This is a genomic window from Vibrio sp. VGrn 2 (assembly GCF_009361695.1).
Lineage (GTDB): Bacteria > Pseudomonadota > Gammaproteobacteria > Enterobacterales > Vibrionaceae > Vibrio > Vibrio diabolicus.
Genome location: NZ_RBWD01000008.1, coordinates 57,672 through 243,440, shown reverse-complemented (window position 1 = coordinate 243,440; position 185,769 = coordinate 57,672). Strand labels below are relative to the sequence as shown.

At 44.3% G+C, this 185,769-nt stretch carries 163 protein-coding genes, 1 tRNA gene and 3 pseudogenes (1 of these 167 cut by a window edge); 89 read left to right on the top strand and 78 right to left on the bottom strand.

Annotated features, from left to right (window positions below; translation table 11 throughout):
- Nucleotides 1-202: 202 nt before the first annotated feature.
- From D8S93_RS15230 to D8S93_RS15220, 3 genes are all read left to right on the top strand, one after another.
- Complete coding sequence (locus D8S93_RS15230) at nucleotides 203-1,279, top strand: nickel/cobalt efflux protein RcnA (RefSeq protein WP_152814034.1); 1,077 nt, start codon at nucleotides 203-205, stop codon at nucleotides 1,277-1,279.
- 51 nt (nucleotides 1,280-1,330) lie between these two features.
- A complete protein-coding gene (locus tag D8S93_RS15225; protein ID WP_152814032.1) occupies nucleotides 1,331-1,681 on the top strand; it encodes a DUF3147 family protein in 351 nt (116 codons plus the stop codon).
- Between the two features lie 345 nt (nucleotides 1,682-2,026).
- The gene (locus D8S93_RS15220; protein WP_152814030.1) at nucleotides 2,027-3,586 is read left to right on the top strand and encodes a methyl-accepting chemotaxis protein; all 1,560 of its coding nucleotides are present in this window, start codon (nucleotides 2,027-2,029) and stop codon (nucleotides 3,584-3,586) included.
- A 131-nt stretch (nucleotides 3,587-3,717) separates the two neighbouring features.
- Here the strand turns inward: D8S93_RS15220 and D8S93_RS15215 are convergent, their stop codons facing one another.
- Complete coding sequence (locus D8S93_RS15215; RefSeq protein ID WP_152814028.1) at nucleotides 3,718-4,617, bottom strand: LysR family transcriptional regulator; 900 nt, start codon at nucleotides 4,615-4,617, stop codon at nucleotides 3,718-3,720.
- A gap of 142 nt (nucleotides 4,618-4,759) precedes the next feature.
- Here D8S93_RS15215 and accD point away from each other — a divergent pair, with 142 nt between their 5' ends.
- A complete protein-coding gene (gene accD / locus D8S93_RS15210; RefSeq protein ID WP_047008421.1) occupies nucleotides 4,760-5,623 on the top strand; it encodes an acetyl-CoA carboxylase, carboxyltransferase subunit beta in 864 nt (287 codons plus the stop codon).
- 26 nt (nucleotides 5,624-5,649) lie between these two features.
- Here accD and D8S93_RS15205 read toward each other — a convergent pair whose 3' ends face one another.
- From D8S93_RS15205 to D8S93_RS15195, 3 genes are all read right to left on the bottom strand, one after another.
- Complete coding sequence (locus D8S93_RS15205) at nucleotides 5,650-6,501, bottom strand: LysR family transcriptional regulator (RefSeq protein WP_152814026.1); 852 nt, start codon at nucleotides 6,499-6,501, stop codon at nucleotides 5,650-5,652.
- Between the two features lie 149 nt (nucleotides 6,502-6,650).
- Nucleotides 6,651-9,035, bottom strand: a complete 2,385-nt coding sequence (locus D8S93_RS15200) for an arylsulfatase (protein ID WP_152814024.1) — start codon at nucleotides 9,033-9,035, stop codon at nucleotides 6,651-6,653.
- 9 nt (nucleotides 9,036-9,044) lie between these two features.
- Nucleotides 9,045-10,316, bottom strand: coding sequence for an anaerobic sulfatase maturase (locus D8S93_RS15195; protein ID WP_152814022.1), 1,272 nt, complete (start codon nucleotides 10,314-10,316; stop codon nucleotides 9,045-9,047).
- 94 nt (nucleotides 10,317-10,410) lie between these two features.
- On the opposite strand from D8S93_RS15195, the gene D8S93_RS15190 reads away from it, so the two are divergent.
- Complete coding sequence (locus D8S93_RS15190; protein ID WP_237311240.1) at nucleotides 10,411-11,277, top strand: LysR family transcriptional regulator; 867 nt, start codon at nucleotides 10,411-10,413, stop codon at nucleotides 11,275-11,277.
- 55 nt (nucleotides 11,278-11,332) lie between these two features.
- Here D8S93_RS15190 and D8S93_RS15185 read toward each other — a convergent pair whose 3' ends face one another.
- Nucleotides 11,333-12,313 (bottom strand): hypothetical protein, encoded by a 981-nt coding sequence (locus D8S93_RS15185; RefSeq protein WP_152814018.1) that lies wholly within the window; start codon nucleotides 12,311-12,313, stop codon nucleotides 11,333-11,335.
- A 448-nt stretch (nucleotides 12,314-12,761) separates the two neighbouring features.
- On the opposite strand from D8S93_RS15185, the gene D8S93_RS15180 reads away from it, so the two are divergent.
- Together D8S93_RS15180 and D8S93_RS15175 are read left to right on the top strand one after the other, a co-directional pair.
- Nucleotides 12,762-15,179 (top strand): M9 family metallopeptidase, encoded by a 2,418-nt coding sequence (locus D8S93_RS15180; protein ID WP_152814017.1) that lies wholly within the window; start codon nucleotides 12,762-12,764, stop codon nucleotides 15,177-15,179.
- Nucleotides 15,180-15,464: 285 nt separating this feature from the next.
- On the top strand, nucleotides 15,465-15,695 hold the full coding sequence (locus D8S93_RS15175; RefSeq protein ID WP_005375384.1) for a PAS factor family protein: 231 nt from the start codon (nucleotides 15,465-15,467) through the stop codon (nucleotides 15,693-15,695).
- A 77-nt stretch (nucleotides 15,696-15,772) separates the two neighbouring features.
- On the opposite strand, the gene D8S93_RS15170 is transcribed toward D8S93_RS15175, so the two are convergent.
- Nucleotides 15,773-16,150, bottom strand: coding sequence for a carboxymuconolactone decarboxylase family protein (locus D8S93_RS15170; RefSeq protein WP_104972819.1), 378 nt, complete (start codon nucleotides 16,148-16,150; stop codon nucleotides 15,773-15,775).
- A gap of 58 nt (nucleotides 16,151-16,208) precedes the next feature.
- On the bottom strand, nucleotides 16,209-16,565 hold the full coding sequence (locus D8S93_RS15165; RefSeq protein WP_005392533.1) for a MerR family transcriptional regulator: 357 nt from the start codon (nucleotides 16,563-16,565) through the stop codon (nucleotides 16,209-16,211).
- A gap of 518 nt (nucleotides 16,566-17,083) precedes the next feature.
- Between D8S93_RS15165 and D8S93_RS15160 the strand changes: the two genes are divergently transcribed.
- Entirely contained in the window at nucleotides 17,084-18,433 is a 1,350-nt protein-coding gene (locus D8S93_RS15160) for an alpha-amylase family protein (RefSeq protein WP_104972818.1), read from the top strand.
- A gap of 109 nt (nucleotides 18,434-18,542) precedes the next feature.
- Here the strand turns inward: D8S93_RS15160 and D8S93_RS15155 are convergent, their stop codons facing one another.
- The gene (locus tag D8S93_RS15155) at nucleotides 18,543-18,836 is read right to left on the bottom strand and encodes an ArsR/SmtB family transcription factor (protein ID WP_005375388.1); all 294 of its coding nucleotides are present in this window, start codon (nucleotides 18,834-18,836) and stop codon (nucleotides 18,543-18,545) included.
- 245 nt (nucleotides 18,837-19,081) lie between these two features.
- Here D8S93_RS15155 and D8S93_RS15150 point away from each other — a divergent pair, with 245 nt between their 5' ends.
- Nucleotides 19,082-19,375 carry a hypothetical protein gene (locus D8S93_RS15150; RefSeq protein ID WP_152814016.1) on the top strand — a complete coding sequence of 98 codons (294 nt, stop codon included), beginning with the start codon at nucleotides 19,082-19,084 and terminating at the stop codon, nucleotides 19,373-19,375.
- Nucleotides 19,376-19,474: 99 nt separating this feature from the next.
- On the opposite strand, the gene D8S93_RS15145 is transcribed toward D8S93_RS15150, so the two are convergent.
- From D8S93_RS15145 to D8S93_RS15135, 3 genes are all read right to left on the bottom strand, one after another.
- Nucleotides 19,475-21,433 (bottom strand): monovalent cation:proton antiporter-2 (CPA2) family protein, encoded by a 1,959-nt coding sequence (locus D8S93_RS15145; protein ID WP_104972817.1) that lies wholly within the window; start codon nucleotides 21,431-21,433, stop codon nucleotides 19,475-19,477.
- A complete protein-coding gene (locus D8S93_RS15140) occupies nucleotides 21,430-22,047 on the bottom strand; it encodes an NAD(P)H-dependent oxidoreductase (protein WP_005392538.1) in 618 nt (205 codons plus the stop codon). Before D8S93_RS15140 ends, D8S93_RS15145 begins: the two co-directional genes overlap by 4 nt.
- 167 nt (nucleotides 22,048-22,214) lie before the next feature.
- A complete protein-coding gene (locus tag D8S93_RS15135; RefSeq protein ID WP_005392539.1) occupies nucleotides 22,215-22,640 on the bottom strand; it encodes a universal stress protein in 426 nt (141 codons plus the stop codon).
- Between the two features lie 391 nt (nucleotides 22,641-23,031).
- On the opposite strand from D8S93_RS15135, the gene D8S93_RS15130 reads away from it, so the two are divergent.
- From D8S93_RS15130 to D8S93_RS15100, 7 genes are all read left to right on the top strand, one after another.
- Nucleotides 23,032-24,603 carry an ATP-binding cassette domain-containing protein gene (locus tag D8S93_RS15130; RefSeq protein WP_152814015.1) on the top strand — a complete coding sequence of 524 codons (1,572 nt, stop codon included), beginning with the start codon at nucleotides 23,032-23,034 and terminating at the stop codon, nucleotides 24,601-24,603.
- Nucleotides 24,604-24,809: 206 nt separating this feature from the next.
- Complete coding sequence (locus D8S93_RS15125; RefSeq protein WP_152814014.1) at nucleotides 24,810-26,969, top strand: prolyl oligopeptidase family serine peptidase; 2,160 nt, start codon at nucleotides 24,810-24,812, stop codon at nucleotides 26,967-26,969.
- A gap of 531 nt (nucleotides 26,970-27,500) precedes the next feature.
- Nucleotides 27,501-28,292: a hypothetical protein gene (locus D8S93_RS15120; protein ID WP_152814013.1), complete on the top strand. Its 792-nt coding sequence runs from the start codon at nucleotides 27,501-27,503 to the stop codon at nucleotides 28,290-28,292.
- A gap of 90 nt (nucleotides 28,293-28,382) precedes the next feature.
- Nucleotides 28,383-29,525, top strand: a complete 1,143-nt coding sequence (gene vmeP / locus D8S93_RS15115; protein ID WP_152814012.1) for an efflux RND transporter periplasmic adaptor subunit VmeP — start codon at nucleotides 28,383-28,385, stop codon at nucleotides 29,523-29,525.
- Nucleotides 29,526-29,535: 10 nt separating this feature from the next.
- Nucleotides 29,536-32,676: an efflux RND transporter permease subunit VmeQ gene (gene vmeQ, locus D8S93_RS15110; RefSeq protein WP_152814011.1), complete on the top strand. Its 3,141-nt coding sequence runs from the start codon at nucleotides 29,536-29,538 to the stop codon at nucleotides 32,674-32,676.
- A 120-nt stretch (nucleotides 32,677-32,796) separates the two neighbouring features.
- Nucleotides 32,797-33,921 carry an OmpP1/FadL family transporter gene (locus tag D8S93_RS15105; RefSeq protein ID WP_152814010.1) on the top strand — a complete coding sequence of 375 codons (1,125 nt, stop codon included), beginning with the start codon at nucleotides 32,797-32,799 and terminating at the stop codon, nucleotides 33,919-33,921.
- Nucleotides 33,922-34,097: 176 nt separating this feature from the next.
- A complete protein-coding gene (locus tag D8S93_RS15100; protein ID WP_104970180.1) occupies nucleotides 34,098-34,895 on the top strand; it encodes a hypothetical protein in 798 nt (265 codons plus the stop codon).
- Between the two features lie 48 nt (nucleotides 34,896-34,943).
- On the opposite strand, the gene speG is transcribed toward D8S93_RS15100, so the two are convergent.
- Complete coding sequence (speG, locus tag D8S93_RS15095; RefSeq protein WP_041853120.1) at nucleotides 34,944-35,483, bottom strand: spermidine N1-acetyltransferase; 540 nt, start codon at nucleotides 35,481-35,483, stop codon at nucleotides 34,944-34,946.
- 245 nt (nucleotides 35,484-35,728) lie between these two features.
- Between speG and D8S93_RS15090 the strand changes: the two genes are divergently transcribed.
- Nucleotides 35,729-35,881, top strand: coding sequence for a hypothetical protein (locus D8S93_RS15090; RefSeq protein WP_005375418.1), 153 nt, complete (start codon nucleotides 35,729-35,731; stop codon nucleotides 35,879-35,881).
- 117 nt (nucleotides 35,882-35,998) lie between these two features.
- Here the strand turns inward: D8S93_RS15090 and D8S93_RS15085 are convergent, their stop codons facing one another.
- On the bottom strand, nucleotides 35,999-37,048 hold the full coding sequence (locus D8S93_RS15085) for a sensor domain-containing diguanylate cyclase (protein ID WP_006742172.1): 1,050 nt from the start codon (nucleotides 37,046-37,048) through the stop codon (nucleotides 35,999-36,001).
- 292 nt (nucleotides 37,049-37,340) lie between these two features.
- Nucleotides 37,341-38,192 carry a CARB family carbenicillin-hydrolyzing class A beta-lactamase gene (gene blaCARB / locus D8S93_RS15080; protein WP_047008407.1) on the bottom strand — a complete coding sequence of 284 codons (852 nt, stop codon included), beginning with the start codon at nucleotides 38,190-38,192 and terminating at the stop codon, nucleotides 37,341-37,343.
- A gap of 239 nt (nucleotides 38,193-38,431) precedes the next feature.
- On the opposite strand from blaCARB, the gene D8S93_RS15075 reads away from it, so the two are divergent.
- On the top strand, nucleotides 38,432-39,781 hold the full coding sequence (locus D8S93_RS15075) for a ferric reductase-like transmembrane domain-containing protein (protein ID WP_193621620.1): 1,350 nt from the start codon (nucleotides 38,432-38,434) through the stop codon (nucleotides 39,779-39,781).
- A gap of 97 nt (nucleotides 39,782-39,878) precedes the next feature.
- Here D8S93_RS15075 and copI read toward each other — a convergent pair whose 3' ends face one another.
- The 5 genes from copI to D8S93_RS15045 form a co-directional block, all read right to left on the bottom strand.
- Entirely contained in the window at nucleotides 39,879-40,460 is a 582-nt protein-coding gene (copI, locus tag D8S93_RS15070; RefSeq protein WP_046873736.1) for a copper-resistant cuproprotein CopI, read from the bottom strand.
- Between the two features lie 63 nt (nucleotides 40,461-40,523).
- Complete coding sequence (locus tag D8S93_RS15065; protein ID WP_006742108.1) at nucleotides 40,524-43,664, bottom strand: efflux RND transporter permease subunit; 3,141 nt, start codon at nucleotides 43,662-43,664, stop codon at nucleotides 40,524-40,526.
- Nucleotides 43,665-43,666: 2 nt separating this feature from the next.
- Nucleotides 43,667-45,382, bottom strand: coding sequence for an efflux RND transporter periplasmic adaptor subunit (locus D8S93_RS15060; RefSeq protein ID WP_152814008.1), 1,716 nt, complete (start codon nucleotides 45,380-45,382; stop codon nucleotides 43,667-43,669).
- A 102-nt stretch (nucleotides 45,383-45,484) separates the two neighbouring features.
- Nucleotides 45,485-46,891 carry a TolC family protein gene (locus D8S93_RS15055; protein WP_193621619.1) on the bottom strand — a complete coding sequence of 469 codons (1,407 nt, stop codon included), beginning with the start codon at nucleotides 46,889-46,891 and terminating at the stop codon, nucleotides 45,485-45,487.
- A gap of 218 nt (nucleotides 46,892-47,109) precedes the next feature.
- Complete coding sequence (locus D8S93_RS15045; RefSeq protein ID WP_005391253.1) at nucleotides 47,110-47,529, bottom strand: hypothetical protein; 420 nt, start codon at nucleotides 47,527-47,529, stop codon at nucleotides 47,110-47,112.
- Between the two features lie 244 nt (nucleotides 47,530-47,773).
- Between D8S93_RS15045 and fdhF the strand changes: the two genes are divergently transcribed.
- The 3 genes from fdhF (at nucleotide 47,774) to D8S93_RS15030 (ending at nucleotide 53,619) form a co-directional block, all read left to right on the top strand.
- A complete protein-coding gene (gene fdhF, locus D8S93_RS15040; RefSeq protein WP_152814007.1) occupies nucleotides 47,774-52,042 on the top strand; it encodes a formate dehydrogenase subunit alpha in 4,269 nt (1,422 codons plus the stop codon).
- A gap of 87 nt (nucleotides 52,043-52,129) precedes the next feature.
- On the top strand, nucleotides 52,130-53,071 hold the full coding sequence (locus D8S93_RS15035) for an endonuclease/exonuclease/phosphatase family protein (protein ID WP_319803010.1): 942 nt from the start codon (nucleotides 52,130-52,132) through the stop codon (nucleotides 53,069-53,071).
- Nucleotides 53,072-53,247: 176 nt separating this feature from the next.
- Nucleotides 53,248-53,619, top strand: a complete 372-nt coding sequence (locus tag D8S93_RS15030) for a hypothetical protein (protein WP_152814006.1) — start codon at nucleotides 53,248-53,250, stop codon at nucleotides 53,617-53,619.
- A gap of 109 nt (nucleotides 53,620-53,728) precedes the next feature.
- On the opposite strand, the gene D8S93_RS15025 is transcribed toward D8S93_RS15030, so the two are convergent.
- Genes D8S93_RS15025 through D8S93_RS15015 form a run of 3 tightly spaced genes read right to left on the bottom strand, consistent with a single transcriptional unit; the run spans nucleotide 53,729 to nucleotide 56,704 of the window.
- On the bottom strand, nucleotides 53,729-54,826 hold the full coding sequence (locus D8S93_RS15025; protein ID WP_005498311.1) for an ABC transporter permease: 1,098 nt from the start codon (nucleotides 54,824-54,826) through the stop codon (nucleotides 53,729-53,731).
- Nucleotides 54,826-55,752 (bottom strand): ABC transporter ATP-binding protein, encoded by a 927-nt coding sequence (locus D8S93_RS15020; RefSeq protein ID WP_047725664.1) that lies wholly within the window; start codon nucleotides 55,750-55,752, stop codon nucleotides 54,826-54,828. The genes D8S93_RS15025 and D8S93_RS15020 overlap by 1 nt, the downstream gene beginning before the upstream one ends.
- A 4-nt stretch (nucleotides 55,753-55,756) precedes the next feature.
- Entirely contained in the window at nucleotides 55,757-56,704 is a 948-nt protein-coding gene (locus D8S93_RS15015; protein ID WP_025442935.1) for an HlyD family secretion protein, read from the bottom strand.
- A gap of 406 nt (nucleotides 56,705-57,110) precedes the next feature.
- On the opposite strand from D8S93_RS15015, the gene D8S93_RS15010 reads away from it, so the two are divergent.
- Nucleotides 57,111-58,139, top strand: coding sequence for a lactonase family protein (locus D8S93_RS15010; RefSeq protein WP_152814005.1), 1,029 nt, complete (start codon nucleotides 57,111-57,113; stop codon nucleotides 58,137-58,139).
- A 92-nt stretch (nucleotides 58,140-58,231) separates the two neighbouring features.
- On the opposite strand, the gene D8S93_RS15005 is transcribed toward D8S93_RS15010, so the two are convergent.
- A complete protein-coding gene (locus tag D8S93_RS15005) occupies nucleotides 58,232-59,023 on the bottom strand; it encodes a PhzF family phenazine biosynthesis protein (protein WP_152814004.1) in 792 nt (263 codons plus the stop codon).
- A 188-nt stretch (nucleotides 59,024-59,211) separates the two neighbouring features.
- On the opposite strand from D8S93_RS15005, the gene D8S93_RS15000 reads away from it, so the two are divergent.
- On the top strand, nucleotides 59,212-59,745 hold the full coding sequence (locus D8S93_RS15000) for a YbhB/YbcL family Raf kinase inhibitor-like protein (protein ID WP_005391235.1): 534 nt from the start codon (nucleotides 59,212-59,214) through the stop codon (nucleotides 59,743-59,745).
- A 21-nt stretch (nucleotides 59,746-59,766) separates the two neighbouring features.
- Nucleotides 59,767-60,546 carry a helix-turn-helix transcriptional regulator gene (locus D8S93_RS14995; protein WP_046873725.1) on the top strand — a complete coding sequence of 260 codons (780 nt, stop codon included), beginning with the start codon at nucleotides 59,767-59,769 and terminating at the stop codon, nucleotides 60,544-60,546.
- A gap of 43 nt (nucleotides 60,547-60,589) precedes the next feature.
- On the opposite strand, the gene arsB is transcribed toward D8S93_RS14995, so the two are convergent.
- Nucleotides 60,590-61,645, bottom strand: a complete 1,056-nt coding sequence (gene arsB / locus D8S93_RS14990; protein ID WP_005391233.1) for an ACR3 family arsenite efflux transporter — start codon at nucleotides 61,643-61,645, stop codon at nucleotides 60,590-60,592.
- Between the two features lie 84 nt (nucleotides 61,646-61,729).
- A complete protein-coding gene (locus D8S93_RS14985) occupies nucleotides 61,730-62,071 on the bottom strand; it encodes an ArsR/SmtB family transcription factor (RefSeq protein ID WP_005391232.1) in 342 nt (113 codons plus the stop codon).
- A 394-nt stretch (nucleotides 62,072-62,465) separates the two neighbouring features.
- Here D8S93_RS14985 and D8S93_RS14980 point away from each other — a divergent pair, with 394 nt between their 5' ends.
- From D8S93_RS14980 to D8S93_RS14945, 7 genes are all read left to right on the top strand, one after another.
- Complete coding sequence (locus D8S93_RS14980) at nucleotides 62,466-64,223, top strand: SgrR family transcriptional regulator (RefSeq protein WP_319803009.1); 1,758 nt, start codon at nucleotides 62,466-62,468, stop codon at nucleotides 64,221-64,223.
- 432 nt (nucleotides 64,224-64,655) lie between these two features.
- On the top strand, nucleotides 64,656-65,099 hold the full coding sequence (locus D8S93_RS14970; protein ID WP_005391226.1) for a PTS sugar transporter subunit IIA: 444 nt from the start codon (nucleotides 64,656-64,658) through the stop codon (nucleotides 65,097-65,099).
- Nucleotides 65,100-65,111: 12 nt separating this feature from the next.
- Complete coding sequence (locus D8S93_RS14965; RefSeq protein ID WP_319803007.1) at nucleotides 65,112-66,536, top strand: PTS mannitol transporter subunit IICB; 1,425 nt, start codon at nucleotides 65,112-65,114, stop codon at nucleotides 66,534-66,536.
- A 47-nt stretch (nucleotides 66,537-66,583) separates the two neighbouring features.
- Nucleotides 66,584-67,855 carry a zinc-binding dehydrogenase gene (locus tag D8S93_RS14960; RefSeq protein WP_152814003.1) on the top strand — a complete coding sequence of 424 codons (1,272 nt, stop codon included), beginning with the start codon at nucleotides 66,584-66,586 and terminating at the stop codon, nucleotides 67,853-67,855.
- A gap of 59 nt (nucleotides 67,856-67,914) precedes the next feature.
- The gene (locus tag D8S93_RS14955) at nucleotides 67,915-68,433 is read left to right on the top strand and encodes an MltR family transcriptional regulator (protein WP_031780192.1); all 519 of its coding nucleotides are present in this window, start codon (nucleotides 67,915-67,917) and stop codon (nucleotides 68,431-68,433) included.
- Between the two features lie 9 nt (nucleotides 68,434-68,442).
- A complete protein-coding gene (locus D8S93_RS14950; protein WP_152814001.1) occupies nucleotides 68,443-69,177 on the top strand; it encodes a nucleoside/nucleotide kinase family protein in 735 nt (244 codons plus the stop codon).
- Nucleotides 69,178-69,202: 25 nt separating this feature from the next.
- Nucleotides 69,203-69,949: a phosphatase gene (locus tag D8S93_RS14945; protein ID WP_152813998.1), complete on the top strand. Its 747-nt coding sequence runs from the start codon at nucleotides 69,203-69,205 to the stop codon at nucleotides 69,947-69,949.
- Nucleotides 69,950-70,164: 215 nt separating this feature from the next.
- Here the strand turns inward: D8S93_RS14945 and D8S93_RS14940 are convergent, their stop codons facing one another.
- Nucleotides 70,165-70,500 carry a helix-turn-helix domain-containing protein gene (locus tag D8S93_RS14940; protein WP_005391220.1) on the bottom strand — a complete coding sequence of 112 codons (336 nt, stop codon included), beginning with the start codon at nucleotides 70,498-70,500 and terminating at the stop codon, nucleotides 70,165-70,167.
- A 141-nt stretch (nucleotides 70,501-70,641) separates the two neighbouring features.
- On the opposite strand from D8S93_RS14940, the gene D8S93_RS14935 reads away from it, so the two are divergent.
- The 3 genes from D8S93_RS14935 to D8S93_RS14925 all read left to right on the top strand — a co-directional run bounded on the left by D8S93_RS14935 (nucleotide 70,642) and on the right by D8S93_RS14925 (nucleotide 73,390).
- Entirely contained in the window at nucleotides 70,642-70,953 is a 312-nt protein-coding gene (locus D8S93_RS14935) for a hypothetical protein (RefSeq protein WP_047008388.1), read from the top strand.
- Nucleotides 70,954-71,649: 696 nt separating this feature from the next.
- Nucleotides 71,650-72,807: an amino acid permease gene (locus tag D8S93_RS14930; RefSeq protein WP_005391218.1), complete on the top strand. Its 1,158-nt coding sequence runs from the start codon at nucleotides 71,650-71,652 to the stop codon at nucleotides 72,805-72,807.
- Between the two features lie 235 nt (nucleotides 72,808-73,042).
- Nucleotides 73,043-73,390: a hypothetical protein gene (locus tag D8S93_RS14925; RefSeq protein ID WP_082244876.1), complete on the top strand. Its 348-nt coding sequence runs from the start codon at nucleotides 73,043-73,045 to the stop codon at nucleotides 73,388-73,390.
- Nucleotides 73,391-73,541: 151 nt separating this feature from the next.
- Here D8S93_RS14925 and D8S93_RS14920 read toward each other — a convergent pair whose 3' ends face one another.
- The 4 genes from D8S93_RS14920 to D8S93_RS14900 all read right to left on the bottom strand — a co-directional run bounded on the left by D8S93_RS14920 (nucleotide 73,542) and on the right by D8S93_RS14900 (nucleotide 78,905).
- Nucleotides 73,542-75,413, bottom strand: coding sequence for a methyl-accepting chemotaxis protein (locus D8S93_RS14920; protein WP_152813995.1), 1,872 nt, complete (start codon nucleotides 75,411-75,413; stop codon nucleotides 73,542-73,544).
- A 447-nt stretch (nucleotides 75,414-75,860) separates the two neighbouring features.
- Nucleotides 75,861-77,225: a YjiH family protein gene (locus D8S93_RS14915; RefSeq protein WP_031780191.1), complete on the bottom strand. Its 1,365-nt coding sequence runs from the start codon at nucleotides 77,223-77,225 to the stop codon at nucleotides 75,861-75,863.
- Nucleotides 77,226-77,679: 454 nt separating this feature from the next.
- The gene (locus D8S93_RS14905) at nucleotides 77,680-78,351 is read right to left on the bottom strand and encodes a YoaK family protein (RefSeq protein ID WP_319803006.1); all 672 of its coding nucleotides are present in this window, start codon (nucleotides 78,349-78,351) and stop codon (nucleotides 77,680-77,682) included.
- 152 nt (nucleotides 78,352-78,503) lie between these two features.
- Entirely contained in the window at nucleotides 78,504-78,905 is a 402-nt protein-coding gene (locus D8S93_RS14900) for a GFA family protein (RefSeq protein WP_012842460.1), read from the bottom strand.
- Between the two features lie 203 nt (nucleotides 78,906-79,108).
- Between D8S93_RS14900 and D8S93_RS14895 the strand changes: the two genes are divergently transcribed.
- A complete protein-coding gene (locus tag D8S93_RS14895) occupies nucleotides 79,109-79,738 on the top strand; it encodes a hypothetical protein (protein ID WP_152813993.1) in 630 nt (209 codons plus the stop codon).
- A gap of 124 nt (nucleotides 79,739-79,862) precedes the next feature.
- Complete coding sequence (locus D8S93_RS14890; protein ID WP_074189911.1) at nucleotides 79,863-81,146, top strand: peptidoglycan DD-metalloendopeptidase family protein; 1,284 nt, start codon at nucleotides 79,863-79,865, stop codon at nucleotides 81,144-81,146.
- A 107-nt stretch (nucleotides 81,147-81,253) separates the two neighbouring features.
- Here the strand turns inward: D8S93_RS14890 and D8S93_RS14885 are convergent, their stop codons facing one another.
- Both D8S93_RS14885 and D8S93_RS14880 read right to left on the bottom strand, forming a co-directional pair.
- Nucleotides 81,254-83,074 (bottom strand): putative bifunctional diguanylate cyclase/phosphodiesterase, encoded by a 1,821-nt coding sequence (locus D8S93_RS14885; protein ID WP_152813991.1) that lies wholly within the window; start codon nucleotides 83,072-83,074, stop codon nucleotides 81,254-81,256.
- 182 nt (nucleotides 83,075-83,256) lie between these two features.
- The gene (locus D8S93_RS14880; RefSeq protein ID WP_005391202.1) at nucleotides 83,257-84,144 is read right to left on the bottom strand and encodes a LysR family transcriptional regulator; all 888 of its coding nucleotides are present in this window, start codon (nucleotides 84,142-84,144) and stop codon (nucleotides 83,257-83,259) included.
- 105 nt (nucleotides 84,145-84,249) lie between these two features.
- Between D8S93_RS14880 and D8S93_RS14875 the strand changes: the two genes are divergently transcribed.
- The 3 genes from D8S93_RS14875 (at nucleotide 84,250) to D8S93_RS25285 (ending at nucleotide 86,237) form a co-directional block, all read left to right on the top strand.
- The gene (locus D8S93_RS14875) at nucleotides 84,250-85,443 is read left to right on the top strand and encodes a multidrug effflux MFS transporter (protein ID WP_053809572.1); all 1,194 of its coding nucleotides are present in this window, start codon (nucleotides 84,250-84,252) and stop codon (nucleotides 85,441-85,443) included.
- A gap of 178 nt (nucleotides 85,444-85,621) precedes the next feature.
- On the top strand, nucleotides 85,622-85,969 hold the full coding sequence (locus D8S93_RS14870) for a hypothetical protein (RefSeq protein ID WP_005391198.1): 348 nt from the start codon (nucleotides 85,622-85,624) through the stop codon (nucleotides 85,967-85,969).
- 133 nt (nucleotides 85,970-86,102) lie between these two features.
- Nucleotides 86,103-86,237 carry a hypothetical protein gene (locus tag D8S93_RS25285; protein ID WP_005391196.1) on the top strand — a complete coding sequence of 45 codons (135 nt, stop codon included), beginning with the start codon at nucleotides 86,103-86,105 and terminating at the stop codon, nucleotides 86,235-86,237.
- 126 nt (nucleotides 86,238-86,363) lie between these two features.
- On the opposite strand, the gene D8S93_RS14860 is transcribed toward D8S93_RS25285, so the two are convergent.
- The 3 genes from D8S93_RS14860 to D8S93_RS14850 all read right to left on the bottom strand — a co-directional run bounded on the left by D8S93_RS14860 (nucleotide 86,364) and on the right by D8S93_RS14850 (nucleotide 89,317).
- Nucleotides 86,364-86,978, bottom strand: a complete 615-nt coding sequence (locus tag D8S93_RS14860) for a glutaredoxin domain-containing protein (protein ID WP_152813989.1) — start codon at nucleotides 86,976-86,978, stop codon at nucleotides 86,364-86,366.
- Nucleotides 86,979-87,022: 44 nt separating this feature from the next.
- Nucleotides 87,023-87,880 carry a DMT family transporter gene (locus D8S93_RS14855; protein ID WP_005391192.1) on the bottom strand — a complete coding sequence of 286 codons (858 nt, stop codon included), beginning with the start codon at nucleotides 87,878-87,880 and terminating at the stop codon, nucleotides 87,023-87,025.
- Nucleotides 87,881-88,345: 465 nt separating this feature from the next.
- Nucleotides 88,346-89,317: a porin gene (locus tag D8S93_RS14850; RefSeq protein ID WP_054867550.1), complete on the bottom strand. Its 972-nt coding sequence runs from the start codon at nucleotides 89,315-89,317 to the stop codon at nucleotides 88,346-88,348.
- Between the two features lie 635 nt (nucleotides 89,318-89,952).
- Here D8S93_RS14850 and D8S93_RS14845 point away from each other — a divergent pair.
- Both D8S93_RS14845 and D8S93_RS14840 read left to right on the top strand, forming a co-directional pair.
- A pseudogene (locus D8S93_RS14845) lies at nucleotides 89,953-90,735 on the top strand (porin); the annotation flags it as partial.
- 221 nt (nucleotides 90,736-90,956) lie between these two features.
- Nucleotides 90,957-91,571, top strand: coding sequence for a fumarylacetoacetate hydrolase family protein (locus tag D8S93_RS14840; RefSeq protein ID WP_005391187.1), 615 nt, complete (start codon nucleotides 90,957-90,959; stop codon nucleotides 91,569-91,571).
- On the opposite strand, the gene D8S93_RS14835 is transcribed toward D8S93_RS14840, so the two are convergent.
- From D8S93_RS14835 to D8S93_RS14825, 3 genes are all read right to left on the bottom strand, one after another.
- A complete protein-coding gene (locus D8S93_RS14835) occupies nucleotides 91,568-91,879 on the bottom strand; it encodes an AzlD domain-containing protein (RefSeq protein WP_006742072.1) in 312 nt (103 codons plus the stop codon). The two genes, D8S93_RS14840 and D8S93_RS14835, sit on opposite strands and share 4 nt — an antisense overlap.
- On the bottom strand, nucleotides 91,879-92,589 hold the full coding sequence (locus tag D8S93_RS14830; protein ID WP_046873712.1) for an AzlC family ABC transporter permease: 711 nt from the start codon (nucleotides 92,587-92,589) through the stop codon (nucleotides 91,879-91,881). Before D8S93_RS14830 ends, D8S93_RS14835 begins: the two co-directional genes overlap by 1 nt.
- Before the next feature lie 79 nt (nucleotides 92,590-92,668).
- Entirely contained in the window at nucleotides 92,669-93,496 is an 828-nt protein-coding gene (locus D8S93_RS14825; RefSeq protein ID WP_145535484.1) for an AraC family transcriptional regulator, read from the bottom strand.
- A 230-nt stretch (nucleotides 93,497-93,726) separates the two neighbouring features.
- Here D8S93_RS14825 and D8S93_RS14820 point away from each other — a divergent pair, with 230 nt between their 5' ends.
- Together D8S93_RS14820 and D8S93_RS14815 are read left to right on the top strand one after the other, a co-directional pair.
- A complete protein-coding gene (locus D8S93_RS14820; RefSeq protein ID WP_005375522.1) occupies nucleotides 93,727-94,359 on the top strand; it encodes a LysE family translocator in 633 nt (210 codons plus the stop codon).
- 79 nt (nucleotides 94,360-94,438) lie between these two features.
- The gene (locus D8S93_RS14815; RefSeq protein WP_152813987.1) at nucleotides 94,439-94,861 is read left to right on the top strand and encodes a GNAT family N-acetyltransferase; all 423 of its coding nucleotides are present in this window, start codon (nucleotides 94,439-94,441) and stop codon (nucleotides 94,859-94,861) included.
- 100 nt (nucleotides 94,862-94,961) lie between these two features.
- Here D8S93_RS14815 and D8S93_RS14810 read toward each other — a convergent pair whose 3' ends face one another.
- Nucleotides 94,962-96,656, bottom strand: coding sequence for a phospho-sugar mutase (locus D8S93_RS14810; protein ID WP_065645776.1), 1,695 nt, complete (start codon nucleotides 96,654-96,656; stop codon nucleotides 94,962-94,964).
- A 330-nt stretch (nucleotides 96,657-96,986) separates the two neighbouring features.
- On the opposite strand from D8S93_RS14810, the gene coxB reads away from it, so the two are divergent.
- From coxB to D8S93_RS14790, 4 genes are read left to right on the top strand one after another with little or no spacing between them, the layout of a single operon-like run.
- On the top strand, nucleotides 96,987-98,150 hold the full coding sequence (coxB, locus tag D8S93_RS14805) for a cytochrome c oxidase subunit II (protein ID WP_152813985.1): 1,164 nt from the start codon (nucleotides 96,987-96,989) through the stop codon (nucleotides 98,148-98,150).
- The gene (gene ctaD / locus D8S93_RS14800; protein WP_152813983.1) at nucleotides 98,147-99,778 is read left to right on the top strand and encodes a cytochrome c oxidase subunit I; all 1,632 of its coding nucleotides are present in this window, start codon (nucleotides 98,147-98,149) and stop codon (nucleotides 99,776-99,778) included. The genes coxB and ctaD overlap by 4 nt, the downstream gene beginning before the upstream one ends.
- Before the next feature lie 19 nt (nucleotides 99,779-99,797).
- A complete protein-coding gene (locus D8S93_RS14795) occupies nucleotides 99,798-100,337 on the top strand; it encodes a cytochrome c oxidase assembly protein (RefSeq protein WP_005391173.1) in 540 nt (179 codons plus the stop codon).
- Between the two features lie 51 nt (nucleotides 100,338-100,388).
- Entirely contained in the window at nucleotides 100,389-101,273 is an 885-nt protein-coding gene (locus tag D8S93_RS14790) for a cytochrome c oxidase subunit 3 (RefSeq protein WP_152813981.1), read from the top strand.
- Nucleotides 101,274-101,278: 5 nt separating this feature from the next.
- On the opposite strand, the gene D8S93_RS14785 is transcribed toward D8S93_RS14790, so the two are convergent.
- The gene (locus tag D8S93_RS14785; protein ID WP_193621618.1) at nucleotides 101,279-101,515 is read right to left on the bottom strand and encodes a DUF2909 family protein; all 237 of its coding nucleotides are present in this window, start codon (nucleotides 101,513-101,515) and stop codon (nucleotides 101,279-101,281) included.
- On the opposite strand from D8S93_RS14785, the gene D8S93_RS14780 reads away from it, so the two are divergent.
- From D8S93_RS14780 to cyoE, 4 genes are read left to right on the top strand one after another with little or no spacing between them, the layout of a single operon-like run.
- Nucleotides 101,463-102,305: an SURF1 family protein gene (locus tag D8S93_RS14780; RefSeq protein ID WP_193621617.1), complete on the top strand. Its 843-nt coding sequence runs from the start codon at nucleotides 101,463-101,465 to the stop codon at nucleotides 102,303-102,305. The genes D8S93_RS14785 and D8S93_RS14780 overlap by 53 nt on opposite strands.
- A complete protein-coding gene (locus D8S93_RS14775) occupies nucleotides 102,295-102,831 on the top strand; it encodes a cytochrome oxidase biogenesis cluster protein (RefSeq protein ID WP_152813975.1) in 537 nt (178 codons plus the stop codon). The genes D8S93_RS14780 and D8S93_RS14775 overlap by 11 nt, the downstream gene beginning before the upstream one ends.
- Before the next feature lie 12 nt (nucleotides 102,832-102,843).
- Entirely contained in the window at nucleotides 102,844-103,863 is a 1,020-nt protein-coding gene (locus tag D8S93_RS14770) for a COX15/CtaA family protein (protein ID WP_152813973.1), read from the top strand.
- Nucleotides 103,856-104,755: a heme o synthase gene (gene cyoE, locus D8S93_RS14765; protein ID WP_152813971.1), complete on the top strand. Its 900-nt coding sequence runs from the start codon at nucleotides 103,856-103,858 to the stop codon at nucleotides 104,753-104,755. Before D8S93_RS14770 ends, cyoE begins: the two co-directional genes overlap by 8 nt.
- 81 nt (nucleotides 104,756-104,836) lie before the next feature.
- On the opposite strand, the gene D8S93_RS14760 is transcribed toward cyoE, so the two are convergent.
- Both D8S93_RS14760 and D8S93_RS14755 read right to left on the bottom strand, forming a co-directional pair.
- Nucleotides 104,837-105,310: an FKBP-type peptidyl-prolyl cis-trans isomerase gene (locus D8S93_RS14760; RefSeq protein WP_005391162.1), complete on the bottom strand. Its 474-nt coding sequence runs from the start codon at nucleotides 105,308-105,310 to the stop codon at nucleotides 104,837-104,839.
- A 13-nt stretch (nucleotides 105,311-105,323) separates the two neighbouring features.
- Nucleotides 105,324-105,956, bottom strand: a complete 633-nt coding sequence (locus D8S93_RS14755) for a thiol:disulfide interchange protein DsbA/DsbL (protein ID WP_053809557.1) — start codon at nucleotides 105,954-105,956, stop codon at nucleotides 105,324-105,326.
- Between the two features lie 278 nt (nucleotides 105,957-106,234).
- Between D8S93_RS14755 and D8S93_RS14750 the strand changes: the two genes are divergently transcribed.
- On the top strand, nucleotides 106,235-106,861 hold the full coding sequence (locus D8S93_RS14750; RefSeq protein WP_152813969.1) for an OmpA family protein: 627 nt from the start codon (nucleotides 106,235-106,237) through the stop codon (nucleotides 106,859-106,861).
- A gap of 192 nt (nucleotides 106,862-107,053) precedes the next feature.
- Here D8S93_RS14750 and D8S93_RS14745 read toward each other — a convergent pair whose 3' ends face one another.
- From D8S93_RS14745 to D8S93_RS14730, 4 genes are all read right to left on the bottom strand, one after another.
- Nucleotides 107,054-107,413, bottom strand: coding sequence for a glutaredoxin family protein (locus tag D8S93_RS14745; protein ID WP_046873702.1), 360 nt, complete (start codon nucleotides 107,411-107,413; stop codon nucleotides 107,054-107,056).
- A 111-nt stretch (nucleotides 107,414-107,524) separates the two neighbouring features.
- Complete coding sequence (locus D8S93_RS14740; protein ID WP_124007598.1) at nucleotides 107,525-108,067, bottom strand: hypothetical protein; 543 nt, start codon at nucleotides 108,065-108,067, stop codon at nucleotides 107,525-107,527.
- Nucleotides 108,054-108,599, bottom strand: a complete 546-nt coding sequence (locus D8S93_RS14735; protein WP_152813966.1) for a YaeQ family protein — start codon at nucleotides 108,597-108,599, stop codon at nucleotides 108,054-108,056. The genes D8S93_RS14740 and D8S93_RS14735 overlap by 14 nt, the downstream gene beginning before the upstream one ends.
- Nucleotides 108,600-108,690: 91 nt before the next feature.
- Nucleotides 108,691-108,900, bottom strand: coding sequence for a cold-shock protein (locus D8S93_RS14730; RefSeq protein WP_005375625.1), 210 nt, complete (start codon nucleotides 108,898-108,900; stop codon nucleotides 108,691-108,693).
- A 365-nt stretch (nucleotides 108,901-109,265) separates the two neighbouring features.
- Between D8S93_RS14730 and D8S93_RS14725 the strand changes: the two genes are divergently transcribed.
- Nucleotides 109,266-109,586 carry an alternative ribosome-rescue factor A gene (locus tag D8S93_RS14725; protein ID WP_227483993.1) on the top strand — a complete coding sequence of 107 codons (321 nt, stop codon included), beginning with the start codon at nucleotides 109,266-109,268 and terminating at the stop codon, nucleotides 109,584-109,586.
- On the opposite strand, the gene D8S93_RS14720 is transcribed toward D8S93_RS14725, so the two are convergent.
- Nucleotides 109,504-110,697, bottom strand: coding sequence for an ISL3 family transposase (locus D8S93_RS14720; protein WP_152813964.1), 1,194 nt, complete (start codon nucleotides 110,695-110,697; stop codon nucleotides 109,504-109,506). The two genes, D8S93_RS14725 and D8S93_RS14720, sit on opposite strands and share 83 nt — an antisense overlap.
- 349 nt (nucleotides 110,698-111,046) lie before the next feature.
- Between D8S93_RS14720 and D8S93_RS14710 the strand changes: the two genes are divergently transcribed.
- The 8 genes from D8S93_RS14710 (at nucleotide 111,047) to D8S93_RS14675 (ending at nucleotide 120,682) form a co-directional block, all read left to right on the top strand.
- Nucleotides 111,047-112,489 (top strand): diguanylate cyclase domain-containing protein, encoded by a 1,443-nt coding sequence (locus D8S93_RS14710; protein ID WP_152813962.1) that lies wholly within the window; start codon nucleotides 111,047-111,049, stop codon nucleotides 112,487-112,489.
- Between the two features lie 117 nt (nucleotides 112,490-112,606).
- On the top strand, nucleotides 112,607-113,353 hold the full coding sequence (locus D8S93_RS14705; protein ID WP_152813960.1) for an outer membrane lipoprotein-sorting protein: 747 nt from the start codon (nucleotides 112,607-112,609) through the stop codon (nucleotides 113,351-113,353).
- Between the two features lie 35 nt (nucleotides 113,354-113,388).
- Nucleotides 113,389-114,618, top strand: coding sequence for an ABC transporter permease (locus tag D8S93_RS14700; protein WP_152813958.1), 1,230 nt, complete (start codon nucleotides 113,389-113,391; stop codon nucleotides 114,616-114,618).
- Nucleotides 114,608-115,843: an ABC transporter permease gene (locus D8S93_RS14695; protein WP_152813956.1), complete on the top strand. Its 1,236-nt coding sequence runs from the start codon at nucleotides 114,608-114,610 to the stop codon at nucleotides 115,841-115,843. Before D8S93_RS14700 ends, D8S93_RS14695 begins: the two co-directional genes overlap by 11 nt.
- Entirely contained in the window at nucleotides 115,843-116,559 is a 717-nt protein-coding gene (locus D8S93_RS14690; protein ID WP_152813954.1) for an ABC transporter ATP-binding protein, read from the top strand. The genes D8S93_RS14695 and D8S93_RS14690 overlap by 1 nt, the downstream gene beginning before the upstream one ends.
- 31 nt (nucleotides 116,560-116,590) lie before the next feature.
- Nucleotides 116,591-117,757 carry a hypothetical protein gene (locus tag D8S93_RS14685; protein ID WP_227483992.1) on the top strand — a complete coding sequence of 389 codons (1,167 nt, stop codon included), beginning with the start codon at nucleotides 116,591-116,593 and terminating at the stop codon, nucleotides 117,755-117,757.
- A 144-nt stretch (nucleotides 117,758-117,901) separates the two neighbouring features.
- Nucleotides 117,902-119,902, top strand: a complete 2,001-nt coding sequence (locus D8S93_RS14680) for a methyl-accepting chemotaxis protein (RefSeq protein ID WP_152813950.1) — start codon at nucleotides 117,902-117,904, stop codon at nucleotides 119,900-119,902.
- A 300-nt stretch (nucleotides 119,903-120,202) separates the two neighbouring features.
- On the top strand, nucleotides 120,203-120,682 hold the full coding sequence (locus D8S93_RS14675) for a Dps family protein (RefSeq protein WP_048625240.1): 480 nt from the start codon (nucleotides 120,203-120,205) through the stop codon (nucleotides 120,680-120,682).
- A gap of 99 nt (nucleotides 120,683-120,781) precedes the next feature.
- On the opposite strand, the gene D8S93_RS14670 is transcribed toward D8S93_RS14675, so the two are convergent.
- The 5 genes from D8S93_RS14670 to D8S93_RS14650 form a co-directional block, all read right to left on the bottom strand.
- Entirely contained in the window at nucleotides 120,782-121,402 is a 621-nt protein-coding gene (locus D8S93_RS14670; protein WP_074189932.1) for an HAD family hydrolase, read from the bottom strand.
- A 142-nt stretch (nucleotides 121,403-121,544) separates the two neighbouring features.
- Nucleotides 121,545-122,621, bottom strand: a complete 1,077-nt coding sequence (locus D8S93_RS14665; protein ID WP_152813948.1) for a PQQ-dependent sugar dehydrogenase — start codon at nucleotides 122,619-122,621, stop codon at nucleotides 121,545-121,547.
- A gap of 138 nt (nucleotides 122,622-122,759) precedes the next feature.
- On the bottom strand, nucleotides 122,760-123,908 hold the full coding sequence (yiaY, locus tag D8S93_RS14660; protein WP_005391135.1) for an L-threonine dehydrogenase: 1,149 nt from the start codon (nucleotides 123,906-123,908) through the stop codon (nucleotides 122,760-122,762).
- A 333-nt stretch (nucleotides 123,909-124,241) separates the two neighbouring features.
- A complete protein-coding gene (gene elbB / locus D8S93_RS14655) occupies nucleotides 124,242-124,892 on the bottom strand; it encodes an isoprenoid biosynthesis glyoxalase ElbB (RefSeq protein ID WP_046873691.1) in 651 nt (216 codons plus the stop codon).
- Between the two features lie 12 nt (nucleotides 124,893-124,904).
- Nucleotides 124,905-125,054 carry a hypothetical protein gene (locus D8S93_RS14650; protein WP_006742043.1) on the bottom strand — a complete coding sequence of 50 codons (150 nt, stop codon included), beginning with the start codon at nucleotides 125,052-125,054 and terminating at the stop codon, nucleotides 124,905-124,907.
- A 120-nt stretch (nucleotides 125,055-125,174) separates the two neighbouring features.
- On the opposite strand from D8S93_RS14650, the gene yddG reads away from it, so the two are divergent.
- The 3 genes from yddG to D8S93_RS14635 all read left to right on the top strand — a co-directional run bounded on the left by yddG (nucleotide 125,175) and on the right by D8S93_RS14635 (nucleotide 127,538).
- Entirely contained in the window at nucleotides 125,175-126,077 is a 903-nt protein-coding gene (gene yddG, locus D8S93_RS14645; protein ID WP_152813946.1) for an aromatic amino acid DMT transporter YddG, read from the top strand.
- 777 nt (nucleotides 126,078-126,854) lie between these two features.
- Nucleotides 126,855-127,184: a hypothetical protein gene (locus tag D8S93_RS14640; protein WP_152813944.1), complete on the top strand. Its 330-nt coding sequence runs from the start codon at nucleotides 126,855-126,857 to the stop codon at nucleotides 127,182-127,184.
- A gap of 24 nt (nucleotides 127,185-127,208) precedes the next feature.
- Nucleotides 127,209-127,538 (top strand): hypothetical protein, encoded by a 330-nt coding sequence (locus D8S93_RS14635; protein WP_152813942.1) that lies wholly within the window; start codon nucleotides 127,209-127,211, stop codon nucleotides 127,536-127,538.
- 96 nt (nucleotides 127,539-127,634) lie between these two features.
- Here D8S93_RS14635 and D8S93_RS14630 read toward each other — a convergent pair whose 3' ends face one another.
- On the bottom strand, nucleotides 127,635-128,531 hold the full coding sequence (locus D8S93_RS14630) for a cation diffusion facilitator family transporter (RefSeq protein WP_005391129.1): 897 nt from the start codon (nucleotides 128,529-128,531) through the stop codon (nucleotides 127,635-127,637).
- A 176-nt stretch (nucleotides 128,532-128,707) separates the two neighbouring features.
- Nucleotides 128,708-129,586, bottom strand: coding sequence for a LysR family transcriptional regulator (locus D8S93_RS14625; RefSeq protein ID WP_006742040.1), 879 nt, complete (start codon nucleotides 129,584-129,586; stop codon nucleotides 128,708-128,710).
- 171 nt (nucleotides 129,587-129,757) lie between these two features.
- Here D8S93_RS14625 and D8S93_RS14620 point away from each other — a divergent pair, with 171 nt between their 5' ends.
- Complete coding sequence (locus D8S93_RS14620) at nucleotides 129,758-130,333, top strand: class I SAM-dependent DNA methyltransferase (protein ID WP_193621616.1); 576 nt, start codon at nucleotides 129,758-129,760, stop codon at nucleotides 130,331-130,333.
- 155 nt (nucleotides 130,334-130,488) lie between these two features.
- On the opposite strand, the gene D8S93_RS14615 is transcribed toward D8S93_RS14620, so the two are convergent.
- Complete coding sequence (locus D8S93_RS14615; protein ID WP_152813938.1) at nucleotides 130,489-132,462, bottom strand: acetoacetate--CoA ligase; 1,974 nt, start codon at nucleotides 132,460-132,462, stop codon at nucleotides 130,489-130,491.
- Nucleotides 132,463-132,684: 222 nt separating this feature from the next.
- Here D8S93_RS14615 and phhA point away from each other — a divergent pair, with 222 nt between their 5' ends.
- Complete coding sequence (gene phhA / locus D8S93_RS14610; protein ID WP_005391119.1) at nucleotides 132,685-133,479, top strand: phenylalanine 4-monooxygenase; 795 nt, start codon at nucleotides 132,685-132,687, stop codon at nucleotides 133,477-133,479.
- Nucleotides 133,469-133,807 (top strand): 4a-hydroxytetrahydrobiopterin dehydratase, encoded by a 339-nt coding sequence (locus D8S93_RS14605; RefSeq protein WP_005375563.1) that lies wholly within the window; start codon nucleotides 133,469-133,471, stop codon nucleotides 133,805-133,807. Before phhA ends, D8S93_RS14605 begins: the two co-directional genes overlap by 11 nt.
- 71 nt (nucleotides 133,808-133,878) lie before the next feature.
- Here D8S93_RS14605 and D8S93_RS14600 read toward each other — a convergent pair whose 3' ends face one another.
- Nucleotides 133,879-135,648: a choice-of-anchor I family protein gene (locus tag D8S93_RS14600; protein WP_152813936.1), complete on the bottom strand. Its 1,770-nt coding sequence runs from the start codon at nucleotides 135,646-135,648 to the stop codon at nucleotides 133,879-133,881.
- 199 nt (nucleotides 135,649-135,847) lie between these two features.
- Between D8S93_RS14600 and D8S93_RS14595 the strand changes: the two genes are divergently transcribed.
- Nucleotides 135,848-136,192 carry a HopJ type III effector protein gene (locus D8S93_RS14595; protein ID WP_065646937.1) on the top strand — a complete coding sequence of 115 codons (345 nt, stop codon included), beginning with the start codon at nucleotides 135,848-135,850 and terminating at the stop codon, nucleotides 136,190-136,192.
- 38 nt (nucleotides 136,193-136,230) lie between these two features.
- Here the strand turns inward: D8S93_RS14595 and D8S93_RS14590 are convergent, their stop codons facing one another.
- A complete protein-coding gene (locus tag D8S93_RS14590) occupies nucleotides 136,231-136,539 on the bottom strand; it encodes a cysteine-rich CWC family protein (protein ID WP_152813934.1) in 309 nt (102 codons plus the stop codon).
- Between the two features lie 143 nt (nucleotides 136,540-136,682).
- On the opposite strand from D8S93_RS14590, the gene D8S93_RS14585 reads away from it, so the two are divergent.
- Nucleotides 136,683-136,898, top strand: a complete 216-nt coding sequence (locus D8S93_RS14585; RefSeq protein WP_005375557.1) for a DUF3820 family protein — start codon at nucleotides 136,683-136,685, stop codon at nucleotides 136,896-136,898.
- Nucleotides 136,899-136,938: 40 nt separating this feature from the next.
- A complete protein-coding gene (locus tag D8S93_RS14580) occupies nucleotides 136,939-137,184 on the top strand; it encodes a hypothetical protein (protein ID WP_152813931.1) in 246 nt (81 codons plus the stop codon).
- Between the two features lie 139 nt (nucleotides 137,185-137,323).
- Here D8S93_RS14580 and D8S93_RS14575 read toward each other — a convergent pair whose 3' ends face one another.
- Together D8S93_RS14575 and D8S93_RS14565 are read right to left on the bottom strand one after the other, a co-directional pair.
- Entirely contained in the window at nucleotides 137,324-137,572 is a 249-nt protein-coding gene (locus tag D8S93_RS14575; protein ID WP_152813929.1) for a hypothetical protein, read from the bottom strand.
- 785 nt (nucleotides 137,573-138,357) lie between these two features.
- Nucleotides 138,358-139,962 (bottom strand): annotated as a pseudogene (locus D8S93_RS14565) (S8 family peptidase).
- 421 nt (nucleotides 139,963-140,383) lie between these two features.
- Here D8S93_RS14565 and D8S93_RS14560 point away from each other — a divergent pair.
- Nucleotides 140,384-140,733: pseudogene (locus D8S93_RS14560) on the top strand (IS1-like element transposase); the annotation flags it as partial.
- A gap of 173 nt (nucleotides 140,734-140,906) precedes the next feature.
- On the opposite strand, the gene D8S93_RS14555 reads toward D8S93_RS14560, so the two are convergent.
- Entirely contained in the window at nucleotides 140,907-142,091 is a 1,185-nt protein-coding gene (locus D8S93_RS14555; protein WP_152813927.1) for a hypothetical protein, read from the bottom strand.
- Between the two features lie 95 nt (nucleotides 142,092-142,186).
- Complete coding sequence (locus tag D8S93_RS14550; RefSeq protein ID WP_152813925.1) at nucleotides 142,187-142,372, bottom strand: hypothetical protein; 186 nt, start codon at nucleotides 142,370-142,372, stop codon at nucleotides 142,187-142,189.
- Between the two features lie 317 nt (nucleotides 142,373-142,689).
- On the opposite strand from D8S93_RS14550, the gene D8S93_RS14545 reads away from it, so the two are divergent.
- The 4 genes from D8S93_RS14545 (at nucleotide 142,690) to D8S93_RS14525 (ending at nucleotide 146,990) form a co-directional block, all read left to right on the top strand.
- On the top strand, nucleotides 142,690-143,694 hold the full coding sequence (locus D8S93_RS14545; protein ID WP_095661247.1) for a retron St85 family effector protein: 1,005 nt from the start codon (nucleotides 142,690-142,692) through the stop codon (nucleotides 143,692-143,694).
- A 1-nt stretch (nucleotide 143,695) separates the two neighbouring features.
- On the top strand, nucleotides 143,696-144,709 hold the full coding sequence (locus D8S93_RS14540) for a retron St85 family RNA-directed DNA polymerase (protein ID WP_152813923.1): 1,014 nt from the start codon (nucleotides 143,696-143,698) through the stop codon (nucleotides 144,707-144,709).
- Entirely contained in the window at nucleotides 144,693-145,508 is an 816-nt protein-coding gene (locus tag D8S93_RS14535; RefSeq protein ID WP_095661245.1) for a macro domain-containing protein, read from the top strand. The genes D8S93_RS14540 and D8S93_RS14535 overlap by 17 nt, the downstream gene beginning before the upstream one ends.
- Before the next feature lie 462 nt (nucleotides 145,509-145,970).
- Nucleotides 145,971-146,990: an alpha/beta hydrolase family protein gene (locus D8S93_RS14525; protein ID WP_152813921.1), complete on the top strand. Its 1,020-nt coding sequence runs from the start codon at nucleotides 145,971-145,973 to the stop codon at nucleotides 146,988-146,990.
- 122 nt (nucleotides 146,991-147,112) lie between these two features.
- On the opposite strand, the gene D8S93_RS14520 is transcribed toward D8S93_RS14525, so the two are convergent.
- Nucleotides 147,113-147,919, bottom strand: coding sequence for a sulfite exporter TauE/SafE family protein (locus D8S93_RS14520; protein WP_152813919.1), 807 nt, complete (start codon nucleotides 147,917-147,919; stop codon nucleotides 147,113-147,115).
- A 122-nt stretch (nucleotides 147,920-148,041) separates the two neighbouring features.
- On the opposite strand from D8S93_RS14520, the gene D8S93_RS14515 reads away from it, so the two are divergent.
- A complete protein-coding gene (locus D8S93_RS14515; protein WP_170902612.1) occupies nucleotides 148,042-148,836 on the top strand; it encodes an AraC family transcriptional regulator in 795 nt (264 codons plus the stop codon).
- A 258-nt stretch (nucleotides 148,837-149,094) separates the two neighbouring features.
- Here the strand turns inward: D8S93_RS14515 and yidZ are convergent, their stop codons facing one another.
- Complete coding sequence (yidZ, locus tag D8S93_RS14510) at nucleotides 149,095-150,051, bottom strand: HTH-type transcriptional regulator YidZ (RefSeq protein WP_152813917.1); 957 nt, start codon at nucleotides 150,049-150,051, stop codon at nucleotides 149,095-149,097.
- Entirely contained in the window at nucleotides 150,026-151,231 is a 1,206-nt protein-coding gene (locus tag D8S93_RS14505; RefSeq protein ID WP_152813916.1) for an MFS transporter, read from the bottom strand. The genes yidZ and D8S93_RS14505 overlap by 26 nt, the downstream gene beginning before the upstream one ends.
- Nucleotides 151,232-151,268: 37 nt before the next feature.
- On the opposite strand from D8S93_RS14505, the gene D8S93_RS24840 reads away from it, so the two are divergent.
- On the top strand, nucleotides 151,269-151,427 hold the full coding sequence (locus D8S93_RS24840; protein WP_193621615.1) for a hypothetical protein: 159 nt from the start codon (nucleotides 151,269-151,271) through the stop codon (nucleotides 151,425-151,427).
- Nucleotides 151,428-151,798: 371 nt separating this feature from the next.
- On the top strand, nucleotides 151,799-153,049 hold the full coding sequence (locus D8S93_RS14500) for a DEAD/DEAH box helicase (protein WP_152813913.1): 1,251 nt from the start codon (nucleotides 151,799-151,801) through the stop codon (nucleotides 153,047-153,049).
- A 150-nt stretch (nucleotides 153,050-153,199) separates the two neighbouring features.
- On the opposite strand, the gene D8S93_RS14495 is transcribed toward D8S93_RS14500, so the two are convergent.
- A complete protein-coding gene (locus D8S93_RS14495) occupies nucleotides 153,200-153,613 on the bottom strand; it encodes a VF530 family DNA-binding protein (protein ID WP_005391068.1) in 414 nt (137 codons plus the stop codon).
- 486 nt (nucleotides 153,614-154,099) lie between these two features.
- Between D8S93_RS14495 and D8S93_RS14490 the strand changes: the two genes are divergently transcribed.
- Nucleotides 154,100-155,557 (top strand): DUF3360 domain-containing protein, encoded by a 1,458-nt coding sequence (locus tag D8S93_RS14490; RefSeq protein WP_152813911.1) that lies wholly within the window; start codon nucleotides 154,100-154,102, stop codon nucleotides 155,555-155,557.
- A 196-nt stretch (nucleotides 155,558-155,753) separates the two neighbouring features.
- On the opposite strand, the gene trpB is transcribed toward D8S93_RS14490, so the two are convergent.
- The 4 genes from trpB to D8S93_RS14470 all read right to left on the bottom strand — a co-directional run bounded on the left by trpB (nucleotide 155,754) and on the right by D8S93_RS14470 (nucleotide 160,688).
- Nucleotides 155,754-156,977, bottom strand: coding sequence for a tryptophan synthase subunit beta (trpB, locus tag D8S93_RS14485; protein ID WP_152813909.1), 1,224 nt, complete (start codon nucleotides 156,975-156,977; stop codon nucleotides 155,754-155,756).
- A gap of 401 nt (nucleotides 156,978-157,378) precedes the next feature.
- Nucleotides 157,379-159,625: a ribonuclease R gene (rnr, locus tag D8S93_RS14480; protein WP_152813907.1), complete on the bottom strand. Its 2,247-nt coding sequence runs from the start codon at nucleotides 159,623-159,625 to the stop codon at nucleotides 157,379-157,381.
- 294 nt (nucleotides 159,626-159,919) lie between these two features.
- Complete coding sequence (locus D8S93_RS14475; RefSeq protein ID WP_005375644.1) at nucleotides 159,920-160,132, bottom strand: cold-shock protein; 213 nt, start codon at nucleotides 160,130-160,132, stop codon at nucleotides 159,920-159,922.
- A 307-nt stretch (nucleotides 160,133-160,439) separates the two neighbouring features.
- Nucleotides 160,440-160,688, bottom strand: coding sequence for a hypothetical protein (locus D8S93_RS14470; protein ID WP_152813905.1), 249 nt, complete (start codon nucleotides 160,686-160,688; stop codon nucleotides 160,440-160,442).
- Between the two features lie 287 nt (nucleotides 160,689-160,975).
- Between D8S93_RS14470 and pcp the strand changes: the two genes are divergently transcribed.
- From pcp to D8S93_RS14450, 4 genes are all read left to right on the top strand, one after another.
- Nucleotides 160,976-161,614, top strand: a complete 639-nt coding sequence (gene pcp / locus D8S93_RS14465) for a pyroglutamyl-peptidase I (protein WP_152813904.1) — start codon at nucleotides 160,976-160,978, stop codon at nucleotides 161,612-161,614.
- Between the two features lie 197 nt (nucleotides 161,615-161,811).
- Nucleotides 161,812-162,075, top strand: a complete 264-nt coding sequence (locus D8S93_RS14460; protein WP_134645831.1) for a hypothetical protein — start codon at nucleotides 161,812-161,814, stop codon at nucleotides 162,073-162,075.
- 63 nt (nucleotides 162,076-162,138) lie between these two features.
- On the top strand, nucleotides 162,139-163,125 hold the full coding sequence (locus D8S93_RS14455; RefSeq protein WP_152813902.1) for a CobW family GTP-binding protein: 987 nt from the start codon (nucleotides 162,139-162,141) through the stop codon (nucleotides 163,123-163,125).
- 170 nt (nucleotides 163,126-163,295) lie between these two features.
- Nucleotides 163,296-164,588, top strand: coding sequence for a DEAD/DEAH box helicase (locus D8S93_RS14450; RefSeq protein ID WP_005386186.1), 1,293 nt, complete (start codon nucleotides 163,296-163,298; stop codon nucleotides 164,586-164,588).
- A 64-nt stretch (nucleotides 164,589-164,652) separates the two neighbouring features.
- Here D8S93_RS14450 and D8S93_RS14445 read toward each other — a convergent pair whose 3' ends face one another.
- The 3 genes from D8S93_RS14445 to D8S93_RS14435 form a co-directional block, all read right to left on the bottom strand.
- Nucleotides 164,653-167,643: a DUF6701 domain-containing protein gene (locus D8S93_RS14445; protein WP_413743277.1), complete on the bottom strand. Its 2,991-nt coding sequence runs from the start codon at nucleotides 167,641-167,643 to the stop codon at nucleotides 164,653-164,655.
- A gap of 310 nt (nucleotides 167,644-167,953) precedes the next feature.
- Nucleotides 167,954-168,793, bottom strand: coding sequence for an arginase family protein (locus D8S93_RS14440; protein ID WP_005391051.1), 840 nt, complete (start codon nucleotides 168,791-168,793; stop codon nucleotides 167,954-167,956).
- Between the two features lie 6 nt (nucleotides 168,794-168,799).
- Nucleotides 168,800-169,534 carry an IclR family transcriptional regulator gene (locus D8S93_RS14435; protein ID WP_005391048.1) on the bottom strand — a complete coding sequence of 245 codons (735 nt, stop codon included), beginning with the start codon at nucleotides 169,532-169,534 and terminating at the stop codon, nucleotides 168,800-168,802.
- 348 nt (nucleotides 169,535-169,882) lie between these two features.
- Here D8S93_RS14435 and D8S93_RS14430 point away from each other — a divergent pair, with 348 nt between their 5' ends.
- The gene (locus D8S93_RS14430; RefSeq protein WP_152813897.1) at nucleotides 169,883-171,355 is read left to right on the top strand and encodes an EAL domain-containing protein; all 1,473 of its coding nucleotides are present in this window, start codon (nucleotides 169,883-169,885) and stop codon (nucleotides 171,353-171,355) included.
- Here D8S93_RS14430 and modF read toward each other — a convergent pair.
- Nucleotides 171,346-172,797, bottom strand: a complete 1,452-nt coding sequence (modF, locus tag D8S93_RS14425) for a molybdate ABC transporter ATP-binding protein ModF (protein WP_152813895.1) — start codon at nucleotides 172,795-172,797, stop codon at nucleotides 171,346-171,348. The genes D8S93_RS14430 and modF overlap by 10 nt on opposite strands.
- A 284-nt stretch (nucleotides 172,798-173,081) precedes the next feature.
- Between modF and D8S93_RS14420 the strand changes: the two genes are divergently transcribed.
- Entirely contained in the window at nucleotides 173,082-174,632 is a 1,551-nt protein-coding gene (locus D8S93_RS14420) for a PAS domain-containing methyl-accepting chemotaxis protein (protein WP_182018427.1), read from the top strand.
- Nucleotides 174,633-174,794: 162 nt separating this feature from the next.
- Here D8S93_RS14420 and D8S93_RS14415 read toward each other — a convergent pair.
- A tRNA-Ser gene (locus D8S93_RS14415) sits at nucleotides 174,795-174,885 on the bottom strand.
- 329 nt (nucleotides 174,886-175,214) lie between these two features.
- Between D8S93_RS14415 and D8S93_RS14410 the strand changes: the two genes are divergently transcribed.
- Nucleotides 175,215-175,895 (top strand): MaoC family dehydratase, encoded by a 681-nt coding sequence (locus D8S93_RS14410; RefSeq protein WP_005391037.1) that lies wholly within the window; start codon nucleotides 175,215-175,217, stop codon nucleotides 175,893-175,895.
- A gap of 59 nt (nucleotides 175,896-175,954) precedes the next feature.
- Here D8S93_RS14410 and D8S93_RS14405 read toward each other — a convergent pair whose 3' ends face one another.
- Nucleotides 175,955-176,779 carry a phosphate ABC transporter substrate-binding protein gene (locus tag D8S93_RS14405; protein WP_152813893.1) on the bottom strand — a complete coding sequence of 275 codons (825 nt, stop codon included), beginning with the start codon at nucleotides 176,777-176,779 and terminating at the stop codon, nucleotides 175,955-175,957.
- A gap of 266 nt (nucleotides 176,780-177,045) precedes the next feature.
- Here D8S93_RS14405 and D8S93_RS14400 point away from each other — a divergent pair, with 266 nt between their 5' ends.
- On the top strand, nucleotides 177,046-177,399 hold the full coding sequence (locus D8S93_RS14400; protein WP_005391033.1) for a DUF3024 domain-containing protein: 354 nt from the start codon (nucleotides 177,046-177,048) through the stop codon (nucleotides 177,397-177,399).
- A 40-nt stretch (nucleotides 177,400-177,439) separates the two neighbouring features.
- Here the strand turns inward: D8S93_RS14400 and D8S93_RS14395 are convergent, their stop codons facing one another.
- Nucleotides 177,440-178,249, bottom strand: coding sequence for a helix-turn-helix transcriptional regulator (locus D8S93_RS14395; RefSeq protein WP_152813891.1), 810 nt, complete (start codon nucleotides 178,247-178,249; stop codon nucleotides 177,440-177,442).
- Between the two features lie 72 nt (nucleotides 178,250-178,321).
- On the bottom strand, nucleotides 178,322-180,325 hold the full coding sequence (gene rnb / locus D8S93_RS14390) for an exoribonuclease II (RefSeq protein ID WP_074189972.1): 2,004 nt from the start codon (nucleotides 180,323-180,325) through the stop codon (nucleotides 178,322-178,324).
- Nucleotides 180,326-180,738: 413 nt separating this feature from the next.
- Between rnb and D8S93_RS14385 the strand changes: the two genes are divergently transcribed.
- Nucleotides 180,739-182,673: a DEAD/DEAH box helicase gene (locus D8S93_RS14385; RefSeq protein ID WP_012842482.1), complete on the top strand. Its 1,935-nt coding sequence runs from the start codon at nucleotides 180,739-180,741 to the stop codon at nucleotides 182,671-182,673.
- A gap of 73 nt (nucleotides 182,674-182,746) precedes the next feature.
- On the opposite strand, the gene D8S93_RS14380 is transcribed toward D8S93_RS14385, so the two are convergent.
- Nucleotides 182,747-184,285, bottom strand: a complete 1,539-nt coding sequence (locus D8S93_RS14380) for a putative bifunctional diguanylate cyclase/phosphodiesterase (protein WP_193621614.1) — start codon at nucleotides 184,283-184,285, stop codon at nucleotides 182,747-182,749.
- Between the two features lie 363 nt (nucleotides 184,286-184,648).
- Here D8S93_RS14380 and D8S93_RS14370 point away from each other — a divergent pair, with 363 nt between their 5' ends.
- Nucleotides 184,649-185,769: the 5' portion of an acetate/propionate family kinase gene (locus tag D8S93_RS14370; RefSeq protein WP_006742422.1), read on the top strand. It continues 73 nt past the right edge of the window; only the first 1,121 of its 1,194 coding nucleotides appear in the window; the start codon lies at nucleotides 184,649-184,651; its stop codon lies beyond the right edge, outside the window.

Here is a 185,769-nt window from a genome sequence, read left to right as displayed (position 1 = left end):
TACTGGCACCTACACATCATTGTTACTAGCTTTTATGTTGTGAATTTTATTGTGTCTTTTTTTTTGTAGAGAAAGCAAAGCGGAATAGAATTTTTCTTCGGGTTTTTGGGGTTGAAGGGATTAAAAAAAAAAAAAAAAAAAAGGGGGGGGGGGGGGGGAGTATAGTTTAAGGCAACTTTAGAAGAGCATATTGAGAATAACAATGGATTTTGTCGCATTATTACAACAAGGTAATGGATGGTTTTTTATACCCAGCGCCATTTTATTAGGAGCGTTACATGGATTAGAGCCAGGACATTCAAAAACGATGATGGCGGCGTTTATTGTGGCCGTAAAAGGAACAGTGAAGCAGGCGGTTATGTTGGGGCTGGCTGCAACGCTTTCCCATACGGCGATCGTATGGATAATTGCTGCGGGTGGGATGTATATAAGCCAAAGATTTACTGCAGAAGCTGCGGAGCCATGGATGCAGCTTATCTCTGGGGTAATTATCGTCTCGACGGGTTTATGGATGTTCTGGAGAACGTGGAGCGATGAGCGAGCTTGGCACAACGCTCATAAGCAAGCTCGAGACTGGAGAACGCAAGTTGTCGATACTGGTCATGGGCATCTATCGCTTTCTATCGTAGAAGAAGGGCATCACTGCCGTTTTCAATTACGCACACTTAACGGTAAGCCTTTAACGGCTGAAGACGTTAAACTAGTGCTACCCAACGCAATCAGACAGCCTTCTGATATTTATCACTTTATTGATCGCGATGGCTATTTGGAATCCGCCTCCTGTATTGAAGCCTCTGATGATTTTTTCGTCACGTTGATGGTCGGGCACCATGATCACACCCACGATTTCGAGGTGCATTTTCATGCGGATTCCCATTCGGAAGGTGAGAATAAAGAGTACCAAGATGCTCATGAGCGTGCTCACGCTCTAGATATTCAAAAGCGCTTTGGCGATCGAGATGTTACCAATGGACAAATACTTCTGTTTGGTTTGACTGGTGGGTTAATACCATGCCCGGCGGCGGTCACTGTTTTACTCATTTGTTTGCAACTTAAGGCCATGACACTTGGTGCAACCTTGGTGGTGTCGTTCAGTATTGGTCTAGCGTTAACTTTAGTTGCGGTTGGTGTTGTCGCGGCAGTGGGCGTTCAAAAAGCAACATCGAAGTGGAGTGGTTTGAACGATGTGGCTCGTCGTGCACCTTATCTATCGGGGATCTTGATTAGTGCCGTTGGTATGTATATGGGCATGCACGGGTTTACGACGTTAATGAGCTAAGCTCTGTTGTAATTATTACGTCGCTTTTTGTTTATTAAAGGTAGCTCTTTCATGTTGTGGATGATTACTAAGTACGCGTTAACCGCAGGAATAGTGGTGCTGATATCTGAAGTTGCCAAGAGAAGTGATAAAGCGGGAGCGCTGATTGCCGCGCTCCCGACGGTCACTATTTTAGCTTTAATTTGGATGTATATTGAAGGGCAAGGTCAGGAAAAGCTCGCGAACCACGCGTTTTATACTTTTTGGTATGTACTGCCTACATTGCCGATGTTTCTAGTTTTTCCTTTCTTACTGAGCCGATATTCGTTTTGGTTCTCTTTGGGAGTTTGCGCCATTATTTCAATCGTTTGTTTCTTCATTGTGACCATCGTTATTAAAGAGTTTGGAATAGAATTAACTTAATTGAGCAAAGGAGAATTGTAAGAATATAGGTCGAAGCGCTCGCTTATTTATATTTTCAAGGCTCTAACTAGAACTCTTTTTTTAACTCTCGATGCTAGTGTGGCCGCTTACTTGAAGTTAGCGATTGCTCTCTTGTCTTTCAGCCAAACCTCGTAGAAATGTGACGTTTTGAAGACTTTTCTTCCTTCATTCTAAAGTTATCGGTAATCAGGCAGATACAGTGGCTACAAAGTTACGTCTAGCTTTGCCAGGCAGGCTAAAAATACAGTTTGTGTTGGTTATAAGAGGCGAAAGGCTTAACGCTCTGTCGCGAGCATCACATTGAATTGTACCGAGACAATTAAAATGAAAAGAATCATCTTATTAGCCGTTTGCGCCATGTTTGGTATTGCTGTCGTGGCAAGTATGGCATCAACGTACCTAATTTCGAGTCAGAAAATCGATGACATCATCTTAAACAAATCCCAAGTTCAAGCTGAGTTTTTAGCAGGAAATGCAAGTTATATTTTGGAGAACTCAGCCAACCCAATGCAAGACTTACAATCGCTCGTTGAGGGTTTGAAACAACGTTCAGACGTAAGCTATGCAGTCGTAATTGATCGCAATGTGACGGCGGTTGCTCACAGTGATAAGCAAAAGCTAAATAAAACCTACAATGATAACTACACCGTTGAAGGTGCAACCAAGGGTGTACAACAGTATTCAAAGTGGTATGCCGATGTCCAGAAAGTGTGGGTGTTTGATATCATGGCGCCGATCTACGTGAATGGTCAGTTGTACGGCACGTTTGATATTGGTATTCCTATTACAGAAGTAAGCCAAGCGACGAATGGAATTATTACTTCCCAACTGATTTCCATGGTGGTGATCTTCGTTCTGTGTGTTTTGGCTCTATCGCTGCTACTCAACAAGCTGATGCGACCGCTCTCTGCGCTTAAGGAGGCGTTGCAAGACATCTCGAAAGGTGACGGAGACTTAACGGTTCGTTTGCCAGCAAAAGGTAATGATGAAGTCGCACAAATTTCTTCGGCGTTCAACGTGTTTGTTGGCAAGGTACATGAAATCATTACACAAGTTGTAAATACTGGTGTGGATCTGAATGGTTCCGCTGTTGCGCTGCGTGGACAATCTCAACAAGCGCTTGCAAGAGGGCAGGAGCAGAATGAGCAAACCATGTTGGTTGTCACGTCTATGAACGAAATGATCGCGACCGTCAACGAAATTGCGTCAAATGCTGCTGGTGCAGCGAGTGCTGCGAGCACGGCAAGTAATGAGACTCAAGATGGCTACAAGACGCTAGAACGCACCAAGACGGCGATGACGAATCTTGAAAACGAGATGAACAGTACTTCCAATATTATCGTAAGTCTTGCGGACAACACTCAGTCGATTGGTAGTATTCTCGAAGTCATTAGAGGGATCTCTGAGCAAACGAACTTATTGGCGTTAAATGCCGCTATTGAAGCAGCGCGCGCCGGTGATGCCGGACGAGGTTTCGCCGTAGTGGCAGACGAGGTTCGTAATCTTGCAACTAAAACGGCTCAGTCCACTGATGAAATTGACAACATGATCCATCAGTTGCAAACCGAAGCCCAAAGTGCGGTTAATTCAATGAGTAATAGTAGAACCCTAATTGAAGAAGGCGCTGCAGAAACGGAGCTCGCTCGACAAGCACTAGAGGCTATTGCAGATCAAGTGACCACCATTTTGGATATCAATACTCAGGTGGCAACGGCAACAGAACAGCAATCGACGGTAGCAAATGAAATTAACATGAATATGGATACCGTCAGTCACTCCGTGAAAAACGCGCTAACGGCGAGTGAGCAATTGGAAGAATCAAGTCAACAACTTGCGGAATTATCGAGAACTCTCGATCGTCACGTAGGAGCGTTTAGAATTTAAACGCCAACGGAAATCCTTTTGCAAAAGCCAGTAAATCTCGATTGCTGGCTTTTTTATTTGAGAAAATCGAATGTCGATTTGCTCTACCATGCCAGTTTTTATAGTTATTGGGATAAATGATTAGTGATTAACTAGACGTTAAGTTTCACGAGTTGTTTTAAGTGCTCAACAAACATAGAGATTTTCTTGGCTAAGTGCTTTCTAGAAGAGTAAAACGCATAAAGCACTAAATCTTCAGGTTCGTATTCTAGAGGGATGACTTCAAGCTTGCCGCTCTCGATCTCGTCTTTGCATGACTCTATTGGAAGTATTGCGTATCCAAGCCCTGATAACGCGCCAGATTTAGCGAGATGACCACTGTTTACTTTGAACGATGATTGTACTGTTTGCGTAATATGACCTCCGTCGGGATTTTTAAACACCCAGGGAGCGCCATTTACTGCAGTAAGTGTCGTGATACAGGGAACATGATTTAAATCCGTAATTTTGTAAGGGCTGGCGTACTTATTAAGCAGTTGAGGCGCAGCCAAAATAGCACTGGGCCAGCGTTTGATTTCCCTTGCCACCCAATTGCTGTCAGACAAAGTCCCTCTATGAAAACTTAAAATGACATCAAAGCTATCAATAACATCATCTTTAGGGTTTAGCGTTGTATCGCAAGACAAAGAGATTGACGGGTATTGCGTGCAAAAGGTGACAACCGCTTTGGCCTGTACAGGTGTGTCTGGCATAAGAATACGTAGCTCTCCCGTTACGGTGTGTGAGTGGCGAGTCACGGTTTCTAGCGCGTTGTTGAGTTGTTCTAATAGTGGACGAGTGCTGCTATAGAGTTCTTCTCCAGCCTCGGTAGGCGTCATTCGCCTTGTCGTTCTATTGAACAACCTGATGTTTAACTTTTCTTCAAGCAGGGCAATATGTCGGTTGACATTCGATGTTGGTATATTCAAACACTCAGCGGCTCGCTTAAAGCTGTTGTTCTCATAAACACAGTGAAAACTTTTTAACCAGGTTTGGTCGACGTTATCAAACATTCTATTGTCCCACTTTATTGGATTATCAAGCCAGCATATTGCACTTTATCCTCAGACTGAGTTGCATACAATTTTATTTAAAAGTCAGAGCGGGCAACCGATGCAGATGTCCTGCTACGAGGTGATAAATAATGAGGTACTCATGAGTTGGCTAGAAAGGTTATTTGAGAATAAAAATATAATAGGTTCGCGCAAAGCGTCTATTCCTGAGGGCGTTTGGACAAAATGCCCTGAATGTGAACAAATACTTTATCGCGCGGCATTAAAAGAGAATTTGGAAGTATGTCCTAGGTGCTCTCATCACATGAGAATGGCTGCACGTCAAAGGTTGAACACTTTTCTGGATCATGGAACACAGCAAGAGTTGGCAAGTGAGTTGGAACCGCAGGATATTTTGGGTTTTAAAGATTTAAAACGATATAAAGAGCGAATTGCCATCGCGCAGAAAACGACTGGAGAAAAAGATGCCTTGGTTGTGATGCAGGGGAAGTTGCTAGGCTTGCCTGTTGTAGCTTGTGCGTTTGAATTCTCTTTCATGGCTGGCTCGATGGGGGCGGTGGTTGGCGAGAAATTTGTCCGCGCCGTTGAAACTGCGATTAATACAAAATCTGGGCTAGTGTGTTTTTCTGCTTGCGGAGGGGCGCGCATGCAAGAGTCTTTGGTAGCACTAATGCAAATGTCAAAAACCAGCGCCGCGTTAAACCATTTATCTGAGCACAGATTACCCTATATCTCAGTATTGACGGACCAAACTTATGGTGGCGTCTCAGCGAGTTTAGCCATGTTGGGAGACATCAATATTGGTGAACCTAAAGCAAGCATTGGCTTTGCGGGAAGGCGTGTTATTGAACAAACGGTACGTGAAAAGCTACCAGACGAGTTTCAAAGAAGTGAGTTTTTATTGGCACATGGTGCATTAGATATGATTGTAGACAGACGTGAAATGCGTGATCGCGTTGGCGGCTTATTGGCTAAGTTAACCAACGCGAGGGTGGTCTCAGAATAGGGGGATCGAAATGGAGTACTCGCAGTTTAGTCACTATCAAAATTTTTGATTAGCTCATCATGAATATGTCGCCTCAGGTTTTTGTGAGCAATATTGTACTCATCTCGTTTATGATAAATGATCTTATAGTCAATAAGTTGATTATTGATCGGACAAGGCAATATTTGTAGTTTGAGGACATCTTGCCACTCTCGAGCAAAAGATAATGGTAAGATGCCAAGGCAGTCTAACTTAGATACGCTCAGTACCATCCCAGATAGCGAGGTAGTGGTCATGCGAATGTGTAAATTTTTCACAGGATCGTTCGTTGTCCAACCAAGGTTCACGGCGTGATTGTGCGTATCAACTAGTACACAGTGTTGCTCTGCATAAAACATCGATGCGTTGAATGTATTGCCAGTAATGCGTGGGTGTCCTTGGCGACAAATCACCACGGCAGGTTCTTTGTACACTGATTGACTCTCAAAAGAGGTTTCTCTGACGGGGAGAGTGTCGACAACCAGATCCACTTTATGTAAGCGAAGATCGTCGAGCAAAAAGGGGTGAGAAACCGGTGCGCAACGAAGAGAAAAGTTGTGAGATGCAGTCAGTCTGGGAAAAGATGGTTCGGTGCAGCATACCTGAAATGTAGCTTGTTCGACAACCGCATCGTTGATCATGGCTAATGCCTGTCTGAATAATGGAATCCAATGGTGAGCGGTAGAGGTTAACTCGATGTTTCGCCCTTTTCTAACAAAAAGAGTTTTGTTGGTGAGTTGTTCTAGCCGTTTCATCGCGGCACTAATTGCAGGTTGTGTTAATCCCAAGTGTTCCGCCGCTTTGGTGTAAGACTTGTATTCAACGACAACAAGAAAGGTATTGATTAAGTTAAAATCCATTATGTTTTGACCTTTGGAATATAAAGGACTGGACGATAGGCCACTCATAGTGGCAGTTATTTCATGTAAAGCGGTGGGGAATGCATGATTTTTTGTGCTAATAATAAAAAGTGAATGCCAACTCATGAGAAGTTGGCATTGTTCGTCTATTATTTAATTATTGGTTGAGTCGGTGCGATCTCTAGGTCCACTTTCTCAATCTCGCCATTAAATCTGAACGGCGCTTTTTCTGTGTAAGCAGGCATCACAGGAGCTCCTAAATCGACACCAATATCCAAAGTTTCTGTACCAGAAAAACGTACAGGGACAACGTGATCAACAGCACCAGAACCTACTTTTTTATCATTAATGTATAATTCTACCGTTCCTCCGGTTGTGTCTTTCAGTCGTTGGAATGGTTTTTGAGTATAGATTGCAGATAGCTTTGATTTTCCATTAGGAATAGTAGTTTGCGATGCAATGGTATAATAGTTTTTGCCAAAGTAATTATAACCATATACCAACTTACCATCGTCTAGGTAGAGGGAAAGACCTGCGGCACTTCCTCCCATTGCTAAAAGCACACCATTGGGTTTTTGTCCTTTTGGAATGGTCACATACGCATCAATACGATGGTCGCGCTGATAGACATCTGGGGCGGAGCCTTCAGGTATACGAGTGACATTTGCAGTATAGCTAAACTTCGTTCTCCCTTTTTCTAGTGATGGACGTTCTGCATTTGTGAAACGTTCTGCAAATCGGTCATCAAGAGGGTAGACTTCATTGATCTCAGCTTGTTTGTCGAATTCCTTGATCATTTCTTGCAGTTTATCTGGCATTTTATCGGCTAGATCTACTGCTTCTGAGAAGTCTTTCTCAACGTTGTAAAGCTCCCATTTAGAATCGTTAAAGCCTTTTGAACCACTAAGCTGCCAAGGAACCCCGTGGAATGAGGCGGCTACCCATCCATCTTTGTAAATTGCGCGGTGACCACCGGTTTCAAAGTATTGAACAGTGCGGTGTGATTTCACTTCGGGATTATTGAAAGTATACATCATACTCGTGCCAGCCATTGGTTTTTGCTTCACGCCGTTAACCGTTGTTGGCGCCGGCAGTTTTGCTGCTTCAAGAATGGTTGGTGTGATATCCACAACGTGGTGGAATTGACTCTGAATCGTTCCCGTATTCTTAATTTTCGCTGGCCATGAAACCACCAAGCCGTTGCGAGTACCACCAAAGTGAGAAGGGACGCGTTTCATCCATTTGAACGGGGTGGAACCTGCCCATGCCCAGCCAACTGGGTAATGGTTTTCATGCTTTTCATTCCCGAGTTCATCCATGTATTTTAATTGAGATTCAACAGTATCTGGCACGCCATTCTGTGTCATAACGTTGTTGGTTGTGCCCGTTGGAGAGCCTTCGGCACTCGCACCGTTATCGCCTACAATATACATGATCATGGTATTGTCAGCGTCTGGCATGCTTTCTATTTTATCGAGAAGTCGACCCACTTCGTAATCGGTATAGGCTAGAAACCCTGCAAAGACTTCCATGTGTCGCGCATACAGTTTTTTCTGGTCTGGGCTCAGGCCATCCCATGCTTCGATTTCTTTTGGTCGTGCGGTAAGTTGGGTGTCTTGTGGGATGATGCCCATTTTTTTCTGACGCGCGAAGACTTCCTCACGGTATTTATCCCAGCCCATATCGAATTTGCCTTTGAACTTGTCAATCCACTCTTTTGGCGCGTGAAGTGGAGCGTGGACAGCGCCCGGTGCAAAATAAGTGAAGTATGGTTTCTCAGGTGCAATCGATTTTTGTTGGTCTATCCACTTAATCGCATTATCGACCAAATCCTCGTTGAGCTGATAGTCATCTTTGGGCTTTTTGGTAAGTTCAACTGGGGTTGTATCGTTGAAAAGTTGAGGTTCCCATTGACTGGTTTCCCCCCCTTGGAACCCATAAAAATGTTGGAAACCAAGACCTGTCGGCCATTGTTTAAATGGTCCAGCTGGAGAAGTTTCCCAGTCTGGCGTGTTATGCCATTTACCAAATGCGCTGGTGCTATAGCCATTATCTTTCAGTACTTCTGCAATGCTAGCTACTGATTTTGGCCAGATAGAATTGTAACCCGGAAAGCCTGTAGAGAGTTCAGAAATTGTGCCAAAGCCAACTTGGTGGTGGTTACGCCCAGTGAGCAAGGCCGCACGAGTTGGGGAGCTGATACCAGTGGTGTGGAAGTTGTTGTAGGTCACACCACGCGCGGCTAGCTTATCGATATTCGGTGTAGGAATAAGGCCACCAAATCGACCTGCTTGGCCAAAGCCCAAGTCATCTAACATGATCACCACAACGTTAGGAGCGCCTGCTGGCGCCTTAATAGGTTGGGGGTAATCTGATTTGGATTGATCAAAGGACTTACCAACTTGACCATTGAATTCGGCCGTTTGTTGGATAGGTAGCACAGTGCGGTCAATTGTATGCGCGGGCGCAGCGTAACCTGAAGCTGACATAATCAAGCTGGTGAGGGCGACCACGGGCTTTATTTTGGTTTTCATAAAGGTTCCTTAGAGTTGTAGACGTTGTTGGAGTGGAGCGTGGTGGTTAACCACTTTGCTATAGAATTTTTTTAAGCCAGGACACAAATAATTAAGCCCTGGTTCACCTTTTGTGGTTTTGGTAAAACGGTTTTTAGGACACTCGCCAAAACAGAGAGACAGAAAGAAACACTGACGACAATCGGACGGTAAGTCGTTGGTTTTGGATGTGCCAAAAGCTTGTTGCTTGCTTGAAAACACCAAATCGCCCATGTGAGTGTTGGTGATGTTGCCAAGCTTATATTCGGGGTAGACGAAATGGTCGCAAGAATAGATGTCGCCGTTGTGCTCAATAGCAACGGCCTTGCCACAAAACTCAGCGGAAACACATTTTTGGGCGCCATAGCCAAACATCTGTGAAATTACGTTCTCGAACTGGTCGATGAATACTTTCCCAAAGTCATGCTGAAACCACTCGTCCCAGATGGCAGTTAAGAACGTTCCCCATTGTCCTGCGCCAACAGACCATTCGGTTACGTAAGCATCTTGTTGTTTAGGTGCTAATGCTGGGTTGCCGATTTGAATGAGCGTCTCTTCATCCCACTTTATTGGAGCGTTATGCGCAAACTCTTTTGGTTCTACACAAGGAATAAACTGAATGACTCGAGGTTGCACATCATCACGGAGAAAACGATAAACTTCTAATGGGAAAGCGCCGTTGTCTTGGTTGACCACGCATAACGCATTGAACTCGATTTGAAACTGTTTTAATAAACGAACTGCCGCCATCACCTTGTCAAACGAAGACTTTCCTGAGCCGCTTAAGCGGTGTTGATCGTGAAGATGCTTTGGACCATCTATGGAAATTCCGACTAAGAATTGGTGTTTTTTTAGAAATTTACACCACGTCTCGTTAAGCAAGATGCCATTTGTTTGCAGATCATTGAGAATGGTTTGTTTAGGCTTTTTGTAACGCTTTTGCAGTGCGATTACTTTTTCAAAAAAAGCTAATCCCATAAGTGTGGGTTCGCCACCTTGCCAAGTGAATATGACCTCATCGCCAGTTTGCGCTTCAATGTATTGTTGGATATGTCGTTCTAGCGTTTCATCACTCATTTTTGCTTGATGGGTTTGCTCCAATAACGATGCTTTATGTAGGTAAAAGCAATAGGTGCAATCTAAATTACAACGTGATGCAGCAGGCTTCGATACAGCATGGAAGCGATAAACATCATGACCGAGCTTAGGAAGTTGTAGTTTTGGTGAATAAATACCCGTGACGTTCTGATTTTCTACTGTCATATCGGTTCTCATCTAGGTAAAGAAGACCGAAGTAGTGTAGAGTGTGAAAATTAATCATTCACGGAATACCTAGTGTGACAAAATGGAAAATAGGGTGAATTTAAATTTGATTAATTTGCTGATCTTATTGAAGAAGCACAAAAGCATGCGAATTGTGGCGAAGATCATAGGCAAATCCGAAAGCGCAATCAGTAAAGATGTCGCTAAGTTAAGTAATGAGTTTTCCGAAGTACTATTTGTTAAAACAAAAAATGGTTTTGAACCTTCGTATTATTTGGAACAAATTTATCCTGAACTAGAAGCGTCTTATTTAAAGTTAGTTAATGTGGTGAATAAACCGATAAAGTTTGAGCCTCTAGAATATCGTGAACTGATTCATATCGTGATAACGGATGCGGAATATGAACGAGTCGTCGCCTGCTTGTATCCCAAGTTAATCAGAAAATTTCCAAAAGCAAAATTAAAACTTTCTACTTGGAATCAAGACAGTTTAGAGGCGTTGTTACAAGGAGATGTAGATTGCGCTATTCATTTACAAAATGAACGTATACCGAAAGATATTTATCAAAAAACGATAAAAACGGATGAGATAGTTGCAGTTGTTCACAAAGAGCATCAAATAGACACATGGGATGAACTCAAAAAAATACCTTTTGTTTTCATTGATGTGCCGAGTTGGAATGAGTTCAGTTACCGATATGAGGAGATATTACCAGCCGAAAGCCGAAGAGATATCTCGTACAAAATCCGTGTGGATAAATTGAAATCGGCATTGGACATCGCTGAGCAATCAAAAATCGCTATTCAATTACCTAAGCGTTATTTAAGTGATAACTTTAAAATCATTCCTTATCCAAATAATGTAAATTTTAATATTGCTTACTCTTTTTATTGTCGGCAGACTGAGAAGCACAACCCATTAATTAAAATGATCCAGAAAATGGTTGAAGATTGTTATTAAAACCACGGTTGATGAGTAGGTGAATGCACTTAGACATGTACCTACGTATTTTTAATTAGACCGCCGTTGTCATAATTACAAACCGTTCATTTTTCCCCCATCTTGGTTCCGCATTCATTAGGCTGAGATCCAACGCCGTTTGGTATGGGTCAACAGCAAAATGGTCGCTTACTAAACCCCAGAGCATCCAGTTGATTGCGGTTTCATTCTCGGTAAGCTCTTCGAGTGGCGCTCGGAGGAAAAAGTACTCATCTTCGCCATCGTAACCGAGCCGATCATAGATAATGTTGCGTAGCTCTCGATCCAAATCATGTTGGAGATTGAGTGAGTCGTACAGTTGCTCTTCTGTTGGGCCATTCTCATGGCGATAAACATTGCGTTTTGACTCTTTGCGTAAAGTACCTGAGCCAGTTTTAATGCTTACTTTCTTTTGCGAGTGTTGCTCAAGAACTTGAATGATTTCATCCTCTAGTTGATCGAGTTTACTCAGCAAAACTTGATTGTTTATGTCACCAGCGGGGGATGCCATCGTTTGGAAGGCTTTCACTCTCTCGTAGACTGCTTTCCCGTGAGGAAGGGCTGAAAAACACTGTTCTCGGAGCGCTTCATTGGCTTGCCAAATGCCCGAGTAGAGCTCGTAATCATGTGGATATGGTGGAAGCTCTTCAGTATCTTCCCCTAATAATTCTCGCCAGCGCTTTTGCCACTGTTCTTCTTTTGCGTGTTTTACACGCGCGTATTGCTTAACCCAGCGGTTACGAAGTTTTACCCCAAAAATGGCAAGTCCCCATGGAGCGAGCAAATAAAAATAATAGTGAGAAGAGTTATCCCAAAAGTAACCGTAAACGTAAACACCAAAAGCAAGCACCCAAGTTCCAATAGTACAAGCAATAATCCCTGACATTATTGATGATTGGCGCTTTGTTTCTTTTAATGTATTACCTTCAGCACATAACCAAAAAATGCCACCAAAAACAAAGGCAAACGTTGTCATGAAGTAGGCAATCCCCGCTCCCAAAAATCCCCAAAGTGACATGTATTATCCCTAGCCAAATATCTGCTTTATTCACTCATCAATGACTCGAGGAGTAAATGTGTTTGATTTGGCGGAGAATTTACCACTAATGCCAACCTTTTGATATGCACTCGATGACTTATTGGGAATGAGTCACAAATAAAAATAGATGGTATCAAGCATCAAAATTTAATTTAGAACCTTTGATTGTCGTGAACTCTATCTGGAAGAGTTAAGGGTGGAGTTTAAGGGCAATTTTCCTCATAAAGTCGTTATTTAGAAAAAGGTAAATTAATGTTTTTATTGATAATTGTGAGAAATCTTGGGTTGGGATTGATCCCATAAATTTAGAGTAAAAAGCCTATTTTTGGGAGCGATTTCATAAATTTTATGATACTGATTTCACTGTTTGAGCTGTAAAGAATATAAACCCCCACTCAATGTATGTTAATAATCAATGAGTGTTGTTATGTCTCATATCCGTTTTTTCCCGCGCCATCGTTTGGCGCTTGCTTGTATGCTAGCGAGTGTGTCTAGCTTCTCTTTTGCACAAAACCAGTGCGCTGTTGCTGATTTACAACAATCGAGAGACTTGGCTGCTGCCGTTTCTGGTGCTGAGTATGATTGCTACCACGCTTGGTTTTCAGCTCCTTCCGCAACGCTGAACGATATTTACAGCGAAGCGAGCTTAAGCCGTATCCAAGTCGCGTTGGATCAAGAAATTGCCCGCTATCGTGGAGAAGCAGAGCAAGCTCGTGTTCTAGAAAATCTGGGCGAGTTTATTCGTGCTGCATACTACGTTCGTTACAATGCTGGCACAGGTACACCTGAGTTTTCAGAAGCGTTGAGTCAGCGTTTTGCTCAGTCGACGAACCTATTCCTTAACAACCCTCATGCTTTGGATCAAGGCCGTGAACAAGTTGGCGCAATGAAGAGCTTGACTTTGATGGTTGATAACGTGAAGCAGTTGCCGCTGACCATGGATAGCATGATGGCCGCGTTGATGCACTTTAACCGTGAAACCGCGCAGGACACGCAATGGGTCGATGGTTTAAACAACCTGTTCCGTTCTATGGCAGGTCATGTAGCAAACGATGAGTTCTACCGCTACATGGCAAACAATACTCACCATATTGATACATTAGCGAGATTCGCATCTGATAACGCTTGGGCATTGGATACGGATGCGAGCTTTATTGTTTTCAATGCATTACGTGAAACTGGTCGTTTGCTTGCGAGCCCAGATCAGGAGACCAAACGCAAAGCCTTGGCTGTGATGCAACAAGTGATGCAGCGTTACCCATTGGGTAGTGAGCATGACAAACTGTGGCTTGCTGCCGTAGAGATGATGAGCTACTACGCACCTGAAGGTTTAAACGGTCTGGACCTAGATCAAGCGAAGCAAGATCTAGCAGCGCGCGTGATGCCAAATCGTTTTGAGTGTCAGGGACCTGCCATCATTCGCTCTGAAGATCTAACCGATGCTCAAGCTGCGAAAGCGTGTGAAGTACTGGCTGCGAAAGAAGCCGACTTCCATCAAGTGGCGAATACGGGCAATCAACCTGTCGCTGATGACTTGAATGATCGTGTTGAAGTGGCAGTGTTTGCTAGTAACGACAGCTACGTTGATTATTCTTCGTTCCTGTTTGGTAATACAACGGATAACGGTGGTCAGTACCTTGAAGGGAATCCATCAAAAGCGGACAATACCGCCCGTTTCGTGGCTTATCGCTATGCGAATGGCGAAGATTTATCGATCTTGAATCTAGAGCATGAGTATACGCACTATTTGGACGCGCGATTTAACCAGTACGGCTCGTTCAGTGATAACTTAGCCCACGGTCATATCGTGTGGTGGCTGGAAGGTTTTGCTGAATACATGCATTACAAACAAGGCTACCAAGCTGCGATCGAACTGATTGCAGGCGGTAAATTGAGCCTTTCAACTGTGTTTGATACCACATACTCTCACGATACTAATCGTATCTATCGTTGGGGTTACTTGGCCGTTCGATTCATGTTAGAAAATCATCCGCAAGACGTAGAAAGCTTGTTGGCGTTGTCGCGCACTGGTCAGTTTGAACAGTGGGCGCAACAGGTGACGACATTAGGTCAACAATATGACGCAGAGTTTGAACGCTGGTTGGATACGTTAGAAGTGGAGCCAGAGCAACCAGTTACTGACCCAGAAGAGCCAATAGAACCTGAAGCACAAGTGACTGAATTGACGGCGAACCAAAGCCTTCAACTCAGTGGCGAAGCATACAGTGAAAAACTGTTCTACGTTGACGTACCAGCCAACACCGTTCGCTTTAATGTATCTATTGAAGGTGCGGGGGATGCGGATCTTTACATGAGCTACAACAAAGTTGCGCATTACTACGACTTTGAAATGAGCCAGTATGGCGATGGCAGCAATGAAGAGATTGTATTTGAGCCAGAGCAGGATGGTTACGTGAAAGCAGGTCGTTACTACATCAGTTTAACTGGCCGTGATAACTATGACTCAGTGAATCTTATGGCTGCTTTAGACGTTGAAGCGCAAACACCGCCAACACAAGTGCAAGACGATTTGGCACCTGTGGTATTAGAGTCTGGTGAAGCAAAAATGCTGACCGTTCACAAGCAGCGTTATGCGGCAGTGTATGTACCTGAAGGTGTTGAAGAGGTTCGTGTATGGCTAACGGCTCACTCTCAAACAGGTAATGTCGACCTATACGCGAGTAGGGAGCATTGGCCTACAGTTGAGCAACACGAGTACGTCTCCAACTATGCAGGCAGCAACGAATACCTTGCGATTCCTGTTACTGAAGCGGGCTATGTGCACTTCTCTCTTCAAGCTCCAGAACAAGGTGATGACGTTGAAATGTTAGTGCACTTCAACTAAAACATGTTCGATTAGCTGAAATCGAGATAAAAAACGTCGCTCATAGAGCGGCGTTTTTGTTTGTATCGGACGCTATTGTGATCAAACAGCGGCGAATGCCAGTTAATCGGCTGATTTATCGAGTTATCCTTTGCTCTTTTTCTAAACGGCTTTAGGTTTGTATTACAATTTACCGCGCACATAAACTTTTTTAGCGACGCGTTCTGTGACCTAGCTTCTGATTTGTGCTTTCCAAACGGATACAATATATATGCACCCCGTGCAATAAAGTGAAAAGGGAAAGACATGAAAACGCTTATTTATGAAACGTTGATTAGCCTTGCTAACCAAGAACCAGAACAACATGCAAGAATCCGACAAAATCTATATGAACAGTTGGATCTGCCGTTCGATAAGCAGCTGGCTTTGTATTCTTGTGCCCTTGGTCCTGCAAGTTCAGGCAAGTTGGAGAGTAGTCAAGGCATTAACAACGCGGTAGATTGCGCGGTTAAACTGCTTGAAACCCCTGAGCGCTAATTCACTCGTTGTTTAAATCACGGCCCGATCCCCAAGGGCCGTTTTTAATTGCCTTTAAATTGATTTCAACGTCGTGATTACTCTGCTCTTTCCGCCAGCACTTCTTTGAAGGCAAACATGCCGTTTAATGCCGCTGGAAACCCTGCGTAGACGGACATCTGTAAGATGACTTCTTTAATTTCAGCCTCGCTGCAGCCTACATTCAGTGCTGCATTGAGATGTACTTTCAGTTGTGGCGCACAATTCCCCATTGCCGTTAGCGCGGCGACGGTTGCGATTTCTCTCGATTTTAGGTCTAAGCCTGGACGAGCATAAATATCGCCAAACGGATACTCAATGGTGTACTGAGCTAAATCTGGGCAAATATCTTGTAAGCTTTCGATGACGTTATGACCAGCGTCGCCATCAATGTGAGAGAGTAGTTCTAATCCTTTGTTAAAGCGTGATTGTTCCATTGATATGTTCCTAGTGAATAAATGCACACATACCTTAATCCTTAGAGTTAACTCTAAGTCAACGAACTTTTCCGCTTTTATACAAGGCAATTTTTTCTTCTAGAGCCGTTAAGTGCTTTTGCTGCTGTTCAATGTGGAGCTTGAGGTTTTCTTGGTGTTGCTCTAGCAAGGCTTGGCGTTGTCGTACAGATTCTGAGCCGACTTCCCTTAATTTTGCATATTCCAGAATCTCTTCAAGCGGCATTGCAGTTTCTTTTAATCGCTTTACGAAGCTAATCCAGCTTAGATCTTTCGCACTATACACTCGATGCCCACTCGCGTTTCTATGGACATGTTTAAGTAAGCCAATTTTTTCATAGTATCGAAGTGTATGAGCAGACAAGCCGACGAGGCTAGAAAACTCTTTGATATTCATGATTACCCTCCAAGGTAATTCATACCAATAGGCATAAGCTAAGTTCCGCATTTTGAAGTCATTTCGGGATAGATACAAACGGTAATCTTCCATGTTTTAAGGTGGGATACGCAGAAGGGGGCTGTTTTGAATACGCGCCAAACGTGATCCACCTGCCAGTTTCACTTTATTAAAAATTAGTTACTCAATAGAGTGGTTTGGCTGTTTTTAGTCTTTGGCCTCCTTTAGGGCGTACCCGGGCATTTTCTTTCATATATTTTGAATGCAATTTTTTGTAATACAAAACAATGGTTTAGTGTGTTTTATGTGCGGTGTACTTGAATGTCATCTACTCGTTTACGTCCAGAATCGTTTCTACTTATGCAATGGAGGAGTCACTACGCCTTCATTTTCAGCCTTGAGTTAGGGCGAAAAGGGTGAGGGCGTCTGATGAATAGCTCTTATAATTTCGACTATTGAATTCACTCACAAAAAAATGCAAACAAGTAATCGTGAGTGAAAACGAGTAGGAGAACAACATGAGTGGCTCACAGGAAATACAATCATTCGGTGCGAATGTTATCTTACATGCGTTTGATTGGAAGTATGCTGACATTGCCCAACGAGCAAAAGAAATCCACGAGCTAGGTTACGGCTCCGTGTTGGTTTCGCCACCAATGAAAAGCGCCCACGATGATCGCTGGTGGCAGCGCTATCAACCTCAAGATTACCGTGTCATCGACAATGCGTTGGGTGATACCAAAGACTTTATCCGTATGGTTCGTGAACTGGAGCAAGTTGGCGTGTGGGTTTACGCTGACGTGGTGTTTAACCATATGGCAAATGAGGCCCACCTTCGCCGAGACCTCCAATACCCAAGGCAAGAGGTCTTGGAGGAATACCAACAAAACAAACAGAAATATCAGTCGCTAACGTTATTTGGCGACTTATCTCAACCGCTTTTTGATGAAGAGGACTTTGTTGAAGCGTTCGGTATTAAAGACTGGAAAGATAAATGGCAGGTACAAAATGGACGCATCACAGGTGGACCAACCGATCCTGGCTTGCCAACTCTCCGTGTTTGTGACCATGTCGTTGAGCAGCAACGCGCTTACCTAAAAGCACTGAAAGCCATTGGTGTGAAAGGGTTTCGTATTGATGCCGCGAAACACATGACGCTAGAGCACCTTAAACGTGTTTGGACAGACGACATCACGCGCGATGTGCATATATTTGGCGAAATTATTACCGATGGCGGTGCGACAGAGGAAGAGTATCAGTTGTTTCTTGAGCCGTATTTACAGGAAACTCGCTTAGGCGCTTATGATTTCCCGTTGTTCTCGACCATTTTTAAGGCGTTCGCTAAAAAGGGCAGTTTCAAGTCGTTGATTGACCCATACTGTTTCGGTCAGGCCCTTTCGCCCGGTCGCGCGATTACATTTGTTGTCACGCATGACATTCCTAACAATGACGTTTTTCTTGATCTGATCATGGATGAGGAAAATGAATGGTTAGCTTATGCCTACATTCTAGGCCGCGATGGTGGTGTGCCATTGGTTTATACCGACTTAAACACTAGCGGTATTACAGATAAAAATGGCAAGCCAAGATGGCAAGGCGCATGGAACGATCCGCGAATGGCGAAAATGATCCAATTCCATAATATGACGCATGGCGAGTCGATGAGTGTTCTTGAAGGTAACGATGATATGCTGGTATTTAAGCGAGGGAGCAAAGGCGTTGTCGTGCTTAATAAATCGCAGCGTCAGCAGTCTTTGACATTGAAAATGGATGGTGACTGGGTGGATTTGATGACGGATCAGGACGTTCCATCTGACGGTAAGTTAATTGTGCCACCTAAAGCCTCAATGTTGCTCGTCGAAAACTAAAAAATAAAACACCGAGCTTAGCGAGTTCGGTGTTTTATTTTTGTCGGCGGTCATTCAAGAACGGGTAAAGTCTAATGTAAAACCGAAGTCTTTCGCGTCTGCTATGAAGTTATGAGCACTCATTAACGCAACATTCAGCCTTTAAAAAGCCGATCACATCATCTAAACATTGGTACTCTGCAACGCAAAAAAGGGTTCGCCCCTCACGACGTTGGGTGAGAAGCCCGGCTGAGGCTAGACTAGAAATATGATGAGAGAGAGTGGATGCAGGAATGCCAAGCTTTTCTTGTACGCCGCCTACCGCGATACCTTTGTATCCCGCTTTGACAACTTCTTTGTAAATACTTAAACGAGTAGGATGACCTAACTCTTTTAGTGCTTTAGCGACGGCTTCAAGCTCCATACTGACCTCTAAAGAATGACTACAGTAAATTTGTTTCGATAATAGGGAAAGTCTCGGTAAATGCCAACTCTTGTGATCTAGGAACGATTTAAATCAGATGAGATTCATACCGGCTCATACCAGCACAACAATAATTGTCTACTCCAATGAGACAGATCAATCTTCATTATTATTTCACCCCACGTTCAAACTCCCTCGTCTACACTCATGGGTGAGTTGTCAGTTGGCAGACCAAGGAGGCGGCCATGATTGCGGTTCATAGAGAGTATTGTTTGTCTAACAGTTCAGATTTACATGCTCACGTTAAAGTTAACCCTGTCGGTAAATTAGAAGTTGAGATTGTAGAACTTCAAGAGCGCCATACCACAGAGTTTGATGATTTGTCTTTTGAGAGCCGTGGGTGTGAAACTCGAATCTGTGGTAAAGAAGACACAACTCCGTGGCAGTTCAATCTTGCAGTTACTGATGCGTTAGAGCTTTCTCACTTAGTGGAAGAAGCAAACGAAGAGTATGAGATTTTAATGAATGATCTTATGTAATCTCGTGAGAAGATCATTTTATCCTGCACGGCATGTGGCTCTGTACTGAAAAAGAAAAACCTCCCAAACGGGAGGTTTTTAATATTGAGCAAGTTACCGTCAGATCGGCTCTTCTCTCGGCGGTGTTAGTTCTTGAACGTTATCTTCATTGAAGTCATCAGCGTAACCTTTCGGCGGTGGAGTCCATCCACGTTCTGAGCGCGAGAGTTTGTCATGGCGATCTTTTTGCATCTCTTCCGCCATTTTTTCCTCTAACTGAATAAACAGTTGTCGGAAATTGTTGTCATAACGTTCGCCTTCAGAATCATCTTCCCAAGCTTTGTAGAGTATCTCGGACTTGCGCGCTTCAACACGCTTGTATGTCGCTTTTTGCTGCTCAACAAAGAAGGGATGAATACCAAGTGCTTTCATCGTGTGACCGCCCATCTCCAATGCGGAATGGTAGGTTTCCGATTCAATAATATCAGCCCCAGCTTGACGCAAAAGATAGCCGTGACCACGGTCAAAGGCGCGTGCGATCACCGTTACTTTGGGGTACGTGTGTTTGACGTACTTCACCAATTCCACACTTGATTCTTGGTTATCAATTGCGACGACCAACGCAGCCGCATGCTCGATGCCTGCAGTGTGCAGCATATCTGGTCTAGTCGCATCGCCAAAATAAGCGCGAGTGCCAATCTGGCGCATGTTATCGACTTGGTTGGCTTGGTGATCGAGCACCACTGTTGTTACACCATTAGAAACAAGCAAGCGGTTAACAATCTGACCAAAACGGCCGATACCAGCGATGATTACTGTGCCTTTTTCTTCAATCGTATCGCTTTCCCTTTCGTTTGATTGAGTTTCAAAACGCGGCAGTATTAATTTGTCAAATAGAATGAACAAACCTGGCGTTAAGAACATTGAGATAGCAACAACCAGCGCAAGCGTTTGCGAGAGTTCAAACGGAATGACGTGGTTTTGCACAGAGAAGCTTAGCAACACAAAACCAAATTCACCCGCTTGAGCCAAGCTTAAGGTAAACAGCCAGCGGTTGCTGCCTTTCACTCTAAATATCAGCGCGAGAATAAATAGCACCAAGGCTTTCAATACCATCACGCCAATGGTCAGTGCCATGATCAACCAGAAGTCACCAAATAGAACTGAGAAATTGATCCCAGCTCCGACGGTGATGAAGAACAGACCCAGCAACAACCCTTTAAATGGTTCGATATTGGACTCTAACTCGTGGCGAAATTCGCTGTTCGCCAATACAACGCCAGCCAAGAAAGTTCCTAACGCAGGAGATAAGCCAACCAAACTCATCAGTGCTGCGATGCCGATCACCAGCATCAATGCGGTGGCGGTAAAAATCTCACGCAGCCCAGAGCTAGCAACATAGCTCAGCAGAGGTCGACTTAAAAAGTGACCACCAACGACAACAATCGCTATCGATGCTGTGATGACTATTCCGTACGCCCAGCCCGGTAAATCGGCCACGAGGTTTAAATCGTCATGATGCTGCGCGGCCGTTTGAACAGCATTTTGTGCTTGTTCGACTAACTCCGGCAGGGCCAGCAATGGAATAAAGGCCAACATCGGGATAACAGCGATATCTTGGAAAAGCAAAACAGAGAACGCGTTTTGTCCGCCTTCTGTCTTCGTTAACCCTTTTTCGCTAAAAGTTTGCAAAACAATCGCGGTAGAAGAAAGGGCGAAAATCAAACCGATGGCTAAGGCAATAGTCCAAGGCTGCTCAAAGTACAGGGCAATACCCATAATCGCCGCGATGGTACCGCCAACTTGAAGACCGCCTAAGCCCATTAAACGATTTCGCATTGACCAGAGCATTTTAGGCTCTAGCTCTAACCCCACTAGGAATAGCATCATCACCACGCCAAATTCGGCAAAGTGCTGAATTGTCGTTGTTTCCTCACCGACTAAGCCGATAATTGGACCAATTACCACACCAGCGATGAGGTAACCTAAAACGGAACCGAGCCCTAAACGCTTGGCAAGTGGTACCGCAATCACAGCGGCAATCAAATACACGAAGGCTTGTAAGAATATCCCTGTCATGAAGCCTCCTTGATGAGCTTCGGAAGTGCGCTGTTGAGTTTGATTAATGACGCAGCTGCTTCAACATCCAGTCTATCTTCGACTAATGCTGTTAGCAGGCTTTTGTACCGTTCGACATGACGAGGAATTCGGCCTTCTTCTTCGGCTGTACGTGCGCCGAACAAAGCAAGAGGCGCAATGTAGTGCATACCCGTGAGCGCTGACATTTGCTCGATAGGAGCGAGCAGTTCCCGAATCGTAAAATGGTTGTAGCCTTCGGCTTTATAGGCTTCTTCCTTGCCGCCGGCCGAAAGCACGCACAGCATGGTTTTACCTTGTAGTTCGGTTCCTTCAGTGCCGTAAGCAAAGCCATACTCCAAAACCAGATCTTGCCACTCTTTTAAAATTGCTGGGGTTGAATACCAATATAGTGGGAATTGAAAAACCACTACATCATGCTCACGCAAGCGTTGTTGTTCACGGTCGATATTGATATCGAAACGAGGATATTCACCATAGAGATCAACACATGTCACGCCTTCAATTTTTTGAGCTTCTTTGAAAAGTGGAGTATTCACTTCTGAACGATGCTGGGAAGGATGAGCAAAGAGAATTAATACTTTTTTATTCGCCATAAGGATCCTTGCTATCTAAATAACCATGCCCGGTAGGAGCGCAGGTTGGTTAGAAAATGTAACTCATAAATGGCCGTCAAGCTAGCTTGGAAAAGTGCTTAAGCTGTTTCAATATCAATAAAAAACCACCAAATAAGTTGGTGGTTTTGGCAAGCGTAAAATTCTAATTAATCATGAATAGGAACGACTAAAATATCGACTGGTGACTTGTTGATAAGATGTCTTGAGTAGGAAATGATTTTGCTCCAGAAATCTTGGTGATGGCCACAAATCAGCAAGTCCACTTCTTGCTCTTTGATGGTAATTTCGAGCTTATCGGCTAAATCACCAGTACCCACGAAGAAGTGTTTGAGTGGATAATCCATGTACTCACTGAATGTTCTCAAACATTCCATAGAGTGCTCATTCAGCGGCCTTTGGTCTGGGTTCTCTTTAATGTCTACGAGCTCACGATAAATTTCCCCGTGAGTTCCATCAATATGGATGAATGAAATATCGGAGTCGAGATAGTTAGCCATCGCTACGGCTCTGTCGATCAGAACTGTGCTTTCATCGGACAGTTCGAGTGCAACAAGGATATGTTTGTATTTCATTACCACGCCCTTATGTGGATTAGCTTTACTGTAAGCATAGTATGGCTTGGGCAAAATTTGTGTAGATAAGATCTCGAAATCGTTCAAAGTTTTGATAAATAATGCTGCTTGCTTTTTAGTCAGAAAACCCGCTAAACTTCGCAAATCATTTCTCTAGGAGATTACGCCAACATGAAGAACTAAACCTGTTATCCATATTTTTACTTATTTTTTGGATCTGCAGGGTTAGTAGGCGTAGCTCACTTTCCGATATTTCTTTGCAACAAGACGACTTTTTGATTTGACGTTTATCGTCGAGCTTTACATAGAGCTTAATGCGTTTGTGCACGCGTTTTGTTGCAATCTCAAATCATAGCTACGGCTGTTGTCCCTGTCATACAGGAGGCAAATTATGCCAGTTTTACAAGCTTTTAATGTTAGCCATCAGTTTGATAATGGCGAGACGCTATTTCAGTCTATTTCTTGTTCCATGACTAAACGACGTGTTGGTTTGGTTGGGCGCAATGGCATCGGTAAGTCGCTTTTGGCTTCCATTTTGGCGGGTGAAACTCAGCCTGCCAGCGGTGTAGTGACTTTTCCCTCTTCTTTCATGATGTATCGCCAGCAGCCGTCTGATTTGCTTTCAGGTCAGCAATCGATCGCCCAGTTTCTGGGAACTGACTCGGTCCTGCATGCTTTAAAGCTGATTGAACAAGGTGATGTTTCTGAGCATTGGTTCGAACTGGTTGGCGAACAGTGGGATATTGAACAGAAACTCAAACAGCAGCTTGCTGCGATGGGCTTACCGCAAGACCCTGATTTCTCATGTGCTCGGCTTAGTGGTGGTCAGTTGGCGCGTTTGCAGTTATGGCAGTTGTTTGAAAACGAAACGGAGCTTTTGATTCTCGATGAGCCATCCAATCACCTCGATACCGAGGCGAAACAATGGTTGATAGAGTCTATGAGGCATTTCGGTGGCGCGATTTTACTCATCAGTCACGATCGCGAGCTGCTTCGAGCAATGGAGGAAATTTGGGAACTCTCGGGTCTAGGCTTACAGGTTTTTGGTGGAAATTACGATGTGTATGCCGAGCAAAAACGCACTGAGTTACAAGCGGTCGAAAGGCAGTTAGCGCAGGTCGATAAACACAAAAAACGGTTAGCTGAGCAAGCCCAGAAAAATCGCGAAAAAGCAGACCAACGCGCCGCGCAAGGGAACAAACTGCGCAAAGACGGCAGTCAGCCCAAAATTTTGCTTGATGGCAAAAAGGATAGCGCGACCGCCAGCGCCTCAAATCGCAATAAGAATGAGCAACTCAGACAAGTGCATTTACAAGCCAAAGAGTGGGCGTTGCAATCACGACATGAGCAGCTCAAAGCACAAAAGTTTTATCTTGCAGATAATCCGAACCGTTCGAGAAAAGTGTTGTCGATACAAGAAGGTATATTGCCTTTTGGGGATTCTACTCCTATCACTTTGCAGATTTTTGCGAACGATAAAGTCCATCTCAAAGGGAAAAATGGCTGCGGAAAGTCAACCTTGTTAAAGACGTTGCTTGGCGAGTTGTCGTTGCTGAGTGGTGAGCTGCAAGTGAATACACCCTTGTATTATCTCGACCAACACTTTGGCGCAGTGAATCCAAATCTTTCGTTACTTGAGAACGTAATGGAGACCTGCCAAGAGATGACGGAAAGTGAAGCGAGAACCTTATTGGCGGGGATCGGTTTTCGTCGAGACGCTGTGTTTCGGTTGGGGCGCGTACTGAGCGGTGGCGAGAAGATGAAGCTCGCGATGCTGATCGTCAGCCATCAAAACTCCCAGCCTTTGCTGCTGCTTGATGAGCCAGATAACCATCTCGATCTCGAGTCAAAAATAATGCTTAGTCAGGCGTTAAATGCATACAAAGGTGGATTTGTTCTGATTAGTCACGACCAAGATTTCGCTTCTGAGTCTGGGGTTTTGCGTCAAATCGAACTGAATTAAACGAAAGAGAGCAAACGCCATTGTAGCTCTTCAGCGTTGTTCCTAAGCTCTACACCTCCACTTACCGATATGTAGAATTGGCAGGAAATAAGGGAGTTAGGATGGCTTTCACAACTCGTTTAATGAAATTAGATTCATTTTGTCGATATATAGTAGAGTTCTGATGTATTGCACAAAAAGACAACAGAAAAATAAAAAGGAATTTCATGAAAAAGAACACCCTAGCATTCGCAACGGCTCTCGCACTCGGAAGTGTGTTGTCTGTGGCGCATGCAAATGAAGCGGCGCAGTCGTCGGTTGAACAGGTAAACCCGAAAGCCATCACGTATCCAACCACGCAAAAAGTGGATGTTGTCGATGACTACTTTGGTACAAAAGTGAGTGATCCTTATCGTTGGTTGGAAGACGATCTCAGCCCAGAAACCGCAGAATGGGTGAAGGCACAAAATGCAGTGACGTTTGATTATCTGTCGAAAATCCCTTACCGCGAGCAGATTGAAGAGCGCATCACTAAGCTCATGGACTACGAAAAGCAAAGCCAACCGTTCAAAGAGGGTAAGTTCACTTATTTCTACAAAAATGACGGTTTACAAAACCAAGATGTGCTTTATCGGCAGCTAGGTGATGGTGAAGCAGAAATTTTCCTCGATCCAAATACTTTTAGTGAGGATGGCACCACATCGTTAGCGGGAGTGAGTTTTTCACGAGACGGTTCTTTGGTTGCATACAGCATTTCGGAAGGCGGTAGCGATTGGCGAAAAGTCATAGTTCTAGAGACAGAAACCAAAAAGCCCGTCGGCGAAACGCTGGTGGATATTAAGTTCAGCGGCATCAGTTGGCTCGGCAATCAAGGCTTCTATTACTCAAGTTATGACAAGCCAAAGGGGAGTGAACTTTCCGCGAAGACGGATCAACACAAGCTCTACTTTCATAAGCTTGGGACGAAACAAAGTGAAGACCAGCTGATTTTCGGCGGCTTTGAGGAAGAGAAATACCGTTATGTTGGCGGCTATACGTCGGAAGATGAACGCTACTTGTTTATCTCAGCCAGCATATCGACATCGGGTAACAAACTGTTCTTTAAAGATCTGAGTAAGCCAAACAGCCCGCTTAAAACCATTTTAGATAACACCAGTTCTGATACTTGGGTAATAGACAACCAAGGCACGAAACTGTACTTGGTTACGAACCTTAATGCGCCGAACAAACGCGTCGTGACGGTGGATGCGAGTCAGCCGCAGCCCAAAAACTGGAAAGATTTGATCCCTGAAACAAAGAACGTGTTACGTGTTTCTACCGCGGGTGGCAATTTGTTTGCGAGCTATATTGTTGATGCGATCTCGATGGTGAAGCAATACGACATGAACGGCAAACTTATCCGTGAAATCAAGCTGCCTGATATTGGTAGTGCGTACGGTTTTTCAGGTAAAAAAGAAGAAACCGAAGTCTACTATTCTTTCACCAACTACAAGATGCCAAGCACTACGTATCGTCTGAACATCAAAGATGGTGATAGCGAGGTGTACTACAAATCTAAAGCGCCATTTGATCCAGCTTTGTATGAATCTCGTCAGGTGTTTTACACCTCAAAAGACGGAACAAAAGTGCCGATGATCATCACCTATAAAAAAGGGACACCGATGGACGGCAGTGCACCAACCATCCTATATGGTTATGGTGGTTTCAACATTAGCCTCACACCATCTTTTAGCCCGACACGTGCAGCTTGGCTTGAGCTTGGTGGTGTTTACGCGGTAGCGAACATTCGTGGCGGTGGGGAGTATGGTAAAGAGTGGCACAACGCTGGCATTCAAATGCAAAAGCAAAATGTGTTTGATGACTTTATTGCGGCGGCTGAATTTCTAATTGATGAAAAGGTAACGTCATCAAACAAGTTAGCCATTAACGGTGGATCGAATGGTGGCTTGTTAGTGGGGGCTGTTATGACGCAACGTCCAGAGTTGTTTAAAGTGGCGCTGCCAGCAGTCGGCGTACTGGACATGCTGCGTTATCATACTTTTACCGCAGGTGCTGGTTGGGCGTATGACTACGGTACGGCAGAGCAAAGTAAAGAGATGTTCCAGTATCTGAAAGATTATTCGCCAGTGCACAATGTAAAGGCGGGGGTGGAATACCCAGCAACATTGATTACAACGGGTGATCATGATGATCGTGTTGTTCCTGCTCACTCTTACAAATTTGCTGCTGAGTTGCAGTCAAAACAGGCGGGTTCAAATCCGACCTTGATTCGCATCGAAACCAATGCAGGGCATGGTGCTGGCACACCAACTCGTAAAATAATTGAGACAAATGCAGATATTTATAGCTTTGCACTGTTCAATATGGGGATAGAGAAACTGCAATAGTGCGAATCGTTTGTGTTTTTAGTTAACGAAATGCATTGGTGCTTTTGCACTCGAAAATAAAAGGGAATCACAGAGTGTGATTTCCTTTTAATTTATTGTGGAGTAACTATTCTAAATTGACCGCAAGGCTAATTAAATTAAGGTATTTGCAATTTATTACATCTATCTTCTTTACCTGAAGAGTAATATACGATACAAATAAAACTTGATCGCGATCACCTAACACCATTGCACTCCTTATTTATATGGTAAATTTAATTAATCATTTGTTCTAATGATAATTGAATTTTCATAAGTTTTAATATTCCCTTCTTCGTAAAGCTTACCAAATTTCAAGTTATATAAGATATAAGTAGCAGTGATTGAACTTTTACGACGCTTTATTTTATTTTAATTAAAACGTCTAATGTTTCGTCATTATTAAATTTGCTTTGATAATTTATATTATCCAAAGCGAGTTGTGTTGCTTGCTATTTATGATGACCTCATGACGTGAATAATTTTTATAATCATTAAAATGGATACAGTTTTATGAATTTAGTGAAACCGTCTGTTGTTATCATGGCAGCAGCCCTTCAACTCGCGTCTTCTGCTTATGCTCAGACAAATAATGACGAAGAACTACAAGATATGTCTGACCCACTTGCGGTTTACACCCAAGCGGGCTTTGGTATTACTGACAAAGGCGCAAACATCAAAATCGGTCAAACTTACCAATCTAGCCAGCCTGGCACCATGGCGATGAACATCATCGAAATGAAAGGCATTGGTGGTGAGCTATTTGGCATTCGCGACAATGACGATCCAATGTATGCCAATGTTGATGACAGCATTGACTCGTTCCGACTACGTAATTTCCAAGTAGAAGTCGCAAAAGGTCTAGGCCGTCAATTAGATGTAAACTACGACGTTGATAACGATAAATTAGATGCATCTTACAGCTTTATTCAAGGCCTACCTAAGTTTGGTATGTTGCAGTTATTTCCTTTGGCTGGTGCAGGTGTCACTATTGCTAATGATTTTAGTGGTGATGGCAAAGGTTATGAAATTCCAGGTACTTTCACCGTTGTCGGTATGTACTCAAAAATTGAATTAACCGATAAAATCTGGATTAACTACAACCCAATGTATATGCATACATTGTCAGGGTCTAGTCAATATAAAGATGCTTATTACGCTGGTGAAGATAATATCTTAACTCATGAGTTTGCGTTGTCTTATCAAATTAATCCTCGCGCAAATATTCGTTACTTTGCAAACTGGAATGAGCACGTTAATTTCGGTGATGGTGATCACCGTATCGAATTTAACTACCAATTCTAACTTCCTCGTTTATTTCCAGAATAGAAAGTGTGTTTATCCATATATTTAAATATTTAGGCTAGGGCACTTTCTACATAAAGTAGGTTTATCATGAAAGCCAAATATAAATTTGCGTTGGTATCTATTGCTATATCTTCTGCATTACTATCAGGATGCAAAACTGGCGATATCGCAACGAAAACTGCCCAAGCACCCTCTGTTGAAACCGTTACCCTAACCGAAACAAAAATCACTCCTTATCATACTTTTATCGGTCGAACTGAAGCGGTAAATGACGTTGATATTATGCCTCGAGTCGGTGGCGAATTAACCGCGATTCATTTTAAAGATGGCGATATGGTCGAAAAAGGCCAATTGCTGTTTGAAATCGACGACCGTCCTTACAGGGCGGCACTGGCGTATGCTAAAGCGTCGTTGCAAAAAGCAAAAGCACAACTCGTTCAAACTACGCGTGATGCAGAACGTGTGAAGAAACTCATCAAAGATAAAAGCATCAGTGAGCAGCAATACGATGACGCCATTGCCGCGCACGCCGCAGCGATTGCTTCGGTAGAAGAGGCGAAAGCGACGCTGGTTTCAGCAAGGCTCGATCTTGAATTTAGCTCTGTGCGTGCTCCTTTCTCTGGCCGCGCGGGTTTCAGCAACTTCCGAGTGGGTGACCGTATTTCGAAAATTCAACTCGTTCCTCTTGTTTCGATCACTCAAATCGACCCAATTCGCTTTGGCTTTGATGTGGATGAGAAGCTCTACCGCCGCGTAAGAAGTGCGATTGATGTGGCCCATCGTAACGATGACAAACTGGATGTTGATTTAACACTGACGCTTTCAGACGGTTCATTGTACCCGCTTGATGGCAAGATCTACGCCGTTGGCAACAAGATCGATTTAGAAACAGGCTCAATTCGAGCAGAAGCACAATTCGATAACCCAACTTACGCGCTTATGCCGGGTGAATATGGCAACTTGACCATCAAGCTGCGCAACAAAACCATTGATGGTTTGCTTATCCCATCGGCGGCTGTTCAGCAAGACCAAGCGGGTGACTACGTCATGGTGGTTGGTGATGATCACGTGGTGTCACGTCGTAACGTTGAACTCGGTCAGACCTACGGTGTGAAACGTGCTGTGCTGACTGGTTTGGCGGCTAACGAAAAAGTCATCGTCAATGGTCTTCAAAAAGTGCGTCCGGGTGCAACGGTGAAAGACGTTGAACTACAGAGTGAACAAGGCTGAGTGAGTACTGATGTTAAGTAAATTTTTCATTCACCGGCCGAAGTTTGCTTTGGTGATCTCACTGGCGATGACATTGATGGGTATGATCGCCCTGAAAGTCTTGCCAATTTCTGAGTATCCTCAAATCTCTCCGACGGTAATTACGGTGAGCACCATGTATCCGGGTGCAAACGCGAACGTGGTTAAAAAGACGGTTGCACAGCCGATAGAAGCCAAAGTCAACGGCGTTGAAGACATGATTTACATGTCTTCTGTGATTGGTAACGATGGTTCATACACACTACGTATCTATTTTCGAGTAGGCGCAGATGGCGATATGGCGCAGGTTCGTGTGAACAACTTGGTGGCGCAAGCGACGTCTTCTCTCCCACAAGAAGTAAACCAAATCGGTGTGACGGTTAAGAAGAAATCTTCCGACATGTTGGGCGTTATTACACTGCGTTCTCCGAAACAGTCTCACGATAGTATCTACCTTTCTAACTACGCGGATCTCAATATTGTTGAGCGTCTAAAACGTATCGAAGGTATGAGTGACATTACGCTGCTGGGTAAGAAAGACTACTCAATGCGTATTTGGTTGAACCCAAATAAACTGGCCACCTTGAAGCTTTCTGCTAGCGATGTTATTGGCGCAATTAAAACGCAAAACATCCAAGTGGCGGCGGGTAAGATCGGTGGTATGCCAGCTCCGGGTGACCAGCAATATCAATATGTTTTGCAAACCAAAGGCCGCCTTACTTCTGCAGAAGAGTTCGAGAACATCATCATCCGCGCGAGCAAGAAAGGTTCTTTGATTCGCTTGAAAGATGTGGCTCGTGTGGAAGTTGGCGCACAAGGTTACGAAGCTGATGGTCGTATGAATAACGAACCAGCCGCCGTTCTGGCCTTGTACCAGTTGCCGACAGCGAACGCGCTAGACGTGATGGAACGCGTGAAAGAGGCCATGAAAGAGTACGAGAAATCGTTCCCAGATGATTTGGTCTACGACATCGCTTATGACTCTACCGAATACGTAGAGACATCGATTGATGAAGTGTACGAGACACTGGTGATTGCGGTACTTCTTGTCACCTTCGTTGTGTACGTTTTCTTGCAGAACTGGCGAGCGACCATCATTCCAACCTTAGCGATTCCGGTTTCCATCATTGCGACGTTCGCAATCATGGGCGTTATGGGCATGACCATTAACACGATCTCGTTGTTTGGCTTGATCCTCGCCATCGGTATCGTGGTGGACGATGCGATCATCGTGGTGGAGAACGTGGAGCGGGTTATCTATGAAGAGCATTTAGACCCGATTCCGGCCACGATCCAAGCCATGAAAGAAGTGACGGGTCCAGTATTGGCAACAACGCTTATTTTGTTGGCGGTATTCGTACCGGTTGCGCTATTGCCGGGTATTTCTGGTCGAATGTTCAACCAGTTCGCGGTCACCATCTGTGTATCGGTACTGATCTCTGCGATCAACGCATTGACGTTAACGCCTGCGCTTTGTGCGTTGATGTTGAAATCTACTCACTCGCAACCTATTGCGCCTTTGCGTGCGTTTAACCGCGGTTTTGAAGCAATAACGCGCAAATACCAAGGTTTAGTTGGTTTCTTGAGCCGTCGTATTGTGCTGAGTATCGGTGTTTATGGCGCGCTTATTGCGGTGCTGGCATTTGCGTTCATGACCGTACCTTCTTCTTTCGTACCGAACGAAGATAAAGGCGTGTTCATGGTCGAAATGCGTTTGCCAGACGCAGCAGCATTGCAGCGTACTGCACCATTAATGAAGAAGTACGTTGATGAGCTAAAACAGATGGAAGGTGTGGAGAACGTGGTTTCGGTTGCGGGCTTCTCGGTAATTAACATGGCGTCGATTCCAAACTCGGGCATGTTGATCATCAAACTGGATAACTGGAGCAAACGTAAAGACCCTGAGCTACACCAACGTGCGTTGATGAACAAAGTTAACCAAATGCTGAACTCAACGCCAGATGCCGCTTCGTTCGTTTTCGCGACGCCGGCAATCAAAGGCATGGGTGCGGTGGATGGTTTCAACCTTGTGCTGCAAGACAACTTGGGCCGTTCTCCACAAGAGTTGGCAAAAACAACCGCTGATTTTGTTGCCCAAATCAATCAACTGCCTGAAGTGGCGCGTGCGTTCTCGATTTTCCGTGCGAACATTCCGCAACGTTACATCGATATTGACCGCGATAAAGCGATTTCGATGGGCGTACCGTTGAATGAAATCTTCAGCACACTGCAAGCACAGTTGGGCGGCGCCTACATTTCTGACTTCAACTTGTTTGGTCGTTCGTACCAAGTGAAAGTGCAAGCAGAAGAGCAATACCGTGACAACATCGACGACATCAACCATCTGTTTGTTCGTTCAAGCTCTGGAAAAATGGTGTCACTGGCAACGCTAGTGAAAGTGAAGCCGATCTTCGGCCCTGATACCTTGTCGAACTACAACATGTTCAGTTCTGCAACCGTGAACGGTGCGCCAGCGCCAGGCTACAGCTCGGGTGATGTCGTAAAAGCCATTGAAAAACTGGCTGCAGAATCTTTGCCAAGTGGTTACTCGTACGAGTGGTCAGGCATGACTTACCAAGAGATGAAAGCAGGCAACATGGCACCAATCGCGTTCGCATTGTCTTTGCTGTTCACCTACTTGTTCTTGGTGGCTCAGTACGAAAGTTGGACCATTCCTGCTGCGGTAATGATGGCGGTTCCAGTCGCGATTCTCGGCGCAATGGGGACGTTATTACTGGTGGGACAACCGTTCGATTTGTACGTGCAGATTGGTGTGGTCATCTTGATCGGTATGTCCGCCAAAGTGGCGATTCTTATCGTGGAATTTGCCAAAGTTCTGCGAGAAGAAAAGGGCTTATCCATCATTGATGCTGCCAAAGAAGCTGCTCGAATCCGTTTCCGTGCAGTACAGATGACTGCGTTCGCCTTCATCTGGGGGGTATTCCCGTTGGTGATTGCATCGGGTGCTGGTGCGGCATCTCGTCACTCACTGGGCTTTGCGGTATTCGGCGGCATGATTCTCTCTACGTTTGTAGGCACGTTACTGACGCCGGTGTTCTTCGTGATGATGCAATCTCTGCGCGAGAAGTTTAAGCGAAAGAAACCCACTGAACTTGAGGTGAGCGAGCAATAACGCTGATTTCAACTGACTGACTCCACAACACCCCCACGCTGTGTGCGATTGGCCAATGCCTTTCATTGATATACAACCACCGTCGCAGCGTGGGTTCCCCAAACAATAATAGGTTTTAGCATGAAAAATCTTTCAAAAATCGTCGTAGCGAGCTCTCTACTGACGTGTGCTGCTGCGCAAGCGGGTGGGTTATACCTTTACGAAACAACAGCATCGGATATTGGTTTGGCATCCGCTGGTATGGCGGCTCGTGCGCAAGATGCCTCAGTAATGGCAGCAAACCCGGCTGGTCTGGCGAATGTTTCTGGTAAATCTTTCTCTGGTAACCTGATTGGCCTTTACGGTGACGCGCAACTAGACACGATGACTGGCGATGCGGGCAACGTAATTGGTTTTGTTCCTATGGCGTCGGCATTTTACAGCCAACAAGTAAACGACAAATGGACGCTGGGTATTGGTTTATATGGCAACTACGGTCTTGGCCTAGAGTACGAAGGTCTTTTGAATAATCATTTAGATATTCCTACAGCAACGACGCAAGCCTTAACCATTCAACCTTCCGCTTCTTACCGCATCAATGATCACTGGTCTGTGGGTGCAGCGCTTGGCATTCAGTACGGTATGTATGAAGTAGAAGGGACGTTGGCTAGCTCTGGCGTGCATAAAAAATACTTAGACGAAGACCAAAATACTCAGGTTAATGGCCGAGTAGGTGTGCTTTATGAGGCAACACCAGGCACGCGTCTTGGTCTATCTTACTCTTCTGAAACCGAATTTGAATTCGACAACAGCAACTCCATTGCTCCGCAACAACTGATCTTCAGTGCTTACCACGAAGTGAATGATGACCTAGCGGTGATGTGGAACGTGAACTGGCAAGACTGGAGCGAATACACAACCACGCTTAAGGCTGCAGATTTGGTCGATGTAGAGACACAAGACACTTACCAAATCGCATTGGGTACTCAGTACAAACTGAATGAAAAAATGATGTGGAATGCAGGCTTTGCATTCGATACCAGCATGTATGAGAGCAAATCAAACGGTGACATTACCGTCCCTACTGGCAAGGCGTACCGCATTGGTACAGGCATTGATTACAAATTGGATTCAGAAAACTCAATTGGTTTCGCGTTTGAAGCGGTCTTGATGGAGTCTTCAGAAACAGAAACGCCACGCTTACAAGCTGGCTTTGATGAGCCTGCTCTGTACTTCATGAGCATGAGCTACAACTGGAAAAACTAATCATTCCTAATCGCTAAAACGCCTTCCTTACAGGCCATTCTACCCTAACTACCTGCACTGGATGTTGCCATGCCACCTAAGGTAGTTAGGGCGCTTCTGTCACATCCAGTGAGTGATGATTCAAAAAGTATCTGCGCAGCTAAGTGCGGGTATTCAACATCTCAAAGGACTAAAAAATGAAAAATAAACTAGCGTTAGTGTGTACGACTTTGTTGGTCAGTACGCTGGCTCATGGTGCCGAGCATCGAGTAAAAGACAATAAAAACAAGTTGGCGGATGACCCAACAAAAGTCATCACGAAATTTGGCGCGTCTTACGCAAACAACTACGATTTTGATGATCAAAACATCTCATTCTCGGGCTCACTTGCGCTTGACCAAGCGCGCAAAATTAACCTGCGTATCAATGATGATGCGAGCGAGTGGCGTATTGGTGGCTCGTGGTTGTTTCCGGTCGGTATCGTGAACTTCAACTTCGGTAAAAATGAATACGTAAACGGCGCGGATCAAACCAACTACAGCGTTGGTACCTTTATGCCGCTAAGTTATTTCGGGATTGAGCCAGCAGGCTTCCAAATTTTCCCAATGGCAGGCTATACGTACAACACTGGTGATGTTCCTGTTTGTGACGGTGCAGAAAGTAGCCACTGTAGCGAGCCTAACTTTACGGGCACTCCAAGTGCAGAGAATGGCTTCAATATGATGAGCTCTTCAGGCAGCAGCGGCTACGTTGGCGCATTTGCGCTGAAATCGTTTACCAAAGAACTGACGTTAATCAGCTTCGCAGCAGGCACTTACGGCTCAGAAAACAGTGAAGGAGAGAACTACAAAGGCTTCTTTGGTGGTATCGGCCTTGGTTATCTCGTGAATAAACGTCACTCGTTTAACGTAATGACGTTTGTCATGGACAACAACACGTATTTAGATGAGGCAGATAGGCGCGTCGCATTATCTTACCAATATCAATTTGAGTAAATTGAAAACGCAGCAACGATGGCTGCGTTTTTACTTTGATGGAATAAATTAGTGAATCGCGTTCTTTTCTTCGATCTTTTTCTGATATTGGTGTTTTAATATATACATGCGCTTAACATCGCTATAGGCTCCGTTAATAAAGTATTCTTCTACTAAATGGCCTTCTTCAATAAAACCACATTTCTTATATAAATGAATAGCGACTTCATTATCCACTGCGACCAATAAGTATATTTTACGTAGATTAAGAATCGAGAAGGAGTAATCCAATGCACGATTAATCATCTCTGTCGCATAACCTCGTCCTTGATGCTCTGGGGCGATGATTATCTGAAACTCAGCGCTTCGGTGAATGTAGTTGATCTCAATAAGTTCGACCAATCCAATCACTATGCCGTCTTCATCTTCAACCACAAAGCGTCTTTCTGCGTCATCATGTATATGTTTTCGGTACAGTTCTTCGAGCTCATCATAAGATTCATAAGGCTCTTCGAACCAGTAGGCCATGATATTTCGGTTGTTATTTAGTTCGTGAATAAAGCGCAAATCAGAGCGTTCTAGTGCACGCATTTTTAGGCCTTTCTTCATCATTTATCTCCAATGAGGCGGAGTAAACCTCCGCAATTGATGCTAGAAAATCTTAACGTATTTAACAAGAATAGCGCATCTGTTTTTGGGAAATATTGTGGTTTTTTCAATATGGAAACTTAGAGTTCACGCCAAATAAAAATTAATCTTTACGATAAAAAATTCGATTAGGTGGTTTGCCTAATATCATATTAAATACCGCGCAACGACTTAGTGTCTTAATCTAAATAAACAAGGTATTCAATATGTTTTCAATCGGTGACGTAGTAGTAGCGACTAAAGGTATCGATCTTGGCGAAATGGTTGTTACAGGTTTAAGCAGTGGCGGTTTTTACACACACGTAAAAGCAGGTGAGAAAACGCTAACTTACCCAGCTAAAGATCTTAAGAAAGCATAATTAAATTTGCTCACTCTTATTTCTAAACTGGCTTAAAGTTCTATTACTTATTTTAGGCGGGTTAGAATTTATAAAAGGTAGCGCAACAAGTCGCTACCTTTTTTATCACTCTCTTTTCTAGTTTTCTTCTGTTTTATGAACCTCAACACGGTTTCTACCGGTTTCTTTGGCTTTGTAAAGGGCTAAGTCGGCGCGTTTTACGAGTGGTTCAAACGAGTCATCCAAGCTACAGACTTGAGTTACACCAATACTAGCGGTAAAGCTCATATCACGACCTGAGTGTTGAATCGTCGTAGTTTCTAGCGCATTGCGAATCGTTTCTAATGTGTTTAGGGCTTCTTGCGATGACCGGCTTCTTAGTACGATGGCAAACTCTTCACCGCCAACTCTGGCAAGTAAGTCACAGTCAAGTAGATGACTTTGAATGGTGTTGACTGCATGGATCAGCGATTTATCGCCAGCATCATGACCAAACCGATCATTAAGGCTCTTAAAGTTGTCTAAATCTAGAATAGCAACATGGAAGTCAATGCCTTGGGTGCGGTATTCAGTCAAGCGGCTTTCGATTTGTCGCATGAATTCTCTGCGGTTTGGAATGCCAGTCAGATCATCCGTTGTGGCAAGATGCTCCATTTTCATAATTTGTATATGAAGAGCAATGTTTAAAGCAATCCAGTTAGCAATGCACTGAAGCTGTGCCGCTTGTTCGTTTGTATAAGTGTGCGTTTGATGATGTGCAACATTAAGCGTGCCCAAACAGACTTTACCGTGCATTAAAGGTGCATCCATACACGTCCCCATGCCATTGGATGCCAGCATCACACAATCGACCTCATCAGATTGAGTGACATCGTCACAGATCATCAGTTGTTGCTTTTTGAACACTCGGCCAACAAAAGCTCGGTGAATAGGTACCAAGAATTCAGCCGGAATCGCTTTATTACCAGAGAAAGAGTAGACCTTCAGATGATCATCATTTTCATAAAGCGTGATACTCGCGCGGTCGGAATTGAATATACGATTTATCCATTCTGCGACCGTATCAAGCACTTGCTGCAATGTTTCCGATTGAGCTAAAAAGTGAACAAACCCTATCGGCATACAGATCGGACTTTCCATGTTCTGCATCGATAAGTCATCAGGGTTAAAAGTTCTTTCAAGTCTCAATAGACATCTCCTTGCGATGTTGCAAATACCAACAATAAGTTACACGAAGCTATTTTCAAGAAAAATGCGTTTCTACGTAAGATTATGGTTTATTTATCGCCATCTATGTGTGTTCAATTGCTTAATGTGGGCGTTAACTCACGCCTAAATGAATAAATGTTATACCTATTTATAAGTAAGTCATTACTCAATAAGGGGTGTTTTTGAGGTAGAACCAAAGAATAGGAAAGCCCTTCAGGGAAGAGAAGGGCAAAGAGGGTAAACTTAGGAAAGTAAATATGTACGCAGTGAATTAATTATCTTTGTATTTCTGTAAAATCAACTGACTGATTTGCGCGATGAGCTGGTCTCTGGCTTGCAGTGATAGCTCGGTTTCTGTGACATAGATACTAATGTAAACAGGACGATGGTTTTCCTTCCATATGATTGCGTTAATACCACGCGAACCGTGACCACCCGCACCAGAGCGGTCGGCGATAGACCAACCTGTTGGTAATACTGAACGCATTAACGAGTCTGAAACCTTGTTGTCCTGCATCCAGATTTTTAATTGCACGCGAGACTCGTAAGACAACGTTTCTCCTTCAATCAAGGTTCGCAGAGTGTTTACCATGGCGTTAGGTGTGGTTGTGTCGCGGTTGTCTCCCGGTGTCGCTTCGTTCAAACGTGGTTCTAATCTATCTAGGCGCGTCGCTTTATCACCAATAGTTCGCAGAAACATTGTCACGGCCTTAGGGCCGCCGATTTCATTCAATACTAAGTTGGCAGCAGTATTATCACTCATCAACATCGCAGCTTCACAAGCGTGTTCTACGCGTGTGTTTTGGCCTGCGAGTTTGTCCATCACTGGAGACCACACAACGATGCTGCGCTCATCGACTTTCGCGGTCGCATTTTTACTTAGCTTACCGCTGTCCATATCACTTAGCATTGTGGCGCAAGCCAAGGTTTTGAATGTGCTCATGAGTGGGAAGCGTTCATCGCCACGGTAATCCCAGCGCTCATCGGTTTGCGTATCCCAAACCGAGACTCCAATTCTGCTTGAGGTTTGTTGTTCGATGAGAGAAATGTCTTCATTCAGTTGGGAAGAGTAACTTAGGGTTGAGCAAACCATTAGCCCAGCCAACAAAAATAACTTTTTCATGCGTCGTGTTCTTCATTTTGGTTTTGGTTCGCACTGTGGCGATGTTACGCAAACTATAACGAGCGAATACTCTAACCACTGTTAAATCCATGTCTATTTTTTGTAGGATTCTGCGCAATACCTCCAAGTTTGTTATTGACCTTAGGTATATGGTGGGTTTACTCAACTTTACGAATATTGACGTTGCATTACGCTAGAAAAACTAAACTAGAGTTGTCGTCAATTTGAGAGTGATGTTCATGAAAACTGTACGAAATTTTGTATGGATGATAATTGCCGCCGTGTCTGTGTTGTGGTGGATGAGTGAACCGCAACTGCTTTCCTCGACCCAATTCTTCCAATGGCGCTCCGCGCTTATTCAATATTCTGGTGTTTTGTCGTTAGCTTTGATGTCTATTGCGATGGTGCTGGCGCTGCGCTTACCTGTGATAGAGCAATGGGTTCATGGCATGGACAAGGCATATCGAGTACACAAGTGGCTAGGCATAGCAGGTGTCAGTTTGGGGGTGATCCATTGGCTTATGTATAAAGTGCCGAAGTGGCTCGTTGCTGCTGGTTGGTTGGAAAAACCAGTAAAACACACTGGAGAGGGGCCATCAGGCAATAACTTCGTTGGTTTGGAGTTATGGGTTAAAGAACTGCGTGATATAGGCTTGGATTTAGGTGAGTGGGGCTTTTATTTGCTATTGGTATTGCTGGCAGTGTCACTCTGGACTGTTGTTAAATACAAACCGTTTAAGTTATCCCATCGTTTAATGGCGGTGGTGTATTTGATGGTTGCTGTTCACTCCGTTTTGCTGATCAAGCACGCGTACTGGGGCGATCCCATTCATTTTATCGCTTTTGGTTTTGCATTGATGGGCTCTGCGGCTGCCGTTTATAGCTTGTTTGGCTTTGTCGGACGAGCGAATCGCTATCCCGCCAAAGTGGTGTCGACTCGCTACTTCCCTCAAGCGCGCGTGATGGAGCTGGTTTTGGCGCCAAGCAATAACGGTCAAGGAAAACCTTGGCAAGGACACAAAGCCGGGCAGTTTGCTTATGTTCGTTTTGGTAATGAAGATCCGCATCCGTTTACGATTGTTTCAGGTGAGCACGATCCAGAGATTCGCTTTTTGATCAAAGAGCTAGGCGATTTCACGACCAATTTGTACCAGCGCGTGAAAGCGAGCGATGAGGTTGTTGTTGAAGGACCGTATGGGCGTTTAGAGTTTGATGTCAACAAGCCGCAAGTTTGGGTTGCTGGTGGTGTCGGGATAGCGTCGTTCTTTGCTATCTTATCTTCATTGGAAGCGTTAAAAAGACATCCGCCAGTGCATTTGTTTTATTGCACACGTGGCTTAGATAGTCATTTAGTGGATGAACTGTGGAATGCTGCGCGTCAGGCACAAGTGAAACTGAACGTGATAGATACTGCGATTTCACCTCGACTTAATGTTGAACAAATTGCGAAGGAATGCGGCGATTTATCGCGTTATGAGTTTTATTTCTGTGGACCGGAGGTATTTTCTCGAACCCTGAAAAAAGAGTTAGAGGCATATCGTTTTGATACAGAACATCACTATCATGAAGAGCTGTTTGTGATGCGATAATCTAGTATCTGGGGTGAAATAAAAAGGAGCTGAATCAGCTCCTTTTGTATTTACATTTAACGTCTATGAACCGTGTTAATGCGTTAATCCGGTCTCACTACAGTTCCACTTTTTTGACCATGCCGGCTTCTGCATGACCGGGAATATTACACGCGAACTCTACATTTTTATCGCCATGGAAGTGCCACAGGAGTTGTTTCGCTTTGCCTGGTTCAACTGTGACAGCATTGCCGGAGTCATGCATGTGATCGCCAGACATGGTTTTCATCATTTCACGGTGTTTAAGCTGTTCTTCTGCTGAACCAATGGTAAATTCGTGATTGATTTTGCCAGTATTCATTACCACAAATTGAACCACATCATCCGGTTCTATTGTCACGTCTTTTTTGAATGTAATTTTCATATCATCCGTTAAGAGTACATGAACGACTTTGTCTGGTTTTGCGCCATTTGCAGGCATACCAACCGCTGACATGCCCGGCATGCCGCTCATACCTGAATGATCCATTTTACCGTGGTCCATTTTTCCATGATCCATCGTCATTTTATCCATGTTCATGGAACCGTGTTCCATTTGACCATGCTCCATATTTTCGTGGTTCATGTTTGAGTTATCCATTTGAGCAAATACGCCACTCGATACCATGGTTAGAGCAAGAGTGATAAGAGTCTTTTTCATGTTGATTTCCTTTACTATCAATGAGCTATCGCGCCATTACTCTCTGAATAATGGCGCTCGTTATTATTTGTCTTGGTGTTGAGTTGATTTCACTTCACGCTGTTTCCACAGCTTGAAGATGGCGGGTAACACAAGCAGTGTTAACAGCAGGGCAGAGGCCATGCCACCAATCATCGGTGCAGCGATGCGTTGCATCACTTCAGAGCCTGTCCCCTCACCGTACATGATTGGAATAAGACCAATGATTACCGTTAATACGGTCATCATGACAGGCCGCACACGCAAGCCAGCGCCTTCGCGAATTGCGTCTGTAAGATCTCGCGCTTGAAGCGGTCGTTGTTTCTCTTCTGCATCCAGTTTTCGGTGGTGCCACGCTTGGTTGAGATACACCAGCATGATGACGCCTATCTCCACCGCAACGCCGGCGAGGGCGATAAACCCAACCCCCACGGCAATAGAGAAGTTGTAGTTCAGATAATGCATCAGCCATAAGCCACCAACCATTGCTAAAGGCAGCGTCAGCATGATGATCAGCACCTCACCTACACGGCGAAAGCTGAAGTAAAGTAGCATCATGATGATCGCAATAGTGATTGGTACTACGACACTTAAGCGGTCTTTGGCGCGTTCCATGTATTCGTACTGACCTGACCAAGCCAGCGAATAACCCGCAGGTAATTCAAGTTGATCTGCTACTACTTGTTGTGCTTCCACGACGTATGAGCCTAGGTCACGACCTTCGATATCCACGAAAACCCAACCGTTTGGACGCGCGTTTTCGGTTTTGATCATCGGTGGACCATCTTCATAACGAATATCTGCCACGTCTGCGAGTGCGATGCGTGCGCCGTTGGGGGTTACCAGTGGTAGGTTTTGCAGTTTAACAACCGAGTCACGGTAATCTTGCGGGTAGCGAACGTTAATCGGGTAGCGTTCCAAGCCTTCAATGGTTTCTCCAACATTCATACCCCCAACAGCGGTTGAGATGACTTGCTGAACGTCTTTGATGCTTAAGCCATATCTCGCAGCAGCGCGGCGTTTGATATCAATCGTTACGTAACGGCCACCCGCGACACGTTCCGCATATACAGATGAAGTGCCATGAACGCTATTAAGAATAGGTTCCAGCTGAGCACCAATTTTTTCGATCTCTTTCAGGTCTGGGCCTGCGATTTTGATCCCAATTGGCGTTTTAATGCCCGTCGCAAGCATGTCGATACGCGTTTTGATCGGCATTACCCATGCGTTGGTGAGTCCCGGGAACTGAATCAGTTCATCGAACTCTTTGCGTAACGACTCTGTCGTCACGCCTTCACGCCATTGATCGTGAGGTTTTAGCTGAATAACAGTTTCAATCATAGTGAGTGGCGCAGGGTCGGTAGCCGTTTCTGCACGGCCAATCTTGCCCCAAACCGTTTTGACTTCCGGTACGGTTTTGATCAGTTTGTTAGTTTGCTGAACTAGTTCACGTGCTTTACCAATCGAGATTCCCGGATACGTAGTCGGCATGTACATCAAGTCGCCTTCATCCAATGGTGGGATGAACTCGCTACCCAGTTGACTGGTTGGATAGTAAGCTGACGCCATTAGACCTAAAGCGATAACGATCATACTCTTAGGATACTTGAGGCTGGTATTCAGTAACGGGCGATACAGCGCAATTAAGCCTCTATTTACTGGATTCTTATGCTCTGGTAATACGTTGCCACGGATGAAATAACCCATGAGCACAGGTACGAGGGTAATTGCCAAACCTGCCGCTGCGGCCATTGCATAAGTTTTAGTAAAGGCGAGAGGGGAGAACATCTTGCCCTCTTGACCTTCCAATGCAAATACTGGCACAAAGCTTAACGTGATGATAAGCAGTGAGAAGAACAGGGGCGCGCCCACTTCTTCAGCGGCTTTGCCAATCACTTGCCAGCGGTTCTTATCCGTGAGAGGCGTTCGTTCAATATGCTTGTGGACGTTTTCTATCATTACGATGGCACCATCCACCATAGCACCGATGGCGATGGCAATCCCCCCGAGCGACATGATGTTGGCATTAATGCCTTGAGAATGCATGACGATAAACGCGGATAAAATACCGACGGGCAAGCTCAGAGCGATCACCAAAGACGAACGGATGTGAAATAGGAAGAGGGCACAAACAATCGCCACGACAATGAATTCTTCCGCCAATTTCTTCCACAAGTTTTCTACGGCAGCGTTAATCAGCGTGGAGCGATCGTAAGTAGGCACGATTTCTACACCATCCGGTAAGCTGCGCTGTAAATCTTCAAGTTTGTCTTTTACTTTGCTGATGACTTCACTCGCGTTTTCGCCGAATCGCATGACAATTACTCCACCAACCGCTTCACCTTCGCCGTTAAGCTCAGAGATGCCGCGACGCATTTGCGGACCTAAGTTGATGTCGGCAATGTCGCCCAGTAAGAGCGGTGTACCTTTCTCTGTCACTTTGAGCGGGAGTGATTCAATATCCTCAATACTCGTTAGGTAACCTGTAGTGCGAACCATATGTTCCGCTTCTGCTACTTCAACAACAGAGGCACCCGTTTCCTGATTGCCGTTTTGGATCGCCATGTTCACTTGTTGCAGTGTCAGGTTGTAAGCACGTAGCTTAGCTGGGTCAATCTGAACTTGATATTGCTTCACCATACCGCCAACGGTTGCGACTTCAGAGACGCCATCGACGGTTTGCAGCTCATATTTCAAGAACCAGTCTTGCATACTACGCAGATCAGCAAGATCATGGTTGCCAGTTTTATCTTGTAGTACATAGCTGTAGACCCAGCCCACTCCCGTTGCGTCTGGTCCTAATGTCGGTTTTGCACTCGGTGGTAATTTAGGTGCTACTTGGCTTAGGTACTCTAAAACGCGCGAACGTGCCCAATACATGTCGGTATCATCGTTAAAAATGATATAAACATATGAGTCACCAAAGAATGAATAACCACGAACGGTTTCCGCTCCTGGTACGGCGAGCATGGCGGTGGTTAGCGGGTAAGTAACTTGATCTTCAACTACTTGAGGTGCTTGGCCTGGGTAGCTTGTTTTGATGATCACCTGAACATCAGAAAGATCCGGAATGGCGTCTACAGGTGTATTCTTTACACTGTAAAGTCCGGTTAAAACAAGCGCTAAGGTTGCGATCAAAACCATGAAACGGTTTTTGATCGACCAGCGGATTATTGCTCCAATCATAGTTAGCCCTCAACCGCTTCAAGTTGCTTCAAGACGTAGTCAGCTCCTTGTTTTTCAACTAGAAATCGGACTTTCTGACCTTCTTTGAATCCGGATAGATCCACTTCATCACCCACAGAGAAGTTCATCTCTCCTGCCTTCCAGTTCCATTCTGCAACTGGGAGGTGGTTGAGAGTTATCATCCCAAAATCCGCCATCAACATGCTGATATCTCCGGTAATCCATACGTCAGTCACGACAACGCTGTCATCGGCTTTGTAATCAACGACTTCATATTGACCGGACTCTGTTTTCTGAATTTCAAACTCGATAGCTTGGCCTTTTTGCAGAGTGCCCACATCAACGTCATCTGCGAGGGTAAAGTTCATGACCATACCCGGCCAATCCCACTCTGCTACGGGCTGATGATTAATGGTCAACATACGGTGATCTTTCATCACATCGGTGATTTCACCCTTAGCCCAAACTGTTTCTACTTTGGCTTCAGTAGGTGATGAAATACGGGATAGATCAGCCGTTTGGCTCGATTCCGAATCCAACATAAAGTGTGCAGAGGTTACGATGCGATCATCTTGAGACAGACCTTGTAGCACCTCGATTTTGTCGTCGGCTTCACGCCCAACTTTGATGCGCGTTGAGCGGTATTTACCATCGCCTTCAGACAACACGACTCGGGTCATACCGCCGGATCGAATAACGGAAGACTTAGGAATCGTCATAACTGCGTTATCAGTGACTGGTTGAAGGGCAATGTTGGCAAACATATTAGGTTTAAGATCGCCATTCGGGTTAGGGAACTTGAGGCGTACACGCAAGGTACGAGTTTTAGGATCCAGAATAGGGTATACGTAGTCGACAACCCCTTTCCATTCATTGCCTGGAATAGCATCAAGCGTCATAGTGGCGCTACTTCCTGCTTTCATCCAGTGAGCTTGGCGCTCAAATACTTCGGCATCCACCCATACGTTTTCAAGTGGGCCCGCGCTGATTACCGCTTGAGCAGGGGATAGGTAACCACCTTCACGAACGTTCAAACTCGCGATGACGCCATCTTCCGGAGCTTTAATTTCAATAGTTTGCGATGCTTTCCCGCGTTGAGTGATGGCTCTGATTTGAGAACGATCAACACCCAGTGTCACTAAACGTTCTGCCGCGCCTTTCACCAGGCCATTACGCCCAGTTCGGTAGGCGTTCAGCAGCTCTTCTTGTGCTTTGACTAGCTCAGGCGAGTACAGCGTGAACAGCACATCGCCTTTTTTGACCTTTTCACCCACGGCATTGATGTAAAGCTTTTCAACCCAGCCGGCCACGCGAACGTTGGTTTGCCACAAATGACTTTCGTCAAACGCGATATAGCCGACAGTTTCAATCCGAGGTGAAAGTTGCTCTAAAGAGACTTGAGCAGTTTTTACACCTAAGTTGTTTTCAACTGATGGGTCAATTTTTACCGTGCCGGGTTTGTCTTGTTCACCCGCGAGATCTTCAGCGTACACTGGGATCAAGTCCATGCCCATTGGCGATTTGCCCGGTTTGTCGCGCTTATAATTTGGATCCATTGGAGCAACCCAATAGAGTGGCTCGTTTGAGCTGCTTGCAGCGTTAGCGCCTGAGCCACTCATGTCGTGGTTTGCACCAGATAGGTACTGATTAACGCCAAACCCTAGTGCCCCGCCAACAAGCAGAGCGATGGTTGCTATCTTGATTGAATTTGAACTCATTCCTAATACCTTATTTTCCCCATGAGGCATGACAGCGATGTTGATTGTTTATTGGTGTGCATTCGCCATCGTCCCCAAACTTGGGTTCTCTCATGTTTTGTTTTAGTTCGCGCTTGCTTCAGTCGTGATGTTGGGTGCGGATACTTGATATTCGAAACCACCCAATAAAGCCGCTAAGTTGCTGTTTACGATGTTTAAATCGGTAATAAGACGTTGCTGTTCGAGCTTTAGCGCCAGCTCGTCTGTGCTTGCCATGATCACGTCGTTAAACTGTGCGGTGTTGTTTTGATAACCCCTTTCTACCGCGTGAATACGAGCTTGAACTTGGGGAAGTAAGGTGGATTGATAACGCTCTAAACGCTGACTCAAGTTGGCGCGATCAACCAGCAATGTGTTGACCTTCGCGTTCATCTGAGTCAGTAACGTATCTTTTTGTGAGCGAGCAGCCCCCACTTGATACTGAGCGGCGGCTAAGTTGCGGTCTTGGCGATTGCCAGTGAACAGGGGAATGTCCATTGTTAGATACGCGCTCACCAAATCCGATGCAGGTTCGCCTTTCATATTGTTGGCTTGACGATAGGCGTACATCACTTCCACACCGAATTGAGGCGTGTAAGCTTGCTCTGCAATGTCCACTTGAGTTTCATTGGCAGAAATACTTACGTCTGCCATTTTCACCATCGGGTGCTCACTCAACTGTTGGTAGTGCTTGGTCGTTTCGTTATTTGCAGACAACTTTTGGTTTAATGACGCCCAAGTCAGTGTGTTGCTGGCTTGAAGTGTTGAGCGTCCGTTTTGGGTATAGGTATTGAGCCAGTCAGAGCCCAGCCATTCTGAGAGTTGCGAGACCAAACGGCGCTGCATTTGTGCGTTGGCTTGCAGCTTTTCATCCAACTTACTCACTTGAAGCTGTGCATTCAATAAATCTTGCGCTTCGCTTTTGCCGATTGAGTAATTGGTTTGAATGAAGTTTTCCATTTCCGTCATTAGCCGACGGTTTTCTAGCAAAATTTGCTCTGCTTTCTGCTGATAGCCCAGCTCCAACCAAAGCTGAGTCATGCTGTTTGCCACTTCAAGCTCCCGTGCGTGAACTTGCAGAGACAAACCATCGGCTTGTTGATTGGCTTTCTTTTGTTGAAGATCGAGCGTCGAGCCACGTTCGAACTGTTGCATCAAACCGACGGAGATATTGGTCATCGGATCCTCGTCAAATTTGAAGCTATCGACAGGCAAACCGCCAAAACCGACTTTCAGTTTCGGGTCCATCAAGGTTGCGTTGGCTACGCCTGTTTCACGCATCGCTTCCGATTGAGCATAGAACTGCTTACGGTTGCCATCGTTGCTCAACGCAACGCTAATGAGGTTTGCTAGCTCATTGGTTGACTGAGCTTGCGCTTCTTGTTGTGCTTTCGTATTGGCTGGCGATTGTGCCACCACATTGAAAGCAGGTAGGGCAACCAGAGCCAGTGAGCATACTGGTGCCACTAAGCGATTTGGGTTGAATTCCATAATTTACATCCAAATTGATACCAAGCTCTTTTGCGTTTCGGGATCGATTGAACCGAGCGGGAGAGCGTTGGTATTTGCCAAACGGATGACGCACTTTTTTATCGCTAAATAGCAGGTAACAAATGGAGTTACGAGCGAATAGCTGAGGTGAGCACGCTATCAGTTGGGCGCAAAGAAACTGCCTGCAAAGCGATGCAGGGTCGAATGCTTTGTATGGATTAAACTATCGGAGGCCGATACAAATCATGGGTGACTTGTACCACTGGTGCGGTAATTTCTGAGGCAATGGATGCGCGACAAGCCAATGGGGAGAGCTGGCTGTCAGTGACTGGTAATGGGACAAAAACGAATGAGCAAGATGCTGTACAGCAATTGTGGATCATACCGGAGCCATCAACACAGCTCATGGTAATCTCTGCAGAGTCGGAGCTCAACGATGAGGCCATCTCCATGCTCATACTCGGGGAGCCGCAGTGATCGTTCTCGCTTGCCATTTCCGTCATGTGAGCAGACATCATGGCATCACTCGACATCATTTTTAGGCTCATTAAAGGCGCACTATTTACCACGCTAGATACCAGCAGTATCAGCGTTGTACATAACGTTAGCCAAATTGTATGCAATGATTTCAGACGCATACGGTTTCCAGTCAAAATGAGCTTATATATCGAGTAACCACTAAATAATAAAGGTTACCCTAGGGGTAAAGTCAAGGATTATACCGACCCCACTTCGAGATAATGAGTTCTACATCTTAAAGTCAATTGGACATATTAATCGCTAAGAAATATCTCGCTAGTGAGTTTTTTGTCACACGAACTTTCCATGGTAGGGTTTATCCTTATAGAATGTAAGGTTTAGTGTGCCTGCTTCGGGGGTTGTATGATAGAAATTGTCATCGATGGAAAATATAGAATTGTAGAAGAGGGGCTAACCCTTCTGGAAGCAGCCAAAGTGTGCGGGGTCGAAATCCCTTCACTGTGCGGAATGAACAAAAGTAACGAGAAAATTCCGTGTGATTTGTGTGTGGTCGAAGTGGAAAGTGGCGGAACTATGCGCGCCTGTGATCTCAAAGTGTACCGCGGTCTCAATGTCGTCACACAATCAGAACAACTGAGTGAGCACCGCAGAAAAGCGCTCAACCGAATCATGACGGACCACTACGCAGACTGTGAAGCTCCATGCAAAACGGCGTGTCCTGCTGGGGTAGACATCCAATCTTATCTCTACCATATCTCGCAAAACGATCATCAAAAAGCGATTGAAGTTATTAAACGCACACTACCAATGCCGTTATCGATTGGGCGTGTGTGTCCGGCATTCTGCGAAAGTGAGTGTCGCCGTTCTTTGGTGGATGAGCCGATTGCCATTCGCCAACTCAAACGCCATGCCGCAGACGCAGATTTAGCGGCGCATGAAGCGTATGTCCCAGAGAAAAAACCAGCGAAGCATCGCAAGATCGCCGTTGTTGGTAGTGGCCCCGGTGGCTTAACGGCAGGTTATTACTTGTCGAATGAAGGTTATGACGTCACCGTATTTGAGTCCATGCCAAAAGCAGGCGGTTGGCTACGCTACGGCATTCCTGAATATCGCCTACCCAAAGACATTCTAGACAAAGAAATCGAACTGATGTGCCGCAACGGCATGCAAGTTGAAACCAACAAAAAGCTTGGTGTTGATTTCACGCTGTCTCAATTGAGTGAAGACTACGATGCTGTCTGTTTGGCTGTGGGGGCGTCTCAAGCGGTAGAAATGAATTATCCTGGTAGCGACTTGGACGGTTGCTACCTCGGTGTTGATTATCTGAAAGATTACGTTACAGAACAAAACTACGTTACGGGCAAAAAAGTTGCCGTGATTGGTGGTGGTAACACTGCGATCGACTGTGCGCGTACGGCGCGTCGTGCGGGTGCCGATACCACTTTGATCTATCGTCGAACTCGCGACGAAATGCCGGCCGAAGACTACGAAATCGTCGAAGCTGAACATGAGGGTGTGAAGTTCCATTTCTTAACGAATCCGGCGGAAAACATTGCGGATGAAAACGGCCGCGTGAAGGAAATTCGATTAGAACGAATGGCGTTAGGTGAGCCAGATGCGTCTGGTCGTCGTAGCCCGAAACCAACGGGTGAGTTCTTTACTGAAGCATTTGATACCGTGATTGCAGCGGTATCGCAAAAGCCGGATCTCAGCTTCTTAGAAAACGATGAGCTCTCCATTCCTCTAACGCGTTGGAACACATCTGAATCCGATGCTCAAACCATGCACACGGGTACGGGCAATATCTTCAGTATCGGTGATTTTCGTCGTGGTCCTGCAACAGCGGTTGAAGCGGTGGGCGATGGGCGAGTTGCGGCAAAAGCGATTGATCTGTTCCTCAATGGCGATATGGCGGACATGCCGAAACCTGCGTTCAACTCTCGTAAAGAGAAAAAACTGGCGCAGGTTGACCCACTTCATTTCGAAAATATCCAAAAAGTTGCTCGTTCAATCATGCCAGAGTTGACCCCAGCGCAGCGTGAGCAGAGTTTTGCTGAAGTGGAGCTGGGCTTTGATAACGAAGAGGCCATGAAAGAAGCGGCGCGCTGCTTAGAGTGTGGTTGCCAAGCGAATACCGACTGTGCCTTGCGAGATTACTCAACGGAATATCATGCCGAGCAACATTTCGATGTTTCCGTGGACGTTTCCTCTGCTAGCGTGATTGGTCATCAAGATTGGCTCGATTTGCGAGCGAAAGATCTTCGTCACAAATACGAAGTAGACCGCAGTTCTGAGTTCATTGAATTTGATGCTAACCGCTGCATTAGTTGTGGTCAGTGTATTCAAGCATGCCGTGAGCAAGCGGTACATGGTGTGTTGAGTTTTGTGTCCGATAAAAATGGCCGACCAGCTTTACGACCAGATGATCGTCCACGATTCCGCTCCGATGAAAAAGGCGCAAGTTGCAACGGTTTGACGCTCATGGGCGATTCAAAATGCGTGCAATGTGGGGCGTGTGTTCAGGCATGTCCAACGGGCGCGATGGTGGACAGCCGTGACCGCTCTCAAGGCAGAACCGAACAGCTAAAAGCCGTCGATACCATTTGTACCTACTGCGGTGTGGGTTGTAAGTTGACCATGTTTGTCGATGAGCAACAAAACAAAATCCGCTATGTAAAAGGGGCGGATTCGCCGGTTAACCAAGGTATGCTGTGCGTAAAAGGTCGTTTTGGTTTTGATTTCATTAGCAGCGAAGAGCGTTTAACGACACCACTGATTCGTAGAGATGGTTGGTTGCAGCCAGCAAGTTGGGACGAAGCGATTCAGCTAGTGGCTTCGAAGCTTTCGACCATCAAGCAAGATTTTGGTAGCAACGCATTGGCCGGATTCTCTTCAGCGAAAACCACTAACGAAGATAACTACGCGTTTCAAAAATTCATCCGTCGTGAACTTGGTACGAACAACGTTGATCACTGCGCACGTTTGTGTCATGCATCAAGTGTGACAGGGCTTGAAGCATCGCTGGGGAGTGGTGCGATGACCAACGACATTCCGAGCATTAAGCATTCCGATGTGATCTTTATTATCGGTTCTGACACCACATCTGCGCACCCGATCATCGCTTCGCATATCAAACAGGCGATTCGTCATCACGGGGCACGCTTGATTGTGGCAGACCCGAAACGAGTGGACATGGCCGAACATGCAGAGCTGTACTTAGCGCATCGACCGGGTACGGATGTTATGTTGCTCAACGGCGTGATGCAGCAAATCATCAAAAATGGTTGGTACGATCAAGAATACATCGAAGAGCGCGTCGACGGCTTTGATACCTTGCTTCAAGAGGTGATGTCGCCAGCGTACAACCTCGATAAAGTTGAGTTAGTAACGGGCGTAAAAGCGGACGATATTTTCGCGATGGCGCGAATGATCGGTACGGCAAAACGCACGGCGGTGTATTACTCAATGGGTATTACCCAGCATACGACAGGGCACGACAACGTTCGTTCGATTGCAAACCTGCAATTGTTGTGTGGCAACATCGGTATTGAGGGTGGTGGTATTAACCCACTGCGCGGTCAATCAAACGTACAAGGTGCGTGTGATATGGGCGCATTGCCGAACTGTTATCCGGGATACCAAAAAGTGTATAACCCGATTGTTCGTCAGAAATTCGCGATTGAGTGGGATGCGCCGAACTTACCTTCTGAGCAAGGGCTTACCCTAACGGAAATAATCGATGCGGCGTGCAAACGAGAAGTTCGTGGGATGTACATCATGGGCGAAAACCCAGTACTGAGCGATCCAAACCAAGCTCACGTGATTGAAGGGTTGGAAGCACTCGACTTCTTGGTCGTGCAAGACATCTTCCTCACCGAGACGGCGCAGTACGCCGATGTGGTATTGCCTTCTTGCTCATTTGCGGAAAAATCCGGTCACTTCACCAATACTGAGCGCCGCGTGCAGCGCGTTAATGTGGCAGTGAAAGCGCCGGGTGAGGCGAAAGAAGATTGGTGGATCATTCAAGCGATCGCAAAGGCAATGGGCAGCGATTGGCATTACCAGTGCGTTTCTGAAATCACTAGCGAGATCGCGCGAGTAACGCCGCAATATGCAGGGTTGCGTTGGGATGCGATCACGCCGAACGGTGTTCAATGGCCAAGTAACAAGAATAATCCAAACGGTACTCGTATCATGCACCAAACCCAATTTACCCGAGGGAAAGGGCAAATGGTGGGCGTGCCGTTCCGTTATGCAGCGGAGTTGCCTGATGAAGAGTATCCTTTGGTGCTTACAACAGGGCGTGTGCTAGAACAGTTCCACACCGGTACGATGACGCGCAAAACGAAAGGGTTGGATAACCTTGCTGGGCCAAGAGCGATGATCAGTGTTGAAGATGCCGAAGCAATTGGTATCCATAATGGTCAGCGCCTAAAAGTGTCGACTCGTCGTGGCAGCATCGAAATTGATGCGTTTGTGACCAAGCGAATGCAAAAAGGCGTCGTGTTTATCCCGTTCCATTTCGTTGAATCGCCAGTCAACCGCTTGACGACTACGGCAACGGACCCGCATGCGAAAATTCCTGAATTCAAAGTCGCAGCGGTGAAGATTGAAATCAGTGAAACGGCCGCTCAACCAGAGCCTGTCGAGGAGGCGGTACACCACGTCTAACATCAACGACATCAACGCTTCACGCACTGGCGAGTTGAGAAATTGCATTTAAGCTTATGATATGTAATAGCGAAACGAGCAGTGCGTGTGTCGAGTGTTTTTAAGTGGATCATATTGCTCCTACCCGCTCTTATTTGGCTGGCGGTCAGGCAAATTGAACATATTTGGTGGGCGGAGAATCTTACCTCGATTCCCGCCCTCATTGTGTTCACTTACGTTGTTTTAGCCTCGGCGTTTTTTATCGCTCACCGATGGTTGCAAAGTGCATTTTCTGCCTTTGTCGCTATTTTGTTTGTCTTGTTACTTGTTCCGCCGCAGCGCAGCCATGTGGCGTCTTGCTCGCAGTCTTTGAGCGTCATTCAATTCAATCTTTTTTACGAAAACTCAGACATCAATCAGTTCATCAACTATCTGTTGAGGCATCCTGCTGATCTGGTTGTAATGCAAGAACTGACGCCTCGTGTTGGCAGCCTTTTGCACATGTTGGATGATGTCTATCCGCATTATTATGGTGGTCAACGTGACGTGGGATACCCTTCAAATTTGATGATTCTTAGCCGACACCCCATCACGGAGGTTTCGGTTTATCGTGCGCCAAATGGACAAGAAGTCATCAGAGCGGTTTGGTTGCCTAAAGGTCAAGCACCGATCACTTTGTTTGCGGCTCATCCTCCGTCACCAAGAACCAGCGAGCTTTGGCATCAAAGAAATGCGTTGGTGCGAACCATAGAAACGCTGACCGCGCTTTATCCTGAGCCAGAGGTGTTGGTTGTGGGGGATTTCAATCTCTCCTCGGTTAGCCCTCGTTTTTCTGCGCTGTTCCCGAGTTTCCAAACCGCGCCAGTGACGAGCTGGCCAACTAACATCAAAGGCATCAACGTGCCAGAGCCGATGATGATAGGTATTGATCATTTGTGGCTAAAATCTGAGCAAGGACAGCGAATCATCTGCTCTCGACAATCCTCTGCTTTACCACAAGGCTCAGATCACCGTATGGTGATAACCCAGATCGGTGTACATATCCCATAGTTCAAGCCCTTAGAATTTGTTGTGTTGCATAAGTTAAACCTGTGCTGAGCTTGTCATAGAATTGACTCTCTCTGACTGTTCTCTGTTATTTGAGCAAGTTCCATGACCTAAACTTTGCTCGCTTCCTATACTGAACTAACGAAGCAGGATTTTTATAACAACAAGAGGCAGCTTGCATGACAAGAACAACCTCATTTGCACTCGTTTTATTACTGATGTGCGCATACTTTGGTTACAACCGTTATTACGTGTATCCGCAGCAGTTGGAAACACAGGCCAAATCCATGTTGATACAAATGGCAAATCGCGAAGAGTGGATGGATGTGTTTGAGATGATGAATCGCGTAGAGGCGTACAAAGGGCATTTAGAACTCGTGGCCGATGTTACGTCTTCTGATGGCAAACGTGCTTACAGTGAAGGCTTTATTACCTATACCGATCGTGAAGGTGTCGTCTGTAAACAGGTGGTGTTTAACTTTAAAATCAACTCTTTGAAAAACTACAGTATTTCAGACTTACGAGACTGCTCGTACGGCGAATATTATTAAGGTGAGTTGCTTAGTTAAGTCCGGTAAAACTAAATTTGAATATCCAAACAAAAATAGCCTCATTGTCGAGGCTATTTTTGTTTCTGCGGAAGAGAAACAATTGGCAAGTTTAATCGAGCGATTTCTTAAACCTCAGTGACGCGACGACCAATCCAAATACGGTAAACCCAAGCAACCAAAGGGTATCTCGCCATAAGTCCATTAGATCTGCGCCTCGCAACACTATGCCTCGAATCATGCGCATAAAGTGAGTGGCGGGCAGGGCTTCTGAAATCCACTGTGCTGCGACAGGCATGCCCTCGTAAGGGAACATAAACCCAGATAGCAGAATCGAAGGCAGAAGAATGAACACCGTCATTTGCATCGCTTGAAGCTGTGTTGTGGCGATGGTGGATATGACCAATCCTAAGGTTAAGCTGGCGGCGATAAACAACAAGGTTCCAAACAGAATTTGGCTGATGGCACCGTTAATTGGTACGCCGAAAATCCAATGTCCCAACCCTAGAATGATGAAAACCTGAATTAAGCCGACAAAGATATACGGCACGATTTTCGCCACCATTAGCTCTATCGAGTGGATGGGCGTGGTGATCAATAGCTCCAAATTTCCCCGCTCACGTTCTCGCACAATCGCGGCACTGGTGAACAAAATCATCGTCATGGTGAGAATCACCCCGAGTAAGCCGGGTACGATGTTGACCGCAGAACGCCGACTTGGGTTGTAGTAGAGTGCGACTTCGAATGTTTTGCTTGGCGCTGGGCGAATCTCGAAATCAAAATCGGTCAATGGCATGGTTTGCAACGACAATATTGCCGAGCTGATCATGGTATCTGACCCATCCACAATCCATTGCCCAAGCTCTCGACCTTGCATCATGCGTTGTGTGAGATCGCTTGGCAAAATCAGCACTGCGCGCACAATACCATCTTGAATCGCTTGTTCAGCCTCTTGCGCGGTGGCATAGGTTTCTTTGATATCCACCACTTGAGTGACTTTTACGGACTGGGTAATGATCCGCCCGGCGGTACTGCCACTTTGGTCAACAACACCTACCGGAATGTTGCGAATGTCCGTATTGATTGCGAAGCCGAACAGCAAAAGCTGGATAAGCGGGATCATCACCACCATGCCAAATGTGATTCGGTCACGGGAAAGTTGGCGAATCTCTTTGATCATGACGGCTTTCATGCGGGCGATAGGTTTCATCATTGGCGGCCTTTCCCTGTCACGCTGACAAAAACATCTTCTAAGCTTGGGCGAGCGTGGTTCATTTCAGTGTTTTGAAGTTCAGGAAACGTCTGCTTTAACCATTCAATCGGTTGCTCGACATGCTGGTGGATAAGGATGCGTAAACGAATCCCCAACTGCGCCGCAGAGCGAACTTCGTCACGTTGAATCAGCTTTTCTTTGAGTTCACGAAGTTTGTCGGCTTTCACCTCAATGATATTAACGCCCATCTGTTCCATTAACTGTTCGGGCTCGCCATCGGCACGAATTTCGCCCGATTCCATGATCGCCAGACGGTGGCAGCGTTCCGCTTCGTCCATGTAATGCGTGGTGACCAAAATCGTCGTACCTTGATCGCACAAGTCGAACAACTGCTCCCAAAAATCGCGTCGATTTTCGGGGTCAACGGCGGATGTCGGCTCATCCAAAAATAGCAGTTCGGGTTTATGCATGGTCGCGGCGGCGAGTGAAAGGCGTTGCTTTTGACCACCACTCATGCCGCTTACGCGCTGTTTGCGCAATTGATCCAACCCGTAAGTGGTGAGCTGCTCTTCTATCCGCTCTTTCAGCGACTTGCTGCTTAAACCAAAAATTTGCCCAATAAATTCGAGGTTTTCTTGAACGGATAGGTCATCGTACAACGAGAACTTTTGTGTCATGTAACCAATTTTGAGCCGCAGTTGTTCGGATTGCTTTGGGATTTCTAATCCAAGCACATCCACACTGCCTTCGCTTGGGCTGAGAAGGCCGGTGAGCACACGGATGGTGGTCGACTTGCCGCAACCATTTGGCCCCAAAAATCCGTAAATGCTGCCTTTGGGCACGTTGAGTGTGATGTTATTGATAGCAGTAAAGTCGCCGAACTTTTTGACTACATTTTGAGCTTGAATTGCATACTCGGTCATTGGCTTACTCCACCAAATCTACTTGGGCAGGCACACCGGACGGCAACGTTTTTGCAGACTCAGGTAAATCAACTTCTGCTAGATACATCAATCGTGAACGTTCTTCTTCGGTTAGTGCGAAGTAGGGCGTGAATGACGGCTCACTAGCCACCCAACGAACGGTGCCTTGTAATGGACTCTCCAGGCCATCGACATTTACCGTCACGGTTTTCCCAGGAATAAACCCGATTCGATAATCGGCAGGAACATACACTCGCGCATACGGCACGCGGTTGGCTTGAATCACGGCAACCACACCGTTCACTGGTACGCGTTCGCCAAGGTTGTAAGGCAAATTATCGAGCGTACCGTCACGCGTGGCCGTGATGGTGAGTTCTGCCAGTTTTTGCTCTTGCAACGCCACTTCGGCTTTTGCCGCCATTAAAGCGGCTTTAGCTTGTTCGATGTCTTCTAGGCGAGAACCTGCGGTGAGCTTACTGAACTCTTCTTTTGCTGAGTCTAATTCCGCTCTCGCAGAGTCCCTTGCCGCAAGAGCGGAATCTTTTTCGGATTGGCTGATGAGCTTTTTACGCACCAGTTCTGCTTTGCGTTGATAGTTTTTCTGCGCTTCGGTGAGCTGCGCTTCCGCTCGGGCTACGCGTGCCGATGCGGCAGCAATGTCTTCTGGACGTTCACCATTGGTCAATTTAAGCAAATACGCTCCCGCTTTGGCTTGCTCGGCAACGGCGTGTGCAAGAACGGCTTGTTGATTCTTGGTATCGAGCTGAACCAACACTTCCCCTTCACTGACCAAGCTGCCTTCTTTGACAGGAAGGGCTCTAATTATCTCATTAGATGTGGCAGTAAACGTTACGCGGTCACGTTCTAAAGTGCCAAGCGCTTGGTGCGTGTTATCTTTTGAACAGGCGCTTAAAAGGGCAATAACCAATGTGCCAAAAATGATTCGCTTCATAGTGCGGTGCTTCCTTTGAAGAAGTAATGCATGAATAGATAACTTGTGAACGGGAGCGTGTTGATTGAGCCTGCCAACCCGTCGCTAACTGCCATCCATAACGATTTCTTTTTAGAGCTTAGCATTTTATCTACAAGCGATTCTTTTTAAATAGAGAGGCTTAGCGTTGGAACAAGCTTGTCGCGAGGTGGAATGAAAAAACCTTGAACGAGGTCAGGTTTTTCCTGATAAGTAAAATTAAATGCCCAGCGATAAACACTAGGCTAGTTGAGGCTGCAAGTTGTCAATTGATTCTGAATTAGAAATCACTTCACATTTTAAGTGGTTGATTCGTAAAATGGATTGCGGTCGGCCATGACAATAGGCAAGGTGTTGAATAATACGAATCACTCATATAAGGCCATCCATGACAACAACTGGTCACGTGCATTTTTATATTGGCACTTACACCAACCCACCGAGTACGAGCACGGGCATTGCGCGTGTATCGCTGAACACTGAAACGGGTGAACTGACTCGGCTTGACGATGTTGCTGTTCAACGTAATCCGTCCTATCTCACGATCACCGAACACGGGCTGTATACGTTTAGCGAAATGGATAGAAATGAAGGTGCAGAGCTCGCGTTTTTTCGCGGTAGTGAATCCGTCTCTTTGCCGATTAATGGCGATTATCCGTGTCATTTGGATATCAAAGAACCGTTGTTGGCGGTTGCTAATTATGGCTCTGGAAATGTTAGCGTATTTCAATTGGATCGCGATGGTAAACCGCTTGGTTTGTTGACGGATTTATACGTTGATGGATGCGGGCCGAATTTAGAGCGCCAAACTTCTCCTCACGCTCATCAAGTCACGTTTTTAAAGCACAGTGATCAATTGGTTGTCGTAGACTTAGGCAGCGATAGCGTCCTTATTTATGATTACGAGGCTCAACAGTCGGATTTTTCACTGTCGCAAGTGATTCATTTACCCGCAGGTTCGGGACCGCGCCATGTGGTGTTTAACCAACAAGAGTCGACAGCGTATGTGGCTTGCGAACTGTCAGAAACCTTGATTGTTCTGGTTAAGCACCAAGATAAATGGCTTATCTCGAATCAAACAGAATTATTAGAAGGGGAAGATAATCAGCAAGCGGCGGCGGCGATTCGTCTTTCGTTAGATGAAACGTTTTTGTATGTCTCTTGCCGAGCTCAGAACAAAATCAGTGTGTTTGATGTGTCTGGCGATACGCCAAAAAGGCGAGCAGCCATTCACTGTGAAGGGGCTTTTCCACGAGATTTTGTGTTGTCTCGTGATCAAAAGTGGTTGCTGGTTGCCAATCAACATTCCAACAATGTGGTGAGCTTTCGTCGCAATCCTCAGACGGGTGAAATTACCTCAACGGGTTATGACTGTGAGATAGGCTCTCCTGTGTGTATTGTCGAACAACCTTTGTAACGATTAACGCTGAAACAACAGGAAATAGAAAAGCCTAGCGGGCGGCTAGGCTTTCAGGATAAAAACAGTTAACGCCAATCTTCAACGTACAGTTAGACGTAAATTTTGCCTTTCATATACAACACACCATCACCAGATACATTGACGCAATCCTCCTTGACTTCGCAGTACAGAATGCCACCACGTGCTGATGCTTGATACGCCACTAAAGATGCTTTGCCGAGCTCTTGCGCCCAATATGGTGCTAAGCCTGCGTGGATTGATCCTGTGACAGGGTCTTCATCTCCGCCGTTTGCTGGCCAAAAGTAGCGAGATACAAAGTCGTATTGACTGCCTTTTGATGTGACGACGACATCGTAAGGGGCGAGTTGTTTCAGTTGGTCGGATCGATATTGAACATCGAAAACGGTTTGCTCATCTTCCACGATGACGAAGTAAGCTTGCGGGCTAAGCAGTACGTGTGTTACTTCGCAGTTTAATCCCTCAATTAATTGCGTAGGAACGGCGTTGACGGGGTGTGGTGCTCTTGTCGGAAATGTCATTTCAATCTTGCCAAGTGCGTTCTTAATTACGGTTAAGGTGCCCACTTTTAATGTGTGAAACTCAATACTTCCTGTAACGCCGAGTTGGTCGAACAACACCATGGAAGCGGCGAGCGTTGCGTGTCCACAAAAGTCGATTTCTGTGAGTGGCGAAAACCAGCGTACTTCATATTGATTCGTACCAATCGCTTTAACAAACGCGGTTTCAGAGAGGTTGTTTTCCGCTGCAATGTTTTGCATTCGCTCTGGTTCTAACCATTCTTGCAAGGGTACGACTGCGGCTGAGTTGCCTTTAAATTGCCTGTCTGTAAATGCGTCAACGACGTAGATATCCAGTTCCATTTTGTCTTCCTTGTTCTCTGAGCGGTTGGTTAGCATAAACCAGATGCAACTCAGAGAATAAGAAATTTATGTTTGAATCTTAAAGTATCAAAATAGACGATGGTTTTATATTTTGTGATACTTATTGATGTATCTTGGCTTGGGTTGATGAATAGACTTGAATTGAACTCATTGAAAGGAATAAACACATGAAAGCGATTCACAAGTCTGTTTTGGCCCTTAGCGTTTTAGTTATCGGCTCTGCCCATGCTTTTGAACTAACGAGCAAAGATATTCAAGAAGGTCATCCAATGGCGAAGACATTTGAATATTCAGGTTGGGGATGTGATGGTGCGAACCAGTCTCCACAACTGATGTGGAAAGACGTTCCAAAGGGTACAAAAAGTTTTGCGATTACCGCGTACGATCCTGATGCACCAACAGGCAGTGGTTTTTGGCATTGGATAGCGTTTGATATTCCAGCCTCAGTTAACGAGCTGCCTCGTGGCGTTGATATCAGCAAGCTCGGCGGTAAGGAGTCTCGTATCGATTACGGTACTACTGGTTTTGGCGGCGCATGTCCTCCAGAAAAAGATGGTATGCACCGCTACCAGTTTACCGTTTGGGCGCTGCCGAGTGATAAGTTGAACTTGGATGAGAACACGCCAGCGGCGGTTGTGGGATTTACGCTGAATAGTGTCGCATTGGACAACGCGAAGTTAACCGCGACTTACACGCGATAATTAAATGCTTAAGGGGAGAAGATGGGGCATCAATATCAAGTGACGCTGTTTCGTGCGGAGCAGCAGCAAAAGCTGCGTAACGTCAGGATTCACTCCCCGAGTATTATCCAGATCATTAAAGGGAGTAAGCGTCTGTTTTGGAAAGACGAAGCGTTTGATATTCTTCATCCTAACATCATGCTTTGTGAAGCAAACGCTTCGCTGAATTTTGAAAACCTTCCTCAACAAGGGCGTTTTCTCTCACGAATGTTCAGTTTTCACTGCGTACCTAGCGATGAAATGTTAGAGCTGAGTATGAGTAATGCATTGGGAAATTACGTCCCAGCGGTGGAGACAGATAAAGCACTGCAAGCGACATTAAATGCCTTGTTTTCTTTTGAACGGGAAAGTTTAAGTGAAGCGACGCAACGTTATTGGATGATGGGGTTGTATCAGCAGTTAGCAGAGCGAGGACTATTGCATCGACTTTTCTCGAGTTCCAATACCTCGTTCAGTCAGAAACTCAGCCGCTATCTGTCACGCTCTCCGGGCGATGACCACCCTTTGGAATTTGTTGCTGAGCGCTTTGCTATGAGCCGAGCAACGTTGATACGCAAACTCAAACAAGAGGGCACTCAGTATCGCGAAGTGCTGGCAGAAGTGCGCTTAAATCACGCACTCTACCTGATGCAAAATGGTTCATACAACGTTGCGTTACTCGCGCAGTTGTGTGGCTATCAATCGGAAGGGCGTTTTAGCCAACGATTTAAAGGGAAGTTTGGTTTAACGCCCAGCGAGTACATAAAAACTGTCGTCAGTTAGTACTTAATATTGCTGTTTGGCTCGATCTTTTATGTTTCCAATTTTAGCTCTGGTATTTGGTTTTCATCCTCAGTGCGACGTTAACCAAAGCAATCAGAACAGGAACCTCGATTAGCGGACCAATCACGCCAGCGAATGCTTGATCGGAGTTCAGGCCAAATACAGCAATGGAAACCGCGATCGCCAGCTCGAAGTTGTTGCCCGTCGCCGTAAAAGCGATGGAGGCATTTTTATCGTAGGGGATGCCCATTCTCTTCCCGATAAAGAAGCTGGTAAAAAACATCAATACGAAGTAGATCGCTAGTGGGACTGCCACGCGGAACACATCCATTGGTAGCTGTAAAATCATCTCTCCTTTGAGGCTGAACATCAGCACGATGGTGGCGAGCAAAGCGATCAAAGTAATGGGTGAAATTCGAGGAATAAACACATCGTTGTACCACTTCTCACCCTTTGCAGCGACTAACCATTTACGACTGAGAAAACCAGCGAGGAACGGAATACCTAAGTAAATCAATACGCTTTCCGCAATGTCTCCCATGGAAATATCAACCACAAAACCTTCATAGCCAAAGAACGGTGGAAGTACGGTGATGAATAGCCAAGCCATAACGCTGTAAGTCAGAATTTGAAATGCGCTATTTAATGCCACCAAGGCCGCGCCATATTCTTTGTTGCCGCCGCCAATATCATTCCACACTAAAACCATAGCGATGCAGCGTGCAAGGCCAATCAAAATAATACCGACCATGTAACCTGGATGATCACCAAGAAAGGTTAAAGCAAGAACGAACATCAGGATTGGGCCGATGATCCAGTTCATAACCAGAGACAGCGTGATGGCTTTTTTATCTCTCGTTACCGTTCCTAATAGACCGTAGTTCACCTTGGCGAGTGGTGGGTACATCATCAAAATCAAACCAATGGCGAGTGGTACGTTCGTACTACCAACGGACATTGCTTCGTTCCATTCTGCTACTTGCGGGTAGGCTGCGCCTATCCCCACGCCGATGGCCATTGCGACAAAGATCCAAACCGTTAAGTAGCGGTCAAGAAAGCTCATTTTTTCGCTGGCACTATTTAAAACTTCAGTCGTCATAGTGGTCTCTATTCGTTTATCGTCGAAAGGCGATATATAAGGTTATAGTTTATCTTTGCGCGCATGGAAAGCGCGCAACGTGTCTTAGCTAAATAAACCGGAAAATTGAGCGTTAAACGCGTTCAGTTTTTCACGTTGAATGCGGTAACAAACCTTTGGCGGGTTAGGTTCTGCACTGATAAACCCTGCCTGTTTTAGAATACGTAAGTGTTCTGATACGGTCGATTGCGCTAAACCTAACTCAGAGACTAAATCGCTATTTAAGCAGCCGCCCATAGTGTCTAAAGTGTGAAGAATATGCAGAATGCGTAAGCGAGCAGGATGAGACAGCGCTTTTGCTTGAGCTGCGAGTGCTTGCTCTTTATCCAGTTGTTTTTGCGTGGCTTCAAAAGCAATTTCGCATGTTTCGCTGCATTTGTTGCTCATGAGCAGACCTTTATAGTTAATCGTCGAATTACGATTAAGTGTACGTGTGCTTTTTCTAAGGCGCAACTGTTGGCAGTAAAAAAGCAGAACTTAAAGATACGACGAATTGGGGGTGTGGTATCAGGAGCTAAGTTCTGCTTGGGGGTTAGGTTATGAGCAATTCTCTATATTTCCTGCTCGCCAAATCAGTATGGTGAAAAAAGGGGAGGCAAAAAAGAGAGTAGATTTCTTCGCTTTATTCCTGATAAGACCGAATTGGTGGGGTTTTCCTACAATATAGGCACGAAATGTTAGTAAAAGGGGAACAAAGTGTTTGGAAGTTTTCTTATTTTATTGCCGCCAAGTTCAGTAAAATACGTCTATTGAATGGCCTCCTAAAGTTAAGGTGCGTGCGGTGTCTGATCTCAACTTATTTCGTTATTACCAACGCTTGCTCTCTTTTGGTGTTGGTAATGAAGCAAAAACCACGCTGCAAGAAATCGCCGATTTATTGTTTACCTCTCCTCGGCATGCGCGCAGCCTGTTGTCGCAAATGCAGGATAAAATGTGGTTGAGTTGGTATCCGAAAGCAGGAAGAAATCAGCGTTCGACCCTCGTACTCAATATCGAGTTAGAGGCTTTAAAAGAAAGCTTAGCTCTCGCGCGTATTAAGCGAGGTAAGTATGAGAAAGCGCTCGTGATATTAGATGAGGATGAAGTTGCGTTTGGACGTTTATTGAAAACAACGTCAGGCGCATCGGTTCAAGAAGGTCAGCTCAACATTCAACTGACCTACAAACGTATGTTCGAGCGTGTGGTTCCGCATCAACTGCAGCGAAGTAGTGAACGTTTTTTGCTTCGCCAAATTTATTGTTGTTTGGTTTCGAGCGATTACAACGGGCAGGTGCAGCCAGAGCTGGCTCATCATTGGCGTTATGATGACAGCTTGTACGAATGGACATTTTATCTTCGTCCGGGTCTGACTTTTCATAATGGCAACCCAATTGATGCTGAAACGGTTGTCAGCTTGTTCGCCAAATTAAGCTCTTTGGAATACTACGAAAAAGAGCTGGCGCATGTTGCCAACATTACGGCACTTAATCCATTGAAGGTTGTTTTTAAGCTTAACCGACCTGACTTGGGTTTTGCTGGACTTATTTCTGGCGTGAAATATGGCATTCAGCCCGTGAGTCAGGTGAACGTTGCTAACAACAGGTTGGTGGTGGGGAGTGGTCCATTTTCCGTCGTTGAGCACAGTGAAAACCGTTTGAAACTGCAAGCGTTTGATGGCTATTACGCGTGTCGAGTATTAACGGATTTTGTGACGATATGGATCGTCAACGATGAACAGATGGAAAATCCATCGCTTGCCGCAAACACATTGCAACCAGAACCTGATTCTGCTGATGACATGTGCAGCCACTATATGTCGACGCCAAACAGTGAAGTATCACCAGCGAGTAAACGCAGTCGAACGGAAGACGGTTGTTTGTTCGCACTGTTTAACCATCATGCAAAGCACGCTTTGTCTCAGGCCCAGCGCCGATACATCAGTGAATTGATTCAACCTGAACAGCTAGCTGAAGTGATGCGTAATGAAAACATTATATTTGGGAGCATACCTGCTTATAACTTATTGCCTAACTGGAAACCGGTGTTGCGTCCATTTGGAGAAGCGGTCAAGTTGCCAGAGCTGATCACCATCGCAGGGTACAATTACACGGCACTACGCCGGTGTGCACGAGCGATTTCTTCGCGTCTAAAACATGCGGGCAGCCGAGTCGAGATCGTTATGTACTCCTACCGAGAACTGAGCGAGAAAGCCAAAAACGGCACGCTTGATGAGACTCTGGTTGTCACCAATATCAACTTGGACGATAACCGTCATGCGTCTGCGTTTAGCAACTTCTTTAGCAATGCTGTGCTTTACCACACTTTAGGGGCGCAAAATGCGGCGTGGTTGGATGCTCAAATGGAGAATGTCCGTGCATTCTCACCGCTTGAAGATTACCTGAGCGCGTTAGAGCCGATTGCGTCCACTTTGATTAGCGAATATTGGATTGCACCGATGTTTCACCATACTCAGACGCTACGTTTTCAAGGGGTCTTGGAAGATGTCGCACTCACAAACTGGGGATGGCCAGACATACGATCCGTTTGGTCTGCGGACTGATCAAAACCGCCTGAATGGCGGTTTTTTTGTGTTTGCAAGTTGGTGAAAGCCAGTGACGTTTTTATTTTTTCTAGCCAACAAGTGTGATGCTTATCTACGTTTGAGCGCGAGTGATCAAGAAACAGCCCGAAATGAACTTTGAAATTAATCACGAATTATATCGAGTCAATAGGTCTAATGTGATCTGATTTAAATAATGTAACTTTAAGAATATTTTCGAGAAGGTGATTGTATTCAAAATTCGTCTATTGACTTGTTGCTCAAATAAAATTTGTAGATTTTTTACGTGTGGGATTTTTGAGCTCTGTCCATTTAAACAAATTGACAGGCTTTAAAGTGTGACTCGAAGCGCAAAAGTAGCTCGGTTGCACGGTTGGGACTCTGTTATTGATAATTAACCCATCAGATGACGAACTGTTGATAGGGTTAAATATGTTGTACGAGTTAATCGACCACGAACTAGTAGATGTAATTAATGATCGCGCTTACCAATGGCAAGATGCGGTTAAAAAGACCACTCAATACCTAGAAAATAAAGGTTACGTCTCCCAGCATTATGCTGATGCGATCATCCGTTCAACGGAAGAAAACGGTCCTTACTATGTGTTATGCCCTGGATTGGCAATGCCTCATGCCCGACCTGAAACTGGTGTTTTAAAAACAGGCTTAGGCATTCATATTTTCCCGTCACCTGTTGATTTTGGATCGGATCTCGGTCCGGCCAATATTCTTATTACCTTAGCTGCGAAAGACTCTGATACCCACATTGAGGTGATTCAAGCGTTGAGCGAGATGTTTGTGGATGAAGAGAACATTGCAAAACTGGCACAAGCCTCTTCCAAAGAACAAGTGCTAGACATAATAAAAGCATACTAAAAGGAACATAACGTGAAAGCAAACATGCGAGCCAATGTGCAAGCCTTCGGAGGTCATTTGACCGCCATGGTGCTGCCAAATATCGGAGCCTTTATCGCTTGGGGCTTTATTACTGCACTCTTTATTCCTACGGGCTGGATGCCAAACGAAGCCTTTGGCGAACTCGTGGGGCCAATGATCACTTACTTGCTGCCACTTTTAATTGGTTACACTGGTGGTCAGATTGTTGGTGAAAAACGCGGCGCGGTAGCGGGGGCTATCGGTACGATGGGCGTAATTGTCGGGGCTGACATACCGATGTTTGTTGGCGCAATGATCATGGGCCCACTGAGCGCTTGGGTTGTGGTGCAAGTGGATAAACGTATTCAACACCGCATACCTTCTGGTTTTGAGATGGTGGTCAACAACTTCTCACTAGGTATTGTGGGCATGATTCTGTGTCTGTTCGCCTACGAGATTGTTGGCCCTTCAGTCACCGCAGCAAACTTATTTGTGAAATCAGGCATTGAAGCGTTGGTTGCGACGGGTTTCCTGCCTCTGTTAGCGATCATTAACGAACCAGCAAAAGTGTTGTTCCTCAACAACGCCATTGACCAAGGTATTTATTACCCACTAGGCCTGCAAGCGGCCGCAGAAACGGGCAAGTCCATCTTCTTTATGGTGGCGTCTAACCCAGGCCCAGGTCTTGGTATGCTACTGGCTTACGCGAAATTTGGTCAGGGTTTGTCTAAACGCTCTGCGCCAAGTGCCATCATCATTCACTTCTTTGGTGGTATTCATGAGCTGTACTTCCCATACGTACTCATGAAACCAATCATGATTGTGGCAATGATTGCTGGTGCGGCAACAGGCATCGCAACCTTCAACCTATTCGATGCAGGTTTGGTCGCGGGTCCAAGTCCAGGCTCTATCTTCTCTTACCTTGCTCTTACTCCTAAAGGTAGCTTCATCGCGACCATCGCAGGTGTGACAAGTGCAACGATTGTCTCTTTCTTGGTAGCAAGTGCGATTCTGAAAGTGAGCAAATCAGAAGAAAAAGAAAGCGAGTTTGAGAAGTCAGTTTCTGACATGAAAGAGATGAAAGCGGAAGGCGCAGTTAAGCCAGTTGTAGCTGCGACGACGCAAGAACTAAGCAAACCAATTTCATTTGTCGCATTCGCATGTGATGCGGGTATGGGCTCTAGTGCAATGGGCGCGTCGACCTTCAAACGCAAGCTAGTACAAGCTGGGATAGAGATTGAAGTGAAGAACTTCGCCATCGAGAAAGTCCCGAGTGAAGCCGATATCGTCGTGACACATGAGAGCTTAGAAAGCCGCGCAGTCAACGCGACAGGTTTACCAGTCGTAACGATCAAGAACTTCCTCAACGATCCAGCGCTTGACGAGCTGATGGACAAGATTAAGCAACAAACGGTCGCAACTGAGCAACCAGCCTAACAATGCAGTATGGGGCGGAACCTACCGCACCATTTAGGAGAGAAATCATGGTACAAACAACGGCAGCGGTTATCTGTGGTGAGAAAAACGTTCAATTAAGAACCTTTGATTTACCAAACATTTCAGCCGATGAACTTCTGGTTAAAAACATTTCAAACAGCATTTGTCTATCCACTTACAAAGCAGCATTGTTAGGTAGCAAACACAAACGCGTTCCTGAAAACATTGACGAAGTGCCAGTGATGACAGGTCATGAATACGCAGGTGTGATTGTTGAAGTCGGTGAGAATCTAAAAGATCAATTCAAAGCTGGTGACTACTTTGTTTTGCAACCTGCCATGGGCTTGCCAACAGGCTACTCAGCGGGCTACAGCTATGAAACCTTTGGCGGCAACGCGACGTATTCCATTATTCCCCAAATCGCTATCGACCTAGGCTGCGTACTGCCTTACCACGGCGATTACTTCGCTGATGCGTCGCTGGCTGAGCCAATGTCTTGCATCATCGGTGCGTACCATGCGAGTTACCACACTACGCAATACGTGTATGAGCACGATATGGGCATCAAAGAGGGCGGAGCATTAGCGCTACTCGCATGTGCTGGCCCAATGGGCATTGGCGCGATTGACTACGCGATCAACGGACCTGTAAAGCCAACGCTGGTGGTGGTTACTGACATTGATGCTGCGCGTTTAGACCGAGCTGAAAGCCTCATTCCCGTTGCAAAAGCCAAAGAGCAGGGCGTAGAACTGCACTACGTGAATACCGCTCAAATCGACGCTCCGGTCGCGTATCTCAAAGCACTCAACGGTGGCAAAGGCTACGACGATGTAATGGTCTACGCGGCGGTTGCTCAAGTGCTAGAACAAGCCGATGAGCTACTTGGCAATGATGGCTGCCTCAACTTCTTTGCTGGCCCAACGGATAAGAATTTCAAAGTGCCGTTTAACTTCTACAACGTGCATTACGAATCAACGCACATTGTGGGAACGTCCGGTGGTTCAAAGGGTGACATGGTGGAATCTATCGAGCTTTCCTCACAAGGTAAGATCAATCCATCGTTCATGATCACCCATGTTGGTGGCTTACAAGCTGCACCCCATACGATTTTGAATCAGCTGGATATTCCGGGCGGTAAGAAGTTGATTTACCCGCATATTGACCTGCCATTGACCGCGATTGATGATTTCTTATCGTTGGCAGACCAAGACCCGTTCTTCGCTGAATTAGACGCAATTTTGAACGCTAATAACTATGTGTGGAACGCACATGCAGAAAAAGCGTTACTTGAGTTTTATGACGTGAGCTTAACGGTTTAGTTGCAACGAATTTGTGTGGTAGCCTTTGCGCTGCCACATAATGGAGAGGTCATAATACGTTGTCACGTGAAGACGAATTACTGGAGAAACTGGACGAGTGCGAAAATGCGACTGCGTTTCTTCAGGTTTCTAACAAAATAATTAACCTCAAGTTAAAAGCACTGCTTCCGAAAGTGTTCGTTCAAGACGACCTTGTGAAGGAGTATGCTGTGGATCCTTTATTGAAAGAAGATGGTCCGTTAGCAACAACCGATGTGGTATCAAAGCTGATGTTTGCAATGGGCAAAATCTCTTTGGAAACTTACGCCGATATCGGATTGTACGATCAGGTTTTGGAGTACGTGGTTAGCCAACCAGAGAAAGTCGAATTCGCGGATGACGTGATTTACGATTTCATCAAAAACCAAGCGGTACTCTCTTCTCAGCAAGACAGCTTTTATCTTGAGTCGATCAATCAGCTTAAGTTCTCTTCGTTTGAGTCCTTTTCGCAAATGAGATACGAATCTCTCATCAAAACAGTGTTGAAGCTGTCATGTGAAATGTTGATAGAAAGAATCGAAGGGGAGATCAATCAATAAGGGTTCACCATGAAAGTGAATTTAAACGTCAGTGGTTTTGAAACCGAAGCTACCTTTCCTGATGCCGACGTAAAACGAATCCATCAGCCTCTTATCGAAAAATTTACCCGTCTTTATCATGAGAAGCAGGAACGCATTGTGGTGTTCTTGTGTGCCCCTCCGGGCAGCGGTAAGTCAACCCTTGCTGCGTTCTGGGAATATCTCTCTGAACATGATGAAAGCCAAGAGCCTTTACAAGTGCTGCCGTTTGATGGTTTCCACTATCCAAATGAGATCCTCGACAACAATACGATTGAACGAGATGGCGAGCTCGTGCCTCTGCGCAGTATTAAGGGGTCCTATCAAACATTTAATCTGACGGAGCTTATCGACAAGCTCAAACAGCTCAAAATGAAAGATACAAAATGGCCATACTACGACCGCAATTTGCATGATCCAGTCGACGACGCCATTTTGGTAAATCGGAATGTGGTTGTCGTTGATGGGAATTGGTTACTGCTTAATGAACCGGTGTGGAATGAACTGCATCGTTTGGCCGATTTTACCGTCTTTGTAGATACACAGCCTGAGTTTCTACAAGAGCGTTTAGTCAATCGTAAGATTCGTGGTGGTACAGAGCCAGAAGCTGCATTGGAGTTTTATTTGAACTCAGATGCCGTAAATGTAGATAAGGTTTTAAATCACTCAATTCCAGCGGATCTCACGCTGTTTCTGAATCAAAACGGTTCGTTCGAAATTCGATAATTCGTCCACAACTTAGGAGGTCACCATGGATATCGTCGTTGATAGCCACACCCATACTATTGCCAGTGGACATGCTTACAGCACCATTTTAGAGAACGCATTGGCAGCCAAGAATAAGGGGCTAAAACTTCTTTGTACCACCGATCATGCTCCCGAAATGCCAGGAGCCCCTCACTACTGGCATTTCAATAATCAAAGAATTTTGCCCCGCTTTTTACACGATGTAGGTATTCTCCGCGGTGTCGAAGCCAACACGCTGAATGTGAAAGGGGAGATAGACTTACCATCGTCTTCTGACCAACATCTTGACTGGGTGATTGCGAGTTTCCATGAACCCGTATTCAAGCCCGCGACTGAAGCTGAACATACCGCTGCCCTGATCAATGCGATTAAAAGCGGCAGAGTGGATGTTCTTGGTCACTTAGGTAACCCAAATTACCCATTCGATATGGAACAGGTGCTGCGCTGTGCTAAAGAGCACAATGTTGCGGTTGAAGTTAACAATACATCTTTGACAGGCAAAAGCCGTAAGGGCAGTGATTCCCGTTGTGATCGCATTGTCGAGCTGGGCAAAGAGATTGGCGTTTACTTCAGTACCGGGTCTGACGCTCACTTCTGTGAAGAGATCTCTAAGTTAGATTTGGCAATTACTTTGCTGGAAAAACACGGTGTGGAAGAAGAGAAGATACTCACTACGTTGACGAGCCGATTCTTGAACTTCTTATTGCTGAGAGGTAAGGCGAGGATTCCAGAGTTTAAGGATTTCTACTAAGTAAAATCCCAAACACATTAAACGAAGTATTTTCTTATACAGCCCTAAAACCCGCCAAGCTGCGGGTTTTATTCGTTTTGGGGAGGCGTAGAACAAACAACGCGACTGTGATTTAAAGCGTGAAAAGAAGAGTCAATGAAAAAGGGAACGAAGGCCATAATTCGAGAATATTATAGGACGAGCGGGAATTTTATTGTTCTTAATCAGTCATAAGGTTATGAGCCGCTTTTTGTGTTCCGCTGTTCAATAACGAGCGATAACAGACGAACAAGTAGGGACTGAGCTTCAGGAGAGAGCAAGCGTGCAACGGCCATTAGATCATCCGCTGTTACATGTTGAACGTCTCTTATATCTAATGCGATGTCGAGATCGGTCAAATGCAGAGAGCGCAGTATGGAGCGATATTGGGAAAGTTTCAGGTCGGATTCTCCACGCTCTATCCGTTGATACGTTTTCACGCTCATCCCTGCGATGTTTGCCATTTGTTCACGGGAGAGGCCACTCGCTTTTCTTCTCGCAATCAGTGCTTCAATAATAGGATCGACCTGCATGTGCTCTCCTGAAAGGACAGTTTTGACCTAAATAAAGCAAGAAGTGGACCAGTTTAACCATCTCATATTTACCTGTTTTGCAATCAGTATAAGAATAGCTATCTAATAAAAATGTACATATTTTAGTCAGTTATAAACTCAATGGAAAAGTATCAATCATACAAATCAATCGAGAAAAAATCTTCAATTCGCAAAATGCAACGCATTTTAGATCAATTATTTAGCGAGCTTAATGAGCAGCATCGTGTCACTAAAGAAAATGTTGTCGCTCTGACTCGACAGTCTCAACAGAGGTTGATGAACTACAAAGAGCTTTATCTTCATAAAGAATCGATAGGTGAGGTAGAGTTGCAGATTGCGTATGAAAATATGAGTGTGACTGAGAAGCAGGTCGCGGATATGGGCGTTTCAGCATTAACTTATATCATCGGAGCGTTAGATAAAGCGTATTAATAGAATGGGCAAGCTAGCTTAGATTTAGACAGTTTGGATAACACCAAAAAGAAAGGATGCAAATGCTGGGGAACCACACCCAGCATTCGGACACTCATTTACCTATAGTTTCGAACCGTAAATCAGTGTTTAGAGGTATGTGAACCGAACAGTGTCGGTACGCAGCGAATAATAGCGATATTGTCCGATCTAGGCTACGCCCCTGGAATCTAACACCTTTACTTGAACTGTAAATTAATTTGTACAACCATCCAAAATTGAGCGGTTGAGCACGTTCTTACTCTCATTAGGCGATAAAAGACTGATTAGTGATGAAAATAACAACACATCTTAGGTGAATGAGGAGAGTTGTTAAAATATATCGCTATAAGATTGACCTTTTGCTTTTCAATCGTCCTGCTTATGCCTTACAATCTTTTCGAACCAAATCCATTCACAACGAATGGGGTTGATGAATTAAGATGAACAATTTTGCTTCGAACCCAAAGTTGTGCGCATTTCATCAACGATGACATCGCCCAAAACGACTCTCAAGTGTTCATGTGCAATTGAATTAACCACCTTTTGCTGCATGTTTTCTTAGCCATATAGGGTTCTTGTAACCAAATTTTGGCTGAGTAGAGTGTTTTGTTGGGTGTGCTTTGGATGTAGCACAACTGGCGATAAATAAACGGATTGAATTTAGAGGTATTAACCGTGAACCTAAAACTTGTCGGCAGCTCCCTGATCGTTGCAGGTACTGCTCTCGGCGCTGGTATGCTTGCTATACCAATGGTGCTTGCTCAATTTGGCCTCCTCTGGGGCACTCTTCTTATGTTATTCATCTGGGCTGGGACGACTTACGCTGCGCTGCTCCTTCTTGAAGCCAGTTGCAAAGTAGGCGGCGGCGTGAGCATGAATGCAATTGCTCGCGAAACGCTAGGTAAAGGTGGCCAGTTGGTAACCAACAGCTTGCTTTACGCCCTGTTAGTTTGTCTATTGATGGCTTATATCATTGGTGCGGGTGATCTCGTACAAAAAGTAACAGCCTCAATTGGGCTGCCAACATCTACGATCGCAAGCCAAGTCGGTTTTACTCTTTTAGTCGGTATCATTGTTTCGGCAGGCACAGGGGTTGTAGATAAGCTTAATCGCGGTTTGTTCCTAGGCATGATCGTGGCGTTGATCCTGACACTTTTTGCGCTTGCACCAAGCGTCTCGTTTGAGGGACTTGATGAAGTCGTGAGTGACGATAAGATGGCGCTAATTAAGACAAGCTCGGTGCTTTTCACCAGTTTCGGTTTTATGGTCGTGATCCCATCGCTTGTAACTTACAACAAAGAAGCAAGCAAAACACAACTGCGTAATATGATTATCGTGGGTTCAACTATTCCGCTTGTTTGTTACCTATTATGGTTGTTAGCAGTTGTCGGTAACCTACCACCTCATGAGCTTGTTCAATACTCCAACGTAACGGAGTTGATCTCGGTATTAGGTCAGCAATACGAGGGTTTGGAGTTTATCCTATCCATGTTCACTGGGTTAGCACTGCTAACGTCGTTCTTAGGTGTGGCAATGGCGCTATATGATCAAAATGCAGACCTACTGAAAGCAAGCAAGCCGGTGATTTTTGTTACTACGTTTGTGCTACCACTACTAGGTGCTGTATTTGCGCCAGAACACTTCTTGGCTATTCTTAGCTACGCGGGGATTATTCTTGTGTTTCTCGCGGTCTTTGTCCCATTATCAATGACAATGAAAGTGCGTCGAGTGCCAGTAGAAGATGACAATATTTATGAAGCTGGTGGCGGCGTAATGGGAATGAGCATGATCTTCCTATTCGGCTGTTTCTTGCTGTTTGCCCAAGCAGTATAAAATCACGCTAGCTTATTTAAAAACTGAGCCGCCCGTTGTATAACGGGCGGCTTTTTTGTGTTTATAACCCAAACACAGAGGACTTAAAAAGTTATCAATATCAGTGATACTTTACCTTTCTCTGATAATCACGATAAGCTTTGACCTTGTAGTAAAACTCCTTGGCGAAAGGCTGACATGTACAGTGATTCACCCTTCTATTATATCGATGTTGATATGAATAAGAGGCTCTGTTGTGTCAAAGCAATTATCTTTTGCCATGGTTGGCGTTATATTGTCTTTAGGTGTGTTCAGTACAGAAGTGATGGCTGACCCGAAACATAGGCATGGTCATCGATATGATCACCATCATGAGCATCACCATCATCATAAACGCAAGCACAAGCATAAACATAAGCATAAGTATAAACATCGTGACGTTATTTATGTGGAGTCTCGACGACCAAGACGCAGTTACTACTACCACGACCGAATTCCTCGTAATAGTACCTACATAAAGATTGGAGATTTCACCTATTTAAAAGTGGATGATCGTTATTATCGTCGCTCCAATGACCGCTATATCCATGTTGAATTCAACTAGAGTGGGAAAGGCAGCATAGCAAGCGTGATAACAGTTTTGAGCCGAGTGGCAACAACACTAAAAACTAGGCGTTCTAAGTCTAGATACCAATGCGATAGAGGTCTAAAAACAAAAACAGCGAGCATTGGCTCGCTGTTTTTTTAGGTGAAGACTAGACTGTAAATCGGTTTAATATTTGATCTTGTTTATGCACATCTTCTTGCTGTGCCTGCATAGCATCGTTAGTTCGATTTGCAGATTCGGCGACTTGAGTCGATAGGTCTTTAATATTCACCGTATTGTTGTTGATCTCTTCCGCAACTAAGCTTTGCTCTTCCGCTGCTGAGGCGATTTGTAAGTTCATATCAGAAATACGCTGAATTGCATCACGAATACGTTGTAACGCGTTGTTTGCCAAGTCTGCTTTTTCTACGGCTTCTACAGCGCTACCCTTGCTTTGATGCATAGCATTTGCCACAGATGATGCGCCAGATTGCAGCTGCTCAATCATAGTACGAATTTCTGTTGTTGATTCTTGGGTTCGTTGCGCCAGTGTACGAACTTCATCAGCAACGACGGCGAAGCCTCGGCCAGATTCTCCCGCACGTGCAGCCTCAATTGCGGCATTCAACGCGAGTAAGTTCGTTTGGTCCGCAATATCGTTGATGACTTTTAGAATCGTTTCGATGTTGGCGGTTGCAGATTCAAGCACTTGCACTTCTTCGACAGCAAGGTCAATGCTATCGGAAAGCATGTTGATCGTTTGTGTCGATTCACCGACCACAGAAGAGCCCTCAACCGTTGCTTGATCAGCTTCTTTGGCTGCACTCGCTGCGCCTTGCGCATTATTGGCAACTTCAGTCGCGGTAACAGACATCTCGTGCATCGCGGTGGCTAATTGTTCTAGCTCTTGTAGCTGAGTTTGAATAGCACCAGCCGAATCTTTTGCACCCTCAGCGGTGATTTGAGTGCCATTCAAAATTTGATCAGAAATACTCTTCGACTCAATAATTTGCTGTTGCAAGTTTTCCATGAACGTATTGAAGTTTGTAGCAAGCTCTGAGAATTCTTGGTCAGTATCAGTTTCAAGGCGCTGTGTAAGATCGCCTTTCCCTGACGCAACATCTTTAATCGCGTTGTTTAAAGTGTCCAGCGGACGCATGAGCGTGCGAATGAGTAGAGTCAGTGCAATAACAGAAGCAATCACGGCAATGATTGAATAAATAATAGAGCTGTTGCGAAGCTCTCCTACGGCAGAGTAGGCGATAGCTTCATCAATAACTGAACCCACGTACCAGTTCTCGCCCGGGATGTGAGTCAAGTTAATCATATAACGATCGCCATCGATCTCAATGTGTTGCGTTGATTGTGTAAGATCGACCTGTGGTAGGTAGCTACCAACTTTTTCACCGTTGTATTTGCTTTGAGGGTGAGCAATGGTTGTTCCATCAGCGGTGACCAAAAATAAGTAACCAGCGTCAAACAGATTCACTTGGTTGACGAGGTCTGAAAGGGTAGTGAGCTCGAGGTCATAAAACATACCAGCTAAGAACTGGCCGTTTTCTTTTACTGGTGTGCCAACAGAGATGATGACGTTTTTTGAAGACGCATCGACGTATGGGTCTGTTACGACCAAATCGCCTTTGTTTTTAGCTGCGATGAACCAAGGACGTTGACGCGGATCGTAGTCTGGTCCTGCTTCCCAGCCGTCGTCATTTTCAATCACGAAGCCATTGCTTTCATAACCAAAGCCAATCGCAAGAAAGCTGGCTTTTGGTGTTGGTCGCTCAAGAATGTTCTGAACGTAGTTGTGTGAACTTGGATTAAGTTCGATAACTTCAGTAATAGAACGAGCGAGATCCTTTTTAGCATTCATTTCTGATTGCACGGTATTGCCAACACTGGTCAATATCTCGTTCACACTCGAGTCAATGTGCTCCTGCGTTTGGGAGCGGATCGTCATAACTTGTTGTGTCGACAATAGTGACACGGTAATTAGCAGCAAAAATGACGAGGCTGTGACAACCTTATGTCTAAATTTCATGAGCTTTCCTCTGATTCTCCCGGTTGGCTTCACTATGCTTTCACCTCTTTTTAAACGGGCGAATTCGGCATCAAGAGAAACCTATTGTGTTTGGTTATCTTTTTTATCGACATCGTTGTCAAAAACATGAGTCTATTTGTTGTCTTTTTTAACCAAATTTAAACAAAACGGTAAGTTACGACAAAAAACGTGAGTTTGATCAGATTTGTGCGCTCTGTTAATGAAAGCGTCATAATGAAAAGAATTGCGTAAAGCATAGTGTTTCAGGTTGGCGTTATTGGTGAGATGAGAGCGACTTAACTGTCGTAAAAGGGGGCGTGATTGGAGCTGTTCGTTGTAAGTTATGAGCGTTTGCTAATTAAGTGATCTGAATAGAGCTGTAGATAGAGTTTTAGACATAAAAAAGGCCCCGACAATGTGGAGCCTTTGTTGATTGATGCTTTGATTTTAGAAAATCAGATGAGCAACACCAGCAATCACAGGTAATGTGATTAGCGTACGCAGAATGAAAATAACGAACAGTTCTACAATGTTTACTGGAATTTTGCTGCCTAGTAGTAGGGCGCCAACTTCTGACATGTAGATAAGCTGAGTTACTGACATTGCTGCAATAACAAAACGTGTCATTTCATTATCAATTGATGCCGCTAAAATTGCCGGGATAAACATATCCGCAAAGCCAACAACAATAGTCTGTGATGCGGCGACAGCTTCTGGAATTTGCAGTAGCTCTAGGTATGGAATGAATGGCTGACCTAGAATTTCAAATACAGGAGTGTACTCTGCAATCACTAATGCCACGGTACCCAGACCCATAACCACAGGCAGTACACCAAACACCATGTCGATTGCGTTATGTACGCCTTCTTTAAATACCGACTGAACAGATGTTACCTGACCCGCGCGCTTAAGTGCTAGATCCATACCCCATGAGAATGTGGTGTGACCTTCTGGTACGGCGTCAGCATCTTTATCTGGGTTGCTGCCATCAATGTAGCGATCTTTCTTCAGGCTTAGCGGCGGTAAGCGAGGAATGATAACCGCAGCGACAATACCTGCTAAACAGATTGCGCCGTAGAAAGGTAGGAACAAATGCTCTAACTGTACCTGAGCGATAACCACTAAGCTAAACGTGATCGATACTGCTGAGAACGTTGTCCCGACAACAGCGGCTTCACGCTGAGTATAGAACTTATTTTCGTACTGTTTGCTGGTTAGCAAGATACCAACACTGCCGTCGCCTAACCAAGACGCCATACAGTCAATTGCGCTACGTCCAGGCAGGTTGAATACCGGGCGCATTATTTTACTCAGTAATGCGCCAAACAGCTCAAGAAGACCAAAGTTCAGAAGAAGCGGAAGGAGTAGGCCCGCAAAAATGAACACCGCAAACAAAGTTGGTAGGAGACCGGTAAGAACAAGGCCACCTGTGTTTTCTTCCCAAATCGCTTTTGGACCCACTTGGAAGAATGTCATTAATACGGCTGCACCGCCGATTAAGCGAACAATAAGCCAAAGCGGCGATGGATTGAAAAGACCGTTTAAAAATCCATTACGTAAAATCGCTGCAGGCTTGAAAATTTTGCAAAGAACAGAAGCTACTGCCATGAAAGCGATGATACTGGTGACGATAGCGATCAAGGTATCGCCTAATACTGCCGGGATGACTTTTGCCATAACCGCAACAGGGATAGTTAGGCCGCCATCGTATGAGATCGGAGCCATAAAGAGTAGAAGACCGATTAGGGAAGGGATGAAAAACATCCAAAAGTTGCCCTTAGGAGCTTCAGTAGCATTAGTGGTGTTATGCATAGTTGTCTCGTGTTACTACTAGTCAATACTTGCCATTTCCATGACATAAATATTCACTAAACATCCGTATTTAATCACAGTTTTGCGGAGGGTACCCGCAAACTGCATCCATTGCAATACTATTCATTAAATACATCTAGTTATTCAGCCGATTTGTCGGGTAATTGGTCAAATAACGTATAAGTGTATACGAATATGTTGCTTGTGTTAGAAAATTGTAGCATGGAGCGCGAGCAGCGCAGAGAATTATGGGGCGCATTGTGACTGGAATAATAAAACGGTAAACAAATGTGACTTTGATCTAACTAACTTTTTACCTGAAGCCCTGTTAGCCCTAGCAGCTATAAGGTTTTTAGCTGCGTTACAACACGATAAAACGTTTATTATGATGTGCAGTGGTGAGATAGTTGAGCTATAACCGATTGAAGCATTCGGCCTCAATCGGTTCGAGATTTTATGCTTTTTGTTGGCGACTAAGCACGTAAAGGTAACTCCAGTAGATCAGAGCCGTAGCGAAAGCCAATATTGCAGGGAAGACGAGCGTATATAATCCATATACCACGAATAGTGCGGCTCCTGCGACACCGCCAAGCAAGAATCCGAAGAAAATGAATAGGAATAGCTTTGCTTTACGTCGATCAAATTGACGACCTCTTAAGCTTTCTCCAATCATAATCCCCAGATCGGTGATGATTCCAGTCATATGTGTGGTTCTGACTACTGCGCCGCTGAATGTAGTGATCATTGCGTTTTGTAATCCACATGCTGCTGACGCTAGATATTGGCCGTACAAATCCCCTTGCACCAAAAAGCCCAAACTGAGTAGGAGCAAGCTCCCTTCTATGCACAGTGCAACACCATATCTTCGCCCTAATTTTAACGCACTGCTCTCAATAAAAAAGCCGCTAAAGGCAGCACCGATCAAAAAGCTAAATATGATGAAGAGCAGGTGAATGGAGCTATCCACACCTGTTAGCAAGCTGTTCCCTAGCTGAGTTACGGTTCCCGAAAGATGTGTTATCGCTTGATGTTGAAAGCCGAGAAGACCAACGGCATTGACGCAGCCCGCGAGAAGGGCAAGTAGAAACGCGCCATATTCCACCCAACGAGGAAGTCTGGAAATCACAATAAAACCCCACCAAATGTTAGGAGCCGATTATAACGCTCACACCGCGTTACGAAACCCCTTACAGTAAAACTCGGTTGATCATTCTCAAAAAAATCTCATTTATAGAGCTTTTGCGTTGACCGTGATAACGACATAGAGGGGGATTTCCCCTACCTGATGTGTTCCATTGTACATTCGAAACTCACCCATCCATGTTTCCTCTGTTCATAGATTGAAACCGTTGGTTGGTGGAACTCTTTATCAGTAAAAAGACCGACGGGAATGATCATGATTTCAGGAAATGTAGAGACCAATAAGCGCATTGTCGTGCCGCAAGAAGGGCAAAACTCATACTGAACCTCGCTGCCATCATCCCCCATTCGCGTATAGCAGGTGACCTCACCGTTTAAAGTTACGTGCTCTTTATCAAAGCGAGCCTGTACCCCAAACACACTGCCTGTCCGCTTTTGGCATTCAAAACAATGGCAGACAGACGTACGGATGGGTTCTCCCTTACAACGGAGCTCAACTAAACCGCAGGCGCATTCGCATGTATGAATGGTTGTTGTCATCGTGATTACCTATTCTTCCCAATACACCAATGAATTTGGAACACTGAGAGCAGTGTCAGTGGCCAGTTATGAAATCTGGGCTTGAAAATCATTTGGATACAGTCAGTTTAGTTTAATTTTGAAACACTTGAAGGGATGAAATCATTTGGGTATACAATGCTATACTCGCTTTTTCATTTATACCTTTAAACAAGGAAGTCTTCATGGCTCACAAAAGAATCCTGCCGATACCACTTATTCTTCTTATTCCGATCGTATTATTGGTCGTGGTTGTGCTCGCGGGTGTTTATCGCTTTAGTTTGTCTGATGAAGAGATCATGGCTAAGTTTCCTCAAACGGAAGTAGAAACCAATGTTATTGTGCAAGAGACGCTGGGAATTACTTCACGCAACCCATGGACGATTCAAGTACCAGAGCAGGGAGCGGTCACTTTTCTTGATGAGTGGGATAAAGAAAGCGGCTATTTGATAGGCGATTATGATGCAGGTGCGACAAAAGGTCAGGTACTCGTTCCAACTGCGTTTATTAGTCAGCGTTATATTGAGAGTGTTTCATGGATTGCTGCACCGATGATTGTAGCGACACAAGGTAGCGGTTCGTTTAACTATGTTGGCTTGTTTAAGTTTGACCCCGTGCCGAGCCGAGTTGTCCTTTTAGACAGTATTTTTGTCGGTGACCGCGTTAAATTTACCCAAATTACATGGGAAAGTGATGCCATTATCACGCTTTCATATTTAGCGCATGGTGACGATCAAGCAATGGCAGATACGCCAAATCAATTAAATTCATCCACATTAAAGCGTGTAGGGAATAACTTACATATGCAACAGTGATGAATTTTTTTTGAGTTCTGTAAAAATTCAGTGTTTTCTGCGCTAGATCTCGAAATTTCATAGTGATTTCTTATACGGGAATGCATAAGCTATGAGCCTTGTTTGAAAGGAGATAGTAATTCCCGTGTCTACAAATGAAATTACAAGACGGTTGCCGAATCTGACAAGTCGTAGAGCGCTGCTGTTATACTCCTTGCCAGTTTTAGTTGCGATTGGTGTTTCTCACTCTCTCAAAGAGTCATCTTTAACCAAAACCATCGCATTGAACCTGCCTGAATCTCAGGTCGTTGAAAAAATTCTTGATGCGACAACTGCCGAAGTTGTCACTCCCCCGAACTTCGAATATCAAATCCAAGCAGGTGACAACCTAAGCACTATTTTTAGCCAGCTCGGTTTCGGTTACAGCTCGTTAATGAAAGTAATGGAAACGGATTTGAACTACCTTGCACTTGATACACTAAAGCCGGGCAACACGCTTCGCTTTTGGCGTGATGATGCGACAGGCGAGTTAGAGAAAATGGAACTGCAATTTTCTATTGCAGATAAAGTGGTCTACCAACTAAATAGTGATGGTAGCTATGACTTTACCGATATCTCGATTCCTGGCGTGTGGCGCCAAGAACCATTGGTTGGTGTTATTCAAGGCAGTTTCTCTTCTTCTGCAAGTCGACTAGGTCTAACGTCGGCAGAAGTGAGTCAAGTTGTGAGCTTACTCAAAGAGCAGCTCAACTTTGGGCGTGATCTTCGTGCAGGTGATCGATTTGAAGTCGTTCGTCGTTCGCAAAGCATCAATGGTGTGCCAACGGGCAAGAACGAAATTGAGGCGATTAAGATCTACAATCGCGGACGTGAAATCACGGCTTACCTTCATACCGATGGTCAATTCTACAATGCCAAAGGTGAAAGCTTACAGCGCGCATTCCAGCGTTATCCTGTAAGTAGCCGTTGGCGTATCAGTTCTGGCTTCAATCCTAATCGTTTACATCCAGTAACGGGGCGTGTCGCACCGCACAACGGTACTGACTTTGCCGTGCCAACCGGTACACCAGTCGTTTCCACTGGTGACGGTACAGTAATCATGACTCGTAAACACCCTTATGCGGGTAACTACGTGGTTGTTGAGCACGGCAGCAAATACAAAACCCGTTACTTACACCTAAGTAAGATTCTGGTGAAGAAAGGGCAAAAGGTTTCTCGAGGCCAGCGTATCGGTCTTTCCGGTAAAACAGGTCGAGTGACAGGGCCACACCTTCACTATGAATTGATTGAATACGGCCGTCCAGTCAACGCTATGCGAGCAAACATCCCAATGGCGAGCTCTGTTCCTAAGAAAGAGATGGCAACCTTTGTCGCGAACAGAGATGAAATGGATAAGCTATTACGCGATAAAGAGAAAGCAGTGCTGTAACAAAGTACTTCGCTCAAAAAATAAAAAGAGACTAAGCATAGCTTGGTCTCTTTTACTTTATGCATTAGCTAGATTTACATTCCATGACCATCGCTTGTTTAGAGCTCTTAGGCGCTCCGCACTTCACGTTCATTTATCAGGTGTACGATTTCATCAACACTGTGTGGGCGAGAGTAGAAATAGCCTTGAATGTAGTGGCAGCCCATTTCAATTAATTTTTGTAATGCTCTATCGTCTTCTACGCCTTCGGCAATCAAATCCACATCAAGCAGTTCTGCCAATTGCGCTATCAAAAACACCACTTGTTCAGAGGTTGTATTTGAGAGCATGTTTTGAACGAAGGTTGCATCGATTTTAATGCTATCAATCGGATAATTGTGTATATAGTTCAAGCTTGAGTATCCCGTACCAAAATCATCCAACGCGACCTTAAAACCTAAGTACCGCAATGAGTTAAGTACCATCTGTTCACGGCCACTTTGCGAGAGTAAAACGGTCTCGGTGAGCTCTATAACAAAGTCTTTTGCTTCATGCCGATACTTTTCAACCATGTTAGTTAGGTGGTTAATATAGCGGTTAGAGTCGACCAGCTCATAGGCAGAGCAATTGATAGAGAGTTTGACTTTGTATCCTAAGTTGGCTTCTAGCTCTTGTTTCGCGATACATGCGAGTTCAATAATACGTTCACCCAACTCGATAATCAGGCCTGATTGTTCGGCAGCTTCAATGAACTCCGCAGGGGAGATGTTTCCGTAAACATTGCTGTTCCAGCGGGCTAGGATTTCAAAGTAATTCCAGCGATCGCTTGTGATATCTACGATTGGCTGAACAACGACATACAACTCTTCGCTATCATGTATGTCAGCGCTAAGTTGAATGCGCATAGCTTCAATAAGCTGCGTTCTACGGTGATAAAGGGCGCTAAGGTGTGTGTCGTAATGCTGAATTCGTGTATCGCGATGTTTTTTACAGTCTTTGAGAGCGAGACTGGCATTCAAAATTAGCTCATCGCTGTTCAACATATGTACTGGTGCGCGCGCGATACCAATACTAACAGTGAAAGAAATTCGGTTAGATTTGTCGCTGTAGCCGCTTTCAATTTTGTCGAGTACTTCCTGACACACGGCGACAGGATCTTCGTCGTAAGTAATGAAGGCGAATTCATCTCCAGCGACACGAAAAGCGTTGTTTGGCGATGACAAGCTCTGTTGAATGGCGTTTGCCGTAAACTTAATAATTTGGTCGCCGATGTAGTTTCCGTTGATATCATTGATCGATTTGAAGTTATCGATGTCTAGATAAGCCAAACTGAATGGACGAGTGGCCTGTTGCGTCAATGTCTCCAAGGTATCAGCTAAGCAGCTACGGTTGAGCAGTCCAGTTAGGTTATCATGCGATACTTCATAGCTAAGCTGATTAAGAAGCTTATCTGAACGTTCACTGACCCACTTTTCACGTAAGCTGTGAATAATGACATTGGCATAAAAGCGGTGGAAGTCGAGGATATCTTGCGCTTCCTTAGCGTGGATGCTTCGGGTAAAGGTGGACAATAAAATTCCCAGAACCTCGCCATTTTGTGTCTTTAATGGCAGACCAATGTAAGCTTGAATACCATCCTCTTGAAACATCTGATCTTCTGGAAAGCGTTTGTAAACTTGGTCCTGATAGAAAATATGTTCACCAATGTCTTTTGCCACTTTTTCACAGGGGGTGCCTGAAAGGTGGTAGCTTAGATTGTCTGTAATTTTTCCATTGCTGGCGAAGGAGATGGTATGAGCCGAATGCTGAAGATGCGCAACTTCTACAACGCAAGTGCAATGGCTCTGCAATTGTTGATGAATATCTAACGTGACTCGGTTTAGCTGAGCCGTGCCGTTTAGCTTCAATATTTCATCAATTTTGTGGAAACTGATTTGTACCTGACCCATTGAGCATTTCACCTAGCGTTGTGATTACCATATCGTGTGAGACACGAAGAATTATTATTTGATATGCATCAAATAAACTATCGGTTACTAAGGCGAATTTTTCAAATTTTGTGAACGAACAAATCATTATTTTCATGTTTTTATGCTTGAACCTCATCGATATATAGCGCTAGAAATTCAAGCTAAGCACGCTTCTCCTCTTCTAATCGCGATTTGAGATAATCGAGGAACAGCTTAGTTCGGGTATGCTGATAATCCAGCTTTGGATAGTAGGCATATACAGTGGCTTTATCCGCTGTGATATCGGGCAAGATAGGCACTAACGCTCCGGATTTGAGATCATCTTTGATCATGACGTTATTCGTCATCAGAATACCCATGCCTCTTTTGGCACCATGAAACAGCGCTTCTGGGTTGGTCGTGGCAAAGTTACCGGACAAGCTGATACGTTTACCTCGATTGGTTTTGATTTCTCGTGAGGGCTTTTCACCCCAAATCAGGACATTATGCTCTGTCAGATCCTCAACGCATTGTGGGGTGCCGTATTTTTTTAGGTAACTAGGCGCAGCGTAAAACTGGGCTTTATGTTCGAAAAGCGCAGTGGCTTTGAAACTCAGAGAGTTCAGTTGCTCTAATTCCCGGCTAATAAACAGGTCTAAGCTTAGCTCTGGCAATTGGCCTGGTAGCGTTGTCGTTAATTGAAGCGTGATGTCTGGATATTTCTCAAGAAAATCATCTAGGTAATGCACCAAAAACTTAGAACCAACCGCCAGTGTCGCGCCAATTTTCAATAACCCCGCTGGTGATTGATTGACTGAGCGAGTTTCATCTAATACTGATTGCCACGAATCCAACTGATTTTTTGCTCGTTGATAAAACAGCGCACCAGCTTCGGTTTGGCTAATAGAGCGGGTCGTGCGTTTAAGTAGCTGAACGCCAATTTTATCTTCTAGCCATTGAACTCGTTTACTGATAGCTGAGCTGGTGGTATTGAGTTTCCGCGCTGCGGCATTAAAGCTACCTTCTTCGACCACACGAATATAACTCTTCACGCTTTGAATCCAGTCCATTGTGTCTCCTTGGGAATTAATTCCTTTCCAACTTAGCTGATTATCATCTTTGAGTATCAAATATACACTGTTTGCCATCAATCTGTCACAAAGTAGGAGGAACGTTTGCGTAAAACACCATTGTTATTAGCGATGATGATCATTGCCACAGGCCAAGTTGGCGTTAGTATTTATCTTCCTTCTTTGCCATTGATTGGTCATGACTTGAATTTGCCACAACATTCGATTCAGAATCTCGTCACACTATTTCTCGTTGGCTTCGGTATCTCTCAGCTGTTTTATGGCCCATTGTCTGATGCGATTGGTCGTCGACCAGTGTTTATTCTGGGCCAAAGTGTGTACCTAGTTGGTACGGTTATGTGTATCGCGTTTTCGGACAACATTATCGCTCTTGAAGCGGGGCGGTTACTTCAAGGTTTGGGAGCGGGCAGTGCCTCGGTGCTTGGTCGCTCCGTATTGCGTGACAGTTATGACGGTATGCAATTAACCAAAGCGCTATCTTATATTTCAGTAACTGCTTCTGTGATGCCAATTATTGCTCCACTGTTTGGTGGCTGGATTGCTTTTCACCTGAGTTGGCATGCTGTCTTCGTGTTTGTGCTGATTTACTTAATGGCAATTTTTACACTTGGTTTATTGGTGTTGCCAGAAACGCTGCCTTACCCGAAGCGAAAATTTAAAGTAGGCCAAGTCAGCGCGAACTATTTGCGTCTGTTAACGAATACTCAAGTGATTGGTAGTGCGAGCTACAACTGGCTTAGTTATTTGTCGGCTCTGGTAACGCTTTCCTTGTATCCATTTTTAATGCAACAAGAGTTAGGCTTAACGGCGGCAGATTACGGTTCTTTGATGATCATACCGTCAGTTGGTTTGCTGACGGGCAGCTTGGTGCTTAATTTGATCAACGCTCGTTACAAAGCTCAGCAAATCTTGCTGATGAGTTTCGCGATTGTTGCTATTGCTGGCTTCATATTGTTGGTTACACCCTTCAGTGTATTTTCATTACTAGTGGCATTTACATGTTTAAGTTTTGCCCAAGGCATGTCGTTTCCGGTATCAATTAGTTTGTTGCTGTCGCCACATAAGCAACAGGCCGGAGCGGTTTCTGCGCTATCTGGATCAATTCAAATGTGTTTAGCCGGGTTGTTTGGCGGATACTTGGTAGATTCTTGGGTCACGAATCAAAACCAGCTTGGGGTGTTTTATTTGTTTATTGCGTTACTTTCTTGCTTTGTTCTCGTACTAAGCCAATTTCGTAAAGTACCAGAAGGGACGATTCAAGCAGAAACTTCCACCTGAATATACTTGCAACGAAAGAGGCAGCTTTCTAAAATGCGCTGCTAAATTAAGTCAGGATCATTGTGTATATTGAATGACTCAGTTTGAGAGGAAGAGGGCAATGCCTGATGCTCCTCTCAAGCTTGGGGATACATTTCTGCCCAAATGACTATCCGATCTCTAATCGTTAGGTGAAAGAATGCAACAAAACGAATTTGAAACACTGGTAAAAGAAATTACTCAGCAAGAAAGCATGCCAAAGGCACTCGAAGTCTTGAAGGCGTGTGAGGAAGAAGAAGTTGCACAAGCGGCACAATCCCTAACGGGTCAGTTTGGTCTTGCAGAAGTTGATGGCGAGAAACGTATTTACCATATTACCACTCAAGAAGACGAGTCCGGAGAAGAGCAAGAATACGTGGAGCACGTCATGAATGAAGGCGATCACTTGATCAAATTTGCTGCGTGGTTCTTTGAAACATTCTTTGAAATCAAACAGAAAGATACGTACGTCGCAGCGGGTAAAACATACCAGCAACCTAAGCGATAGGCGCCCGTTTCGAAAAAGTAATCAGAACTAACCTGAAAGTTAATTACAAAATAAATGTGACGCCAGTCTTGTTTTTATCTAATTGTGGTGTAAAATTACAACATAGTTAAGTCAATATATTCAGGAGAAGGTCATGGGTAACGAACTTGGTGGTGCTTATATTGGCCAGATGATTGCAAAAGACGCGATGCACAAAGCGCTTTACGGTAAAGCGAAGAAGAAAAAAGCTTCTGTTTTTGCTCGTGTTATGAAAAAACTGGCGAAATAATTTAAAAAGCCCTGATTGAAGAATCAGGGCTTTTTGCTTTTATCTGTCTTGTTTTTAGTGGCAGCCTACATATTGAACAACATTGGTAAACCACTACTCAAAGACGGATGGCATTTGAATCAAACGCTAAGCGGATTGGCTTGGTATCTCCACGACATTATTAGGCACTTTATCTAGCCCCTTTGCTGCTAACCACTTTTCTAAATCGTCAGCGCCTCCAAGATACTTTCCATCCAACCAGATCTGCGGCACTGTTACCGGCGTTTTTTCTCCAATGATGGCTTTTACTTCGGGGATCATGCGATACAAAGCGGCGCTGTCTTTAACCACGTCATGATACTCGTATTGAACACCAGCATCGTCAAGTAGTTGTTTCGCTTTGACACAGTAAGGGCAGGTGGCTTTACCATAAACAATGTTGCCTTTTAGCTCATCGCGTTTGACCCATTCAGCGATAACTGATTGCACAAGCACGCCCCGGTTTAGCGCTTCTCCTTGGCTGACCACTTTTCCTTCGACAATAAGAATCGGTGCATGCCAGGCCCCTGCTTTTAATGGTTCCCACCAATGTGATAACCAATCTTTTACTTCCAGTTCAACGGGGACATCAGCGAGTTCGTTTTTAAAAGTATCCGTCAAAATATCTTTAGTTAACGTACATTCACCACAAGGAATATTGACTTTGAATGGACCCCAACTACCAGCCCAGCGGTACAGTGTAATTTTGATTGGTTGACTCATATGGTGTTCCTCATTTCCTTTCCTGAAAATATAGAACCTTGAAATTAGACTTTTCTTTCAACTAGCTTTGTCTTTTTCGCTTCCCAGTGCGTAATAAACGCAATGGAGGCAATAATAATCGCGGCGCCTAGCCATAAACGACCAGGTGGTACCCAGCCAAACACCAACCAGCCAGCAACGACATTCAAAGGCAGTTTTGCGTGATCAAATGGTTGCACAAACGAGGCGTCTGCTACTGCATATGCTTTAACGATAGCCCATTGAGCGAGTGCAGTAAGCGCGCCTGCGGCTAAAAGTACGCCCCATATCGTCCAGGTATTTGGCATAGTAAATGTCGGTATTGCCAATAAGATATTAAACGGCGTTATCAGCAGTAATAAATAGACAACCATGGTTGAGGGCGGATCGTTGACCGACATTTTCTTTACCATCAGAGAATACGCTGCCCAGAAAAATGCGGCGCCAACAGGAAGCAGGGTCGCCCATGTAAATGAATCTGCCCACGGCTCAAGAATGATCATAGCACCAACAAACCCTGTTAATGTTGCTAACCAGCGTGCAGTACCTACTTTCTCTTTGAGTAACAAGCCAGATCCAACCGTTGCAAATAATGGAGAGGTCATTAGCAGCGCAATGCCTTGCCAAATCGGAACTGGATAAGCGAGTGCCCAAAGCCAAAGCTGAATCCCGATAACAGAGAGAAAAATACGGAAGGCATGCCAACCAAAGTGTTGGGTTCTTAGTGAGCGTCTAATTCCAAGTGTACGCAGATAGGGCAGAATGACAAATAAGGCAATAGCGTATTGGAATAACGCGAATGTGGTGGAAGAGACACCAAAGTTGATGCTAGCAATTTGGGCGAAGCTGTTCACTATGGCGAATGCCAAGCCAGCTGTTAGCATCCAGGACGCACCTTGAACAGGATGATGATTCAATTGAAAAATTCCAGTTTGATAGAGGTGGCGGGATCATACGTCCTATTGTTTTTCGCGCCAATAAAAAAATGCCTCCCAGAGGGAGGCGACATTACCAATTCAAAGGACGTGCCTGTTATAACAGGTACAAAGAACGAGAAGCACAAACGCTGCCATGCATTTGCATAATTGGTATTGCAGAACGCGTGCCAATTTTTATCTATTTGATTTTAATTGTCTTTTTTGTTTTAGTTCGGTTGACCATTAGGAGAAATGCACTAACTTAGTGACAAATCGCATTAAAAGAGGGCAGAGGCAGGAGTCACTACGCTCGTTTTTCATTGCAGAGCGATGCTTGGATAGTGTGAAAATTTATCGAGTTATGTTGGGTTACATAAAAAATGGCCAGCAAGCATGCTGGCCAATTGGACTCGCTCTTAGGACAAGAGTGAATTAGAAATCGTAACGTACACCAAGGCGCAGTGTATCTTCGCCTTCTGTTACTAGACCTGTTGCTGGATCTTTTGCTTCATCAAGTTGGTTGATGTAGTAAGACAGGTAAGTACGGAAGTTGCTGTTTAGTTTGTAGTAACCAACAAGCTCGATACCTTCAACGGTGTCGTACTTTGAACCGTTGTCTGGATCATTCTCTTGAGCTGTGTATAGCGCAGCAAGTGTCACTTTACTTGCTACTTTGTAGCTTGCGACTAGCTCGTAAGCCGTAAAGTCTTCAGCGTCAGTCAGGGACCCTTGAGAATAAGTACCTGCTAGGTAAAGGTTATCCATCGAGTAAGCGATACCACCTAGAATTTGATCTTCAGAGTTGTCTTTATCTACGTCGCCACCAGAATATGCAAGACCGAGGTCTAGGCCCATTGGCAGTGAGTACATTCCAGAGATGCCGTATTTATCTTCGTTATCGCTAGAGTTTGCTTGGTAGGTTGCTTGCAGTTGTAGCGCATCAAACGCACCACGGTATGCGAAAACGCTGTCTTGCTTATCAGAAGACGAATCGATAACTTGCTGAACACCAGAGAACTCAGTGATATCCGTCATGTCAGAGATGATGACTGCAGCCATGTCTTGACGACCTACAGAGAAAGCACCGATATCAGAGTCGACACCTGCATACATGTAGCGGTTTTTGAATTCACTCTTGCCCGTTTTTTGCTCGGCTTCGTAAACACCGAATGCAGAAAGGCCATTGCCGATGTCCGTTTTACCTTTTAGATTAAGACGAGCGCGGCTTTTATCTTCCATAGAGCCTTCAACTTCAGCACCACCTGAACCGATGAAGTCACCACGGAACTCAACGCGGCCGCCAACTTTTAATTCAGTACCGTCGTTTTTGTATACTGTTGCTGCGAATGATGGTGCTGATACCAATGCTGTAAGAATTGCAGTAGTTAGTGCTGCCTTTTTCATTTTCTTATTACCCTAGTTGTAATCGATGGGCTTTCTTGCCCGATGTGTTGATGACGCTAAGGTAAACGCTGAAAATGAAAGATAGATTTCTGTTAAGTTATGATTTGATTGCACTTTTATTGCTGGCGAGAATAAGTGCCCCTTCTTATATCTCTTATAAAAAGAAAGGTTTTATCTTTTTTGAGGTTTTTCTGCCTTCTATTGGAGACCGTGCTTTTTTCAAAAAGTTCCTGAACCTATTTTTGTTCCAAAATGTAAGTAAACATTTCATTTTGACGGGAAAGTTATTTTCAAAAGTTGTGGTTCATCAAGTATTTGTGAGCACTATCTCGTTAAAGCATTTCTTTTTGTAAGGTTTTTACGCCTGGATTTTTTTCGGATAAGTAAACGTTTGCTTTTTAGTTTTTTGCTGAGAATTTTTCACTCGGTTATCAGGAACTAATCAAATAAAGTGTCGACAGTTGTTACACAAAGGTAAATCCATTCTGGCGGAAAAGATGCCCCAGAGGGCCTTTGTATTCCTTTCTGTGTTCATCATTTCGTTTTACGAAAGTGAATCAGAGCTGGGTCTAAAACTGACTAACCAACTAATAAGTAATGGATTTAGAAATGAATAAAAAATTATTAGCAGCGGCACTCGTCTAGGTTATTTAGGTTTAACACATGAGGTTTACGGTCGTGCAGTAGGTGGTACGCAATGGTCACCTTACTATGATGTAGCAGGCATCGCGGATATGCCAATTGCGTTTGCGAATGACTTCATTTACGACGATCACGGAAACCTAGGCACAGGTCGTGCGGATAAAATGCTGTCTTATCGCAATGGCTTTGATTTAGGCGAAGCAGGTGCGATTAACGTTGGTCTTGGATGGCAAGGCGCAAATGATGAATACACGCGTAACGACGCAGGTACTATCACTGGTGGTCTTAAATACGATGACCGCATGCAAGTTGCGCTTTCTTACGCAATCATGGGCGCGAAAATTGGCTACTCATACAACGGTGGTGACTTCCAACACCCTGCTTACACAGGTAAACACACCGCGGAATCACATGTTGTGTCTGCATCTTACGGCGCTTACGGCCAAGGTCTGTTCCTTGCCGCGGTATATGGTTCAAATGAAAATATGAACTTCAGTGTAAATGGCGACCGTTTGGCGGAAAGTGATGCGTACGAAGCGATCATCGCATACGCTCTAGCGAACAGTTTAAACTTGAGCGTTAACTACGAGATGGTTGAAGGTAAAGAGTTCAAAAACTCTAAAACAGAAACCGCTCGTGAGGAAATGGCACTGCAGGCAGAGTACAACTTCACGCCTAAATTTGTTGGTTACGCGGGTTACCAGTTTGACCTAAATGATGACTATGGTCGTGAAACTGATGACAAATGGGCGATAGGTGCTCGTTACTACCTATAATAGGATTTAGCGAGAACAATCATTCATCCTTATTGATTTAAAGCCAGCCTCGTGCTGGCTTTTTTGTCTATTTGTTTTGCAAATACCTTTATGTTTCAATTAGATGATACAAAACTCAAAACGGGGTGAATGTCTTATTTTTCACACTAGAGGATGGGATTTAGTGTCGTTAAGTCAATAGGTTAGATTATGATGAGGTTTTTGTTTTGCAGGGAAGAGCGATGAGCGTTATTCAAGTTGAAGAAAAGAAAGTAGAAGTGGGTAAAGTGCTTTGTGTTGGGCGAAATTACGTTGAACATATTCATGAGCTTGATAATGCGATACCTGAGCAAATGGTGGTATTTAATAAACCCGCGACTTCCGTATCGACGACTCTGCGTTCATTTCATCAAGAGCCTCTTCATTACGAGGCTGAAATCTGTTTTCTGATCAAAGATGGACGTTATTCAGCGGTCGGTTTGGGATTGGATCTGACCAAGCGCGGTTTGCAGTCTTCACTTAAACAACAAGGGTTGCCCTGGGAGCGTGCTAAAGCGTTTGATGGCTCCGCAGTGTTTAGTCGATTTGTCTCTTTGGATAACATTGATATTAATGATCTTAACCTAGAGCTCTTGATTAACTGCGTTCGTGTACAAAAAGGTCACGTTAACCAGATGCTCTATCCGCCGCTAACCATTTTGGATGAATTAACGAGTTACACAACACTTCAAGATGGCGATGTGGTAATGACCGGCACACCAAAAGGAGTTGGTGAGGTGCATCAAGGTGACATCTTCCTTGGACGATTAAAGTGTGGTGATGTCACCCTGTTGGAGATTGAGTGGGTGGCGAATTAAAGCCAAATTCGCAGAACGAGAAATACCACCATGCTGATCACCGTCGTTAAAAGAACATTTTTAGTAAAGTACGCGATTAACGCAGCCAGCAAGGCAGCCAATAAAAATGGGTTGTGCACATTCACGCTGAGTGCTCCATCGGGAATGAAAACGATAGGCGCCCAGATCGCAGTGAGTACCGCAGGGCTGGCGTAGTTGAGCACTTTTTGTGTACGTGTCCCTAATCGCAGTGGTAGCTTGGGTTCTAAAAACAAGTAGCGGCTGGTGAAAACAAGTCCCGTCATCAGTAAAATAGACAACATGATCATTAGTGTTTCTCCTGTACTTGTTCCACAAAGTAGCCTGTAAGCATGGCTAAAATGCTCGAAATCATCAAACTTCCTTCCACTTGGTAATAGGTTAGGGCGACCGAGCTCACTAATGCCACGACAACACTCGCGAGCACCGCCATATTTTTAATAGTCGGAACTACAATTGCGATAAAAGTCGCGGCCACAGCAAATTCCAATCCCATTTCGTTCAGTTCAGGGATCAGGCTTCCCGCAATAATGCCCGTCAATGTCGCGATATTCCAAAACAGGTAAAAACTCAAACCAGCCCCAAGCGCATACCAGCGATTAAATTGTTTATCGGAATGATGACCTACAATCGCAAACAGCTCATCAGTGAGTAAGAATCCGAGTGATAACCGCCATTTAAGAGGAAGTGGTGCAATTTTACTGCGCATCGATACACTGTAGAGGAAGTGTCGAGAGGTGATAAAAAACGTTGTTAGTAACATGGTTACTAGGCCTGCCCCCGATTTAATCATCCCCATCGCGACGAGCTGCGCGGAACCTGCGAACAGAATGGCGGATAGTGCTTGTCCTTCCAAAGGGTGAAGCCCAGTATCAATCGCGAATGAGCCTGCGAGCAAACCCCAAGGCAACACCGCGATACTCAGTGGCATCATCGCAAGTGTGCCTTGCCAAAATAGCGTGGCTTTTGATTCTTCTTGTAACGGCAAAGTGTGGTCCATAGTTTCTTCTTAGTTATTCCTAAATCAGGCTACCAAGATAGCTCGGTAGTCGCATAACGCCTTGTACAATATTGCTGCTTTAGCTGTGACGGACGTATTGGCCGGGAGTGACGCCCATGGCTTTTTTAAAGTGTCGATGCAGATGGCTTTGATCATGGAAGCCACATTCTTGTGCCACATCTGAAATTTTTTGTCCCATTTTTAGTAGCTTCTTCGCCATACGTAAACGTTGCTGAATTTGATAAGCATGGGGAGGGAAGCCAAACTGTTTTTGAAACTCTCTTAGCAAATGAAAAGGGCTTAACCCAGCCAGTTTTGCGAGCTCTTCTAGCGAGACGTCCGTTTGCGGGAAGTCTTCCAAAAACTCTTTGACCAACTGTATTTGTCGCTGAGCTCTGGTTGATTCTTTGAGCGGTGCCCGGTGGGTGCTGTGTTTGCTGGCTAGTTTGATCAACGTGCCGTAAATCAAAGTTTCTCGTAGTAGTCGGTTGTCTGATTTTTCTAGCGTTTCAAACACCAATCGCAACTGATTTGCTAGTTCAGGATCATAAACCACAGGTTGAGGGAAATAGGGCAGCGCGACATTTGGTGAACCAAGCTCTTGCCCTAAGGTCTGAAACTGCTGTGGTACGGGGTACATTGCTTTGTATTCCCAACCGCCTTCTGAGGCCGAATGCCCGTTGTGTACTTCATCGGCATTAACAAGGATGATGCTGTCCTGTGGCGCGATATGATTTCCGCCTGTTCGAAAGAACTGCTGTGCTCCCTTCTCGATGACGCCAATAGTGTAACCTTCGTGGCTATGGCGTGAAAAATTCTGCTTCTCATACTTTGCATCGAGAAGTTCTAAACCGCCGAGCTCTTGAGCTATCTTGAAGGTAGCGATTTCCTTATTCTTTTCTTTCATCTTTATCCGGTCTGCTCAAGAAAATCATCTTAGAAGTGTAACGGATCCATCGTGCTTATTTTTGTACAAAATTGCTATTCGATTTTTATAAATAGGCGAATTGATTGTTATTTTTCGTCCTAGCAAACTATGATTTTTATTTTCTGAATTATCTTGGTGATTTTGGGCTGGCTGTTGTCATTTTGTTGGTATAACATTCGCCGCTTTGTTGTAGAAAAAGCGGTTCCATCATGATTGATTTATCTGTACTTCCTGTTTATCTCACCGCAGTAGTGGCTTTGTTGCTGTTACCAGGGCCCGATATGTTGCTTATCGCGAGCTCTAGTATGAGTTACGGTAAGAAGGTCGGTCTGTTTGCTAGCTTAGGCAATGCGACGTCTGGTGTTATTCTTACTTTGCTTGCTGCAATGGGAGTATCAACCTTGATCGCAATGAGCCCAATCGCCCTTAAAGTCCTTCATCTATTAGGTGGCGCTTACTTGCTAAAAATGGGTTGGGACTGCTTACGAGCTGAGGCATCTTCGGCTCCAGAGCTTGATGGTCAAAACAAAATGGCATCAACTTATTATCAACGTGCTTTGATGAGTAATTTGCTTAACCCTAAAGCGTTGGTATTTTTTGTGATGTTTTTGCCGCAGTTTGTCTCAAGCAATATCACAGCGTCTTCTGGTGAGCAGATGCTAGCACTAGGGTTATTGTTAAACGTCCTTGGCTTGTCATTCAATTTATTACTTGTTGGGCTGGCAGGCACATTGGGTAAGGGGCTGCTTGAGAACGAAAAATTCCGCACGTATCAACATAAACTAATGGGTTTGGTGTTCGTTATTCTCGCGTTGTGGATGCTGAGCAGTTTCGCCTTGTAAAGTTATCATATTCCATCAGAAAGCCAGCAATTGCTGGTTTTTTGTTTTAGGATATTGGTGTTTCCTAAGGAGAGGGTATATGAAGCTTGAATTTTGTTTAAATCCAGATCAAACAGACTTTGATTCTGTTCGTGAAGGTATTCGATCTTATAACCGAATGCACTTGCCTGAAGGGGAAGTGCATGCTGTGGGCTGTTTTGCTAAAGATGAGAATGGCAAGATTATGGGGGGTCTGACTGGCGAAATGTTTAAAAATACGGTGTTTGTTGAGTTTTTGTGGGTAGATGCTGAAAGTCGGACATCTGGTATCGGTAGCCAGTTAATGGCGATGTTAGAAGAAAAAGTAAAGCCTCACGGGGTTACCCATGTTTATTTGGATACCTACAGCTTCCAAGCTCTTGATTTTTATCTTAAATTAGGTTTTGAAAAAGTAGGGCAGTACTCAGGTTATCCTGCAGAGGGCATCCACAAGTACTTTCTACAAAAGGAAATTGTAATCTAGGGAAAAGCACTGGTTAGCTTGACTTGTTCTAGTCAAAATCAAAAAAAGAGGCGCGAATTTGCGCCTCTTATCGTATCAGGTGTCTCTGCTTCTCTTTGACTTACAAACTTGTCTGATGCGCGTCGATAAGTTCGTTCATCTTCGCCTCTGCCGCTTGCTGTGCTTGTGCATAGCTCATATCCGCAGGGAAAAGGTTGATGACTTCGTAGTAACATTTTAGTTTTGGCTCAGTACCCGAAGGGCGAACAATCACACGAGACTGATCTTCTAGGTGATAAATCAATACGTCACTTGCTGGTAAGTCAATGGATTCTTCTGAGCCGTCATCAAACATGCGAACTGATGTTTTTAGATCTTCAGTTACTGCGACTTTTTTACCAGCAATCTCTGTTGGTGGGTTTGCACGGAGCTTGTCACCGATTGGTGGAGAGTTCGGGTCGAGAGCGATACTGCGCTGCGCGTTAAAGTAGAAACCGTGCTCGCGGTACAGTTCTTCCAATTTATCCCATAGTGTTTTGCCTTGAGCTTTAAGTTTTCCTGTTAGCTGGGCAAATGCGACGATTGCAGATAAACCATCTTTATCCCACACCTTGTTACCCACGGTATAACCGAGCGCTTCTTCATAAGCAAACAAGAATGGATTGGCTTCTGTCTCTTGCTCCATGGCAACGTTAGTGAGCCATTTGAAGCCTGTTAACGTTTGGTAGTATTGGGCGCCATGCGCTTTGGCAATGCTACTCAGCATTCTTGATGATACGATGGTGTTGCCAACCAGAGCGTTAGGTTGCTGTTCTAGCAAGTAATCGCCAAACAGTGACCCCACTTGGTCACCGGTTAACATTTGGTATTCGCCATCTGGGCGTTTTACCGCCACTGCAAAACGGTCGGCATCTGGATCGTTGGCACAAGCGATATCAGCATCTACGGACTTACCTAATGCCATCACCATATCCATTGCACCGGCTTCTTCAGGGTTTGGGAAGTTGACGGTTGGGAAGCTGCCATCAGGTTCGCGCTGTTCCTTAACACTTGCCACTTTTTGGAAGCCTGCGTCGGCAAGTAGCGTTTCCGCCATATTCGCCCCAACGCCATGCATCGCAGTGTAAGCGATAGAAATATCGGTGTTGTTGTCAGGAGTAAGCAGCGCGTTTTCGTTCATCGTTTTACGGTAAGTTTGGTAGTAGTCGTCTTCCAACCAAACTAACAAACCGCGCTGTTTTGCATCATCGAGAGACATTAAAGGTAATGGCTTTGTTGTTGCGTCATCAATTTTCGCTGCGATTCCAGAGTCGTGTGGAGGAATGATTTGTGCGCCATTCTCCCAATATACTTTAAAGCCATTGTACTCTGGTGGATTGTGGCTAGCGGTAACAACAACAGCGGCCGCAGCATTCAATGTTCGGACACCAAACGCAACAATTGGGGTTGCTGCAACATCGTACGTTAGGTAAACCTTGATACCAAGGGCTGTCAGTACGGACGCAGTATCATGCGCGAATTGTTTCGAATCAGGACGACCGTCGTAGCCAATAACGACACCACGACTTGCGGCATCTTTGACTTGCTCTAGCAAATAGTTTCCTAGGCCAGTGGCTGTCTCTTGAATCACCAAACGGTTCATTCGGTTTGGACCTGCGCCCACTTTGCCGCGTAACCCTGCTGTACCAAAGGCAAGGCGCGATCCAAAGCGATCAGTAAGCTCTTGTTCATTATTTGTATCGACGAGGTGTTGTAGCTCTTCGCGAGTCTTAGGGTCAGGGTCTCGTTCTAGCCATTGAGTAATTAGTGCTGTCATATCAATCATTCCTTAGTAGGGGGCGCCTACTTTCTTGGACACTTCGTTTTGTAAGTATCTCAATGTTTTCTTTTAAATTAATGTAAATGGTTCTCAATTACATTTCAAAGAGGGCAATCGATAAACCGAATTAATTTTTCTTATCCGAACAAAATTTAATCATATTTAATTTCTTGAAGAACCTTGGAACTATAACTAGCCTTTTAACATAAATATAACAAACCGTGTCGAAATCGTAGTTTTTGTGATTTTTCGTAAAGTTGTTCGATATTTGCATCGGGACGCAAGGAAGCTCGCGCAAGCGTAGCGGCTGAGCAGAGGAGAGATCTTTTGAAAAGATTAACGACTACTCTAGCCTTATCACTGAATGTGATTTTAATCACATTCTCCTCTTTCAGTTGGTCAAAGGAAAGTGACTACAACATGACCAAAGGGGTCACAGTGATAAGTGGGCAAGTGTATGAATTACATATGCTGATTTTCTATATCTGCTGCGTAATTGCTTTGATTGTATTTGGCGTCATGTTCTATTCCATCTTTCGTCATCGCGAGTCAAAAGGAGCAGTTGCCGCACATTTCCACGAAAGTACAAAAGTGGAAATTATTTGGACAGTCATACCTATCATCATTCTTGTCGCCATGGCGATTCCCGCAACGAAAACTTTAGTCGCAATGGAAGACACAAGCCAATCAGATATCACGGTCAAGATCACAGGCTCGCAATGGAAATGGCATTACAGCTATTTTGGTGAAGATGTTGAGTTCTTCAGTTTGCTTGCCACCAGCCAAAAGCAAATTGATGGTATCGAGACAAAAGGCGCGCATTATCTATTGGAAGTAGACAACCCTTTGGTGTTGCCTGTGAATCGCAAAGTGCGTTTTTTGATGACTTCTGATGATGTCATTCACTCATGGTGGGTGCCGGATTTTGCTGTCAAGAAAGACACCATCCCTGGTTTTATTAATGAAGCATGGACAAGAATTGATGAGCCAGGCGTATATCGCGGTCAATGTGCGGAGCTATGTGGTCGTGCACACGGGTTCATGCCGGTGGTGGTGCATGCGATGGAAGAAGAAAAGTTTGATGAATGGTTAGCGAGTAAGAAGGAAGAAATCGCACTTCAAAAAGCGGCGGCACAAGAAGCGCTCTCTCAAGACTTATCCATGGGTGAGTTGATGTCGCAGGGCGAATCTATATACACGGCGCGTTGTGCTGTGTGCCATCAGGCTAATGGTGAGGGGATTCCGGGTGCATTTCCCGCGATTAAGGGCAGCCCCATCGCAACAGGCCCAATTTCAGAGCACATTGATGTGATTGTGAATGGCCGTCCGGGCACTGCAATGCAGTCTTTTTCGAACCAGTTAAGTGACAAAGAAATTGCCGCTGTCATTACATATCAGCGAAACGCATGGGGCAACGACACTGGCGATACGGTGCAAGCATCCGATGTGAATGCCTTTAAGGCACAAGGCAGTGCTAAGGAGGAAATATGAGTAAGCCAATAGATAAGGCAGTGAAGTCTGCACCAGCGGAAGCCAGTGCAAACAGTACCATTGCGATTGATGATGGCCATGAGCATCATGCTCCCCAAGGTATTGCTCGTTGGCTGTATTCCACAAACCATAAAGACATTGGCACCCTGTACCTTTGGTTTAGTTTCGCGATGTTTTTGACTGGTGGGGCGATGGCGATGGTCATTCGTGCCGAACTATTCCAACCTGGACTACAGCTGGTTGATCCACAGTTTTTTAATCAAATGACCACGGTACACGGTTTGGTGATGGTGTTTGGTGCTGTGATGCCAGCATTTACGGGCCTTGCTAACTGGATGATTCCAATGATGATCGGTGCTCCAGATATGGCGCTACCTCGCATGAACAACTTGAGCTTTTGGATTCTACCTTTTGCATTTCTTATTTTATTGAGCTCGTTGTTTTTACCTGGCGGCGGCCCCGATTTTGGCTGGACGTTCTATGCTCCGTTGTCCACGACTTATGGCCCAGATAGCACCGCGCTGTTTGTATTCTCTGTTCACATCATGGGTATCAGCTCCATCATGGGCGCGATAAACGTTATCGTGACGATAGTAAATATGCGAGCTCCGGGAATGACTTGGTTCAAGTTACCAATGTTTGTTTGGACTTGGTTAATCACCGCTTTCTTATTGATCGCGGTTATGCCGGTATTAGCGGGTGCGGTGACGATGGTTCTTACTGACAAATATTTCGGGACTAGCTTCTTTGATGCAGCTGGTGGCGGCGATCCGGTGATGTTTCAACACATCTTTTGGTTCTTTGGTCACCCAGAAGTGTACATCATGATTTTACCGTCGTTTGGCATCATTTCTGCCATCCTTCCTGCTTTCAGTGGCAAGAAGCTGTTTGGTTATCATTCGATGGTTTACGCGACGTGCAGCATTGCGTTGTTGTCTTTCCTTGTGTGGGCGCATCACATGTTTACAACGGGGATGCCAGTTTTTGCAGAGCTTTTCTTTATGTATTGCACCATGCTGATTGCGGTACCAACAGGGGTGAAAGTCTTTAACTGGGTCGCCACCATGTGGCGTGGGGCTCTGACATTTGAAACGCCAATGTTGTTTGCCATTGCCTTTATTGTGCTCTTTACGATTGGCGGTTTCTCGGGATTGATGCTGGCAATTGTGCCGGCGGATTTCCAATATCATGACACTTACTTCGTGGTTGCGCATTTCCACTATGTGTTGGTATCTGGTGCCGTATTCTCGATTATGGCGGCAGCGTACTATTGGTTACCTAAGTGGACAGGCAATATGTACGACCACAAGCTGAGTTTGTGGCATTTCTGGTGCTCGATTATTTCAGTTAATGTTTTGTTTTTCCCGATGCACTTTCTAGGTTTAGCGGGTATGCCAAGACGTATCCCGGATTACGCTATTCAGTTTGCTGATGTCAATCAAATCGTCTCCATTGGTGGATTTGCGTTTGGGTTGTCACAATTGATCTTTTTATGGGTGGTGATTAAGTGTATTCGTGGCGGTGAAAAGGCCGCTGAAAAACCGTGGGAACGTGCGGAGGGCTTAGAATGGACGGTGCCAAGCCCGGCGCCCCATCATACGTTTACTACGCCGCCTAAAGTCGATTAAAAACGAAGGGGTGAGTGAGATGAAACCGAATCCATCAAACAAAAAGCTCACAGTGAAGTTGCTTTTAGCGACCCTTTTGATGTTCGGGTTTGGCTACGCACTTGTCCCATTGTATGACGTAATGTGCGACGCACTGGGTATCAATGGAAAAACAAGTGAAGTGGCCGCCATTCAACCAACTGGTATGCAACCGGACATGAGTCGAACCATTCGCGTGGAGTTTATGGCGCATGTAAGCCCCGATATGCCTTGGGAGTTTAAACCCAAAGTGATTTCGATGGACGTTCATCCCGGTGAAGTCGTACAAACCGAATACCTTGCATTTAATGAAAGCGGGCAGAAGTTGGTAGGGCAAGCCGTTCCCTCTGTTTCTCCCGGGAATGGTGCCGCTTATTTCAATAAGATTGAGTGCTTTTGTTTTAACCAACAGCCTTTGGATGGCAAACAACAAGCTCAAATGCCGTTGATTTTTTATATCGAACCGGACTTACCGGAGTCGATACACACGTTAACGCTGTCTTACACACTCTATAAACTTCCCCCTCCTACAGGTTCTTAGCCACTCAAGGAGAGAGATGCAGACCAAGGCTGGTCAGTAAGGAGAGAAATTATGAGTAACAAGCCAGGAACATATTATGTTCCCGCTCAAAGTAGCTGGCCGATCATCGGTGCGTTTGCTCTATTCTTAGTTGCCGTTGGTGCAGGAATGACCGTTCAGGGGACACAAAGCGAAGGGGCTGTGGGAACCATTGGTAGCATTGTGCTAGCGGTAGGTTTTCTGTTCTTGCTTTACATGTTGGCGGGCTGGTTTAGTAATGTGATTACTGAGTCACTGAGTGGAAAGTACAGCTCGCAAATTACTCGTTCTTTTCGCCAAGGGATGAGCTGGTTCATCTTCTCTGAAGTGATGTTTTTTGGTGCCTTTTTTGGTGCGTTATTCTACGCCAGGATGATTTCTGTGCGTTGGTTAGGTGGGGCAGATAACAACTTCATGACCAACGAGGTTTTGTGGCCAACCTTCGAAGCGATGTGGCCACTCACACTGACTCCGGGTGGAGATACAACACAAGCTATGCCGTGGCAGGGCATTCCCCTTACTAATACTATTTTGCTGCTATTGTCGTCGATTACGCTACATATGGCGCATATAAGCCTTGAAAAAGACAAAAGAACAGCGCTGATTTTTTGGTTGGAAATCACCATCGTGCTTGCGGGCTTTTTCCTATATTACCAAGCGGTCGAGTATGCTCATGCTTATCAAGAAATGGGGCTCACGTTGCAATCTGGTATCTACGGAAACACCTTTTTTATGTTGACGGGTTTTCACGGTTTGCACGTTTGTCTTGGGACGATTTTCTTAATCGTATTATTGCTCCGAATCGCTAAAGATCATTTTTCGTCTAAGAACCATTTTGCCTTCCAAGCAGGTAGTTGGTATTGGCACTTTGTGGATGTGGTTTGGTTATGTCTGTTTGTGTTTGTGTACGTGCTGTAGGTGCATTAGTAAGGACGGGGATTCGGAGACAGCCAGCCTGAACTGAGCGCAATAAGTAGAAGGATAACTACTAAAGCGGAGAACATGACTCGACGGCCTAAGTAATGACTCATAGGTTTGTCTCTTTTTTCGGGATTATCTGGGTCTTCACGAACCATTTCGATAAGCGCTTTTGCGAGGTTGAAGATAATGAAAAGCAGCAAAAGGACAAGCGTCAGTTTGAATAGAAATACGGTGGACATAGCACCTCCGGTTTCATCGTTGTTGTTATCAAGGCAATTATGGCTATCGAAACGGTTTTGGGTTGCAGTTGGTTTAACTGTGGTTGTGTTTTCTCTTTTGGTCAAACTGGGTTTTTGGCAGCTTGAAAGAGGGCAAGAGAAACAGGCTTTGGAACAAGCCATTCTTGCGCGAGCGGATAGTGCGTACCAAACATTAGGCGAAGTTCTTGAAGAAAACGATTGGAGAGAAGGCAGCATCCTCGGGAAAAAAGTGGAAGCTAATGTTGTTCCTCAGGCGTTTCCCGTGATTTTACTGGATAACCAAACGCATCAGGGCAATGTGGGCTATTTAGCATTTCAGATTGTCTCTATGAGTGATGAATCAGGAACCTATGCATTATTAGAGCTTGGTTTTTTGGAGGGAATAGCAGATCGTTCAGTATTACCAACCGTCACAACACTCGAAGTCTCGACCTTTATCACGGGACGTCTGTACCGAAAATCTGCTAACCCGCTGAGCTCTGAATTAATGCCAGAAGTTGGCGATGCCATTCGTGTGCAGAACCTGAATATCGCGCAACTGAATCAGCTACTTAATATTGAACTTATGCCCGCAGTCTTGCAGCCAGACAATCTAAAAAATTGGCCTTACGACTTTCCTTGGAACCCATTGCCGCTCAAAAGCGCCAAGCATTTCGGTTATTCGATTCAGTGGTTTTCGATGGCGGGCGTTTTCTTATTATTGACCTTAATTGTTTTTGTTCGTTGGCAAAGAAAGTTGCGTCACATGGAGGTGAAGCATGACATCTAAAGTAACCAAAGGGCGGCTAATGTTGATTGCGTTGGTGTGTACGTTTGCGCTTCCTGCCGTCATCGCTAAGGTCATTCTCACCCAAGGGTGGTATCAAAGCGGTGTGACCAATATAGGTGTGTTAGTTGAACCATACACAACGTTAGAGCTACTTGGTCAAGAGTCCCCACTCGAGGAGCACAGGTGGCAACTCGCTTATGTTTTACCTAATGAGTGCACAGAACAATGCAGGCAGCAGCTTTACCTGCTTCAGCAAAGCCATGTCGCTTTAGGAAAATATCAAGAGCGTGTGGTGCCGGTGCTTTGGCAGACAGAGTTGTCCGATACCGTAGATGTATCGATGACGACAATGCAAATGAATCAATCGGTTACCGCCAAAGTGAAACCCGGACAAATATTAATCGTTGATCCTCTTGGGCAACTGGTAATGTCTTACTCGCCGCAACCGAATGAAGATTTAGTCTCGTTCAACAAAGGTATGTTGGCGGATTTACGCAAGCTCTTAAAATTGTCACGAGTTGGTTAGAAAGGGGCGTATATGAAGTTAATTCAGTTGGTTAAATTCAGTTTGCTCCTAACTTTCGTGGTGATCATGTTAGGCGCGTATACTCGCCTTTCTGATGCAGGGTTAGGTTGCCCTGATTGGCCCGGCTGCTATGGGCACCTTGGTGTGCCTCATCAAGAAGAAGACGTAATACGTGCCAATCTTAATTTCCCTGAACGGGCTGTCGAGCATGAGAAAGCATGGCTTGAAATGATTCATCGCTATTTTGCAGGAACGTTGGGTTTGGTCATTTTTGCCATGACAGTGATATCAATGAGGTCTGAGCGCGTGAATCCTACTATTCCGATGCTTCTCAGTGTACTGGTGATCGGGCAAGCACTTTTGGGGATGTGGACCGTGACGCTCAAATTAATGCCAGTCATCGTAATGCTTCATCTGCTTGGTGGATTTACTTTACTGGTTCTGCAGGCGATTTTTTACTGCCACTTAAAAGCGCAAAATAATCTCTATTTTTCTCCATCTTCCAGCTCGCTGCGAGGCTTCTCATTATTGGTTTTTCTGGTTGTTTTTATGCAGGTGCTGCTAGGAGGGTGGACTTCGTCAAACTATGCCGCGCTCATGTGCACCTCACTGCCGATTTGTGAGGGAGATTGGATGAGTCATCTCTCATGGAAAGAGGCGTTTTCTTTCTGGCAAACCGGATTCGAGAATTACGAGTTTGGTGTATTGGAGTATCCGGCAAGAATGACCATACATGTTACGCATCGCCTCGGTGCGATGGTCACCGCCACAGTCGTATTGGCTTATAGCATTATGCTCATGAGGCAAGATTCCCATCATTCACAGCGCATTGGAGGATGGTTACTACTCACTTTAGCGTGTCAAATTATGTTGGGCGTGAGCAACGTCGTATTCCAACTTCCTATTTATGTCGCCGTGGCACATAACTTGGGTGCCGCCATTATGTTGAGTCTTGTTTGTGTGAGTCAGTTTTATTTGTGGCAGGGCAAAAAAGCTTGGAGTTACACCGCGAAAGGAGTTCGCTATGAGTAAAGAAATCGCACTGTCGTTAAATGAGCGAAAGCGACTAAGTGCCGTTTATTTGAAGTTAACGAAGCCTAAAGTAGTCGCATTAATGCTGGTGACGGCCGTTGTCGGGATGAGTTTAGCGCCTGTTACTGAGTTTCCTTGGTTGCAGGCGGCGGTTGGCCTAACAGGCATTGGTTTGATGGCAGGCTCCGCGGCAGCGTTTAATCACCTGATTGACCGCCGCATTGATGCGAGAATGGCTCGCACACACAAACGTCCGTTGCCATCGGGTGAAGCTAAGCCGTTATCGGTGATAACCTTTGCGACAGCGTTAGGCGTCATAGGGTTTGTTCTTTTATATGCGCTGGTCAACCCACTGACGGCATGGCTGACTTTGATGAGTTTACTCGGCTATGCGATGGTGTACACCATGTACCTCAAACGCGCTACTCCGCAAAATATCGTAATTGCAGGTATTGCGGGTGCGATGCCGCCTCTTCTCGGTTGGACTGCCGTAACAGGGCACTTGCATGCGAATGCTTGGCTGCTTGTGATGATCATTTTTATCTGGACGCCACCACACTTTTGGGCACTCGCAATTCATCGCGTAGAGGACTATCGTAAGGTGGATATTCCAATGTTGCCTGTGACACATGGTATCGAGTACACCAAAACTTCTATTCTGTTGTATACGGTGTTGTTGACGTTGGTTTGTGTGCTGCCGGTGTTGGTTGGAATGGTCGGCGTAGTTTATCTTTTTGCCTCGTTACTACTTAACGCTGGCTTTATGTACCATGCATGGAAGCTAAAATACGCGCCAGAGCTCAATACCGCGATGGAGACGTTTAAATTTTCTATCTATCACCTTTTTGCGTTATTCATTGCATTGCTTTCGGATCACTATATTGGCTTGTAGCCTCTCTTTAAACAGAAAACGCCGCGTGGTTCGCGGCGTTTTTGGTTTTGATAGTTTGGCTTTAATGCAAAGTTTCTAGAATTATTGAATCTCTAACAATTCAACATCAAAGATCAAAACACTTGCTGGTGGAATTGGGCCTGAGCCACTTTTGCCATAACCGAGCGTGCTTGGTACGAAAAGGCGGATTTTTTCACCTTCGACCATGTATTGTAGGCCTTCTTGCCAGCCTTTAATGACTTGGTTAAGACCAAACGAAATTGGCTCACCGCGATTAACGGAGCTATCAAACACAGTGCCATCAATCAACGTGCCGTGGTAGTGCACTTTGACTTTGCTTGTCGCGGTTGGGTGAACCTCACCTTCGCCTTTTTCAAGAACAATATATTGAAGACCACTTTCTGTTGTAATGACGCCTTCTTTCTTCGCATTCTCGAGCAAGAATGCTTGGCCTTTCGCAAAGTTTTCATCCGCTACTTTATGGTTTGTCCAAGTACGGTAAATGAAAAAGCCCGCCAGAATGAAAATAATGAGAGGAAACAAAAATTTAGACACGTAAGCTCCTTGTCTATTTAGGTTGTTTTAGCAAATAGTTAATGGTTTTTGCCATGGCTTCGACGCTGTCATGACCACCAGTAATGACTTGGTATTTTCCGTTAACGATAAAGGCTGGAACGGAGTTAATTTGGCCGCGAGTCGTGATCGCTTCTGCCTTAGTGATGTACTCAAACAGCGTTTTTTGCTGTGCTTCATCTAAATGGTAAGGGCTGATAAGGTTGCGAGACTCAAAGGCTTTCTCTACGGCGATTTGACGTTCCTCAGCAGTCGCATCAGGACCCATTTGTACGGCAGCAAAAAGATCCGCCATAAATGCTTTGTCAGGTGTAGACTCTAGTTGCATGACTGCAGTGTAGAAGATGATGGCGCTTACTTGTGCACTTTCATTGAAAGTTACATGCATTTTTTCAACGCTTTGCTCGGTCAATGATTCAATTTGAGGGACAAACTCTTCCATTGAGCGACAGTGGCCGCAAGTTAGGGCAAAAGCTTCTGTCAATGGCGCCAAATCATATTCTTGAAGAGATACAGGCAAAACTTCGTATTGTTTGCCTTGCTGAGGCTGAGTGTTGCCGCTATCGCATGCCGACAAGGCCATCATGGCGGCAATCACAGCAAAGCCTTTCGATATGGTTTTTAACATAATAATGCTCTAAGTAAGAAATTTGCGTTAGTTTATCGGTTAACGATAGTGACTAAAACCATTAAATAACAATAAAGTGAGACGATTGGTAACAGACTTTTCCTGATGTGTAGGCTGCAGGGAGGTATTTTGGCATCGCTTTTTATTTGAGAGATACTTGATATTGATTCCAGTGGCATGAACGCTGCATATACAAACCAATCGGTGGATAAAAGCGCTAAAGATTTGGCGTGTTTTGTCGACACAATGGACAAGAGTTTTTCTACGTTGGTAATGGTATGAAGCAGTGGTTTTTAATTGTTTGCGGCATTCTGACTGGGTGCAGTAGCCTTGATCAAGACATGGTTCCTGGCGGGAACATTTTAGATACAGCTCCTAGAACAAACACCGAGCTGAGACATCCTGAGTGGGGCTATCCGAGCGCCTCCAGTGTGGCTTCTTCACCTCGTACGTATCAGACTGAGAGGGCATCAGTAAAAAAGTCGCAAAATGTGACCTCTCTGGAAATGTTTCTGAACAGGCACAATATTCCTCATGAGACACTCAGTGGCGGTCACTTAATGATACGTTTGAAAGAGCAAGTGCATTTTCAAACTGGCTCTGCTCAGTTATCAGCGCAATCTCAAGACTGGATTCGAAACATTGGTCACTATCTAGCAGGAAGAACGGATGTGGATGTCGTGATCGATGGCCATGCCGATAGCACAGGAGCTGCCAGCTTTAATGACACGTTGTCAGAAAAGCGAGCTCGTGAAGTGGAAAAGCAACTACTGGCGACGAGTATTCCTCGTCAACGCGTATTTTCTAGAGGTTTTGGCGAGTATGTGCCGCAGTGCAGTAATTCGACAGCCAGTGGCAAAGCTTGTAATCGACGCGTAGAGCTAACGCTGATCGTTGATGAGTAAGGCGATGGCTGGTCGATAAACTACGTCGTGTCGTTTTCACTGAGCCCTTATGTGTTTACTGGCGTTTCCGTCTGGGAATGAGCAAGAAGAGTGAACCCAAAGGCTAGGCATAGCAACGAGCAGCTAGACTGAATAGAAAAGAGGCACCTGTATGGTGCCTCTTTTACATCCGCCAATGTTCATAGGGGGAACTTAGGCAAATTCTTTTTCAACGTAAGCGACGATGTCAGATGACTCGTATAGCCACTGTGTTTCGCCATCTTTTTCGATACGTAGGCAAGGGACTTTAATTCGTCCACCACCTTGCTCTAGTTCAGTTCGATGAGTCGGGTTATTTTTTGCATCACGTAGCTCAATGTTCACTGACTGACGCTTCATTGCACGGCGGACTTTTACGCAAAAAGGGCAAGCTTCAAATTGGTAAAGTGCGTATTGCTTTGCTTTTTCATCAATACGTTGTTGTTCTTCTGCACTGCGTTTAACACCACGAGGTGAGAACACGGCGTTCAGCAATAAGATAACCTTGCCTAAAATCCAACGGATAAACTTCATAATGATCCCTTGATGTTCATTGGGTAATTGTCCTTTAAAAATGCAATAATGATGCTTGTTGCATTGAGCGTGAAGTCTATCAGTTGTTTGAAATGGATAAAACCATGTATTTTATGCGGAAAATAAGCGTTTTAACCTGCCCCAAAAACCGCTAGTCGAAGCTGGACTGGCTTCTCTACCTAGATAAAAGCTTTGCATCAGTTCGGTTCTGAATGCATCAACATCCATGCGTTTTACAACAAGCTCGTGTTGCAATGTATTCTGAGTTTGCTCGGCATGATCGTGCGCCAAGCTAAAGTCCATATTCAAATAGCCTTGAGTATAAAGCCAAAGGTGGGTTATCAAGATAAGGTCTTCTGCGGACTGGTTAGTGAACTTATCCGCGTGCTCATCACCCAAGGAGTCAGTCAGCACTTGCTGCATTTGCTGGGCAGAATGCGCATGTTGCTCATAGTTAGCGCTGGCTTCAATATGCGACTTAGTCAAAAGACCAAGCAGGTGAAGAGTAGGCGCCGTGGCGGGTTTGTTCTCACAAACTTTTGTAAACAGTTGTGACTGTTCTTTTAACCAACGTCGCTTTGCCGCTTTATGTTCTTTAACGAAGGGAATTTCTTTGAATCCCATCTCTTGACTCAGTTCACTAAGAGACGTCATGGCTTTTTAGTTCCTTCACCGTTACTTCGACGTGTTGATCGTTGATATCAACAAAAATAGAGCTGCCGGTAATCATAACAGAAAGGCTAGTGCCTCGGTCAAGGTGCTGACAAATCAAGTCGATAGCGTCGTAGTCAAAGCTTTCTACGTTGACGGGAAGCATTGAGAGCTTTCCTGACATTTTATCCCACCATACCGTCGCTTTAGTGTTATAAGTGTAGACTTTTACGTGTTTTGCTAGGCGAGAGGCTTTCTTGATTCTTTCTGGTTCTGGTTCGCCAATTTCAATCCAGTGAGTAATGCTTTGATCATCGCCAACATGCCATAAATCAGGCTCTTCAATTGTAGAAAGCCCTTTCGTAAACTCTAAATTACTTTGAGCGTTTAAGCAGTAAGCTAAAACACGAGCCAGCATTCGTTGAGGTTTTTCTGAAGGGTGAAGGGCGATAGTTAGATTTTTAGAATCGTAATAGTCGTTATTCATATCGGAAATGGCGATACGAAATTTATAAATAGTCGGTTTAAGAGCCATGGATTTATATCGTTTTTGTTGGCAAAAATAAGTTATAGACAAAAAAATAGCCAGCTTTAGAAGCTGGCTATCGTATCAAATTCTTTAAGAATTAAAGTACTTTGATTTGCTCTGCTTGAGGGCCTTTTTGACCTTGAGAGATAACAAATTCTACTTTCTGGCCTTCAACTAGAGTACGGAAGCCGTCACCAGTGATTGCAGAGAAGTGAGCAAATACGTCAGGACCGTTTTCTTGTTGAATGAAACCGAAGCCTTTAGTTTCGTTGAACCACTTAACTGTGCCAGTAGCTGTGTTAGACATGTCTATTTCCTAAATATCTAAATAATGTAATCTTTCGCCTCAACGGCGCTTATAGCGTGGAAAAATAAATTGCTATTGCGTACCACAGGACGACGGGTTACAAGTAATCCAACGAAATGTGAAAACAAAGAACTTTCTTTCTAGCCGTGTTTGAGTCTAGGTTAATTCCACGAAGAGTCAACATATATTAGTGCTTTATGGACAAATATTTGTATTTAGTCACTATTTAACCAGCATGTTTTTGATTAAATTTCAAATAAATGACGGTGATGTGAAGTTTTTCAGCATAAAATTCAACTAAATCTATAAATTTGACTTATTTATATAATTATTGTCCAATCTGGTTCGACCATTAAGGAGGATTTATGGCAAAACCTAAAACCAATCCTCAGCCGAATGAGTTACAACACGAGACCGATTTCGGCAGAGGTGAAATCAAGGACAATGCGTTAAAAGCGGTTGTCACCAGTCAATTGTTCAGAACACGAGTAGTAAAAGCGAAAAAAGGTAAAGGCAGCTTCAGTCGGAAAATGAAGCATAGAGGCAAAGAGCCCTATTCAAAGTTCTCCCTGATGTGGATTTTGAATAGGGCTTTTTTATGGTTCATCGCGGCTTTCCGGGGAAAGCCGCTTTTATCTTTAAGAAGAAGTAATCAGTATCTCGATATCCATACCCTATCCGCTTGATTAACTTTATCTTGTTATTTATTCCTTCGAGGGTACTGGTATTCAACGGATAGCTTGCTGAAGCAGTGATCCCATGAAGGTATGGACGGAGCTTTCGAGCGAACTCTTTTAACGGCTTGATCCCACTCTCATTCACTTGCTCCCACCATACCTGCCATAGGTTTTTAGCCTGAAGTTCAGAGCCACAACGCCAGAGTTCCTTTAATTGTGCCCCCAGTAGGTAGGTTGTCATCAAGTCCTGATTCATCTCCAATATTTCAGTCAGGTAGCCGTCTTGTTGTGTATTTAAATTATCCCTATTTTTCAATAACACCCAACGTGAACGCTTGACCCATTGCCTTGCCTTTTTATCCTGTTTTAGCTTATTGACTTGGTCGACTCTGACTCTATCCATGACTTCACGACCGAGCTTAGCAACAACGTGGAACAAGTCGTAAACGATACGTGCATTTGGGCAATGCTCTTGGACTTCAAGGTCAAAAGCCGTGTTCATATCCATTGCTACCGCTTCGATGTTTTTGCCATGCTCACCTAACTGCTCGAAGAACGGTCGAATATCCTTACGGCTACGACCTAGTCCTATCCAGATAACCTGATGGCTTTTAGCATAAGCAATGACGGTGGCATAACGATGTCCCTTAAAAATCGCGAACTCGTCCATGACGAGTTGCCTTAATTCACCCCATTTAACTTGCGGTACTACTTGTTGAAGTCGACGCTTATCTATCTCTTTGATTGTGTGCCAATGAACTCCTGTCAATTGAGCAATATGCTTAATTGGCAACAGCGGCAACAACTGTTCTATATAGCTTCGTAGACGATTGGTGATACGAGCATAAGGCTCTAACCAAGATAATCGTTCCGTTTTAATACCGCAGTGACTGCACTTAATACGTCGAGTTTGGACGGACAGTTCAACGGGCATTCCAAGCAGTGTAGCTTCTTTCACGTTGCGCCATTGATACTCATGTACGGCTTGAGCTTTAAGTCCACACGGGCACTTAGCGATAGAGTTCGGTTCGAGAGTGAGCTTAATCAATGATGCAGTCGGATGAGACTTTACGATATGAAAGCTTTCCCAGAATGAAGATAGGAAAGTATGATTCGACATGAAAACGGTAGTTTGTGTAGGTTTTGTTTGGCGATAAAACTCTATCACTTACTACCGTTTTTGTTTTGAGTTCCCGCTTATCTGCGATGAACCTTTTTTATTGATGCTGATTTTTATTAAACTATTCAAATTCAATTGCTTAGTGTTAGTTAAACACTCTTATCTCACCTTGTGCTGGCTAGCTTTCTTCTTAAAACTAGACGCTGAAAAGTACCAAATAAGTACTAAAACCTACTAAGTTAGATTCATATCAATAGGAGCCACTTCCTGTCCGACACCGCTCTGCTATATCTTTAGATCAGACAAAACAGCCGAGATTATGGTTTAAAAAGACTGGTGAGAAGTAGGTATGTCATCGACGAGTTATGGTACTTATGGTTGCAAGTGTACAAAAGCGTGTGCTTCTTTGTTACTACTATGGCTGTCTATTTGCCCGATGACGTATGCGCACAAGTCAGAGTCTTATTCTTTAATTGTTGCTAACTCCAAAGCTTGGAAGCCATTCTCTTACCTTAGCCCAGACGGTGAACCCAAAGGCATTTTGATCGACTTCTGGAAAGCGTATGCGGCGTACAACCAAATTGATGTTCAGTTTCTGCTTCTTGATTGGGAGGCTTCTTTACAGGCCGTAAAAGAGGGGCGTGCTGACTTTCACGCGGGATTGGTTTACTCATCGGAAAGAGCCGATTACTTGGATTTTGGCGCAGTTATCATGCCCATTCAAACTAAATTATATGTCAGTCAAGACGTGCTTTCGATTGATGTCAAAAGTGTTTTAGCTGGTGAAATGACGTTGCCAATTGGTGTCGTTAAAGGAAGTTACGAGTCTGAGTTTATTAAGACGAATTATCCTAATGCGCCTATTGCAGAGTACATTAATAACGACACGATGATACAGGCCGCTGTCGATAAGAAGGTGCTGTATTTCGTCGCGGACCTTCAAGTAGCTAACTTTTATATGGCAACTATGCCGGGAGCAGGCATGTTTGTTCCTGTAATAAATTTATATAGTAAAGACCTTCGGATTGCAGCAGGGTCGCATAGTTCTGCTTCCATTTTGGATGTCTCTCGAGCGTTTGAAAAAGTTATCGATACAGATCGAGAAAGGATCCTCAATCGCTGGAGTGTGGTGAAAACGGTCTATCCTCTTTATCTCCTACCTATTGCGATTTTCATTATGGCGGTCGCGACGCTGTATCATATCTTCGCACTCAAACGCATGGTTGCGCTGCGCACAAGACAATTGACGATTGCCAACCAGCAATTGCTGGAGATGACGTTAACGGATTCCCTAACAAAACTCTACAACCGTAGACACTTGATTGAACAATTGGCGCTCTTGAATCACTTGCAGCGAAGCTTGACGGTAATGGTATTTGATATTGATGATTTTAAATCAATTAATGACCAATACGGTCATCTTGTCGGAGATAGAGCGATAGTGGCCGTGGCTGAAACAGCAAAATCAATGACTGATGAACGTATGACATTGGCGAGAATTGGCGGAGAAGAGTTCGCACTCGTGACGGCATCGCTCTCTGAGCGAGAAGCGAGCAACTTTGCTCAAATGCTCTGCAAAGCCGTGTACGAACAACCTATTATCCTTGGCGGGCAAGCGATTCATTTGAGCATTAGCTTAGGCTGCGCATACTACCCTGAATTTACTCACATCGTGAATTTACAAGACGCTGATCAACTGATGTATCAAGGTAAGTCTGAAGGTAAAAATCGCTCGGTGTTTCAAGTCATAACAGACAGCCAGGTTCAACCTGAGCTTCGTCAAGTCCCTTAGCGTTTTTGAGTCACCAATCGCTATTTCTAAATCCTCACTTGCTATACTCAATTGAATTTAAAATTATTATACCCGTTTAGCTTCAAATTCTAGGTCGTGTCGGTACAAAGGGAAGGTATGTATAAAACGTTTTGTGTTCTCGCTTGTGTACTTCTCTCTTCTTTTTCTTACGCTGAGAGCGCTTTCGATATAGTCCAAAAGTCTGATCAAGCGATGCGCGGGAAATCTAGTTATAGCGAAGCCACCATGAAAATTGTTCGCCCTGACTGGTCACGTTCAATGACCATGAAGAGTTGGACGAAAGGTACGGAATTATCTTTGGTCTTGGTGACTGCTCCGGCGAAAGATAAAGGTAGCGCCTCGTTAAAACGTCATAGAGAAATGTGGAATTGGGGGCCGAGTATAGAGCGAGTGATTAAAATTGCGCCATCCATGCTCAGTCAGTCTTGGATGGGATCAGACTTCACGAATGATGATTTAATTAACCAATCTTCTATTGTTGTCGATTATCAACATCAACTGCTTCAAAGTGAAACCTTTGATGGCGACAAAGTTTGGGTAGTTGATGCACTTGCCAAGCCTGACGCCCCAGTGGTTTGGAGCAAAGTCAGACTGTGGATTTCTCAAACGAGCTTGTTACAGCGCAAAGTCGAGTTTTACGATGAATTTGATGAACTGGTAAATGTTTTGACGACTTACGATGTGAAAACGTTGGGTGGGCGAGACGTTGCGACTCGCATGGAGATGCAGCCGATAGATAAACCAGGAAATAAAACGGTTTTGATTACGCACGAAGCGCAATTTGATTTTGATATCGATGATGACTTTTTCTCCCAGCAGCAAATGAAGGCTCTGCGAGATTAGGGTGGATTTTGGTTTAGATAAGAGGTGAGAATCGGATGCTCATCAAGCTCGCATGGCGAAATCTATGGCGGCAAAAACGGCGGACATTGTTAACCGCTTCTGCGTTAGCTCTTGTTCTGTTTCTCTCCTTACTGACTCGAGCGTTCCAAGAAGGAAGTTACTCCTCAAATATTAAAAACGCTGCGAAGTTCTATACGGGATTAATTCAGCTACAACATCCCGATTTTGGGGACTCCTCTAGCATTGATGATGTCCTTCCTCAAACGCCTGCGTTCATTGCATCTGCCAAAAATAATCCTGATATCGACATCATTCTGCCGAGAATTGAGTCATTTGCGCTTGCCGCCAAAGACGAACGATCCAAAGGCGTGATGGTGCTCGGCGTTGAGCCTGACGCTGAAGATAGCTACTCCAGCATTAGTGACAAAATTGTACAAGGACGCTTTATTGCATCTGGACAAAACTCGGTGCTTGTTGGTGAGGGTTTGGCAAACTACCTTCATTTGAACGTTGGTGATGAACTGGTGTTGTATGGTTCGGGTTATCGTGGTCAAACGGCGGCTGGACTGTATCAGGTGTCCGGTATTTTGCACTTTCCTTTGCAGCAGTTAGATTCTCAGTTGGTCTACATGCCTCTTGATACCGCACAAGCGTTGTATTCGCTTGATAACCAAGTCACCGCATGGGTCCTTAACACTCAAAGTTTACGCGTGTTGCCTGACATTGTTAAACAACTAAAGCGCCACTACGGGAATGGCGTCGCAGTAAAAAGCTGGCAGGAGCTGTCGCCAGAACTTTCTCAACAGATAGCCTTGGACAAAGCGGGTGGGATCTTTTTGATCTATATCTTGTACGGCATTGTTGGTTTTGGCCTGTTTGCCACGATTTTGATGATGACGTTAGAGCGCCAGCGTGAATTTGCGGTGATGCTCGCGACGGGTATGTTGCGCAGCAAGCTGATGGGGCTCGTCGCCATTGAATCGATGTTTATCTCCGTTATTGGTCTTGTGCTCGGTGTCTTGATCAGCGCGCCTGTGCTTGCGTATTTCTATATCAATCCGATTGAGATTACAGGCGATGCTGCACAAGTGATGCTGGAGAGTGGCTTTGAACCAATCGTACCTGTTTCGCTAGACCCGTATTTGTTAATGGATCAAATTCTTGTCGTTCTCGTTATTTTATCGTTATGTCTGATGTATCCGATGGCTAGACTTCTTCGCTTGCCCATTGCTAGTGGGCTAAAAGGAGGCGCGCATGTTGATTAAATTGGCGTGGCGTAATTTATGGCGGAACAAGCTCAGAACTTCCATTATGCTGGGAGCGATGGTGTTCGGCTTAATGGGCGTTGTTGCCATGATTGGATTCATGAACGGTTTGGTCGACAGCATGATCAAAAACGCGATTGCGTGGCAAACCAGTCATCTACAAGTGCATCAGAAATCCTACCTTAATAATCCTGACCTTAGTGACACAATAACGAATTATCAAACGATAACGGCCGCTTTGGCTGCACATCAAGATGTTAAAGCGGTATCGGCGCGATTTCTTGCTGATGGCATGATTGCTTCTGCGCGTAGTACGAGAGGCGTTCGGATCAATGGCATCAATATTGAACAAGAGCAAAGTATCACACCGCTTACAAGCCATGTGATAGACGGAGAATGGTTAAACGAAGTGGGAAGAAACCCCATTCTTGTTTCGCAAAAAACCGCAAATCGGTTGAAGCTGCGTGTTGGATCGAAAGTGGTTTTAACATTATCTGACATCAAGGGTGATGTATCTGGCGCAGCTTTTCGCGTTCGAGGTATTTTTAAAACGCCATCCACCACGTTTGATGACGGTAATGTCTACGTCCGTAAAGTCGATCTCGAAACAATCGCAGGCTTGTCGGGTGTGCATGAAATTGGCGTTTTGTTGAACTCCAACGAGACTGAACAGCTAGAAAGTGCTGAGGCATTTACGTTATCAATATTGCCACAAGCCAACCGTGAACAATTGATCGTGAGAAAATGGCAAGAAATACAGCCTTTACTCGCAACAATGATGAGCTCAATGGATATCTCTAACCAAATTATGTTGGTCGTTTTCGTACTTGCCATGACTCTCGGAATCATCAACATCATGCTGATGTCAGTTTTTGAAAGAACGAGAGAGTTTGGGGTGTTAATGGCGGTTGGCATGCAGCAGCATAAAATTCGCACACTGATTATTTTGGAAACGCTATTCCTTGGTTTGAGTGGTTGCGCGCTAGGGTTATTAGGAAGCGCAGTCATGTTGAAAATACTGAGTATTACTGGCTTATCGCTTGGCGCACTTGCTGATGGGTTAGGTGCTTATGGCGTCGATACCTTGCTTTATCCAAGAGTGTCGTTTTATGAATATCAATTGATTATTGTGGCTATTTTTGTCGCGAGCTTATTTGCGGCTTTGTATCCAGCAAGGCAAATTCTCAAGCATCGACCTGCGGATGCCATGGCGGAGAAAACGTAATGACGATTAAATTGGAAGGCTTATCCAAGACGTACAACCCAAAGAGTGACTTCCCGGTACATGCGGTTCAGAGCGTAGATTTGGAGATCAAGCAAGGTGAGTTTGTCGCTATTATGGGACCTTCTGGTTCAGGGAAAACGACCCTACTAAACATGTTGGGCGGGATCGATTCTCCTACATCAGGACGCGTGGAAATTGATGGATGCTTAATCTCTGATATGTCAGAAAAAGAGTTGATCGCTTATCGACGCGATAACATTGGCTTTATCTTCCAAGATTATAGTCTGCTCCCCGTACTGACAGCTCTTGAAAACGTCGAGTTTGTTATGCAATTGCAAGGGAAAACAGAAAGGGAATGTCGTGAACGCGCCAGCGCGCTACTGCAACAGGTTGGATTATCACAGCAGATGCATAAACGTCCGAGTAAAATGTCTGGAGGCCAACAACAGAGAGTTGCGGTTGCAAGAGCATTGGCACCAAAACCAAGGTTTGTAATGGTAGATGAGCCTACCGCCAACTTAGATGCAAAAAGTACAGCCGAGCTGCTTGATATCATGGAACAACTCAGTGAAAAAGAAGGCACGACATTTATCTTTTCTACCCATGATCCTAGAGTTATTAAGCGCGCACATCGAATCATAGTATTTGAGGACGGGCGTTTGGCACGAGATTTTGCCAACATTGATAACACCATAGAGAAGAGCCATGCGTGGTAGAGTATAGGGCGTAAGCTTACTATCCAAGTTATTGCGGCTTTTTTTTGCGTTAAGTCCTGCGGTAATTTGCATTAAAACTAATGCCAGCATACCGGGTTTGGAGCCTGAAAAAGCATGGGATATCAATGGCTATGTGAAATACATGGCGACCTATAGTATGCCTGACGAGCAGAGTAATACCCTTGACCATCTACTCCATAACCGGATTAACGTTGAATATCGCTTTTCTCCTGAATGGCGAATAAATCTTGGTATCAGGAATAGAGCATTGTGGGGCGATGCGCTTGAGATTCCTCGATATGCAGAACTCGTGGCGCTTGATAATGGGTATTTTGATCTAAGCAAAAATTGGCGAGAAGATAATGCAATCCTCAATACCCAACTGGATCGACTCTACGTCTCTTGGAGTGACCAAGATTGGAGTGCAAGGTTAGGGCGGTTCCGGGTCAATTGGTCAATGAACACCATTTGGAACCCAAACGACATCTACAACGCCTATTCTATTTACGACTTTGATTACGAAGAGCGGGCGGGCACCGACGCTGTCATGGTGAGTAAAAAACTTGGGTTTGCCGATGGGTTAGATCTCGTTTTCTCTCCGTCAAAGCAGTCTAAAGAAAACAGCACGTCACTACGATATTTCTCCAACGTTTCTGGTTGGGACTATCAAATCATTGCGGGTCGATCTCGGCAAGACTATGTTCTTGGAGCAGGGTTCGCGACTGATATCTATCAAGCCGGGTTTCGAGGCGAGTTAAGCTGGTTTGATCCTATTGATACAAAGCATCAAGGTCAGCCTACTGAGGATACGACAGTCGCTAGTTTGGAATCAGACTACAGTTTTGGTGGTGTGCGTAACTGGATGGTGAGAGGTGCTTGGTTGTTTATTTCTGAACCAAAGCCAGCGAGCAGCGCATTAACTTACCTAAACCTCCCTCTCTCTGCGAAAACCTTGAGCTTCACGGAGCATACTGTTTATGCCGATGCTAGCTTCGACTTAACGGCGCTCAACCGCGTCACCTTATCGGCTAGTTACTATGATGATGGCTCTTACTTTGCTGGATTATCCAGCAGCTATTCACTCAGTGATAATTGGCAACTGCTAACTGTAGTTCAACATTTTAACGGTACGGACGGCAGCTTATTTGGAGAAACACCTGCAACTTTGGTGTTTGCTAATATCCGGTATAGTTACTAGAGATGCCTTTCATTTAGCTGCTATCCCTAAATAATGCAATCAATCACAAATAATGCCTTGTTCTGAAGTTGTTTTTGATACAAGCATTTAACATTTTTATAAACATCGTTATATTTAAGGCTCATCGTTGTCAGGAGTTTATGGATGAACCTTACGATATCAGGGAAGTTGCAGCTCAGTTTTGTGCTGCTAGCCGTACTTTTTATAGCATCAGCGGTATTCACGTATCGCAACGTCACCACTGTAGAGCAATACGCCTCTTCGTTACTTAAATCCGATTTACCAACCGTAGACACCAGTCGCGGTATCCAACAGTCTGTTCAAGCGTCGTTGTCTTCTATTCGAGCCTACATGTTGCTAGGTGGCGATGAAGAGGCGAGCGCACGTCTAAGTGAGGACGTACGCAATATCATGGCGTCAACAGACGAGTCGCTTCCAACGTTGCAGGCTTTGATCTCTGAACAGGATTTTCAAGCGATTCAAAGCCAGTGGGGCGCGGTAAAAGTTTCTCTAAACAAGCTGATTAAACTTAGCCACAGTGATGAGAACTTACCCGCGCACAACCTCTTTATTAACGAAGCGGCACCCATTGCAGAAGTGGCACTTGATCAGCTTCAAAGCTTAATCAATGAAGAGTCAGGAAACCCATTTGGTGGAGACAGAAAACGTCTGTTTAAAGTTTACGCCGACAGTTATACCTCGCTCGCCAATGCTCTGTCTGCTCTGCGTGATTTCCTGTTGTACGGGCAGCAAGATCATCTGGACAAATACCACGACTTGATTAAGTACCACAATCAGTCTGTGGCGGAAATCGACAGCAAACTCGACAGGCTTACTGATAACGATCAATCACTGTGGTCACTGTTTAAAGAAATGCAGCAACTGTACTTTCCCTTAGCAGATCAGGTCATTGCATTACGTCAGTCGCCAGAGTGGAACGAATCAAACTTGCTGATGGCGAACGAACTGTTACCAGCAGCGGATGCCCTAGACCAAAGTTTAGAAACGATCGTATTGGCTCAACAAAGTCGTGCTGATCAAAGCGGACAGGGTATTAATCAGTCGATCAAAAACGTGCTCACCACCATGCTGATTGCGGCAGCGTTGGTTTTGTTTGCCGCGGTAGCGATTTCAAAATACATGGGTAACACCATTGGTCGCCGAGTGAAGAACTTGTCGGAGCGAGCAAAGACGATCGCTTCAGGAGATGTTTCTCAGCCTCCGCTCAATGTTGTTGGGAAAGATGAATTGGCAGACCTTACCGATTCGATTAACCGTATGAACCAGTCGTTAGCGGGCATCGTGGCAGGGGTGAGTGAGAAAGCGCACCAAGTGGATACCAGCATGGGAGCTTTGTTGGAATCGGCGCAAGTCACCTCATCGAATGTTAAACAGCAACAGACCAGCATTGTTGAAATGGGACGCCAATTGGATGAAATCGCTTTAGCCGCGCGTAACACCCTAGATCAAGCCAATCAATCGGTGCAGAAGCTTTCTGATTCAAAAGGCGAGATTGAACAAGGTCGCGATGCGCTAGAGCAAAACAAAGTCACCATGGAAAGCTTGCACGGCAGTATTGAAACCGCGAGTACGCAAGTGACGCAGTTAAGTAAAGAGAGCGAAGCCATTGGTCGAGTGACTGAAGTGATTGAAGGTTTGGCAGAGCAAACCAACTTACTGGCATTGAATGCGGCAATAGAAGCGGCGCGTGCGGGTGATCAAGGGCGAGGCTTTGCGGTGGTGGCGGACGAAGTGCGTATGTTAGCGACTCGCACTACTCAATCGACGACAGAAATCAACGGTATCATCAATGCGATTCAACGCTCGACCCATTCGGTGGTTGAGGAGATTGAACACAGTCAATCACTTGCGGAGCAGGGCGCGGAGCACATTGAAAAAGCGGTAACTCGTTTGCTTGTTACTACTGAGCAAATAGGTTCCTTGAATGAACAAATGGCAGAGCTTGCGGCAGCGGCAGAACAGCAATCTCATGCGACCAATTCGATCACTGGATTGATGTCCGGTATTACTCAATCAGTGGATGAGGTTTCGAATAACAGCCAACGTGCATCAGAGACATCATTGCAAGTAAAAGAGCAAGTTACCGAGCTGAATCAACAGATGGCGACCTTCAAGATGGCGTAGATAAGGTTTGCATCTTTTCATCAACTTTTGATTGTTAACCAAATAGTAAAAAAGCCCCAATCCTTTTCACACAAAAAGGGTTGGGGCTTTTTGTTGGATGATACGCCGATATTTGTCTACTTGCTCATTGGATTTAGCTATTTAAATCATAGCTAAAACCAAATTTTCTTCACCGAGCCGGAGTCGTAATATGACTCCATCGGCAGCAAATACTGCAAAAGAATTTTTAAACTTTATACCGATCTGAGTAAGAGAATCGTTCGTTACTACGATTGGTATCATCCTTCTAGGAGTAAGATTATGAACAAACAAGTAAGCCTAATTGGTCTAGACAGCGAACAATCAGCACAACTAGCTCAACAGCTAAATCAACTACTAGCGCATTACCAAGTGTTGTACATGAACTCACGCGGTTACCACTGGAACATCAAAGGTCAGCAATTCTTCGAACTGCACGTAAAATTTGAAGAGATCTATACGGATCTACAAACCAAAATCGATGAGCTTGCAGAGCGTATTCTTACCTTGGGTCATACACCAGCGCACGCATTCAGCCACTACTTGGAAGCAAGTGAAATTAAAGAACATCAAAACGCGACTTCTGGTAAGGAGTGTGTACAAGGTCTGGTTCAAGGCTTTAGCGTTCTACTTCTAAAACAGCGTGAGATTCTACAAAACGCGGGTGAAGCAGGCGACGAAGGTACCGCGGCATTGATGGGTGACTACATCCGTGAGCAAGAAAAATTAATGTGGATGCTTAACGCTTACCTACAAGGCTAAGCGACGCATCACCCGAGCACTCACTTGGGGGCGCATAAATAAATCGGGAATAAGTCAAAGGAGCACGCGAGTGCTCCTTTTGTTTATGAAAGTGCCTAGTTAGTCGTGAATGTGCTTAAAAGACTGAAAATGTTCGAGTAAATCGGTCAGTTCTGTTACAGCAAGAGAGGCGGAGTCGTGGAATTGTGCAGTCGTATTGTGGTGAACAAGGCAGGATGGCATTTGGGCGTTGTATGCGGCTTGTAGGTCATAAAGGAAATCGCCCACATAAAGTACTTCATCTGGCATTAATCGCCACTCTTTGGCTAGGACTTGGAGCGATAAAGGATCAGGTTTTGCTGGGTAGCATTCACGAGTGAGGACATGTTCAACATTAATTCGGTTATGTTCCAACTTACGCTGCGTAGCGATCAAGCAGTTGCGCGTTACTATCGCGGTTTTAACTTTATGCTGATGTAAGTATGCCAAAAGCTCGTGGCAACCCAGCATCGGAGATGACTGCTCAGCATCAGAAATTTCATGATCAAAGATGACATTATGAGCATGCTCCCTCTGATGTGGATGGTCAAGCTTATCAACAAAATCCAATAAATCTTCGTTTTGTGGACAGCCTAGTTGCTGACGAAGATCTTTGAAGTTCATATCGGAGCTGACGAGTGTATTGTCTAAGTCGAAAATAACGGCTTTGACTCTTTCAAGTTTTAATGGAAAAGGAACCATGATGACCTCGTACGACTTAAACCAAGCTATCTTTCTAAAAACAAAAGGTTATTGTTAATTTTAGATTCAAACGTTTTCCTTGTACGAAAATAAATCACTGATACGTCACAAATTAAATAGTCTCAATAATGTTGGTGTTTGATTACTTCTCTTCAAGACGGAAAATTTTGCCTGTATCTGTTGAAAAATAGACATAGCCATCCGGACTGATGGTGATATCTCTGACTCGTTCGCCGAGGTCTTCCATCAATCGCGCTGATTCTTTTAGTTTGCCATTTTGAATGGATACCACGTTAATGTGAGTTAGTTTTAGTGCTCCCGCTAAAACTTTTCCATTTAACTCAGAGTATTTATCGCCACGATATACCACCATATTGCTTGGCGCGATAGACGGAATATAAACCAACTTTGGGTCTTCCATATTCGGTAAGCTTTTCGCTTCTCCAACGTCTAACGGTCCCCAATACTCTTTACCCTGAGAGACTTTTGCCCAGCCGTAGTTTGCACCTTTCCTAATCAGGTTGATTTCATCACCACCACGAGGGCCATGTTCAATCGACCAAAGCTGTTTTGTTGCTTTGTCGTAAAACATGCCTTGTGGGTTACGGTGCCCGTAACTCCATATTTCAGGGCGAGCCTCAGAAGTCTTGAATGGATTATCTTGTGGTACCGAGCCATCAAGGTTGAGGCGAAGAATAGTGCCTGCATGGGTTTGAGTGTCTTGCCCATTATCACGTTCGCCACGGTCCCCAATTGAGAAGTAAACCTTGTCATCGACAAACGCAATACGGCTGCCGTAATGACGGCTGGTGTCCGTGATGGCGTCGGCGACAAAGACGTCTTTCCAATCCACAAGTTGATTGTTTTTCAATTGTGCGGTCGCTAAGGCCACAGTATTTCCTTTATCGGTACGTTTGCTGTAAGTAAAGAAAAGTTGTGGATTTTGTGGAGCGGTATTCGGCACTAGAGCTACATCTAATAAACCAGCTTGCCCACTGGTGTTCACATTCGGTACTTTGAAGAGGGTTTGCTGTTTTCCCGAAGCAATATTAAGTAATGAAACGGTGCCGTTTTTTTCATTCACGATCATTTGTTGCTTATCGAGAAATTCAATTCCCCATGGGATTTGAAAACCATTGGCAACCTCATTGGCACGATAGTCCGCAGCATCGATAGAAAAAGCTAGGCAAGCGAGTAGGGTCGCAGTGATAGTTTTCATGGTTCCTTCCAATATGAATCCAAGATACTTAAAAGCTAACACTAAAAGAGGACGTTTGGCAGGGTATGCGAACATAAAAAATCCCCAATACGAGATCGGGGATTGAATTAAGACTAGAGAATTGTTTACTTAGCGAGCCTACATCGCTTCTTCGAAGATCTTCGAGATCTCTTCGTGCGTTGCTTGTTTCGGGTTAGTGAAACCACAAGCGTCTTTTAGCGCGTTGTCCGCTAGGGTTGGGATGTCTTCTAGCTTCGCACCAAGCTCTTTAATGCCTGATGGGATGCCGACATCTTTAGCAAGCTCAACGATAGCATCAATGGCCGCCGCAGCACCTTGCTCTGCTGACATACCTTCAACATCAACACCCATTGCTTTAGCAACGTCACGTAAACGCTCTGGACATACTTGCGCATTGTAACGTTGTACGTGAGGTAGAAGAATCGCGTTACATACACCGTGTGGCAGGTCGTAGAAGCCGCCTAGTTGGTGCGCCATTGCGTGAACGTAACCAAGAGATGCGTTGTTGAATGCCATACCTGCCATGAACTGTGCGTATGCCATTTGCTCGCGAGCTTCAAGGTTTTCACCGTTTTTCACTGCTGTGCGAAGGTGAGCTTGAATCAGTTCAATTGCTTTGATTGCTACCGCGTCAGTGATTGGTGTCGCAGCGATAGATACGTAAGCTTCAATCGCATGTGTTAGCGCATCCATACCTGTTGCGGCAGTAAGTGACGCAGGTTTAGCAAGCATCAACTCAGGATCATTCACTGACATCAATGGTGTTGTGTGCTTGTCCACAATCGCCATCTTAATGTGGCGCTCTTCATCTGTGATGATGCAGAAACGCGTCATTTCAGAAGCAGTACCAGCCGTTGTGTTGATTGATACGAGAGGCAGCATTGGTTTTGCGGATTGGTCAACGCCTTCGTAATCGCCGATCTTGCCGCCGTTTGACGCCACTAAAGCGATACCTTTTGCACAATCGTGCGGTGAGCCGCCTCCGAGTGAGATAACGAAGTCACATTCGTTTTCTTTTAGTAAAGCTAAGCCATCATTAACGTTGGTGATAGTAGGGTTTGGTTGAGTGCCATCGTACACAACGGTTGCTACGTCGCGTTCAGTGAGAAGGTCTTGAACTTGTTTGACTACACCGATTTGGTTAAGGATCTTATCCGTAACGATCAAACCTTTTTTAAAGCCTTGAGATTGGATGCTGTCTGCTGCGTCTTTTAAACAACCAGCGCCCATTAGGTTTACCGTAGGGATAAAAAATGCACTTGTCATATTGGATAGCTCCGTCGTTATTTTTAATAATCTTTCTTAATTTGCCATTTACTGTCGCACACTCGTTTCCAGATTGAAGTTGATCTGAAGCAAGTTTACCTATTTAGAGGTATTTGCAAGAGAAAAACTGTGACAGTGATCTTGTTGCACAGCGTATAGGTGCAACACAGATATAAAGTAGAACAAATATGAGACCAGTGACGCAATCGATTGGCAAAAATTGATATCTAATACGGATATATCTCTAAATTAGACTAAAGTATAAAAAATCCCCATTAATAACTTAACTATCAATGGGGGTGGGAGGTAGGTTTATAAGTTATCTATCAATAATTAGGCAATATCAATCAGCTTTGATACTAACTTTTCGATACCTGATGCCGCTTGAGAGATATTCTCTGCCAACATATAAGCTGGGGTTGATAGAACGAGGTGTGTTTCATCAAAAACGATATCCTCGACAGAGCAAGTGATGTGCTCACCGCCCATTTGATTAAATGCTATCGAGATCGCTTCATCGTTGCCTACGGTGCCTTTCACGCCTTGATCATAAATCATCGGAATAATGACAGGTGAAATACACAGATAACCTGCTGGCTTTTTGGCATGAGCGAATGCGCGACATGCTTGAGCTACGTGTGTATTAATCGAGCACTCAGCTCCTGATACAGCGAAGTCAGTGAGGTTTTTAGCGGCACCAAAACCGCCAGGTAAGAGTAGGGCATCAAACTCATCTGGATTCAATCTTGCAACATCATCAATATTGCCACGTGCAAGGCGTGCAGATTCCACCAACACATTTCGTGTTTCGTCCATCTCTTCGCCAGTTAGATGATTAATCACGTGTAATTGATCGATGTTAGGAGCAAAGCAATGCCATGATGCACCTTCTTTTTCAATGGCATGGAGTGCTAATACGGCTTCATGTAGTTCTGTGCCATCGTAAACACCTGAACCACTGAAGATAACTGCGACTTTTTTCATTTGAGAATTCCTTTAGTCTGAGGTTTCCGTTTGTTGCTCTGTTTCTTTTAGATGTTGAGTGCTCGAATCAGTTTCGGCGATTTCGCTATCGTCGTCTTCTTCATCATAGTAGCGCACAACAAAAGGTGTAAGCATAACACTCGAGGGCAGAAAATGTTTCATATCGACTCCAACTGCGTAATGGAGTGATTTTTATACTGATTTTTATAAAACAGTACGTTGAACCTGATCATTTTTGAGTTAAGCTGATGTTTCCTTTGGCATTCGTGAGTGGTAGGTCACATGAAATCAGTGCAATTTCGTTTCACACTTTATGGTTGTATTGCGATCCTCTCTTGGAGTTGCTTACTTGGCATTGCCAGGTTGGTAACCGAGAGCCTAGGTCCCGTGGGCGGGGCAGCCATGTTGTACTCTCTCAGTTCTATTTTCCTTCTTATCGTAGTTGGCATTCCGAAGTTATCGTACTTTTCTCCAAAATATCTCGTGCTTGGTGGCGCGATGTTCGTTTGTTATGAAATATTTCTCGCTTTATCTCTGGGATATTCCAACTCGCGTGCGCAGGCTATTGAGGTGTCGATTGTCAATTACCTTTGGCCAGCACTCACCGTTTTGTTTGCGGTTTTAGGCAGTAACAAAAAAACAAACTGGCTGCTTTATCCAGCGGTTGCGCTGGCGTTTATTGGAGTCGCGTGGACGGTGAGTGGTGAGAATGGCTTATCCGTTACTCAGATTATGTCCAATGTCAGTAGTAACCCTTTGGTGTACTTTATGGCTTTCGCAGGAGCAGTTATATGGGCCTTTTATTGTAATTTAACCCAAAGGCAGCAATCCAAACATAACGCGATTACGTTGTTTTTCATTGCTACTGCTGTTTCGTTATGGATGAAATATGCGTTTGCTGATGAGCCAGAGATGACTTTTTCATGGGAAGCAATGGGCTACCTTTTTGCTTCTGCGGCGTTGATGGCTGGTGGTTATGGTTTGTGGAACATCGCGATTGTTGGCGGAAACATGGTCTTTCTCGCGACACTTTCTTACTTTACACCCATTTTCTCTGCGCTATTGTCTTCCATTATTCTTGGTGTGACGTTGAGCCCGAGCTTTTGGCAGGGAGTTGTGATGGTTACGGTGGGCTCTTTGCTTTGCTGGGTTGTCACCAAGGAGAAGCGTGAAGCTGCAGGTTAAACCAAAATTATCTGAGTGATTAATGCTCTTACTGCTCTTGAAGGCTTTGATAGATGCCTCCCGGCTGGACTGATTGAACCTTCATGTTGTTATCAGACGGGCATCCGGCCATTTTCCTAAAGTAAGCATCAGTTACCAAGGTGAGATAGCTGTCTTAGGGTCAGTCGCATCTGCAACTGAAAACGCTCCGGCCGTTCTGAGGTGTAACTGATTTATGATGTTAGGTTAGCAAAAAATTAGGCACAAAAAATCCACCGCTCTGGTGGTTTAACACTGCTAACTATTACCACGGTTATCAAACCCATACTTAATTGGATCTAACTTTTCGATTAGCTCTACTACTTTAATGAAATCAGTGGGTTTTGCTGGTGGGGTGCTAACTCCCGCTATCTTTTTGCTCATGCCGTGAAACTTTTTGAAAATGTTTCATACAGCCAGTATTGCCTACGAGAAGCGGGAGTCAGTTTTTATTATTGTTAGCGTTGTTTCGGATGGGTGGTATTCCTACAACGGCCAACTGACGGAGCGGGATTTTTCACAATTTCGGCTTTTAAAACAGTGATTCAGTTCAAGATTTTTTCACCTCATTGAATCCAGATTATCAAAAAATAATACCGACTTACTCCCCTTAAAACGCAACTAAAATTGCTATTACCGAGGATCATTATTTTCTATTGCGACCAATTGCAAATAGTGACGAACTGCAAGGATTGGATATGCAATTGTGTGGACAATCGCAGTCCTTAAAGTTTTGATGCAACAACGCAAGAGGTGGATATGTTTGGCTTCTTCAAAAGAAAAGCTTTAAAGAATATAGCGACGAATCTATATCAAGAATTGGTACGTGGACGCATACATGAGGGAACGCATTACGGACTCAGCGCAGATGATATATCAGAAAAGACAGGACTCAACACGTTCTCATCGCGCAGCCTCATTCATCGGCTTGTCGCAAGCGGATTGGTCGAAGAATACGATTTTTTGGATGTGGTTTGCTATCGAGCTGTTAATGTCCCGATTTATTTAGACGAAACATCTTCTCCAAACAGCATTTTCCAATACGTTAAGCGCGCAATTGCCCGAGTAGACTTCAAAGGTCTAACTTAATCCGAATACTAGATAAGGTTATATATGCTTGGCTTATTAGACACAAAGACTTTGAAGAACGCGACGATCGCTCTATATCACGAATTGGTTCGTGGCCGGATATACGAGGGTAAGCACTTTGGGCTCAATGCAGATGATATTTCCAAGAAAATAGGGTTAAATACTCACTCAGCAACGGCTCTCATTCATCGGCTTATCGATAACGAGTTGGTTGAAAAGTATGGGTTTAAGAATGATGTAAGTTATCGAGCTGCCAACATTCCAATCCACCTAGAACAAGTTTCGGCTCCAATCCAAATTTTCCAATACGTAAATCGCGTAATTGGCCGAGTAGACTTCAAAGGTATAGTTTAATCCAGATATGAAAAAACCGTCGTAATTGGCGGTTTTTTCATTTTAGTAAAGACTAAACATTCAATTTAGGTGCTTTTTGGTTATTTCTTTCGTGTTCTAACAGTTTGCGACATTTAAATGGAGTTGCAGTTTAAATCTGTGTTTCGACAGACGTTTCGTTAACTGAGTACGAGTTTGTTCCAACTTATCCAATGCAATGGTGTCGTCATCGACGTGTAAATCGATGTTAATACGAAGCTCTTGGCCCACTTTAGTGATACCCGCTAACTTTAGCTGGTGGTCAGATGTTTTTTCTATCTCTAGTACATCATTGCCAACGACCTGACATAGCTCTTTGCTTGGTGTCATCATTAGTAGCTCACGTAGTGCACCAACCAACATATCAAAAGGAACTTTCAGAAAGTAGAAGCCCATTAGCACCATCATCATAGGATCGGCATAAACCGCATATTCAGCGAATGGCGTTAGTGATACAACCCAAGCAGCAACAAATCCTACCGTCACCGCTACACTTAATAGTGTATCCATCTGCCACTGTTTTTTCTCTGCTTCAATCAAGCCTGATGAGAAGCGACGGCTGCGTTTCGCCATAAACCACCAAGCGTAACCACAACCGATGACGTTTACGATGCCGAATAGAGTGGCAATAGAAGCATCGACTTCACGGCCTCCGGACATCAATGCTGAAATTGCAGAGTAAAGAGAAAAGCTTACAACCACTAAAATAACAGCCGCTTTTATCGCAATAACGATTGGCTCTAAGACCGCTTTTCCAAATGGGAATACAGATTTTGAGGGCTTGTTAATATAGTAGGAAGCGGCCAGTGACAATAAAGTTAACAGTAAGCTGACCAAAGAGTAAACACCGTCAAAAACGATGACAATTGATCCTACAAGCAAGCCAAGTACCATACCACCAGCAGCGAACCCAGATGCTAAAAGGGCTGAAATGGTTAGAATACGGTTTTCGTTTTTGCTTGTCCTGTCACACATAAAAGATGCCTTTAAATTTTAATACCTTACTATTCTTCTCGCATAAGGTAATTTAGGCAACCACTAAGTGAGCAGGTTCTAATCTAAAAAGTTGCGTTTTTGTTTATGTTCTTATAAAACAATGACTTGTTGCATGATCTTGGTGCCAATAAAATTGGCGCTCACTGATAAAATGTTTAGAAGTCAAATAAATACTCGCTCAATTTATCCGCTAACCATGTCATTGCTGGGTGCTCAGTTTGACCGTTAGGTGAAAACATACAGTAATCTTCTTGTGTCAATCCGTATGTATGCTTGATAACGGCGAGCTTTTGCTGGCGAAGGTAATGGCGGATTAATGGTTCTGGCAGTACACCCCAAGCGTCTTCTTCTAAGATGGTGTTGAGCATGTAGTCAAAACTCGAAAAGCCAATGTATCGAGTCGAGAAAGGCTGCAGTTCAGGGTTGTCTTTCTCATTTAGGTACACCATCAACGCTTGCATCTGGCTGCGCAGATCTTCGTCTGAGACTCGGCGCATCTTACTTAGGCGGTGTTCTGCACTGCATACTGACATCATACGTATCTTGCCTAGTGGGTTATACACGATACGAGGATCGTCGACGCGCTCATAATCAACGCCGAAAGCAAAATCCACTTGGTGGGTACTGACTAAGTTGGCCAAGTCGCCACTGGATGCCAAGATTAAGTTGAAGGTTGTGGAAGGGAAGCGGTTATTCAGTGTATGAGAAAGCTCCTGCCAGAGATCATCAGGTAAGGAGTCGTCACGTGCAACCCAAACTTCCGCGTTAAAACCTTCCGAGATTTGAGCACAGGTTTTTCTTATCCGCTGTGCGATGATAAGTAGGTGTTCGCAATCTTTGTAAATGGCTTTCCCAGCTTCAGAGAGAGTGAGCTGGTTGCCAGTTCGGGTAAACAACTCAACGTTGAGATCTTTCTCTAAAGCCTTAATCGACATACTGAGTTTGGTGCGATTACAATCGAGTTGCCTTGCTGCTTCAGAAACAGAACCACACTCAGCGATGGTGCAGAAGGCTTCTACTTGAGTTAAGTTCATGATTTGACACAACCAATAAATGAATTCAAATAATTTGGGTATTATGCAGATATGCTCCCAAAGCCGTGAAAGATTATCGAAAAAAACGCGAATCCGCCAGATAAGTCTATGGTCTTTTAACGGTTTTGCGGTAATCTATGTGGGTTACAAAAAGTGAACATGGAGGCCACGATGGCACAAGATTGGGACGGCTTAGCAAAAAACTGGGAATCAAATCCAGCAACAGAGCAATTTGCGCAGTCGGTGTTTGAGCAGTTACAACAGCTAACTCAGCTTGATGGCATTAAAGTACTAGATTTTGGATGCGGAACAGGGCAGTTAAGTCAACGATTGTCACCGATGGTTAAAGACATCGTAGCATTAGACGCATCGGAAGCCATGATTGAAGAACTCGATAAAAAAGAGCTTGCCAATGTAGAACCTGTCGTAGATGCATTGTCTCGCGGCTTGGTCGCTCAGCATCCAGCGTTTCGTGGACAGTTTGACCTAGTAGTTGCATCGTCAGTTTTAGCGTTTGTGGAAGACTTAGACGCGTCATTAAAAATCTCGCATTCTTTACTTAACCACGGCGGTTACTTTGTTCATTTTGATTGGATTGCAGAATCTGAACAAGACGGTTTTACCCTTGAGAAGTCTAAACGTGCTTTGAAAGATGCAGGTTTTACTGAGGTTGAATCGCAACACGTTTTTGACATTACATCTGACGGTAAAACAATGTCGGTATTAATGGGGCTTGGTCGCCGTTAATACTGAATAAAGAACACCACATGATAAAAGCGAGCTACCTAGCTCGCTTTTTTCTTATCGGTTGAGGGTATGTACCTAAGTTAATCTCACTTGTTCTTCAACCTGTCGCTGGGGGTGTAAGCAAAGTGGGTCTCTAACAACCAAGTGTTCTGAGGTTATTTTTGGGCGACTATCCTGCGGATCTCCTCCAACACTTCAGGGTTGGCTATTGCGCCTAAATTTTCTACGCTCCGATTGTTAACGACTTGCTTAACGGCTAACTCGACCAATTTTCCCGAACGGGTCTTAGGTATATCGCTTATTGCGTAAATTGCACTAGGTACATGCCTTGGAGAACATGCAGACTTTAGCTGTGCTTTGATGGAGGCGATCATCTCGTCGTTGAGCTCTATCCCTTTCATTAATTGGACAAACAGCCATATTTGTTCGTTGCGATCGACTTCTTTTCCTACTGCGATGGAATCTAGAATACCGTCTATACTGTTCACTTGCTGATAGATTTCGGCCGTGCCGATTCTTACGCCACCGGGATTCAACGTGGTATCACTTCGACCATAAAACACGTATCCACCAACGCTGGTTTGTTCAACATCGTCGCCGTGGTGCCAAATATTGTCGAACTTATCCCAATAAGCACGATGATATCTCTCCCCGGTGTCGTTCCAAAAGCCAGCGGGGAAGTTGGGCAATGAATTGGCACAAACCAACTCACCGCGCTCTCCGATTACGCTATTACCCTGCGGGTTAAAGACTCTGACATCGACCCCTAATCCCGCTGATTGGCACTCTCCTCGATAAACGGGAGAAATAGGGTTGCCTAACACAAAGCAGCCACAAATGTCTGTCCCGCCTGAGATCGATGCGAGGTGGACATCTTCTTTAATGTGCTGATAGACATAATCAAACTGTTCTGGATACAGAACTGAGCCCGTTGAGCAAATGGTTTTCAGACTTGGAAATACATCACTTTTCGGCGGAGAAAAAGAAACTTTTTCCAATGCCTCTAGGTATTTCGCCGAAGTTCCAAACAGCGTCACTTCGGCTTGTTCAGCGAGGTCCCAAAGCACGTTATGAGTGGGATAAACAGGGCTACCATCAAAAATTACTAAACATGCGCCGCTCGCGAGTGAAGAAACGTGCCAGTTCCACATCATCCAGCCACAGGTCGTGTAATAAAACACTCTGTCGTTCGGTTGGATGTCGCAATGCAGTTGATGCTCTTTCAAATGGTTAAGCACTGTTCCGCCGACGGAATGAACGATGCATTTCGGTTTGCCTGTCGTGCCTGAAGAATAGAGCACAAATAGCGGATCGTTAAAATTAACACGAGTAAAAGTCAGCGCTTCAGGTGTGTATTGATTCAGGACGTTTTGCCAATCTTGAGTGCAGACGTCGCATTCAAAAATGTGTGGTTTCAGGTAGCTAATTTGGCAAACCTGTTTAAGACCATCAAGATGATCCGCAATATGCTGGTTTTTCTCAGACATATCGAAAGTTTTGCCATTGAATGTATAGCCATCACAAGTAAACAGGATTTTAGGTTTCACTTGACCAAAGCGCTCCAAAACGCTTTCAACGCCAAAATCAGGTGAGGTAGAAGTCCAGGTTGCCCCTAAACTGGTGGTTGCTAACATGGCTATCACCGTTTGAGGTAAGTGAGGCAAATAGCCAGCGACGACATCACCTTGCTTGATTCCACATTCTTTCAACCATTGCTGGACACTCGAAACTTCTTCACACAATTGTTTCCATGTGTAGGTTTGCTTTTCTTCACGTTCATTTTCAAACCAAATCGCGAGATCATCGGGTTGGTGACACGCGTAGGTTAGCAAGTTTTCGGCGTAGTTAATTTGTGCGTTTGGGAACCATTTCATGTCCCTATTTTCGACGGGTTGCTGCCAGCGACTTTCTGCTTGCTCCTTTACGGTCTCTCCTTGAGTACCAATGACGTCGCAGAATAACCAGACTTCTTGCCAAAATTTTTCCACATGATCGAGCGACCATTGATGCAGATCGGCGAAGTCTTCAATGGTATTTCCTTGTCGATTAATGTGTTCAATAAACTGTGTGATGTTGGCTTCTTCGATACGACTTTCGCTCGGTTGCCATACTTTGCTGCTCTCGCGCATAGGTCCCTCTATAACAAAGTGGTAACAGATTTTAGTTTGAGAGGAATACACGATAAAGTCAAACAAGCTAGATATTATATCGTGTCATAAAAATCATGCAGTTACGACGTGTTGTAAACAATATGTTACATCGAATCGATACTGAGAAAATCGTGTAGGGATTGGAAGCTCTCAAGACTGAAGATAGGCTTAATGTAAAGGATTTGTTAATGGAGATGTGCCATGACTCAGTATCGTTCTAAACCCGTAAACCAGGAAGGCAGGGTTGAATGGAGCCGTGAAGAAGACGCCATTTGGCGAGATTTGGTAACACGACAAATGGGTGTGATCCAAAACAGAGCTTGTAAGGCTTATTTACACGGTTTAACGCTGCTTGATTTACCTCAAGACCGCGTTCCTCAATTGCCAGAAATTAATCGTGTCCTGATGGAGACAACAGGTTGGCAAGTGGAGCCCGTTCCTGCGCTTATTGACTTCGACCGTTTTTTTAATCTGCTCGGTAATAAGCGCTTTCCCGTCGCCACATTCTTGCGTACCAGAGAAGAGTTCGATTACTTGCAAGAGCCGGATTTCTTCCATGAAATATTTGGTCATTGTGCGATGTTAACCAACCCAGATTTTGCTGCATTTACCGAACATTATGGTCAACTAGGGCAAGCCGCTACACCAAAACAAAGAGCGTATCTCGCTCGTCTCTACTGGTTTACCGTAGAATTTGGCTTGGTGAAAGAAGGGGACAAAACCAAAATTTACGGTGGTGGTATTCTCTCATCTCCTGGCGAAACCCTCTACGCATTAGAGAGTGATGTAGCAATTCGCGACCCATTTGAATTACAAACTGTGCTGAGAACGCCTTATCGTATCGACATAATGCAACCGAAGTACTACGTGATTGATGACTTTTCTCAGCTCTTTAAAATCAGTCAGTTAAATTTATTGAAACAAGCCGATCTAGCGATTGAAGCTGGACTGCTTCCTCCACTTTTTGAACCAAAGGAACCTGCTCATGTTGAATGAACAAAAATGCGAAGCTTGTAGTATCGATGCCATTGCACTAAGCAAAGAAGAACAACAATCTCTGCTGCTGCAATTGTCTGATTGGCAGATCATTGAAAGAGAAGACATACCTCAACTAGAAAAGGTGTATAAATTCAAAAACTTCAAACAAGCATGGGCTTTCAGTAACAAAATCGCGGAACTGGCAGAAGATGAGTTCCACCATCCTTCTATTTTGTTGGAGTGGGGTAAGGTCACCGTAACGTGGTGGAGTCACTCTATCAAAGGTCTGCATAAAAACGATTTTATCTGCGCATCAAAGTGTGACGCACTAGCATCGGCAGAGTAGGACATTACCTCACACAAAAAATGCCCGGTTTTATGCCGGGCGTTGTGTTTCTGTATGACTTTTACATTGCTTTATAGATTGATTCGGAAGACGGATGTCGTGCCAGATACTTCATTGCCAACAGCGATAAAATGACCACCATTGCGAGTAAAGTAATTAATGGATTCTGGGCCTAAATCGCCTGCTTTTGGATTGTATGTGTCGTTCGTGCATTCGCCATCTTCCACTTGTGTACACACTGGCTGATTGTAATCACGACGGTTTACGTAATGTAGGAACTGCACTTGTTTCGGATCGGTAATGTCATAAATCATAATACCGCCTTGGCGCTCCAAGCCGATAAACGCGTAATGGCGGCCGTTAATTTGTGCTACTTCAATCGCCTCTGGCTCAATGCCTTTATCATCACTTCGGTCATCGCCACTGTGATGGTTATCGTTGGTACTGTTGAAGTTTTTACCTTCATTCAGCAGCGCGATGGTCGCGAAATCGTCACCACTATCGAAGACCAACTTGCCGTTTTCATCCCAAATCGAGAATGAACGCGCGCCAAATGCTTGAACATTCTCTTGTGCAGAAAGCGTTTGTTCCGGCTTAATCACTTTTAAACGCGCGAGTTGTTTGTTGTCTTTTAGTGCTTCTGCCAGTGGGTGCTCTGCTGCTACTTTCAGCTTCTTACCGCGCACTTCATCAACATGGCTTAGACAGGTCCCTTGCTCAGATGTGTATTCATCTGTACCAAGGAAATCGTCTTCATCCCACATCAAGCCTGCTTTGTCGCAGTGTTCTTGAGTGGTTTTGAATCCGTACTCACGCCCGTCTCCTTCATTTGCAGATACGATGTAAGTACTCCCATCCACTGAGTAGCTGTCGATGGTGTCAGGCATAAATAAGCCAACCAGTTGTGGGTAGCTTTTCAAGTTTCCAATAATTTTGTCTTTGTTAGATGCATCGAGTTTAGCGTCCGACCAAGACTTCTCACCTAAGCCAACAATTTTTTCTACCGATTTGCTCACTGGATTGACGATTGCCATGGCGTTATTTTCTTGTAGCGCGACATAGATTTTACCGTTATCTGCAAAAGTGAGGTATTCAGGCTCTAGATCTTGAGCGATAGTGGCATTTGGCCCCGAAATACGCACATTCATTGGGAGCTCTGCTTTTCGTGAACCATCAAACTCATTAAAGCCAATTTGTGTCACTTCTGCTTGAGTAACGCCAAGGTTCAGATCGATCAAAGTGACGCTACCTTCAGGATCGACGCTGTAATCGCTGTTTGGTTCGCCCTCATTAGCGGTTGCGATGTATCGGCCATCTTTCGAGAAGCCCACCATGTCTGGCAAAGCGCCTGTTGGGAAAGTCGTGACTAATGACAAATCGTCGGAGCGGTACAAACCAACAATACCATTCGCTTGTTTATTACTGTTTTCAATCGCAACCGCGACCAAACCATTGAATACAGCGACACTGTTTGCTGCGCCAATTTCAATGCCCGCTGCTTCGCCAGCGCTGTTGAGGTCAATGAATGCGCTTTGCGTTGGTACGCCGTTGTCATCCATAGAAAGTACATCGACACGTTTTGCTTGAGCATTGACCACATAGAGCTTATCCGTACAGGCGTCATAACTGACGATTTCAGCTGCCGATGTGTCGAATGGGGCATCAGCAACGGATGTCCCGATAAACGTTAACCCTTGAATTGAAGTTTCCCCAGCAACGAGCGCAGTGGTAGGTTTGCATTGTGTAGCGAATGAAGCCACGGTATCTTCGGGTTGTGATGAACACGCGATGGCAAGTGATGACAATGCGAGTGCACCGATTGCCTTTAAAGGGGTGATCATGATATCTCCTTATCAATCCGATACGTTGTCAATCAGCATGGGGTTTATGCTTCTGTCCATTTCCGCAATTGGAATGATGGAACGCTGAATGACGTGTGATTTGGTAAGGCTCTGAATATATGTATGATTGATGACTCTTATATTGGCTTTTTATGAAACTAATATGTCATCAAAATGATGAAGTAGGGATAGAGGAATAATGGAATTAAAATCGTTTTTAGATTTATTGGCAGCTTCACCAGAGCAGGTCGAGTTTGAAGCAACGATGGCGGTGATCGAAGATAACTATACGTTTGAGCCAACCGCTTTTGTTAATGGTGAGACGCAAAACAATGCAGGTGAGAACAACGGTTCGTGTAAGATCTTCGCTTTCGGCTTGCTAAATAACCTAGACAAAGAAGCGACACTAGCCTGCTTTGGCCGTTTTTATCGTGAAGATGTATTGCAGCATCCAGAGAATAGCGATCACCAGAATATTCGTAATTTTATGGTAACAGGGTGGGATGGTATTAAGTTTGAAGCACCCGCTTTAACCGCTAAATAAACACCAGTCAGAAAACGATGATCAGTAAGCCAGTCGTATTACGCGACTGGCTTTTTTTCTAGACATTTTCGGCACAAACACAGCTGGTTGGTGTTTGGCTTGGGTAAATCACGGGTTTCAATAGTAAAGCACCAGCATGTCTCTTTGCCTGCGGCGATATCACAATGGGCTTGAGTCCCGCACTCAGGACAACTGTGCGTTGAATCTTCTCCTGCGATTTGTTCGATAATCGTGTTTCGTTGGAGATCGGTTTTGTCTTTCCATTGGATGATTTCATCCATCGTTCGGTGACAACCAGAGCATATTCCGGCGTTATTTTTACATGCTGCTCGACAAGGTGACTTCATTGCTTTCTCGTTCTCATTTTTTATGCCGCGTACTCTAGCACAAAGCGAGTCAAAGCCGCCAAAATAAACGTGAGTGCGATTTGCTGGTGAGGAGGGGGCGGCAGTGATATTCTTGGACGAGTTACCTCAAATCTTTGTCACTTATGTTAGAAAAAGAAAACCTCATTAAACTCGCTAGAATGCAAATGCCATTTGGCAAATATGCAGGGCGAGTGTTAATCGACCTACCTGAAGAATACTTACTGTGGTTCGATAAAAAGGGCTGGCCAAGCGGCGAACTAGGGGATTTGCTCAAGCTGTGTTTAGCGCTCAAAATTGAAGGCTTAGATAGTGTCGTGAAGCCTTTGAAGCGTATGTAACTAGCCACAGAAACTCCCACTTTTAATGAAAAGACTTATTATGAATTTTGATATCGATGCACTGAAACACCACCAATTGGTCGAAGATGGTAAATTAGAGGGATGTTACATTCATCAGCTAGCTCAAGGTAGCCAGCAAGATGACAAAGCTGTTTTGGCAGAGCGCCAAGCGTTGGAAAAAATGGGGTATAAGGTAATACAGGTTAAAGCTAAAGGCGGGACAACAACGTTTGCCGAGGCGATGCAAAAGCTTGCGAAGGAAACTGGTCACCTGCCTAAGGAGTAAGTGAGTGTAACCTGCCACAGCTTCCCTAGTTATTCCACGATACCATGTGTTTTCATCAAAAGAGCCAGACCGTTAGGCTGACTCTTTTTTGCTCCAAACCCGTTGAGAGCTTAAACATTGATCGTATCAATAAAGTCCGTCAGTAGAGAAACCAGTTAGTTGCATAAATAACGAGAAGGACTAGAAGACCTAGAAAGAATGGGAAGGTTAGCATCATTGCGAGCTTTTTCTTGAAGCTTGGTTTATCGAATACCACGCCTTCGGCCTCCCTTACTCTTCGCTCTTCATCAAAATGCCATTTAATAGCTAAGTAGGCTCCAATACCTAGTACAATAAGCTTAAAAGCTCCAGCAAAGTACGGAAAGAAGTTAGCCCAACTGTCGTTCATTATCCATCTCTCTCAAATTAAATATGGGCTTTACGGTAGCAGAATCCAAGGTTTATGTTTAGTGCTCTCCCAATGTCAGGCGCCCTGGCTAGCACAAGCCTACAGCTCGAGCTAGCTGTCCACAACTCTCTTTGCAATATCCTTGGTTATTAATGATTTAATAGAAAAGGACTAGAGCATTTATATCCAGAGGCGTGTCTGTATGGTTTGTAACGTCTTTGCCCCATTCCAATTTAGCTCGTTTGATCGTCTCTTTGCCTAATAGTTCCCATTTATAATGATCTTGCCGTGGTTCAAGGCCCATTTCATCCAATGTTACCGTTGCCAGCCCATCAACATGTGCAGTATAGGGTCTGAGTTTTGAGTGGATACAATCTTCTCGGATTAGCCACCATATCGTTCACGATGACCAACAGCCAAGGTCAGGTCACGCGTTTGTCTCACAGCCTAAAAGTGCAAGTGAGAACCGCGGTCACAGTAAAGAATTTGTTTTGTATCATCTTGGGTTTGCCATCATGCCAAGATTTATGATGGAGAAAGAGTTAGCTCGAGGAGATTAAGTTCGCATCCTATTTGATGTACACGACTTGGAGATTCCGACTTATGCGGTGTACTAACTACTAACTAATAGAAAGCTTCGATGTCGCTTCGAGTTGAGTTCTTGAAGAAAAAGGCCGGTGCGTTTGAATAGCATCGAACGCCACCTATTAAACTTAGTATTCCCGAAAGCAAAGCCCACCGAAAAGCGGGCTTTGTTCTCTTTTAGTAACGAGAATAACAACTAACTAGTAGTTAGCTTGAATGCTGACACCGCTATAGTTTGAGTAGCCTTGAATCATGACGTGGTAGCGTCCACTTTGTGTCGCGCTGACCGTACATGTTTCATTGTTACCGTATTTGAAAGGTCGGCAGTCCCATGCGTTCAGTGCTGGTTTTGCACCAAAACGGAGATACAGGTCTGCATCACCACTGCCACCATACATTTGTACGGTTAAGCGCTGCCCAGCTTCGACATCAACATAGTAATACGCTACTTGACCAGTTGAACCACTTAAACCACTTACTGGCACGCCCGAGGTTAATTTGCCTTCTGGGTCCGGTGTTGGATCTGGGCCACCGCAGTCTTGGCCACAATCTGCATCCGTTAAGCTATAAAGTAGCTTGTTCACGCTGCCTCTTGTGTCCGTCACCTTTCCGCTAGTTGCGCGGCTAACGATCAAGGCCTCTACTTGGCTTGGAGACAGTGAACTGTTTTCTTGAAGATACAATGCTGCTACACCCGCTACATGTGGCGTCGCCATCGATGTACCACTAATGGTTTTGTAACCACCGTCATACCACGCAGATTTGATTTGTGAGCCTGGCGCAAATACGTCCACACAACTGCCCCAGTTTGAAAAACTCGAACGTGCATCCGTGCTGGTGGTCGAGCCGACAGTTACACCAGTAGCAACGCGCGCTGGAGAGTAGTTACAAGCATCAGCATTCGAGTTACCTGCTGCTAGCATAAAGCTGACACCTGATTGAACCGCACTTTGCACCGCACTATCGAGAGCGACAGATTGACCGCCACCTAAACTCATATTGGCGACTGAAGGTCCGGAAGCGTTCGCAGCCACCCAATCCACGCCGGCGATAACACCAGACGTAGACCCCGATCCGCTACAGCTCAATACTCTTACGCCGACAAGGTTGACGTTTTTCGCAACACCATACAAGCTGCCGCCAATGGTGCCCGCCACGTGTGTGCCGTGTCCATTACAGTCACTTGCATCTGCATCGTTGTCGACAAAGTCATACCCAGAAACCGAGCGACCACCGAACTCAACATGCGCGTTATTCACACCAGTATCGATAACATAAGCCGTTACCCCAGTCCCATCAAAGTTGGCACTGTAGTTGTTATCGAGTGGCAAGTTTCGTTGGTCGATTCGGTCTAGTCCTCAAATGGCATTGGTTTGATTTGCGTCTGCCGAGACTATTGGGTCAAGCGATAGGATTCTGTCTTGCTCAATGTAGTCCACACGAGGATCAGAACGCAGATCTTTCAGTTGCTCAGGACTCAAGTTAGCGACAAATCCACTTATCGAGTGGTCAAAAACCGACTCCACTTTTATCGAATACAAACCAGACATGCGGTCTACAGACTGTTGCGTGAATTGCTCGAATTCCGGTGAGCTGCTCGCCATCATTTGCGGTTGTTGAAATACCACTATATATCGATCTGCAATGGCGATGTCGTCCGGTGCAAGCATCAAAGTGGCAGGCAGTGTGTCGGGAGCTTGTTGTAACTCTGCACTGTCCGCAATCTCATTGGGTTGCGAAAAAGCGAGAGAAGAATGAAAACAGAGCGCGGAGGTGATACAACAACTTAGTAGTTTCTTTAACATAAAATGTTCCTTGAAATCATAGTCTTGTTGATTTTACCTAGTACCAAACTGTCAACACGAAAACACAGACAATCAGCGTAGTACGCTCAATACGTGCTGCAGTGACGTTACACAAATCAAACTAGACAATGAGTAACCATATGCATAATTGATAATAATTCGCATACTCAGAAACATGATCAATAACTAAGCTTTATTGAAATTGAAATGCAAAGATTCATTTAGATTTAGAGCAAAATCCCTAAAATAGAATAATTCTACACACCTAGCTTATTGCCTGTTATATGCACTATTCTTACCGATAATTTACGCAATAAAAACCTAACTATCCTTTCATTGGTCATGACTCAAATTGGTTGATAGATGTTAATATAGCCACCTGGTTTCTGATGTTTTTTAACTCATGGCTACTATCTAAGTTCAATGTCGTTTCTGTAATAAAACAGAGCCCGTCCGTGAACATGGAAAAGGGCATTCTGGCTTTCCTCGTTTCAGGTGTATCGAATGTCGAAAGGGCTTTCAACTCGATTAAGTTTACGAAGCCCGCAAGCCAGATGTAAAAGAAAAAATTGTCGATATGTCAATGAATAGCTCTGGAGTTAGGGAAACAGCACAAGTGTTGAATGTCGCATACAACACGGTATTGAGCACTTTAAAAAAATCTCGCCAAGGTAAGTAACCTCAATACCTTTCGATAGAGCAAATATAAGACTAATTTGTAAACTTGAAAGGCTAGCTGCATTGGTTGAAGAATATGAGGAAAAACACTTTCCCATTTAAGAACTGCAACACACCTTTGCTCCTTTCCGTGCCAGTGACGCTCAATCTCACAAATCACAGTGAGTGGGTTTGACCTACTTTTCCTTGTCTGTGTAGTGTCTGGTAAGTCGGAGGACTATCATCTTATGCTTTATTTGTTGTACAGTTTGTGGTTATAAACGCCGTTAATTTTCATACGCATTGAGCGCTTGCAGCAGCAAAGGCTTAACGATGGGGTAAATTTGATTTAAACGCAACTGGTAGAAATCAAACGCTTCTTTCCAAGACTCTTCGTTCTGCCAGTCAAGAGTTATTACAGGTAGCGAGATTTTTAGCTTCTCTGGGACAAATTCAGAGTCCTCCGGCAATAGTGGCATCAATGACTCTCGCCTAGCATACAGGTACTCAAACAAGTATTGCCCAAGTGCGTCATTTCTGAATCTCACAAAGACACCCACCTCATTGGGTTTAGATCGGTAAGTTGTTATCCAACTATTGTGTGCCCTTGGTGGTAACTCGAACCATAAGTGCCCCTTAGTCGAAGGGGTTGGTAACCTTACACTAGTGTCATCAAGCTCAAGATAATCAAGCAATGCACTCCAATACTCATAGGATTGACCAGAACCTTTGTTTGTGGCTGATTCATTTTGCTCGTTGATGGATTCCAGTTTCTCAGTAACTTCACTACTCACTTGATTAATCGAAATCACTCGGCGCTCAGTAATTTCAGTTTTGCGCATCACTTGAGGATTCACGAGCAGTTGTTCGCCTGGCATGTGGAAGATCTGCACTTCAACCATGGCAAAAGAAAACTCCATTGATGCATGCGTATTAAGAAAGTCCTTTATCTCAAAAGCCCCCTCTCGAATACCATCGCCCACGACCAATAATAAGAAGCGGCCTTTTGAGAGGTTTCGCTGGACCGTATCAATGAATGAGGCTTCTAATACTTCATGGCCATCCGCCTTAACCAATTCAAAAAGCGACAGACCACCATTAATTGCACAAACCTTAGTATCAAGTTCGTCGTAGCTCCAATTCATCAAGTCTTTAGCGTAATCGAGTATCTGTCCAATCACTTCTCTACGAGATTGAGGATTACGATAGAGTTTGGTTTCCGCGATGACCAATCGGCCCGATGGCGTCACATAGATGCAGTCCACTCGACCCGACTTAGTGGCAAGCTCCATACACACTGGTATCGCACCGGTATAGTCCGCATCAATCTCATAAAAGGGTAATAGGTCAGCGTTAGCAAAGATAAGTTGCTGTAACCACTTCTCATCGTAGATACCTGCTGCCTGCAACTCGACTCGTTGAAGCCTCTGAACGCTGCTTTCGGGGGATACGATGATTGGACCATTGCTCATGAAAGAACTCCGTTGCGACCTAAAAACGCTGAGAAAAACAAACCGTAAGATTAGCTCAACGCATTACTTTACGGCGTTTACGAAGTCTCATTTTCCTACTTTGACTTGCTTACTTCATTAGTCAGCAAGCAGTGCAGCACGATCACCGCTAGCACGTCTTTGCCCCAAAGTTTGTTAACGTCGGAAAGCTTGAAAGCATTGAGGATTTGTGTCTTCAATACTTGAGCTAATGCAGGGCAAACCAGAGCCCGTTGTGTGTGGACTTGATATTTGGGGTTCATTTTCTCTTTTGTGATGGACCATTTCGATATGATTTGTGATGGAAGGAACACTGTTATGTTTAACGACTAGAAGCGCACATAAGATCTGAGTTTAAAATCTTGACAAATCCGAGAGTTAAGCTAAAAATAGCTATTAATCTTTACGCGTTAGAAGCGTTGTTGACTTCATCTGGTGTATCACTGGAATATTTTGATTGTTTATATTTTGACCACGGTCACGACAAAAATCGCTTCGCGATTTGTTGTCGCAACCGTGCCCATCTAGGTAAAGATTAGAACGGCCTCATTATGAGGCCGTTTCTGTTATTGTTGGTCATATGGAAGATATTAAAGAACTTACCTCAGCATTTCTTACCAATGTTGAAGTAGAAAAAATTAGTCTTAAAAACCTCCCAAACTACGTTTTCTTTTGTGGTGGAGGACTAAATGGTGATGACTTGTCAAATATAGGCAAGGAGCAAGAAGATCAAGTCAAGTCTTTACGCAGCGCAGTTTTGCACTATCTCAGTAGTAGAGAAAAAGAATTATACCAAAATGTGATTCTTGCAGAGGAATTTCATGATTGGCTAGAGGACGCTAACATCAATAACCTTATTGATTTTGAAGTCTTATTAGCAGGTCTTGCCGCAGCAGTTGTACTCATTGTTGAAGGACCCGGAGCCCATGCTGAACTTGGAGCCTTTAGTGTTATGCCAGAGATATCCTCTAAGCTCATAACAATCTACAACACAAACGATGTTAGTGATGGTCAACGGACATTTATTGAATGGGGACCGATTAAGTATCTCGAAAAAAATGATAAAACAGTTCTACGGCACGAGTGGGGTGTTAACTATCAAGTAACAAACAATACCATATCTCAAGTCATAGAAAACGATGCAGGTTTCCAATCGCTAATAAATCTGATTGGTTATCAATTGGCGAATGATATTCAAGAAAAGAGCAAGCAGACCTCCTCTTTTTCAAAAGAAAACCCTTCAAATATGTGCTTACTCGTTGCTGATTTAATATACGTTTTTTCTGCACTTAAGCTGAGGGAAATTAAATCATACATAAATGATCACTTAAAAATAGATCTTGAAGAAAAGGTTTTGAAAGAGTATTTGTACTCTTTAAAAAATTTGGGGTTGATTAAAGAGAAAAACGCAGGGGCAAAATATTTTTTGCCTACGGATAAGAATCAGGGTTTTATAAAATATCAATTTAGAAACACACCTGATAAGGAACTAAACTATTCTGTAAGTTCAGTGAAGTCCACCTTACTTTCTCTATATTTGAAAAATGATAAAGAAAGGCAGTATGCTATGGGGTTAGGTCGTTAATATGAAAAGTCTATATGATATTTCTGAATTTACAGAAAAGAGTGTTGAAGAAATAATAGCCAATTATCTAACTGCACCTAGAAAATATAAAGAATTTAAAATAAAAAAAAGAAATGGTGGGTTGAGAACAATTTCTCAACCTTCAAAAGATGTCAAGTTTTATCAATATGCAATTATAGAAAAGATTCTCAAGAACTTATCCATTCACGATTCTGCTACTGCATATCGAGATTCGAAATCAATTTATCACAATGCTCTACCTCACAAAGGATCATCATGGATTCTTAAGTTAGATTTTAAAGACTTCTTCCATTCAATAAGGCCTGAGCATCTTAAGTCTTTCTTATTGGATGCGTACGAAGACATATCTAGTATAGAGGTTGATATATTAAACCACTATCTGTTCTGGTTAGATAGGACAGACAGGAAGCTCAAACTGAGCATTGGAGCACCTTCTTCTCCAATTATTTCGAATATCGTCATGTACAACTTTGACGAAAGTGTGTGTGATATCTGCTCAAAGTATAGTGTGATTTACACTCGATATGCAGATGATATAACCTTATCAGCAAGTTCGAGAGAGTGTTTGCTAGAAGCTGAAGAAGAGTTAAAGGTACTTATTGAAGAAACACAAACACCATTATTGGTTTTGAATGACAAAAAACGTGTATTAATTGGTAGAAACAGATCAAAAAGAGTAACTGGAGTAGTTATCACTCATGAGAATAAATTATCTGTAGGGAGATATAAACGAAAAAAAGTAAGAGCAATGCTCCACTTATATTTAAATGATAAACTGAATGAACAGGATATTCCCATTTTACATGGAACATTGTCATATATAAAAAGTATCGAATATAACTTCTATAGATCTCTTCGAGACAAGTATGGTGACGCCGTTTTTACTAAGCTGGCTAAGGAATCATTTAAAATTTCCAAGCTAAAATATTACGGCAAAGAAGAATCTGAGGAAGAAAAAACACAAAGTAAGGATGATAATGACATTGTTTTTTAGAGCTTTCTTTTCAGTAATTGGTGCGATTAGTGCTTTGTTGACGATATTTAGTTCTGTTAACAGTCAATTCTCCACCTACTACGCTGGATATGTGATTGAAACCTATATAGGAATTGCTATTCTTAGTTCTATTATATCTTTGATTATAACAAGAGAAAGAAGCAATATAGATGTTAAAATTTCTGATAGAGTTATGTTGAATGTTAAATATGGTGACATATTTGCGGAAAATGGAATTACAGTCATACCTGTAAATGATTTCTTCGATGTATTGGTTGATGATGAAGTTATCTCAAGAAATACTTTACATGGAAAACTAATAGAAAAATACTTTTCAGATGACATTGAACTTCTTGATTCAGAAATTAAGCTTAAACTGAGTAATTATAAGGGTGAATCTGTTCCGAGTAGAGAAGTTGGCAATAAAGTAAAGTATCCACTAGGCACTACCATAAAAATACAAAGAGATAACCAAATATTTTTCCTCGTTGCTTTCACTAGATTTGATGAAAATAATAGAGCCCAATTGACGAACTTAGAATACCAAGAAGTTGTAATAAAACTCATTGATTTTATTGAGAATAATTCAAATGGTTATCCTGTAAATATGCCTTTGCTTGGCTCTGGTCATTCAGGGGTTAAAGCTTCAAAACAACGGTTGCTCGAGTTCTTGATTTTTTCATTAAAGATAAAAGACAATTTAACCCTCGTCAATGGAATTAATTTAGTTTTAGCTAAACCTCTCAAGAAAGAGATTAGTTTGAAATTAATAAAATATTATTATGATGTAACGAACTAATTGCTAAAAGCCAACACTGTTTGGCTTTTTTATTTTCTAGTCCCAAACTGCTTTTTGTAATGATTGTCATCAGCTAGTTTCGTTACTTTGCGGCTTAGTCATTACGGCGTTAGACAACGCTCATTCTGCATAAAGTTTATTCGAGTAGTCAGCGATAAAAAGTCAATCCAGCCTTCTCAAGACTTGCTATTCAAAATTGTTCTGTTTAATACTACTCTTCTGTAAGTTAAGTTCAATGATGTTTGCCATAGCTGAACTAATCCATGATTTGCTAAATCAAGCAAACACTCTAACGTATTTCTGTCCAAAAGCTTGCTGGCGTAGTTCAAAGCAGACACTTGCTTTGGGTTACTCGACTCCAAGTAACTTTATTGCTATGTTTCGCAAAATATATGGAGAATCTCCTGCGCGTTATTTTTCCAGATGCCGTGCAGAGTAATGTATTGATCGGCTGGGGTAAAAATGAAAACCAAAATAATAATGTCGTTTCTACTCGCTTCATTGTGTGTCAGTGTCAGCGCCAGTACGAATGAGCCGAAATACCATTCTGCGCTAACAGTCAAAACGGTATTCAGTGAAGACAGAGACAAGCCTGTAGAAGTCTACTACTGGTATCCCACAACGAACGGAAAAACCAACTTCACGTTTGGTAGGGGTAACATTTTTAAATCAGTCGAAATGCAGTTAGATGCTCCTTTAGCAAGTGGAAAATTTCCCGTTGTGCTTTTGTCGCAGGGCGGAACACGGTCAGCATTTTCCCATAGTGGTTGGATAGCTTCAGGCCTAGCGAAACAAGGTTATATCGTTGTTGTACCAAAGCCTCCTGCACCAAACGAAATCAATGCAGAAATGGCTGTTGATGAAATCACTTTCAGGACTAGTGATTTGGTGCTTGGGCTGAACGAATTAAGTTCGGTCGGGATACTGTCCGGAGGTGTAGATACTGATGAAGTGCAGGGTGTCGGCTTTTTTCTGGGTGGCACATCTATGCTGATGCTCTCCGGAGCGCAAATAAGCCCGGAAAAATATCGAACATCGTGTCACAACGCCACCAATGTAGACTGTCATTGGTTACGTGAAAATAACGTTGATATTACCAACATCCCGGATCAAAAATTCCCCCGATTTCAGTCTGAAAGCAAACTGAAATCGGTCGTCGTTATCAACCCTGAGCTAACGAAAACTTTTGTCCCTGAAACTTTGGCCTTGATGAAAAATACCATCACCGTGGTGACGCTTTCTGATCGGGTACATCCCGCACTGACACCAGCCGAATCACTTGTTGCTCTTCCCAATGTGACATTTCAAGAGATTCCCAGTGCGAGTCAGTTTAGTGCGTTCGCAGAATGTACTGAGCGTGGCATTAAAATTCTCGCATCAGAAGGGGAGGAAGCACTTTGCCAGGAGCGTGACGAGGTTTCCAGAAAGGACAATCACCAGCAAATTTTGGATGTAATTCTGGCTAGCTTAACAAAGTCATAAGAGTGCAACAATGCGGAGCTTTCTTACACATTGTGTGCTTGGACCAGCAAAGCGAGAAGTAAGTTTTTCAGGTTTGTCCCCACAACATATTGCAAGACATACTGATGACTGTATTACTTGCCTTAATTAAGTACTTGTACCAGCATTTTAAAACTCAGAAGAACACACAAAATACCAACGATTTTCTTAAGAACTTTATTTGGGAAATACTCTGCGCAACGCACGCCGAGGCTAGTAGTTAAGTAGCTGCTAATGGAGAAGCTGATCATTGCAGGAAGGTATATGTATCCTAATACTAAGTTGTTCCAATCTGTATTTTCCCATCCGTTTAACATGTAACCGAGGCTTCCTGATAGCGCTATAGGGAAACCTATCGCAGCAGAGGTGCCTATAGCTCGTTTTACCTCAAAATTTTGCTGGACAAGATAGGGGATGATCAACCCCGCACCGCTTATTGAGACAAGTGCTGATACAGAGCCAATCACAGAGCCTACAGTGATGTTACCGATAGCCCCATGTGGGGTCGGGTTGTGCTCATTTTCAGTGTTGAGAAACATCTTATAAGCTACATACAACATGAATACGCAGAAAAAAACTGCCAGATAGATTCCCTGTAGATACGATGCTACGAATGTGGCGCAAAATGTTCCGATTAGAACTCCGCTCAACATTTTTACTACCATTGTCGAGTCTACATTCTCTTTTTTGTAGTGAGCGCGCATGCTGCCCAATGTTGTAATAATCATTGAAGCCATTGATGTCCCTAACGCAAGATGGACCACTTCTGTATCAGCTATTCCCTGTAGTGAAAACAGAAACGCAAAAATAGGGACGGCCATTCCACCACCACCCACACCAACGAGTCCTGCGAGAAAGCCAATGCCCAAGCCTGCTGTAATGTAATAGATAATAAAGATAGGTTCGTTCATGATGGTTCTGCCTTCGATAAAATGGTCGTTGCTAAAATGTTACTCGAACGCTAACTTGCTATGGTAACGTTAAGAGGACAGAAAATAATGAATAATGGCCAAAATGGAATTGAGTAAATAAAGTGACAAACTCTGATTACAGCGAATGGAAAAATGGCGCCGCGTTGATCGCTAAGGAGTGGCAGCATGAAAGGAGCGACTTCAACCATTTGGAGCAACGGCCACATAATTGGCACAGTCATCATCGAGGCCAGTTACTGTGTATAGATGAAGGGCTAATTCAGGTCAAAACCGATGAAGGAACGTGGATACTACCACCTCACCGAGCTGGTTGGATCCCCCCGGGTGCGATGCACAGTGTTTATTTTTGTGGTTCTCTGAAAGGTCGTTCATTACTGTTTACTCCAGAGAGTTGTGAGCGGTTTCCAATGAGACCTTGCGTGATCCAAATGAGCGATGTGTTGAAAGCCCTATCGGTTAGAGCATCGATATGGAGCAAAACAGACGATCTATCCATACAGTCTTTACGTATTCTTGCCGTAATATCTGATGAAATCGTCAATAGCCCTCATGAGTCACTCCACATCCCACAGCCCAGAGATCCGAGACTGCAAAAAGTTACTCAAGCAATTTTAATAGACCCAAACAGCAAACATTCTGTGGAGCATTGGGCAAATATCGGGGCCGTCTCATCTCGGACGTTAAGACGATTGATTCGAAGTGAGTTAAACATGAGTTTTAGTGAATGGCGGCAACAAGCACTGCTAATACATTCGTTAGAAATGATGGCTCGCGGAGAGTCCGTAGGAGCGGTTGCACATGCTTTGGGTTATTCGACGCCCAGTAACTTTATCGCTATGTTTCGTCGGGTCTATGGTGATTCACCCACTCGTTACTTTTCGAGTCGTGGCATATAGTTGCCAAGAGCTTACCTAAATTAGGTTCGTTTTTATGTACTGAGGTTTTACATACATTTACTCACCCAACATAAGCAAGTGCTTCTAGCTTCTTTCTGCCCAAATGAGCTGAAATCAATTTCGAAGTGGATAATAGAGTTCAAGATTTTAAAATACTTAATCTAATGGAAGGCAAGACCACACTCCTACGGTTATTGACAACATAAAGGGGGGAGAATGTTCATTCCTTTGCTTTAAATCTACTTCAAAATTACCCGTTCAACTTGTGCCATACAGGCTCTTTATCGTCTCCCTCAACCACACAATTTTAGGGTTCTGGTTATTGCGCTTGTGCCAAATCATAGTAAATGGAATCAGTAGCTTGTGCTGATAATCTTCCGCAATGGGGATAGGCAACGCTATTAAGTTGGGGTGAAGCTGTTCGCAGTATCGCTGACAATATTTTGGTGCAGTGGTTAACATTTGATGGTCGGGCTTTTCTGCAACAAATAAAGCTTGCTCGAAACTCGCCATCGTTAGGCTAACGTTTCGAGTATATCCCTGTTCAGCCAAGATCTCATCCAATGCCCAACTGTCATTTTTCTCCCATGCTACATTGATGTGGGCATAGCTTAAGAAAGTATCTAAATTCCACTTTTGCTTGAGTGCAGGATGATCCTTGCGGACATACACCATAGGTAAATCCGAGAACAGCACTTCGAAATTAATAAAATACGGGAGCAGTTCTAACGACTCTTTGGAGCGAGGATGGCTTTCACGGCCAGTAAAACCAATATCCACTTCACCGCTGGTAATGGCGTCTAACGAGTCGTAATCCCAGTTATGGAACTTTACCGTTGAATCTGGGTAAAAATCATGGATTCGTTTGGTCAGTTCATCCGCCATGATGAGTGACAATGGCGACTCTACTCCAAGATGAAATTTAACCCCGCTTGGCGCATCATCACCTCGGTGTGAAACAATCTGGTTACCGATCTGCATCCAGTCTGACAAAAGCACTTGCACGTTTGTCGCGAGATTTGTTGGCTTTAGGCCTTGCGGCGTATTCACAAAAAGCGGGTCATCAAACCAAGCGCGCAATTTGCCTAAAGACTTACTCACGGTTGAGGGAGTTACATTAAGTTTTTTCGCCGTTTTAGTAACACTCTGCTCTTGCAGTAGCAATTGCAGAGTGAGCAGTAAATTAAGATCAAGTCGGGCAAGAGATTTCTTCATGAGGCTCACTAACGTTCTGATTTGGAAATAATAATATTATGGAGAGTCCAATAACGCTACTAGCAACCAACGCTATCATTAACATCATCACAGCCGACACACCTAACGCCGCCATCAACCAAATGTAAAGTGCAGACCAAGAAACCTGACCTATGCCAAGCATAGAGCTTGCAAGTCCAGCTTTGCGTGAGAATTGGCTTAACGCTTGACTCATCGCCACACCAAACCCCATAGGGAAACTCATGCTGAGCAGAGTGAATCCTACCATATAAAGTGTCGGACTATCGCTATTCAAGTGAGCCGCGAGAATAACGATAGCCGACAGGAAATTGGTCATTTGTGCAGCGAACATCAATGTGGTTTGTTTGAAGTAAGACAAAGCAAATGGTACTGAAAACGATGTTGCCATACCTACCATTGCGAGTAGTGCCATCGTGGTTGAGTAATCGCCTCGAGTAAAGCCAATCGAATCCATTATTATCATTGGTGACGTATTTACATAAGAGAGAATCGCTGTGACGCCTAAAGATGTGTAAATAACGCGCGATATAAAAAAACGGTTATATAGTGATTCGTTCGAATCTTCACTCACATCTAAAAGTGTGCGCTTGGTTTTAGGCAAGGTTTCTTTTAAGACAAAGCAAGCAATTAAGCCTATCGCAATACCCATCATCGCCATGGCAGTGAATAACACGGGCCACGGAAACTTGATCATAATCAGATTGCCGATCACGGGGGCAAGTACTGGGATAGAACAGATAATTCCATTGAGCATCGATAGAACCTTAGCTCGCTTTGGGTCACCTAAAGTGTCGCGCAAAATGGCGAAGGCCACTACATAGCAACATGCGGCACCTACACCTTGAAAGAAGCGCATTATTAGGAAGCTATTACTGGTCTCAGCAGAGCCCGCGAACATTGATGCAAGGGTAAAAATCACTGCACCGCAAATGGCAACAGGTTTGCGTCCAAAACAATCAGCAGCTCGCCCAACAAAAACCATCGTCGATGCTAGACCAGCGAGGTAAATAGAAAAGGCAATATGAAGTTGTGATTCGCTCGCAGACAGGTCATTGGCGATTTGTGGTAAAGCAACCAAGTAGAGATCTATTGCCGTAGGATAAAGCAACACAAAGGCGAAGCTACATATCAGATATCGGGGTAAATTAATTTGTTCCATTACTACCTCGTGAAGGAATTGGGCTTACGAGGATGATATGCAACATTACTCATCTTGGCGTGTTACCTTTCTGACAACAGGTATTTCCATATACGACATCAGCAACGATTGTGGCTACAGCAGTCAAACGTACACTGAGAAGAACCTGGTATCGGGCGAAAGTAATCTATACAACCGAATCCACAACATTAGCTAAATAGATAACGATGGACATTAGTGAGCTGGAGTTTTCTCAAGCTATATTAAGCTCTCAACACCGAAGGTTTAGATAGTATGATTAAGCCTTTCAAGCGGAGCTGGTCTGTCTCTGCAACCTTAATTTTTCCAAGATACAATGTGTTTTGGCTTTACAGGAGTCAGACTGGCCTGGCTCCTTTTTCCAGTGTTCGTCGCGAACGCTACCATCGTGAGGGTTATAGAAACCATTAACTCATTTTAGTGAAAGGAAATTCCTGCTCCCTACAGTGCTTCTCTCACCAGTCTTCTGTTTGGCTCATTATCTCTAACATCCAGACGCGAAATAGCATAAGATACACGGCCTTTACTAGCACTGAGCCACTCATCGTAATGACAGATAAAACACAGCAAGCGACATTTGCCGATCTTGGCCTGATTCCAACCTTAGTCGAGCGACTAGAAGCGTTAGAATACAGCCAACCGACGCCCATTCAATCTCATACCATTCCTTATATCCTTGAAGGGAAAGACATTGTTGGCGGTGCCAATACGGGATCTGGTAAAACCGCTGCTTTTTCGCTGCCAATTCTGCAAAAAATTGTTCAGCAAAACGAAACAAATCATCGCCGTGGTAACTTCGTTTCTCACCTGATTTTAGTTCCAACTCGTGAGCTGGCATCACAGGTGGCATACAACGTCAAATCTTACTCATACCATCTTAGAGATAAGATCAAAACGGTTGCCGTATTTGGTGGTGTATCGGTGAACCCACAAATGCTGGCGCTTCGTGGTGGCTGTGACATTATCGTAGCTACGCCGGGTCGATTACTTGATCTGGTATCCAGTAACGCGATTAAGTTGGACCAAGTAAAAACGCTCGTGCTCGATGAAGCTGACCGTATGTTGAGCCTCGGATTTACCGAAGAACTTAATAAGATTCTTGCGTTACTGCCAGAGAAGAAACAGACGCTGTTATTTTCTGCTACTTTCCCTGATAAAGTCACGACGCTGGCTCAGCACTTGCTCCGTGACCCTGTTGAAGTTCAGTTGCAGAGCGCAGAAGCCAGCACTTTGGTGCAACGCGTGTTTAGTGTAAATAAAGGTGAGAAAACGGCGGTACTCGCGCACTTAATCAAACAGCATCAGTGGCGACAAACTTTGATTTTTGTGAATGCTAAGAATGCCTGTAACCATTTAGCTCAAAAACTGTCAAAACGCGGTATTACTGCTGAAGTTTTCCATGGTGATAAAGGGCAGGGCGCTCGTACTCGTGTCCTTGACGGTTTTAAGTCTGGCGAGATTCAAGTTCTTATTGCCACCGATATCGCAGCACGTGGCCTTGATATTGAAAAGCTGCCAGTGGTGATTAACTTCGATCTTCCGCGTAGTCCTGCTGACTATATGCATCGAATCGGTCGCAGTGGTCGTGCTGGTGAAGTGGGTCTAGGGCTATCCCTTATCGATTACGATGACTATCACCATTTCAAAGTGATAGAAAAGAAAAATAAGTTCCAACTTGAACGTGAGCAGGTAGAGGGCTTTGAAGTGGAAGACGACCAAAGTGAAGCCTACTTTTTACCGATGAAGCCGCGTGCAAAGCCAGCAGGTACAGGGAAAAAGAAGAAAAAGCGCAATCAATAGAAAACGTAAACTACATGTGAGTTTACTTATGGGAGGCGCTGGAGAAGGGGGCGCACTAGCTTGAGTATTCGCTTCTAGCCATTTCTTTAAAGAACAATAGAGCCTTGCTGGAGCTACCAGTAGGGCTCTATTGCTTTTCAAGGTTATGTACTATCGACGCGTCGGACGTCCACGAGGTGAGCGTTTTTTAAATGCGGATGCAGCTTTAGCTTGTGACTTGAGGATAGAGTCAACGGTTAGCGGCATTGGCTCTTTAGGTTCAAGACCATGAGGGAACGTACGAGCTCTCGGTGGTAAATCATATTCTTCTTCACTTGCGCGTGGCATGCGCTTAAAGCGATAAAGGTAAAAGTTTTCTAATTTTTCTCTCGCCCATTCGGTCTTCTTTAAATACTTCACACTACTTGCAATCGAAGGCTTAGTGTTAAAGCAATTAAAGCGCATTGCTGTATCTAGAATGTCCCAGCCATAAAAATCCACCAACTCTTGCAACATAGTTTCTAGCTTTAACCCGTGCAGTGGGTTGTTCCGTTGCAGTTCGATTCTTTCTTCGTCAGTCATCATTTTAGGGGCCTTACTCATCAAAGGGTGGAGTTTAGCAAAGTATACATTACAGAGATATCTATAGTTAGGCAGCGTGGTTTGGGTTGCAACTCGATTTGATGTTGTTAGTGCGTACTTGCATGAGCAAAATTAACCAATTACTTGTGTGAATACGGATATGTTTTTTCTACCTTGAAAAGCACAGGTGGAGTTGCGACTGTTCCTCTTGTTGAATTGCTGTTCAAAAACTCTCACTAAAGATCAGCGTACTCTAATGTAATGTTAAATCTTTGTGTAATAAGTGAGATTTTTGTTGTTCTTTTACTAATGTCTAATATTCCTACCGATAGCAATACATGCTTAATAGGTTCAAATCAAAAATTAGCCATACCACTTTCTTGGTGTGGCCTCGATGTTTGATGTGGGTGTTGTCTCGTATTGGTCTGTATACCAAGCGAAACTCTAGTTGGCATAGTTCAACGTTGAAATATAACAAAGGATAGCTCAATGTCTGACTCAAGTAAGACCTTTTACAGGGATGTGCGCAAAAAACCGCATGAATTTGAAAGTCGTGAAGACTTTCTAAACCATGATTTAACCATCATGAGCTTTCGTCGCTGGGGTATTCATTTGCCATCACGTGATTACAGTATTGAAATCGAAGACTGGGTGCCTGCATTAGCCGCAACCATTGGTAAAGTGGTTATGGTCACCGCTATGGTTGCTGCCTTTGCTGCTCAGTTCGGTTTATCTCCGGAGTTCGTTGCAGAAAATGTGCGTTACGAATTGCTTATCGCGGGTGCTCTGTTCGTTATTTTGTTTTCTGCCATCCTAAACCCGAATGCAAACCTAGCCGGTACCCACGGCCCAATGATACCGCTGATTCCCATGATTGCTGCTGCAGGAGGGCATCCTCTGGCGCTTGGCTTGATGGTATGTGCTTTTGGCTTAATTCTCGCTTTGACTAAAGGCGGTTCTAAACTCATGACCTTGACTGGCATTGGAGTTCGAGGAGGGTTATTGATCTACCTAGGCGCTGTTGGGGTGCTCGGACAAATTAATAAGACTGAGGCGTGGGCTGCAAGTACAGACCAAGGTTACATTTCGTTTGTTGTCATTGGTCTAACGGTTATGGTTTATGCCTACCTAGCTAAGATCAACAAGCGTTGGTTGGCAATCCCACTGTGCTCTGCACTCGCGGGTATTGTTGCTTATTTGATGGGCGCTGAGTTTGCTTTTACCACAGAACCGGGCCTGCCTAATTTCAGTCCATTCTACTGGTGGGGTGAAGATACAGGCTGGCAACTAGGTTGGCCAACCTTAGAGCACTTTATTGCCGTGACTCCATTTGCGCTACTGGCAGTCGCTATGTGGTCACCTGACTACCTAGGCCATCGTGTGTTTCAAGAACTTAACTACCCAAAAGAGGCGAAAGGCGTGCTAATGGATGTCGACGACACGATGGTCGGAGCGTCTGTTCGTCAGGGGGTTGGCTCACTATTAGGGGGCGGTAACCTGGCTTCTTCTTGGGGTACTTACATGATTCCTGCCGCCATTGCCAAACGTCCGATTCCAGGTGGCGCACTGTTAACGGGGTTCATGTGTATTGCCGCGGCGGTAATTGGTTACCCTATGGATCTAGCGATGTGGGAGCCTGTTCTGCGTGTTGCTTTGATTGTCGGTGTATTCTTACCACTTCTTGAAGCGGGTATGCAGATGATCCACAAGCATAAAGATTCACTCAGTGCAGGTATCTGTATTTTTGCCTGTGCATTCGTTAATCCAGTCTTTGGCTGGGCAATCACTATGCTGCTGGATAACCTTGGACTTATCGGCGACCATGAGCGTGCCAACGAACTCTCGAGAAAAGATAAATACCTGATTCCTGGCACTGCATTTATCGTCTGTGCAGGCTCCCTTGCTGTCGTTGGTCAGCTTCCGGGCATTCCTGCTCTGATCGGTTAATCGAATTACGCTCTAAAGGCATAGTTGGAGTGGTGAGTGATAGGGCTTTCTCAAGCTATGCCTATTTCTCAAAAGTAAAAGATTTGGACTGTGTAGTTAAGCCTTTAAAGAGCATGTAGGGGAAATAAGGCGCAAACAAAAAGCTACCTAGCAATAGGTAGCTTTTTGTATAGACAGTTAGCCTACCAAACGGGGACTAAACAATTGATTCAATGCCGTATTTTGCGCCGTAGTGTTCAACGACAAAATCAATGTCTTTGTCACCGCGACCGGATAAGTTGATAAGAATTGAGCCAGTTTCTCCTTGCTTCGCGAGTTTAATCGCGTAAGCGACAGCGTGTGAAGATTCAATCGCTGGAATAATCCCCTCTTCGCGAGACAGTTCAAAGAAGGCATCAATCGCTTCGTCATCGGTGATTGAGCCGTAATTGACACGGCCAATGTCTTTTAAGTAACTATGCTGAGGCCCAACCGATGGGTAATCTAAGCCACTTGCTACAGAGTACACTTCTTGAGGTTCACCTTGCTCATCTTTGAGCATGTAAGACTTAAATCCGTGCATAATACCTGGCTCACCAAGTGTGAGTGTTGCAGCATGCTCGCCAACCTTTTGCAAAGAGCAGCCCGCTGGCTCGATGCCGTGAATGGCGACTTGTTCATCGTCTAAGAAAGCAGTAAATAGCCCCATCGCGTTAGAACCACCTCCAACGCATGCGACGAGATTATTGGGTAACTTGCCTGTCATTTCTTTGAATTGAACTCGTGCTTCGTTACCGATAATTGATTGGAAATCTCGTACCATTTTAGGGAATGGGTGAGGGCCAACGACAGAGCCTATCGCATAAAGTTGTGTGTCAGGATCTTTTAAGTAGGCTTCGAAGGCAGAATCAACCGCTTCTTTGAGAGTTTTGCGCCCATGAATGGCAGGAATGACATTAGCACCAAGGATTCTCATGCGGACGACATTCGGATGCTCTTTGGCGATATCAACTTCACCCATGTAAATATCGCATTTCAAGCCAACCAATGCCGCGGCTGTAGCAAGCGCAACACCGTGTTGTCCTGCGCCAGTTTCCGCAATCAGTTTCTTCTTACCCATCTTTTTAGCGAGAATGGCTTCTCCTAAGCAGTGGTTAATTTTATGTGCGCCTGTATGGTTTAAGTCTTCGCGCTTTAGGTAGATGTCTGCTCCGTATTTCTTAGACAAGTTTTCTGCATGGAAGATTGGGCTAGGTCGTCCAACAAAGTGCTTATATAGGCGAGCAAGTTCCGCTTTAAATTCAGGATCTTTGCTGCATTCCTCATAAGTTGCGTTGATGTCACGCATGATTTGTTCAAGCTCCGGCGGCACGAAGCTACCACCGTATTCACCAAAGTATCCTTCTTCATTGGGCATGGTGAGATCAAACGAGTTTTTCATTATTTACATCCTAGTTAACGAAAGTATTGATACTTTTATACCCAAAATTTGGAAGAGGTTGTGTGATCAGTTGCTTAAATCAGAATTCGCGATCTAGTGAACTAGTTAAAAAGTACAATTTGTGTAGTTGTTAACGGGTTGGATACAACATAAGGTGGGGTTTAAGAGGCGCAAAAAAGCCCCGAGAGATCCTAGGCTGTCATAAGAACCTCTCGAGGCAAACAGAGTGCTGGAAATACACTCTGCGATGGTGTCTGGAAACAAAAGTTAGATTCGTTTCCTTTGCCAGATATTAGGGTTTTAGAATGAGCTGATGTCAGCGAAATGTCACAAGTTAATCGCGGTATCTAAAGCTTATTTTTTATTTTTGAACAATGGGTTAGAAAATAGACTACAACAGACTAACCTACCGTGTGTTCTGCATCTTTTAAATTGAACATGATCTTTCTTTGTTTCGAATCGACGTCTTTAACTAACACGTGCACTTTCGTCCCTAAAGTAAACGTGGTGCTCTGGCTAGAAATTTTTTGTTTGACTGCATCAAATTCGAACTCACCATTTTGAAAACTTGATAAAGGAATGAGACCTTCGATTCGGTTTTCCTCTAACTCAACAAATACCCCGAAGTGTGTGACTCCAGACACCGTCCCCATGAAGTGTTGCCCGATAAATGGCTTCATGTAATGACATTTCAGTGCTGACTCAACCTCTCGACTCACTTCATCTGCCTGACGAGATTGATGCGAACAGTGCACGCTCAGTTGCTCGATTACTTTTGTATCGTAAGGGTAGTTGTTCGCAGCACCTGTCAATTGACGAATAGGTTTTAGTTTCATGAGCAGACTGCGTAACTTGCCTGTTTTTTGCTCTCGAAGTTTAGCGCGAATGGCGCGGTGAACGAGTAAGTCTGGGTAACGACGAATTGGCGAAGTAAAGTGTGCGTATGCGTCATAGGCTAAACCGAAGTGACCCATATTCTTCGGCGAATACTCGGCTTGACTCTGAGAACGTAGCAGTAGGGTACGAATCACATCACACTCATCTAAATCTCGTACTTGTTCCAGTAATGCGTTGTAGTCATGAGAAGTTGGTTTATCACCACCCGCAAGCGTTAGCCCTTTGTCTGCAAGCATCATTCTTAATGAAGACAGTTTTTTCATCTGAGGACCAGAGTGCACGCGGTATAAGCTCGATATTTTTTGTTGCTGCAAAAATTGAGCGGTGGCAACGTTGGCACACAGCATGAATTCTTCGATCATTCGGTGGGCATCATTTCGAACTACAGGAACGATGGACGCGATTTTCTTTTTATTGTTTAACGTGAATGAAAGCTCTTGCGTGTCAAAATCAATGGCACCACGGACTTGACGTTGACCAGATAGGTTCAAATACAAGCGATGGAGATTCACCAGATGCTGTTTAATGTTTTGTTTTGGGTTCTTACCTTGGTATTTTTTTGCTTCCGTTGATTGGGAAACAATGCGGTAAGCTTCGTTATAAGTTAAACGAGCATGCGAGTGAATGATCCCTTCAGAAAACTCTGAATCTAGCATGTTACCTTCGTCGTCAAAGGTCATCTCACATACCATAACCAATCGGTCTTCATTCGGGTTAAGCGAGCACAAACCGTTAGATAATGTTTCTGGTAGCATTGGTACAACGTATCCGGGGAAGTAAACGGACGTTGCACGAGATTGCGCCTCAAGATCTAAATGGTCGTTTGGCTGAACGTAGTGAGATACGTCTGCAATCGCGACGAATAACTTCCAATGCCCATTGTCCATTTGGTATGCGTAAACGGCATCATCAAAGTCTTTCGCGTCGTCCCCATCGATAGTGACGAACGGTAAATCTCGATAATCCACTCGGGACGTTTTGTCTTTTTCTTCTACGTGATTGCCAAATGCGGAAGCAGCGTGAAGAACTTCATCATCCCAATGGTCATTGATGCCATGTCGACGTAACGCCAATTTAACTTCGATCCCTGCTTCTCCCGGACGCCCTAATACTTCAGCCACTTCAACTGTTGTTGATTGTCTGTGATCTGGATAGGCAGTGACTTTACAATGAACGAGTTTACCGGCACTTTTGGTGATAAGATCATTTGGTGTGACATGAATGGTTTGAGTCAGTTTCGCGCTTTCTGGCACTAGATAGAAGTTCGAACCTTTTCTCTTTAACAAGCCTACGATGTGGGTTGTTTTTCGTTCCACTATTTTGATGAAACGATGATTTGAGCGTCCTTGATGCTGAGCATTGCCTTTCAGAACCAGTACGATATCGCCATCAAACACATGAGTAAGTTGGTGTTTAGGTAAGAAAAGGTCTTTTTCATTACTGTCGTAAGTGACAAAACCAAAGCCGTCTGCGTGAATGCTGACCTTTCCAGAAACCAAAGCGGTTTGATCGACTTTCTTATAACCACGGCGATGCGTGAAAATTAACTGGCCATCGCGCTCCATAGCGCGTAAACGTTTTTTTAAAGCGTCTTTTTGTGGTTTCTCATCTAAGCCAGTAGAGCGAGAAATTTGCTCGTGACTTAAGTGATTTTTAACTTTATCGAATAGGCTAAGGATAACGTCTCGGCTAGGGATAATGTGCTCGTAATTATTAGAATTTATTGATTGTGCGGATATATTTAATTTCATTTTTTTCTCTTATATTCGCCAATCGCTTTTATTTTATAAACTTTATTTATATGAGCAAAGCATGAGGCGAAGTGATTCAGATATGAATCAGATTAATTTAATTCCAAACTGGAATTGCAAGATAGGTAGTGTGATTACCTAAAGATGTATACCAAAGTGACTTTATTGAAAGTGATTAATGACGGTATGGGAGAGGTAAGCGATTTGGGTATATAAACTTAGATAGAGAATAGTAAGGGCGGTAATAAGTGGAAGGGGATGGTGGCACCAACAACGTTGATGCCACACAAAGAATTACAGTGCAGTTACTTCAGCAGCTTGTAAACCTTTGTTACCTTGTTCAACAACGAACGATACTTTTTGGCCTTCAGTAAGAGTTTTGAAGCCTTCAGAAACAATAGAACGGAAGTGAACGAATACGTCATCACCGCCATTGTCTTGAGAAATAAAACCAAAACCTTTAGTTTCGTTGAACCATTTTACTGAACCAGTTAATTTATTAGACATAGATACCTCTATATTTGATTGTTTTAAATATTGAATTTTTAGCTAATATCAAGTGCTACTATATGATTTTAGAGATAACTATTTTGTCGCAGGAACGTAAACGAGGAATTCGATGTGGAACTGAGAGAAACTTTGATCTTTAATTACATTAATAGCTCTTTCCGTAAGAGCTGATGTGCAGTATACCGACAAAATTAATAAAGGCTAGCCTTTTCTTTTTTTATTTTTTAAGTACACCAAGCGCATTGCTTTCAAAGCATACGCTTGGTGTATAAGACGGTATGGTGTTATAAATGGTGCTGAGCGCTTAGTGTTTTCTGGTTGGGCCGGTACGAACAATGTCTTTACCATTGTCATATACGTGCTGCGAAACCCAGCGGCCAAGGAGCAATTGGTGCTTTTCTCCTAATACGGCAACAAATGGACGGCCATCGGTATTAGAGGTGGCTAGCGCAACGCCAGTGACACCTTCAAGACCCAGAGCGCCGCTTTCTACTAAATGCAGAAATGCCTCTAACTCTTCAATCGTTTCGATTACATGGTTATCAATATTCATTGTATTCAATCTCTTCGAATTGCATTGCGGTCGCGTACTCTACCTAAGTTAAGCGTGGAAACCAAGTTTCTGCGTGAGTCATGTAATGAGAGAGCCAAGCCCTGCCACTAATCATCGATAGTTAGTCTCGATAGTCCGGAACTTGTTTAGATTCAATAAAGTGAAAACCCTCGCTGGTTAGACATGAGTCACATAATGTTGTCTGGCTTATGTCAACAATACTTTTGCTATTGGATGGGGTGAAGGGGAGTGCAATAATTTGTGAAACTCTTTTCCTAAAGGCTGTTATGAAGAAAGTCCTGATTACCGGTTTTGAACCTTTTGGTGGTGACGCCATTAACCCCGCCTTAGAAGCGGTCAAGCGATTAGAGGCTGCGGCAATAGAAGATGCCATGATCGTTACTTGCCCAGTTCCTGTGATTCGGTATGAGTCACTGAATACCGTTATTGATGCAATAGAAGCGCACCAGCCAGATTGTGTGATTACCGTTGGGCAAGCGGCTGGACGTGGCGCGATCACCCCAGAGCGTGTCGCAATTAATGTGGATGATTTTCGTATTCCAGATAACGCTGGTCATCAGCCGATTGATGAACCCGTAGTGGCGGACGGCCCAGATGCTTACTTCTCGACACTGCCGATAAAGCGTATTGTTCAAACGCTGCAAAAGCAGGGGATACCTAGCCAGATTTCTAACAGTGCCGGAACATTTGTATGTAACCACCTTTTTTATGGCATCCAACATTATCTAAAAGACAAACCTGTTCGTCATGGGTTTGTTCATATCCCATTATTGCCAGAACAAGCAGTAGATGGCAGTCAGCCTTCCATGTCTCTGGAGATGATAGTCGAAGGGCTAAGGCTGGTGGCTCAAGTTTGTATTGCCAATGAAAACGACATATTGGTCAGCGGCGGGTCGATTTGCTAGTAAGTGTTTTACAGTCCACTAAGTGTCTGAAAGCTAGTAATAAGTTCATCGTTTGATGTTGTAATAAATGTTAGCTTTGTCAAATTTCACAAGTAGCGAAAGGAGTAGCATTGAATAGTCAGGTTGGATGTTGTTCAAACTGGCACTCCCCTAATACAGGAGGTATTAGGGGCTACCCTTACGAAAGGCGAGTTATCATGAAAAGCAACAAAAGTAAGTCTATCGCACTTATCTCTGTCGTTGTTTTCGCATTGGCTATCGCTGCGCTTAAATTCGAAAACACACTCGGAGTTCTTCCCATCGTAGTCGCTATTATCGCGTTTTTTACCTGCGTCATTTACACCAGTATGTATCTTTCTGATATGAAGCGTTCAGAGTTGATAAGTCACTCTGATCATTCTCAAAAAATGTGTACCCAAGCATCACGCAATGAGCTTGATGAGCGCGATAAAAAGCGTTGAAGCGAGTCACATTCTCCGTATACTTTGCGGGAGCATTAATGCACTAACGTGTCGGAGATAAGCATGTCAAATCGAGTACCAACCAACATACTGACCGGATTTTTGGGTGTCGGTAAAACGACCACGATTTTAAATCTACTGAAGAACAAACCGGAAAACGAAAACTGGGCGGTTTTGGTCAATGAATTTGGTGAGATTGGCATCGACGGTGCATTGATGACCGACCAAGGTGCGCTGATTCAAGAAGTGCCGGGTGGCTGTATGTGTTGCACGGCGGGTGTGCCGATGTCGGTCGGTATTACCGCGTTACTGCGCCAAAAACCGGACCGTTTATTGATTGAGCCGACAGGCCTTGGTCATCCAAAACAGGTTATCGCGACGCTTACCTCAGAACAGTATGAACCTTACGTTGATCTAAAAGCGACGATCGCTCTGGTTGATCCGCGTAACTTAAGTGATGAAAAATATCTTTCTAACCAAAATTTCGTGGACCAGTTAGACAGCGCAGATGTGGTTATAGGCAGTAAGGTTGACCTTTGTACCAGTCACGACATTGATGTGTTTAATGACTGGGTGACGGACCAATCTCCCTCAAAAGTATTCAGTAAGCTTATTCATGACGGTGAGTTACCGATAGAAGTCTTGGATATCGAACGGGTTTACGGCAGCGCTTCTTCCCATATCGAGTCACATCATCATGACCATGCTCACCAAGAGCCTCAATTCCAGTTGCCGCCAGGTGAAGCCTTTGTGCGCAAAGAGAACAAAGGGCAAGGGTATTTTAGCTGCGGGTGGTTGTTTGGGGCAGAGTACACGTTTGATTTTGATAAACTTTTCTCAATGCTTTCGGACTTAACGGCGGAACGCGTTAAAGCGGTGGTCAACACGGATCAGGGGTGCTACGCGTTTAATGTTGCAAACCGAGTCGTGTCGGTGAATGAAATCAGCTTAGAAGGGTTTGAATCACGATTAGAAGTGATAGATTCTCAGCTGTTGCCGTGGGATGAACTTGAGCAAATTCTCCTTCAGTTGTCTGGCATCAAGCGTTAAATCGAACAAATGTTAAACGGAAACGGTGAGCCAGCAATCTGTCTGCGTTCGCCGTTTTTGCTTTTGTAGCGTTTCAATGAGAAAAGTGAGATAAATCACTCAAATTCGGGTATAGTGCACGGCTAAATTTTTAAAGCTATTTTTAGTGGTTTGTTTAAGGAATACGCTCAATGTCATTTTCATCTCAAGGTTTTGCGCCAGAAGTGGTTAAAGCACTGGCAGAATGCGGTTATGAAAAGTTAACGCCAATTCAACAGAAGGCGATTCCAATGGCTCGCAAAGGCCATGATATTTTCGCTACAGCACAAACAGGTACTGGTAAAACGGCTGCGTTTTCTCTGCCTATGATTCAGCAGTTGTTAGACAGTAACCGTAGCGCTTCTCGTAAGACTGCTCGTGCACTTATCTTGGCTCCAACTCGCGAGCTTGCTGAACAAATTGCTGACAACATCAAAGCTTATACGAAGTACACCAATCTGTCGGTGGCGGCGATTTTCGGTGGCCGTAAAATGTCTTCTCAGGTTGCGGCACTGGAAAATGGTGTTGATATCCTTGTGGCTACACCTGGTCGATTGGAAGAGCACATCGAACAAGGTAATGTCTCGGTGGCACACTTAGAGTTTTTGGTGTTTGATGAAGCAGACCGTATCTTGGATATGGGCTTTATTCATGCAGTTCGTAAGATCATGCTGGATGTGGATACAGACCCACAAATCATGATGTTTTCGGCAACGACTTCAAGCCAGCTAAATCTGTTAGCGAAAGACATTCTGCGTAAACCAAAACGTATCGAAGTAGAGCGTGCAAATACTACGGCACAAACAGTTGCTCACGTGCTATATCCAGTTGATCAAGAGCGAAAAACGGAACTGCTTTCAGAGCTAATTGGTCGCAAAAACTGGAAACAAGTGTTGGTATTTGTGAACTACAAAGAGACCGCAAACGAAGTGGTAAAAGAGCTGAAACTTGATGGTATCAAAGCGGTGGTTTGTCATGGTGACCGTGCTCAAAGTGCTCGTCGTCGTGCGCTAGAAGAGTTCAAGTCCGGTAAAGCACGTGTCATGGTGGCTACCGATGTCGCTGCTCGAGGTCTAGATATTGAAGACTTACCTCACGTTGTGAACTATGACATGCCTTTCCTAGCGGAAGATTACGTTCACCGAATTGGTCGTACGGGCCGTGCAGGTAAACAAGGTCATGCTGTTTCATTTGTAAATCGAGATGAAGAGCTCACGGTGGTTCAGGTTGAAAATCTAATCCAGCAACGCATTCGCCGTATTGAGCTTGCAGGCTATGAACCAAAACAGCGTGAATCTTACATTGAAAAGCTGCACTCAAAACCAGCATTCAAGAATCGTCAAGGTCGTCGTAATAATCCGAACCAGTCGGCAACAGACCAAGGGTCGGCAGAGCGTCGTCTTGCTATGGTGAAGCGCCTGAAAGCGCGTCGTGGCGCAAAGTAAATTACATCAGTTTGTGTAAAAAGAGCCCCTCAATTGAGGGGCTCTTTTCGTTTTCCGTTTCGCGTTAATTTAGGCCAAGCATATTGGGTTCACCACGATAAATAATGCGATCGTTTCCTCGGTGAATACCAAACGTAACAATGACGGGTGGGTTTTCCTCTTCACTTGTAGAGCTATACCAGTCGTATTTCAGCCAAGGGATGCGATTGCCTGAGCTGTCTAAATCTAGGTGGAATTGTATTTGCTCGCGCGCTGAGTCAATTTGGCTTGCAACGATATCGGTCATTCTGCCAATACTCATCGTTCCAACGCCAGAAAGCAGGGCGTTGTTTGCTGGCGCATGCGACCAAATTGGCGTGCTGAAGTAATATTCACCATTCGCCGTTGTTGAGCTGTCATCGAAGTTAGTCGTAAATCGACCGTTTTGCCAAATTTCCACATCAAGTGGCACTTTGATCACCATGCCTTGGTTGCCACCTACATCTTGAAAGTTCAAACGACCGAATCGAATGTCCGGTTGTTGAGTGAGCACTTCGCTGTTATCAAAGAAATTTACCTCATCAACGGCTTTAGTCGTGACTATACCTATTTTGCTGCTGTCACTGTTAGTCCCATTATTAAATGGACCATCAGGGTATTGTTTATCGGTTGTGTTCTTTTTCCAACATGGGCTATTGTTACAAGTCGCGTTGGTTGAGGGCTTCTCGATAACAAACGTTCCAACACTCGCGCTACCCAGTAGTTTCCAGTCTACCTTCTTAGGCTTAGGCGGCAAAAAACGTTCGGAGTATGAGCTTAGCTCGCCTAAATCGAAATGTTGTTGAAGGTTAGATGAAAAGTGGACGTAGTTCTTCACGTTTTCTTTATTCGCATTGAGTGCGACAACATCGTAAGTGACTTTTTCAAAAGGTTGATTCATGTAAGCAAAAGTTTGGCCATGTGGGTAGTGCCATTCTTGGTCTTGCACTTGAAAATATTTTGGGTAAAAACGACCGATGTAACGATAGCCTTCGTTAACAGTCATACCTAGATATTTATTTTCTAGGTTTGTTTTTACTCTCAAGCTCCCGACTTCTTCCCAATATAATCCATTAAAGACGAATTGATCATTCTTGGCTGAATTATGCGCCTGAGCCAGTGAGTAACTACTTTTTAGCAATTTCGAGGTTTGGTTCGCTGTCTCTGATGGCGTATGTTGCTCACTCGACAAGACAACGGATGCTGCTGGAGCGTCATCAAGCATAAAATTACGGGTGATAGAGGCATCACAATAACGTGCTGATTCAACAGAACCACTTACAGAGCCGTCAGTTTGCCAAATGATCGGCTTCACTGTTAGAGAGAAAAGTTCTCCGGCGGCAATAAACCCATCTCCTTGTTCAGAGGTGCCAGAAGGCAAAGCACGTTGGTTGTCACAGATAGCCAGTGTCCATGGTCGCGAGTACACATTAAATGTTCCTTTCACTTCCACTTTGCCTTCTTCAGGGCACTCTTCAAATCCCTCACATTCAAAATGATCGGACAGTGTCACTTCAAATATGCCGGACTCGTTCGTGATAAGACCATGTTCAGACAAGCCGTCTTTAAATTCCGCTGAATAGCTAAAGTTTCCTTCACTTCCTCCTAATGGTTGAACCAATGGATGAAAAACCTTAGGAGTACCATTGTAGTTGCTTGCGACTACAGGTTCGCCGGTGGAAGCACAAGCAAGCAATCGCGTATGCACGTTTTCTGGTTTACCTGCAATAACGCGTATTTCATTTAAAGTGGCGCTTTTCGTCTTTGAGTAGGCCTCAAACATAAATGGCGTAAACATAAAGTTAACCGTTTGATGCTTGCTGGTGTCTTCTGCCATAGTGAAAGTCAGCGTGTAGTTAGTACCTAACGCGATGGTATCAATATCGTTCGGGACCACTCGAACAACGAGCTCACCATTGTCGTCAGACATAAATTGGTTTGCTTTTAATATCTGCTGACCTTTGACCACCTCTAAAGTGAACAAGTCAGGGTGTGATAGGGCAGCACTGACTTCTGCGCTTACAACTTCTCCATTATTGGTTGTTGTTGCTGTAAATTGCGGAAGATCGTCGCTGCACATCAGTGCCATATCGTCCGATGGTGTGACGCTTAGGTCGAAGTCGTTCTCTGATGGAGGCGTAATTTTACATTCAGGGATATAAGAAGGAATAGGGCAAGTTGTTGGTGTTTGATTTGCGTAACCACAATTGGGTTCATCAATGCCACAATAGTGGTTGAAATTTGAACTTGATTCTAGGGTGGCTGTCACACTACCGCAAATAGAAGTATTGGAGTTATTAATTGAAAAATGCATTGCCGAAATAGCTTGCTTATTAGCATATATTTTGGTCGTGCCAAAACCTGTATCTACAGTATGTCCCTGAGATGTCAAAGAACCAAAAACTGTCGTATTATTAAGATTTATCCCCGATAGAGCATTGATGTTGCCCACAACTATTGGTGTATTAGAAAGCGACGATGCCAGTTGATTAATTTCTACTTTTGTTCCTTTTGATTTGATATCACCGCAGAACATACCAGATTCGATGTACACGTCACTTTGAGCAATGATGTTGCCATTAAGGACGTTGTGCTCTCCGTGAAACTCGACAGAACGGCCATTTCCACCAACACCATTGGTTTCTATATCTCCTTCGATTTCACTATCAGTTATTTTTATAGAACCTAAAGCAGAGACATTACCTAGTACGTAGCTATTACCATTAATTTTTAACCAAGTTCCTTTAGCTTTGATGTTTATAGGGCTTTCCTTTGAGCCTATGACATTCTGCCCACGGAGTGTTATGGAACCATGAGCGGTTAAAGACGATGAGCTTTGACTACTATTTATAATTTGATCGCCTTTCGGGAGAACAATATTTGTAGTGCAATCGTAAGTAGAACCCGTTACATGAATGGTTCCGTTTTTACAAAAGGCAACATTAGTGTTTGACTTGATATCTGCTAAGTCATAGGTGGTGGCGTGTGAGGCTAGCGGTAAAACAAGAACCGCAGCGAAAATACTGCAAAGACGCATCATCAAATGTCCTAAAAAAGTGGAACAAGATGGCATCAAGCGAGCGTGAGCAAGTGCTCACAGAAGTTGAAATGTCGGCGGTGTTTTTGGTTTTTAATCCGCTTACTTATTGAACTTTGGCTATTTTTATTTCGTATGTCATACCAAAGCTTAGTGGCGTTATTAGAACGTAAGTATGAGATTAGTTCAATAGCTAAGTGTGACATGAGTCGCTTTATTCATGTAACTATTTGTTGGTAAAAGATAATAATTAACCATGTTGATTCAGAACCAGTAGCTTGAGCGTCCTGATTCTGAACCGAACTTAATCCTAGGCTGCGTGAACAATGAGTGGGGCCATTTGATATAACTCTTCTAGTATGGCTTTCGTTTGTCTCGAATAGACCAGACGATCGCGATCGCCTACGAGTTGAATGGCTCTGACTTTACCTGCAACCAGACATTGCCTAATGGTGCGTAGAACCATTTGGATATCAATTTCAGAGGTACCATCAAGGCTGTTTTTGGTTTTTAGGGAGCCAAGGTCGATACTGAGGATTATTTGGTCGCAATGGTCGAGGTAATTGCCGATTAACTGCTTTACATTATTGCGATGACGAAAAGAAAACTCTTTATCGGTTACCCAGTCACAACCTTGATCCTCCGCGTATTCCCACGTTTCTTGCTTTGTATCTTGTTCGCTAACACCAGCAAAAAATAATCGCACGTTTTGATAGCGAGAAAGCGCAAAATGGAATGCCGAGCCTAAACGTGGTTCAAGTGTTGGCTTCAAGTTCATGTCATGTCCAATATTTACCACACCCACTTCGTCTCGATAAGACACGACCACAGGTAACATGGACAAGATTGCCTCGGTACAGTTAGTTACTAAAACAGGAATTGAGTGGCGAGAAAGCGAAAGGCTTAACGCTTCCTGAAACTCGCCATTTTCCAGCTTGTCGTGGTTGAAGTGACCAAAGTTTTCAGCGGTTTCATGATCATGCTGTTGGTATAGCCAATCACTAGCATTTTCCAAACTTTGATCAGCTAATTCAAACGCGCCCTTAGACATGGGTGGCAAATACTCACACACTGTCATAAAAGAAAAAGGGTAATGCTGCGGCTGTTTCACGGTGTGGTGGAGTTTATAGCGTTTGAAAAAGCTTAACATGATGAATTACCTTTCTGGTGGTAGTGCCCTTGCCGCTTGCAACACATGCAAAATAATGCGCTGCTTATCCTTTTCGACTCGGTGGGCCGGAGCCATCACCGAGACCGCGCCGATCAGTTTGCTTCCTTTCATCACTGGTGCACTGATGCCAGAAACACCCGGGTCAATTTCAGAAGTACTGACGGCATATCCGTGTTTACGGATGGTTGTGAGCTCTTGTTCCCATTCGTCTCGTCGGTGATCTTGATTAAAGTATCTCAAGATTTTCTCGCATCGACTTTGAGGCATAAAAGCGAGCATCACTTTAGATGAGGCACCACGTAGCAGAGGTTGACTTTGACCCTGGACGAAGCTGCAACGCAGCGCCTGCATACTTTCTTTTTGTCTGACACAAAGCGCGCGATACCCTGCAGGTACCATATAAGCGGCCATTTCCCCTGTTTGTTGTACCAACCGAGCCAGTATGGTTTCGACCATATCTAACCCATGCTGTGCGGTCTCATAGCTATGCATGAGCAGCAATGCTGCCGGGCCAACTACAAATGTCTTGTCGTGTACGCTTTCTTCAATCAAGTTCCACTCTTTGAGCAGCTTCAAGTGTCGGTAGAGACTGCTCAAAGGAACGTTCAATTGCTCGCTTAGCGTTTTCGCAGAGACTGGGAATGGACTAACTGCAACTTGCATTAACAACTGCAGTGCTTTTTCGTTTACCTGATTCGCATTAGCTTTGTTTGTCGTCATGAGAGTGTTGTAACGTGTTATATGAATTACGACAAATATAATTCTTAATCACTGAGAAAAGAAAAATAATTTTAATGGGTAATTCTCGCAGAGTGAGAATTTGACGACTGAGGGCTTACCTCGGTACCGATGGGCTCAAAAATGATGTCGTATTGACGTCTCAGGTTTGAGTCGTTTGATGCTAAATTGGAACAGGAGGGATTAAGGCATTGTTTAGTTTGCGGTATTACCAAGTGTTTCGCATACTGAGTTAATCTAAATAAATAATATTATAAACGAGAGTTGCTAGTGGGTATCAGAATCCAGATACCATCTAAGTAAATCGGTTTTATAAAAGGTTACTTTTATATGCTGAATAAGGCGCTTTTTAAAAAAGCCATCATTTTTTTGTTGCCTATTCCTTTGATTGTTGGCGAGGTCTTGTATTTAGCTCGTGAAAGCGTGCAAAACAACCTCAATCATCTATTAGAAAAAAACGTTCAAATCGCAGACGAAATTTTATTCCAAATAGAGACCGAAAACCGCACGGCTTTGTTGCATCCTAGACGATGTGAAGAGCTTCAGCAAAACTTGATGTTTGAACGAGATATCGAAGAAATGCTGATTGTAAAAAATGGGGTCATTACGTGTTCTTCTAAACTGGGCGTAATTTCTAAACCGTTAGCCGAGCACATTATATTTCCCGAGGGACAAGCGTTAGCACTTGGAAACGTGGATAGCGTATATGACCAATTTTTGCTCGTCGTGACCGAAGGAGAGCGAGGTTATCAAGCGGTGACGATTATTGATCATGACTACTTTAATGCGAAGATAGGATTTAATAACGATTTACGTTTAAAACGCTCTGCCTTATTTATCCATGACCAAGTTGCACCTGAAGAAGCGTTGAGAACGGGAAGTAATCCTATTGGCATCAAATCGTCGCAAATGTTTGAGTATGAAGCTTTGAGTGAAGCTAGCGATCTGTTCGTCAAACAGAGAACACTTTCCTATTTTTTGTATTCAATTCCAATCATTTTTGTTATCTATCTTTGCTTATATGCGTTAAATAAATTTATCGATCCTCATCGAAGCTTGGTCCTGGATTTAAAGAAAGCCATAAATAAAGGCGAGTTGACTCTGTATTACCAGCCCCAGATTAACGTCGATACTGGTCAACTATTTGGTTTTGAAGCCCTAGTGCGATGGGAACATCAGAATAAAGGGTTCATTTCTCCTGATGAGTTTGTGCCAGCGGCGGAGCAAAGTGGATTGGTCTTTTTGCTCACGGATTACGTTCTCGATAAAGCGGCAGAAGACTTTAGTAAATTAGACTTTAATCAGTCTGTTCACCTTGGTATTAATGTGCCGCCCGGTTACTTAGTTGGGCCAAACGCGATTAGAAAGATTCAACTCATTGATAGGAAGTTAAGTCGAAATAACGTCTCATTAGGCATAGAGATAACAGAACGTCAACTCATTGATGCTGAAGCCAGAAAGTGTATCGCAGCGCTGCGAGTACATGGCATTGATGTGTTGATCGACGATTTTGGTACCGGTCAAACCTCGCTGGCGTTTCTGCAGCACATGCGTATTGATTACCTAAAAATTGATAAATGTTTTGTCGAAACTATTGGTATACCTAGCCTTAGTGCTTCCGTTTTAAAAGCTATTGTTCACTTTGCGGAAGAGCTAAAAGTACAACTCATCGCTGAAGGTGTAGAAACAACGGCGCAAGCCGACCATTTGAAAAAAATGGGAGTGCGATATCATCAAGGATATTTTTACTCCAAGCCTTTACCTTATGATCAACTTGCTCAGCGAAGTCATTATTATTGGTAAACGTTAGCCCGATAACATTGGTCATTGTCATCAAAAACAAACTCTAACTCATTCTTGATGCTATCCAAGCGGTCTTCTTGGTAATGAGATACATACAATAGCTGGCTTAAATTCTCTCGGGCGATGAGCTCAAGTGTATTCTTAACTAAACGCCTGCCAAGAAAATCCAACCCTTGATATGGCTCGTCCAAAATCAGTAATGTTGGTTGTTTAACGATGGCTCTTGCAATCAACAACAGGCGCTGCTGACCGTACTCTAATTGCTTGAATGAGGTTTTTCGGTATTGGCTCATATGTAGGATGTCGAGCCATTCGTTTGCGATGTCCACTTCTTTACGAGTGGGTTGGTTATACAACCCTATGGAGTCGTAAAAACCGGACAAAATCACGTCTAGCGCACTGCAGTTAACGCGGTATTGAAGGTGTAACGCTGAAGATACCATACCTATGTGCTGCTTAATTTCCCAGATTGTCTCGCCAGACCCTCGCTTTTTACCAAAGATATCAATGTCATTGCTGTAGCACTGAGGATGATCACCAAAGATTAACCCAAGCAAGGTGCTCTTCCCACAGCCATTTGGGCCTTTGACCTGCCAATGCTGACCTTTGTCTATTCGCCAGTTTAAGTCGGTAAAGATCTTCTTATCAGTGTATTCAACAGACCCATTTGTTAGTTTAAATATTGGGTTGTCGAAGTGTGTCGAGTGCTGATGCTGACGTATCAAGTTCATCATTTCTTCACTCTGTTGCTCGGACTGAGATTTAATTTGTTCAATGATTGGATGATTATCCCAACTGGATTTATCCATCGTACTGTCCAGCTTTCCTGCACTGAAAAGCGCAACTCGATCAATCCACTCAGGTATATCAGACTCGCGAGAAAACGTGACCAGCAGCTGTACGGTTTGAGAAAGCGAGTGTAAATAGTGAGCGAGAGCTGCTCGATGGGCAATATCTAAACCAGTAAATGGGTTATCTAACAGTAACAAATCAGGCTGTGTTGCTAAAGCGCGAGCTAACATCACTCGTCTTGTTTCCCCTGTAGAGAGAACACGAAAGCCACTGTGTTTAAGGTGAGTTAGGTCGAGGTCGGTAATCAGCTGATCTATTAAATTAGCGTCTTGGCTGCGCTCCTGAATGAGTGAGTAAACGGTACTGCCTTGATCGATACGATCAAGAAAGTCTGTATCGTCCTTTTCTAATTCTCTTTCCAGTAATCGCTGTTGCTCTGATAACGACACTTGAGCAACGGACAGCCCATCAAGCTCAAGTTTCCCACTTATTGGTGAAAGTTCACCACAAATAAGGTCTCCAAGTAGAGAACCAATATCCCCATCTGCGCTGAATATTCCCCAAGATTGCTGAGTGTCTATTTTCCAATCGTCAATAAATAGGTGAGCCGTGTTCCCTTGAGCGGCAAGCTGACTAAAACGAATAGTCATATGTTTGTCTTCCTTGTTTTCGTTGTAGTCGTTTATTTATAACAATTTACGAACTCAGTAAGGAAGCGCTTTTGTGTATTAATTTTAATCAATGCAGCATCTTGTGAGCACTCAAGGGTAGTGCTATTTGAGAGTGAAACCGCCACTATGTTTGCAGGTAATAAATTGACCTGTCAGTAATTTTATTGAATTTTACAATGAGCTTATCATTATGCGCATAAATGTTATGCTGCTACACTCATACTTGCCGTTTATTTAATTAATCAATGTAAGGACACATGTTTATGAGTGAAACGGAATATGATTACCCTTCGAGTTACAGCCTAGTTTCTATCACCGATACGTCCAGCTATATCAAATATGCCAGTGAAAACTTTAATGAAGTCGCGGGGTTTGATGATGGTGAACTTATCGGTAAGCCTCACAATGTTGTACGCCACCCCGACATGCCGAAACAGGCTTTTAAAGATTTATGGACGCACCTAAAAGCCGGAAAACACTGGATGGGAATGGTGAAAAACCGACGTAAAAACGGAGGGTATTATTGGGTTGATGCGTTTGCTTCTCCTATCAAATCCAATGGTGAAGTTGTTGAGTACCAATCGGTTCGATTTAAACCTGAGCGTATACACGTTCAACGAGCGGAAAAAGCGTATTCAAAACTTCGGAATAACGGTAAACCATTGCAAATGTATCTTCCCCGTACGCGTTTGTGGATGAGATCAGCCTTCTTTCTTTTCATTTCCAACCTTCTTGGCTTGCTAACTCTACAAATGAATCAATCACCAGCGGTGGCCTTTGGCATCGCTGCATTACTTTCCGTTTTCTCAATTTATGTATTAACAAGGCCAGTTGAAAAGCTTGCTAGACAGGCTAGGCAAGACTTCAACAATCCGCTAATGGAATATATTTATTGCGGAAAAATTAACGATCTGGCTGAAATAGAGCTGGGTATGAAGATGCGTAAGCAATTTGCAGATGCGCTATTAGGGCGAGTCGGGGTGTCTGTAAAAGACTCTTGCGAAGAAACGCGTGCAAGTGCCAACAGTGCTGCGACTAATAGCCAGCAAGTGACGGAAAACTTGAGTGCACAGAAAGTAGAGATCGACTCGGTCGCTACAGCGGTCAACGAGATGCAAGCCTCATCATCTGAGATATCAAATAATGCTCAAGCGACTGCCGATGCTACGCTAGAAGCGCAGAACACGATGACAGATAGCCGTAGCGTTATCGATAATGTTAATCACTCGGTACTAGAGCTGGTGGATGAGCTCGGCGAAATCTCTAAAGTGGTCATGCGTTTGAACCAACAAACCGAGCAAATAGGAACTGTTGTTGAAGTGATCAATGATATTGCTGAACAAACCAACTTATTAGCGTTGAATGCAGCAATTGAAGCGGCGAGGGCAGGCGAACAAGGGAGAGGGTTTGCAGTCGTTGCGGATGAAGTGAGAACCCTTGCTAAAAGAACACAGGAATCGACAACAGAAATTAAAGCGGCCATTGAAGGAATTCAAAAGGGCAGTAAATCAGCGGTTTCTGCGCTAGAGAAAGGCAATGAAATGTCGACCGGAACGGTAACATTATTAGGCACGGCTTTAGAGAGCATCCAACAGCTGCAATCTCTCGTTCAGGATGTAGTCGAGCGAAATCAACAAATTGCGGTAGCGATAGAAGAACAGGTTTACGTAACGGATGAGATTAACGAAAACATCCAGTCGCTTAACTTAAAGTACAGTGAATCGTATGATCTGATGACAGAAACGAATCAGATGAACTCTAAAGTGCAAAGTTGTACCAATGACCTATCTGAAATGATTAAGAAGTTTGCTTAAACACTAGAAAATAGAAATAAAGAGCCCGCTAACTTTTAGCGGGCTCTTTATTGGAATGTGGTGAAGTTCTGGGGCCGTATACGACTAGGGGTTCGAACCTCCGTCATTTTACAAACACTAAAACGACGAAAGCTCGCAATAAATGCGAGCTTTCTAAATAAGTGGCGGAGAGATAGGGATTTGAACCCTAGATACGCTATTAACGTATGCCGGTTTTCAAGACCGGTGCTTTCAACCACTCAGCCATCTCTCCGTTGCGGAACGTATAATAGGGAGCATAGTCCGACTTGTAAAGTGCTGAATTATAATAGAAGTACTGTTTGCTCGTTTTATAGTCGCTGATGTGATGTTAAACAGTTTGAAAATGGGGTGAAAAAGAGACAAATAGTAGCAATTTATAGAGTTTTTACTTTATCTTGGCGCAAGTCAATAAAATGGTGTTTTATTGTTATCCTTATGATATTTAAGAAATAACTTGCTTTTAGGGTACAGGTGTTCGCCCGAAAGTATTTGCAAGACTTTGTGAACTAATTCAAAATTAACTGGTATAGCCAGTTGTGCTTAAATTTTTTAAGGGTGTTTATGAAGGTCACAAATCTATTTAAAGACAAAGTTGATGCGATTTCTGCTCATCAATCCGAGTTTATGAATTGGATGTCTCCAACGTTACGCGATTATTGGAGTGACTTTTTGGGAAAAGCTCAGAATAGCTTTCTTTTCTCGAAAGTTCGTGATCACCAACAGCCAGCTGTTAACGAAGAGGTTGCGCCTCAACCTGCACCAATCGTAATGGCACCTGAGGCTCAAAAGCTGTATGACGAGTTAAGTGAAAAAATTGGTGAAGTGATTCACACTGGTGACTGGGTGCATGTATCTCAAGAACGTATCAATCAATTTGGTGCGGTAACGGAAGACATGCAGTGGATTCACACAGATCCAGAACGTGCGTCAGTTGAATCTCCATTTAAGACAACCATCGCTCATGGCTTTTTAACATTAGCATTGTTGCCTAAATTGACTGACTCAGTGGACCCTGATAAGCCAATGTTCCCAACAGCCAAAATGGTCGTTAACTTAGGCTTAAACCAAGTTCGTTTCCCTTACCCTGTTAAAGCAGGAAACAACGTTCGTGCTGTCAGCACGTTAACAAAAGTAACGCCGATCAAAAAAGGTTTGGAGATCGAGCGTGAAATTAAAGTGGAAATAGAAGGCATTCGTCGACCTGGTGCTGTTGTCGTTTCTGTCATTCAACTGCATTTCTAATTCCAGAGCCAGATAGAAAACATATCAAAAGAGAGCATCAATATGCTCTCTTTTTGGTTTTATTGATTAAAGCTTTTTACTGGAGTGTAACCGTAATCAGCAATCGCTTTTTGTCCTTGTTCTGAACGAAGGAAGGTGACGAATCCTTGACCTGGTTCGCTAATCTTATTGACTTTGTAGAGCACTAGGAATGGCCGCGCCAATTTATACTTGTGATTGCTAATGTTTGCCGAAGTTGGGTCAATACCATCTAATTGAATCGCTTTTATTGAGCGATCTACTGATCCCACAGAAATAAACCCAATTGCACGAGTATTATGGTTCACGATGGTTTTTACCATGCTGTTGCTATTTACAACCAAGTTGTTCGGGCTGATATCTGAGACGAGGCGATCATTTACGATTTTGGTTAGTCCTAGCAGACTTTCAAAACTGTAGCGCGAGCCTGAAGATGCCTCTCTAGTGACAACAGCGATAGGTTGATCTGCACCACCAACCTCTTTCCAATTCTTGATTTTACCTTTGTAGATATCAAACAGTTGTTGTTGAGAAAGGTTTTTTACAGAGTTTGTACGGTTTACAACAACAGCTAGGCCATCATAAGCGATAGGATATACGTTGAGATCTTCACCTTTTTCGCTTTCTGTCAGATAGCGAGAGCTCATCCCAATCTCGGCTACGCCTTTATTAACCATTGTAATACCCGCACTAGAACCAATACCTTGAACTGCAATGTAATCGTCCGGGTGTGTTTTGTTGTATTCCTCTGCAAGTACATCCATTACGCGAGCAACCGAGGTTGACCCAGAGATATTAATTTCTTTTGCAATGGCGGGGAGGGAGACTGCTATGGCCAATAACGTCGCCACAGTAAAACGTAACATATTAAACTCCATATACGGTATAAAGCAGCGTTTATGATATTGCGTTCAGGTTACACTTTTGTGAACTGTCGGGTCTAAACAAGGGAATTCTTTCTAACCAAGAGGTGATGTAGGTAGCGTTTCCAAGCAGAGTGAGATGATAATCTGAGTAAATGAGAATATAGCCACCCTTTGTTTGAGGTAGGCAGATAATCACCATCGGTGGTGGTGTAAAGGTTATATACTAGGATCGACAGCTCTAACTATCATCCATCGGGAGAACGTTGATGTCAGTGTCCCAAATGGCGACAAGTCGTTTATACAAATCAGTTCAATCGCTCTGCTCTGCACGTAATGCTAACCTGCCTGTCGAGCAGGGTAAGTGCTTATATGAGCCAGTGGAGAATGGCGTCGAGCTTCATAGGGCGCATTTTCTTCTTGATTCACAGCACAGCGAATATACCTCTCCCGTCGCGAAGATTGTGTTTGATGAGGGCAATCAGCTTTGGTATTTCTACGTCCCAACGTACCGCAACGAATTATTAAGGTGGGTACCTTATAAGCCACTTCCATACAGTCAAACGCTTGAAAACCTACTCACCGAATTGGAAAGCGATCCTCAAGCGTGTTTTTGGGAATAGTAAGCGCTCCAACTCTAACAGCTGCCAATGTCACCATGATTTATGCTTTGGATTTAACGACTTGGTTTCTAAAGTCTTTCGGTGTCATGTTGTAAACGGATTTAAACGCTGTACTGAAATGCGCAGCACTCTTAAATCCGGATTCAAACGCTATTTCTGTTATAGATTTTTCTGACATGCGCAGCTGGGTAGCGGCGAAGTTGATCCGCTTCACTTTTAATATCTGTGAAAATGAAAGCTCCTCTGCGGCGAGGCGGCGTTTTAACGTCGCGATAGACATACTCATATGAGCCGCTAAGCCTTCCAGAGTGATATCTTTCTCGATATTGTTCTCAATATACTTGATGGCCTTTTGAGAGTCGCTTAGGCTGCTTGCATCATCTATGATTGATAGGATATTTGGCTCTGCCTCCACCATTAACGACAGTAGTGCCATTGCGATATGACCTTGTGTGTAGTCTGGGGCATTGCGACTTGCTAAGTTGACCAATGTGTCTTTTAGTTGTGCTACTTCGCTGCTGGCTTGCGCTGAAAAAGGATAGAAGCGCCTTTCTTCCGTTTTGGAGCGTAGCATTGGGTGTGCTTTTTTAAAGTCACAGAATAGATTTGGGTTGAAGACTAGAGCCAGTGCTTTAAAGCCATTTTCACTAGGGATGGCTTCTGCGCTGCTCAAATCAGCGGAGTTGTAGAGAGTAAAATCTCCTGCTTTAAGTTCAAATTGTTCACCATTTGGTTGATGAACTAATAGGGCACCTTCTTCAACAACATATAAGCCATTATGTGTTGCGGTGTAACGCTCACTTTTGCGCGCAGTGAAGTGATTAAAGCGAATGATCTCAATGTTCGGCATATTCGTTCTTATCATTTTTACATAACAAATAAAAAAGGCGCTCAATAGAGCGCCTTTTAACTTCATTCGGTATTATTCACTTACAGTCTGTTCTGCTTGTGCTGCTGGTTGTTCAGCAAATACCTGGGTTGGCTTTGCAACTAAACTACGGTTCTCTTGGTTTACGTCCGTAAGGACAATTTCCAATGTATCACCAAGTTTGTATACGACCTCTTTATCGATAGAGATGGTACCGTTGTCGCCATTGCACTCAATTCTTTCTTTATTATCAAGAATTAGTGCACCAGGAATAAAGGCTGCTGCGCCATTTTCGAGAAGTCGGACACGTGCACCTGCACGATTAATATCGAAAATCTCACCTGTGAAACAAGTTTTCTTGTTCGGCTCATCAGCAAGCGTACGTGCATATAACCAATCTGAGACATTTCGCTCAGCAATTTTATGATGTTTACGGTGCAGAGCTAGTTCTTCACCGACTTGATCATCAGGTTTTTGCACTGGCTCTTTGCCTAGGATGACGGCCTTCAACATGCGATGGTTGATCATATCGCCGTACTTACGAATTGGTGATGTCCAAGTCGCATAGATATCCAGCCCCATAGCGTAATGAGGAAGAGGCTGATTACCTACTTCACTGTAGGCTTGGAACTTACGAATACGATTATCTAGGTAAGAGGTTTCTTGCGCAGCCAACCAGCGACGCAATGCAGCAAAGCCTTCTAGAGTGGTAATTGACTCCGCTGTGAATTCCAGTTCACCTTCTGGGTTGACAAGTTGAACAACTTCTTCAATCTTCTCAGTCTTAATGCCAGCGTGAGTATTGAAAACACCTGTTTCAAATTTATCGCGCAGTGTACGACCAGCACAGATGTTTGCGGTAATCATTGATTCTTCAACCAAGCGATTTGCACTGCGGCGCATATCTGCATGGATAGCAACCACATCGTTGTCTTCACTCAGCTCAAAACGGTAGTCAGGGCGGTCTGGGAAGACCACTGCGTTTTTCTCACGCCATTCTGCGCGAGCAAGGGAGAAGTCGTAAAGGTCACGAACGATCGTCGCGATCTCTTCAGATGGTTGCCATGCTTCTGAGCTGCCGTTTTCTAGCCAATCAGACACGTGATCGTATGCTAGGCGTGCGTGTGATTTGATGTTTGCTGCAAAGAACTTGATATCGTCGCCAATTACGCCGTCTTTATTTACGGTTACGGTACAGCAAATAGCAGGGCGGATTTCGCCTTCAATCAGAGAGCATAGGTTGTCTGCTAGATCGCGAGGCAGCATTGGAATATTGCGGCCCGGAAGATAAATAGTATAGCCACGCTCACGTGCTACTTTATCCATTTCATCTTCTGGTGTGATGTAGGCGGTTGGATCTGCGATAGCGATAGTCAGTTCGAAATCGCCAGATTCGGTTTTCTTCGCGTACAGCGCATCGTCCATATCTTTGGTTGATTCACCATCGATAGTCACGAAAGGAACGTGTGTCATGTCTACGCGTTCTAGATCGGCGTCGTCTTTCAGTTCCCAGTTCTCGATGCCTGCTGGCTCAGAGTTTGGTAGATCGTTTTGAGCAAGCGTTACCCACCAAGGTGCAATTTTGTCGTTCGCGTCTGTGATTTTTTCAGAAATTTCCACGAAGAAAGAGTTATCGCCTTTTAGAGGGTGGCGAATAAGATGTGCGACAACCCAATCTCCCTCTGCGAACTCGTCAGGTTTGAGACCTTTCTTTAGTTTCGCTTTAAGAGAAAGCTTTTTAAGCTGCGGGTGATCAGGTGCTACGTTTAGCTTGCCTTTGAACATTTTGACTCGACCAATAAAGCGAGTCACGGCTTGTTCTAACAGCTCTTGTGGCTCAGCAACTTCGCGTTCATTTTCTGTGCGGATAATGGCGACGACTTTGTCACCGTGCATGCACTTTTTCATGTACGCAGGTGGGATGAAGAAGCTAGTCTTGCTGTCCACTTCCAAAAAGCCAAAGCCTTTATCTGTGGCTTTTATTGAGCCTTCTTTTTTCGGCAGGTTTTCTTGGATTTGCTGCTTAAGCTGAGCGAGTAGTGGGTTATCTTGAAACATCTTTTCTTAAATTACCTATGGAGTTGGGCACACTATAATCATTGCGAGCTATTATTACTACCTGTGGAGCGCAATTTCGCCGTGAATTTTGCTGATCGAATTGCAGGAAATCGGCTTAAATATTGATGAAAAACTCATCTGCGAGCTGCGCAAATCTACGGGGAATGGTGGGGCTGGTGGAAAAATATGCTAAAAATGCCATTATTGAGAATAAATTGTGATGTAATTCAATTTTTTCTGGCTTTTTTTATGCTTTTAAGGAATAATCCGCCTCCCTTAGTCGTCCCTAATGGCTTATCGCGGTTGTGTACTGTGCTGTGTTCCTGTCTGAATGGAATCAGTAACTGGATGAATCAGTATCGAATTGGAAGAGCATATGGGACTGTTTTTTTGTTTAATTAAGTAGGATCCCAATGCAAGATTCTGTTATTCAATTCAGCGATTTATCTCTGAATGATTCTATCCTTTCTGCTCTAGACGGAATGGGTTTCGTGTCACCAACTCCAATTCAGGCTGCGGCAATCCCACACCTGTTGGAAGGTGCTGACGCGCTGGGTAAAGCTCAAACAGGTACAGGTAAAACGGCAGCGTTCTCTCTGCCTCTTCTAAATAAGATCGATCTCAACCAACGTAAACCACAAGCTATCGTTCTTGCGCCAACGCGTGAGTTAGCGATCCAGGTTGCGGCTGAAATGAAAAACCTTGGTAAGAACATCAAGGGTCTTAAAGTTTTAGAGATTTACGGTGGTGCTTCTATCGTAGATCAGATGCGTGCTCTTAAGAGTGGTGCACAAGTTATTGTTGGTACTCCAGGTCGTGTACAAGACCTTATCAACCGTGAACGTCTACACCTAGATGAAGTAAACACGTTTGTACTAGACGAAGCTGACGAAATGCTAAACATGGGTTTCGTTGATGACGTTACTGCGATCATGGAACATGCACCAGAGTCTGCTCAACGCGTTCTATTCTCTGCAACAATGCCTCCGATGCTTAAGAAAATCGTTGAGCGTTTCCTACGTGAGCCTGTAATGGTTGACGTTGCTGGTAAGAACCACACTGTAGACAAAGTTCAACAGCAGTTCTGGGTAGTGAAGGGTGTAGAGAAAGATGAAGCGATGTCTCGTCTTCTTGAAACGGAAGAAACTGACGCGTCAATCGTCTTCGTACGTACTCGTCAAGACACTGAGCGTCTAGCTGATTGGCTATCTGCACGTGGCTTTAAAGCGGCTGCTCTGCACGGTGACATTCCTCAGTCTTTACGCGAGCGTACTGTTGATCACATCAAACAAGGTGTTATCGACATCCTAGTTGCAACTGACGTTGTGGCACGTGGTCTTGATGTTCCACGTATTACGCACGTATTCAACTACGACATCCCATTCGATGTTGAGTCTTACATCCACCGTATCGGTCGTACTGGCCGTGCTGGACGTAAAGGTAAAGCGATCCTTCTTGTTCGCACTAACCAAATCCGTATGCTTCGCACCATCGAGCGCGTAACTAAGTCATCTATGGAAGAGATTCAACTTCCTCTACGTGACCAAGTTGCTGAAGCTCGTCTAGCTAAGCTAGGCGCTGAGCTTGAAGCAGAGAAAGAGCACAAAGCTCTAGACAAATTTGCTGAGCTAGTAGAGAAACTACAAACTTCTCTAGACATCGACCCAGCAACGCTTGCTGCTATGCTTCTTAAGCGCCAGCAAGGTAAACGTCCTCTGTTCTACATTGGCGAAGATCCAATGGTTGAAGCGATTGAGCGTGATAAGCAACGCCGCAAAGAGCGCCGTGAAGGTGGTCGTGACGGCGGTCGTAACTTCAACAACCAAGATTGGGATACTTACCAGCTTCAAGTTGGTCGCGAGCAAGGTGTTCAAGTTAAAGACATCGTTGGTGCTCTAGCGAACGAACTAGGTCTAGGTAAAGGCTCTATCGGTGCGATCAAGCTAGCACAAGGCCACACATTCGTTCAGCTACCAAAAGCAATGACTTCTGAAGCTGCGGGCAAGCTAAGCAAACTACGCATCCGTCAACAAGATGTTGGTGCTGTAGTATGTGACTTCGATGACTTCCGAGAGTCTCGTGGTGGTCGCCGTGACGGTGGTCGTCGCGATGGCGGTCGTCGTGATGGCGGCGGTTACCGTGGCAACCGCGAAGGCGGCAACCGTGGTGGTGATCGTCGTGAAGGCGGTCGTCGCGAAGGTGGCTTCCGTGGTAACCGTGACGGCAACCGCGATGGTAACCGTGAAGGTGGCGAACGTCGCTTCGATCGTAACCGTGGTGGTGATCACCGTGGTAACCACCGTGGTGAGCGTGGTCACGGCCGTGGTCGTCGCACTCAAGAAGCATAATCACGAATCAGTGATTAGAGCAATTGATTAAATTGCCGTAAGAATTGAAAGCCGAGCGAAATGCTCGGCTTTTTTATGCGCGTCGAATACGGCTTTGTTTTTCATCGTGCTCATTTACCCAGGTGATTACTTCGTTTAAGGGTAGGGCTGGGCAGAACAAGTAGCCCTGAATGATGTCGCAGCCACGACTGCGTAAAAAATGCAGTGTATCCATGTCTTGAACGCCTTCTGCGACGACTGAATACCCTAGACCATGCGCTAACGCTATTGTGTTCTCAACGATAGAGCGGGTGCCCTCTGTCCGGCTTGCGGTACAAAGAAATGATCGGTCAATTTTAATTTGATCAACTGGGAGATCTCTCAAAAGCGACAGAGATGAATACCCGGTGCCAAAGTCGTCCAAGCTGATCTTAATACCCAATCCTTTGATTTGGTGAATTAGGGGGTTGAGCTCAACAACTCTATCAATCGCCATCGTTTCAGTAATCTCTAAGCTTATAAGGTCAGCAAATTGAGGGTTTACTTTGAGCAGTGTTTCCAAGCGGTTGAACAATAAATTAGACGAGAGATCTTTTGCAGATAAGTTAACGTGGACAGGAAGCTTGATGTCTTTTTCTATAAAGGTCTGGAGGTCTTTTTCAACTTGGTTGAGGACCCACATGGTGATGTTGTGCACTTGATTACTTCGCTCCGCGATGGGGATGAAGTCGTTAGGCGAAATCGTTTTACCATTTTCGTCATGCCAACGGATCACGGTTTCAAAGCCGACAGCTAAGTTAGTATGTGCGTCAATCAACGGTTGGTAGTACAGCTGGAACTCCTCTTTTTCCAGCGCACATTGAATACGAGAAGAGATTTCGAGCTGGTACTTGGCCCCGACGTTCATGTCCTCATTATAAAATGCAAAGAGGTTGCCATTTCGTTTGGCGTGATACATGGCAATGTCCGCGTGCTTTATCAATAGATCATTGGACAGAGCGTCATAAGGGTAGGTACTGACACCGAAAACAACGCGGGAAGAGACTTGAAACTCATCTAAATGGAAGCGATTAGACAGTGCTGAATCTAACTCTTCGATGAGACTTTTGCCTGTTTCCTCGCACGCTGACGAGGTGAGGATGACAAATTCATCGCCACCAACGCGGAAAATTTTGTCACTGCCTTTAAGTTTCTCTTGGAGACGTTGCCCAATTTGAATCAGTAGTTGGTCTCCACAAAAGTGTCCCATAGCATCGTTGACTTGTTTAAAGTTAACGACATCGAAAAGGATCACTGAGAAAGGGTCTCCAGACTGTATTCTATCTTCGATTAACTCAAAGCAGTATTTACGGTTAGGGAGTCCAGTAAGTGCGTCGTGAACGGCATTACGCTTCTCTTTTTCAGCAACGGTATGAAGTTCTAGTATGGAGTCGTTGCTCCATTTGATAACCAGCACCACAAAAATGCTGCCACCGAATAAAATGAGAGAAACTCCGGTTTCCAAGAGGGAAGCGATAGGTTTTTGCATTATAGCGTGTAAAAAAGCGGCATACGCAAAAATGAAACAGCTGATTAACAACAATAGGAAAGTCCACCCGGGTACATCAGTTCTCGAGCAGATGTTTTTTGTCATCTGCCATCCCCAGCAGAGCAAAATCAAACCTAAGATCACTAATAGAAATGCAATAGTGGGCACATTATTACCCCGATTTATTGATTGGTTTATTATTTTTGTTCACCCAATAAACAACGTAGCTCATATCTCTGAATTTGTACAAATTGACCTATTCATAAATTATGTTTAACAAGTCATATTTTTTAGTCTTCAAATAAAATCAAAACTTGCTACAGATCAACAAAATTTGTTCAATCAAATCGCTTTTACTAAAAGATTGTTGAAAGATTAAAAAATTATTGAATAATAGAGGGGCAAACAAGAAGTACGCAGCGCACAAGCGCTATTACAACCTCTGCTCTACAACAGGATAACTATTTCATGTCTAATTCGTTTGTACTGGTGATCAACTCTGGTAGCTCTTCATTAAAATTTGCTGTTATTGATTCTGAAACCGGTGAAGCTTTGGTATCAGGTATTGGTGAGTGTTTTGGCCTACCTGAAGCTGAAATCAGTTGGAAATATCAGGGAGAAAAAACCGTTGAAGCAATTCCTGCTGGCGGTAACCATCATCAGTACGCTGTTGAGCGAGTGGTAAAACTACTCGAGACTTTGGGTTTGAGCTCAAAATTTGTAGCAGTAGGTCACCGCATTGTTGCTGGTGGCGAAACCTTTAAAGGCACAGTGAAAGTCGATGAAAAAGTTATTCAAGAAGTTGAGCGTCTTGCTGAACTAGCGCCGCTTCATAACAAAGCGAATGCAGAAGGCATGCGAGCAGCAATGGCAGCATTCCCTTCACTGCCTCAATTCGCTGTGTTTGATACTGCTTTCCACCAAACAATGCCTGCCAAAGCGTTTATGTACGCGCTTCCTTACGAGCTTTACGAAGAGCATAAAGTGCGTCGTTACGGTGCTCACGGCACAAGCCACTACTACGTAAGCCGTGAAGCAGCGAAAATGCTAGATAAACCGGTTGAAGAAAGCAGCTTTATCACCGTGCACTTAGGTAACGGTGCATCAGTGAGTGCGGTTAAAAATGGCGAATGTGTTGATACAAGTATGGGTTTGACGCCGCTAGCTGGCCTAATGATGGGCACTCGTTGTGGTGACCTCGACCCAAGTGTTATCGAGTTCCTTTTCCGTAAAGGTTGGGAAAAAGACGAAGTGTTCGAGATGATGAACAAGAAGTCAGGCTTCTTAGGTGTATCCGGTGTAACAAGTGACGCACGTGGTGTACTAGAAGCCATGGAAGCGGGTAACTCACGTGCGAAGTTGGCATTTGAAATCTTCACTTACCGTGTTGCGAAATACATTACTTCTTACCTAGCTGCTCTGGATTCATTAGACGGCATCATCTTCACTGGTGGTATTGGTGAAAACTCACTACCAATTCGTCGTGAAATCTTGAAAAACCTAAAACTGCTAGGTTTTGTTGAAGATGAGAAAGGCAACGAAGATGCAAGATTTGGCAACGCAGGTGTTATCGCAACATCTGAGTTGCT

Coding starts and splice junctions, on each gene's coding strand:
- D8S93_RS15150 (WP_152814016.1), top strand. CDS start 19,082: ATGATTGCGGTTCATAGAGAGTATTGTTTGTCTAACAGTTCAGATTTA.
- phhA (WP_005391119.1), top strand. CDS start 132,685: ATGACTCAGTATCGTTCTAAACCCGTAAACCAGGAAGGCAGGGTTGAA.
- D8S93_RS14635 (WP_152813942.1), top strand. CDS start 127,209: ATGCTTGGCTTATTAGACACAAAGACTTTGAAGAACGCGACGATCGCT.
- D8S93_RS15125 (WP_152814014.1), top strand. CDS start 24,810: ATGAAAAAGAACACCCTAGCATTCGCAACGGCTCTCGCACTCGGAAGT.
- D8S93_RS15005 (WP_152814004.1), bottom strand. CDS start 59,023: ATGGAACTGGATATCTACGTCGTTGACGCATTTACAGACAGGCAATTT.
- D8S93_RS14815 (WP_152813987.1), top strand. CDS start 94,439: ATGAAGCTTGAATTTTGTTTAAATCCAGATCAAACAGACTTTGATTCT.
- D8S93_RS14580 (WP_152813931.1), top strand. CDS start 136,939: ATGAATTTTGATATCGATGCACTGAAACACCACCAATTGGTCGAAGAT.
- D8S93_RS14755 (WP_053809557.1), bottom strand. CDS start 105,956: ATGTTAAAAACCATATCGAAAGGCTTTGCTGTGATTGCCGCCATGATG.
- D8S93_RS14540 (WP_152813923.1), top strand. CDS start 143,696: ATGAAAAGTCTATATGATATTTCTGAATTTACAGAAAAGAGTGTTGAA.
- D8S93_RS14860 (WP_152813989.1), bottom strand. CDS start 86,978: ATGAGTCAACCAATCAAAATTACACTGTACCGCTGGGCTGGTAGTTGG.
- D8S93_RS14595 (WP_065646937.1), top strand. CDS start 135,848: ATGGAATTAAAATCGTTTTTAGATTTATTGGCAGCTTCACCAGAGCAG.
- D8S93_RS14630 (WP_005391129.1), bottom strand. CDS start 128,531: ATGTGTGACAGGACAAGCAAAAACGAAAACCGTATTCTAACCATTTCA.
- D8S93_RS14380 (WP_193621614.1), bottom strand. CDS start 184,285: ATGACAAAAAACATCTGCTCGAGAACTGATGTACCCGGGTGGACTTTC.
- D8S93_RS14405 (WP_152813893.1), bottom strand. CDS start 176,779: ATGTTACGTTTTACTGTGGCGACGTTATTGGCCATAGCAGTCTCCCTC.
- D8S93_RS14740 (WP_124007598.1), bottom strand. CDS start 108,067: ATGACGTCTCTTAGTGAACTGAGTCAAGAGATGGGATTCAAAGAAATT.
- D8S93_RS14705 (WP_152813960.1), top strand. CDS start 112,607: ATGTATAAAACGTTTTGTGTTCTCGCTTGTGTACTTCTCTCTTCTTTT.
- D8S93_RS14690 (WP_152813954.1), top strand. CDS start 115,843: ATGACGATTAAATTGGAAGGCTTATCCAAGACGTACAACCCAAAGAGT.
- vmeQ (WP_152814011.1), top strand. CDS start 29,536: ATGTTAAGTAAATTTTTCATTCACCGGCCGAAGTTTGCTTTGGTGATC.
- D8S93_RS14535 (WP_095661245.1), top strand. CDS start 144,693: ATGACATTGTTTTTTAGAGCTTTCTTTTCAGTAATTGGTGCGATTAGT.
- D8S93_RS14450 (WP_005386186.1), top strand. CDS start 163,296: ATGTCATTTTCATCTCAAGGTTTTGCGCCAGAAGTGGTTAAAGCACTG.
- D8S93_RS14470 (WP_152813905.1), bottom strand. CDS start 160,688: ATGAATATTGATAACCATGTAATCGAAACGATTGAAGAGTTAGAGGCA.
- D8S93_RS14945 (WP_152813998.1), top strand. CDS start 69,203: ATGGATATCGTCGTTGATAGCCACACCCATACTATTGCCAGTGGACAT.
- D8S93_RS15195 (WP_152814022.1), bottom strand. CDS start 10,316: ATGACAGTAGAAAATCAGAACGTCACGGGTATTTATTCACCAAAACTA.
- D8S93_RS15170 (WP_104972819.1), bottom strand. CDS start 16,150: ATGGAACAATCACGCTTTAACAAAGGATTAGAACTACTCTCTCACATT.
- D8S93_RS15000 (WP_005391235.1), top strand. CDS start 59,212: ATGAAAGCGATTCACAAGTCTGTTTTGGCCCTTAGCGTTTTAGTTATC.
- D8S93_RS14700 (WP_152813958.1), top strand. CDS start 113,389: ATGCTCATCAAGCTCGCATGGCGAAATCTATGGCGGCAAAAACGGCGG.
- D8S93_RS14880 (WP_005391202.1), bottom strand. CDS start 84,144: ATGGACTGGATTCAAAGCGTGAAGAGTTATATTCGTGTGGTCGAAGAA.
- D8S93_RS14855 (WP_005391192.1), bottom strand. CDS start 87,880: ATGCTAACAGCTGGCTTGGCATTCGCCATAGTGAACAGCTTCGCCCAA.
- D8S93_RS15205 (WP_152814026.1), bottom strand. CDS start 6,501: ATGGATTTTAACTTAATCAATACCTTTCTTGTTGTCGTTGAATACAAG.
- yddG (WP_152813946.1), top strand. CDS start 125,175: ATGAAATCAGTGCAATTTCGTTTCACACTTTATGGTTGTATTGCGATC.
- D8S93_RS14810 (WP_065645776.1), bottom strand. CDS start 96,656: ATGACAGCACTAATTACTCAATGGCTAGAACGAGACCCTGACCCTAAG.
- D8S93_RS25285 (WP_005391196.1), top strand. CDS start 86,103: ATGGGTAACGAACTTGGTGGTGCTTATATTGGCCAGATGATTGCAAAA.
- D8S93_RS14585 (WP_005375557.1), top strand. CDS start 136,683: ATGTTAGAAAAAGAAAACCTCATTAAACTCGCTAGAATGCAAATGCCA.
- D8S93_RS14650 (WP_006742043.1), bottom strand. CDS start 125,054: ATGAAACATTTTCTGCCCTCGAGTGTTATGCTTACACCTTTTGTTGTG.
- D8S93_RS15225 (WP_152814032.1), top strand. CDS start 1,331: ATGTTGTGGATGATTACTAAGTACGCGTTAACCGCAGGAATAGTGGTG.
- D8S93_RS14710 (WP_152813962.1), top strand. CDS start 111,047: ATGTCATCGACGAGTTATGGTACTTATGGTTGCAAGTGTACAAAAGCG.
- D8S93_RS14745 (WP_046873702.1), bottom strand. CDS start 107,413: ATGAAGTTTATCCGTTGGATTTTAGGCAAGGTTATCTTATTGCTGAAC.
- D8S93_RS14420 (WP_182018427.1), top strand. CDS start 173,082: ATGAGTGAAACGGAATATGATTACCCTTCGAGTTACAGCCTAGTTTCT.
- D8S93_RS15155 (WP_005375388.1), bottom strand. CDS start 18,836: ATGGAGCTTGAAGCCGTCGCTAAAGCACTAAAAGAGTTAGGTCATCCT.
- D8S93_RS14455 (WP_152813902.1), top strand. CDS start 162,139: ATGTCAAATCGAGTACCAACCAACATACTGACCGGATTTTTGGGTGTC.
- D8S93_RS15220 (WP_152814030.1), top strand. CDS start 2,027: ATGAAAAGAATCATCTTATTAGCCGTTTGCGCCATGTTTGGTATTGCT.
- D8S93_RS14820 (WP_005375522.1), top strand. CDS start 93,727: ATGATTGATTTATCTGTACTTCCTGTTTATCTCACCGCAGTAGTGGCT.
- D8S93_RS15180 (WP_152814017.1), top strand. CDS start 12,762: ATGTCTCATATCCGTTTTTTCCCGCGCCATCGTTTGGCGCTTGCTTGT.
- D8S93_RS14840 (WP_005391187.1), top strand. CDS start 90,957: ATGAGCGTTATTCAAGTTGAAGAAAAGAAAGTAGAAGTGGGTAAAGTG.
- D8S93_RS15135 (WP_005392539.1), bottom strand. CDS start 22,640: ATGAAATACAAACATATCCTTGTTGCACTCGAACTGTCCGATGAAAGC.
- yidZ (WP_152813917.1), bottom strand. CDS start 150,051: ATGAAGAAATCTCTTGCCCGACTTGATCTTAATTTACTGCTCACTCTG.
- D8S93_RS14435 (WP_005391048.1), bottom strand. CDS start 169,534: ATGACGACAAACAAAGCTAATGCGAATCAGGTAAACGAAAAAGCACTG.
- D8S93_RS14505 (WP_152813916.1), bottom strand. CDS start 151,231: ATGGAACAAATTAATTTACCCCGATATCTGATATGTAGCTTCGCCTTT.
- D8S93_RS15200 (WP_152814024.1), bottom strand. CDS start 9,035: ATGAAAACCAAAATAAAGCCCGTGGTCGCCCTCACCAGCTTGATTATG.
- D8S93_RS14920 (WP_152813995.1), bottom strand. CDS start 75,413: ATGAAATTTAGACATAAGGTTGTCACAGCCTCGTCATTTTTGCTGCTA.
- D8S93_RS14615 (WP_152813938.1), bottom strand. CDS start 132,462: ATGCGCGAGAGCAGCAAAGTATGGCAACCGAGCGAAAGTCGTATCGAA.
- D8S93_RS15060 (WP_152814008.1), bottom strand. CDS start 45,382: ATGAGTTCAAATTCAATCAAGATAGCAACCATCGCTCTGCTTGTTGGC.
- D8S93_RS15145 (WP_104972817.1), bottom strand. CDS start 21,433: ATGACAGGGATATTCTTACAAGCCTTCGTGTATTTGATTGCCGCTGTG.
- D8S93_RS14795 (WP_005391173.1), top strand. CDS start 99,798: ATGAAACCGAATCCATCAAACAAAAAGCTCACAGTGAAGTTGCTTTTA.
- D8S93_RS15055 (WP_193621619.1), bottom strand. CDS start 46,891: ATGGAATTCAACCCAAATCGCTTAGTGGCACCAGTATGCTCACTGGCT.
- D8S93_RS15230 (WP_152814034.1), top strand. CDS start 203: ATGGATTTTGTCGCATTATTACAACAAGGTAATGGATGGTTTTTTATA.
- D8S93_RS14935 (WP_047008388.1), top strand. CDS start 70,642: ATGGAAAAGTATCAATCATACAAATCAATCGAGAAAAAATCTTCAATT.
- D8S93_RS14490 (WP_152813911.1), top strand. CDS start 154,100: ATGTCTGACTCAAGTAAGACCTTTTACAGGGATGTGCGCAAAAAACCG.
- rnr (WP_152813907.1), bottom strand. CDS start 159,625: ATGAAATTAAATATATCCGCACAATCAATAAATTCTAATAATTACGAG.
- D8S93_RS14735 (WP_152813966.1), bottom strand. CDS start 108,599: ATGGCTCTTAAACCGACTATTTATAAATTTCGTATCGCCATTTCCGAT.
- D8S93_RS15030 (WP_152814006.1), top strand. CDS start 53,248: ATGACAAGAACAACCTCATTTGCACTCGTTTTATTACTGATGTGCGCA.
- D8S93_RS24840 (WP_193621615.1), top strand. CDS start 151,269: ATGCAACATTACTCATCTTGGCGTGTTACCTTTCTGACAACAGGTATT.
- D8S93_RS15215 (WP_152814028.1), bottom strand. CDS start 4,617: ATGTTTGATAACGTCGACCAAACCTGGTTAAAAAGTTTTCACTGTGTT.
- D8S93_RS14775 (WP_152813975.1), top strand. CDS start 102,295: ATGACATCTAAAGTAACCAAAGGGCGGCTAATGTTGATTGCGTTGGTG.
- D8S93_RS14825 (WP_145535484.1), bottom strand. CDS start 93,496: ATGAAAGAAAAGAATAAGGAAATCGCTACCTTCAAGATAGCTCAAGAG.
- modF (WP_152813895.1), bottom strand. CDS start 172,797: ATGACTATTCGTTTTAGTCAGCTTGCCGCTCAAGGGAACACGGCTCAC.
- D8S93_RS14870 (WP_005391198.1), top strand. CDS start 85,622: ATGCAACAAAACGAATTTGAAACACTGGTAAAAGAAATTACTCAGCAA.
- D8S93_RS14985 (WP_005391232.1), bottom strand. CDS start 62,071: ATGAGCAACAAATGCAGCGAAACATGCGAAATTGCTTTTGAAGCCACG.
- D8S93_RS14600 (WP_152813936.1), bottom strand. CDS start 135,648: ATGATCACCCCTTTAAAGGCAATCGGTGCACTCGCATTGTCATCACTT.
- D8S93_RS15065 (WP_006742108.1), bottom strand. CDS start 43,664: ATGATTGGAGCAATAATCCGCTGGTCGATCAAAAACCGTTTCATGGTT.
- D8S93_RS14625 (WP_006742040.1), bottom strand. CDS start 129,586: ATGAACTTAACTCAAGTAGAAGCCTTCTGCACCATCGCTGAGTGTGGT.
- D8S93_RS14400 (WP_005391033.1), top strand. CDS start 177,046: ATGTCAGTGTCCCAAATGGCGACAAGTCGTTTATACAAATCAGTTCAA.
- yiaY (WP_005391135.1), bottom strand. CDS start 123,908: ATGACAAGTGCATTTTTTATCCCTACGGTAAACCTAATGGGCGCTGGT.
- D8S93_RS14830 (WP_046873712.1), bottom strand. CDS start 92,589: ATGGACCACACTTTGCCGTTACAAGAAGAATCAAAAGCCACGCTATTT.
- ctaD (WP_152813983.1), top strand. CDS start 98,147: ATGAGTAAGCCAATAGATAAGGCAGTGAAGTCTGCACCAGCGGAAGCC.
- D8S93_RS15165 (WP_005392533.1), bottom strand. CDS start 16,565: ATGAATATCAAAGAGTTTTCTAGCCTCGTCGGCTTGTCTGCTCATACA.
- D8S93_RS14620 (WP_193621616.1), top strand. CDS start 129,758: ATGGCACAAGATTGGGACGGCTTAGCAAAAAACTGGGAATCAAATCCA.
- vmeP (WP_152814012.1), top strand. CDS start 28,383: ATGAAAGCCAAATATAAATTTGCGTTGGTATCTATTGCTATATCTTCT.
- D8S93_RS14605 (WP_005375563.1), top strand. CDS start 133,469: ATGTTGAATGAACAAAAATGCGAAGCTTGTAGTATCGATGCCATTGCA.
- D8S93_RS14550 (WP_152813925.1), bottom strand. CDS start 142,372: ATGAACCCCAAATATCAAGTCCACACACAACGGGCTCTGGTTTGCCCT.
- D8S93_RS14970 (WP_005391226.1), top strand. CDS start 64,656: ATGTTGTACGAGTTAATCGACCACGAACTAGTAGATGTAATTAATGAT.
- D8S93_RS14850 (WP_054867550.1), bottom strand. CDS start 89,317: ATGAAAAAGGCAGCACTAACTACTGCAATTCTTACAGCATTGGTATCA.
- D8S93_RS15025 (WP_005498311.1), bottom strand. CDS start 54,826: ATGAAACCTATCGCCCGCATGAAAGCCGTCATGATCAAAGAGATTCGC.
- D8S93_RS14670 (WP_074189932.1), bottom strand. CDS start 121,402: ATGGTTCCTTTTCCATTAAAACTTGAAAGAGTCAAAGCCGTTATTTTC.
- D8S93_RS14720 (WP_152813964.1), bottom strand. CDS start 110,697: ATGTCGAATCATACTTTCCTATCTTCATTCTGGGAAAGCTTTCATATC.
- fdhF (WP_152814007.1), top strand. CDS start 47,774: ATGATAGAAATTGTCATCGATGGAAAATATAGAATTGTAGAAGAGGGG.
- D8S93_RS15045 (WP_005391253.1), bottom strand. CDS start 47,529: ATGCGTCTGAAATCATTGCATACAATTTGGCTAACGTTATGTACAACG.
- D8S93_RS14895 (WP_152813993.1), top strand. CDS start 79,109: ATGGCTCACAAAAGAATCCTGCCGATACCACTTATTCTTCTTATTCCG.
- D8S93_RS14950 (WP_152814001.1), top strand. CDS start 68,443: ATGAAAGTGAATTTAAACGTCAGTGGTTTTGAAACCGAAGCTACCTTT.
- D8S93_RS14460 (WP_134645831.1), top strand. CDS start 161,812: ATGAAAAGCAACAAAAGTAAGTCTATCGCACTTATCTCTGTCGTTGTT.
- D8S93_RS14995 (WP_046873725.1), top strand. CDS start 59,767: ATGGGGCATCAATATCAAGTGACGCTGTTTCGTGCGGAGCAGCAGCAA.
- D8S93_RS15090 (WP_005375418.1), top strand. CDS start 35,729: ATGTTTTCAATCGGTGACGTAGTAGTAGCGACTAAAGGTATCGATCTT.
- D8S93_RS14545 (WP_095661247.1), top strand. CDS start 142,690: ATGGAAGATATTAAAGAACTTACCTCAGCATTTCTTACCAATGTTGAA.
- D8S93_RS14590 (WP_152813934.1), bottom strand. CDS start 136,539: ATGAAGTCACCTTGTCGAGCAGCATGTAAAAATAACGCCGGAATATGC.
- D8S93_RS15120 (WP_152814013.1), top strand. CDS start 27,501: ATGAATTTAGTGAAACCGTCTGTTGTTATCATGGCAGCAGCCCTTCAA.
- D8S93_RS14520 (WP_152813919.1), bottom strand. CDS start 147,919: ATGAACGAACCTATCTTTATTATCTATTACATTACAGCAGGCTTGGGC.
- D8S93_RS15100 (WP_104970180.1), top strand. CDS start 34,098: ATGAAAAATAAACTAGCGTTAGTGTGTACGACTTTGTTGGTCAGTACG.
- D8S93_RS14555 (WP_152813927.1), bottom strand. CDS start 142,091: ATGAGCAATGGTCCAATCATCGTATCCCCCGAAAGCAGCGTTCAGAGG.
- D8S93_RS15075 (WP_193621620.1), top strand. CDS start 38,432: ATGAAAACTGTACGAAATTTTGTATGGATGATAATTGCCGCCGTGTCT.
- D8S93_RS14440 (WP_005391051.1), bottom strand. CDS start 168,793: ATGTTAAGCTTTTTCAAACGCTATAAACTCCACCACACCGTGAAACAG.
- D8S93_RS14835 (WP_006742072.1), bottom strand. CDS start 91,879: ATGATCATGTTGTCTATTTTACTGATGACGGGACTTGTTTTCACCAGC.
- D8S93_RS15015 (WP_025442935.1), bottom strand. CDS start 56,704: ATGAAGCGAATCATTTTTGGCACATTGGTTATTGCCCTTTTAAGCGCC.
- cyoE (WP_152813971.1), top strand. CDS start 103,856: ATGAGTAAAGAAATCGCACTGTCGTTAAATGAGCGAAAGCGACTAAGT.
- rnb (WP_074189972.1), bottom strand. CDS start 180,325: ATGTTTCAAGATAACCCACTACTCGCTCAGCTTAAGCAGCAAATCCAA.
- D8S93_RS15105 (WP_152814010.1), top strand. CDS start 32,797: ATGAAAAATCTTTCAAAAATCGTCGTAGCGAGCTCTCTACTGACGTGT.
- D8S93_RS14960 (WP_152814003.1), top strand. CDS start 66,584: ATGGTACAAACAACGGCAGCGGTTATCTGTGGTGAGAAAAACGTTCAA.
- accD (WP_047008421.1), top strand. CDS start 4,760: ATGAGTTGGCTAGAAAGGTTATTTGAGAATAAAAATATAATAGGTTCG.
- D8S93_RS14750 (WP_152813969.1), top strand. CDS start 106,235: ATGAAGCAGTGGTTTTTAATTGTTTGCGGCATTCTGACTGGGTGCAGT.
- D8S93_RS14940 (WP_005391220.1), bottom strand. CDS start 70,500: ATGCAGGTCGATCCTATTATTGAAGCACTGATTGCGAGAAGAAAAGCG.
- arsB (WP_005391233.1), bottom strand. CDS start 61,645: ATGACGACTGAAGTTTTAAATAGTGCCAGCGAAAAAATGAGCTTTCTT.
- D8S93_RS14680 (WP_152813950.1), top strand. CDS start 117,902: ATGAACCTTACGATATCAGGGAAGTTGCAGCTCAGTTTTGTGCTGCTA.
- D8S93_RS14780 (WP_193621617.1), top strand. CDS start 101,463: ATGAAAAGCAGCAAAAGGACAAGCGTCAGTTTGAATAGAAATACGGTG.
- D8S93_RS14730 (WP_005375625.1), bottom strand. CDS start 108,900: ATGTCTAACACAGCTACTGGCACAGTTAAGTGGTTCAACGAAACTAAA.
- D8S93_RS14575 (WP_152813929.1), bottom strand. CDS start 137,572: ATGAACGACAGTTGGGCTAACTTCTTTCCGTACTTTGCTGGAGCTTTT.
- D8S93_RS14410 (WP_005391037.1), top strand. CDS start 175,215: ATGAAGGTCACAAATCTATTTAAAGACAAAGTTGATGCGATTTCTGCT.
- D8S93_RS14395 (WP_152813891.1), bottom strand. CDS start 178,249: ATGCCGAACATTGAGATCATTCGCTTTAATCACTTCACTGCGCGCAAA.
- D8S93_RS14785 (WP_193621618.1), bottom strand. CDS start 101,515: ATGTCCACCGTATTTCTATTCAAACTGACGCTTGTCCTTTTGCTGCTT.
- D8S93_RS14445 (WP_413743277.1), bottom strand. CDS start 167,643: ATGCGTCTTTGCAGTATTTTCGCTGCGGTTCTTGTTTTACCGCTAGCC.
- D8S93_RS15185 (WP_152814018.1), bottom strand. CDS start 12,313: ATGTCACTTTGGGGATTTTTGGGAGCGGGGATTGCCTACTTCATGACA.
- D8S93_RS14500 (WP_152813913.1), top strand. CDS start 151,799: ATGACAGATAAAACACAGCAAGCGACATTTGCCGATCTTGGCCTGATT.
- D8S93_RS14495 (WP_005391068.1), bottom strand. CDS start 153,613: ATGATGACTGACGAAGAAAGAATCGAACTGCAACGGAACAACCCACTG.
- D8S93_RS14430 (WP_152813897.1), top strand. CDS start 169,883: ATGCTGAATAAGGCGCTTTTTAAAAAAGCCATCATTTTTTTGTTGCCT.
- D8S93_RS14915 (WP_031780191.1), bottom strand. CDS start 77,225: ATGCATAACACCACTAATGCTACTGAAGCTCCTAAGGGCAACTTTTGG.
- D8S93_RS14525 (WP_152813921.1), top strand. CDS start 145,971: ATGAAAACCAAAATAATAATGTCGTTTCTACTCGCTTCATTGTGTGTC.
- D8S93_RS14790 (WP_152813981.1), top strand. CDS start 100,389: ATGAGTAACAAGCCAGGAACATATTATGTTCCCGCTCAAAGTAGCTGG.
- D8S93_RS14675 (WP_048625240.1), top strand. CDS start 120,203: ATGAACAAACAAGTAAGCCTAATTGGTCTAGACAGCGAACAATCAGCA.
- D8S93_RS14725 (WP_227483993.1), top strand. CDS start 109,266: ATGGCAAAACCTAAAACCAATCCTCAGCCGAATGAGTTACAACACGAG.
- D8S93_RS14640 (WP_152813944.1), top strand. CDS start 126,855: ATGTTTGGCTTCTTCAAAAGAAAAGCTTTAAAGAATATAGCGACGAAT.
- D8S93_RS15020 (WP_047725664.1), bottom strand. CDS start 55,752: ATGACCGAGTATGCAATTCAAGCTCAAAATGTAGTCAAAAAGTTCGGC.
- D8S93_RS15140 (WP_005392538.1), bottom strand. CDS start 22,047: ATGGCGAATAAAAAAGTATTAATTCTCTTTGCTCATCCTTCCCAGCAT.
- D8S93_RS14770 (WP_152813973.1), top strand. CDS start 102,844: ATGAAGTTAATTCAGTTGGTTAAATTCAGTTTGCTCCTAACTTTCGTG.
- D8S93_RS15160 (WP_104972818.1), top strand. CDS start 17,084: ATGAGTGGCTCACAGGAAATACAATCATTCGGTGCGAATGTTATCTTA.
- D8S93_RS14385 (WP_012842482.1), top strand. CDS start 180,739: ATGCAAGATTCTGTTATTCAATTCAGCGATTTATCTCTGAATGATTCT.
- trpB (WP_152813909.1), bottom strand. CDS start 156,977: ATGAAAAACTCGTTTGATCTCACCATGCCCAATGAAGAAGGATACTTT.
- D8S93_RS14885 (WP_152813991.1), bottom strand. CDS start 83,074: ATGGGTCAGGTACAAATCAGTTTCCACAAAATTGATGAAATATTGAAG.
- D8S93_RS14900 (WP_012842460.1), bottom strand. CDS start 78,905: ATGACAACAACCATTCATACATGCGAATGCGCCTGCGGTTTAGTTGAG.
- D8S93_RS15130 (WP_152814015.1), top strand. CDS start 23,032: ATGCCAGTTTTACAAGCTTTTAATGTTAGCCATCAGTTTGATAATGGC.
- D8S93_RS14475 (WP_005375644.1), bottom strand. CDS start 160,132: ATGTCTAATAAATTAACTGGTTCAGTAAAATGGTTCAACGAAACTAAA.
- D8S93_RS15175 (WP_005375384.1), top strand. CDS start 15,465: ATGAAAACGCTTATTTATGAAACGTTGATTAGCCTTGCTAACCAAGAA.
- blaCARB (WP_047008407.1), bottom strand. CDS start 38,192: ATGAAAAAGTTATTTTTGTTGGCTGGGCTAATGGTTTGCTCAACCCTA.
- pcp (WP_152813904.1), top strand. CDS start 160,976: ATGAAGAAAGTCCTGATTACCGGTTTTGAACCTTTTGGTGGTGACGCC.
- copI (WP_046873736.1), bottom strand. CDS start 40,460: ATGAAAAAGACTCTTATCACTCTTGCTCTAACCATGGTATCGAGTGGC.
- speG (WP_041853120.1), bottom strand. CDS start 35,483: ATGAAGAAAGGCCTAAAAATGCGTGCACTAGAACGCTCTGATTTGCGC.
- elbB (WP_046873691.1), bottom strand. CDS start 124,892: ATGAAAAAAGTCGCAGTTATCTTCAGTGGTTCAGGTGTTTACGATGGC.
- D8S93_RS14695 (WP_152813956.1), top strand. CDS start 114,608: ATGTTGATTAAATTGGCGTGGCGTAATTTATGGCGGAACAAGCTCAGA.
- D8S93_RS14665 (WP_152813948.1), bottom strand. CDS start 122,621: ATGAAAACTATCACTGCGACCCTACTCGCTTGCCTAGCTTTTTCTATC.
- D8S93_RS15010 (WP_152814005.1), top strand. CDS start 57,111: ATGACAACAACTGGTCACGTGCATTTTTATATTGGCACTTACACCAAC.